This is a genomic window from Streptomyces mirabilis (assembly GCF_039503195.1).
Lineage (GTDB): Bacteria > Actinomycetota > Actinomycetes > Streptomycetales > Streptomycetaceae > Streptomyces > Streptomyces mirabilis_D.
The window spans coordinates 2911295-3141980 of sequence record NZ_JBCJKP010000001.1 but is presented as its reverse complement, the minus strand read 5'-3'; the positions used below and the strand labels follow the sequence as shown (position 1 = coordinate 3141980).

Here is a 230686-nt window from a genome sequence, read left to right as displayed (position 1 = left end):
CGATGTGACCATGCGCCTGTACGGTGAGCATCACGTGTCGAACGCGCTCGCCGCGGCCGCCGTCGCCCATGAGCTGGGCATGTCCGCAGACGAGATCGCCCTCGCGCTCTCCGAGGCGGGCTCCCTCTCCCGCTGGCGGATGGAGGTCACCGAGCGCCCGGACGGCGTGACGGTCGTCAACGACGCCTACAACGCGAACCCCGAGTCCATGCGAGCCGCCCTGCGCGCGCTCGCGGCAATGGGCAAAGCCTCACAGGCACAAGGGGGTCGGACGTGGGCGGTGCTCGGCCAGATGGCCGAGCTCGGGGACGAGGCGCTCGCCGAGCACGACGCGATCGGGCGGCTCGCCGTCCGACTCAACGTCAGCAAGCTCGTCGCGGTCGGGGGCAGGGAAGCTTCCTGGCTCCAACTGGGCGCATATAACGAGGGTTCGTGGGGTGAGGAGTCGGTGCACGTGTCCGACGCACAGGCGGCTGTCGACCTGTTGCGCAGCGAGTTGCGCCCGGGGGACGTCGTGCTCGTGAAGGCGTCCCGGTCGGTCGGGCTCGAACGGGTGGCGCAGGCGCTGCTCGACGGCGGTGCCGAGGGTGAGGTCGCGGCCCGATGATGAACCAGATCCTGTTCGCAGGAGTCATTGGTCTGTTCCTGACCCTGATCGGGACCCCGCTGCTGATCAAGCTGCTGGCCCGCAAGGGCTACGGGCAGTACATCCGCGACGACGGCCCGAAGGAGCACCACAGCAAGCGCGGTACTCCGACCATGGGTGGTATCGCCTTCATCCTGGCGACGATCATCGCGTACTTCCTGTCCAAGGTGATCACGGGCAAGCCGCCGACCTTCTCGGGTCTGCTGGTGCTCGGCCTGATGGCCGGCATGGGCCTGGTCGGCTTCCTGGACGACTACATCAAGATCGTCAAGCGGCGTTCGCTCGGTCTGCGGGCCAAGGCGAAGATGGCCGGTCAGCTGATCGTCGGCATCTCCTTCGCGGTCCTCGCGCTGCAGTTCGCGGACAACCACGGCAACACCCCGGCCTCCACCAGGCTCTCCTTCGTGGAGGACTTCGGCTGGACCATCGGCCCGGTGCTCTTCGTGGTCTGGGCCCTGTTCATGATTCTCGCCATGTCGAACGGCGTGAACCTGACCGACGGTCTGGACGGTCTCGCCACCGGCGCCGCGACCATGGTCTTCGGCGCGTACACCTTCATCGGTGTCTGGCAGTTCCAGGAGTCCTGCGCCAACGCGCAGACCCTGACCAACCCGGCCGCCTGTTACGAGGTACGAGATCCACTCGACCTCGCCGTCGTCGCCTCCGCCCTGATGGGAGCCTGCTTCGGCTTCCTGTGGTGGAACACCTCGCCCGCCAAGATCTTCATGGGTGACACCGGCTCGCTGGCCCTCGGCGGCGCGCTCGCCGGCCTTGCGATCTGCTCCCGCACGGAGCTGCTGGTCGCGCTCCTCGGCGGCCTCTTCGTCCTGATCACCATGTCGGTCGTCATCCAGGTCGGCTCCTTCCGGCTCACCGGCAGGCGCGTCTTCCGCATGGCACCACTCCAGCACCACTTCGAACTAAAGGGGTGGTCCGAAGTCCTTGTCGTGGTCCGCTTCTGGATCATCCAGGGCATGTGCGTCATTGTGGGTCTGGGCCTCTTCTACGCAGGATGGGCAGCCAAGAAGTGACCGACTGGCAGGGCAAGCACGTCACCGTCGCCGGGCTCGGCGTCTCCGGCATCCCGGCGGCCAAGGTGCTGCACGGTCTCGGCGCCGTCGTCACGGTCGTCAACGACGGCGACGACGAGCGCTCCCGGGCGCAGGCCGCGGAGCTGGAGGCGCTCGGCATCACCGTGCGTCTCGGTGACGGCGCCACCCTGCCCGAGGGCACCGAGCTCATCGTCACCGCGCCCGGCTGGAAGCCGGACAAGCCGCTGTTCGCCGCGGCCGCCGCGGCGGACGTCCCGGTCTGGGGCGACGTCGAACTGGCCTGGCGGCTGAGAGGTCCCGACGCGGCCCCCTGGCTGGCCGTCACCGGCACCAACGGCAAGACCACGACCGTGCAGATGCTCGCCTCGATCCTGAAGGCGGCCGGGCTGCGCACGGCCGCCGTCGGCAACATCGGGGTCTCGCTCCTCGACGCGGTCCTCGGCGAGGAGCGGTACGACGTCCTGGCGGTGGAGCTGTCGAGCTATCAACTGCACTGGGCGCCGTCGCTGCGCGCGCACTCGGGCGCCGTGCTGAACCTGGCACCGGACCACCTCGACTGGCACGGCTCCATGGAGGCGTACGCCGCCGACAAGGGCCGTATCTACGAAGGCAATCGGGTCGCCTGCGTCTACAACCTCGCCGACAAGGCCACCGAGGACCTGGTGCGCGAGGCGGACGTCGAAGAGGGCTGCCGGGCGGTCGGCTTCACCCTCGGCACCCCCGGACCGTCCCAACTGGGCGTCGTGGAAGGCATCCTGGTCGACCGCGCCTTCGTCGAGAACCGGCAGAAGAACGCCCAGGAACTCGCCGAGGTCTCCGACGTCAAGCCGCCCGCCCCGCACAACATCGCCAACGCCCTTGCGGCGGCGGCCCTGGCCCGCGCCTTCGGGGTGCCCGCCGCGGCCGTACGGGACGGGCTGAGGGCCTTCACGCCGGACGCCCACCGCATCGCGCACGTCGCCGACGTGGACGGCGTGGCGTACGTCGACGACTCCAAGGCGACCAACACGCATGCCGCGGAAGCCTCTTTGGCTGCCTACGAGTCGATCGTGTGGATCGCGGGCGGGCTCGCCAAGGGCGCGACCTTCGACGAGCTGGTCGCCAAGTCGGCCGAGCGACTTCGGGGCGTCGTGCTCATCGGCGCGGATCGGGCTCTGATCCGTGAAGCCCTTGTGCGACACGCGCCGGAAGTACCCGTCGTCGACCTCGACCGGACCGACACTGGGGCGATGCTCGCGGCGGTTCGGGAGGCGCGGGGGCTCGCCCGCAAGGGCGACACGGTGTTGCTGGCGCCTGCCTGTGCCTCCATGGACATGTTCGCCAACTACAACAAGCGCGGGGACGCGTTCGCGGAGGCGGTCCGCGAACTCGACGCGAGCGCCTGACGGCGGGTCTCGGACGGTCCGGGCGCGCCCGGGACCCTTGGGAGGGACGCGTGACGCCATTGTGGGGACCCCCATCGCCCTGTGGGACGCCCTCCCGGGGCATGGCGGACGGAGCCGGTGATGGTCGGTAGCCGTACTGGCCGTCCCCCGTCCAGCGTGCCCCACGGCGCCCCGCCGGACGCCCCCGTTCCCCACGCGACAACACCCTGCGCCTGCTCGTCCTGCGCGCCCGCAAGGCCTGGGACCGCCCGCTCACCGCGTACTATCTGATCTTCGGCAGCAGCTTGTTGATCACCGTGCTGGGCCTCGTGATGGTCTACTCGGCCTCGATGATCACGGCGCTGCAGCTGTCGCTGCCGGGGTCGTTCTTCTTCCGCAAACAGTTCCTCGCCGCCTCCATCGGCACCGTGCTGCTCCTGATCGCCATGCGGGTACCGGTGAAACTGCACCGGGCGCTGGCGTATCCGATCCTGGCCGGCGCGGTCTTCCTGATGATCCTCGTGCAGGTCCCGGGGATAGGGATGGCGGTCAACGGCAACCAGAACTGGATCTCCCTCGGCGGCTCGTTCCAGATCCAGCCCAGCGAGTTCGGCAAGCTCGCGCTCGTGCTGTGGGGCGCCGACCTGCTCGCCCGCAAGCAGGACAAGGGCATGCTCGCGCAGTGGAAGCACATGCTGGTGCCGCTCGTCCCGGGCACCTTCCTGCTGCTCGGGCTGATCATGCTCGGCGGCGACATGGGCACGGCGATCATCCTCACCGCCATCCTCTTCGGGCTGCTGTGGCTGGCCGGGGCGCCCACGCGGCTGTTCGGCGGCGTGCTGGCGGTCGCCGTGACCATCGGTTTCATCCTGATCAAGACGAGCCCCAACCGGATGTCCCGGCTCGCCTGCATCGGCGCCACCGAACCCGGCCCGAACGACACCTGCTGGCAGGCCGTGCACGGCATCTACGCGCTGGCCTCCGGCGGACTGTTCGGTTCCGGCCTCGGCGCCAGTGTGGAAAAATGGGGCCAACTCCCAGAAGCCCACACCGACTTCATCTTCGCCATCACCGGGGAGGAACTCGGCCTGGCGGGGACGTTGTCGGTGCTCGCCCTCTTCGCGGCTCTAGGCTATGCGGGTATCCGCGTGGCCGGACGCACGGAGGACCCCTTCGTGAGGTATGCCGCGGGAGGCGTGACCACCTGGATCACGGCCCAGGCCGTGATCAACGTCGGTGCGGTGCTCGGTCTGCTGCCGATCGCCGGAGTCCCGCTCCCGCTGTTCTCCTACGGAGGGTCCGCCCTGCTGCCGACCATGTTCGCCATCGGGCTGCTGATCGCCTTCGCACGCGACGAGCCCGCTGCGCGGGCGGCGCTTGCGATGCGGCAACCCCGCTTTGGTAGAAAGCGTGCTGCGGTGAGAGGCTCCGCGGGGGCCGCGGGGCCTCGGAGATGGAACACGATGCGACGGCGTGCCTCGGCGGCGCGTTCGTCCGGAGAGCGGTGAATTTCGGTGCATGTCGTACTCGCCGGCGGGGGGACCGCCGGCCACATCGAGCCCGCGCTCGCCCTCGCGGACGCCCTGCGCAGGCAGGACCCGACCGTGGGGATCACGGCCCTGGGCACAGAACGCGGACTTGAGACCCGGCTCGTACCGGAGCGGGGCTACGAACTCGCGCTGATCCCCGCCGTTCCGCTGCCCCGCAGGCCCACACCCGAGCTGATCACCGTCCCGGGGCGGCTGCGCGGAACGATCAAGGCGGCCGAGCAGGTCCTGGAGCGCACCAAGGCGGACGCGGTCGTCGGCTTCGGTGGCTATGTGGCGCTGCCCGCCTACCTCGCGGCCAAGCGCCTCGGCGTGCCGATCGTGATCCACGAGGCCAACGCCCGGCCGGGCCTCGCCAACAAGATCGGTTCCCGGTACGCGGCGCAGGTCGCCGTCTCGACCCCGGACAACAAGCTGCGCGGCGCCCGCTACATCGGCATCCCGCTGCGCCGCTCGATCGCCACCCTCGACCGGGCCGCCGTACGCCCCGAGGCGCGCGCCGCGTTCGGTCTCGACCCCTCGCTGCCGACCTTGCTGGTTTCCGGCGGCTCGCAGGGCGCGCGGCGCCTCAACGAGGTCGTCCAGCAGGCGGCTCCCTACCTCCAGCAGGCCGGTATCCAGATCCTGCACGCGGTCGGCCCGAAGAACGAACTGCCGCAGGTCCACCAGATGCCGGGAATGCCCCCGTACATCCCGGTACCGTACGTGGACCGGATGGACCTCGCGTACGCCGCGGCCGACATGATGCTCTGCCGCGCGGGCGCGATGACCGTCGCCGAACTCTCCGCCGTCGGGCTGCCCGCCGCCTACGTCCCGCTGCCCATCGGCAACGGCGAGCAGCGGCTGAACGCCCAGCCGGTGGTCAAGGCCGGTGGCGGTCTCCTTGTCGACGACGCGGAGCTGACGCCTGCGTGGGTTCAGCAGAACGTGCTGCCCGTGCTCGCCGACCCGCACCGGCTGTACGAGATGTCCCGCGCCGCCAGCGAGTTCGGCCGCCGGGACGCCGACGACCTGCTCGTCGGCATGGTGTACGAGGCGATCGCCTCTCGCCACCGCTAGGACCGCATGAGGGAAGGCAGGGAGCGTGGCCGGACCGACGACCGCCGAGCGCGGTGAACGGCAGAAGGTGGAGTCCGGCTCGCCCCGCCTCAGGCGGCTGCGTCGCTTTCGTATGCTCATCATCCTTTTGGTCGCGGTGGTGTTGGCGACGGCAGCCGCGCTCTGGCTGCTCTACGGCTCGCCGTGGCTGCGGGTCGAGAAGGTGTCGGTCTCCGGGGTGCGGGTCCTGACGGACCGGCAAGTGCTCGACGCGGCCGACGTGGCGGTCGGATCGCCGCTGATTTCGATCGATACCGACGCCGTCGAGGCGCGATTGCGCCGCACATTGCCCCGAATTGACTCGGTTGATGTCGTCCGATCCTGGCCGCACGGAATCGGGCTGAAAGTGACCGAACGCACCCCGGTGCTCATTCTCAAAAACAGCGGAAACGGCGGCAAGTACGTCGAAGTGGACGCCAAGGGTGTGCGTTTCGCGACGGTTTCGGCCGCCCCGAGGGGTGTGCCCACACTGGAATTGGCCGTGTCCAAGGCGGCCGTACTGCGCCGCTTCCCGGTCGACCGGCTGGTGCGCGAGGCGGTGGGGGTGGCGGGGGACATTCCGGCCGCGGTCCGTCGCGACACCCGGATCGTCAAGGTCCGTTCGTACGACTCGATCTCGCTGGAGTTGAGTGGCGGACGCAGCGTCGAGTGGGGGAGCGGCGAGAAGGGCCGCGCGAAGGCCAGGACGCTCACCGCTCTCATGAAAGCAGCTCCAGGGGCCCGGCATTTCGATGTGAGCGCCCCCATCGCCCCTGCGTCATCGGGGAGTTGACGCACATCAGCGCAGGCCAGCACCCTGGTTGGGCAGCGCTACGGCTGATCACATAGGGTGAAAAGAAAAACGGGAGGTTCGGCGTGTTCGTTGAACGTGCGCCACTTGTCGACTTAGTGTCCTGTTCGGAAGAGTCCAAGGAACAGACACACTGGTAACCCTAAACTTCAGCGTTAGGGTTCGGGTCGGCGTTCGGACCGTCCCATTCGGCATCAGTCGTCGGATCGCGAGCGTGCGAGGCGACGACACGTAACTCGAGGCGAGAGGCCTTCGACGTGGCAGCACCGCAGAACTACCTCGCAGTCATCAAAGTCATCGGTGTCGGCGGCGGTGGTGTCAATGCCATCAACCGGATGATCGAGGTCGGTCTCAAGGGCGTCGAGTTCATCGCCATCAACACGGACGCGCAAGCTCTGTTGATGAGCGACGCCGACGTCAAGCTCGACGTCGGCCGCGAACTCACGCGCGGACTCGGCGCCGGAGCCAACCCGGCCGTCGGCCGCAAGGCGGCCGAGGATCACCGCGAGGAGATCGAGGAGGTCCTCAAGGGGGCCGACATGGTCTTCGTGACGGCCGGTGAAGGCGGCGGCACCGGCACCGGCGGCGCGCCCGTCGTGGCCAACATCGCCCGCTCGCTCGGCGCCCTCACCATCGGCGTGGTCACCCGCCCCTTCACCTTCGAAGGACGGCGTCGGGCCAACCAGGCCGAGGACGGCATCGCGGAACTCCGCGAAGAGGTCGACACCCTCATCGTCATCCCGAACGACCGGCTGCTGTCCATCTCGGACCGCCAGGTCTCCGTCCTCGACGCCTTCAAGTCGGCGGACCAGGTCCTGCTGTCCGGTGTTCAGGGCATCACCGACCTCATCACCACGCCCGGTCTGATCAACCTCGACTTCGCCGACGTGAAGTCCGTGATGTCCGAGGCGGGTTCCGCGCTCATGGGCATCGGCTCCGCCCGCGGCGACGACCGCGCCGTGGCGGCGGCCGAGATGGCGATCTCCTCGCCGCTCCTGGAAGCGTCCATCGACGGCGCACGCGGCGTCCTGCTCTCCATCTCCGGCGGCTCCGACCTCGGCCTGTTCGAGATCAACGAGGCCGCCCAGCTGGTCAGCGAGGCCGCACACCCCGAGGCCAACATCATCTTCGGCGCGGTCATCGACGACGCGCTCGGCGACGAGGTGCGGGTCACCGTGATCGCCGCCGGCTTCGACGGCGGCCAGCCGCCGGCCAAGCGGGACAACATCCTCGGCTCCACCTCCGCCAAGCAGCGCGAGGAGCCCGCGCAGGTGCGGGCCGCCGAGAGCCGTCCGTCCTTCGGCTCGCTCGGCAGCGTCACGCCGAAGGAGGCCCCGGAGCCCACCCCGGAGCCGGTCAACGAGGTCCAGGTCGCTCCGCCGGTCCCGCCGTCCCGCGCCTACTCGGACAGCGCGGCCGAGGAGCTGGACGTGCCGGACTTCCTGAAGTGATAGGACATCGCTCCGAAACGAGCACCGTGAGCGGCGCGCACTTCGCCTTCACCGACCGGTGGGGCGGGGTGAGCGCCGTTCCGTACGAGGAGCTCAACCTCGGCGGAGCGGTCGGCGACGACCCCGACGCCGTACGGACCAATCGTGAACTGGCCGCCAAGTCGCTCGGACTGGACCCGGCCCTGGTCGTCTGGATGAACCAGGTGCACGGGCCGGACGTGGCGGTGGTCGACGGACCGTGGCTCTCCGCGGAGATCCCGTCCGTCGACGCGGTCGTGACCGCGCGGCGTGGGCTCGCCCTCGCCGTCCTCACCGCCGACTGCACGCCGGTCCTGCTGGCCGACCCGGTCGCCGGGATCGCGGCCGCCGCCCACGCGGGACGGCCCGGCATGGTCGCCGGGGTCGTCCCCGCCGCCGTACGGGCCATGGTGGAACTCGGCGCCGAGCCCGAGCGGATCGTCGCCCGCACCGGACCCGCGGTCTGCGGCCGGTGCTACGAAGTGCCGGACGAGATGCGCGCCGAAGTCGCCGCCATCGAGCCGGCGGCGTACGCCGAGACCAGCTGGGGCACTCCCGCGGTCGATGTGACCGCCGGAGTGCACGCGCAGCTGGAGCGGATCGGGGTGTGCGACCGGGCGCAGTCGCCGGTGTGCACGCTGGAGTCGGACGACCACTTCTCGTACCGACGGGACCGCACGACCGGGCGGCTCGCGGGCTATGTCTGGCTGGACTGATGGGGCATGACGGAACGTAAGGCTCAACTCGCCGCAAACCTGGCGAAAGTGGAAGAGCGCATCACGGCGGCCTGTGTGGCCGCCGGGCGCAAGCGTGAAGAGGTGACCCTGATCGTGGTCACCAAGACCTACCCCGCCGCTGATGTGCGGATCCTGTCGGAACTCGGTGTGCGCAACGTCGCCGAGAACCGGGACCAGGACGCGGCACCCAAGGCCGCGGCTTGCTCGGATCTGCCCCTCTCGTGGCATTTTGTCGGTCAATTGCAGACCAACAAGGTGCGTTCTGTGGTCGGTTACGCGGATGTGGTGCAGTCCGTGGACCGTGCTCGGCTTGTCACGGCGCTGTCGAAGGAAGCGGTGCGGGCGGAGCGCGAGGTGGGCTGCCTCATCCAGGTCGCCCTGGACGCGCAGGAGAGCGGCCGGGGTGAGCGGGGAGGCGTCGGAGTCGGCGGAATCGAAGAGTTGGCCGACCTCGTCGCCGGGGCACCCGGGCTCCGGCTCGACGGACTGATGACCGTCGCACCGCTCACCGGGGCATACGCGGGACGCCAACAGGCGGCGTTCGAGCGGCTGATGGATTTGTCGACTGCTATGCGCCGCACGCATCCGGCTGCGAACATGGTGTCTGCAGGGATGAGTGCGGACCTCGAGCAGGCCGTGGCGGCCGGAGCGACACATGTACGCGTCGGTACGGCGGTACTCGGAGTCCGACCCGGGCTCGGGTAACGTCGCCAAGAAGTCGGACCACAGCAGAAAATATGGTCATTACCGCCACTGGCGGGCATAACGACCTCGTGGATCGCGGGCACTTGGCAATTCGTCAGCCGATCCACCACAGAGCGGAGGACTCAGAGCATGGCCGGCGCGATGCGCAAGATGGCGGTCTACCTCGGCCTCGTGGAGGACGATGGGTACGACGGCAGGGGTTTCGACCCCGATGACGAGTTCGAGCCCGAGCTCGATCCGGAGCCCGAGCGTGACCGGCGGCGGCACGAGCCGCCCCACCAGTCGCATCAGGCACATCCGTCCCAACGGGACGAATCGGTACGAATGGTGCAGCCTCCGGCGCCTCGCGATCCGGTGCCGCATTCCGCTTCGCTCACTGCGGAATCCAGCCGTCCGGCGCGGATCGCGCCCGTGGCATCCATCACACAAGAACGCGCAAGCCTGGAGAAGAACGCACCGGTGATCATGCCCAAGGTCGTGTCGGAACGAGAGCCGTACCGGATCACCACACTTCACCCGCGGACCTACAACGAGGCCCGTACCATCGGGGAACACTTCCGTGAGGGCACCCCGGTGATCATGAATCTGACTGAGATGGATGACACAGATGCGAAGCGACTTGTCGACTTTGCGGCCGGTTTGGTGTTTGGTCTCCACGGCAGCATCGAGCGGGTGACGCAGAAGGTGTTCCTGTTGTCGCCTGCTAACGTCGATGTCACGGCGGAGGACAAGGCCCGCATCGCAGAGGGCGGGTTCTTCAACCAGAGCTGAGACGCAGGACCGGATCAAGGTACGGAAACAGGGGAGAGGGAAGCGCGGATCATGAGCGTGGTCGGGCAGGTTCTCTACGTCGCGCTGACGTGTTTCCTCGTCGTGTTGATTTTCCGGTTGGTCATGGACTACGTCTTCCAGTTCGCCCGCTCATGGCAACCCGGCAAGGCGATGGTGGTCGTTCTTGAGGCCACCTACACTGTCACCGATCCACCGCTCAAGCTTCTGCGGCGGTTCATTCCGCCGCTGCGTCTCGGGGGCGTGGCGCTCGACCTGTCCTTCTTCGTACTGATGATCATCGTCTACATCCTGATCTCCGTCGTGAGCCGGCTGTGAACGATACGGTCTTGCCGAATGCCGACGACTACGTTGAGGTGAAGAGATGCCGTTGACCCCCGAGGACGTGCGGAACAAGCAGTTCACGACCGTCCGCCTCCGAGAAGGCTATGACGAGGACGAGGTCGATGCCTTCCTCGACGAGGTCGAAGCCGAACTGACGCGACTGCTCCGCGAGAACGAGGACCTGCGCGCCAAACTGGCGGCGGCCACGCGCGCGGCTGCGCAGAACCAGCAGCAGGGCATGCGCAAGCCGCCCGAGCAGCAGGACCAGCAGGGCCCGCCGCAGGGCATGCGAGGTCCGGGCGCGCCCGTACCCGCCGGCATATCGGGCCCGCCGCAGCAGCAGATGGGTGGCCCCATGGGTGGGCCGCCCCAGCTGCCGAGCGGTGCGCCGCAGCTGCCCGCGGGCCCCAGTGCCCAGGGCGGCCAGCAGGGCCAGGGCCCCATGGGTCAGGGTCCGATGGGCCAGGGCCCCATGGGTCAGGGTCCGATGGGGCAGGGCCCCATGGGTCAGGGTCCGATGGGCCAGGGCCCCATGGGTCAGGGTCCGATGGGCCAGGGCCCCGGTCAGCAGATGCAGCAGCAGATGCCGGGCCAGATGCAGCCCCAGATGCAGCAGCAGATGGGTGGCCCGATGGGCGGCCCCATGGGTGGACCCATGGGCGGTCACGGCCCGCAGATGCCGCAGCAGGGCCCCGGTGGCGACAGCGCCGCGCGTGTCCTCTCGCTGGCCCAGCAGACCGCCGACCAGGCGATCGCCGAGGCCCGCTCCGAGGCCAACAAGATCGTCGGCGAGGCCCGCAGCCGCGCCGAGGGTCTCGAGCGTGACGCCCGTGCCAAGGCCGACGCTCTGGAGCGGGACGCGCAGGAGAAGCACCGTGTCGCGATGGGCTCCCTGGAGTCCGCCCGCGCCACGCTGGAGCGCAAGGTCGAGGACCTGCGTGGCTTCGAGCGCGAGTACCGTACGCGTCTGAAGTCCTACCTGGAGTCGCAGCTGCGCCAGCTGGAGACGCAGGCGGACGACTCGCTCGCACCGCCGCGCACTCCGGCCACGGCCTCCCTGCCGTCGCCCTCCGCGCCCTCGATGGCTCCGGCCGGTGCGAGTGCGCCGTCGTACGGCGGTCAGGGCATGGGCGGTGCCCCGGCACCGGCGGCGCCCTCCTATGGCGGGCAGCAGCAGATGTCGCCGGCCATGACCCAGCCGATGGCTCCGGTACGGCCCCAGGGACCGTCGCCGATGCAGCAGGCCCCCTCGCCGATGCGTGGGTTCCTCATCGACGAGGACGACAACTGACGGCCTTGAGTACGCCTTAGGCGTCGGCAGCGTTCAGGGCAGAGCCCCGGATTTTTCCGGGGCTCCGCCCTTTTGCCGTGCTGTTTCGGGCGGGGGCGTTTCGGGCGCGCGTGCGGTTCCTTGGGGCATCTGTACGGGGTACGCAACGCCGAAGGCCGGGGCCCACCAAGATCTTTGGTGGGCCCCGGCCTTCGTTCTTCGGCTGCGGACGGGTGGGGGCTGCTCGCGCAGCTCCCCGCTCCCCTGGGAACCTTCAGCCTGTCCGGCGTTCGAGGACGAGGCCGTTCAAGGTGATCGGGCTGGGGGGCGGAGCCCCCAGGTCGAGGATGGGACGGGTAGGGGCGGCGGGGGCGAGGAACGGCCCCGCCGCCGCCCGGGGCTACGCCTTGCGGAGACGGAAGGTGAGGGACAGTCCCTCGTCGGTGAACGGGGCGCCGTAGGTGTCGTCGGCCTCGCCCTGGGCGAAGTCGGTGGCGAGGACCTCGTCGGCGATCAGCGCGGCGTGCTCGTTCAGGGCGGCGATGACGGCCGGGTCGGTGGACGTCCAGCGCAGGGCGATCCGGTCGGCCACGTCGAGGCCGCTGTTCTTACGGGCCTCCTGGATCAGCCGGATCGCGTCACGGGCGAGGCCCGCCTGCCGCAGCTCCTCGGTGATCTCCAGGTCCAGAGCGACCGTGGCACCCGAGTCGGACGCGACCGACCACCCCTCGCGCGGGGTCTCCGTGATGATGACCTCGTCCGCGGCCAGCGGCACCGTCTCGCCGTCGACCTCCACCGAGGCGGTGCCCTCGCGCAGGGCGAGGGAGAGGGCCGCCGCGTCCGTCTCGGCGATCACCTTGGCGACCGCCTGGACGCCCTTGCCGAAGCGCTTGCCCAGCGCGCGGAAGTTCGCCTTGGCCGTGGTGTCGACCAGCGAGCCGCCCACCTCGGAGAGGGAGGCGAGGGAGGTGACGTTCAGCTCTTCGGTGATCTGCGCGTGCAGCTCCCCGTCGAGGGACTCGAAGCCGATCGCCCCGACCAGCGCGCGGGACAGCGGCTGGCGCGTCTTGACGCCCGACTCCGCGCGCGTGGCGCGGCCCAGCTCCACGAGACGCCGGACGAGGACCATCTGCCTGGACAGCTCCGGGTCGATGGCGGACAGGTCCGGCTCCGGCCACGAGGACAGGTGTACGGACTCGGGGGCGCCCGGCGTCACGGGGACGATCAGGTCCTGCCAGACCCGCTCGGTGATGAAGGGGGTCAGCGGGGCCATCAGCCGCGTGACCGTCTCCACGACCTCGTGCAGGGTGCGCAGCGCGGCCTTGTCGCCCTGCCAGAAGCGGCGGCGCGAGCGGCGCACGTACCAGTTCGAGAGGTCGTCGACGAACGCGGACAGGAGCTTTCCGGCGCGCTGGGTGTCGTACGCCTCCAGTGCCTGGGTGACCTGGTCGGTGAGCGCGTGCAGCTCGGACAGCAGCCAGCGGTCGAGGACCGGACGGTCGGCCGGGGCCGGATCGGCCTCGGAGGGGGCCCAGTCGGAGGTGCGGGCGTACAGGGCCTGGAAGGCGACCGTGTTCCAGTAGGTCAGGAGCGTCTTGCGCACCACCTCCTGGATGGTGCCGTGACCGACGCGGCGGGCCGCCCAGGGGGAGCCGCCGGCCGCCATGAACCAGCGCACCGCGTCCGCGCCGTGCTGATCCATCAGCGGGATCGGCTGCAGGATGTTGCCCAGGTGCTTGGACATCTTGCGGCCGTCCTCGGCGAGGATGTGGCCCAGGCACACGACGTTCTCGTACGACGACTGGTCGAAGACGAGGGTGCCGACCGCCATGAGGGTGTAGAACCAGCCGCGGGTCTGGTCGATGGCCTCGGAGATGAACTGCGCCGGGTAGCGGCTCTCGAAGAGCTCCTTGTTCTTGTACGGGTAGCCCCACTGCGCGAACGGCATCGAACCCGAGTCGTACCAGGCGTCGATGACCTCCGGCACGCGCGTCGCCGTCCGTCCGCAGCCGTCCTGCGGGCAGGCGAAGGTGACCTCGTCGATGAACGGGCGGTGCGGGTCCAGGTTCGACTGGTCGGTGCCCGTCAGCTCGGAGAGTTCGGCGCGGGAGCCGACACAGGTGAGATGGCCCTCCTCGCAGCGCCACAGCGGGAGCGGGGTGCCCCAGTAACGGCTGCGGGACAGCGCCCAGTCGACGTTGTTGTTCAGCCAGTCGCCGAAGCGGCCGTGCTTGACGGACTCCGGGAACCAGTTGGTCTTCTCGTTCTCCTGGAGGAGCCGGTCCTTGATGGCGGTGGTGCGGATGTACCAGGACGGCTGCGCGTAGTAGAGGAGCGCGGTGTGGCAGCGCCAGCAGTGCGGGTAGCTGTGCTCGTAAGGAATGTGCTTGAAGAGCAGACCGCGCTGCTGGAGGTCCTCGGTGAGTTTTTCGTCCGCCTTCTTGAAGAAGACACCGCCGACGAGCGGAACGCTCTCCTCGAAGGTGCCGTTGGGGCGGACGGGGTTCACCACCGGCAGTCCGTACGCCCGGCAGACCTTGAGGTCGTCCTCGCCGAAGGCGGGGGACTGGTGGACCAGACCCGTGCCGTCCTCGGTCGTCACGTACTCGGCGTTGACCACGAAGTGGGCCTCGGCCGGGAACTCGACCAGCTCGAACGGACGTTGATAGGTCCAGCGCTCCATCTCGGCGCCGGTGAAGGTCTCACCGGTGGTCTCCCAGCCCTCGCCGAGCGCCTTCTCGACGAGCGGCGCGGCGACGACGAACTTCTCCTCGCCGTTCGTCGCGACGACGTAGGTGACCTCGGGGTGCGCGGCGACCGCGGTGTTGGAGACCAGCGTCCACGGGGTCGTCGTCCACACCAGGAGCGAGGCCTGGCCGGCCAGCGGACCGGAGGTGAGCGGGAAACGGACGTACACGGACGGGTCGACGACCGTCTCGTAGCCCTGCGCCAGCTCGTGGTCCGACAGACCCGTCTCGTCGCGCGGGCACCACGGGGCCACGCGGTAGTCCTGGACCAGCAGGCCCTTGTTGAAGATCTCCTTGAGCGACCACCACACGGACTCCACGTACTCGGGGTCCATCGTGCGGTACGCGTCGTCCAGGTCGACCCAGTAGCCCATGCGGTTCGTGAGCTCGGTGAACGCGTCGGTGTGACGGGTCACGGACTCGCGGCACCTGGCGTTGAACTCGGCGATGCCGTACGCCTCGATGTCCTGCTTGCCGGTGAAGCCGAGCTCCTTCTCCACCGCGAGCTCGACCGGGAGGCCGTGGCAGTCCCAGCCGGCCTTGCGGGCCACGTGATAGCCGCGCATGGTGCGAAAGCGCGGGAAGACGTCCTTGAAGACGCGCGCCTCGATGTGGTGGGCGCCCGGCATGCCGTTCGCGGTGGGCGGCCCCTCGTAGAACACCCACTCAGGGTGGCCCTCGGACTGCTCAAGGCTCTTGGCGAAGATCTTCTGCTCGCGCCAGAAGTCGAGCACGGCGTGCTCGAGGGCGGGCAGGTCGACCTGGGCGGGCACCTGGCGGTACGTCGGCGTTGTCATCAGCGAGCTTCCTCCGGCGGACTTTCTGCCTTCCGTCCGGAGGGACGAGAGCCTGAGCAGCCATCTCCTGGATGCTGCGGACGCCGTGCGCGGCGCGCTCCCGCGGTACCACCCTCCTTGGCTCCCCAGTGCGTGCTGTGCACCAGTGAGCCCCCTCATTGGGGTCGCGATGCCGGTTCTACCGGCCGCTGCTCGCTCGCTGCGGCTTTCTTCCGGCGGCTCCGGGGTGATCTTCGCGTCGCGCTCGCCCCCGGGCTTCCACCGTCCCCGGGTCGCTCCTGGCCGCGTACGCCGCTACTCGTCCCCATCCACGCTTCTCGCTGCGCCCAGTGTACGGCGCCGCGCGGACAGCGGCCGACCGGTTTTCCGGGGTACGCCGCCGGGGGCGCCCGGAGTGGTGCCGCGGCCTGCGCGGTGACCCGAACGGCGAGGCACGGGCGTCCGGATCCTGGGACGCCGGACCTGGCGGATTACCCGGCGGGGAGCTGGGCACAACGCATGCAGGTTCCTCGCGAGGGACCCGCGGGGCGGACGAAACGTTGGTGCGCCCGGTTGCCGCGGACCAGAAGTCGATTTATCGTCCCAGCACGATTTGCGCGCAAAATCACAATATGTGAAGGAGCCGCGGCCATGGTGGCGAAGAAGACCGCCGTACAGCAGTCGGCGTCCGGCAGATCCACGGGTCCGGCGGTCAAGGACGTGGGTGGGAAGAAGAGCACGTCGGTGGCACCCGCGGCGCACGCGGCCAATCCGGTGAACACCGCCACGAAACCGGCCGGCAAGACGGCCACGAAAGCCGCTGTCGGCAAGAAGGCGGCCGCCGGTAAAGCGGCCGCTACGAAGGGAGCCACCAAGAAGGCGGCCGCCAAGAAAGCGGTCGCCAAGAAATCCGTGGCCAAGGAAGCGGTGACCGAGGAATCGGTCGCACGGAAGGCGGTGGCCAAGAAGGCCGACGGGAAGAGCGTGGCAAGGAAGAACAGCGGCACGGCAAGGAAAAGCACCAGTACGGCGAAGAAGTCGGTCGCTTCCGCGGCCGAAGGCGCGGCCAAGGCCGCGAAGACGACGGGAGCCACGACGGTGGTTGCGAAGAAGACTCCTGGCACGGCCACGGCGGCGCAGAACCCCACCGCTGTCCCCAAGGCGCGGATCGCCGCGGTGGAGCCCGGCGAGCTCGCGGTACGCCCCGGTGAGGACCCCTGGACCCCGGAGGAGGTCGCGGAGGCGCGCGCCGAACTCCAGTCCGAGGCGCTGCGGCTGAGCACCGAGATCTCGTCGTCCGAAGAGTCGATCGCGGGCCTGATGCGCGACTCCGGCGACGGCGCGGGCGACGATCAGGCGGACACCGGCACGAAGAACATCACACGCGAGCACGAGATGGCCCTGGCGGCCAACGCGCGCGAGATGCTGGAGCAGACCGAGCGAGCGCTGGACCGGCTCGACGCGGGCACCTACGGGCTCTGCGAGACCTGCGGCGATCCCATCGGCAAGGCGCGGATGCAGGCCTTCCCGCGAGCCACCCTGTGCGTCGAGTGCAAGCAGAAGCAGGAACGCCGCTACTGATTCGCGCGGGAGGGCTCCTGCGCACGTGGGCGCAGGGGGGTGTGCCGTACCCTCGTCCTCAGTCAGGCACCTAGGTCGAGGGACTCACTCACGTGGCAGAGGCGGAGCGCATCATCGGTACGCCGGATACCCCAGGAGCGGGGGGCGCCGAGCCGGAGCAGTCCGGCGTGGAAGGGACCGCGGCCCCGGCCGAGGAGCCCAGGGGCAGGCGCAGGATCGCCGTCCTGTTCACGGTCGCCGCCCTGGCGTACGCCCTCGACCTGGTCAGCAAGCTGATCGTGGTCGCGAAGCTGGAGCACCACGCGCCGATCCAGATCATCGGTGACTGGCTGAGGTTCGAGGCGATCCGCAACGCGGGAGCGGCCTTCGGCTTCGGCGAGGCGTTCACGATCATCTTCACGGTGATCGCCGCGGCCGTGATCGTGGTGATCGCGCGGCTCGCGCGCAAGCTCTACAGCCTGCCCTGGGCGATCGCGCTCGGCCTGCTGCTGGGCGGTGCGCTCGGCAACCTGACCGACCGGATCTTCCGCTCGCCCGGGATCTTCGAGGGCGCGGTCGTGGACTTCATCGCGCCCAAGCACTTCGCGGTCTTCAACCTGGCCGACTCGGCGATCGTCTGCGGCGGCATCCTGATCGTGCTGCTGTCCTTCCGCGGGCTCGACCCGGACGGCACGGTCCACAAGGACTGATCGGTCCATCAGGGCTGGTCGGCCCGCACGGAGGGGCGTACGGGATCTCTGGACGGACGTGTGAAAGGACGTCTGGAGGCAGGCTCACGGGCACCGCTGTTCGGGTGATGGTCCGGCGGTGTCCGACCCGTCCGGCATACTCGACGGGTGAGCACCGTTCCCGAGATCCGCAACCTGCCCGTGCCCGACGGCCTGGAGGGCGAGCGCGTCGACGCCGCCATCTCCCGCATGTTCGGCTTCTCCCGCACGAAGGCCGCCGAGCTCGCCGCGGCGGGGAAGGTCACGGTCGACGGCTCGGTGGTCGGGAAGTCCGAGCGGGTGCACGGCGGCGCCTGGCTCGAAGTGGAGATGCCGCAGGCTCCCGCCCCCGTGCAGATCGTCGCCGAGCCCGTCGAGGGCATGGAGATCGTGCACGACGACGACGACATCGTCGTGATCATCAAGCCGGTCGGTGTGGCCGCGCACCCAAGCCCCGGCTGGAGCGGTCCGACGGTGATCGGCGGCCTCGCGGCGGCCGGGTACCGGATCTCGACCTCGGGCGCCGCCGAGCGGCAGGGCATCGTGCACCGGCTGGACGTCGGTACCTCCGGTCTGATGGTCGTGGCCAAGTCGGAGCGCGCGTACACCTCGCTGAAGCGGCAGTTCAAGGAACGCACGGTCGACAAGCGGTACAACGCGCTGGTCCAGGGGCACCCCGACCCGATGAGCGGCACCATCGACGCACCCATCGGCCGGCACCCGAACCACGACTACAAGTGGGCGGTGACGGCCGAGGGCAAGCCGTCCGTCACGCACTACGACCTGATCGAGGCGTTCCGGGCGGCCAGCCTGCTCGACATCAAGCTGGAGACCGGCCGCACCCACCAGATCCGTGTCCACATGGCGGCCCACCGCCACCCCTGCGTGGGCGACCTGACCTACGGCGCGGACCCGACGATCGCCAAGCGCCTCGGCCTGACCCGGCAGTGGCTGCACGCGGTGCGGCTCGGCTTCGAGCACCCCGGGGACGGGCAGTGGGCGGAGTTCGAGAGCGACTACCCCGAGGACCTGCAGAAGGCGCTCGACAAGGTGCGTGAGGAGAGCTACGCGTGAGCGGCTCGGACGGGGCGCGGGACGGGTCCCACGTGGCGCGGGGCGACTCGTACGTGGTGCGGGTGGCCGAGGACGCCGCGGACCGTGAGGCGTGCTTCGCGGTGCGCAAGGAGGTCTTCGTCGGCGAACAGGGCGTCCCCGAGGACATCGAGTACGACGCGTACGACGCCGGTGCCCTGCATGTGCTGGCGATCCGCGAGGACGGGGTGCCGCTGGGCACCGGGCGGCTCCTGTACGGCCCGGAGGCCGCCGCGAAGACCGACGGAGACCTGACGGTCGGCTCGCTCGGCCGGCTCGCCGTGACGAAGGCGGCGCGCGGGCTCGGCGTCGGCGTGGCCCTCGTACGGGCCATCGAGGACGCGGCACGCGCGCGTGGTCTCGCCGCGGTGGACCTGCACGCGCAGACACAGGCGATGGGGTTCTACGAGCGGCTCGGGTACGTGGCGTACGGCGAGGAGTTCCTCGACGCCGGGATCGACCACCGGGCGATGCGCAAGGCTCTGTGAGACGGGGTTCGTCGCACGCGGGCTGCCGGGCGGGCATTGTCGTAGGCGCGTGGCACGCTTGAGGTCTGGCTCTTCCTTGATCGCCTAGACCTTGCCGGAGCGCTGACCGTGGATCAGTTGGCCCTGTTGTTCGTGCTGATGCTCGGGGCCGTGGTGAGCGTCCCGGTGGGGGACCGGTTCGGGCTGCCGGCGCCCGTCCTGATGACGCTCCTAGGGATCGTGCTGGCCGTGCTGGACTTCGTGCCCAACGTGGACGTCCCGCCGGACCTGATCCTGCCCCTGCTGCTGCCCCCACTGCTGTACGCCTCGGTGCGACGCACCTCGTGGAGACAGTTCACCGCCAACAAGCGGCCGATCTTCCTGCTCGCCGTGGCGCTGGTGTTCGTCACCACGGCGGCCGTGGCCTTCGTCGCCAGCGCCATCGTGCCGGGGCTGCCGATCGCCGCGGCCGTCGCCCTGGGCGCGCTGGTGGCGCCGCCCGACCCGGTCGCCGCGACGGCTGTCGCGGGGCAACTCGGGCTGCCCCGCCGACTGGTGTCGATCCTGGAGGGTGAGGGGCTCTTCAACGACGTGACGGCCATCGTGCTCTACCACGTCGCGATCGCCGCCGCCGTGAGCGGCACCTTCTCGCCGTGGCGGGCCGGGCTCGATCTCGTACTGTCCGCCGTGGTCGCGGTCGCCATCGGGCTGGTGCTGGGATGGGCGGCGAACAAGCTGATGTCGCTGCTCGGTGACGCCACGCTGCAGATCGGGATGACGCTGCTGGTGCCCTTCGCGTCGTACGTCCTCGCGGAGGAGCTGCACGGGTCGGGGGTGCTCGCCGTGCTCACCACCGCGCTGTTCCTCGCGGAGTACGCCACCGATGCCGACGACGTCATGACGCGGCTCGCCGGGTACACGTTCTGGGACGTGGTGGACACGCTGGTCACCGGGGTCGCGTTCGGACTGATCGGGCTCGAGCTGCACAACGCGATCAGGACGGCGTCGGGGCGGTGGGGCGAGATGCTGGGCTGGGCCGCCGCGATCGTCGCCGTCGTGGTGTTCGTACGGCTGGCGTATCTGATGCCGGCGACGTGGCTGACGAAACGGCTGCATGCGAAACGGGACTACGACGAGGAGATTCCGACCTCGTGGCGGGAGACCGTGATCATGTGGTGGTCGGGCATGCGGGGGGTCGCGTCCGTGGCCCTCGCGCTGGCCATTCCGCTGAAGATGGACGACGGGTCGCCGTTTCCCGACCGCGACGAGATCATCTTCATCGCGTTCGGGGTGATCATGGCGACGCTGGTGCTCCAGGGGCTCACGTTGCCGTGGCTGGTGCGCAGGCTCGGGGTGCGGGCCGACGAGGATGTCGAGAAGGCGTTCGAGAAGGAGCTGGCGGTTCGGGCGGCGAAGGCGGCGAAGCGGAGGCTCAAGGAGATCGAGGAGGTGGAGGAGCTGCCGGAGGAGTTGTCCGAGCAGCTGATTCGGCGGGCCTTCGACATCGGGACGCGGATCAGTCCGGATCTGGGGGACGAGGAGCGGAGGGAGGCGCATGAGCAGCGGGCTCGACGGGTGAAGCGGTTGCGGCGGATTCAGGGGGAGATGTTGAGCGCTGCGCGGCATGAGGTGTTGTCGGCGCGGAGTGAGCCGGGGGCGGATCCGGAGATCGTGGACCGGGTGCTGCGGCACCTGGACGTACGTAGTTTGCGTTGAGGGGGTTCTCCCGCCCGCGCACCGCCCGCTTCCACCCCGCTGACAAGGGACGGTCGCTTGTGGGGGCGATTCGCCGTCGGCGGCTGCGGGGGGAGAGGCATACGGGTACTCTGCGCCGCCCACACCCTCGCCCGCCGCCCGCCGCCCGAGGGTGTGGGCGGTGCGGGGGGTGGGGCCCCGGGGGGTCAGCCTCGGCCTGGGCCTGTGCGTGGGGGGTCGGGGGTGAGGGGGGTCGTGGGGGCGGTTATCGCGCCGTCGGTGTCGTCGTGGTCCGGGCGGTGGGGGCGGCCGTTGGGCCAGCCCGCGGGCAGGATCGCCTCGGCCGTGTTGACGCGGGGGAGGGCGTAGGGGTGTACGTCGGTGAGCCAGCGGATCATGCGCTCGCGCACCGTGACCCGCACCGTCCAGATGTCGTCCGCGTCCTTCGCGGTCACCAGGGCGCGCAACTGCATGGTGTTGGGGGTGGAGTCGGTGACGGCGAGGCCGTAGTCGCGGCCGTCCCAGGCCGGGCACTCGCGCAGGATGTCGCGGAGCTGCTCGCGCATCGCCTCGACGGGTGCCGAGTGATCGACGTGGAAGAAGACGATGCCGGTCATCTGGGGAGTGCCGCGGGACCAGTTCTCGAAGGGCTTGGAAGTGAAGTACGAGACCGGCATCGTGATCCGGCGCTCGTCCCACGTGCGTACTGTCAGGAACGTCAGTGTGATCTCCTCGACGGTGCCCCACTCTCCGTCCACCACGACCGTGTCGCCGAGGCGCACCATGTCGCCGAAGGCGATCTGCAGCCCGGCGAAGAGATTCGCCAGCGTCGACTGGGCGGCGACACCGGCGACGATGCCGAGGATGCCGGCCGAGGCCAGCAGCGAGGCACCGGCCGCGCGCATCGCGGGGAAGGTGAGCAGCATCGAGGCGACGGCCATCACGGCGACGATCGCGGACACCACCCGTTGGATCAGCGTCACTTGCGTGCGCACCCGGCGGACCCGCGCCGGGTCGCGGTGGGCGTTCGCGTAGCGGGTGTAGGAGGTCTCGACGATCGCCGTCGCGATGCGGATCACGAGCCACGCGGCGGACCCGATGAGGATCAGGGTCAGGGTGCGGCCGACGCCGACCCGGTGTTCCACGAGCAACTTCGCCTGGTCGTACGAGCCGCGTAGCAGGGCGGCGAACAGCACGAGCTGGAAGGGGACCCGTGCGCGGCGCAGCAGGCCCCACAGGGAGGTCTCTTGGTGTCGTGCGTCGGCCTTGCGCAGTACGCGGTCCACGGCCCATCCGATGAGCAGCGTGAGCACGACCGAGCCACCGACGACGATCAGGGGACGCAGTACGTTCTCCATGCCTGAGACCGTAACCGGCTTGGGGCGGCCCTGAACATGTCGCCCTGGTACCGGGCCTCGATCCGGGGCTGTCAGTCCTGGCTGGCACCATGGGGCACATGAACATCATGCTCTTTCACTCGACCTACGGGCTCCGGCCCGCGGTGCGCGCGGCGGCCGACCGGCTGCGTGCCGCGGGGCACGAGGTGTGGACGCCGGACCTCTTCGAGGGCCGCACCTTCGAGACCGTGGAGGAGGGCATGGCCTTCAACGACGGGATCGGCAAGGAGGAGCTGCTCAGACGCGCCGTCCTGGCCGCCGCTCCCTACTCCGAGCGCGGCCTGGTGTACGCGGGGTTCTCGCTCGGCGCCTCCATCGCGCAGACCCTGGCGCTCGGCGACGAGAAGGCCCTTGGGCTGCTGCTCCTGCACGGCACGTCGGACATCGCCGAGAGCGCGTCGGTGGACGAGCTGCCGGTCCAGCTGCACGTCGCGGAGCCGGACCCGTTCGAGACGGACGACTGGCTGAGCGCCTGGTACCTGCAGATGCAGCGGGCGGGTGCGGACGTGGAGATCTACCGGTACGCGGGCGCCGGGCACCTGTACACCGACCCCGACCTGCCCGACTACGACGAGGAGGCCGCCGAGGCCACCTGGCGGGTGGCGCTCGGCTTCCTCGACTCGCTGTAGCGGTCCGCGGCACCGGGTCGACAGGCTTCCAACAGACGGGCCCGGGTCATCTGTTGGATGGACCCGGGCCTGCCTGTTCACCTTCGGTCAACTGCGACCACCGGCGTTGGGGAACGTCGGAGAACCTAGCCCGGGAAGCACTCCTTGGGCGGGTGCACCTGCGACGGGAAGTGACCGGACCACACCCAGGACGTCGGCTGGGAGTCGTAGATCCTGAACCACCGTTCCCCCGAGGGGGTCTTGGTGGTCGAGCACTGGATCCGCAGGGTCGTGCCCCGCGGCTCCGTGCGGTACCTCGTCGACGAGGAGGTGGGCTGGGCGTATATGGGAGAGCTTTCCGCCGTGGTCAGGTTGACGAACGCCGGGGCCGCTGCCGCCGTGGCCTCCTGCGCCTCGGCGGATGTGGCGGTGAGTCCGGCGAGGGCCAGGGCGGCGCCGAGCACTGCGGTCTTCGTCAGGACACTTTGGGGGGTGGCCATGTGACTCCAATCGTGAGGATACTGACGGGCCGTCAATAGGACGGTCCGACAATGTGCCCGACGCTATCAAGATCTTCTCCACGCCCGGAATCGTTTTCTACACCGGGTCGTAGGTGCGCTCGACCTTCTGGGTGCCGGTGCGCGTGCGGTACGAACGAGCCCAGGACGAGGTCGCGTTGGCGTTCGTGCGGTCGGACAGGACGTAGTAGTCCATCTGCGCGCGGTCGGCGGTGATGTCCAGGACGCCGTACCCGTGGCGGTCGGTGTCGACCCAGTGGACGTGCCGGTTGGCGATCTGGATGAGCGGCGCGGCGAGCGCGGAGACCGTGCCCTCGGGGACCTTCACGATGTCGTCGAGGTTGTCGGAGGTCACCGAGGTGATCACGAACTCGGTGGCGGCCGAAGCGGACAGCGGGTACGTCCCGGCGTCCACCGGTACGTCGTTGGCCCAGGACATGTGGATGTCGCCGGTGAGGAACACCGTGTTGCCGATCGCGTTCGAGCGCAGATGGGCGAGGAGTTCACGGCGGTCGTCGGTGTAGCCGTCCCACTGGTCGGTGTTGACACCGATGCCGTCCTGCGGCAGGTCCAGCAGCTTGGCGAGCGGCTTGAGCAGGTCGGCGGTGAGCGAGCCGATGACGAACGGCGCGATCATCACCGAGTTGCCGACCAGCCGCCAGGTGGTGTCTGACGCCTTCAGTCCGGCCTTCAGCCAGTCGAGTTGGGCCCGGCCCGTGATCGTACGGTTCGGGTCGTCGACCGTTCCGCTGGCCGTGGACGCCTGCTGGGACCGGAAGGACCGCAGGTCGAGCAGGGAGAGGTCGGCGAGCTTGCCGAAGCGCAGCCGGCGGTAGGTGGTGCCCTCGATCGCCGGGCGTACCGGCATCCACTCGAAGTAGGCCTGCTTCGCGGCGGCCTGACGTGCCGTCCAGGTGCCCTCGGCGCCCTCGGTGTGGTTGACGGCGCCGCCGGACCAGGCGTTGTCGGCGAACTCGTGGTCGTCCCAGATCGCCACGACCGGCGCCTTGTGGTGCAGGGCCTGGAGGTCCGGGTCGGTCTTGTACCTGCCGTGTCGGGTGCGGTAGTCGGCGAGGGTGATGATCTCGTTCGCGGGGGAGTGCGGCCGCACGACCGTGCCGCGCGCCGCGTACTCGCCGGACTTGTACTCGTAGATGTAGTCCCCGAGATGCAGCCAGGCGTCCAGGTCGCCCCGGGCCGCGAGATGGCGGTACGACGAGAAGTAGCCCGCCTCCCAGTTGGCGCAGGTGACGACGCCGAAGCGCAGGCCCGCCACGGCGGCGTTGGCGGCCGGGGCGGTGCGGGTGCGGGCGACGGGCGAGTCGGTGCCGCCCGCGGAGAAGCGGAACCAGTAGTCCGTGGCCGGTTCCAGGCCGCGGATGTCCGCCTTCACGGTGTGGTCGGAGGCGGCCGTCGCGGTGAGGGAGCCCTTGGAGACGACCGTGGTGAACGCCTTGTCCTTGGCGACGGTCCAGCTGACTTCGGTGTCGGGGCCGACGCCGGAGCCGGGTATCGCCGCGGAGGTGGGCGTCACCCGGGTCCACAGCAGGATGCCGTCCGGGAGCGGGTCGCCGGAGGCGACGCCGTGCAGGAAGGCGGGGGCGTCCGTGGCGGCGCGGGCCGGCAGGGCGGCGGCGAGCGGGCCGGCCAGGACAGCGGTCGCCGCCGCGGCCTTGACGACCGTACGGCGGCGCGGCGAGGGAGAGTTGAGGCCCTGGGACGCCTCGGATGATCTGTATCGACTGGTCACGACCGAACAGGTTACTGATCGGTACGTGCGAGAGCGGGCGAACCTCGAAAGTTCGCCCACTCTTCACGCGGAGGCCGGATTCCCCGTCGGCGTCAGCCCTTGAGAGCCGCGTCCACCACCTTGTCGAAGTCGGCCACCGTCAGGAGCGGGGTGCCGCCGTTGAGCTGCTTGCCGTCCATGACGAAGCCCGGGGTGCCGGTCACGCCCTCCTTGTTGTCGTCGAAGGTCTTCGACATGGCCATCGCCCAGGCGTCGTAGGTGCCCTTCTTCACCGCGTTCTGGAACGCGGTGTTGCCCTTCAACGCGGGAACGGTGTCGGCGACCTTGAGGAGGTAGGCGTCGTCCTTGAACTTGTCGGTCGTCTCGTCCGGGTGCCACTTCGTCGAGTACAGCGCGGTCTTGTACTCGAGGAACGCCTCGGAACTGACGTTCAGCGCGGCGCCCAGGGCGCTCAGCGCGTTCTTGGAGCCCTGGCCGTTGTCCTTGTCGTCGATGAACGTGGCGCCGACGTACTGGAACTTGAACGTGCCGTCGTCGATGTCCTTCTTCACGGTCGAGCCGACGGTCTGCTCGAACTGGGCGCAGACCGGGCAGCGCGGGTCCTCGTAGATCTTGAGGGTCTTCCTGGCGGTGCTCTTGCCGATGACGACGGTGGTGCCCTTGGTGCCGGTGGTGTTGGCCGGGGCGACGACCTTGGCGTCCTTCAGGCCCGCCCAGTAGCTCGGCTTGTTGTTCTGCACGACCGCGTAGCCGACGCCGCCGGCTATCGCGAGGACGGCGACGATGGAGCCGGCCACGATGGCCTGGCGCTTGACCTTGTCGCGCTTGGCCTGGCGCTCGCGCTCGAGGCGCAGCTTCTCGCGGGCCGCCGTCTTCGCCGCCTGGCTGTTTCGCTTGCTCATGTGGGTGATCTCCATGGGGGACGCGTACACGTCGTACGCGGAATACGTATGGGGGACTGCCGGTGCTCAAGGGCTGTCGCGCAGAAGCGATGGCTCAGGCGAAAGCGGCCGAGAGCGGCGGTCCACGCCGTCCCAGGGAGTGCACGAACAGGCGGGTGCGGGCGCCCGCGCTCCGGCGCGCGGGGCGCGGCAGCCGGCGTACCGGGGCGAGCCGTACGGTCACCGCGGCGACCGCGATCAGCAGGGGCCGGAAGGTGGCCGCGGCCACAGCGCGCAGCACCTGGTCCAGGGCGCGGTCGCCGCGGCGCAGCCAGGCGGACGCGAGCAGCCCGACGCTGACATGGGCGGCGAGCAGCAGCCAGGCGGCGGCCGGGTCGGTCTGCGCGAGCAGGGTGGCGGCACGGTCGCCGCTGCCGCCGGTCACGTGGGCCAGCGGGGTGCCCACGCTGCCGCCGCCGCACAGCACGTCGAAGCCGACCGAGCGCAGCGGGCCCGCGACGGGGCCGCCCGCCCTGCCGTAACAGACGTGCTGGCCCGTGGTGAACACGGTGTCGGCGGTCAGCTCCAGCGGGATGAGCAGGGCGGCGATCCGGCCGAAGCCGCGCTCGCGGCCCGCCAGCGCGTACGCGATGACGAAGACGGCCGCGGCGATCGCCGCCATGGTGCCCAGCGGCAGCGGGACACGGGACAGCAGTACGTGCGACGCGGTGGAGAGCGTCACGACGACAGCCGTGAACAGTGCCGCGCGCACGGCTCTGAGCTGGGTCCCGGGTATGTCCATAGCGGAGCCGAGTGTCCCACGTGCTCCCGTAAGGGCCCCCTAAAGGGTTCCTATGTGTTACGGGAGCGTTGTGGGTACGTCGTCCGGGGTGCCTACAGGCCCGGGATCCGGCCGTTGCGGAACAGGTCGACGAAGATCTGGTGGTCGGCACGCGCGCGTGCGCCGTAGCTGTGCGCGAAGTCCACCAGGAGGTCCGAGAAGCCGTCCTCGTCGGCGGCGATCGCCGCGTCGATGGCCCGCTCGGTGGAGAACGGGACCAGCTCCGAGTGGCCGCTCTCGTCGTCGGCCGCGGCGTGCATGGTGGCCGTGGCCCGGCCGAGGTCGGCGACGACCGAGGCGATCTCCTCCGGGTCGTCGATGTCGCCCCAGTCCAGGTCCACCGCGTACGGCGAGACCTCGGCGACCAGTTGGCCGGCGCCGTCCAGCTCGGTCCAGCCCAGCCACGGGTCGGCGTGCGCCTGCAGGGCGCGCTGGGAGATCACCGTGCGGTGGCCCTCATGCTGGAAGTACTCGCGGATCGAGGAGTCCGTGATGTGCCGGGAGACGGCCGGGGTCTGGGCCTGCTTGATGTAGATCACGACATCGTTCTCCAGGGCGTCGCTGTTGCCCTCCAGAAGGATGTTGTACGAAGGCAGCCCGGCGGAGCCGATGCCGATGCCGCGGCGGCCGACGACGTCCTTCACCCGGTAGGAGTCCGGGCGGGCCAGGGAGGACTCGGGGAGCGTCTCCAGGTAGCCGTCGAAGGCCGCGAGCACCTTGTAGCGGGTGGCCGCGTCGAGCTCGATGGAGCCGCCGCCGGGCGCGAAGCGGCGCTCGAAGTCGCGGATCTCGGTCATCGAGTCGAGCAGCCCGAAGCGGGTCAGCGAGCGGGCGTCACGCAGCGCGTCCAGGAGCGGGCCCTCGGCCGTGTCCAGGGTGAAGGGCGGCACCTCGTCGCTCTTGGCGCCGGTGGCCAGGGCGTGGATGCGCTCGCGGTAGGCCGCCGCGTACACCTTGACCAGCTCGGTGATCTGGTCGTCACTGAGCGCCTTCGCGTACCCGATGAGGGCCACGGAGGCGGCGAATCGCTTGAGGTCCCAGGTGAAGGGGCCGACGTACGCCTCGTCGAAGTCGTTCACGTTGAAGATCAGGCGGCCGTTGGCGTCCATGTACGTGCCGAAGTTCTCGGCGTGCAGGTCGCCGTGGATCCACACGCGGGAGGTGCGCTCGTCCAGGTATGGTCCGCCGCGCCTCGGCCCGAACCCGATCTCCGCGGTGAGGTCGTGGTAGAAGAGACCCGCCGTGCCCCGGTAGAACGCGAAGGCGGAGGCCGCCATCTTGCGGAACTTGACGCGGAACGCGGCCGGGTCGGCGGCCAGGAGCTCGCCGAAGGCGGTGTCGAAGACGGCGAGGATCTGCTCGCCGCGTTGCTCGGCGCTGAGCTGCGGGACCGACATCGCTGGGTGCCTCCTGGTGCAGGTGGTGCTTGACATGGGGGAAGGACGTGTCCGTCCGCCGGGACGGTTGCTTCCGTCCTCTCCCAACGGACGACGGTACGCGGGAGTGCCCGCGCGCCGGGGACGAACGGTACGCGCGCGTGCCCCGCGCCCCGGATGAAGGTACGGGTGATCGGCCGCGGAGTGTCAGTGGCGCGTCATAGACTTCGACGCTGTCCCCCAGACTGTCCGCAGCCTGTCGACGATTGTTCTCCTTGGAGGCCGAAGCCGTGTCAAAGCCGCCGTTCACGCACCTGCACGTCCACACCCAGTACTCGCTGCTGGACGGTGCCGCGCGGCTCAAGGACATGTTCAACGCCTGCAATGAGATGGGCATGACGCACATCGCCATGAGTGACCATGGCAACCTTCACGGGGCCTACGACTTCTTCCACACGGCGAAGAAGGCGGGCGTCACACCGATCATCGGCATCGAGGCGTACGTCGCCCCGGAGTCCCGGCGCAACAAGCGCAAGATCCAGTGGGGCCAGCCGCACCAGAAGCGCGACGACGTGTCCGGTTCGGGTGGTTACACGCACAAGACGATCTGGGCGGCGAACCGGACCGGCCTGCACAACCTCTTCAAGCTCTCCTCGGACGCGTACGCCGAGGGCTGGCTCCAGAAGTGGCCCCGGATGGACAAGGAGACCATCTCCCAGTGGTCCGAGGGGCTCATCGCCTCCACCGGCTGCCCCTCCGGCGAGCTCCAGACCCGCCTGCGCCTCGGCCAGTACGACGAGGCCCTGAAGTCGGCCGCCGAGTACCAGGACATCTTCGGCAAGGACCGCTACTTCCTGGAGCTGATGGACCACGGCATCGAGATCGAGCGCCGGGTCCGTGACGGACTCCTGGAGATCGGCAAGAAGCTCGGCATCCCGCCCCTGGTGACGAACGACTCGCACTACACGTACGCGCACGAGGCGACCGCCCACGACGCCCTGCTGTGCATCCAGACCGGCAAGAACCTCTCCGACCCGGACCGCTTCCGCTTCGACGGCACCGGCTACTACCTGAAGTCCACGGACGAGATGTACGCCGTCGACTCCTCGGACGCCTGGCAGCAGGGCTGCGCCAACACCCTCCTCGTGGCCGAGCAGATCGACACCGCCGGCATGTTCGAGGCGAAGAACCTCATGCCGAAGTTCGACATCCCCGAGGGGTACACCGAGGTCACCTGGTTCCAGGAGGAGGTGCGCCTCGGCATGGAGCGCCGCTTCCCCGGCGGCGTCCCCGAGGACCGCCAGAAGCAGGCCGAGTACGAGATGGACGTCATCATCCAGATGGGGTTCCCGGGGTACTTCCTCGTCGTCGCCGACTTCATCATGTGGGCCAAGAAGCAGGGCATCGCCGTGGGCCCGGGCCGTGGCTCGGCGGCCGGTTCGATCGTCGCGTACGCCATGGGCATCACCGACCTCGACCCGATCCCGCACGGTCTGATCTTCGAGCGGTTCCTGAACCCCGAGCGTGTCTCCATGCCCGACGTCGACATCGACTTCGACGAGCGCAGGCGCGTCGAGGTGATCAGGTACGTGACCGAGAAGTACGGCGCCGACAAGGTCGCCATGATCGGCACCTACGGAAAGATCAAGGCGAAGAACGCCATCAAGGACTCCGCGCGCGTCCTGGGCTACCCGTACGCCATGGGCGACCGCCTCACCAAGGCGATGCCCGCCGACGTTCTCGGCAAGGGCATCGACCTCAGCGGCATCACCGACTCCTCGCACCCGCGCTACAGCGAGGCCGGCGAGATCCGCGCGATGTACGAGAACGAGCCGGACGTGAAGAAGGTCATCGACACCGCCAAGGGCGTCGAGGGCCTGGTCCGGCAGATGGGCGTGCACGCCGCCGGTGTGATCATGTCCAGCGAGCCCATCGTCGACCACGCCCCGGTCTGGGTGCGGCACACCGACGGGGTGACCATCACGCAGTGGGACTACCCGCAGTGCGAGTCGCTCGGCCTGCTGAAGATGGACTTCCTCGGCCTGCGCAACCTGACGATCATGGACGACGCCGTCAAGATGGTGAAGTCCAACAAGGGCGTCGACCTCGACCTGCTGGCCCTCCCGCTCGACGATCCGACGACCTTCGAACTGCTCCAGCGCGGCGAGACCCTCGGAGTCTTCCAGTTCGACGGCGGCCCCATGCGCTCGCTGCTGCGCCTGATGAAGCCCGACAACTTCGAAGACATCTCCGCCGTCTCGGCGCTCTACCGTCCCGGCCCGATGGGCATGGACTCCCACACGAACTACGCGCTCCGCAAGAACGGCCTGCAGGAGATCACGCCGATCCACAAGGAGCTGGAGGAGCCCCTCCAGGAGGTCCTGGCGGTCACCTACGGCCTGATCGTGTACCAGGAGCAGGTGCAGAAGGCCGCCCAGATCATCGCCGGGTACTCGCTCGGCGAGGCCGACATCCTGCGCCGCGTGATGGGCAAGAAGAAGCCCGACGAGCTGGCCAAGAACTTCGTCCTCTTCCAGGAGGGTGCCCAGAAGAAGGGCTACAGCGCCGAGGCGATCCAGGCCCTGTGGGACGTGCTGGTGCCCTTCGCCGGCTACGCCTTCAACAAGGCCCACTCGGCCGCGTACGGACTGGTCTCGTACTGGACCGCCTACCTGAAGGCGAACTACCCCGCCGAGTACATGGCGGGCCTGCTCACCTCGGTCAAGGACGACAAGGACAAGTCCGCGATCTATCTGAACGAGTGCCGGCGCATGGGCATCAAGGTGCTGCCGCCCAACGTCAACGAGTCGGAGCAGAACTTCGCCGCCCAGGGCGACGACGTGATCCTCTTCGGCCTCTCCGCCGTCCGCAACGTCGGCACGAACGTCGTCGAGTCGATCATCAAGAGCCGCAAGGCCAAGGGGAAGTACGCCTCCTTCCCGGACTACCTCGACAAGGTCGAGGCCGTCGCCTGCAACAAGCGCACCACGGAATCGCTGATCAAGGCGGGCGCGTTCGACACCATGGGGCACACCCGCAAGGGCCTCACCGCGCAGTTCGAGCCGATGATCGACAACGTGGTGCAGGTCAAGCGCAAGGAGGCCGAGGGTCAGTTCGACCTTTTCGGCGGCATGGGCGACGAGGACACCAGCGAGCCCGGCTTCGGACTCGACGTCGAGTTCACCACCGACGAGTGGGACAAGGCCTATCTGCTCGCCCAGGAGCGGGAGATGCTCGGTCTGTACGTCTCCGACCACCCGCTCTTCGGCCTGGAGCACGTGCTGTCCGACAAGGCCGACGCGGGCATCTCCCAGCTCACCGGAGGTGAGCACGCGGACGGCGCGGTCGTCACCATCGGCGGCATCATCTCGGGCCTCCAGCGCAAGATGACCAAGCAGGGCAACGCCTGGGCGATCGCCACGGTGGAGGACCTGGCCGGTTCCATCGAGTGCATGTTCTTCCCGGCGACGTACCAGCTGGTGTCGACCCAACTCGTCGAGGACGCGGTCGTCTTCGTCAAGGGCCGCCTCGACAAGCGCGAGGACGTGCCGCGGCTGGTCGCGATGGAGCTTCAGGTCCCCGACCTGTCGAACGCGGGCACCAACGCGCCCGTGATCCTCACGATCCCGGCGCTGAAGGTCACCCCGCCGATGGTGAGCCGCCTCGGCGAGATCCTCAGCCACCACAAGGGCGAGAGCGAGGTGCGCATCAGGCTCCAGGGCCCGCGCAAGACCACCGTGCTGCGGCTCGACCGGCACCGGGTGAAGCCGGATCCGGCGCTGTTCGGCGACTTGAAGGTGCTGCTGGGCCCGTCCTGCCTCGCGGGCTGACGGGATCAGCCGACAGGATCAGATGATGTACGCGAGGGGCGCATCCGTTTCCGGGTGCGCCCCTCGGTGTGTGCCTGGGCTTCGACAGCCCTTACGCATGGCCTCAGTTGTGGCCGAAGCGCTTCTGGTGCTTGCGGGCGATGTCCGCGGGGCTGCCCTGGGCCTGCGACATCGGCGTGTGAGCCTCCGTCGAGGACCGCTGCGCCTGCTCCTGCGCACGCTCGGCCTGCGAGGAGCGGTCCTGCTGGCCGCCCTGCTTGCGGTTCTTGTTCTTGGCCATGGTGATTGCCTCCTGTGGGGCCCTAGGGGTCAGGGCCGGATCCAGATTCACATTCACATAGCCTGACAAGCAGTGCATTTCGGAGAATTACCGTGCGTAATAAGCCCTGTCGGAGCGTTATCCCCCGATTCGCCACGCCGAAGATCGAGTTCGGGCCGTTAACCTCCGCGCCGTCGGGCAGACTCGAAGCAAGCCCGAAGCAAACCTCCCGGAACCGGAAAGAGGGTGGACCGCGTGGACCGCTGCATCGTCCTGGTGGACGCCGGGTATCTGCTCGGGGCTGCTGCCAGTCTCCTCGCCGGGGAGCCTTCGCGATCCCGGATCACCGTCGACCACGCCGCCCTCATCCAGGGCCTGCGCGAGCGCGCCGAGTCCGACACGGAGCGGCCCCTGCTGCGCATCTACTGGTTCGACGGCGCCCCCGACCGCGTACCGCAACCGGAGCACCGCCGGCTGCGCGTGATGCCACGCGTCACGGTGCGCCTCGGCGCGCTGACCCGCAGCGACGGGCGGTGGGCGCAGAAGGGCGTCGACGCCGCCATGCACGCCGAGCTGACCGAGCTGGCTCGCAACCGCGCCTGCTCCGACGTGGTCCTGGTGACCGGCGACGGGGACCTGCTGCCGGGCATGATGGCCGCCAAGGAGCACGGCGTCGCCGTACACCTGTGGGCCGTGCAGGCCGCGGACGGCGACTACAACCAGTCCGAGGACCTGGTCGCCGAGGCCGACGAGCGCCGGGTGCTGGACCGGGCGTGGATCACCAAGGCCGTACGGGCCAAGGACCTCGGCGGGATCTGCGCGCCGCAGCCCGTGCCGCGCCCCGAGATCGCCGCGATCCTCTCCGCGCCGCTGCCCGACTCCTCGCTCGCCGGTACGGCCGAGCGGCCCTCCGAGGCCGCGGAGCACAGCCCCGTCGCCGAGTCGCAGAACGGGGCCGAGGAGCGGGTTCCCGCCCCCAAGGGCGTGCCCACGCCGAAGGACCTCGCCGCACTGCGCGCACCGGGCGTCCAGGCCCCCCAGCACCCCGCGAGCGCGACGCTGCGGTGGTCGTCCGACAAGGGGTGGATCGAACGCCCCGGGGGCGCGGCGGAGTCCACGGAGGCCGCCGCGCTGCCCACGCTCGCCCAGCTCACCTCCGCCGAGCAGCGCTGGGCCGACCGTGAGGAGGACATCACCACGGTCGGCGGCGATCCGTACGAGGTGGGGCAGGTCTTCGCGCGCCGCTGGATGGAGCGGCTCACCGACCCGAGCCACCTGCAGAAGCTGTCCACGATGTACCCGCGGGTACCGCACCGCGTGGACGGCGAGCTGCTGCGTTACGCCGCGCGCTTCGGGCTGCTCGCCCACAAGGACGACCAGATCGACGAGCACGACCGGTACGCGATCAGGGCAGGGTTCTGGCGGGAGATCGATGTGCGTACGGCGGCGGAGCATGCCCCTGCCGGGGAGTGAGCCGGGGGAGCCGCCGAACCCCGGGCGTGCTGCTCGGGTGCGGGTGGGTGGGGGCGCTTTTTCGGCGCGCCAGACCTTCGAGACGCGGTCCAGGACGGCTCGTGGACCGGCTGAGGCGAGGGCCCCGGGCGTATAACGGGGCATCGGACCCCGTAGGCTCGTCCTTCGTGAGTACGCGCACGGCACAGGCAGTCCGGAACGGGCACAGGGGCGATGTGGTGTGCTCGGTGCGCGCGCTGACCAAGACCTACCCGGCGGTCCGCGGACGCCGTGGCAGCCCCGGTACGCCCGAGGTGCGGGCCACCGACGGGGTACGGCTGGACATCCGGCGTGGCGAGATCTTCGGCCTGCTCGGGCCGAACGGCGCCGGGAAGTCCACCCTCGTACGCCAGCTGACCGGGCTCATGCGCCCCGACAGCGGCAGTGTCGAGATCCTCGGACACGACATCGTGCGTCACCCCGAGCGGGCGGCGCGCATCCTCGCCTACCTCGGACAGGAGTCCACCGCCCTCGACGAGCTGACCGTGTCGCTGGCCGCCGAGACGACCGGGCGGCTGCGCGGGCTCGAACTGCGCGAGGCGCGGGCCGAGCGGGACGCCGTGCTCGACGAGCTGGGCCTCACCCCGATCGCCTCCCGCCCCCTGAAGAAGCTGTCCGGCGGACAGCGGCGGCTGGCCTGCTTCGCAGCCGCTCTGGTCGGGCGGCGGCCGCTGCTCGTCCTCGACGAGCCGACCACCGGCATGGACCCCGTGGCCCGGCGGGCCGTGTGGTCCGCCGTCGACCGGCGCCGGGCCGAGCACGGCGCCACCGTGCTGCTGGTCACCCACAACGTCATCGAGGCCGAGACCGTCCTCGACCGGGTCGCCGTCCTCGACCGGGGCCGCGTCATCGCCTGCGACACGCCGGCCGGGCTGAAGGAGCGGGTCGCGGGAGAGGTGCGGGTCGAACTCGTCTGGCGCGAGAGCGCCCCGCTGGACGTGCCCGAGGTCGCCGCGCTGCGCGCCCGGGCCGTCGAGTCGGGCCGCCGCTGGACCCTGCGGCTCGCCCCGGAGGAGGCCCGCGCGGCCGTCGCCACGGTCACCGGAGGCGCCGCGTTCGCCGCGCTCGACGACTTCACGCTGGCCACGCCGAGCCTGGAGGACGTGTACCTCGCGCTCGGCGGCAATGCGCAGGGGTTGGTGAAGGCGTGAGCGCGCGGGGTCTGGAATCCGTAGGGGAGTCTGTACGGACAGGGGAGTCTGTACGCACGGGGAGGGGCGTCGTGGGTGGGGGAAGCGGCGTGGGAATCGGCGTCGGAAACAGGAACAGGACGGCTGCCGGAGTGAAGAGGAGCAGCTCGACGTGAGTGTCGTACCCGCTGAGGCGCTGCCGGGCAGTGCGCTGTCCGTGGCCGAGGACGCCGGTGACGCCGCCGAACTCGGGCCGCGGGCGCGGCTGTGGCCCTCCCTCGCCGCCATGTACCGGGCCCAGATCTCCCGCGCGCGCGTGGCGCGGATTCCGCTGCTGTTCGTGGCCACGGTCCAGTCCGTCGGCATCATGGTCATGATGCGTGGCGTGGTGGACGGCGGGGGCGAGGCCCGGTCCATCGTGGCCGGGGCGTCGGTCCTGGTCGTCGCCTTCGTCGGGCTCAACCTGCTGGCCCAGTACTTCGGACAGCTGCGGGCCGGCGGCGGGCTCGACCACTACGCGACCCTGCCGGTGCCGCCGGCCGCCGTCGTGCTCGGTGCCGCGGGCGCGTACGCCTCCTTCACCGTGCCCGGGACCGTGGTCACCGCCGTCGTCGGCTGTGTCCTCTTCGGGTTGCCGATGGCGCATCTGTGGGTGCTCGTCGCGGTGATCCCGCTCGCGGGCGCCGCGCTCGCCGGGCTCGGGGCGGCGCTCGGACTGCTTGCGCCTCGGCCCGAACTCGCCACGCTGCTCGGACAGTTGGGGATGTCGGCGGCGCTGTTGCTCGGAGTGCTGCCGGCGGACCGGCTGCCTACGGTGGTGCAGTACGGCCGTGATCTGCTGCCCTCCACCTACGGCGTCGAGGCCTTCGCGCGGAGCTTCGGGGCGCACCCCGACTGGGCCTTCGTCGTCGGTGACCTCGCCGTCTGCGCGGGTGTCGGGGTGGCCTCGCTGGCGGTGGCGACCTGGGCGTACCGCCGGGCGGCCGTCCGGTGACGCGGCTGACAGCCGGGCCTGGCACGATGTCAGTGTGACCGCACCGCTGACTCCGCCTCCGCCGCCGCATCAACCGCCCTCCGACGACGCCCACGTCTGGCAGGCTCCGCCCGCCGGGGGTGTCGCGGGGACCGTCGGGTACGAACAGGACGGGCCCGGGATGAAGATCGAAGTGCGGGACGCCGCCGTCGTCACGGTGGCGATGGTGCTCGCGGGCGTGCTGCTCGGTGTGCTGTGGTGGTGGCTGGCGCCGCATGTGCCGCTGATCGCGGACGACAGCGCGGTGTATCTGAAGGACACCGAGGGTGAGCAGGCCATCGGGGTCGACGGGACGTTCACGCTGCTCGCGCTGGCGTTCGGTGCGGTCAGTGCGGTGGTGGTGTTTCTGGTGCGGCGGCGTGGGGGTGTGCCGCTCGTTGTCGCGCTGGCGGTGGGGGGTCTGCTCGGGTCGCTGCTCGCCTGGCGGATCGGGATCTGGCTCGGGCCGACGCAGAACGTGGTCGCCCATGCCAAGCAAGTGGGCAAGGGGGTGACGTTCTCCGCGCCGTTGAAGCTCGGGGCGAAGGGGGCGTTGCTGGCGTGGTCCCTGGCGGGGCTGGTGGTTCATCTCGGCCTGACCGCGTTGTTCGGTCCCCGGGACCCGGATCCCTACGCGAGCCCGTACGGGGCTCCGAACCCACCGCAGCCTCCGACGGCCTGAACGGGGGGCACGGGCCGCCTTTCCTCGCCCCCGCCGCCCCTGCCCTCCCCCAAGCTCTCGGCTTCGCTCGAGCAGGGGGACCCGCATCATCCTCAGGGGCTCCGCCCCCTCACCCCCGCCCGGGGCACTGCGCCCCCTGGGCCCCCGCATCGGCCCGAACGGCCTCGTCCTCACACGCCGGACGGGCTGAAGATGCGGGGCGGACCGGAGATGCGGGGCGGAGCCCCGCCCTGGGGGCGGGGGAACTGCGCGCTCAGCCCCCACCGGCCGTCAGCCCAGCGACTCCAGGGGGCCGGGCGCGTGGGTCATGGAGGTCGGTGGCCGTGGTTCGAGCGGCCCTTCTTCGTGCGCCACTTGCGTTTGCGGGTTCGTTTCGACATGCCTCTCGTGCTTAACGCACGACGACGCATCCGTCGAGGGTTCACGCACGGGCGACCGGCGCGGACACCGCTTCCGTGAGGTGCGCCAGGTCGTCGGGGGCGAGCTCCACCTCAAGGCCCCGGCGGCCGGCCGAGACGCAGATCGTGGCGTGGTGGTGGGCCGAGGCGTCCAGGACCGTACGGAGTCTCTTGCGCTGGCCCAGGGGGGAGATGCCGCCGCGGACGTAGCCCGTGGTGCGCTCGGCGGCCGCCGGGTCGGCCATGGCGGCGCGCTTGCCGCCCACCGCCGTGGCCAGGGCCTTCAGGTCCAGGGAGCCCGCGACGGGGACCACGGCGACCACGAGGGAGCCGTCCACGTCCGCGACCAGGGTCTTGAAGACGCGGTCCGGGGAGACACCCATCGCCTCGGCGGCCTCCTCGCCGTAGGAGGGGTGCGCGGGGTCGTGCTCGTAGGCGTGGACCGTGTACGCGACACCCGCCGCCGTCAGGGCCACCGTCGCGGGCGTGCCCCCGGACTGCTGCTGCTTCTTCGACTTCTTCGCCAAGGTGTCGGGGCCTTCAGTTGAGACTTGTCGGGTTGCGCGTCAGTTCCGCCGCCGGCAACGACGGCAGATTACGGATGATGGCGGTCTCGGCGCGCAGGAGTTTCAGCTCTTCGTGCAGGCGGGTGGCCGTGTCGGGAGCCTGGAGCAGCTTCTGTTTGGCGGGGATGTCGAGCATCACGGCGGCCGCCACCAGGTAGGAGACCACCGCCGGGTCGTCCGGCAGGTCCGCGCCGGTGGACAGCGAGCGTTCGCGGGCGCCCGCCAGCCGCTTCTGGTACTGGCGGAAGGCCCGCAGGACGCCCTCGGCGAGCGCGCCGGCCTCCTCGCCGGGTTCCTCCGGAAGTTCCTCCAGTTCGGCCGTCAGGAACGCGCCGGAGGCGTCCACCGACAGGAGCCGTACCCGCGTGGTGCCGGTGGCCAGTACCTCGAAACTGCCGTCGGCGCGCTCCCGGATGGTGGCCGCGTCCGCGACGCAGCCCACCTCGTGGAAGGCCTTGAGCGGGTCGTCGCCGAACCCGGCCGCGGGACCGCGCTGCGGCAGCGCCGTCTGGTCCGGCATGCCGGGTGCGGTGTGCGCGACCTCGTGGCCGTCGCGGATGGCGACGACGGCGAACCGGCGCGGTTCGTCCTCGGGGGTCTTCAGCAGTTCGCGCATCATGGCGCGATAGCGCTCCTCGAAAATGTTCAGGGGAAGCACGAGACCCGGGAACAGTACCGAGTTCAGGGGGAAGAGCGGGAGCCGGACGGTGGTCACGACGCGAAAGCCTAATGGTCGCCGGAGCGGGCACGTCCGCCGTGCTCACTCCGTGGATGGAGGGGGATGATCGAGGCGACCTCCAGGCGGACTCCGTCGCGCAGTTCCAGGAACTGGCCCAGCGGGTCGTCGGAGACCCGGTCCCAGGGGAACGAGGTCGCGTACGGGCCGATCAGACGGAGCTGGTCCAGGGCGTCCTGCCAGCGCTCCAGCCTGATCAGGACGTAGGTGAGGAGGTTGCGCACCTCCGCCGGCCACGGGTCGGCGGGCGCGTAGGCCGCCGAGACCGCGATCGCGAGGTCGGCCGCCTCGTCGAGCCGCTCGCGCGAGATGACGGCCCGGCCGCCCTCGGTCAGATAGGCGAAGGCCGCGCGCACCGGAAGCGCCTGTACGAGTGAGCCGGGCAGCGCGTCCTGCGCGGCCCGCTCGGCGAAGTCGAAGCACTCGCGGTGCGAGCCGTACCAGGCGGCCGACAGGTACTTCAGGGCGGCCACATGGCAGCCGTAGTGGTGCGGGGAGCGGCGTACGGCCTCGGTCCACAGCTTCTCGAACTCGGTGTGCCCGGCGTTGGTGCCACGGGCGTGGTCGAGCGCGATCCGCCAGGGCACCGGGTCGCGCGGGTCGCCCTCGGCGGCGGCGCCGATCAGCGGGCCGACCTCGCGCAGCAGCTCGGCGCGGGCGGGCGACTCCCACCAGCGGCGCACCGCGAGCTCGGCCTTGACCAGGAGCGCGTCCGGGTCGTGCGGGGACTCGCTCTGCCAGGTCTGGAGCCATTCGTCGCGGGTGCGCGCGAAGACGGCGAGGCGCCGCGCGTACCGGTCGCGGTTCTCCCACTCGGCGGCCTCGCGGGTGGCGGCGAGCAGTTTGGCGGCGATGTCGTACTCACCGCGGGCCGCCGCGACGAGGGCAGGGGCCAGCCGTTCGTCCGGGGCGTCCAGCAGGACCTCGTCGTCGGCGGGCAGTCCGGCGGCGAGGCGCGAAGTGTTCTTGACCATCCGGGCCGTACGGATGAACGCGCGCAGCAGTGCCATGGTGTCGACCATTGAAAGACGCAGGTCGGAGCTGTACCAGAGGGTGGGCGGTGACACTTTCGTAACCCTCGTTTGGTTGTATGTCAGATGGTCAAGGATGAGTAAAAAGTGACTGTTGTTCTACTATTGAACACCTGTCAACAGCATGGCCGGATGCCTCCCCATCAGGCCTCGCCGGGCCGCTCAGCTGCGGCGCAGCAGCCGCGTCGCCCCCGCCGCCACCGTCGTCGCCAGGATCCAGCCCAGGAGGATCACCACCGCGGCCAGCCACTGCCAGGCGCCGCGCAGCTGCCAGACGCCCACCTGGCCGAGGTCGATCACCGGCAGCAGCAGGTCGAGGGCGAACAGTGCGGCGTTCCACGGCGGATGCCCGCCGTTCGCCGGAGTGTGGGTCGCGTGCGAGAAGGCGATCGAGGACGCCGCCCAGAGCACCGCCATCCACAGCGCGGCCCGGCCGGGCCGGTACCCGTAGGCGACCGTCCAGTCCTGCGCGTACCCCCACAGCTTGGCCGCGAGCGGCAGGGTCTCGCGGCGGCGGCGCTGCTTGGCGAGCAGCACCTCGCGCGCGTCCTCGTCCTCCCCGGAGTCGCGCAGCACGGTGGCCAGCCGCTCGTACGGCTCCGGGCTGTACTCCGCGGTCGCCGCCGCCACCCATTCCAGGCGCCGGGTCAGCGGGAAGCCGCCCTGCGGTACGAGGTTCTCGTAGCTGAAGCCCCCCATGTGGAGGTTGCCCGGGCCCGGCCAGCTGTCGGCCCGGTCGACGAGATTGACGATCCGCGCGCCCGACAGGACCACCTTGCCCCGCTCGGGACGCTCCCCGAGGAAGCGCAGCTCGGGCGTCTGCACCCGCAGCAGGGACAGTTCCTGGTCGTCGTCGAAGGTGAAACGGGCCCGCTCGAAGTCGAGGGCGTCCCCGAACCGTCCGTCGTCGAGGCGGATCCCGCCATGACACTCGAAACGCTGCACCAGCGTCCCGCGCGCCGGGGTGGTGCCGCTGGTCAGCAGGGGATTGCCGAGGCCCGCGGGGGTCATGTACAGCGTGCGGTTGACGGTCAGCTGGGGGGCGTTCAGGGCCAGCCGCGAGTACGGGTTGTTCAGCTTGCTGCCGCGCAGGCTGAGCGAGACGCCGACGGTGGCGCCGCGCAGGCTCAGCTCGCCGTGCGACTCCAGCATCTCGGCCTGCAGATCCTGCCCCACGGTCATGCCGTCGCCGGTGAGCGAGCGGCCGCGGCGGTCCCGGTAGACCACGGCCTGGTTGAGCAGCAGATCCGTACCGATGTGCGCGTCGGTCAGCCGCACCCCGTTGTGGAAGCGGCAGCGGGGCAGATGCAGATCGCCCTCGGTGTGCACCCGGGCCGCCTCCAGGCGCGGCATCGAGCAGTTGACCAGACGTACGGTCGTGAAGTGCGCCTCCGGCAGCAGGATCTCCTTCTCGAACCGGCAGCCCTTCAGCTCGACGTACGGCACCACCGTGCCGCCCGCGAGGTCGAGGACGTCCGTGATCTGCACGCCGGTCAGCTTCAGGGAGGCGACCCGGCCCTGGAGGGCGGGCGGCCCGTCGAGCAGCAGCCATGCCACGATCCGGGCCCGGACACTGCGCTCGGGCCCCCAGGGATGGCCGCCGTGCGGATCGTCCACGGTCATGTCCCCGCTGCGCAGGTCGTACACGCTGCCGTTGCGGAAGGCCTGCCACATCCCGGCCTCGGCGGCGGTCAGCTCGTCCGGCAGGTCCCCACCGCGGACGCCGGCACCCTCGGTCACGTCACGTCCCTCCCTCCCCAGCTACTCGCGGGTTTCGTACAGCCGTTCATGCCCGCTGTGTGACGGGCCGAACGCTATTGGTGACGGGGATCTCCAGGGGGAGCCTGGGACGGCTTGTATCAGCCATTGATACAGGCGTCCGGCGCCTTATCGCCGTCTGAGAGAATTGGGACCGTGATCTCCCGAATCGATCTGCGCGGCGACGCCCTCCCCGAGGGCTCCGCCCTGCGCGACCTGCTGCCCCGAGCCGACTTCGACGTATCGGCCGCCCTGGAGAAGGTGCGTCCGATCTGCGAGGCCGTGCATCATCGTGGCGACGCGGCGCTGATCGACTACGCGGAGAAATTCGACGGGGTGCGGCTGGAATCCGTACGGGTTCCGGCTCAGGCCCTCACCGAGGCCCTGGAGCAGCTCGACCCGGCCGTGCGCGCGGCCCTGGAGGAGTCCATCCGCCGCGCCCGCCTGGTCCACCGCGAGCAGCGCCGCACCGCGCACACCACGCAGGTCGTGCCGGGCGGCTCGGTCACCGAGAAGTGGGTGCCGGTCGAGCGCGTCGGTCTGTACGCGCCCGGTGGACGTTCGGTCTACCCCTCGTCCGTGATCATGAACGCGGTTCCGGCACAGGAGGCCGGAGTCGCCTCCATGGCGCTCGCCTCCCCGCCGCAAAAAGAGTTCGGGGGGCTCCCGCACCCCACGATCCTCGCCGCCTGCTCCCTCCTCGGCATCGACGAGGTGTACGCGGTCGGCGGCGCCCAGGCCGTCGCGATGTTCGCGCACGGAACCGAGTCCTGCGCCCCGGCCGACATGGTCACCGGGCCCGGCAACATCTGGGTCGCCGCCGCCAAGCGCTACTTCACGGGCAAGATCGGCATCGACACCGAGGCCGGTCCCACCGAGATCGCGATCCTCGCGGACGAGACCGCCGACCCGGTGCACGTGGCCTCCGACCTGATCAGCCAGGCCGAGCACGACCCGCTCGCCGCCGCCGTCCTCGTCACGGACTCCGTCGAGCTGGCGGAGGCGGTCGAGAAGGAGCTGGAGCCACAGGTCGCGGCCACCAAGCACATCGAGGACCGGATCGTCCCCGCGCTGAGCGGCAGGCAGTCCGCGATCGTCCTCGTCGACGGCGTGGACGAAGGCCTGCGGGTCGTCGACGCGTACGGCGCCGAGCACCTGGAGATCCAGACGGCGGACGCTGCCGCCGTCGCCGACCGGGTCAAGAACGCGGGCGCGATCTTCGTCGGCGCCTGGGCGCCGGTGTCGCTGGGCGACTACTGCGCGGGCTCCAACCACGTGCTGCCCACCGGCGGCTGCGCCTGCCACTCCTCGGGGCTGAGCGTCCAGTCCTTCCTGCGCGGGATCCACATCGTGGACTACACGCGCGACGCCCTCGCCGAGGTGGCGCACCACGTGGTGACGCTCGCGGAGGCGGAGGACCTGCCGGCCCACGGGGCGGCGATCAAGGCTCGTTTCGGGTGGAAGGTTCCAGAGAGCAAGTGACCGGTATCGACGATCTTCCCGTACGGGACGAGCTGCGCGGCAAGTCCCCCTACGGCGCGCCCCAACTCGACGTGCCGGTAAGGCTGAACACCAACGAGAACCCGTACCCGCTGCCCGAAGCGCTCGTCGAGCGGATCGCCGAGCGGGTCCGCGAGGCCGCCCGCAACCTCAACCGCTACCCCGACCGCGACGCGGTGGAGCTCCGTACGGAGTTGGCCAAGTACCTGACGAGGACCGGCGGGCACCGGGTCGGCGTCGAGAACGTCTGGGCGGCCAACGGCTCGAACGAGGTCATCCAGCAGCTGCTGCAGACCTTCGGCGGACCCGGTCGTACGGCGATCGGTTTCGAGCCCTCGTACTCGATGCACGCGCTCATCGCACGCGGCACCGGCACGGCCTGGATCTCGGGTCCCCGCGGCGAGGACTTCACGATCGACCGGGCCGCCGCCGAGCGGGCCATCGCCGAGAGCCGCCCGGACGTCGTCTTCATCACCACCCCCAACAACCCCACGGGCAACGCGGTGCCGCGCGAGACGGTCCTCGCGCTGTACGAGGCCGCGCAGGCCGCCAGGCCGTCCATGGTCGTGGTCGACGAGGCGTACATCGAGTTCAGCCACGGCGACTCGCTGCTGCCGCTGATCGAAGGCCGGCCGAATCTCGTCGTGTCGCGGACGATGTCGAAGGCGTTCGGCGCGGCCGGACTGCGTCTCGGCTATCTCGCCGCGCATCCCGCGGTCGTCGACGCGGTCCAGCTCGTACGGCTGCCCTACCACCTGTCGGCCGTCGCGCAGGCCACCGCCCTGGCCGCCCTGGAGCACACCGACACGCTGCTCGGGTACGTCGAGCAGCTGAAGGCCGAGCGGGACCGCCTGGTCGCCGAACTGCGTGCGATGGGGTACGAGGTGACCGAGTCCGACGCGAACTTCGTCCAGTTCGGGCGGTTCGCGGACTCCCACGAGGCCTGGCAGAAGATCCTCGACCGGGGCGTCCTGGTCCGGGACAACGGCGTACCGGGATGGCTGCGGGTCTCCGCCGGCACCCCGGCCGAAAACGACGCGTTCCTGGACGCGGTCCGTGAGTTGAAGAAGGAGCAGAGCGCATGAGCCGCGTCGGAAGAGTGGAGCGGACGACCAAGGAGACGTCGGTCCTCGTCGAGATCGATCTCGACGGGTCCGGCAAGGTCGAGGTGTCGACGGGCGTCGGCTTCTACGACCACATGCTCGACCAGCTCGGCCGGCACGGTCTGTTCGACCTGACCGTGAAGACCGAGGGCGACCTGCACATCGACTCGCACCACACCATCGAGGACACCGCCCTCGCGCTCGGCGCCGCCTTCAAGCAGGCACTCGGCGACAAGGTGGGCATCTACCGCTTCGGCAACTGCACGGTCCCGCTGGACGAGTCCCTCGCCCAGGTGACCGTCGACCTGTCGGGCCGCCCGTACCTCGTGCACACCGAGCCCGAGAACATGGCGCCGATGATCGGCGAGTACGACACGACGATGACCCGGCACATCCTGGAGTCCTTCGTCGCCCAGGCGCAGATCGCACTGCACGTGCACGTGCCCTACGGGCGCAACGCGCACCACATCGTGGAGTGCCAGTTCAAGGCGCTCGCCAGGGCGCTGCGGTACGCCTCCGAGCGCGACCCCCGCGCCGCCGGCATCCTCCCCTCCACGAAGGGCGCGCTGTAAAGCCATGACAGGCCTCAACACCATCCTCATCGTCGTCGGGCTCTTCCTCCTGGGCGGTGTCTACTCCTTCGTCAAGCAGAAGATGCCCGCGAGTCTCATCGTGCTGCTCTCCATCGGCGCCGCGATGTGTCTGATCGCGGGCGTCATGAGGCTGGAGGTGTGGAATTGACCGCTCCTAAGAACGTCGTCGTCTTCGATTACGGCTTCGGGAACGTGCGTTCCGCCGAGCGTGCCCTCGCGCGGGCGGGCGCCGAGGTCGAGATAACGCGTGACTTCGACAAGGCCATGAACGCGGACGGGCTGCTGGTGCCCGGCGTCGGCGCCTTCGCCGCCTGCATGAAGGGCCTCAAGGACGCCCGCGGCGACTGGATCATCGGCCGCCGTCTGTCCGGCGGCCGCCCGGTGATGGGCATCTGCGTCGGTATGCAGATCCTCTTCGCGCGCGGCATCGAGCACGGCGTGGAGACCGAGGGCCTCGACGAGTGGCCCGGCACGGTCGAGCCGCTCCAGGCCGACATCGTGCCCCACATGGGCTGGAACACCGTCGAGGCCCCGGCCGGCTCCCGGCTCTTCGCGGGCCTCGACGCCGACGCGCGCTTCTACTTCGTGCACTCCTACGCCGTCCACGACTGGTCCCTGGAAGTGGGCAACCCGGCGCTGCGCGCCCCCCTGGTGACCTGGTCGACGCACGGCAAGCCGTTCGTGGCGGCCGTCGAGAACGGCCCCCTGTGGGCCACGCAGTTCCACCCCGAGAAGTCCGGCGACGCCGGAGCCCAGCTCCTCACCAACTGGATCGGAACACTGTGAGCAAGCTCGAACTCCTCCCCGCCGTCGACGTCCGCGACGGCCAGGCCGTCCGGCTCGTGCACGGCGAGTCCGGGACGGAAACTTCTTACGGCTCCCCCCTTGAGGCCGCCCTCGCCTGGCAGAGCTCGGGTGCCGAGTGGCTGCACCTCGTCGACCTGGACGCCGCGTTCGGCACCGGCGACAACCGCAAGCTGATCGCCGAGGTCGCCGGCGCCATGGACATCAAGGTCGAGCTGTCCGGCGGCATCCGCGACGACGACACGCTCGCCGCGGCCCTCGCCACCGGCTGCACCCGGGTCAACCTCGGCACCGCCGCCCTGGAGACCCCGGAGTGGGTCGCCAAGGTCATCGCCGAGCACGGCGACAAGATCGCGGTCGGTCTCGACGTACGCGGCACGACACTGCGCGGTCGCGGCTGGACCCGCGACGGCGGTGACCTCTACGAGACGCTGGAGCGCCTCAACGCCGAGGGCTGCGCCCGCTATGTCGTCACGGACATCGCCAAGGACGGCACGCTGCAGGGCCCGAACCTGGAGCTGCTGCGCAAGGTGTGCGCCGCGACGGACCGCCCGGTGGTCGCGTCGGGCGGGGTGTCCTCCCTGGACGACCTGCGCGCCATCGCCGAGCTCGTGCCGCTGGGCGTCGAGGGCTCCATCGTCGGCAAGGCCCTCTACGCCAAGGCGTTCACCCTGGAAGAGGCCTTGGAGGCGGTAGCCAAGTGAGCGACGTACGACGTGTCACGACCGGCGCGCCCTGGGAGGACGCCTTCGGCTACTCCCGCGCCGTGGAGCTGCCGAACGGCCTGGTGCTGGTCGCCGGCTGCACCTCCGTGATCGACGGAGCGATCGTCGACGGCGGCCCGTACGAACAGGCGGTCAACTCCTTCAACGCCGCGTTCGCCGCGTTGCAGCAGCTCGGCCTCGGCCGTGACGACGTCGTCCGTACGCGCATGTACATCACCCACGCCCGGGACGTGGAGGAGGTCGGACGCGCCCACAAGGAGCTGTTCGACGCCGTCCGTCCCGCCGCGTCCATGATCATCGTCTCCGGCTTCGTGGACTCGCGACTGGTCGTCGAGGTCGAGGTGGAGGCGTTCCGCTCCGGCGGAGAAGACGGAGTGTCCGCAGCATGACCCTTGCCGTACGAGTCATCCCCTGCCTGGACGTGGACAACGGCCGGGTCGTCAAGGGTGTCAACTTCCAGAACCTGCGTGACGCGGGCGACCCCGTCGAGATGGCCAAGGTGTACGACGCCGAGGGCGCCGACGAGCTGACGTTCCTGGACATCACCGCGTCCTCGGGCAACCGCGAGACCACGTACGACGTGGTGCGCCGCACGGCCGAGCAGGTCTTCATCCCGCTCACCGTGGGTGGCGGCGTACGCACCGCCGAGGACGTCGACAAGCTGCTGCGGGCGGGCGCCGACAAGGTCGGGGTCAACACGGCCGCGATCGCCCGGCCCGAGCTCATCCGGGAGATCGCGGAGCGGTTCGGACGCCAGGTGCTGGTGCTGTCGGTGGACGCCAGGCGCACTCCCGGGGGGTCCTTCGAGGTCACCACCCACGGCGGGCGCAAGGGCACCGGCATCGACGCGGTCGAGTGGGCGCACCAGGCCGCCGAGCTGGGCGCGGGCGAGATCCTGCTCAACTCGATGGACGCGGACGGCACGAAGGACGGCTACGACATCGAGATGATCGAGGCCGTCCGTAAGCACGTCACCGTGCCGCTCATCGCCAGCGGGGGCGCGGGCCGGCTCGCCGACTTCCCGCCCGCCATCGCCGCGGGCGCCGACGCCGTGCTCGCCGCGTCCGTCTTCCACTTCGGGGATCTGCGGATCGGCCAGGTGAAGGAGGCGTTGCGGGGGGCGGGGCGCCCCGTCCGCTGACGGCGGACGTCGGCGGTGCAGGCAGTGCGCCGAGCCCCGGTCACCGGGTGGCCGGGGCTCACTTGTGGGCAGATGCGAAAGATAAGTTGCGCAAAATCTGTTGTGCAATTTTTCTTTTGTATCTACGGTTCGGGACATGGCAAGCAAGGACAACCGCCGGATCACGGACATGGGCACGCTCAAGGCGCTGGCCCATCCGTTGCGGATGAAGCTCTACCGGGGGCTCATCGTGGCCAGGGTCGCCACCGCCTCCCAGCTGGCGGAGCAGGTGGACGAGGCCGTCTCACTGGTCAGCTACCACCTGCGCAAGCTGGCCGAGCACGGCGTGATCGAGGAGGCGCCGGCACAGAGCGCCGACGGCCGGGAGCGCTGGTGGCAGCCCGCCTCGGACGGGGTCAGCATCCGCGACGAGGACTTCCGCGGCGCGCCCGAGAAGGCCGCTGTGTACACCGCGGCCAGTCGGCTCTTCTCCGAGCAGCGCGCCGACCTGTACCGCCGTTACCTCGACGAACGCGCTCACTGGACACCCGAGTGGAACCGCGCCGCCGAGTCCTCCGAGTCCGCGATGCGGCTGACGGCCGGTGAGCTGTCCGAGCTGGTCGCGGACATGCAGGCCCTGTTCAAGGCCTACACGGAGCGGGGCCGGGCCGCCGAGGAGGCCGGTGACACCGAAGGCCGCGAGAACGTCGCGGTGCACACGTACGCCTTCCCGTTCCGCGTCTGAGCCGCGCCCGAGCCGGGTCTGGTCCCGGTCCCGGTCCGGGGTCTGGTCCCGGTCAGGGACCGGGTCCGGGTCTGAGCCGGGTCTGAGAGGACACACCCCATGAGCGTCACCGCAGTGCGGTCGGGCGCGGCCGACGAGCGGCCCGCCCACCGTGACCCCAACGTGCTGCGCTGGGTCGGTGCGTACACCTCGTCGGCGATCGGCGACAACGTCTACTACATCGCCCTGTCCTGGGCCGCCGTCCAGGCCGGGACGCCCGCGCAGGCCGGGCTCGTGTCGGCCGCCGGCGCCGTGCCCCGCGCCCTGCTGATGCTCGGCGGGGGAGTGGTCGCCGACCGGTTCGGGCCGCGTCGTGTGGTCGTCGGCAGCGGCGCGGTGCGCTGTGCTCTCGTCCTGACCGCCGCCGGGCTGCTCCTCGCGACCAGCCCCGGACTCTGGGCGCTGGGCGCGGTGGCCGTGCTCTTCGGGGTCGTGGACGCCGTCTTCCTGCCCGCCGCGGGCGCCCTCCCCGCCCTGCTCGCCCCCCGGAGCCAGCTCGCCCGGGTCCAGGGCATGCGGGGCCTGGCGACCCGGCTCGCCACCGTCCTCGGCGGCCCGCTCGGCGGCCTGGGCGTGGCCCTCGGCGGTACCGCCGGGGCGTTCGGACTGGCCGCGCTGCTGATCGGGGTCTCTTTGCCGATGCTGCTGACCATACGGGTCGGGCGGTCGCCGGCGGACGACGACCAGGCGCGCGGAGCGGTCATGGCCGAACTCCGGGACGGGCTCCGGCGCATCCGCCGCCACCCGGTGCTCCGCCCGTTGGTGCTCGCCATCGCCCTCGCCGACCTGGGCTTCGTCGGACCGATGAACCTCGGTCTGACCCTGCTCTCGCAGCAGCGCGGCTGGGGGTCGTCCGGGATGGGCTGGGTGCTCGCCGGGTTCGGGACCGGCGCGGGTGCGGCGTCCCTGCTGCTCGCCCTGCGGGGGTGGGTGCCGCGCGCCGGACTCGTGATGGTGGTGACGGCCGTCGCGGGCTCGGTGGCCATCGGGGGGCTCGCGCAGGTGGCGTCCGTCGCCGCCGGGGCCTGCGTGGCCCTGTGCATCGGTCTGCTGGCCGGGCTGGGCGGGGCCCTGAGCGGCGCGCTGGTGCAGGCGCAGACCGAACCCGCCTACGCCGGTCGGGTCATCTCGGTCTCCACCTTGGTCAGCTTCGGCGTCGCGCCGCTCACCTTCCCGGTGGTCGGCTGGGCCGTCGAGCGATGGGGCACCGGCCCGGTCTTCACGACCTGCGCCGCGATCTGCGCCCTGAGCGGGATCATCGCCCTCTGCTCCCGGCCTCTGCGCCGCGCCGAGCTGCCGCGCTGAACGGGCCGCTCGGGGCCTCAGGGCCGGTCCGGCGGATCATGCCGCAGACGCGGGGGCCGGCACGCCCTATCCCAAGCTCTTCGAGCAGGGGGACCCCCGTGGCCGTGCAGCCGCACGCACCAAGCCCCGCTCTCCGGCATCGATGAGTCACCGTCGCTCTCCTCCGCCCTGATCCGCCGGACAGGCCCTGACAGGTGCCGGACAGGCCCTGGCAGGTCCGGCGGTGCGCAGCCGCACCCGGTTCGGTGAGCCCGCTCAGAGACCCAGCTGCTTCGTCTCGCTCAGCTTCGCGATCGCGTCCTTGTCGCCCTCCAGCTCCACGTCGGCCGTCTTCTGCCGGCCGAGGGCGAACAGCAGCAGCTCCGAGGGCTCGCCGGTCACCGTCACGACCGGTGTGCCCCGGTGGGCGACGGCCGTCTGGCCGTCCGGGCGGCGCAGCACCAGGCCGGTCGGGGCGCCACGGCCGGCGAGACGGGCGGTGCGCTCCAGGCGGGACCACAGGGCGTCCTGGAAGACCGGGTCCAGCGGGCGCGGCGTCCAGTCCGGCTGGGCCCGCCGTACGTCCTCGGTGTGGACGTAGAACTCGACCGTGTTCGACGCCTCGTCGATCTGCTTCAGCGCGAAGGGCGAGAAGCGTGGCGGGCCCGTACGGATCAGCTGGATCAGCTCCTCGTACGGCTTCTCGGCGAACTCCGCCTGCACCCGCTCCAGACGCGGCGCGAGCTGTTTGAGCAGCAGCCCGCCCGCGGCGTCCGCGCGGCGCTCGCGCACCACCACGTGCGCGGCGAGATCACGGGTGTTCCAGCCCTCGCACAGGGTCGGGGCGTCCGGGCCCTCGGCCTCCAACAGGTCGGCGAGGAGAAGTCGTTCACGCTTGGCATGGGTCGACATGCCAGCAAGCCTACGACCGCCCCAGGAGCCCGCCCAGTGGACGGCGGCGTTCAGGGGGGCGCACGGTCCGGCCTGTGGACAACTGGCGGCTGCGTCCCACGGGCGCGGCACAATGGTCGGCATGACCAGCACGCCCCCGCCCAGCAGCCCGAGCGGCCTGGACCCCGAGATCGCCGCGCGCCTCAAGCGCAGCGCCGACGGACTCGTCCCCGCCATCGCCCAGCAGTACGACACCGGTGAGGTGCTGATGCTCGGCTGGATGGACGACGAGGCGCTCCATCGCACGCTCACCACGGGCCGCTGCACGTACTGGTCGCGCAGCCGCCGGGAGTACTGGGTGAAGGGCGACACCTCCGGCCACTTCCAGTGGGTGAAGTCCGTGGCCCTGGACTGCGACGCCGACACGATCCTGGTCCAGGTCGACCAGGTGGGCGCCGCCTGCCACACGGGCGCCCGTACCTGCTTCGACGAGGACGTGCTCCTCAAGGAGGCGGCCCCCGTGGACCCCCAGGGCGCCGATTCCGGCGTACCGTCACTGGATCAGTAAGGTCAGCCGCCATGGATCTCGAGACGTTCCGCAAGCTGGCCACCGACCGCCGTGTCATCCCCGTCAGCCGCAAGCTCCTCGCCGACGGCGACACGCCGGTCGCGCTCTACCGCAAGCTGGCCGCCGAGCGCCCCGGCACCTTCCTCCTGGAATCCGCCGAGAACGGCCGCGCGTCCTTCTCGTGGTCCCGGTACTCCTTCATCGGCGTCCGCAGCCAAGCCACCCTGATCGAGCGCGACGGGCAGGCCCACTGGCTCGGCACCCCGCCCGTCGGCGTCCCCGTCGACGGGGACCCGTTGGCCGCCCTGCGCGCCACCATCGAGGCCCTGCACACACCGCACGGAGAGGGCCTGCCCCCGTTCACCGGCGGCATGGTCGGCTACCTCGGCTACGACATCGTGCGCCGCCTGGAGAAGATCGGCCCCGGCGAGCGGGACGATCTGAAGCTTCCCGAGCTGACCATGCTGCTCACCAGCGACCTCGCCGTCATGGATCACTGGGACGGCTCGGTCCAGCTGATCGCCAACGCGATCAACCACAACGACCTCGACACGGGAGTCGACGAGGCCTACGCGGACGCGGTCGCCCGCCTCGACGCCATGGAGGCCGACCTCTCCCGCGCGGTCTCCCAGCCGCCCGCCGCGCTCCCGCCCTCCGAGCTGCCCGAGTACACCGCCCTGTGGGGCGGCCCGGACTTCCAGGACGCCGTCGAGGACATCAAGGAGCGCATCCGGGCGGGCGAGGCCTTCCAGGTCGTCCCCTCCCAGCGCTTCGAAACGCCGTGCACGGCAAGCGCGTTGGACGTCTATCGCGTCCTGAGGGCGACCAATCCCTCCCCGTACATGTACCTCTTCCGCTTCGACGGCTTCGACGTCGTCGGCTCGTCCCCCGAGGCCCTGGTCAAGGTCGAGGACGGGCAGGCGATGGTGCACCCCATCGCGGGCACCCGGCCGCGCGGCGCCACCGTCCAGGAGGACCAGGCCCTCGCCGACGAGCTGATCGCCGACCCCAAGGAGCGGGCCGAGCACCTGATGCTCGTCGACCTGGGGCGCAACGACCTGGGGCGGGTGTGCGAGCCAGGCTCCGTCGAGGTCGTCGACTTCATGTCCATCGAGCGCTACTCGCACGTGATGCACATCGTGTCCACCGTGACCGGACGCGTCGCGGCGGGCCGTACGGCCTTCGACGTGCTCACCGCCTGCTTCCCGGCCGGCACCCTCTCCGGCGCCCCCAAGCCGCGCGCGATGCAGATCATCGACGAACTCGAACCGTCCCGGCGGGGCCTGTACGGCGGCTGCGTCGGCTACCTCGACTTCGCCGGCGACTCCGACACCGCCATCGCCATCCGTACGGCCCTGCTGCGCGACGGCACCGCGTACGTCCAGGCGGGCGCCGGCATCGTCGCCGACTCGGACCCCGTCGCCGAGGACGACGAGTGCCGCAACAAGGCCGCCGCGGTCCTGCGCGCGGTGCACACCGCCAACCGGCTCGGCCGGTAGCGGGCGGCGCAATCCGGGTTCTGCCGTACGAGTTCGGGCGATAGGACGAGGGTCACGTGAACCCCGGGTGACGGTTCGCCCGGGGTTCAGGCGATAGTGGACTACGTGACAGCTGTACCTTCCCCCCGATCCGAAGCCGCGGGACCCGCCCGGTCCGGCCGCCGAAGCCTCGCCGTCGCCCTGCTCAGCGGCGCCCTCGGCGCGGCCGTGGCGCTGCTCTCCACCCGGCAGAGCTGGTCGGAGGGCACCGCGACGGTGGCCGGCGGCGCCTTCCCGCTGACCGCCAAGGGCAGCGACGTCACGGGCGTGCCCGCGGCGCTCGCCATAGTGGGCCTCGCCGCACTCGTCGCCGTCTTCGCCGTCCGCAGCTCCGGGCGCTTCCTCGTCTCCGCCCTGCTCGCGCTCTCCGGCGCGGGCACGGTCGTGGCGGCGGTGCTCGGCGCGAGCGACAGCTCCGCCCTCGACGAGAAGGCCGCGGCCGCCTCCGGCGACACCGCCGCCACCGCGAGCGCCCTCAGCCACACCGCCTGGCCCTACGCGGCCGCGGCGGGCGGCGCGCTCATCCTCCTCGCGGGGCTGCTCGCGCTGCGCTACGGACGGCTGTGGCCCGCGATGTCCGGCCGCTACGAGCGCGACGGGACGCCCCGGCCGCGCAAGGCCAAGCCGGTCGACCCCGACCGGCCCGAGGACATCTGGAAGGCGCTCGACCGGGGCGAGGACCCGACGGGACCGGATCCGGCCGGGACCTAGGACCGGAATCGGCCGAGGCCAAGGACCGGAATCGGGCAGACCGGGCGGGCCCTACGGCCCGGGACCTTGGTCGTGACGTGCAGAATGTGACGTGCCAGTCGCCACCCCGCGCTCCCGCCGCAGGCGTGCGTACGGGAGAATGGACGATGAGCGTCCGACTCACACACGTAATCAGCAACGAGGAGCAAGTCATGGCGGGCAGCAGCCACGGTCACACCCCGGCCGCCTGGACCGGTGTCATCATCGCCTTCATCGGTTTCTGCGTCGCGGGTGCCTTCATGGTGATGGCCAACCCGCTGGGCTTCTGGGCCGGCATGGTCATCGTCGTCCTCGGCGGTGTCGTCGGCATGGCCATGCGCGCGGCGGGCCTCGGCCAGCCGAAGAGGACCGCGGCCCCGGCCGTGGCGCACCCCGTCCGCGAGGCCGTCGGCGCCGAGAGCTGACCCCCCAGGGCTTCTCGAGAGGCGGTCCCGGCACTCCCGCCGGGACCGCCTCTCGCGCGTCCGCCCCGGGCCCGCCGCACCCGCGACGAGCGCGCCACGCCCGGGACGGGCAGAATGCGACGGGTGAACGCCGAAACCCGGAGGGTGACGCCGCCCCGACCTGCTGAGCGGGTCGCGCCGCGGCGGCTCGCCGTCCCCGCGGGGGCGCTCGCGGCCGTCGCCGGCGCCTTCGCGTACGTCGGGGCCGTGGACCCCAACCAGCCCGGGCACTACCCCGTCTGCCCGCTGCTGCGCTACACGGGCCTGTACTGCCCCGGCTGCGGCGGTCTGCGCAGCGCGCACGCCTTCGTGCACGGGGACTTCGCGGCGGCTTTCACGGACAACGCGCTCGCCTTCACGGGCTACTTCGTCTTCGCGGTGGTGTGGACCGTCTGGGCGGTCCGCTCGGCGCGCGGACGGCCGCTGCGGATCGACCTGGGGCCCGTGCACCTCTGGGGTGCGGGCGTGTTGCTCCTGGTCTTCACCGTTGTCCGGAACCTGCCCTTCGGTGGCTGGCTGCACCCTTGATCAAATGGCAAACGTCCAGGTGGTGGGACCGGCGTCAACCGGATGTGAAGCCAAGCCCTTCCTCCGGATACCATCGGAGTGACCCATCATGACCGTCGGAACGGCGGTCTGGGGTCGACAGGCTCAACCGTTCACCGTCAGGGAAGGGGGCCGCTCGCGTGAGTGTGCTCGACGAGATCATCGACGGAGTCCGTGCCGACCTCGCGGAGCGGCAGGCGCGCGTCAGCCTCGACGAGCTCAAGGAGCGCGCGGCGAAGGCTCCCGCGGCCAAGGACGGCGTGGCCGCCCTGCGTGGCGACGGCGTCAAGGTCATCTGTGAGGTCAAGCGCTCCAGCCCGTCCAAGGGCGCGCTCGCCGCGATCGCCGACCCCGCGTCCCTGGCCGCGGACTACGAGGCGGGCGGCGCGGCCGTCATCTCGGTCCTGACCGAGCAGCGCCGCTTCGGCGGCTCGCTGGCCGACCTGGAGGCCGTCCGTGCCCGGGTCGACATCCCCGTGCTCCGCAAGGACTTCATCGTCACGTCGTACCAGCTGTGGGAGGCCCGCGCGTACGGCGCCGACCTCGCGCTGCTGATCGTGGCCGCCCTCGACCAGGCCGCCCTGGAGTCCCTCATCGAGCGCGCCGAGTCCATCGGGCTCACGCCGCTGGTCGAGGTGCACGACGAGGACGAGGTCGAGCGGGCGGTGGACGCCGGGGCGAAGGTCATCGGCGTCAACGCGCGCAACCTGAAGACCCTCAAGGTGGACCGCACCACCTTCGAGCGGATCGCTCCCGAGATCCCGTCCGGCCTCGTCAAGATCGCCGAGTCCGGCGTCCGCGGGCCGCACGACCTCATCGCGTACGCCAACGCCGGCGCCGACGCGGTCCTGGTGGGCGAGTCCCTCGTCACCGGCCGCGACCCGAAGACGGCGGTCGCCGACCTCGTCGCGGCCGGGGCCCACCCCGCGCTGCGCCACGGACGGAGCTGACACTCCGGTGCGCAGCGCGCCCCACGCCACCGCCGTCACCCGTCCGGGCGCACGCCCCGACGGGGGAGTGGCGTGCGTCCGGGCTGCTGCCGCCGGGGCGCGCGACCCCTACGCCCGCCTCGCCCGCGGCTGTCGGCCGCGCGGCTGCCGGGCACCGGCCCGCCGCGTCCACGGGCGCCGCGTGCGGTATGTCATCGGTGACGAACCGGGCCAGGTCAACGGCATGCGATGGCCCGCCGGCGCACGCGTGCAGACGCCGCTCCGGGCCCGCCGCACCTCGCGGTGAGCTGACGGCTCCGACTCCGGGTGTCCTCGGGGCGACCTGTGCGTGCGCGACCGACGTGACCCCTGTCCGACCTGTAACCGGGGCTGTCGCCCCTGCGAGGTATCCGCATGCCCAGCGAGTTCTTCATTCCCGACCCCGAGGGTCGAGTTCCCACCGCCGAGGGGTACTTCGGCGCGTTCGGCGGCAAGTTCATCCCGGAGGCGCTGGTCGCCGCCGTGGACGAGGTCGCCGTCGAGTACGACAAGGCGAAGGCGGACCCCGAGTTCGCCCGCGAGCTCGACGACCTGCTCGTCAACTACACCGGGCGCCCGAGCTCACTCACCGAGGTGTCCCGCTTCGCCGAACACGCCGGTGGGGCGCGCGTCTTCCTCAAGCGCGAGGACCTCAACCACACCGGGTCCCACAAGATCAACAACGTGCTCGGTCAGGCCCTCCTCACCAGGCGGATGGGCAAGACCCGCGTCATCGCCGAGACCGGCGCCGGTCAGCACGGCGTGGCCACCGCCACCGCCTGCGCGCTCTTCGGCCTCGAGTGCACGATCTACATGGGTGAGATCGACACCCGGCGGCAGGCACTCAACGTGGCCCGCATGCGCATGCTCGGCGCCGAGGTCATCGCCGTGAAGTCCGGCTCCCGCACCCTCAAGGACGCCATCAACGAGGCCTTCCGGGACTGGGTCGCCAACGTCGACCACACGCACTACCTCTTCGGGACCGTCGCGGGGCCGCACCCCTTCCCCGCCATGGTCCGCGACTTCCACCGGGTCATCGGCGTCGAGGCCCGGCGGCAGATCCTGGAGCGCGCCGGACGGCTCCCCGACGCGGCCGTCGCCTGCGTCGGCGGCGGCTCCAACGCCATCGGTCTCTTCCACGCCTTCATCCCGGACGCGGACGTACGCCTCATCGGCTGCGAGCCCGCCGGACACGGCGTGGAGACCGGGGAGCACGCCGCGACCCTGACCGCCGGTGAACCCGGCATCCTGCACGGGTCGCGGTCGTACGTCCTCCAGGACGAGGAAGGGCAGATCACCGAGCCCTACTCCATCTCGGCGGGCCTCGACTACCCGGGCATCGGCCCCGAGCACTCCTACCTCAAGGACAGCGGCCGCGGCGAGTACCGCGCGGTCACCGACGACGCGGCCATGCAGGCCCTGCGCCTGCTCTCCCGCACCGAGGGCATCATCCCGGCGATCGAGAGCGCCCACGCGCTCGCCGGGGCCCTGGAGGTCGGCAAGGAGCTGGGCAAGGACGGGCTGATCATCGTCAACCTGTCCGGGCGCGGCGACAAGGACATGGACACGGCCGCCCGCTACTTCGGCCTGTACGACACCGCCGCCGACGCCGTCGTCGAGCCGGACGCCGACAGTGACACCGCAGAGATCGAGGGGGACGCCAAGTGAGCGGCAACATCCAGCTGTTGAGCGACACCCTCGCCGCCGCGAAGGCGGAGGGGCGCTCCGCGCTCATCGCGTACCTGCCGGCCGGGTTCCCGACGGTCGACGGCGGGATCGCGGCCGTCAAGGCCGTCTTCGAGGGCGGCGCGGACATCGTCGAGATCGGTCTGCCGCACAGCGACCCCGTCCTCGACGGGCCCGTCATCCAGACCGCCGACGACATCGCCCTCAAGGGCGGCGTCAAGATCGCCGACGTCATGCGCACGGTCCGTGAGGCGCATGGGGCCACCGGGAAGCCGGTGCTCGTCATGACGTACTGGAACCCCATCGACCGTTACGGCGTCGAGCGCTTCACCGCCGAACTGGCCGAGGCGGGCGGCGCGGGCTGCATCCTGCCCGACCTGCCCGTCCAGGAGTCGGCGCTGTGGCGTGAGCACGCGGAGAAGCACGGTCTCGCGACCGTCTTCGTCGTCGCTCCCAGCAGCAAGGACGCCCGGCTCGCCGAGATCACCTCGGCGGGCAGCGGCTTCGTGTACGCGGCCTCGCTGATGGGCGTCACGGGCACGCGGGAGTCCGTGGGCGCCCAGGCCCAGGACCTGGTGCGGCGTACCAAGGCCACCACCGAGCTGCCGGTCTGCGTCGGCCTCGGTGTCTCCAACGCCACCCAGGCGGCCGAGGTGGCCGGCTTCGCCGACGGTGTGATCGTCGGTTCGGCCTTCGTCAAGCGGATGCTGGACGCGGCGGACGAGGCCGCGGGCCTCGACGCGGTCCGCGCCCTCGCGGGCGATCTGGCGAAGGGCGTGCGCGGTACGGCCTGAGACACCTTCCGCCGCGTACGCGCCCTGTTGCGTACGTAACGGACAATCCACTCACTCGAACGGGTGGACCTGGGACCGGGGAGGCGCGCTGCGCCTCCCCGGTTCGTTCTGCCGGTTGTGAGCGAGAAGAACCGTGACGGAAAGCGCACCGCCCGCGAGCGGATGGCGGTCGAGCGAGAGAAGCAGAAGTCCGCGGACAGGCGCCGCCGGGCGCTGATCGTGGGCGCGTCGGTGGTGTGCGTCCTGGCCCTTGCCGCGGTGGTGGGCGTCCTGGCCGCCAACTCGGGCAAGGACAAGAAGAGCGCCGCGTCGGGTCCGGCCGTGTCGCCCTCGGGTGCGACCGGCAAGGACGGCCTCGCGATTCCCGTCGGCAAGGACGGCGCCAAGTCGACCCTCACGGTCTGGGAGGACTTCCGCTGCCCGGCCTGCCAGGCCTTCGAGACGGGGTTCCGCCCGACGATCCACGAGCTGGTGGACGCCGGAAAACTCAGGGTGGAGTACCACCTGGTCACGCTCATCGACGACGGCAGGGGAGGCAGCGGCTCCCGGCACGCGGCCAACGCCGCGGCCTGCGCCCAGGACGCCGGAAAGTTCACGGCCTACCACGACGTGTTGTACGAGAACCAGCCCAGCGAGGCCACCGACGACTTCTCGAACGACAGCAAGCTCATCGAGCTGGCGGGCAAGGTCGACGGCCTGGACACCCCTGCCTTCCAGAAGTGCGTCAAGGACGGCACGCACAACAGCTGGGTCGTGAAGTCGAACGCGGCCTTCCAGCGCGGCGGATTCCGGGGCACGCCGACCGTGCTGCTGGGCGGCAAGAACATCTACGAGGACCAGACGATGACCCCCGCGAAGTTCAAGCAGATGGTGGAGGCGGAGAACAAGGCCTGAGCCCCGCGTCGGCCCTGTGCCCCCGGCTCGGACACGGGCCGGGGGCGACTCATGTCGTTGCTCACGTCCTGACCCGAGTTGTGGCCTTCGTCACGCCCCGTGTCGCGGCCTCTGTTCGGGGCCCCTGTTATGGACCCGTAGCCGGGCTGCTTGCCGTGGGTCCGGTCCGGCAGGGTAGCGTCGACCCTGCCATGGATATCGCCTACATTCCCAGCCCGTCGCACGGTGTGGTGCACCTCGGACCCATCCCGCTGCGCGGCTACGCGTTCTGCATCATCATCGGCGTCTTCGTAGCCGTCTGGCTCGGCAACAAACGCTGGATCGCCCGGGGTGGGCGGCCCGGCACGGTGGCCGACATCGCGGTGTGGGCCGTCCCGTTCGGCCTGGTCGGCGGCCGGCTCTACCACGTGATCACGGACTACGAGCTGTACTTCAGCGACGGCCGTAACTGGGTGGACGCCTTCAAGGTGTGGCAGGGCGGCCTCGGCATCTGGGGCGCGATCGCGCTCGGTGCGGTGGGCGCGTGGATCGGCTGCCGCCGACGCGGCATCCCGCTCCCCGCCTGGGCCGACGCCCTCGCCCCCGGCATCGTCTTCGCCCAGGCCATCGGGCGCTGGGGCAACTGGTTCAACCAGGAGCTCTACGGCAAGGCGACGGACGTGCCGTGGGCGCTGCACATCACGTCCTCCACGGACGGGCGCGTGCCGGGGTACTACCACCCGACGTTCCTGTACGAGTCCCTGTGGTGCGTCGGCGTCGGCTTCCTCGTCATCTGGGCGGACCGCCGCTTCACGCTCGGCCACGGGCGGGCGTTCGCGCTGTACGTCGCCGCGTACTGCGTCGGCCGCGGCTGGATCGAGTACATGCGCGTCGACGACGCCCACCACATCCTGGGCCTGCGTCTCAACGACTGGACCGCGATGGTGGTCTTCCTCCTCGCGGTGACCTACATCGTGGTGTCGGCGCGGCTGCGGCCGGGACGCGAGGAGGTCGTCGAGCCGGACGGGGACACCCCAGACGGGGATGCCGTCGCCCTCGACAAGAAGGCCGACAGCGAGGCCGACAGCACGGCTGACGACGAAGCCGACGAGACGACCGACAAGAAGTCCGACGACAAGAAGCTCGACGGCAAGAATCCCGACGCGAAGACGGACAGCGAGTCCGACGGACCCGCGCAGCCCAAGGAGTCCGTGGAGCCCGCGGAATCCGAGGAGCTCGTGGAGCCCGAGGAGTCCGTGGAGGCACCGAGGGGCGAGGCCGAGTCGGCCAAGAAGGTCTGAGCTCCTCCAGCACGTCGAAGGGGGGCGCCGCGTCCGAGGACGCGGCGCCCCCCTTCGCTCATTTCCGGCGGGAGAGCGCCAGCGTGCGGCGGGCGCCCGCCACGACCGCCGCGTCCACGAAGCGGCCGTCGGGCAGGGCCTGGGCGCCCGGCTCGGTGGCGGCGGCCTTGACGATGAGCTCGGCGGTCTCGACCTCGGCCGGGGTCGGGAGATAGGCGTGCTCGATCACCGGGAGCTGACGGGGGTGGATGGCCGCGCGGCCGAGGAAGCCCAGGGTGCGCCCGTGGGCGCAGGAGGCGGCGAGACCTTCGAGGTCCCGGATGTCCGGGTAGATCGACTGCGTGGGCGGCGCGAGGCCGGCGGCCCGGGCGGCGACCACGATCCGGGCGCGGGCCCAGTCCAGGCCCGCGTCCTCCCGTACGCCCAGGTCGGCCCGTAGATCCGCCTCCCCCAGCCCGATGCCGCGCACCGCCGGGTGGGCCGCGGCGATGGCGAAGGCGTGTTCGACACCGAGGGCGGTTTCCAGGAGGGCGTACAGGGGGATCGCGCCTCCTTCGGAGGGGGCCGAGTGTTCCGCGACCCGGACGACATCGGCCGGGGAGGTCACCTTGGGCAGCCGGAGGCCGGAGAGGCCGGGGAGCGGGGCGAGCGTCCTCAGGTCGGCCTCGGCGAAGGGACCGTCCAGCGCGTTCACGCGGACGTGGACCGGGACCGGGGGAGGGTCCGAGAGCAACTCGGCGGTGGCGGCGCGGGCGTACTTCTTGCGGTGCGGGGCGACCGCGTCCTCCAGGTCGATCAGGACGACGTCCGCGCCGGAGACGAGGGCCTTGGCCACCACTTCCGGGTGGTCTCCGGGGGCGTAGAGCCAGGTGAGCGGGAGGGCCGGGATCCTCATAGGGCGCCTTCCGATCTGAGGGTGGTGATCTCGGCCTCGGACAGGCCGAGTTCGGTGAGGACGGCGTCCGTGTCGGCACCGTGGGGGCGGCCCGTCCAGCGGATCGCGCCGGGGGTGGCGGAGAGCCGGAAGAGCACGTTCTGCATGCGCAGGGGGCCGAGTTCGGGGTCGGCGACGGTGGTGATCGTGTCCAGGGCCGCGTACTGCGGGTCCTCCATCACATCCCGTACGTCCTGGATCGGGGCCACCGCCGCCTCCGCCTTCTCGAAGGCGTCCAGGACCTCGGCGCGGCGGTGGCGGGCGATCCAGGAGCCCACCGCCTCGTCCAGGACGTCCGCGTGACGGGCCCGGTCGGCGCCCGTCGCGAACCACGGTTCCTCGATCAGCTCCGGGCGTCCGACCAGCCGCATCAGCCGCTCGGCGATCGACTGGGCGGAGGTCGAGACGGCGACCCAGGAGCCGTCCGCCGTGCGGTAGGTGTTGCGGGGCGCGTTGTTCGCGGAGCGGTTGCCGGTGCGGGGCTGGACGTAGCCCAACTGGTCGTACCAGAGCGGCTGTGGGCCGAGCACGGTGAGGATCGGCTCGATGATCGCCATGTCGACCACCTGGCCGCGGTCCGAGGCGTCGCGGGCGTGGAGCGCGGCCATGACGGCGTACGCCGTCGCCAGGCCCGCGATCGAGTCGGCCAGGCCGAAGGGCGGGAGGGTCGGCGGGGAGTCCGGTTCGCCGGTGATCGCCGCGAAGCCGCTCATCGCCTCGGCGAGGGTGCCGAAGCCGGGGCGGTGCGCGTACGGGCCGAACTGGCCGAAGGCGGTCACGCGGGCGAGGACGAGGCGGGGGTTGGCGGCCGACAGCTCCGCCCAGCCCAGGTCCCACTTCTCCAGGGTGCCGGGCCGGAAGTTCTCGATGATCACGTCGGCGGTGGCGGCGAGGCGCAGCAGGGTGGCGCGGCCGCCGGGCCTGGACAGGTCGAGGGTGATGGTGCGTTTGTTGCGGCCGAGGAGCTTCCACCACAGGCCGATGCCGTCCTTCGACGGGCCGTGGCCCCGGGACGGGTCGGGCTTGGCCGGGTGCTCGACCTTGACGACCTCCGCGCCGAAGTCGCCGAGCATGGTGGCGGCGAGCGGTCCGGCGAACAGGGTGGCGAGGTCGAGGACGCGCAGCCCGGTGAGCGGGCCGTCACTCGTCCCCGACGCGGTGAGCGGACCGCGGGCCGTCCCCGCCTCCGAGCCCGTATGCCCGCTCATGAGGTGTGCCGGGTGGTCGTGGTGGCCTGGGCGTCGATCTCGGAGCGGTACGGCATCGAGGACGAGGCGCCGGCGCGCTGTACCGACAGGGACGCGGCCGTCGACGCCCACGCGAGAGCGGCACGCATCGGCCGGCCCTCGGCGAGCGCGACCGCGAGGGTGCCGACGAAGGTGTCGCCCGCGCCGGTCGAGTCCACGGCGGTGACCCGTGGTGCGGGCACGGCGAGGGGTTCGGCGCCGCGGGCCGCGTACAGACTGCCCGCCGCGCCCAGGGTGACCACGACTTCCGGTACCTGGTCGAGCAGGGCGGTGGCCGCTTCGCGGGGGTCGGTGACGCCGGTGAGCGCGGCGGCCTCGTGCTCGTTGGGCACCAACAGGTCGATGGAGGCGAGGAGTTCGGGTGGCAGGGACTGTACGGGGGAGGGGGTCAGGACGGTGCGGACGCCGTGGCGGCGCGCGGCCTCGGCGCCCGCGAGGACGGCGGCCAGTGGGATCTCGAGCTGGAGCAGCAGCGCGTCGGCGCCGGCGATGAGGGCCTCGTCGCCGGGGGCGAGGTGGTCGACGGTGGCGTTGGCACCGGGGACGACGACGATCGCGTTGCCGCCCTCGTCGTCCACGACGATGTGCGCGGTGCCGGACGGGCCCTCGGTGGTGCGCAGGTGGTCGGTGTCCACGCCCGAGTGCTCCAGGGTCGTACGGAGCTGGGAGCCGAAGGCGTCGGCGCCCACCGCGCCGATCATCGAGACGTCGGAGCCCGCGTGGGCGGCGGCCACCGCCTGGTTGGCGCCCTTGCCGCCGGGGATCGTACGGAACTCCCGTCCCGTCACGGTCTCTCCGCGCTGCGGGGCCTTCGCGACGTACGCGACGAGGTCCATGTTCGTGCTGCCGAGCACGGCGATATGGGTCATGGGTGACGGGTCTCCCGGTGCGTGAGCTGGTGGGTCAGCTGGGCGAGGGTGTCGAAGCCGATGCCGTCGAAGTCGGCGACGGAGGTGGCGAGGCGGTTCTTGAGGGGGGTGGTCCAGCGGTCGGGGAGCGCGGCGGGGGTGCCGGTGAGAAGGCCCGCGACGCTGCCCGCCGTCGCGCCGTTGGAGTCGGTGTCCCAGCCACCGGACACCGCGCGACAGATGGAGCCGGAGAAGTCGCCGTTCGCGTGGGTGAGGGCGGCGGCGATCAGGGCGGTGTTGGGGAGGGCGTGGACCCAGTGGTAGGCGCGGTGGGTGGTGTGCAGTGCGTCGACGACCGTGTCGAAGTCCTCGGTGGTGCGGGCGAGGTGGACGGCGTGGCGGATCGCCTCGGCCAGCCGGGAGGCGGGGGGTACGACGGTGAGGCCGGTGCGCAGGCAGGCGTGGATGTCGCCGTGGCCGGTGGCCGCCTCGGCGATGGTGGCCGCCGTGAACATCGCGGCGTACACGCCGTTCGCGGTGTGGGTGAGGGTGGCGTCCCGGTGGGCCGCTGCCGCGGCGGCCGCCGGATCGCCCGGGTTGGTCCAGCCGTGGACGTCGGCGCGGATCAGGGCGCCGATCCACTCGCGGAAGGGGTTGCGGTGGTGGGCCGTGTGCGGGGGTTCGATGCCGGTGAGGAGGTTGCGGTAGGCGACGCGTTCGGCGGTGAACGTGCGGCCGGCGGGGAGTTCGTCCAGCCAGAGGCGGGCCACGTCGGCGGTCGTGAAGTCCCTGCCGTATCGCTGGAGCAACAGGAGGTTCAGGAGGGGGTAGTTGAGGTCGTCGTCCTCGGGCATGCCGTCGATGTTCTCGGCGAGGGAGGTGGGGGCGGAGCGTCTGTTCCAGGGGTGGGTCCGCAGGAGGTCGTCGGGTACGCCCCGGGCGGTGAACCAGGTGCGCAGGGGCCAGTTTCCGCCGGCCCGGGCCAGGTCGCGGATCCCTTCGAGGGGGAGTTTCTCCACCGGTTTGCCGAGCAGACAACCGACCGCTCTGCCGAGCCAGGCGGCTTCCAGTGGGGCCTGGGTGGGGGCGGGGGCCGGGGTGGGCCCGGGCCGGGCGGGCCAGTCCGGGCAGTGGGCCCTGATCTGCCCCAGGTCCGTCGGTTCCGCATCCGCCAACCCGCCGGGCAGCTCCGCCAGTTCGTCCAGGAGGTCGCCCGCCAGTGCGCGCAGATACCGCGAGGCCGGAGTCGGGGACGTGCCCGCGCGCGGTGGGGCCTTTGGGCCGCCCGCCGCGTGCCAGCGGGCGGCGATCGCCTCCGGTGCGCGGCCGTCCTGGCACGCCTGGGCGAGTTCGTGGCCGAGCAGGTCCTCGGGTTGGACCCAGGTCAGTCGGAGCGTCATGGGGTCCCCGTCAGCTCGGCGTGCGCGGACTCGTGGGCGCGACGACGGCCGACGTCACGAGCGAAGATCTCGCGGGTCACCTCGGTGAGGGCGGTCGCCGGGGCGTGCAGGTCCAGGCGGCTGGCCTCGGCGACCGTCTTGGCCCAGTCGTGGGGGATCTCGGAGCCGAGCGCGCCGGCGAGGGCGCCGGACATGGTGGCGATGGAGTCGCAGTCGCGGCCGTAGTTCACCGAGCCGAGGACCGCGTGCCGGTAGTCGCCCCCGGACACCACCAACATGCCCAGCGCGACGGGGAGTTCCTCGATCGCGTGGAGGCGGGAGGGGCGGCGGCCGGCGAGGGAGGGGGAGCGGTAGTCGGGGCCGACCGTGTCGTAGGGGGCCACCGCCTCGCGGAGCGGGATCAGCGCCGACTCGAAGTCCGTGTGACGGGCGGCGACTTCGCAGACCGCCTCGATCGCGGACCGGGTGCCGTCCTTCGCCAGGGACAGGCAGGCCGCGACGACCGAGTCCGGGGTCGCCCGGGGGGCGCACGCCGCCGCCACCCCCGCCGCGAAGACGCCCGCCGCCTCCCGCCCGTACGACGACTGGTGGGCGCCCGCGACGTCGAGCGCCTCGGCGTACGCGCCCGCCGGGTTGGCCGCGTTGACCAGGCCGACCGGCGCCATGTACATCGCGGCGCCGCAGTTGACGATGTTGCCGGAGCCGGCCTCCCGGGGGTCCACATGGCCGTAGTGGAGGCGGGCCACCAGCCACTTCTCCGCGAGGAAGATCCGCTGGAGGGGGATGGCCTCGGCCTCCAGTTCCGGGATCCAGCGCGGGCCCGTCATGAGGTCGGGGACCAGGTGCTCGGCCACGGCGTACGCGTCGAGGTGGTCGCGGACGGTGGCGTACACGCGTACCAGCGCGTGGGTCATCAGGGTGTCGTCGGTGACGTGTCCGTCGCCCTTGTGGTACGGGGCGATGGGGCGGGCGGTGCGCCAGGCGCCGCCGTTCCAGGGGCCGACGATGCCGTGGATCCGGCCGCCGTGCCGTTCGACGATCTGCTCGGGGGTGTAGCCCTCGACGGGGCCGCCCAGCGCGTCGCCGACGGCGGCTCCGACGAGGGCTCCGGTGATGCGTTCGTCGAGGGTTCCCGATCCTTCTCCTTTGGGCGTCATGCCCGAATCATCCCTCTGGGGTGGCCAGTTCCGTCGCTTCCAGGAGGTCGGCGAGTCCGATCAGGTCCGTGCCCGTGAGGCGGGGCAGCGCGCAGCCGGACAGGATGCGGCAGGCGTCGCGCCAGGAGGCCGGGATCGCGGCGCCCCCGCCCAGCGCGCCGGTGAGCGCGCCCGCGAGGGCCGGGGCCGAGTCCGCGACCCGGGACAGACAGGCGGCGGCGGGCACCGCCTCCGCGATCCGGCCGCGTGCGGCGGTGGCCAGGGCGAGGGCGACCGGCACGGTCTCCGCCGCCGCGATGCCGTAGCTGTAGACGTGGTCGACGATCTGGTGTTCCAGGAGGGGGACCAGGGCGAAGGTGTCCTCGCTGGCGCGGGCCAGCCGCAGTGCGTGCCGCGCGTTGCGGCCGATCTCCGTCGACTCGGGGAGCTCGGCGAGGGCGGCGTCCGCGCACGCGTCGACGTCGGCCCCGGCGAGGGCGAGCGCGAGGGCCGCGGCCATCGCGCGGGCGCCGTGCACCCCGTCGCCGTCCTGGGTGTAGCGGGCGTCGAACTCGGCGAGTTCCGCGGCGAGTCGGGGGTCGCCCGGGTGCGCCACGGCGAGCACACAGGCCCGTACGCAGGCCGCGTCGTCGAAGTAGTGCGGGTTGTCGTGGCCGGTGGCGGGCGGGCGCAGCCCGGTGGCGAGGTTGCCGAGGCCCGCCCGTACGGAGATCCGGGCGCGGAGGGGGAGCAGTGCGGACTCGACCTCGGGGGCGCGCTCGGCGGCCGCGGCGACCTCGCTGGCGACGGCGTTCCAGGACAGGTCGATGGACGCCCGCATCCGGCGTTCCCGGCTCAGGTCGCCGAGCGCGCTGCGGTCCCCGGCGCGCAGCACGGCCTCCGCCGCGAACGCCGCCCATTCCGCGTCGTCCGACGGGCCGAGCCGCAGGGGTTCCGGCGGCTGGTTCAGCGCGATGGGCACGGGCAGGGTGGTCGTCGCGTTCTGTTCCGCGAAGGTGTCCAGCTCGCGGGTCAGCCGCCGGGTCCACTCGGGCATCCGGGCCGCGCGGTGCCGGCCGGCGGGCCAGCCCGCGGCGTCGCCCGCGGCCAGTCCGAGCAGGAGGCCCTCGATCCGGCGGGGGCGCGGGGCGGGTGCGGGGGCGGCGCCCGGCTCGGTGCGGGGGGCCGTGTCCGACGAGGGGGTGTCCCCGGGGTCGGTCGTCGTGGGGGTGTCCCCGGGGTCGGACGTCGTGGGGGAGTCCCCGATGTCGGTCGTCGAGGGGGAGTCCTCGACGTCGGTCGTCGAGGGGAAGTCCTCGACGTCGCAGATCGAGACCGATCCCCCGGCTTCCGGTGCCGAGGCCGATCCCGTACCGGGTTCGTCGCCCACCAGGCCGGGTCTCATGGCTGCACCTCGTCATCGTCGTCGGCAAGGATGTAGTCACTGGTGAGGGCGTACAGGTCGGGGGGCGGAGGTGTCGTGTTCCCAGTCCCCCACTTCCCGTCGTCCCCCGGTGTGAGCAGTTCCGCCACGTCCAGTACGTGGTGGCCCGCCATGGAGGGCAGGCAGCTGCCGCGTGCCGGGCCGATCGCCGCCGCCCAGTCCGCCGGGATCGCGGCGGCACCCCGGGTCGCCCCGGCCAGCGCGCCCGCCACCGCGGCCGTGGTGTCGGCGTCACGGCCCATGTTGACGGCGGTGAGGACGGACTCGGCGAAGTCGCCGTCGGCGGCGGCGTACGCGCCGAAGGCGAGGGCGACGGCCTCGGGCGCCAGGTCCGTCCAGGGGTAGCCGCCGATGACGACCGCCGAGCGGACCGCCCGTTCCCCGCGGTGGGCGACGGCCACCGCCCGGCGCAGGGAGCGGGCCGTCCAGGAGTCGTCCGGGATCACGGCGAGCGCGGAGGCGACCACCGCGATCGTGGCCGCGCCCCCCATCGCCGCAGCGACCCCCGCCGCGACCGCCTGGCCGCCGTAGATGCCCTCGCCCTCATGGCTCACCGAGCCGTCGATCGCCACCAGCCGGGCCGCCTCCGCCGGGCGGCCCGCCGCGAAGACGCCGAAGGGAGCCGCCCGCATCGCCAGACCGTCGCTCCAGGCGTGCCGGTGCTGGGCGGAGATGGGGGCCGCGAGTCCCCGGCGCAGGTTCTCCAGGGTGCCGCGCTCGCTGAAGCCGGCGCCCCGGAACGGCCCCTCGTCGCGGTCGGCGATCCACTGGTGCCAGGCCGCCTCGACATGCGTCACGGTGAGCGCCGAACCGTGCCGGGCCAGCAGCAGCCCCGAGAAGATCGCGTACTCCGTGTCGTCCGTCCCGGCCGGGTGCTCGGCCACGTACCCCGTGATCCGTCCCCACTTCGCGCGGATCTGCGACGGCCTCATGTTCTCGGCGGGCGCGCCCAGCGCGTCCCCGACGGCGAGGCCGAGCAGCGCGCCGCGGGCCCGCTCGCGCAGAGCGGCCGAGTCCCCGGGGGCCGGGACGGAGGGAATGCAGGCGATGGAAGCCATACGGTGCCTCTCCTCTCAGGGCGCAGAGCCCTTTGGGGATGTGTCCCACGGGAGGGGGTGGGGAGAGCCGTCCGTGGCTCCTCATTCACCCGGTCGACATCTGTGCATGATCTTCAACAGATGAGCACTTGAGCGTAAAGCCGCAGGTTAGCTCAGCCTTTCCTTGCTGGCGGAGAAGAAATTCCAGGCGTAGTTTCATGGTTGTCAAAAAGTAGAAACAGTCCAATCGACGGATCCTGGGGGACCGGTATGTCCATCATCGACACCGAGGCGACGCTGCACGAGGCGCACCGCGACAACCACACCCACCGGGACGTGAACGGCGGATGGCTGCGCCCGGCGGTGTTCGGCGCGATGGACGGGCTCGTGTCCAACCTCGCCCTGATGACCGGTGTCGCCGGCGGGTCCGTCTCCCATCAGACGATCGTCATCACCGGGCTCGCGGGCCTGGCCGCCGGCGCCTTCTCCATGGCCGCGGGCGAGTACACCTCCGTCGCCTCGCAGCGCGAACTCGTCCAGGCCGAACTCGACGTCGAGCGCCGTGAGTTGAGAAAGCATCCGCAGGACGAGGAGCGCGAGCTCGCCGCGCTGTACGAGTCGCGCGGCGTCGATTCCGCGCTCGCCCGCGAAGTGGCCAAGCAGCTCTCGCGCGACCCCGAACAGGCCCTGGAGATACATGCCCGCGAAGAGCTCGGCATCGACCCCGGCGACCTGCCCTCCCCGGCCGTCGCCGCCGTGTCGAGTTTCGGCTCCTTCGCCCTGGGCGCCCTGCTCCCCGTGCTGCCGTATCTGCTCGGCGCGACCGTCCTGTGGCCCGCGCTGCTGCTCGCGCTGATCGGGCTCTTCGCGTGCGGCGCGATCGTGGCCCGGGTGACGGCTCGAAGCTGGTGGTACAGCGGAATCCGGCAGCTCGCGCTCGGGGGTGCCGCGGCGGGTGTGACGTACCTCCTGGGCAGCCTGTTCGGTACCGCCGTAGGATGATGTCTCGCGCACCTATGCACGGGACTGCATAAGTAGCCGTTACTCGCTGGTTTCGATCGCTTAACCACTGGGAATGAGCCGTAAGCGCTGCGGGCAATGAGGCCTGCGCCGCGCCAGTGCGGTGGGTGACGTTGCCCGCCGTACTCCGGGCCCACGGACATGGATCTGTCCGCTTAGGTCCCCTTAACTTCACTGTCGTGCGAGGTACCCCCACGCCACCCCACGGTGTCCGCATGTTGGAACGTAGTATCCGGTTCCCGAGAACCGCCCCATCATGTAACCTGCACGAAATTTTGCACCCCTAAGCAGAGGGCCAACGTCGTCCCTCGGCACATGCATATGCCACGACGACGACGGGAGAGCCGATGCGTACGCCGCGCCAGCCGTCCCAGCACTCCACGAATGGCCAGAAGTGGTCCTTCATGGATGCTCGCCCTGCTGCGCAGGGTATGTACGACCCCCGCAACGAGCACGACGCCTGTGGCGTCGGCTTCGTGGCCACCCTCACCGGTGAGGCGAGCTACGCGCTGGTCGAGCAGGCGCTCACCGTGCTGCGCAACCTGGAGCACCGGGGTGCCACCGGCGCCGAGCCCGACTCGGGCGACGGCGCGGGCATCCTGTCCCAGGTGCCCGACGCGTTCCTCCGTGAGGTGGCCGGATTCGAGCTGCCCGCGGCCGGCGCGTACGCGGTCGGCATCGCCTTCCTGCCCGAGGACGGCATCGAGGATGTCGTCTCACAGATCGAGACGATCGCCGCCGACGAGGACCTGACCGTCCTCGGCTGGCGCGAGGTCCCGGTCGCCCCCGAGCTGCTCGGCGCCACCGCCCGCTCCACGATGCCCGCCTTCCGGCAGATCTTCGTCACGGACGGCGTCTCGACCGGCATCGAGCTGGACCGCAAGGCGTTCGTGCTGCGCAAGCGCGCCGAGCGTGAGGCCGGCGTGTACTTCCCGTCGCTCTCCGCGCGCACCATCGTCTACAAGGGCATGCTGACCACCGGCCAGCTGGAGCCCTTCTTCCCGGACCTGTCCGACCGCCGCTTCGCCTCCGCGATCGCGCTCGTGCACTCCCGGTTCTCCACCAACACCTTCCCGAGCTGGCCGCTCGCCCACCCGTACCGCTTCGTCGCGCACAACGGCGAGATCAACACGGTCAAGGGCAACCGCAACTGGATGAAGGCCCGCGAGTCCCAGCTGGTCTCCGACCTCTTCGGTGACAAGGGCCTGGAGCGGGTCTTCCCGGTCTGTACGCCCGACGCCTCCGACTCCGCCTCCTTCGACGAGGTGCTCGAGCTCCTCCACCTCGGCGGCCGCTCGCTCCCGCACTCCGTGCTGATGATGATCCCGGAGGCGTGGGAGAACCACGACTCCATGGACCCGGCCCGCCGCGCCTTCTACCAGTTCCACGCCACGATGATGGAGCCCTGGGACGGCCCGGCCTGTGTCACCTTCACCGACGGCACCCAGGTCGGCGCGGTCCTCGACCGCAACGGTCTGCGCCCCGGCCGCTACTGGGTCACCGACGAGGGCCTCGTCGTCCTCGGCTCCGAGGTCGGCGTCCTCGACATCGACCCCGCGAAGGTCGTCCGCAAGGGTCGCCTCCAGCCCGGCAAGATGTTCCTCGTCGACACCGCCGAGCACCGCATCATCGAGGACGACGAGATCAAGGCCGCCCTCGTCGCCGACAAGCCGTACGCGGAGTGGCTCGAAGCCGGCGAGATCGAGCTCTCCGACCTCCCCGAGCGCGAGCACATCGTGCACACCCACGCCTCGGTCACCCGCCGCCAGCAGACCTTCGGCTACACCGAGGAAGAGCTGCGCATCATCCTCGCGCCGATGGCCAACACCGGCGGTGAGCCGCTGGGCTCCATGGGCACCGACTCCCCGATCGCGGCCCTGTCAGCGCGCCCGCGTCTGCTCTTCGACTACTTCACCCAGCTGTTCGCGCAGGTCACCAACCCGCCGCTGGACGCGATCCGCGAGGAGCTCGTCACCTCGCTGCGCTCCTCGCTGGGCCCGCAGGGCAACCTGCTGGAGCCCACGGCCGCGTCCTGTCGTAGCGTCACCCTGCCCTTCCCGGTGATCGACAACGACGAGCTGGCCAAGCTCATCCACATCAACGCCGACGGCGACATGCCGGGCATGAAGGCCGCGACCCTGTCCGGTCTCTACCGGGTCAGCGGCGGCGGCGACTCCCTCGCCGCGCGGATCGAGGAGATCTGCGCGGAGGCCGACGCCGCCATCGAGAACGGCGCCCGTCTGATCGTCCTGTCCGACCGCCACTCCGACGCCGAGCACGCGCCGATCCCCTCGCTGCTGCTCACCGCGGCCGTCCACCACCACCTCATCCGCACCAAGCAGCGCACCCAGGTGGGCCTGCTGGTCGAGGCGGGCGACGTCCGCGAGGTCCACCACGTGGCCCTCCTCATCGGCTTCGGCGCCGCCGCGGTCAACCCCTACCTGGCGATGGAGTCGGTCGAGGACCTGGTCCGCGCCGGCACCTTCCTGACCGGCATCGAGGCCGAGCAGGCCATCCGCAACCTGATCTACGCGCTCGGCAAGGGCGTCCTCAAGGTCATGTCCAAGATGGGCATCTCGACCGTCGCCTCCTACCGCGGCGCCCAGGTCTTCGAGGCCGTCGGCCTCGACCAGGCCTTCGTCGAGAAGTACTTCAACGGCACCGCCACCAAGATCGGCGGCGCCGGCCTCGACGTCATCGCCAAGGAGGTCGCGGCGCGGCACGCCAAGGCCTACCCGGCCTCCGGCATCGCCCCGGCGCACCGGGCCCTCGACATAGGCGGCGAGTACCAGTGGCGCCGCGAGGGCGAGCCGCACCTGTTCGACCCGGAGACGGTCTTCCGCCTCCAGCACTCGACGCGCTCCGGCAACTACGACATCTTCAAGAAGTACACCGACCGGGTGAACGAGCAGTCCGAGCGCCTGATGACGCTGCGTGGCCTGTTCGGCTTCAAGTCCGACCGGCAGCCGATCTCGATCGACGAGGTCGAGCCGGTGAGCGAGATCGTCAAGCGCTTCTCCACCGGCGCGATGTCGTACGGCTCCATCTCCAAGGAGGCGCACGAGACCCTCGCCATCGCCATGAACCAGCTGGGCGGCAAGTCCAACACCGGTGAGGGCGGCGAGGACGCGGACCGGCTCTACGACCCGGCGCGCCGCTCGTCGATCAAGCAGGTCGCCTCCGGCCGCTTCGGCGTCACGTCGGAGTACCTGGTCAACGCCGACGACATCCAGATCAAGATGGCGCAGGGTGCCAAGCCCGGCGAGGGCGGCCAGCTGCCCGGCCACAAGGTCTACCCGTGGGTCGCCAAGACCCGGCACAGCACCCCGGGCGTGGGCCTGATCTCCCCGCCCCCGCACCACGACATCTACTCCATCGAGGACCTGGCCCAGCTGATCCACGACCTCAAGAACGCGAACCCGCAGGCGCGGATTCACGTCAAGCTGGTCTCCGAGGTCGGTGTCGGCACGGTCGCCGCGGGTGTCTCCAAGGCGCACGCGGACGTGGTGCTCATCTCCGGCCACGACGGCGGTACGGGCGCCTCCCCGCTGACCTCCCTGAAGCACGCGGGCGGCCCCTGGGAGCTCGGCCTCGCCGAGACCCAGCAGACGCTGCTGCTCAACGGCCTGCGCGACCGTATCGTCGTACAGACCGACGGCCAGCTGAAGACCGGCCGTGACGTCGTCATCGCCGCGCTGCTCGGCGCCGAGGAGTTCGGTTTCGCGACCGCGCCGCTCGTCGTCTCCGGCTGCGTCATGATGCGCGTCTGCCACCTGGACACCTGCCCGGTCGGCATCGCCACCCAGAACCCGGTGCTGCGCGATCGCTTCGCCGGCAAGGCCGAGTACGTCGTGAACTTCTTCAAGTTCATCGCCGAAGAGGTCCGCGAGATCCTCGCCGAGCTGGGCTTCCGCACCATCGAGGAGGCCGTCGGCCACGCCGAGAACCTCGACGTGGAGCGGGCGGTCACCCACTGGAAGGCGCAGGGCCTGGACCTCTCCCCGCTCTTCCACGTGCCCGAGCTGCCCGAGGGCGCGGTGCGCCACCAGGTCATCGCCCAGGACCACGGTCTGGAGAAGGCGCTCGACAACGAGCTGATCAAGCTCGCCGCCGACGCGCTGGCCGCGAACACCCAGGCCGACGCCCAGCCGGTGCGCGCCCAGGTCGCGATCCGCAACATCAACCGCACGGTCGGCACCATGCTCGGCCACGAGGTGACGAAGAAGTTCGGTGGCGGGGGCCTGCCCGACGACACCATCGACATCACCTTCACCGGCTCCGCGGGCCAGTCCTTCGGCGCCTTCCTGCCGCGCGGCGTCACGCTGCGCCTGGAGGGCGATGCCAACGACTACGTCGGCAAGGGTCTCTCCGGCGGCCGGGTGATCGTCCGTCCCGACCGGGGCGCCGACCACCTCGCCGAGTACTCGACCATCGCGGGCAACACCATCGCGTACGGCGCGACGGGCGGCGAGCTCTTCCTGCGCGGCCGCACCGGCGAGCGCTTCTGCGTCCGCAACTCCGGCGCGACGGTGGTCTCCGAGGGCGTGGGTGACCACGGCTGCGAGTACATGACCGGCGGTCACGCGGTCGTCCTCGGCGAGACGGGCCGCAACTTCGCGGCCGGCATGTCCGGCGGCATCGCGTACGTCGTCGACCTGAACCGCGACAACGTCAACGCCGGCAACGTGGGCGCCGTCGAGGCCCTCGACGACACCGACAAGCAGTGGCTGCACGACGTGGTGCGCCGCCACCAGGAGGAGACCGGCTCGACCGTCGCCGAGAAGCTCCTGGCGGAGTGGGACACAGCGGTGGACCGCTTCAGCAAGATCATCCCCAGCACGTACAAGGCAGTGCTCGCCGCCAAGGACGCCGCCGAGCGAGCCGGACTCCCCGAGTCCGAGATCACCGAGAAGATGATGGAGGCGGCGACCAATGGCTGATCCCAAGGGCTTTCTGAACCACGGCCGCGAGGTCGCCAGGACCCGCCCCGTCGCGGAGCGCGTCAAGGACTGGAACGAGGTCTACGTTCCGGGCTCGCTGCTCCCGATCATCTCCAAGCAGGCCAGCCGTTGCATGGACTGCGGGATCCCGTTCTGCCACAACGGCTGTCCGCTGGGGAACCTGATCCCCGAGTGGAACGACTACGCCTACCGCGAGGACTGGTCCGCCGCGTCCGAGCGTCTGCACGCCACGAACAACTTCCCGGAGTTCACGGGCCGCCTGTGCCCCGCTCCGTGCGAGTCGGCGTGCGTGCTGGGCATCAACCAGCCCGCCGTGACCATCAAGAACGTCGAGGTCTCGATCATCGACAAGGCGTGGGACACGGGCGACGTCGCCCCGCGGATCCCCGAGCGCCTGTCGGGCAAGACCGTCGCCGTCATCGGTTCGGGCCCGGCGGGCCTGGCCGCCGCCCAGCAGCTCACCCGGGCGGGCCACACGGTCGCCGTGTACGAGCGTGCCGACCGCGTCGGCGGCCTGCTGCGCTACGGCATCCCCGAGTTCAAGATGGAGAAGCGGCACATCAACCGCCGCATCGAGCAGATGCGCGCGGAGGGCACCCGCTTCCGCACCGGCATCGAGATCGGCCGCGACCTCAAGGCGACGGACCTGCGCAAGCGGTACGACGCCGTGGTCATCGCCGCCGGTGCGACGACCGCGCGTGACCTCCCGGTCCCCGGCCGCGAGCTCAAGGGCATCCACCAGGCCATGGAGTACCTGCCGCTGGCCAACAAGGTGCAGGAGGGCGACTACGTGGCGCCCCCGATCACGGCCGAGGGCAAGCACGTCGTGGTCATCGGCGGCGGCGACACCGGCGCGGACTGCGTGGGCACCGCCCACCGCCAGGGCGCGGCCTCGGTCACGCAGCTGGAGATCATGCCGCAGCCCGGCGAGGAGCGGAGCCCGGGCCAGCCCTGGCCGACGTTCCCCATGCTCTACAAGGTCACCTCCGCGCACGAGGAGGGCGGCGACCGCGTCTACTCGGTCTCCACCACCCACTTCGAGGGCGACGAGGACGGAAACGTCCAGTGGCTGCACCTCACCGAGGTCGAGTTCGTCGACGGCAAGCTGAACCAGAAGCCGGGCACGGAGCGCAAGATCCCCGCCCAGCTGGTCACGCTGGCCATGGGCTTCACCGGCACCGACGTCGAGAACGGCGTGGTCTCGCAGTTCGGCCTGGAGCTCGACGCGCGCGGCAACATCGCCCGCGACGCCGAGTTCGCGACCAACGTGCCCGGCGTGTATGTCGCCGGTGACGCCGGCCGCGGCCAGTCGTTGATCGTCTGGGCCATCGCGGAGGGCCGCTCGGCCGCCCGCGGGGTCGACCGCTTCCTGACCGGGGCCAGCGACCTGCCGGCCCCGATCCGCCCGACGGACCGCTCACTGATGGTCTGACGCTCCACCCCAACAAACGTCCCGTACAACGGCGTACGGAACTGAACGCGGCGCCTGCCTTGTCCCCGACCGGACGGTGGTGGGCGCCGTGGTGCGTCGTCAGCGGGTTGGACGGTGGCGGGCGCGGTGACGCGCCGTCAACAGGTCGGGTCGGCGGCGGCGCGTCGTGGTGGCCGGTCTCATGCGGCCGGGTGCCCGGTGTCGTCCGGCCAGACCCCGATGTGGTCCTGCTCCAGTTCCAGCATCACCCGGTCCTCCATTCCGAGGGCCGCGGTGTACTCGGCGGGCAGCTGGAGCCGGCCGGCCCGGTCCAGCGTCGCGAACTCCCGTGCCACCAGGGACTCCTGGCCCTCCGCGTCGACCTCCGTGCGGCGCAGCACCTCCGTCGAGGTACGGCCGTCACGGATCGCGACCGCGCGGCGGACCTCGCCGGCGACCGCCTGGTCGTGCGTGACGATCACGATCGTCGTGCCCAGCTCCTCGTTGGCCCGGCGGAACGCCGCGAAGACCTCCGCGCCGGTGGCCGAGTCCAGCTCACCGGTCGGTTCGTCGGCGAGCAGCACCGACGGCGAGTTGGCGAGGGCCACGGCGATCGCGACCCGCTGCTGCTGCCCCCCGGACATCTGCTGGGGCCGACGGTCCCGGCAGTCGGCGACGCCGAGCATCGCGAGCAGTTCCTCCGCCCGCTCGGCCCGCCGCTTCCCGCGGCCCCGGCCGCCCTTCAACTGCATGGGCAGCGCCACGTTCTGGGCCGCCGTCAGATAGGGGAGGAGATTGCGGGCCGTCTGCTGCCAGACGAAACCGACCACCTCACGGCGGTAGCGCAGCCGGTCCTTCGCGTTCATCGTGAGCAGATCGCGGCCCGCGACCCGCGCGGCGCCCGCGGTGGGCACGTCGAGGCCGGCGAGGATGTTCATCAGGGTCGACTTGCCGCTGCCGGAGGCGCCGACCAGGGCCATCAACTCGCCCTCCTGGACCAGCAGATCGAGCCCTTGGAGCGCCTGCACCTCCACCCCGGCGGAGCCACCGCGCCGAGCGGAGCCGTCCCCGGCCGCCCGGCCGGAGAAGATGCGGACCAGCCGGTCGCAGGCGATCAGGGCGTCCCGCCCGTACGCGGGCCGGTCGCGGCGCGCCGCCGCCCGATGCTCCAGCTCCGCCAGGCTCGTCCGCGAGGTCGTCGGGGTCATCGCATGCCTCCTGTCCTGAGTTCGGTGATCGACGTACGGCGCCCCGCCCACCAGGCCTGCGCGACGGCCACCGCCCACGCCAGCAGCACCGTGCCCGCCGCGGGCAGGAGCAGCGACCACAGGTCGGTACGCAGCGACGCGCCGATCACCGGCACTCGGCCCGCCGCGGTGGCCAGCGCGAGACGTTCCAGGTCGATGCCGGGAGCGAGCAGCCGGACCGTGGCCCAGCCGGCGAGCATTCCGCCCGAGGCCGCGAGCAGCGCCTGAGGCAGCGCGTCCAGACTGAGCAGCCGACGGCCCTGGCGGGACGTGAGGCCCATGGTGTGCAGCCGGGCCAGCAGCGCGGCTCGTTCCGGCGCGGACTGAAGGAGGGAGAGCAGCAGGGCGAGTACGGCGTACCCCGCACCGGCCAGGGCGGCCGTGGTGTAGATCCGCTCGGCGCCCGCCTGCAACGGCGCGTCGGAGAGCGCCGCCCGCTCCTCGTCGCGCGACGTCACGGTGAGGCCCTTCCCGGCGCCGCGCACGGCCGTCCGCAGGGCCGGTGCGTCGAGTGCGGCACCGGTCGCCAGCAGCGTCGTCGGGTCGGAGTGCGTGAGGCCCGCGGCGTCGACCAGCAGGAAGTCGGCGCCGGGGGCGGCGGGGGTGCGGGAGCGTACGGCGGCGACCCGGACGGTGATGTCACCCGCGAGGGACGTGATCCGACGCGGCGCGCGGCCCAGACGCTCCGCGAGACCGGGGGAGGCGACGGCGTTCAGCACACGCCCCGTCCCCGCACCTTGCGCCCCCTTGGGCTTCAACACATCCGCGGGGAACGCCCCGAGATGCGTCTGCCGGGCCAGCCGGGCGTACGACGCCGGCTCGACCCCGATCAGCGTCAGGCCCTCCTTCGCCCCCGCCCCGCCGGAGGTGAGCTCCGCCGTGCGCTCGATCCGCACGGCCGTCACCGCACGCACGGCCGCGACCTTCCGTACCGCCCCTGCCAGGCCCGCCGGGAGCGGCGTCACCTCGCCCGGCCCGGCGATCCGCGCGTCCGCGCCGGTCGCCAGCAGCGCGGCCCGGTCCCGGGCGTCGGACACCCCGGCGAGCACGGAACCCCCGAACGCCGCCGTCGTCAGGGCCAGCAGCAGCGCCAGCAGCGGCAGCGCGACGCCCACCGTCGAGGAGCGGCCCGCGCGGGCCAGCGACAGGAAACCGACCACCCCGCGCCCTCGCGCGGCCGGGCGCGCGGCCCACCGCAGCGGCAGCGGATACAGCCGTACGAGCACCAGCGCCGCGATCAGCCCGACCAGGACCGGGGCGGCGCTCACCAGGAGGTCGCCCGCGCTGGACGCGCCGCGCCGCCGCAGCGCCACGACCGAGCCGACGGCCAGCACCAGCACGGTGAGTTCGGCGACCGTGCGGCGCCTGCCGGGCCTGGCGTGGGCGAGATCGTCGCGCTCCGCGTGCGCCCACGGCCTGCGGTGCGCCACGACCGCCCGCACCGGCAGTACGGCACAGGCGAGGAGAGCGACGGCGGACGCCCCGAGCACGGCGGGCAGGAGCCGGGCCTCGTCGACGGTGAGCACGGCGAGCAGCAGACCGGCGGTGGCCGCGGGCACCGCCACGACCGCGGTCTCGGCGAGGAGCCGTCCGGCGATCCCGCGCAGCGAGCCGCCCCGCGCACGCAGCAGGGCGAGTTCGGCGGCCCGGCGGACGGCGATCAGCCCGCCGGCCATCACCAGGACGACGGCGGCGACCGCGCCGATCCCGAACGCCCCGACCGCCACCACGGGCGTGATCGCCACGCGGGTCGTCGAGTAGGAGCCGACGACCGTCTCCAGATCGGTGGCGACGGCCGCGGTGCCCCCGGCCACCTCGCGCATCCGTAGCAGCTCGGGCCCGCCTTCGAGGGAGGCGATCCGGGAGACGAGCCCCGGGACGTCCTGTGCGGTGAGCCGGTCGGTGGCGGGGGCGAACCGCCAGTACAGCTCCGGCTCTCCCTGGCTGCCGAGGAGCACCGGGGCGGCGCCGGGCGCCAGCAGCAGGCCCGCGTCCCAGTAGAACTGCGGCGGGACCGGGGCGTCCGCGGCCACGCCCGGGGTGCGCAGGACCGGCTCCGCGGACCAGTAACCGCCCTGCGGACGCCGGGGCTCCACGATCCCGGTGATCCGCACGACCAGCGGCGTGCCCCCGAAGCCGTCCACGTCGATGACGGAACCGACCCGCAGCCGCAGCGTCCGGGCGGTCGCCTCGGTCACCGCGGCCTCGACCTTCCTGGTGCCCGCCGTCACCTCCCCGGTGGCGATGGGGAGCCGCCCGCCGCGCACGGTGGAGTGGGCGGCGAGTCCCGACTGCGCGACCAGCGTGAAACGGGGCGGCGCGTCGATCACCGGCAGCCAGTGATTCAGCCCGACGAGGCTCTTGGAGGTCCGTACCCCGTAGGCCGACTCCATGGTGTCCGCCCGCAGCGGCGCGGGCAGCCTGGCCAGCGCCGCGCGCCGGACGGCCGCGAGCGCCGGGGGCCGCACCGCCTTCTCCCGGGTGGACTGCGCGATCTCCAAGCCCGGCTGCGGCGCGCTCAGTTCCACCGAGGTGGCGGCCGGGGGCGCCCCGGCGATCTCCTGCCGCAGCCCTTTCGTCTCGTACGCGTCGAGGGCGCGCGGCAGCGCCGCCGCGAGGAACGCCGTGACCAGTACGAGCACTCCGAACGCGACGGCCGCCCCGGGGGCGGTCCGCAGCCGCGTACGCACCCAGGGCGCCACACCGCGCTCCGTGCGCTGTCTCCCCCAGGCCATCTCAGCTGTCCCCCTGGTGGCGGAGCGCGACCGCCGGGTCGGCGCGGCGGACAGCCGTCGCGGCGCTGATCAGCAGGGGCAGGGCCGCGACGCCCACGAGGAGCAGCGCCACCTGGGACACCGGGAGTTCGACGAGGACGCGGGGGACCGGTCGCGCGGCCCCCGGGGTCAGCACGATCAGCGGAACGACGGCCCGGGTCAGGACGGTGCCGAGGCCGAGACCGGCGAGCAGACCGGCCCCGATCAGCAGGCCCTGCTCCACGGCGACCAGCCGGGCGAGTTCCCGGCGGCCCGCACCCAGGGCCCTGAGCACGGCGAACTCCGCGGACCGCTCGCGCCGGGAGCCCGCGGTGCCCACCGCGAAGCCGCCCGCGGCGAGGACCGCGGCGGCCACCGCCACCGCCAGCAGCGCCGCGCGCGGCCCGGCGCCGAGCGGATCGCCCAGCAGCCGGTCCGCGGCCTCGTCCCGTACGAGCACCTGGTCCGGCTCGATGTCGGGGCGGCCCCGCAGCGCGGCCGCGACCTGCGCGGCCCTGCCGGGGGCGGTGCTCAGCCACCATTCGGCGGGTGCGAGCGGAGCGCGTGCGCGCTGCGCGAACACGGCGTTCACGGCGCGCAGATCCAGCAACAGAGCGCCCCCGTCCGCCCCGCCCTCGCCCGCCGCTCCGTCCGATGCTCCCGCTGTGTCCGCGCCGGCCCCGGCCCAGGCCGCGCCCGCTCCGGTCGTCGGCAGCTCGCTCACCGACCGCACGATCGTCACCCGCAGCCGCTCCCCGTCCAGCGTCATGTCGATGCTCTCGCCCGGCTCGGTCCCGGCCGCGCGCAGGAACGCCCGGGTGGCGACGGCCGCGATCGGTGCCGGGGGCGTGGCCCGCGCGGTGTCGAGGCGGACGGTGAACTCCGGCGGACCGGAGGCCCATGCGTCGCTTCCGGGCGCGTTGCCCGTCCCGTACGCGACCGTGAGCGGCGCCGTCCTCGACGCGGCCGGACGCAGGGCCGTCGACGGGAGCGCCGCTCCGTCCGCCGTCTCGGTCCTGCTGCCGCGCCAGCGCACCCCGACGGGCACCGCGACCGCGCGGGCGGTTCCGTCGGGGCCCGTGGACAGCATGCGCACGACGGTGAGCCGGTGCTGTTCGGGCTCGCCCGCGGGAACCGTGCCGTCGAGCTGCAGCCCGGCCAGCCGCAGCGGCCCGGCAGGCGTGGCGCGGGCGCCCGAAGCCGACACGTCCAGGTCGAGGGTGACCCGGTGGACCCGGCCGTCGACGGGCAGCTTCCCGGCGCTCAGCCGGTACGCGATGCCGTAGCCGTCCTCGACGACGACGGTGACCAGCGGCGCGAGTCCGGAAGGAGAACGCCCCGCCTTCGCCTCTCCACCCGCGGCCGTCGTCCCGCCCGTTGCCGCCGGCTCGTCGGTGATCCGCAGGTCGAGCGCGAGCCGCCGGGTGCCGTCGGGCAGCGACACCGAGAGTCCGGCCGCCTTCTCCCGAGGCGCGAGACCCCGCAGCAGCCGTCCCACGGGCTCGTCGGCGAGGTCGCCGCGCAGCAATATCCCCTCCCCGGCGTGCGCCGTGTCCAGAGCGAGCACCGTCGCCCTGCGACCGCCGGAGAGGTCCGTGGTGGCGCGGTAGGCGGGAGCGGCGTCCCGTACCCCGGGCAGCGCGGCGTACAGACCGGTCTGGCCGGGGCTGCCCGGCCTGCCGTCCAGCACTCGCACGGAAGCACCCGTCCCGAAGTCCGCCTGGTCGCCCTGCGACCGCTGCCACGACGCGCTCTGCCCGATCGCCAGCATCCCGGTCGTCACGGCCAGGACCAGCAGCAGCACCGGCCCCGCCCCACGCAGCGGACGCCGGCTGAACTGCCAGCCCGCCAGCGCCGCCGGCAGGCCCCGCCCGCTCGCGGCCCGCCGCTCCGCGAGCCGCGCACCCAGCGGCAGCAGCCGCAGCGTCAGCACCGTGCCCGCCAGCAGGGCCAGTGCGGGCGCCGCGACCAGCAGCGGATCGATGCCCAGATCGCCCGCCCGGTCACGGCTGAGCGCGCCGCCACCGGACGAGCCGGTCTGCCGGTCGAGTTGCCAGTACGCCACCGCCGCGATCAACAGCAGCCCCACGTCGGCCCCGGCCCGCACCGGCGCCGCGCCCGCCGCGGCCCGCACACGCCGCAGCCGCGGCGGCGCACCCGCCGTCGCGGCCAGCGCGGGCGCCACGACCGCCGCCGCGCAGCACACCGCGACCCCGGCCGCGACCAGCCACACCTGGAGCACCGGAGCGTCCCCGAGCCGCACCCCGGACCGGTCGAGGGACGACCACCGGGCGAGCAGCCGCATTGGCGGACCGGACACCAGCGCGGCACCCACCGCCGCCGGTACGGCGAGCAGCAGCGCCTCCAGCACGGCGAGGCCCGTGATCCGGCGGCGCGAGGCACCCCGCGCCTTCAGCAGATCGGTCTCGCCCGCCCGCTCGGTGTCGAGCAGCCGCGCCACCAGCAGCAGCGCGTACCCGGCGAGCAGCACCAACTGGACGGAGACGATCATCAGCGTGGACCGGGAGACGAGCAGCGCGCGCCCGGTCCTGTCGAGCACGGCGGGCAGCGCCGTCCGCACGGTCGCCCCGGCTCCGAACACCGCGTTCTTGCGCAGCACTTCGGGCTCGCGGGCCGAGGCCTCGCGCAGCGCGTCGATGCCGTCGGTGGTCAGACTCCGGTAGTGGGCCGTCGCCACCCATCCGGTGGTGCCCGCGGAGGTGCGGGAGGCGAGGACGGACGGGTCGGCGAGCAGCGGGCCGTAGGTGGTGAAGTCGACGGTGCGCACCCCGTGACCGCCGAGGGTGTCCAGCTGCCAGTACGGATCCGCGCTGTCGGCGGCCCGGTACACGCCGGTGACCCGGACCGTCAGGGGCGCGCCACCCAGCCGGTCGGTCAGGGAGATCCGCGCGCCGGGCCGCACCTTCAGCCGGTCGGCGGCCACTTCGGGCAGCGCCACGGGCACGGGAGCGGTGCGCGCCGCCGGGGCCGGGCCGGGCAGCGTGCCCGAGACCAGCCTGATCCGCGACCGGTCGAGGGCGGCGAAGTGGGTGAGGTCCGGGTGCCCCGTGCGGCCATCGGCGACCTGGAAAGAACGGGGCAGCGCGTACGGCCCCGAACCGCGCAATGTCCGTACGGTCACCGGAAGCCCCGCGAAGGTCCGGCGCGCGCCGCGGACCGCCGCGTCCTGGGCCGCCTCCTCCCGGCCGCGGGGCACGTCGGCGCTGATGACGAGTGAGGCGGAGGTCGCGGCCGGGCCGCTCAGGTTCTGTCGGAGCGCGGCGTCCCCGACCGAGGCGGAGAACGCGGCGAGGGCGGCGAGCACCGAGGTGGTCAGCAGCACCGCGAGCAGGGCGGCGCCGAGCAGCAGCCGATGCGCCCGAACGCGCAGCAACAAGAAGCCCGTCACTCGTCCCCCACCCGATTGCCGAGCCACCCCTCGCCAACCCGACATGAATATCATGGGGTTCCCGTTCTGGGTACATGAGTTCCATTCCGCAGGGGGTGCGTCGATGACGGAGAACACCGGCACGCGGTCCGGTGCCGCCCTCGTGGGCGAGTCCGCCGACGAACCGATGGTGCGGGTGGAGAACCTGCACCACTCGTACGGCACGGGCGCGGTGGCCGTGCACGCGCTGCGTGGCGCCTCCTTCGAGCTGCGGCGCGGTGAACTCGTCGCCCTCAAGGGCCGGTCGGGCTCCGGCAAGACGACCCTGCTCCATCTGATCGGCGGCCTCGACCGCCCGGACCGCGGCCGCGTCCTCATCGACGGCACCGACCTGTCCGCACTCGGTGAGAACGAGCTGCTGGAACTGCGCCGCGACCGCATCGGCTACATCTTCCAGTCCTTCGGACTCATCCCCATCCTCACCGCGGCCGAGAACGTGGGAGTGCCGCTGCGGCTGCGCAGAGCCGACCCCCGCGAACGTGAGGAGCGCGTGGCCCTGCTGCTCGCCCTCGTGGGGCTCGCCGACCACGAGGCCCAGCGCCCGGCGGAGCTCTCCGGCGGGCAGCAGCAGCGGGTGTCCATCGCCCGCGCCCTCGCCAACCACCCGGCCCTGCTGCTCGCCGACGAGCCGACCGGACAGCTGGACGCGCAGACCGGCCTGGCGGTGATGGAGCTGCTGCGGGCGGTGGTCGCCAGTGAGGGCGTCACGGCCCTGGTCGCCACGCACGACCCCCAACTCCTGGGCCTGGCCGACCGCGTACTCGAACTGAGCGACGGCGAGGTCGTCGAGCACTGACGGCGCCCGACCGACCGGGCGCAGACACGGCGGAGGGGCCGCGGCACGTGGGTGAGGGGCTAAGGCACCTTGTACGTCTCCCCGTACACCTTCCACTCCAGCGGCGTGCGCAGGTCCAGGTTCCCGTCGTACAGGAACAACCGCTGGGCCGTGTCGATGCGGGTCGTGTCGCGGTGGGCGCTCTCGGCCTTCATCGCCGCGCGACGGACGTCGAGGAAGAGGTCGAGGTAGGTCTTCTCGGAGCCGCCCTCGGCCGGGGTGTCGGCCTGGGCCATGGCACGGGTGCGCAGGTCGTAGAAGCCGCCCGCGCCGGTGCCGGGCCCGTGCATGACCATGGCGTCGTAGTAGATGAACTGGCCCAGCGTGCCGAGGCCGTCGAGTTTGGCGCGGCGCACCGCGGGGTCGAAGTAGACGCGGTCCCGCTCGGCGTCCTGCGCCCTGCGGAAGGCGGCCACCGAGGCTTCCTTGCGCCAGGCCGCCACGAATCCCGGGCCGAGACCCTCGTGCGAGTCCGTCCCGTCGACCTTGCGCAGGGCGGGGAGGTAGCGGGCGAGGCCGTTGCCCGGGTGGTCCTTCGTGTAGCCCTCGACCAGGACGAGCAGATCGTGGGTGCCGGTGCAGAAGCCGATGAGACCCGCCGTGTACCCCTGGCCGTCGCCGATGTCCTCGATGTAGGCGTACGCGCTGCGCCAGTCGAGCGTGGAGTTCTCCGCGCTCGCCACGAGCTTCTGGGCCAGCTCCTTCTTGTCCGGGGCGGCGAGGCCCGCGCCCGCCGGTCGCTCGGCGTCCTGGCGGGCCCGCGCGCGCCCGGCGGCCCCCCTCGCGTCCGTGAGTCCCGGGGCGAGGAAGCAGACCGCCACCGCGACCAGGGGGAGGACCGCGAGCAGGAGGAGCCGAGCACGTTTCATGGGCTCAGCCTAGGGAGCGCTCAGACCGCTCCGCTCGTCAGCTCGGACACCTTTCCGACGGCCGTGATCACCAGCAGCGCCAACAGCGCGGCGCACACGGCCGCTTGGACGAGCGCACGGCGGCGGTCCCGGGGCGCGTACGCGTAGGCGAGCGTGACCACCCCACCCGCCAGCAGTCCGCCGAGGTGGCCCTGCCAGGAGGTGAGTCCCGCCGAGATGAGCAGCCACAGGAGCAGGCCCGCCATGAAACGGTTGACGGCGCTCATGTCGGCGCCGAGCCGGCGGGCCATGACGTAGTAGGCGGCCCCCAGCCCGAAGATGGCACCCGACGCACCGAGCGTGGGCGTGGAGGGCGCGATCACCAGCACGAGGACCGAGCCGCCGAGGGCCGAGAGCAGGTAGAGCGTGACGAAGCGGATCCGGCCCAGCTGGGCCTCCACCACCCGGCCCAGGTTCCACAGCGAGACCATGTTCATCACGATGTGCAGAATCCCGGACGTGCCCTCGGTGGGCGGCAGATGGAGGAACGCGCCGGTCAGCATCCGGTACCACTCCCCGTCGACCACGCCCTCCGGGTGGAAGTCGGAGGGGTACTGGGCCTGCCAGAGGTAGTGCCCGCCGTCGGGCCCCGTCAGCGCCGCGCCCAGCATCTCGAACCGGTCCACGATCGCCGGGCGCACCACCTCGCCCACATAGGCCAGCACGTTGAGCGCGATCAGGACGTACGTCACCACGGGCACGGTCGAGATACGGCCGCCGAACGCCGTGCGGGCCTGCCGGATCGTCCTGGCGCCCTCCTTCACGCACTCCACGCACTGGTGACCGACGGCCGCCTCACGCATGCAGTCCGGGCAGATGTAGCGGTCGCACCGTGTGCAGCGCACATGGGACTCCACCTTGGGGTGGCGATGACAGGTGGTGACGGCGGATTCGGTGGACTCGGCGGATTCAGTGGATTCGGATTCCACGACCGGCTCCTCGCGGGTACGGAGATCAGGGGGACGATGAGCCGGTGGGGTCGGCGGCGAACAAAATAGCGAACGCCCATGTGGGAGGGGGAGGGCAGGGGCTGCCGGTGCCGTAATCTCGGCGTTTCCGCAACACTCGTGCGATGGGAGCCCCGCATGGCCGGAATCAGCCTCACCAAGGTGGAGGAGGCCGCGCCCGCGCTGGTCAGTCTGTACAAGAGCGCCGGTGTCTCCCTCACCAAGCACGGGCTGAGCGGACAGCGGGCCGCGGTGTACCTGGTCGTCGACTACTCCGGGTCGATGAAGCCGTACTACAAGGACGGCAGTGTGCAGGCGCTGGCCGACCGGGTGCTCGGCCTGTCGGCGCACCTCGACGACGACGGCACCGTCCCCGTCGTCTTCTTCTCCACGGACATCGACGTGGTCACGGACATCGCGCTCGACAACCATCAGGGCCGGGTGGAGAAGATCGTGGCCGGGCTCGGTCACATGGGGAAGACCAGTTACCACCTGGCCATGGACGCGGTCATCGACCACTACCTCGACAGCGGCTCCACGGACCCCGCCCTGGTCGTCTTCCAGACCGACGGCGGCCCCATCAACAAGCTCGCCGCCGAGAGGTACTTGTGCAAGGCGGCGAAGCTTCCGCTGTTCTGGCAGTTCATAGGGTTCGGTGACCCGGACAGCAAGCAGTTCGAGTTCCTGCGCAAACTTGACGAGCTGCCGGTGCCGCAGAAGCGGGTCGTCGACAACGCCGGTTTCTTCCACGCGGGTTCGCAGCCTCGGAAGGTCTCCGACGCCGAGCTGTACGACCGGATCGTGGGCGACTTCCCCCAGTGGCTGACGGCCGCGCGCGAGCGGGGGATCGTCCGGTGACCGTGCGTGTCCTGCCGGCGGCCGGGCGGGTGGCCGTGCCGTGGAAGAACGGTGGCGGGGTGACGCGCGAGATCGTCGCCCGGCCCGAGGGCGCGGACATGGGGGACTTCGAGTGGCGGGTGAGTCTGGCCGACGTCGGCTCCGACGGGCCGTTCTCGGCGTTCGCCGACGTGGACCGGATCCTCACCATGGTCGAGGGGGCGGGGATGGACCTGACGGTCGGCGGTGAACGGCGCCGGGTCGCCACGCGGTTCGTCCCGCAGCGCTTCCCCGGCGACCTGCCGACCGGCTGCCGCCTCCTCGGGGGGCCGGTCGTCAATCTCAACGTCATGTGGCACCGGGGCGCCGCGACGCCCACCGTCACGGTCGCCGCTCCCGGGCGGCCCCTCGCCCTCCCGGCGGGTCCGGCCGTCCTGATCGTCGCCCTCGACGGCGCGGCCGAGGCGGCCGGGGTGACCCTCGGGCGCCACGACGCGGTGCTCCTGACCGACGAGAAGACAACACTCCACGCAACCGCCCACACCGCCGTGATCACCCTCCCCCCGGCTGCCTGAGCCACCGCCCGGGTCTCGCCCCCGCCGCCCCTACCCATTCCCGTCCCCTGGGGGCTGCGCCCCCAGACCCCCGCATCGGCCTGAACGGCCTCGTCCTCAAACGCCGGACGGGCTGAGGCTCTCAGGGGCGCGGGGAACTGCGCGATCGGCCCCCGCCCGCCCGCAGGTCGAGAGCCCACCCGGGGGCCTGGGGGCCGAGCCCCCAGGGATGGGACGGGTAGGGGCGGCGGGGGCGAGAGACAGGTGGGGAGTGACGCGCCGTTGGCTTCGGGGAGGTGTCGTGCCACCCTGGTGGGCCGAGGGGGTGACCCATGGGCGCGGGAGAGATCAACTCCGGTCGGGGGCAAGGAACTTCACGTGCGGGGCGAAGGGACGAGACGCCAGGGGGCGAGCGGCTGGCGGACTGGGCCGACGGACGCCTCGGCCTCTACGCGCTGGCCAAGGCCAACATGCGCAAGGTCTTCCCGGACCACTGGTCCTTCATGCTCGGCGAGGTCTGCCTCTACAGCTTCCTGATCCTGATCCTGACCGGCGTCTACCTCACGCTCTTCTTCGAGCCGAGCGCCTCCGAGGTCGTCTACCACGGCCCGTACGAACCGCTCAACGGCATCCTCATGACCCGCGCCTACGAGTCCACCCTCCACATCAGCTTCGAGGTGCGCGGCGGACTCCTGGTCCGGCAGATCCACCACTGGGCGGCGATCGTCTTCCTCGCCGGGATGCTCGTGCACATGATGCGCGTCTTCTTCACCGGCGCGTTCCGCAAGCCCCGCGAGGTCAACTGGCTGTTCGGCTGGACCCTGCTGATGCTCGGCCTGATCACCGGCCTGACCGGCTACTCGCTCCCCGACGACCTGCTCTCCGGCACCGGCGTCCGCTTCGCCCAGGGCGCGATCCTGTCGGTCCCGATCGTGGGAACGTACCTCTCCTTCTTCCTCTTCGGAGGCGAGTTCCCGGGCCACGACATCATTCCGCGCTTCTTCCCGATCCACGTCCTCCTGCTGCCGGGCATCATGCTGGGCCTGGTGGTCGCCCATCTCATCCTGGTCTTCTACCACAAGCACACGCAGTACCCGGGGCCCGGACGCGACCAGAAGTCCGTCGTCGGGATGCCGTTCATGCCGGTGTACATGGCCAAGGCGGGCGGGTTCTTCTTCCTCGTCTTCGGGGTGCTGTCGCTGATGGGGGCGATCGCGACCGTCAACCCCGTCTGGGCCTTCGGCCCCTACCGGCCGGACCTGGTGACGACCGGCGCGCAGCCCGACTGGTACCTCGGCTTCTCCGAGGGGCTCATCCGGGTGATGCCGGGATGGGAGATCAACGCGTGGGGCCACACCCTCCAACTGGGTGTGTTCATCCCCTTCTCCCTCTTCCCGCTGATCATGACCGCCATCGCGGTCTACCCGTTCATCGAGGCGTGGATCACCGGGGACAGACGGGAACACCACATCCTGGACCGGCCGCGCAACGTCCCCACCCGCACCGGGCTCGGTGTCGCCTGGCTGACGCTGTACGGAGTGCTCCTGGTCGGCGGTGGCAACGACCTGTGGGCCACCCACTTCCACCTCTCCATCAACGCCATCACCTGGTTCGTACGGATCTCCTTCTTCGTCGCCCCGGCCCTCGCCTTCGTCGTCACGCGCCGGATCTGCATGGGACTCCAGCGACGGGACCGCGACAAGGTGCTGCACGGAAGGGAGTCCGGCGTCATCCGGATGCTTCCGCACGGCGAGTACGTCGAGGTGCACGAACCGCTCACACCGGCGCAGCGGTTCACGCTCACCCAGCACGAGCAGCCCCCGCCGTACGAGGTGGGACCGCTCGTGGACGCCAACGGCGTCACCCGCCGGGTCGGCCCCGGCCGCAGGCTGCGCGCCCGGCTCGCCCGCGCCATGTACGGGCCCGACACCCAGATCCCGAAGCCGACGCCGGAGGAGTACCGGGAGCTCACCGGCGGCGAGCACCACCACTGAGCACCTCGGCCCGGCACTCGGCCGGGGTGCCCCACGCGGTACGCAGGGCACGGGCCTTGGCCAGCCACAGGGACAGGTCGTACTCCGCGGTGTAGCCGATCGCGCCGTGCAACTGGAGCGCCGTGCGCGCGGTGGCGTACGCGGCCTCGCAGGCCGTGACCTTGGCCGCGGCCACGTCGGCGGGCGCCATCGTCAGGGCCGCGCCGAACAGCAGCGGCCGCGCGAACTCCAGGGCGATCTTCGCGTCGGCGAGGCGATGCTTCACCGCCTGGAACGAACCGACGGGGACGCCGAACTGGGTGCGCTGTCTGACGTACGCGACGGTCCGGTCGAGGAGTGCGAGACCGACGCCGAGCGCCTGGGCGGCGGTGGCGAGCCGGGCCCAGACGAGGGCATGGGCGACGGGAGGGGCGGTGGAAAGCAGTTCACCGCCGGGTGCGAGGGGGGTGAGGCGGCGGGCGGGGTCCAGGGAGGCGCGTACCGGGCCGTGGCCGGGGGCCAGCCGTAGTCCGCCGGCGGCCAGGGCGAGCCGGGTGGTCGCCGCGTCGCCGTCCAGCGCGTACGCCCCGTCGAGGGCCAGCGTCGCCGACGCCTCGCCCGAGGCCAGCGAAGGGAGCAGCCGCCCGGCGGGCAGGGGGTCCGCCAGCCCGGCCAGCAGGGCGGCCGCCGCGACCGTCTCCACCAGCGGGCCGGGCACCGCGTGCCGTCCCAACTCGACGAAGCCCACGGCCAGTTCCACCGGATGCGGGCCCATCCCCTCGTACGCCTCCGGCACCGCGAGCGCGAACACGCCGACCTTGGCGATACGGGACCACAGCGCACGGCCGCCGCCGTGGTCGCCGCGGCTCCAGTCCCGTACGACCGACGGGGTGTCCGCGGCCGTCAGCATCGCGTCCAGCGAGTCGGCGAACGCCCGCTGCTGCGGGTCGAGGAGGAAGCGCATCAGCGGCGGCCCTTCGGGAGGCCGAGCAGGCGCTCGGCGATGATGTCGCGCTGGATCTCGTTGGTGCCGGCGTAGATCGGACCGGCGAGCGAGAAGACGTACCCCTCGGACCAGTCCGTGTCCGCCGACTCGCCGTCCGGGCCGAGGAGGTCGAGGGCCGTCTCGTGCAGCGCGATGTCGTACTCGGACCAGAAGACCTTGTTCAGGCTGGCCTCCGGGCCCACGGCCGCGCCGTCGAGGAAGCGGGAGGCGTTGGCGTAGGTGAAGAGCTGGTAGGCGCGGGCGCCGATCACCGCGTCGGCCACCCGGTCGCGCAGCGCCGTGTCCGAGGGGTCGGCGCGGCTGCGCCACAGGGCCTCCAGCCGGTCCGCGGCGGCGAGGAAGCGGCCCGGTGAACGCAGCGTCAGCCCCCGTTCGTTGCCCGCCGTCGACATGGCGACCCGCCAGCCCCCGCCCGGCTCGCCGATCACGTCCTCGTCCGGGACGAAGACCTCGTCGAGAAAGACCTCGGCGAAGGCCGGTCTGCCGTCCAGGCGGCCGATGGGGCGCACGGTGACCCCGGGCGCGCGCAGGTCGAACATCAGATAGGTCAGGCCCTGATGGGGCCTCGATGTGCCCGGCTCACTGCGGAAGAGACCGAACGCGCGGTCGGCGAAGGCGGCCCGCGACGACCAGGTCTTCTGCCCGCTCAGCAGCCAGCCCCCGTCCGTACGCACCGCGCGCGAGGTGAGCGAGGCCAGGTCGGATCCCGCCTCCGGCTCGGACCACGCCTGCGCCCAGACGACCTCCCCGCTGGCCATGGAGGGCAGGATCCGGGCGCGCTGTCGTTCCGTGCCGTGGTCGAAGAGGGTGGGCGCCAGGAGGTTGATGCCGTTCTGGCCGACCCGGCCCGGCGCGCCCGCCGCGTAGTACTCCTCCTCGAACACCAGCCAGCGCACGATGCCCGCGTCCCGGCCGCCGTACACCCGCGGCCAGGACACCACCGACCAGCGGTCCGCGGCGAGTTCGGCCTCCCACACGCGGTGCGCCGCGAAGCCCTCCTCGGTCTCCAGGGACGGGAGGGGCGTCCGTGGCACATGGGCGGCGAGCCAGGTCCGGGCCTCGGCGCGGAAGGCCTCGTCGGCGGGGGAGAGGGTCAGATCCATCGGCAGCACCTTCCCTAACAAGTGTTTGGTAGGTTAGCGTGGACGTATGAGCGACGTCGAGAGTCCGGTGTACGTCAGCGGGCACGGGCTGCTGACCGGGCGCACCGCCGTCATCACCGCCGCCGCGGGCGCGGGCATCGGCGGGGCGACGGCGCGCAGGTTCCTGGAGGAGGGGGCGCGGGTGGTCATCAGTGACGCCCATGTCCGCCGCCTCAAGGAGAGCGAAGAGGCCCTCGCCGCGGAGTTCGGCGCGGCGAACGTCGCCTCGCTGCCGTGCGACGTGACGGACGAGCAGCAGGTGGAAGCGCTCTTCGCGCTGGCGGGAGAGCTCCACGACGGCCTGGACATCGTCGTCAACAACGCCGGCCTCGGCGGCACTTGTGCCCTCGTCGACATGACCGACGAGCAGTGGTCGAGAGTGCTGGACGTGACACTGAACGGCACGTTCCGGTGCACCCGGGCCGCCCTGCGCCGTTTCCGGGACCAGGGCGGCGGCGGAGTCGTCGTCAACAACGCCTCCGTCGTCGGCTGGCGCGCCCAGGCCGGTCAGGCGCACTACGCCGCCGCCAAGGCGGGCGTCATGGCGCTCACCCGGTGCGCGGCCGTCGAGGCCGCCGAGTACGGGGTGCGCGTCAACGCGGTGTCACCGAGTCTCGCCATGCACCCGCACCTGGTGAAGGTGACCACGCCCGAGCTCCTGGAGGAACTGACGGGCCGCGAGGCCTTCGGCCGCCACGCGCAGCCCTGGGAGGTGGCCAACGTGATGGTGTTCCTGGCGTCCGGCTACTCCTCGTACATGACCGGCGAAGTCGTCTCCGTCAGCAGCCAACATGCGTAGGGCGTCGTCGGCCGGCACCCCTGGGACCACAATGGAGCCGTGCCTACCAAGAAGAAGCCCCAGGTGACCGCAACCCCCGAGCGGCGCCGCGAACTCCTCGACACCGCCGCCGAGGTCTTCGCCGAGCAGGGCTACAACGCCACCACCGTACGCAAGATCGCGGACGAGGCCGGGATGCTCGCGGGCAGCCTCTACTACCACTTCGACTCCAAGGAATCGATGCTGGAGGAGATCCTGCGGACCTTCCTCGACGAGCTCTGGGAGGGCTACGACGCCGTCCTGGACGCCGAACTCGGCCCGCGCCGGACGCTGGAGGCCCTGGTCACCGAGTCGTTCCGGGAGATAGACCGGCACCGTGCCGCCGTCGCCATCTACCAGAAGGAGTCCCGGCACCTCGCCGCCCAGCAGCGCTTCGCCTTCCTCGCCGACTCGCAGCGCAACTTCGAGAAGGCGTGGCTGAGCACGCTGGAGCGCGGCGTGGCCGCCGAGGTCTTCCGGGCCGACCTCGACATCCGGCTCACCTACCGCTTCGTGCGCGACACCGTGTGGGTCGCCGCGTCCTGGTACCGGCCCGGCGGACAGCACAGCCCCGAGGAGATCGCCCGGCAGTACCTGTCGATGGTGCTGGACGGCATCTCCGTACGCGAATAGCCCTGCGATACCCCATGTCTGCGAGGGAGTTGTCATGGCCGAGGCCTACATCGTCGAAGCGGTCCGTACGCCCGTCGGGCGGCGCGGGGGAGGCCTGAGCGGTGTCCACCCGGCCGACCTCGGCGCGCACGTCCTCAAGGCGCTGGTCGAGCGCTCCGGAGTGGACCCGGCCGCCGTGGAGGACGTCGTCTTCGGCTGTCTGGACACCGTGGGGCCTCAGGCCGGGGACATCGCCCGCACCTGCTGGCTGGCGGCCGGACTCCCCGAGGAGGTGCCGGGCGTCACCGTCGACCGGCAGTGCGGCTCCTCCCAGCAGGCCGTGCACTTCGCCGCCCAGGGCGTCCTGTCCGGCACCCAGGACCTGGTGGTCGCGGGCGGAGTGCAGAACATGAGCCAGATCCCCATCGCCTTCGCCTCCCGCCAGGCCGCCGAACCCCTCGGCCTCACCGAAGGCCCCTTCGCGGGCAGCGAGGGCTGGCGGGCGCGCTACGGCGACCTGCCCGTCAACCAGTTCGCCGGCGCCGAGATGATCGCCGCCAAGTGGGGCATCAGCCGTCGCGACCAGGAGGAGTTCGCCCTCCGTTCGCACCGGCGGGCGATCCGCGCCATCGACGAGGGCCGCTTCGCCCGCGAGACCGTGGCCTACGGCGAGGTCACCGCCGACGAGGGCCCGCGCCGGGACACCTCACTGGAGAAGATGGCGGGCCTGAAGCCGGTCGTCGAGGGCGGCACCATCACCGCCGCCTGCTCCTCCCAGGTCTCCGACGGCGCCGCCGCGATGCTGCTCGCCTCCGAGCGGGCGGTACGGGAGCACGGGCTGACCCCGCGCGCCCGCGTCCACCACCTCTCCGTACGCGGCGAGGACCCCATCCGCATGCTGTCCGCGCCCATCCCGGCCACCGCGTACGCCCTGAAGAAGACCGGCATGTCCCTCGACGCCATCGACCTCGTCGAGATCAACGAAGCCTTCGCCCCGGTCGTCCTCGCCTGGCTCAAGGAGACCGGCGCCGACCCGGAGAAGGTCAACGTCAACGGCGGCGCCATCGCCCTGGGGCATCCGTTGGGGGCGACGGGCGTGAAGCTGATGACGACGCTCCTGCACGAACTGGAGCGCGCCGGCGGCCGTTTCGGCCTCCAGACGATGTGCGAGGGCGGCGGCCAGGCGAACGTGACGATCATCGAACTGCTCTGAGGCCCGGGCGGGCGTCAGCGGCCGAGCGAGAAGCCCAGCAGTACGCCCGCGTGGACCTCGACCATGCCGGGTGCCAGGTCGCCCTCCGAGCTTTCGCCGCCACCGCCGTGTCCCCGGGGACCGCGCATTTCCCACGACTCGGCGTCCACGTCCTGGATGTGCAGCACCGTGCCCAGCGGGACGCCCGCCGCCTCCGCGTACACCTCCGCCTTGCGGCGGGCCGCGTCCACCGCCCGGCGCCGGGCCTCGTCGCGCAGCGCGGGCTTGTCGCGTACGTCGAAGACGACGTCGTCGACCCGGTTCGCGCCCGCGTCGACCGCGTCGACGATGAGCCGCTGCAGGTCGTCGATCGTCTCGATCTCGATGACGTACGAGGCCTGGCAGCGGTAGCCGAGGAACGTGCGGCCGGTTCCGTAGCCGTCGTACTCGGACTGGAACGACAGCTTGGATCCGGAGACCGACGCGTCCGGTATCCCGTGTCCGCGCAGTGTCTCGCGCAGGCGGGACACCGCCGAGCCCGCCTCCTGGAACGCCTTGTCGGGCGACGGCTCCAGCACGTCGACCGCCAACTTCACCCACACCAGCTGAGGTTCCGCCCGCACGCTTCCCGCACCGAACACACTGAGGCCCCACGGCTCATCCATGGTCTGAGTCATCCGGGCATGGAAGCACCCACGACCGCCAGGGCACCGAGAGTTTCCCGGGCTTCCGCCATCACCCGGTCGACCAGTTCCTTGCACGACGGCAGGTCCTCGATCAGCCCCGCGACCTGTCCCGAGGCCATCACCCCCAGGTCCGTGCGCCCGTCCACCATCGACGACTTCAGGAGCATCGGTGTGTTCGCGGCGAGCAGTACCTGGCTCCAGGTCAGCTCCTTGCCGTGCTTCATGGCGAGACCGTCGCGAACCATCCGCGACCAGGAGAGCCCGGACAGCCTCCGGAACCCGGCGGCCCGGCGGACGGCCTGTGCGAGGGCCCTCGCGCGGCCGGACCTCTCCAAGGAGTCGACGAAGTCCGTACGCAGCATGCGATGGGGGAGGCCGTCCACGGCCGTCGTGACCGTGACGTCCCTGACCGTCGCCGCCAGGTACATCGCCTTCACCGCGGCCGGGACCGTCGAGTCCGAGGTGAGCAGGAAACGGGTGCCCATGGCGATGCCCGCCGCCCCGTACGCCAGCGCCGCGACCAGTCCCCGCCCGTCGTGGAAACCGCCCGCCGCGACCACCGGGATGTCCACCGCGTCCACCACCTGCGGCAGCAGCACCGTCGTCGCGACCTCGCCGGTGTGGCCGCCGCCCTCGCCGCCCTGCACGATCACCGCGTCCGCGCCCCAGGCGGCCACCTTCTCGGCGTGCCGGCGCGCACCGACGGAGGGGACGACGACCACGCCCGCCTCCTTCAGCTCGGCGATCAGCTCGCGGGAGGGCGCGAGGGCGAAGGACGCGACCCGTACCCCCTCGTCGACGATGATCCGTACCCGCTCGCCCGCGTCCCCGGCGTCGGCGCGCAGATTCACCCCGAACGGCGCGTCCGTACGGGACCTGACCTCGCGTATGGCCTCTCTCAGATGGTCGAGGGTCATCGTCGCGGAGGCCAGGATGCCCAGCGCCCCCGCGTTCGCCGCCGCCGACACCAGGCGGGGGCCCGCGACCCAGCCCATACCGGTCTGCACGACGGGGTGACGGACACCGACGAGGCGGGTGAGCGCGGTCTCCATCAGCTCCTGACCTCTCGATCCCGGGCGCCGCCCGGATCGATGACCTCGCGGATCAGTCTCAGTTCCTCGGGCGTCGGTTCACGGGTGCGGGGCACCTCGTCGGGCACCGACAGCTCAAAGCCCGTCGCCTCCCGCACCTGCTCCACGGTGACGCCCGGGTGCAGTGAGGCGAGCCGCATCGAGTGGTCGGACGTGGCGAAGTCGAAGACACCGAGGTCGCTCACCACGCGCGGGATGCGATGAAAACGGGTGGCGCTCGGGCCCGCGGCGGCGGCACGGTCGTACCCCACCCCGCACACCATGTCGACCCGCTCGACGAAGACGCGCGGCGAGTGCCTGGGGACCCAGTAACTGGTCGGGTTGTTCAGGGTGTTGACCGGCGCGCCGCGCACGCCGAGCAGCTGGCGCGTGGGCCTGGACCAGTCCCCGACGCAGGAGATGTTCTGGTTGCCGAAGCGGTCGAGCTGGCTCGCGCCCATCATCACGTGCCGACGTCCGCCGGTGACCATGGCCAGGTGCCGCCGGTACGGCAGCCAGCCCTCCGGAGTGCCGTCGAGGCCGACGAGCATCGCCTCGCCGTCGGTCAGCAGCAGATCGGGGGAGAAGGTGCGCTGGGCGAGACGGGCGCCGATGGAGGGGATGGGGCCCATGGGGCTGGCGAGGACCTCGCCGTTGTCCCGCCAGGCCTCGGCGCAGGCGATCACGCAGTACTCGGCGCGGGTGACCGCGGCTGCGGGGGCGCCGGGGGCGGGAGTGGACGCGGGGCTCATCGCTGCTCCTTGTGCCAGGCCCGTACGGCGGACTGGTAGGCCTGCTCGTCGCCGGCGAGGAAGCGCGCGGCGAACTCGGCGTACGGCGTGGTGGCGTAGAGCTCCTGGAAGGGCTCGTCGCGTCCGTGGTCGGGGGCGCAGGACGTGAAGTGCGCGCCGTTCGGAGTCTCGACCACGCCCGTCACGCTCGACCGCTTCAGCAGCAGCGTCTGCGGGGCGGCCTCCTTGGTGAGCTCCGCCGTGTCGACCACGCGCTCGCACGAGACGTACGCGGCGTCGGCCGCCTCGCAGAACAGGTCGTCGAAGTACGGGTCCGGGCCCAGATACTGGCCGTTGCCCAGGCGGTCGGCGCGGTTCATGTGCACCAGGGCCGCGTCCAGGCGCAGGGCGGGCATGGCGACGAGCTCCTCCCGTACCCCCGAGGAGGCATCGGCGTACGGCGAAGTGACCGTCCGCAGGCCGGGGTTGACCCGCATCACGTCCGAGCCGAGCCCGGCCCGGACGGGGAGGAAGGGCAGGCGGTTCGCGGCGGCGTGCAGGCCCCACATGAACATCGCCTCGTCGACCTCCGTCAGCTCGAACGCCCCGCGCTCGCGCGCCGCCCGGTAGTGCGGTTCGAGCGGGATCGAGTCGAGGGTGGTGAAGGCGGTGACGAGCCTGTGGATCCGGCCCGCGGCGGCGAGCAGGCCGACGTCCGGGCCGCCGTACGACACCACGGTGAGATCGGTGATCTTGGTGCGGAGCAGTGCTCTCACCAGGGCCATCGGCTTGCGGCGCGAGCCCCAGCCGCCGATGCCGAGAGTCATCCCGCTGTGGAGCCGGGAGACCACCTCGTCGGTGGTCATCGTCTTGTCGCTCACCTGTCGACCTCCTCCTTTCCGAAGGTGTCGCGGACACGGTCGGCGACCCCGCCGAGGTTCGCCTCGAAGGTGAAGCCCTGCTCGAATCGGTAGCTGCGGCGCACGTCCACGGGGTCGATGCCGTTGAGCGCGGCCTTCGCGAGCCGGATCAGCTCGCCGTCCTTGGCGGCGATCTCACGCGCCAGCTCCAGCGCGGCGCCCAGGAGTTCCCCGCGCGGCACGACCCGCCACACCGAGCCGTGCGCGTGCAGCTCGGCTGCGGTCGCCGTGCGCGAGGTGTAGTACAGCGCGCGCACCAGGTGGCCCGGGACCAGGCGGGCCAGATGCGTGGCCGCGCCGAGGGCGCCGCGGTCCAGCTCGGGCAGGCCGAACGTGGCGTCCTCGCTCGCCACGATCGCGTCCGCGTTCCCCACCAGCCCGATCCCGCCGCCCAGACAGAAGCCGTGCACCGCCGCGACGACGGGGACCTCGCACTCGTAGACCGCGGCGAAGGCCTCGAAACAGCCGCGGTTCGCCCCTATGAGTGCGCGATGGCCCCCACTGTCCCTGGTCTCGCGCTGCATCTCCTTGATGTCCACGCCCGCGTTGAAACCGCGCCCCTCGGCCGTCAGCACGACGCACCGGACGCCGGGGTCGCGGCCCGCCGCGCGCAGGGCGTCGGCCAGGTCGAACCAGCCGCGCACCGGCAGCGCGTTCACCGGCGGGAAGTCGACCGTGACGACGGAAATCCCCTTTTCCGGGGACGAGGTGGAGACACCCATGGACGCATCAGCTACCTTTCCACCTCAGGACCATTCCACCAAACGTTTGTTAGGCGCACTCTCGAAGCTAGCAGTGAATGCATCCGGGCGGGAGGCCCTGTGGACAACCTGGATCTCGGGGGCAGGACCGTCGTCGTCACGGGCGGCACCCGTGGGGTGGGGGCCGGGATCGCCCGGGCGTTCGTCGAGGCGGGCGCGGACGTGGTGGTCTGCGCCCGCAGACCCCCCGACGTACCGCTGGAGGGCACGGAGTTCGTGTCCGTGGACCTCCGCGACCCGGCCGCCGTGCACGCTTTCTTCGCCGCGCTGCCCCGGCTCGACGTGCTGGTCAACAACGCGGGCGGCGCGCCCTACCGGCCACTGACGGAGGCGGACGCCGGGCGCCACGCGCGGGTGATCGAGCTGAACCTCGTCGCGCCGCTGACCGCCTCGCTCGCCGCGTACGAGCACCTCAGGCGGGCCCGGGGATCGATCGTGATGATCGGCAGCGTGAGCGGGGCGCGGCCGTCGCCCGGGTCGGCGGCCTACGGGGCGGCCAAGGCGGGCCTGGAGAACCTGGCCCGTTCGATGGCCGTCGAGTGGGCTCCCGACGTCCGGGTCAACACCCTCGTCGTCGGCATGGTCCGCACCGAACTCTCCCATCTGCACTACGGCGGCGAGGACGGCATCGCGGCCGTCTCCCGCACCGTCCCGCTGGGCCGCCTCGCCGACCCGTCCGACATCGGCGGGGCCGCCGTCTTCCTCGCCTCGGACGCGGCGAGGTACGTCAGCGGGGCCTCGCTGCTCGTCCACGGCGGCGGCGAGCGGCCCGCCTTCCTGGACGCGGCGACCGCCAACAAGCCCGGCACGTCCGGACAGGCCCCAGGAGGACTGAGATGAGTGGACCGCTGCTGTGCGAGGGGCGGGTCGTGATCGTCACGGGCGCCGGGCGCGGACTCGGCCGCGCGCACGCGCTCGCGTACGCCGCCGAGGGGGCGCGGATCGTCGTGAACGACCTCGGGGTGGGCCTCGACGGCACGCCCGGCCCGGACAGCCCGGCCGCGCGGGTCGTCGAGGAGATCCGGGCGGCGGGCGGACGGGCGGTGGCCCACAGCGGCGACATCGCCACCACCGAGGGCGCCGCCTCCCTCGTACGCACCGCGCTGGAGACGTACGGACGCCTGGACACCCTCGTCAACAACGCGGGGTTCCTGCGCGACCGGATGCTCGTCAACCTCGACGAGGACGACTGGGACGCCGTGCTGCGCGTCCACCTCAAGGGCCACTTCCTGCCGCTGAAGCACGCGGCGGCGCACTGGCGGACGGAGGCGAAGGACGGTCGCACGCCCCGGGCCAGGGTCGTCAACACCAGCAGCGGGGCGGGTCTGTTGGGTTCGGTCGGACAGGGCAACTACAGTGCCGCCAAGGCCGGGATCATCGGCCTGACCCTGGTCGCCGCGGCCGAACTGGGCCGCTACGGAGTCCAGGTCAACGCGATCGCCCCCGCGGCCCGCACCCGGATGACCGAACGCACCTTCGCGGACACCATGGCGGCCCCCGACGCCGATTCCTTCGACGCGATGGCCCCCGAGAACGTCTCCCCCCTCGTCGTCTGGCTCGGCGCGAGCGCGAGCACCGGAGTCACCGGCCGCGTCTTCGAGACCGAGGGCGGCCGCATCACGGTCATGGAGGGCTGGCGGCCGGGCCCCACCGCGGACAAGGGCGCCCGCTGGACCCCGTCCGAGGCCGGCGACACGGCCCTGAAGCTGTTGGCGGAGGCGGAGGTTCCGGGGGCGGTGTACGGGGCGGGGTAGGGGGCGCCTCCATCCGTGCGGACGATCCCGGAGGACGTATCCCTGTGGGCGCGTGGTTCAAGGACCGGACGGGCCGGGGAGTCCAGCCGTGCCAGCGCGGTCGCCGCCCGGTCGCGGATCACGGGGTCGGTCGCGCCGGTGAGGACGCGCAGGATCGGCAGGCCGTGGGGGTTGCCCAGGCGGCCCAGTACGTCCGCGCCGAAGGCCTGGCGCAGGGGGTCGGGGGCGGCGCACCACTCGACCGCCGCCCGGAACGTCTCCTCGTCGCCGCGCAGGCCCAGCGCCGTCGCCGCCTCGGTCCAGTCGTCGTTGCCGGGATCGGCGGGACGCAGGGCGCGGGCGGCCAGTTCGGCGGCGGGCGCGGTGATGCCGAGGGCGGATTCGAGGAGGGTCGCTATCGCGGCGTGGCCCGTCTGCTGGTCGTTGCTCGCGACGGGATTCCCGGCCGGGTCGAGGAGTTGGACCTCCACGGTGGTGCCACCGTCCTCCGGGTAGCGGTGGGTGACGGAGGGACGGCCCGGGCCCCAGGTCTCCTCCAGGCCCGCGCGCACCTCGGTCTCCCCATCGGCGGTCAGCCGGCGGTGGGCCTCGGCGAGCGCCGCCGACCGCGCCCGCGCTCCGTGCCGCAGGAGGGCGCGTACACAGCCGGGCGAGCCCCGGCGGGCGGCCGCGACGAGCGGGGGCTCACCGGTCGGGCCCGGACGGTCGGGGTCCGCGCCCGCCGCGAGGAGCTCCCTCACCACCGCGACCCGCCCCAGCCGCACCGCCCACGTCAGCGCCGTGAACCCGAACTCCTCCACCGTGTCCGGCGCGGCCCCGGCCGCCAGCAGGGCGCGTACGACCTCCGTGTGCCCACCGCACGCCGCCCCGCACAGCGGCGCGTCCGTGCCCTGGCTGAGCCGGTCGGGCGCGGCGCCGGCCACCAGCAGCAGTCGTGCGACGCCGGGCCGGTCGCTCACCGCCGCGAGATACAGCGCCGTCTGACCGTCCTCGTCCACCGCGTCCGGGCTCACACCGGAGCGCAGCAGCCGTACCACCGCGTCCTCGTCACCCTCGTGCACAGCCGTGAAGAGGTGTGCCGCGGGGTCGTTCGTGCTCATCCTTCGACCCTCGCTCGCGAAGGACGCGAGAGGCAAAGTCTTTGGGGGTGTTGTGTCTCACCTCCCCCCACACGCCGCCCGCGTGCGTCGCATGTCCTACGTGTCGCACTCCAGCACCGTCCTGCACAGCGTGCAGCGCGCCCGTACCCGGCCCCGGACCGGCACGCGGATCCGCTGGTGGCAGGTCGGGCAGGGGAAGGAGACGCGCAGGGGTCCGCGGCTGTCGGGGCTGAACGCGTAGGGGACACCCGGGTGCGGGCCCGCTGCGTGGTGGTCCTGGGCGTGCCGCCGGTCCTTCGCGTAGCGGCGGCGGCCCGCCCAGCCGGCCGCGGTCAGCGGGGGCTGCTGCTCGTCACGGCGCGCCTGCGCCATGCCTCGCGTGTACGCCGTGTACGCCTGCGGGCTGGTGAACCAGATCGAGGGGTCCTCGTCGAAGACCAGGGCACGTTTGGCGAGGACGTAGCCGAACTCCTCCGGGGTGAGGTAGCCGAGTTTCTGTGAGGAGTCGGCGTCCTCCCGGTAGGCGTCGAGAAGCAGCCAGCCCGCGCCGAGGTAGGTCGCCGCGGTGTCCGTGAGGATCTCGTTGTCGCGCGTGCCGGGGAAGTAGAGGTCGAGGCGGTGCAGATAGACGTGCATCACCTCGTGGGCGAGGGCCGCGCCGATGTCCCGGCGATGGGAGCGGAAGCGGTCGTTCAGCTCGACGAAGTACTCGGGGCCCGCAGTGAGTTCGACGTTGGCCGCCTGGGTCATCTCGCGGAAGCCGATGATCAGCCGGGCGTCCGGGAGGTGGTAGTGGTGCACCATCTCGCGGGCCACGCGCTGCGCGCCCAGATGCAGGTCGTCGATGTCGCCGAAGGCCACGTCGGCAGGGGCCACGCTGGTCGCGAAGGTGTGGATGGTGTCGTACGAGAGCCGCTTGTAGAGCGCGGTGATCGATGCCCGCACCGTGTCCAGATGCGGGAAGCCGTGCTCGACGGGTCCGCCGTTCGCCACGTCCGTACCCCCTGAAGACGCCGGGCCTCCTGCATTCCACTCTAAGCGCCGTTCCGGTGGGCGGCGGGGCGCGGCTGGCCGAAATGGGGTCCTTGTCGGAGCGCCCCCGCGTCTAAATAATTCGCAAAGGCTTGGCGGGTGCATGTCACTCGATGCGTGCGACGGCTGTCGTGTCGTGCGGCCTCGGTGTGCCCCCGCGGGGCTTCCAACCCCCCACGAGAGGAAGCACGTTGAAGTCTTCGAAGAAGTTCACGGGCATCAAGAGAGTCCTCGCCCTCGGCGCCGTCGCCCTCGCCACCGTCTCGCTCCAGCCCGTCTCCGCGCAGGCCGCGCCCACGCCCGTCGTCGGCGGCACCCGCGCGGCGCAGGGAGAGTTCCCGTTCATGGTCCGGCTCTCCATGGGCTGCGGCGGTGCGCTCTACACCCAGCAGATCGTCCTCACCGCCGCGCACTGTGTGAGCGGCTCCGGCAACAACACCTCCATCACCGCCACCGCCGGCGTCGTCGACCTGCAGAGCAGCAGTGCGATCAAGGTCAAGTCGACCAAGGTGCTGCAGGCGCCCGGCTACAACGGCAAGGGCAAGGACTGGGCGCTGATCAAGCTCGCCTCGCCCGTCAACCAGCCCACACTGAAGATCGCCACCACCACCGCGTACAACAACGGCAACTTCACCATCGCCGGGTGGGGGGCCGCGCGCGAGGGCGGTGCCCAGCAGCGCTACCTCCTCAAGGCCACCGTCCCCTTCGTCAGCGACGCCACCTGTCAGCAGGCGTACGGCAGCGACCTCGTGCCCGGTGACGAGATCTGCGCCGGGTTCGTGCAGCAGGGCGGGGTCGACACGTGCCAGGGTGACTCCGGTGGGCCGATGTTCCGCAAGGACGACTCGGGGGCGTTCATCCAGGTCGGGATCGTCAGTTGGGGGCAGGGCTGTGCGGAGCCGGGGTATCCCGGGGTGTACTCCGAGGTCTCGACCTTCGCCGCCGACATAGCCAGAGCGGCGTCCACCCTGTAGGGGCTGCGCCCCCCGATCCTGGGTGAGTTGCTTGGGTGCGGGTGCGGGTGAGCGGTGGCTGGTCGCGCCGTTCCCCGCGCCCCTCGGCCGGGGCTGCGCCCCGGTTCCCCGTCCGGCTGTGGTCGTTCGGGTGCGGGTGCGTGGGGGCTGGTCGCGCCGTTCCCCGCGCCCCTGGGGTGGGGCTGCGCCCCACATCCCCCGGCCGCCGGAAGTTCTTCGGCTGTCGGGCGGTGGGGGCTGGGCGCGCCGTTCCCCGCGCCCTTGAAAGCCTCGGTCGGCCGAGGCTCATCGGCCCGGCGTCGGCGCAGCCGCGTCAGGGCGCCTCAGGACCGGCGCCGTCGGCGACGGCTCCTGGAGCTCCAGGAGCCACACCTCGTTGGCACCCTCACGCAACACCGGCCCGGGAACGTACAACGACCGCTGCGGCCCCACCGACCAGTACCGCCCGAGACAGAACCCGTTGACCCATACGAACCCCCGTGTCCAGCCAGGGAGTTCGAGGAAGGCGTCCCCGGCGCCACGCACCTCCACGGTGCCCCGGTACAGCCCGCGCCCGCCCTCCGCAGGCAGCCCCCCGAACGGCACCCGCCCCACGCCCCCGGTGTCGAACGCGTCCAGACGCAGCCCCCGCGCCCGCACTCCGTGCAGAAACTGACGCTCGTGCAGCATCCCCCCGGTGATGCCCTTCGGCTCACCCGAACGCGGACCGTAGTTGACCCTCCCCAGGGACTCCACCCACGCCTCCACGCGCGCGTGCCCCGCGACAGGCTCCTTGAGCCCCGGATCGTCCTCGGTGAGCACACCGGCCGCCACACCATCGACGTACACCACCGCCAGGTCCCGCAGCCCGCGCAGCAGGAGGGGGTACGGCCCCCGCGGACCGGGGACGGTCACCTCGTACTTCACCAGGCCCCGGTCGACGTCCAGTTCCTCGAAGGTGGGCGGGACGGGGTACTCGGCGTCCCGGCCGCCCAGTGTCTCCAGTACGGCGTCCAGGGCGGCCCACTCCCGAAGGTCCACGGCCGCGCCCGCACCGAGCGGCGCGGGCGCGGGCGGCAGCTCCGGCAGCGGCCCGTCCGCGTAGGCGCCCAGGATCTCCCTGAAGCGCCAGAACTTCTCGGTGGGACGCCCGAGTTCGTCGATGGGCGCGTCGTAGTCGTAGGAGGTGACGTCGGGCTCCAAGGGGCCCTCGTGCAGCGCGCCCCCGCCCCGGTTCGCCCCCGCCCAGCCCGCGAAGTGGGTACCCCCGTGCGCCATGTACAGATTGACCGAAGCCCCGCACTCCAGGATCTCGCGCAGCGCCTGTGCCGCGTCCCCCGCATCCCGTACGACGTGCTCGCCGCCCCAGTGGTCGAACCAGCCGCACCAGAACTCCATGCACATCAGCGGCCCCTCGGGCCGGTGCCGGCGCAGCACCTCGAAGGCCGCGCGTGCGCGGGAGCCGAAGTTGACGGTCGCGAGGACACCGGGGATCGAACCGCCGGTGAGCATGTGGTCCTCGGGACCGTCCGAGGTGACCAGCGGAACGCGCACGCCCTCGGCCCGCAGCACGTCCGCCAGGCGCCGCAGATACACCTGGTCGGAGCCGTAACTTCCGTACTCGTTCTCGACCTGCACCATCAGCACCGGACCGCCGCGGTCGATCTGCCGCGGCACGATCTCGTGCAGCACCTGGTGGAACCAGCGCTCCACAGGCCCCACGTACTCCTCGTCCCTGGTGCGGAGCCTCCCCGTCAGCCAGTGCGGCAGCCCCCCGTTCTCCCACTCCGCGCAGATGTACGGGCCGGGTCGCACGATCGCCCACAGGCCCGCCTCCCGCGCGGCGTCCAGGAACCGGCCCAGCGCCTGGACGTCGCGGTACTCGCCCGGGCGCGGCTCGTGCAGATTCCACGGGACGTACGTCTCCACACAGTTGAGCCCCATCGCCCGCAGCATCCCCAGCCGATGCCCCCACTGCCCCTCGTGCACCCGGAAGTAGTGCAACGCGCCGGACAGCAGCCGCACCGGGCGCCCGTCCAGCAGAAAATCCGTGTCCCCCACCGTGAACTCGCTCATGAGCTCACCCTCACCTCTGGCGGCGGCCGCGTCCATGGACAAAGATCAGCCCTGGTTGGACCAAAGAGTGACGCCGGCGGCGGGGGCGCGGAGGAGGGGAGGCGCGCGGATGCACCACACCTGGATGCGCTATTTCTCCCCCGCTCCCGTCCACCACCGGCTCGGCCTCGTCTGCCTCGGCGTGGGCCTGCAGCACGGAGAACTGCCCACCGTCGGGCCCCGCACCCTCGACCACCACGTGGCCGTCGTCGTCAGCGCGGGCGGCGGCTGGTTCCGAGGCCCCGACGGACACCACCACACCGTCACCGCGCCCGCCCTGCTGTGGCTCACGCCCGGCGTACCCCACCACTACGGACCCGACCCCAGCTGGGACGAGTGCTTCGTCGACTTCACCGGGCCGGCCACCGCCACGTACACCGAACTCGGCTACATCGAACCCGACCGCCCCGTCGTGCCGCTCTCCGACGCCACCGGCGCCCGTGCCACCGTCGGCCGCATCGCCCGCGCCGCCCGCCGCGGCAACCCCCTCCTCGAAGTCGAGACCGGCGCCGCCGTCCACGAACTTCTCGTCGCCCTGCGCCGCGCCCGCGCCGACCTCGCCCCCGACGGCGACCCCGTCCTGCACGCCCTCGCCCGTGACGCGTTCCAGCCACTGTCCGTCGCCGAGCACGCGGCCCGGCACGGCATGACCCCCGCCGAACTGCGCGTCGCCGTCCGCCGCGGCGCCGGCCGCAGCCCCAAGGACTACCTCCTCGGCATCCGCCTGGGCCGCGCCAAGGAACTCCTCGCCGCCACCGAACTCCCCGTCGCCGCGGTCGCCCGACGCGTCGGCTACGACGACCCCGCCTACTTCTCCCGTCTGTTCACCCGCCGTGTCGGCATGGCCCCCGTCCGCTTCCGCGAACAGCAGGGCCGCGCTCTCCCCGGCGGCTGGAGCGACCGCATGCCCGACCCCGACGATCCGCCATGATCGAGCCCCCGCACGCCACGTAAAGTTGCTCCTCATGACCACCAGCTACACCGGCAACACGAACGACGGGGCGGGCGGCGAGGTCGACCCCGCCGTGCGTGCGGAACTCGCTCGGCTGCGCGACAGCATCGACAACATCGACGCCGCCGTCGTCCACATGCTCGCCGAACGCTTCAAATGCACCCAACAGGTCGGCCACCTCAAGGCCGCCCACCAGCTGCCGCCCGCCGACCCGTCCCGCGAGGCCCACCAGATCGCCCGGCTGCGTCGCCTCGCCGAGAGCGCCAAGCTGGATCCGGCCTTCGCGGAAAAGTTGCTGAATTTCATCATCGCCGAGGTCATCCGGCACCACGAGAGCATCGCGGACGGTGCCGGGCGGGGCGCGGCGGCCACGGGGGAGTGACACCGGGTGCCCCCAGCGTGCATCCTGCGTGAGCACTCCCTGTCAGGTGTCAGGCCAATGGCACATGCCGGCCGACCGTCCGTACGGGCTCCAGGGCACCCGCCACCCGTGGCACCCGCCACCCGTGGCACCCGCCACCCGTGGCACCCGCCACCCGTGGCACCCGCCACCCGTGGCACCCGCCACTCGTGGCACCCGCCGTCCGCGGCACCGCCCCCGCCCGTACCGGCCCGGGCCGGCATGTGGCCGATCGAGGGGACGTCGGGCCATGCCGTCGGATGCCAAGATCCTCATCGTCGACGACCACGAGGACACGCTGTACGCGCTCGAAAGCGCCCTCGCCCCGCTGGGCCACCTCGTGACCCGCGCGACCAGCGGCGACGACGCCCTCAAGGAAGTGCTGCGCGGCCAGGTCGGACTGCTCCTCCTCGACGTGCGCATGCCCGGCGTCAGCGGCCTCGACGTCGTGCGCTACATGCGCCGCGTCGAACAGACCCAGCACATCCCGGTCGTCCTGCTCACCGGCTACGGACCGGACACCGAACTGTCCGCCACCGCGTTCGCCCTCGGCGTCGCCGACCTGGTCATGAAACCCGTCGACCCCTGGACCCTGCGCACCAAGGTCCGCTACCTGTACGACACCCACCAGCGCCGCCGGGCCCTGGAGGCGGAGGTACGCGAGTTACGCGCCCGGACCGAGGAACGCGCCTCACCGCGCGCCCCGGGCCGCCTCCACCACGACACCCGCGTCCGCCCACCACGCGACGGCCACACCGACGCACGGGGCTCACGGGAGGCACTCGAGGCACGGGAGTAGGACCGCACCGCCTGAGGACGCCGATCCCGCCGTGACCGTGCCGAACAAACGCCGCATACCGGGCCTGCCCTGTGTCCTGTCCGAGCCATCAGGCAGCATGTCCCCCATGTCCGTACTGACGCGCGACGAAGCGCAGACCCGTGCCCAGCTCCTCGACGTCCACCACTACGGGATCGCACTCGACGTGACCCACGGGGACGAGACCTTCGACTCCCTGACCGTCATCCGGTTCACCGCCCGCGCCGACGCGGACACCTTCGTCGAGCTGAAGCCCGCAGAACTGCGCTCCGTCACCCTCGACGGACAGCCCCTCGACCCCGAGACCCTCGACGAGAACCGGCTCCCCCTCAAGGGCCTCACCGCGGGCGAGCACGAACTGCGCGTCGACGCACGGATGCGCTACTCCCGCACCGGCGAGGGCATGCACCGCTTCACCGACCCCACCGACGGCGAGACCTACCTCTACACCCAGCTGTTCATGGAAGACGTCCAGCGCGTCTTCGCCGCCTTCGACCAGCCCGACCTGAAGGCCGTCTTCGAACTCTCCGTGACCGCCCCCGACGGCTGGACCGTCCTCGCCAACGGCGTCACCGAACATGTGGGAGAGGGCCGCTGGCAGGCCGCCCCCACCCCGCTGATCTCCACCTACCTCGTCGCCGTCGCCGCCGGCCCCTGGCACTCCGTCCGCGCCGAGCACCGCGGCCTGCCCTTCGGCATCCACTGCCGCCGCTCGCTCGCCCCCTACCTCGACGCCGACGCCGACGAGATCCTCGACGTCACCCGCGCCTGCTTCGACCGGTACCACGAGAAGTTCGACGAGCCCTACCCCTTCGACTCCTACGACCAGGCGTTCGTCCCCGAGTTCAACGCCGGCGCCATGGAGAACCCCGGCCTCGTCACCTTCCGCGACGAGTTCGTCTACCGCTCCGCCGTCACCGACACCGAACGCCAGACCCGCGCCATGGTCATCGCCCACGAAATGGCCCACATGTGGTTCGGCGACCTCGTCACCCTGCGCTGGTGGGACGACATCTGGCTGAACGAGTCCTTCGCCGAGTACATGGGCTACCAGACCCTCACCGAAGCCACTCGCTTCACCGACACCTGGACCGACTTCGGCGTCACCCGCAAACCCTGGGGCTACGACGCCGACCAGCGTCCCTCCACCCACCCCGTCGCCCCCGACCCGGACGCCGTCCCCGACACCGCGTCCGCCATGCTCAACTTCGACGGCATCTCCTACGCCAAGGGCGCCTCCGCCCTGCGCCAACTCGTCGCCTGGCTCGGCGAGAAGGACTTCCTGGCCGGCATCAACACCCACTTCGCCCGCCACAAGTTCGCCAACGCCACCCTCGCCGACTTCATCGACAACCTCGCCTCCGCCACCGAACGCGACGTCCACGCCTGGGCCGACTCCTGGCTGCGCACCACCGGCGTCGACACCCTCACCCCCACCCTCACCGCCGGACCCGACGGCACCCACACCCTCACCGTCGAACACCACGGCAGCCGCCCGCACCGCATCGCCGTGGGCCTCTACGACAACGACCTCGGCGTCGAAGGCCGCCTCACCCTGCGCGACCGCATCGAAGCCGACGTCCCGGGGACCGAGCCGACCGCGATCGGCAAGCGCCCCGCCCTGCTCCTCCTCAACGACGGCGACCTCTCCTACGCCAAGATCCGCTTCGACCCCGAGTCCTTCCAGACCGTGCGCACAGCCCTCGCCGGACTGCCCGAACCCCTCACCCGAGCGGTCGTCTGGAACGCCCTGCGCGACTCCGTCCGCGACGGCGAACTGCCCGCCATGGCCTACATCGACGCCGCCCGCGCCCACCTCCCGCGCGAGAGTGACCTCGCCCTCGTCCAGGGCGTCCTGTCGTTCGCCGCCGCCCAGGTCGCCGACCGCTACCTCCCCGCCGAGGACCGCCCGACCGCCCTCGCCACCCTCACCGACCTCTGCCGCGACCTCATCCGCCGCACCGAGGACGGCTCCCACCCCGGCCTGCGCCTCACCGCCGTGCGCCACTACATCGACGTCGCCGCCCACCCCGACACCATCAGTGCCTGGTTCTCCGAGGGCACCGTCCCCGGCGGACCCGAACTCGACCCCGAACTGCGCTGGCGCATCCTCGGCCGGCTCGCCGTCCTCGGCGCCATCGACGACGCCGTCATCGAGGCCGAACTCGTCCAGGACCCCAGCGCCACCGGCCAGGAAGGCGCCGCCCGCTGTCGCGCCGCGCTGCCCGACCCCGAGGCCAAGCGCCGCGCCTGGGAGGAGATGTTCACCTCCGACCACCTCTCCAACTACCTCTTCACCGCCACCGCCCAGGGCTTCTGGCAGCCCGAACAGACCCACCTCGTCCGGGAGTACGTCGAGCGCTACTGGGCCGACGCCGTCGCCGTCTCCGCGCGTCGCGGCCCCGCCATCGCCGATGCCGCCGGGCGCTACGCGTTCCCCGTCCACGCCGTCGCCCCCGAAACCCTCGCCCTCGGCGAAGCGTGCCTCCGTGACGGCGACCCCATCCCCGCCCTCCGCCGCAAACTCGTCGACCAACTCGACGACCTGGCACGGGCGTTGAAGGTGCGAACCGCATAACGGACGGCCGGTGGCCCGGGCGGGGCTACGCCCCGATTCCCCGCCCGCCCCCGGTCTTTCGGCCGCGGAGGGGCGGTGGCCGGTCGCGCGGTTCCCCGCGCCCCTGGGGCCGGGACTGCGCCCCGGATCCCCCGCCCGGTTCGTTTGGCTGCGGCCCGGTGGGGGCTGGTCGCGCGGTTCCCCGCGCCCTGAAAGCCTGGGGTCGTCCGGCGCTCCAGGGCGAGGCTGGTGGTCGCACCCCACCCACCCCGGCCCACGCCATCCAGCCCGTCCGGGGTGGCCGGGGGCCGATGCCCCGCCCACCCCGTCACCCCACCCACCCCGGCCCGCGTCTTTCAGCCCGTCCGGCGTGTGAGGACGAGGCCGTTCAGGCCGGTCGGGGGATGGGGGGCGGAGCCCTCACGTGGGGATGGGACGGGTAGGGGCGGCGGGGGCGAGGAAAGGTGGTTCCCGCCCCGGCGCGGCGCGGCGTCCGGCAGCCTCGCCCCACCCATATTTTCTCCGCCCACCAGTACCCCCATTCGGGTCGGATCGTTGACCTTTCAGGGCACGCAGGCCCATCCCCGTACAGGCTGGTACTCCCCCTGCCGCGCGCCCACCGGAGGACACCTCATGAGCACGCCGCCCCTCGCCTCAGGCCCCGAAGGTCCCGGCGCGCTGCGGCCGCTGCTCGACACCGTCCTCGACGCACTGCGCGAGGGCGGCGAGGCACGCGGCGGACCGCTGCCCGCTGGCGGACCGGAGAGCGTGGCCCGGCGCGTACGGGACGCGGTCGGCGACGTCCTGCCCGAGCAGGGAACCGAAGACGCCCTGCACGTCCTCGTACGGGCTCTCGCCGAGGGCGCGGCCGACCCCGCCCACCCCCTGTGCGCCGCCCACCTGCACTGCCCCCCCCTCGCCGTCGCCACCGCCGCCGACCTCGCCGCCTCCGCCCTCAACCCCTCCATGGACTCCTGGGACCAGGCCCCGGCCGCCTCGGAACTGGAGGCACTCGTCACCCGGGCCCTCGCCCAGGAGATCGGCGCAGGCGACGCCCTGGTCACCACCGGCGGCACCGAGTCCAACCAACTCGCCCTCCTCCTCGCCCGGGAGGCACACGCCGGCGTGCGGCTCATCCACGGCGCCAACGCCCACCACTCGCTGCCCCGCGCCGCCTGGCTCCTCGGCCTGCCCGACCCCGTCGTCGTCCCCGCCCCCGCCGGCACCATGGACCTCGCCGCCCTCGACGAAGCCCTCACCGAACTCCAAGGCCTCCGCGGCTCCCTCCTCGTGGCCGCCACCGCGGGCACCACCGACGCCGGACTCATCGACCCCCTGCCGGACATCGCCGACCTCTGCGAAGCCCACGGCACCCGCCTCCACATCGACGCCGCCTACGGCGGAGGCCTCCTCTTCAGCGACCACCACCGCGGCAAACTCGACGGACTCGACCGCGCCCACACCGTCACCCTCGACCTGCACAAACTCGGCTGGCAGCCCGTCGCCGCAGGCCTCCTCGTCGTCAAGGACCCCCACGACCTCGACGCCCTGAGCCACCGCGCCGACTACCTCAACGCCGACGACGACACCGAAGCGGGCCTCCCCGACCTCCTGGGCCGCTCCCTGCGCACCACCCGACGCCCCGACGTCCTCAAAGTCGCCGTCACCCTCAAAACCCTGGGGCGAGCGGGACTCGGCGCGCTCGTCGACCAGGTCTGCGCCCGCGCCGTCGAACTGGCGGACCTCGTCGAAGCACACCCCGGCTTCGAGCTCTACGACCCGCCCACCCTCAGCACCGTCCTGTTCCGCCCCGCCGAGGCCTCCGACGAAGCCGTCGCCGCCGTACGCCGCACCCTGCTCCACGAAGGACGCGCCGTCCTCGGCCGAGCCCTGCTCGACGACCGGCTCTGGCTCAAAGCCACCCTCCTCAATCCCCACACCCGGCCGGGCGACCTGGCCGCGCTCCTGAAACTGGTGGAAGGACACACACCCCGATGAGCCCGACGCCCCTCCCTCCACCCCACGAGCCCGACGCGCCCCGCGACCTCGTGGGCATCGGCATCGGCCCGTTCAACCTCTCCCTCGCCGCCCTCGCCCACCCCCTCCCCGAACTCGACAGCGTCTTCTACGAACAGCGCCCCGGCTTCGACTGGCACCCGGGCCTGCTCATCGACGGCGCCACCCTCCAGGTCCCCTTCCTCGCCGACCTGGTCACCCTCGCCGACCCCGCCAGCCCCTGGTCCTTCCTCAACTACCTCAAGGACCGCGACCGCCTCTTCCCCTTCTACTTCGCCGAGCGCTTCCACATGCAGCGCGCCGAGTACGACGCCTACTGCCGCTGGGTCGCGGGCCGCCTCCCCGGACTCCACTTCGGCCACCAGGTCGACGCCGTCCGCTGGAACCCCGAACGCACCCTGTTCGAAGTCGACTTCACCCAGCTCGACAGCGAGGGAGAAGCCGAGGCCCTCGGCCGCACCTACACCCGCAACATCGTCCTCGGCGTCGGCACCGCACCCCACATCCCCGAGCCCCTCAGACCCCTCGTCGACGCCCCCGGCGTCCCCGTCATCCACGCCGCGGACTACCTCGCCCACCGCGAAAGCTTCCTCACCGCCGAACACATCACCGTCATCGGCGCGGGGCAGTCGGGCGCCGAGGTCTTCCTCGACCTCCTGCGCAACCGGCCCGCCGGCCGCGAGAAGATCCACTGGCTGGCCCGCACCGAGGCCTTCGCCCCGATGGAGTACTCCAAGCTCGGCCTCGAACACTTCACCCCCGACTACACCCGCTACTTCCACGCCCTCACCGAGCCCGTACGCGACCGGCTCGTCGCCGCCCAATGGCAACTCCACAAGGGCATCGACGCCGACACCATCGCCGCCATCCACGACGAGCTCTACCGCCGCACCCTCCACGGCGGCTGGCCCGACGCCGTCCTCACCCCCGCCGTCACCGTCCGTACCGCGGGCCGCGTCGCCACCACCAAGGTCGAACTCCACCTCGAACACGGCCAGCAGAGCGCCCGCACCCGCCTCGTCACCGACGCCGTGGTCCTCGCCACCGGCTACCGCGAACGCCCCCTCGGCCAGATCCTCGCCGGGCTCGACCCCTACCTGCGCCGCGACAGCGCCGAACGCCCCCGCATCGACGACCAGTTCCGCCTGGCCCTCGACCTCGCCGTCACCGGCCGTGTCTACGTCCAGAACGCCGAACTCCACACCCACGGCGTCGGCGCCCCCGACCTCGGCCTCGCCGCCTGGCGCAGCGCAACCATCCTCAACTCGCTGACGGGCAAGGACCCCTACCCGCTGCCGCGCCGTACGGCCTTCACCACCTTCGGACTCGAACCCCAGTCCCAGGTCCCGCCCGCCCGCCACACCGCCCAGACCCTCACCCCGCTCGTCGACGGACGGTGAGAAGAAGACCCCGGACACGCGTCCGGGGTCCAGAGAACGAGCGAGCCGCAACAGGCGGGCCAGAAAACAGGCGGGCCAGACAACAGGCGGGCCAGAAAACAGGCGGCCCAGACAACAGGCGGCCCAGACAGCAGGCGGGCCTAGAAAACAGGCGTGCCGTCCCGCGTGAGCTTCCAGTCCACCGAAGCGAACTCCTTCGGGTCGAGCACACCCTTCGCGGTCACCCACTCGGCGATCCGCGTACGGATCTCCGTCGACTCCGACCAGACCTCCTTCGCGGACGCCACATGCGGGAAGGCGCCGCCACCGTTCGCCCGGTAGTTGTTCACCGCGAACACGAACTGCTGCGCGTCGTCCAGCGCCGCACCGTCGTACGTCAGGTTCTTGATCCGCGAACCCTCCGCCTGCGCGATGTCGATGTCGTAGCGGAGCCCCGACACATAGTCGTAGTTGTAGTCCGGACGGTTGTTCGCGTTGGTCAGCTTCTCCGTGTCGATCACCGCACCGGCCGCCGTCCGCACGAAGTAGTTCGCCGAGTACTCCAGGTACGCCCGCACCTGCGCCCCCGTCAGCACCTTCGCGACCAGCGTGTTGTCGTACACGTACAGACTCGACAGATCCCGGATCGTCACCTTGCCGGCCGGGATCTCGGAGGTGCGCGAGAACGGCGAGGCCTGCGCGATCACGGGCAGCGAGGCGTACTCCGTGCCCACCAGCGCCGCCTTGACCACGTCCTCCTGCACCTTGGTGATCAGGTCGATGATCGGGGCGTCCTTGTAACGCGCCTCGACCGTCGTCAGCGTGTCCGTGGCCGTGCCGACCACCTGGTTGACGTACGCCACCACCAGGTCGTGCTCGTCCTTCAGCAGCCGGGTGATCTTCGGGTCGTCGGCGACCGAGTTCGAGTTGCGGACCGAGGCCGTCACCGACTCGACCTGCCACTTCCCCTTCTCGAGGACCAGCTCGAAGTCGAACACCGACAGCCGCTCGGCATACGCCAGCGGCTCCGACAGCACCACCGTCCCGCCGGTCTTGGCGTTGGTGACCTTCAGCTCCGGGATCTCCACGTGCGCGTGCCCGACGAGAATCGCGTCGATCCCCGGCACCTGCTGGGCGACGAGCGCCGCCGAGTTCTCGACGTACGGCAGCTGGTCACCGTAGGAGGACGTGCCGGACGAACCGGAGTGCGCCGACACGACGACCACGTCCGCACCCATCGACCGCAGCTTCGGAACCCACTTCGCCGCCTGCTCCTCCAGACCCGGGAACGTCAACTTCCCCTGGACGTACGCCTTGTCCCAGATCGCGATACCCGGGTTCGTCAGACCGAGCACCGCCACCTTCACCGACGGGGCACCCGGCACGTGGAACGTCTTCATGAAGTACGGCGGGAAAGCCGGCTTCAGCGTCTTCGCGTCCAGCGCGTTCGCACCCAGCAGCGGGAAGCGGCACTGCGACTCGAACTTCCGCAGCGTCTCGATGCCGTAGTTGAACTCGTGGTTGCCCAGCGCCACCGCGTCATAGCCGATCGCGTTCATCGCCTGCGCCATCGGGTGCACCGGACCGCCCTTGGCGGTGATCGGGTCCACCTTCGCGTAGTAGTACGTCAGCGGGGTGCCCTGGATCGTGTCGCCCGCGTCCAGAAGGAGGGTGTTGCAACGCCCCTTCTCCTTGCGGATCTCGTTCACCAGCGTCGAGATCCGCGCCAGCCCCTGCGCGTTGCCCGCCGTGTCCTTGTACTCCGCGTCCTTGAAGTAGTCCCAGTTGAAGACATGTCCGTGCAGGTCCGTCGTGCCCATGACGGTGAGGGAGTGCCGCTGCACAGGCTTCTTCCCACCCCCTGCCGCCGCCGAGGTCGCCGCCTGCGCGGACGGAGCCGCGACCGCACCGGTCAACGCCACCCCCGCACCCGTCACGGCGGACTTCTTCAGGAACTTCCGGCGGTTCAACGGCATGTCTATGGCTCCTTGGGAATTGGTCAACGACGCGCGTAGATTCTGACCCACGCATGACACTCCAGAACAGGTCCGGGAGGTTTCCATCTGGTGACCACCGGGCACCCCGCCCACCCTTCCGGTGACAGAGTGGGGCGTATGGCCCCCATCGCAGAGGAACCCCGACCCGCAGTCCCCTACGGAACCCCCGAGGCACCCCGCATCGCCGTCCGCGGCGAAGCCCACCTCGAAGTCGACCCCGAGATCGCCCGCATCGGCATCACCGTCAGCGCCCGCGGCACCGACCGACGCGAGGCCCTCGCCGACCTCACCCGCCGCAACGCGACGGCCATGGACCTCGTGAAGTCCTACGGAGACGCCGTCGAACGCCTCGAAACCGGCGCCTTCTCCATCAGCCCGGAACTCACGAAACACGGCCGCGGCGAACGCGTCCGCGCCTACCACGGCCGCGTCCACCTCACCGCCGAACTCACCGACTTCACCGCACTCGGCGAGCTGACGACCCGCCTCGCCGACCTCGACCTCACCCGGGTCGACGGCCCCTGGTGGGCCCTGCGCCCCGACTCGCCCTCCCACCGCCAAGCCCGACAGCAGGCGGTCCGCGAAGCCGTCCAACGGGCTCGCGAATACGCCGAAGCCCTCGGCACCACCCTCGCCGCCCTCGTCGAACTCGCCGACATCGGCGCCGAGAACGCCCAGCCCTACCCGGCGGCCCCCGGCCGCGCCATGCGCTCCATGTCCTTCGCCGGCGGCACACCCGAAGAAGCCGCCCCCCTCGACCTCGAACCCGAGCGCCAACACGTCTACGCCCAGGTCAACGCCCGATTCACGATGGCCCCGCCGGAACTGTAAAGCGCGGACCGGTCGCCATAAAGTACCGACGCGCTCATCAGAGCACCCCCGCGCACAATTCAACTGTTGTCAATAAGGCTTCACGCAAAGGTTGTTGAGTAGTCATGCCGGACCAATTCTCTACCGACCGGTAAGGCCTAGGCTCAAACCATGCGCCGAGCGAAAATCGTCTGTACATTGGGCCCCGCCACCGATTCGTACGACCAGCTCAAAGCCCTGGTCGACGCCGGAATGGACGTAGCCCGCTTCAACCTCAGCCACGGCACCCACGCCGAACACGAGGAGCGTTACCAGCGCGTGCGAAAGGCCTCCGACGAGACCGGCCGCAGCGTCGGACTGCTCGCCGACCTTCAAGGCCCGAAGATCCGACTCGGCCGCTTCACCGAAGGCCCCGTACTCCTTGAACGCGGAGACACCTTCACCATCACCGTCGAAGAAGGCGCCGAGGGCGACCGCCTCACCTGCGGCACGACGTACTCGGGCCTCGCGGCCGACGTCACCCCCGGTGAACGCATCCTCGTCGACGACGGCAAGGTCTGCCTCGAAGTCACCGCCGTCGACGGCCCGCGCGTCCACACCACCGTCGTCGAAGGCGGCATGGTCTCCGACCACAAGGGCCTCAACCTCCCCGGCGTCGCCGTCTCCGTCCCCGCCCTCTCCGACAAGGACGAAGCGGACCTCCGCTGGGCCCTGCGCACCGGCTTCGACGTCATCGCCCTCTCCTTCGTCCGCAGCGGCCGCGACATCGGCGACGTCCACCGCATCATGGACGAGGAAGGCCGCCGCCTCCCCGTGATCGCCAAGGTCGAGAAGCCCCAGGCGGTCGAGGCGATCGACGACATCGTCGCCGCCTTCGACGGCATCATGGTCGCCCGCGGCGACCTGGGTGTCGAAATGCCCCTCGAGCAGGTCCCGATCGTCCAGAAGCGCGCCATCAAGCTGGCCAAGCGCAACGCCAAGCCGGTCATCGTCGCCACCCAGATGCTCGACTCGATGATCGACAACTCCCGCCCCACGCGAGCCGAGGCGTCCGACGTCGCCAACGCCGTCATCGACGGCACGGACGCCGTGATGCTCTCCGGTGAGACGAGCGTCGGCAAGTACCCCGTGGAAACCGTCCGGACGATGTCCCGCATCGTCGAGGCCGCCGAGGAGGACATCCTCGCCAAGGGCCTGCCGCCCCTGACCGACCGCAACAAGCCCCGCACCCAGGGCGGTGCGGTCGCCCGCGCGGCGGCGGAGATGGGCGACTTCCTCGGCGCCAAGTGCCTCGTCGCCTTCACCCAGTCCGGCGACACGGTCCGCCGCCTGTCCCGCTACCGCTCCCCGATCCCCCTGCTGGCCTTCACCCCCGACCCGGCCACCCGCTCCCAGCTGAACCTGACCTGGGGCGTAGAGACGTTCCTGGGACCGCACGTCGACTCCACCGACGCGATGGTCGACCAGGTGGACGAACTCCTCCTGAGGTACGGCCGCTGCGAAAAGGGCGACATCGTCGTCATCACCGCCGGCTCCCCGCCCGGCGTCTCCGGCACCACGAACCTCGTACGCGTCCACCACATCGGAGAGGACGACAGCCCGAAGTAGACCCGGCTGTCAGTACTTCGGACCGACGTGGGCGTCCATGAGAGCGACGGAGACTTTGCGGGCGACGGAGATGTTGAACGGGTCGCTGCCGCGCGCCAGCGTCGTCCACTCGACGCCTACCGGGTCGAGGGCGTCGGCAAAGAGCTTCCGGATGTCGTCGGACTTGTTGGTGAAGAAATACCGGGGGTACTCGTAGCGCTTGCGCTCACCGGCGACGAGGCGGGTCGTCCAGTTCGTGATGCGACAGCCGTCGGAGTGGATGAGCCCGCGGATGAATTCCCACGGGTGAGCGTCGACGATTTCCTGTTGCCAGGGTTCGAGGGCGATCGGGCGCTCGTGCTTCTTGCCGGGGCCGTGCTGAGGGAACATGCAAGTCCAGTGCCTGGTGTACGACTTCACCTCGACGCAGCCTGTCTTGCTGCGCTGTCCGACGCTCGGCAGTGGCATCACCTTGCGCATGGCATCTTCGGTGGCTGCGATCAGGCCCGTTTGTTTGGCGTTGCAGAACACGGACAGGTGATGCTGCTTGCGCTTCGAGATGATGTGGCCGTCGCCGAGGTAGAGCCCCAGTAAATAGGCGTAGGCCACCCTGTCGAAGTCGCGTGCCGTGCATCGGGGGCAGTCCGTTGACTGCTCGTACGCCTCGCCGCGAGCTCTGCGGTCTTCGCTGCGCCACCAGCCGACCGTGCCACGCGGGACGTTGAGGCGTTCCGCGGCTGCGCGGTTGGGGACGCCCTGGCGCATCAGTGCGACAGCTTGAGCGCGAATCGAAGAATTTTGCTGCTCCATGCGGCCACTCTGCGTCACTGACCGTGACCGCGTGCAGCAAAAAGCGGATGTTCACGAGAACGGGAACATCCGCTTAGCTGCGGAACTGTGCCGGGTGCGGGATTCGAACCCGCAAGCCCTCACGGGCAGAGGTGTTTGAGACCTCCGTGTATGCCGTTCCACCAACCCGGCGTAAGTGGCTGCCCGGAAGCATACCGGGTCACCGCAGCTCGCTGCAGCTAGGTAGGCTCTTGGGCAGCAGCACTTGCCCGGCCCGTGAACGAGGAGCCCCCGTGACCGCCCCCGAGTCGCCCCAGCCCGTCGCCGACGACGACAAGTCGCACGTGCCTCCGCTGACGACCCGTGTCGTCATCGCCGAGGACGAGGCGCTGATCCGCCTCGACCTCAAAGAGATGCTCGAGGAAGAGGGCTACGCCGTCGTGGGCGAGGCGGGGGACGGGGAGCAGGCCGTCGAGCTGGCCCGTGAGCACCGGCCCGACCTCGTGATCCTGGACGTCAAGATGCCCAAGCTGGACGGGATCTCGGCGGCCGAGAAGATCGCCGAGGAGAGCATCGCCCCCGTCCTGATGCTCACCGCGTTCTCGCAGCGCGACCTCGTCGAGCGGGCCCGTGACGCCGGCGCGATGGCGTACCTCGTGAAGCCCTTCAGCAAGAGCGACGTCGTACCGGCGATCGAGATGGCCGTCTCGCGGTTCACGGAGCTGAAGCAGTTGGAGAAGGAGGTCGCCGACCTCAGCCAGCGTCTGGAGACCCGCAAGCTGGTCGACCGGGCCAAGTCCGTGCTGCAGACGCAGTACGGGCTGACCGAGCCCGCCGCGTTCCGGTGGATCCAGAAGACCTCCATGGACCGTCGTATGTCCATGCAGCAGGTCGCCGAGGCGGTCATCGCGGACGCCGAGGAGAAGAAGGCCTCCAAGGGCTAGGGAGCGGCGGCGCCCCGCTTCGGGGTGCCGCGTCCTGCCCGCGCGAGCCCGGCGACCGCGTGTCAGGCTGGATTCGGGGCCGTGTGGCCTTCGGGTCGGCAAGGCAGCAAAGGAGACAGCGCGTGGAAGAGAAGGCGTTCGTCCAAGCGGTGTCGGAACGTACGGGCCTGACTCGGCAGGAGTCGGCCGATCTCACGCGTGCCACGCTCGAGACGCTCGCCCATCGGCTGAGCTCGGGTGAGGCGCGGAACCTGGCGCTGGAGCTCCCGGAGGGTCTGGCGGAGTCCGTTCGGCGGGGTGCCACCGCGGAGATCGAGCGCTTCGACTACGACGAGCTCGTGCGGCGAGTGGCCCAGCGCAACGTGCTCAAGCCGGACGAGGCCGACGGTGGCGTCCGTGCCGTGCTGGTCACGCTCCGTGACGCGATCAGCGAGAAGGAGTTCGGCCACGCGATGTCGCAACTAGGTGCGGACTTCTCCAGGCCGATCGAGAATTTCGTCGGCTGATTCCCCGGCGAGCGGTAGGGGTGAGTGACGAAGAGGCCCGCGCCCCCGACTGGGGGCGCGGGCCTCTTCGTGCAGCGGCTGTACGGTCCTACGGCCGCAGCCTGGTCTCAGTCCTCGCCCAGGTAGGCCTTGCGTACCGACTCGTCGTGCAGCAGGTCCTGTCCGGTGCCGGAGAGGACGATGTTGCCGACCTCCATGACGTGTCCCTGATCGGCGAGGGAGAGCGCCGCCTGGGCGTTCTGCTCGACGAGGAGGATGGTCGTACCGTCGGCCTTGAGTTCGGCGATGGTGGCCATGATCTTCTGCATCATGATCGGGGAGAGACCCATGGAGGGTTCGTCGAGCATGAGCAGCTTGGGCTGGGACATGAGCGCGCGGCCCATGGCCAGCATCTGCTGCTCGCCGCCGGAGAGGGTTCCCGCGGCCTGCTTGCGGCGTTCACCCAGGATGGGGAAGAGGTCGTAGGCGCGCTGGATGTCCTTCTCGATGCCTGCCTTGTCGGTGCGCAGGAACGCGCCGAGCTGGAGGTTCTCGGTGATCGTCAGCCGGGGGAAGATGTGGCGTCCCTCGGGGGAGTGGGCGAGGCCCAGGGAGACGATCTTGTGGGCGGGGATGCCGCTGAGGGGTTTGCCGTCGAAGGTGATGCGGCCCGCGGTGGGCTTGAGGAGCCCGGAGAGGGTGCGCAGGGTGGTCGTCTTGCCGGCGCCGTTGGTGCCGATGAGGGTGACGATCTGGCCGGCTTCGACGGAGAAGGAGATGCCCTTGACGGCTTCGATCTTGCCGTAGGCGACCTTGAGGTCTTCGACCTCGAGCAGTGCGGTCACTGGGCGTTTCCTTCCTTGCTGGTGGTGCCCTCCGCGGCGGCGTCGCTCTCGGCGGCCTCGGGAGTCTCGGAGGCTTCCGCGGGCTCGGGAGCGTCCGTGGCCTCCGCCGCCTCGGCGGCTTCGACCTCGGCGAGTTCCTCCGCGCCGGGGGCGCCCTCGAACGGGGTGCCGAGGTAGGCGGCGATGACGCGTTCGTCGCCCTGGACGACCTCGGAGGTGCCCTCGACGAGCTTCTCGCCCTGGACGAGGCAGGCGACGCGGTCGGACAGGTTGAAGATGAAGCGCATGTCGTGCTCGATGACGAGGACGGCGATGCCCCTGTCGCGGATGGCGAAGACGAGGTCTTCGGTCGCGCGTGTCTCCTGGGGGTTCATGCCGGCCGTGGGCTCGTCCAGGAGCAGCAGGCCCGGTTCGCTCGCCATGGCGCGGGCGATTTCGAGCTTGCGCTGTTCGCCGTAGGGGAGGTTGCGGGAGAGGTGGTCGGCCTTGTGGTCGAGGCCGATGAACTCCAGCAGTTCCATGGCGCGTTCGCGGGAGGCGGCTTCTGCCTTGCGGAAGCCGGGGCCGCGCAGGAGGGCCGACCAGAGGCCTTCCTTGGTCCTGGTGTGGCGGCCGACGAGCACGTTCTCCAGGACGGTCATGTTGGCGAAGAGCCGGATGTTCTGGAAGGTGCGGGCGATGCCGGCGCTGGTGACGAGGTGGGGCTTGGGCGGGAGGACGGTGCCCTTGTAGGAGACCTTGCCCTCGGTCGGCACGTACAGGCCGGTGAGGCAGTTGAAGAAGGTCGTCTTGCCGGCGCCGTTGGGGCCGATGAGGCCGACGATCTCGCCCGAGTTGACGGTGAGGTCGACGCTGCGGACGGCGGTGAGGCCGCCGAAGCGCATGGTGACGCCGCTGGCCTCGAGTACGGGGCTGGTGGCCGTGGTGGTGGTCATGTGGGTCACGCCCCTGCCTTGGTGACGCCGACAGTGGAGTCGGGCAGGCCTTGTTCGGGGATGTCGACGCTGTCGTCGGACTCGTGGAACTCGAGCTGGCGACGGCGGTTGGCGATGATGCCCTCGGGGCGGAAGCGCATGAGGATCACGAGCGCGATGCCGAAGGCGAAGAGCTGGTACTCCTTCAGGAAGCCGAGCTTCTCGGGGAGGAGGTAGAGCAGGGTGGCGCCGAGGATGGGGCCGTTGACCGTGCCCATGCCGCCGAGGACGACCGCGGCCAGCAGGAAGGCGGAGTTGGGCGGTACGGAGCCGGCGAACTGGTACGGGGCCGGGTTGACGCTGTAGCCGACGTGGGCGCTGACCGTGCCGGCGAGGCCGGCGAGGGAGGCGCCGAGGGCGAAGGCGATGAGCTTGACGCGGAAGCCGTTGATGCCCATGGCGGTTGCGGCGGTCTCGTCCTCGCGGATGGCGATCCAGGAGCGGCCGATACGGGAGTCGGCGGCGCGGTTGAAGACGACCACGACGATGCCGGTGATGATCAGCATCAGCAGGAAGTAGTTCGCGAAGCGGCCGAGGGTGATCGAGCCGATGTCGTGCGAGTTCCCGAGGTTGAACCCGAAGATGTCGAGGTCCGGGATCATCGAGATGCCGTTGGGGCCGTTGGTCAGGTTCGGTCCGGAGGAGCCGTCGAGGTTGTTGACGGAGATGCGGAAGATCTCTCCGAAGCCGAGGGTGACGATGGCGAGGTAGTCGCCGCGCAGTCGCAGGGTGGGGGCGCCGATGAGGACGCCGAAGACGAGCGACGCGGCCATGCCGGTGAGCATGGCGGCCCAGAAGGGGAACTGGACGCCGGAGAAGCGGGAGAACTCGGAGCCGGAGACGAGGGCCGCGGCGTAGGCGCCGACGCCGAGGAAGGCGACGTATCCGAGGTCGAGGAGTCCGGTGAGGCCGACGACGATGTTCAGGCCGAGGGCGACGGTGGCGACGACGAGGATGTTCACGCCGAGGTTGGCGTTGTGCTCGTTGTTCTCGACGAAGGGGAAGATCGCCGCGGCGAGGAACGCCATGGAGGTGGCGAATCCCTTGTGGCGGGCGTTGAGCGTGGCGAACCGGTCGAAGAGTCCGGCGGCCTGGAGCGCCCAGGTGCCGAGGACGACGAGCAGCAGGTAGCCGATGAACGTCTCGCTGGCGTCGGGGTCGACGCCGATGCCGTACGTGAAGACGATCAGGGCGAGGGCGGTGGCGCCGGTGATGACGAGGCGCTCGGCCCAGCCGGGGAGCTTCTCGGCCGCGGGGATGTGGTCGGGCTTGCTGACCCAGTCCTTGAAGGTGTTGCCGGGGCTCGGGAGAGCGAGGGCGCCGACGAGGGCGATCAGGGAGCCGATGGCGGTGACGTAGGCGCCGGGGTCCAGGGCGATGAGGCCCTTGAGGTCGACCGCGATGGCGATGGCGCTGAACCAGCTGACGGCGAACGCGGAGCCGGCGGCGAGGACGACGGGCGCGGTGGCGCCTGCCGGGTTGAGCCAGCGCAGGCCGCGGACGCCGAAGAGGGTGAGCGCGAAGAGCAGGGTGAGCGCGCCGGCGACGAGGTCGAGGATCTGGAGGCCGGCCGGGGAGCCGTAGTAGGTGAGGTCCCCGGGGAAGGTGGCCGTGTAGGTCCACGACATGTAGGTGCTGGCGATGGTGGCGACGGCGCCGACGGCGACGAGGGCGCGCGCGGCGGTCTGGGGGAGTGCGATCAGGCCGCGCGCGGGGGCGGTGATCTGGGCGGTGTTCTCGGTGGTTGCCATGGTGTTCACGCCCTGTCCGCGACGCGTTCGCCGACCAGGCCTTGTGGCCTGAACAGCAGTACGAGGATGAGGAGGACGAAGGCCCAGACGGAGGACCAGCCGCCGCCGCCGAGCTGCTGCATGCCGGGGATGCCGTCGATGTAGGAGGTGGCCATGGTCTCGGCGAGGCCGAGGACGAGGCCGCCGATCATGGCGCCGTAGATGTTGCCGATGCCGCCGAGGACGGCCGCGGTGAAGGCCTTGAGGCCCATCTGGAAGCCCATGTTGTACTGGATCGAGCCGTAGCGCAGGCCGTAGGAGACGGCGGCGACGGCGGCGAAGAAGCCGCCGATGGCGAAGGCGATCACGATGATCTTGTTGGTGTCGATGCCCATGAGCTGGGCGGTGTCAGGGTCTTGGGCGGTGGCCTGCATGGCGCGGCCGGTGCGGGACATGCTGACGAAGAGGGCGAGGGCCGCCATGCAGAGCGGGGCGGCGACGATGACGAAGAGCGAGCCGCTGCTGACGCTGATGGACCCGATGTGCCAGGGTCCGGCGTCGATCTGGGGGAAGTTGCGGTCGGTCTTGGCGTTCGGGTACCAGTTGAAGACGGCCTGCTGGAGCGCGAGGGAGAGGCCGATGGCGGTGATGAGGGGTGCCAGGCGTGGCGCGCCGCGCAGTGGTCGGTAGGCGAACCGTTCCGCCCCGACGGCGATGAGGACGGCGACGAGTCCGCCGCCGATGAGCATCGCTGGGAGGGCTATCCACATGGATGTGCCGTCGGGCAGGACGTAGAGGTAGACCGTGAGTGCGCCGAAGCCTCCGGTCATGAAGATCTCGCCGTGGGCGAAGTTGATGAGCTGGACGATGCCGTACACCATCGTGTAGCCGATGGCGATCAGCCCGTACATCGAGCCGAGGAACAGCCCGTTGGCCAGCTGCTGCGGCAGGGTGTTCACCGCATGGCCTCCATGTGGGTGGGGAGAGTGAACGGGGGGATATGGGGCGGGCCGCGCGGTGACGTGTGGTCTTGGCCGCGCGGCCCTGGGGTGTAGCTAGCGGCGGATCTCGAATCAGCTGGGATCAGCTGGAGTTAGCTGGGATCAGCTGGACTTGGCCGGAATCAGCTGGAGTCAGCTGAAATCAGCTGGGATCGGATCAGCCGTTGAACGTGCCGCTCTTGACGGCCTTCCACTTGCCGTTGACGACCTGGTAGACGGTGAGCTGCTTGTTGGTGGTGTCGCCGTACTCGTCGAAGGAGACGGGGCCGGCGATGCCCTCGAACTTCGTCTTCTGGACCTCGTCCACGATCTTGGCGCGGGCGCCGTCGGGGACCTTGCCGTCCTTCACGACGTTGGCGATCGCCTTGATGATGGCGGTCGCGGCGTCGTAGGAGTAGCCGCCGTAGGTGCCGTAGTCGCCCTTGAGGCCGGACGCCTTGTACTTCTTGATGAAGTCCGCGGCGGACGGCAGGGAGTCGACGGGCTGGCCGACGGAGGTGGCCAGGTCACCCTCGGAGGTCTTGCCGGCGGTCTGGATGTAGGTGTCGCTGAACATGCCGTCACCGCCGAACAGCGGGATCTTGACTCCGCCGTCCTTGAGCTGCTTGGTGAGCTTCTCCGACTCGTCGTACTGGCCGCCGTAGTAGACCAGGTCGGCCTTGGAGTTCTTGATCTTGGTGACGAGGGCGGAGAAGTCGGTGTCGCCGGTGTTGACGTGGTCCTCGCCGGCGACCTTGCCGCCGCTCTTGGTGAAGCCGGCCTTGAACAGCTTGGCCAGGCCGGCGCCGTAGGTCTGCTTGTCGTCGACGACGAAGACGTTCTTCTTCTTGAGCGTGCTGGACGCGTACTCGGCCGCGAAGCCGCCCTGGAGGGCGTCGGTGGTGGCCGTGCGGAAGTACGTCTTGAACGGGCGCGACTTCGAGGCCTGCCAGTTCTTGCCCTGGGTGAGCTCGGGCGCCGTGTTGGAGGGCGAGATCTCGACCAGGTTGGCGGTCGCGAAGACCTGCTGCATCTGCGTGGCCACACCGGAGTTCAGCGGGCCGACGACGCCGAGGACCTTCTCGTTGTTGACGAGAGCGGTGGCGTTCTGCTGACCGCTGGCCGGGATCGCCTTGTCGTCGAGCGCCTGGACCTTGAAGGTCACGCCGGGGACGGTGTTGTTCTTGTTGGCGTCGTCGACGGCGATCTGCACGCCGCCCTGGATGCCGAGGCCGGTTGCGGAGTTCTGACCGGTCAGCGGAGCGTCAACGCCGATGATGATCTCGGTCTTGCTGCTGCTGCTCTTGTCCCCGCTGTTGTCACGCGAACCGCAAGCGGTCAGCGTGAGTGCTCCGGTGGTGAGCACGGAGGTGAGTATGACCAAAGAACGCTGTCGCACGTTGAATCCTCTCCCTGGCGCAGCAGCCCTGCTGAGCTGCCGTGTGTCTCGCCGGGCCGTACTGGGTGATACCGAGCCGTGCTGCAGACGCGCCCGGCGGCGCGGTGACTGGCCGTGACTCTAAGCCTGTCTGTGGGCCCGGGCATCGCCGTGGGCTGGCTTGTGACTTTCTTGTTATGACGTGCCGGTTGGTGGGCTTCAGGGACGGGTATTCTCGGCCGATTTGGCGGAAATTCTTCTCGTTCCACATGTTGAGAATCCGCACCTCCGGTTGTGCGTGGACGAAGATCCCGGTCGGGTGCCGTCGCAGGTCGCGTGGCGGAGTCGGGAGAGGTCGCGGGAGTGCGGGCCGACGAAGAAGGAACTCCGATGCCGTATTGCGTGCGTGTTACGCAGCGTTACGTCGAGAAAAGGGAACTCGGAGTTCGGTCGGCGTGCACGGTATTAGGGCGCATGAGGTGCGGTCCGGGCGCGCGGTCTCATGAAGGCGCGTGAACTCGCCCGAAAAGGTGATGAGTTGCCGCTGATTTCCGATAACTCCGGCGTATTGGAGTGCGGTTACGGCGCGCGGGGCGTGCGACTGCCGGTGAGTGGGGGCAGATGTCTCCTGCCCCCTTGCTCCGTGGGCGGCTGAGGCGTGGGTCAGGACGGGCGTACGTGGGCGGCGTCGGAGGGGTTGACCTCGCGCAGGAGGCAGGTGAGGCGGGCGGTGCAGACGCGCTTGTCGTTCTCGTCGGTGATGACGATCTCGTACGTCGCTGTCGTGCGCCCGCGGTGTACGGGGGTGGCCACGCCGGTGACGAGGCCGGAACGGGCGCCGCGGTGGTGGGTGCAGTTCAGGTCGACGCCGACGGCGATCTTGGAGCTGCCGCCGTGGAGCATGGAGCCGACCGAGCCGAGGGTCTCCGCGAGGACGGCGGAGGCGCCGCCGTGCAGGAGACCGTACGGCTGGGTGTTGCCCTCCACCGGCATGGTGCCGACGACCCGGTCCGCGGAGGCCTCGATGATCTGGACGCCCATGCGGGTGCCGAGGTGGCCTGCCGAGAAGAGGGCGGGCAGGTCGACGCCGAGTGCGGCGTACTCGTCGATGACCTCGTGCGGGAACTTCACTTGGCTCTGCTCGCCCATGGGGGCCGGCTCCGATCGTCGTCGATCTCTCTGGCTGACTGGCTGAGCAAACGCTCAGTCGGTGGCCGATTGTTCCAGACGGACCACGACGGACTTGCTGGCCGGGGTGTTACTGGTGTCCGCGGTGGCGTCGAGCGGGACGAGGACGTTGGTCTCCGGGTAGTACGCGGCGGCGCAGCCGCGGGCGGTCGGGTAGTGCACGACGCGGAATCCGGCGGCGCGCCGCTCCACGCCGTCCCGCCATTCGCTGACGAGGTCGACGTACGAGCCGTCGGTGACGTTCAGCGCGCGGGCGTCCTCGGGGTTGACGAGGACCACTCGGCGGCCGTTCTTGATGCCCCTGTAGCGGTCGTCGAGGCCGTAGATGGTGGTGTTGTACTGGTCGTGCGAGCGGAGGGTCTGGAGGAGGAGGCGGCCTTCGGGGAGCTTCGGGTACTCGACGGGCGCGGCGGTGAAGTTGGCCTTGCCGGTCGCGGTGGGGAAGCGGCGTTCGTCGCGGGGGGCGTGGGGGAGGGCGAAGCCGGCGGGGTCGGCGACGCGCGCGTTGAAGTCGTCGAAGCCGGGGACCACGCGCGCGATGCGGTCGCGGATCGTGGCGTAGTCCTTCTCGAACTCCTCCCAGGGGGTGCGGGAGGAGTCGCCGAGCACGCGGCGGGCGAGGCGGCAGACGATGGCCGGCTCGGACAGGAGGTGCTCGCTCGCGGGCTCCAGACGGCCGCGTGAGGCGTGGACCATGCCCATGGAGTCCTCGACGGTCACGAACTGCTCGCCGCCGCCCTGGAGGTCGCGCTCGGTGCGGCCGAGGGTGGGCAGGATCAGGGCGCGGGCGCCGGTGACGACGTGGGAGCGGTTGAGCTTGGTCGAGACGTGCACCGTGAGGCGGGCGCGGCGCATGGCGGCCTCGGTGACGTCGGTGTCGGGGGAGGCGGAGACGAAGTTGCCGCCCATGGCGAAGAAGACCTTCGCGTCGCCGTCGCGCAGGGCGCGTATGGCCCGTACGACGTCGTAGCCGTGCTCGCGGGGCGGGGCGAAGCCGAACTCCTTCTCCAGGGCGTCCAGGAAGGCCGGGGCGGGGCGCTCGAAGATGCCCATGGTGCGGTCGCCCTGCACGTTCGAGTGGCCGCGGACCGGGCAGACGCCCGCGCCGGGACGGCCGATGTTGCCGCGCAGCAGCAGGAAGTTGACCACTTCTCGGATCGTGGGCACGGAGTGCTTGTGCTGGGTGAGGCCCATGGCCCAGCAGACGATGGTGCGCTGGGAGGACAGGACGAGGCGGAGGGCCTCGTCGATCTTCTCGCGGGTGAGGCCCGTCGCGGTGAGGGTCTCGTCCCAGTCGGCGGTGCGGGCGGCGGCCGCGAACTCCTCGTAGCCGTGGGTGTGTTCGGCGATGAAGTCCTCGTCGACCGCGCCCTCGGTCTCCAGGACGAGCTTGTTCAGGAGACGGAAGAGGGCCTGGTCGCCGCCCAGGCGGATCTGCAGGAACAGGTCGGTGAGAGCGGCGCCCTTGAGCATGCCCTGGGGGGTCTGCGGGTTCTTGAAGCGCTCCAGGCCCGCCTCGGGCAGCGGGTTGACACTGATGATCTTCGCGCCGTTGGCCTTGGCCTTCTCCAGGGCGGAGAGCATGCGCGGGTGGTTGGTGCCGGGGTTCTGCCCGGCGACGATGATCAGGTCCGCCTTGTAGAGGTCCTCGAGCAGGACGCTGCCCTTGCCGATGCCGATGGTCTCGGAGAGCGCGGAGCCCGAGGACTCGTGGCACATGTTCGAACAGTCCGGCAGGTTGTTCGTGCCGAGCTCGCGGGCGAAGAGCTGGTAGAGGAACGCGGCCTCGTTGCTCGTGCGCCCCGAGGTGTAGAAGAGGGCCTCGTCGGGGGAACCGAGGGCGGCGAGCTCCTCGGCGACGATGTCGAAGGCGCGCTCCCAGGAGACCGGCTCGTAGTGGTCGGCGCCCTCGGGCAGGTACATGGGGTGGGTGAGGCGGCCCTGCTGGCCGAGCCAGTAGCCGCTGCGGCCGTGCAGGTCGGTGACCGGGTGCGCGGCGAAGAAGTCCGGGGTGACCCGGCGCAGGGTGGCCTCCTCGGCGACCGCCTTCGCGCCGTTCTCGCAGAACTCCGCCGCGTGCCGGTGCTCCGGCTCGGGCCAGGCGCAGCCCGGGCAGTCGAAGCCGTCCTTCTGGTTGACGCGCAGGAGGGTCAGCGCGGTGCGCTTCACCCCCATCTGCTGCTGGGCGATGCGCAGGGTGTGCCCGATGGCGGGCAGCCCGGCCGCGGCGCGCTTCGGTTCGACGACCTGCGGCGCGTCCTGGACCGGATCGCTCTTGGGCGGCTTGCTGGCCATCAGGGGACCCCCTCGCATGCACGTATGAAGTACGGGGCAGATCCTCCCACGCGCCAGTGACGACGACGGCGGCCGGTCCCGGGAGGTCCGCACTGTCAGTGGGGCGTGCGAGGATCGGGGGCGTGGCAGAAACAGCATCGAAGAAGACCGAGAAAACCGCAGGTGCGGGCCGTCCGCGGCTGATGCTCATGGATGGGCACTCGCTGGCGTACCGCGCGTTCTTCGCGCTGCCCGCGGAGAATTTCACGACCGCGACGGGTCAGCCGACGAACGCGATCTATGGTTTCGCGTCGATGCTGGCGAACACGCTGCGCGACGAGGCGCCCACGCATTTCGCGGTGGCGTTCGACGTCTCGCGCAAGACGTGGCGCTCCGAGGAGTTCACGGAGTACAAGGCGAACCGTTCGAAGACCCCGGACGAGTTCAAGGGGCAGGTCGAGCTGATCGGCGAGCTGCTGGACGCGATGCACGCGCAGCGGTTCGCCGTCGACGGCTTCGAGGCCGACGACATCATCGCGACGCTCGCCACGCAGGCCGAGGCCGAGGGTTTCGAGGTCCTGATCGTCACCGGTGACCGCGACTCCTTCCAGCTGGTGTCCGAGCACACGACGGTGCTGTACCCGACGAAGGGCGTCTCCGAGCTGACCCGCTTCACTCCGGAGAAGGTCCTCGAGAAGTACGGGCTGACGCCGGCGCAGTACCCCGACTTCGCGGCGCTGCGCGGCGACCCGTCGGACAACCTGCCGGGCATCCCCGGTGTCGGCGAGAAGACGGCCGCGAAGTGGATCAACCAGTTCGGTTCGTTCGCGGACCTCGTCGAGCGTGTCGACGAGGTCAAGGGCAAGGCCGGGCAGAACCTCCGCGACCACCTGGAGGCGGTCAAGCTCAACCGCCGTCTCACGGAGATGGTGAAGGACGTCGAGCTCCCGAAGACCGTCGCCGACCTGGAGCGCGCGGCGTACGACCGTACGGCGGTCGTGATGGTCCTGGACACCCTGGAGATCCGCAACCCCTCCCTGCGGGAGCGGCTCTTCGCCGTCGACCCCGGGACGGAGGAGGCCGAGGCGGCCGCTCCGGTCGTCGAGGGGGTCGAGCTGGACGGGACGGTCCTGGGTGCGGGCGAGCTGAAGCCGTGGCTCGCCGAGCACGACGGCAAGGCGGTCCTGGGTCTGGCCACCGTCGACACGTGGGCGCTGGGGTCGGGGTCGGTGGCCGAGGTCGCGCTGGCCGCGGCGGACGGGGCGGCGGCGTGGTTCGACCCCTCGCGGCTGGACGAGGCCGACGAGAACGCGTTCGCGAAGTGGCTCGCCGACCCCGAGAAGCCCAAGGTGCTGCACAACGCCAAGGGTGCGATGCGGGTCTTCGCCGAGCACGGGTGGACGATCGAGGGTGTGTCCATGGACACCGCGCTCGCCGCGTATCTGGTGAAGCCGGGCCGCCGCTCCTTCGCGCTGGACGCGCTGTCCCTGGAGTACCTGGGCCGCGAGCTGGGGCCCGCCGCGGTGGCCGACGGTCAGCTGGCCTTCGGCGCGGACGACCAGGCCGAGGCCGAGGCGCTGATGGTGCAGGCCCGCACGATCCTCGACCTGGGCGAGGCGTTCGGCGAGAAGCTGGCGGAGGTCGGCGCGGCCGAGCTGCTGCGCGACATGGAGCTGCCCACGTCGGCGCTGCTGGCCCGGCTGGAGCGGCACGGCATCGCGGCGGACCGGGCGCACCTGGAAGCCATGGAGCAGATGTTCGCCGGCGCCGTGCAGCAGGCGGTGAAGGAGGCCCACGCCTCCGTCGGGCACGAGTTCAACCTCGGCTCGCCCAAGCAGCTCCAGGAGGTCTTCTTCGGCGAGCTGGACCTGCCCAAGACGAAGAAGACGAAGACCGGTTACACGACGGACGCGGACGCGCTGGCCTGGCTGGCCACGCAGACCGACCACGAGCTGCCGGTCATCATGCTGCGCCACCGTGAGCAGGCGAGGCTGCGGGTGACGGTCGAGGGCCTGATCAAGACGATCGCCGCGGACGGCCGCATCCACACCACGTTCAACCAGACGGTGGCCGCGACGGGCCGGCTCTCGTCGGTGGATCCGAACCTGCAGAACATCCCGGTCCGTACGGAGGAGGGCCGCGCGATCCGCCGCGGCTTCGTGGTCGGCGAGGGCTTCGAGTCCCTCATGACGGCCGACTACAGCCAGATCGAACTGCGTGTGATGGCGCATCTGTCCGAGGACGAGGGCCTGTTGGAGGCGTTCACGTCGGGCGAGGACCTGCACACGACGGTGGCGTCGCAGGTGTTCTCGGTCGAGCGTTCGGCGGTCGACGCGGAGATGCGCCGCAAGATCAAGGCGATGTCGTACGGCCTCGCCTACGGGCTGTCGGCGTTCGGTCTCTCCCAGCAGCTGAACATCGACGCGGGTGAGGCGCGTGTGTTGATGGACACGTACTTCGAGCGTTTCGGAGGCGTCCGGGACTATCTGCGCCGGGCGGTCGACGAGGCCCGCGCCACGGGTTACACGGCGACGCTCTTCGGGCGCCGCCGCTATCTGCCCGACCTCAACAGCGACAACCGGCAGCGTCGTGAGGCCGCCGAGCGCATGGCGCTCAACGCCCCCATCCAGGGCACGGCCGCGGACATCGTCAAGATCGCGATGCTGAACGTGGACCGGGCGCTGCAGGAGGCCGGGCTGAAGTCCCGCATGCTCCTGCAGGTCCACGACGAAATCGTCCTGGAGATCGCCCCAGGAGAGCGGGCGAAGACCGAGGAACTCGTCCGCCGCGAGATGGCGTCCGCCGTTCATCTCCGGGCGCCGCTCGACGTCTCCGTCGGCGCGGGCCCCGACTGGGAATCCGCAGCGCACTAGCCCCCGACGAACGAGCCCCTGAAACCCCGGCCCACGTTTCCGCCCCAGGCCCCCGACGCCGACGCCGTGGCCCGGTCCCGGCCCAGGGGCCCGGTCCCGGTTCCGGCCCAGGGCCCCGGGTCCGGCGTCGGGCCGGGCCGGTTCGGTCCCCGGTGGCGCTGGTCGTGGCTCCGCCCGTTCCCGGCGTCGGGTGCCCTGCGGGCGGCTTGCGCGCCGGTGTGGACAAGTGGTCCCGCGCTCTGCCGTGCGAGCCGCTGGCAAGGAATGGCCTCAGCCCTGTCGTGCGTGCCGCCCGTAGGGAAAGTCGCCCCCGCCCCGCCGTGCGAGCCGCCCGCAGGGAATGGCGGTCTCAGTCCTGTCGTGCGTGCCGCCCGCAGGGAAAGTCGCCCCCCCGTCCCGTCCTGCGAGCTGCACGGAAGGTGAAGTCCTTCTGTTCGCCGCCCGTAGGGCATGGGCCCTTTCCGGTGGGCCGGAGGCGCAGGGGAGGGGATCCGCTCAGCCCCCGGAGGGAACCGTCACTCGCGTGGCCCTCGCAAAGACGCCCCCCGCGCGGGGGACGGCAAGGATGCGGGCATGGGCATACACATGCTTCACCGTCGCACGGCCATGGCCACAGCCATCGTCTCGGCGCTGCTCGCGCCGGTACCCGCGGTGGCCGCGAGGGCGAGTACCGCCCAGGTGCCCGCGGCCTGCCGTTCCACCCGCAATCCCGAGCTCGCCGCCCGGATGTCCCGCGACATCAGGGCGGTGCTGTCGTCACGCCAGGGCGCCGTCGCCATGGCGGTGCGCGACGACAACAGCGACCTGACCTGCGCCCTCGCGAGCGAGCGTCGGTACGACTCGGCGAGCGTCGTCAAGGTCACGATCATGGAGGCCACACTGCAGCGCGCGGACGAGTTGCAACGCAGCCTCACGGAGTGGGAGCGCGCCAACGTGCAGCCCATGATCATGACCTCGGACAACACCGCCGCCCAGCATCTGTGGAACGACCTGGGCCGCACCTACCTGGGCCGTTTCCTGGACCGTGTCGGAACGCGCCGGACCGAGCTCGGGCCGGCCGGCTACTGGGGCCTGACCCGCACCACGGCCGCCGACCAGATGCGGCTGCTGGGTGTGCTCTCCAGCGCCGGTTCCTTCCTGAAGAGCCGCGCCTACGGCCTGAAGCTGCTCAATCAGGTCCGCGAGGACCAACGCTGGGGTGTCCCCGCCGGCATGCCGAGGAAGCTGCAGGCGCACATCAAGAACGGCTGGCTGCCCCGGTCCACCCACGGCTGGCGCGTCCACAGCGTCGGCGTGTTCACCGGCTGCGACCGCACGTACCGCATCGTCGTCCTGTCGCACGACAACCCGACGATGGCGTACGGGGTCCGCACCATCGAGCGCATCGCCCAGGCCGTCCACCGCGGCCTCAACCGCGGGCGCGGCGCCGTCCAGGGCCTCACTCCGGAGAACAGGATCAGCGAGGTGTCGGACGGTTCGGCGCCGCGCGGACCGGTGCCGGGCTGGGACGAGCCGGAGCGGGGCGCCACATCCTGACCCCGACGGCGTACAGCGCGAGGCCGAGCACGAGACCCGCGCCCGCGCCGAAACAGAGCGCCGGGATCAACTCCCAGGGCTTCGCGCGGGTGCCCCAGGAGGCCCACCAGCGTGACGCCCGCTGCACGGCGCCCACCAGCCCGCAGCCGCCGATGACGGCGGCGGCCAGCCACCGGTCGGACCGCGAAAGCACCGGCACCCCCACCGGTTCGGCCGAGGGCGCCCGGCGCAGCGCGACGCTCACGAAGGCCACGATCACGACGGCCCCCACCAGCGAACTGCCGTACTGCGCGTAGATGAACACCGGCGTGCCGTCGGCGTTCCGCGACAGGACGGGGACCAGCCGAACCCCCCACCGGTCGTGGTGCGTGAACGCGTCCCACACGACGTGTGTCAGCGCGCCGAGCACCGCGGAGGCGTACCACCACAGTGCGGCCGAGGAGCGCACCGGCTCGCGCGGTGTCCCGCAGCGCAGCAGGGCCGCGGGCCGGCCCTGACGGGCCCGTGGCAGCAGCGCCACCAAGGGTTCGCGCAGGACCAGCCAGGCACCCACCAGCGCGCAGGCGACGAGTACGTCGAAGGTGAGGACACCCGTGAACGAGTGAGTGAAGTCGCCGAACTCCATCGCTCCGGGGACCACGCTCGCCGCGTAGTAGGTCATGTCGGGGGCGAAGGAACCGGCCACGAGTGCCGCGGGCGCGAGGCGGCCGCGGCCGCTTCCGTCGCCGCGCAGGGCGGGCAGTACGGCCGCCGCGTGGCTGAGGGTGAAGGGCAAAGCGTCCCCCTGTGGCAGACGGTGGTCCGATATGTCGGCCCCGGTGATCTCCGTCGCCCAGTATGAGGGACGTATGAAAATGTCCGTGGACTCCACCCCGCGCTGCGTGTTCTCTTGGACAATCCCACATGGCCAACCGGTGAAAATCGGGCACGAACGGGTGCCCGGGCGACGGAAGTTGTCGTAGGGTCGCCTGGGTCACTGAGCCAGCGAACGCGCGGTGCGCGGGCGGTCGTCCACGGGAGGGGTTCACTCAATGGCGGCGCATTTCGGCAGACTGCGCAAGGGAGCGACGACCACCGCCGTGGCCGCGGTCGCGGTCGCGGCCCTGTCCGCTTCCCAGGCACCCGGAGTGACCACCGACGACCTCGGCAGACAGGCCGCCGGCGCCGCCCAGCCATCGGGGGACGCGAACACCGGCGGCGCAGGCGGCGGCGCGACCGGCGACTCGCCGTACTACACCGACCTTCCGCCGCTGAAGAGCCCCAACCCGAGCCCGTCGGCGAGTCCGACCACCGGTACGACCGTCTCCGTGGGCGAGGCCGAGGCCGGCATACCCGCGACCGTCCTCGACGCCTACAAGAAGGCCGAGGCCGAGCTGCGCGCCTCCAAGCCGGGCTGCAACCTGCCCTGGCAACTCCTCGCCGCCATCGGCAAGGTCGAGTCCGGCCAGGCCCGCGGCGGCCGGGTCGACGCGAGCGGTACGACGTACTCGCCGATCCTCGGCCCCAAGCTCGACGGCAACGGCTTCGCGCTGATCGCCGACACCGACCACGGCGCGTACGACGGCGACCCCGCCTACGACCGGGCCGTGGGCCCCATGCAGTTCATCCCCTCCACCTGGGAGTGGGCGGGCCGCGACGGCAACGGCGACGGCAAGAAGGACCCCAACAACGTCTACGACGCGGCGCTCGCGGCCGGCCACTACCTGTGCCGGTTCGACCGGGACCTGTCCGTGCAGTCGCAGATGAACGCCGCGATCCTGAACTACAACAACTCGACGGAGTACCTCAACACGGTTCTGTCGTGGCTGGAGTACTACCGCAAGGGCACCCACGAGGTCCCGGACGGCACGGGTGCCCTGCCCTCGCACAGCAGCGACAGCGACCCCGGGGCGAGCCCCAGCCCGACCACGCCCGCGACACCGAGCACGCCGAGCACACCGCGCGCGCCGAGTACCCCCAAGCCGGGCGGCGGCGGCTCGACGAGCCCCACCCCGAAGCCGCCCGCCCCGAGTTCGCCCGCGCCGAGCCCGACGCCTCCCACGCCCACCCAGACGGTGGACCATCTGGAGGACGCGAACACCGGGAAGCTCACGGCGACGGCGGGCAGCGCCTTCGGTACCAAGGTCGCCGTGCGGGCCGAGTCCAAGGCGAGCAAGGGCGTGTCGAAGGTCCGGGTGCGGTTCACGATCATCGGTGACACGGACGCCACCTTCACCGGCGGCGAGAGCGTCGCCACCGTCGTCACCGGCAGCGCGGGCACGGCCACCGCGCCCGCACTCGTGGCGGGGGAGAAGACCGGCGACTTCACCGTCCGCGCCACCGTCGTGGGCCGCGTGCTGGGCGGCCTCGACTACACGGCCACCGTCACCCCGCGCCAGGCCGACACCCTCACCCGCACCAGCGACACCGCGCTGACCTGCGTGCCGGGCGGCGAGTTCGCCGACCAGGTCGAACTGAAGGCCACCTACAAGGGTGCCGTCGCGGGCAAGGTCGCGGCCACCGCGACGCTCATCAAGTCGGCGGACGACGCGACCGAGAACGACAAGGGTCCGTACTTCAAGGACGCGGACGGCAAGACGATCCGCACCCTCACGGACCTCACGACGGACGCCGACGGCGTGCTCAAGCTCCCCAAGCTGTACGCGGACGACGCGACCGGCACGTTCCTGCTCCGCGTCAACACCACGGGCGGCGCGGCGCTGACGGTCGAGCTGAAGGTCGCCGCGGCCGCCTCGTAGGCCGTACGCGCGTCAAGGGCGCCCCTCCGCCGACAGGCGGAGGGGCGCCCTCGTTCGTGTGCGCAATGTGTTCTCATCTCGCCCCGCCGTTGCTACGGTGCCGGATCTGACGAGGTATCAGTTCTCGACCCGTCGTCCCCCGGGAGGCCCCGCATGCGCGCCCTCATCGCCGCCGCGACCGGTCTCGCCGTGGCGTTCGCCCTGGTGCTCACGATCACGGCCATGGGCTCACCGGCAGGCAAGACCTCGCCCAAGCCGCTGCTGACGACCGTGCCCGCGCACCCGTAGCGCTCAGGGCATCCGCAACTCTCAGGGAGGGACGCCGAGATGTGTCGCAAGGCCAGCCTGATCCTGCTCGCCTTCGCCGTGTTCTTCGCGGCGCTGTCCCCGCTGCTGCGCTGGTACGCATTCCCGCGGTTGGCGAAGATCCCCGCCAACGAGTACCAGGACATGGTCCTGGAGGCGAAGGACGCGACCCTGCTCGACTACGGCACCATGCAGGCCAAGAAGGTCCCCAAGGTCACCATCGTGCAGACCCTGAAGGGCAACGTCGAGGCCTCCGACCGCATCGAGAGGACGGCGGGCCGCGACGTCGTCGTCTGGGACAGCCTCTCCTATGTGCAGGGCCCCGACGGGAAAATGGTCTCCAAGCTCCCCGAGCGCTACATCTTCGACGCGCACAGCCAGGATCCCGTCCACGCCACCGGGGAGTCCGTCGACGGCGACCCCGTCACACGCGAGGGCATCGAGTTCAAGTGGCCCTTCCACACGGAGAAACGGGACTACGAGTACTTCGACGCGCAGACCCGCACCTCGGCCCCCATCCATTACAAGGGCACTCAGACCTTCCGCGGCGTCAAGGTGTACTACTTCGAGCAGACCATCCCCTGGACGAAGGTCAAGTTCCCCAAGGTCATGCCGGTCCAGGGCATCACTCCGGAGTCGGTCGCCAAGACGGGCACGACACGCTGGTACACGACCGTCCGCAGGTTCTGGGTGGAACCGGTCACCGGAGCGCCTGTCTACGGCGAGGAGATCCACAAGGAGGAGCTGCGGGGCGGCACCCTCCTCGGGGACCGCGACAAGGTGACCGCCTTCGCCGGACACGTGAAGATGCGCGAGGACTACATCAAGCACACCGTCGCCCTGGTCAAGTCCAACCGCACCCTGATCCTGCTGCTGACGTCGTATCTGCCGGGGGGCTTCCTGCTCCTGGGCGCGGCTCTGCTGTCCCTCTCCCTCTACCTCGAGGCGCGCAGCCGCCGCCCGGGCGACCCGGCCCCCACGGAGGCGGTGGAACCGGAGCCGGTCAACGCCTGAGCCGTGCGTTCGTGTGCCGGGTCGGCTCGGCGGTGGCCGGGTCCTCGGGCCACGGATGCCTGGGGTAGCGGCCCCGCAGCTCCGCCCGCACCGCCTTGTACCCGTCCTTCCAGAAGGAGGCGAGGTCGGCGGTGACGGCGGCGGGCCGCCCGGCGGGCGAGAGCAGATGGACGAGCACGGACACCCCGGCCACGGCCGGTGACTCGTGCAGCCCGAACATCTCCTGCAGTTTGACGGCGAGCACCGGCTGCTCGGGGGTGGCGTAGTCGATGCGGATCCTGGACCCGCTGGGCACCTCGATCCGCTCGGGCGCGAGCTCGTCCAGCCGGGCCGCGTCTCCCGTGGCCCAGGGCAGCAGCCGGTTCAGCGCCTGCCCGGCGTCGATCCGCGCCAGATCGGCCCGCCGCCGGGCACGGCCGAGCTCCGGCTCCAGCCACTCGTCCACGCGCGCGTGGAGCGCGTCGTCGGACACGTCGGGCCAGGGGTCGCCCAGGTGCAGCCGCAGGAACCCGAGCCGCCGCCGCAGCCCCTCGGCGTCCGGGGACCACCGCAACAGCCCGAACCCGTCCTCCCGCAGCCCTTCGAGCAACGCCTCCCGTACGAGCGCGGGGTCGGCTTTCTTCAGCGGACGCACCGCCAGCTCCACGGCCCCGAGCCGCTCGACCCGCCGCGCGACGACGTCGCCGTCGGCCCAGTGGACCTCGTCCCCCTCGGTGTGCAGGGGCGCCGCGGCCCGCCGTGCCGTCTCCTCGTCGACGGCGGCGGCGAGCCGCACACGCGCGTGCCCGGCTCCGACGGGCCGATCGGCCACGGTGACCGCCAGCCAGGGCGCGCCGCGCAGAGCCGAGCCGTCGCCGATGTCGGCACGGGTGCCGTTCAGCATGAGGTAGGAGCCGCCCTGCGCCTGCGCGAGCCGCTCGGGAAACGTCAGGGAAGCCACCAGCGCGACCACGCGATCGTCGCCTCCGCCGGCCGGCCACGGACCGCCTTCGAGCCCCTCACCGCGGGCGCTGTCCTGGGCGGGTGGCTGGGAAAGCCCTGTCGACGCGGAGCGCAGGCGTCGGGATTCGGTGCGCCAGCGCGACGCGTAGGGGTCGCCGCCGCGGCGGGCCAGTCTCCAGGCCCCGGCCAGGTCGTCGCCGTACTCGCGGGGCGGCTCCTCGCTCAGGAGGGCGACCACTTCGGCGGCGCGGTCGGCGCCCACCACGGGGGCGGCGTCCAGCAGTGCCCGGGCGAGACGGGGGTGCAGGCCCAGCCGGGACATGCGCACACCCCGTTCCGTGGCCCGACCGGACGCGTCCACCGCACCCACCGCCGACAGGACGGACCGCGCCGCCGCCATCGCCCCGCCCGGCGGGGGGTCCAGGAGCGCCAGCCCCGTCGCCCCAGGGTCGCCCCAGCAGGCTGCCTGCAGGGCGAACGCCGTCAGGTCGGCCACCTTGATCTCCGGGGCGGGAAATCGCGGCAGACGGACGTCCTCGGCCTCCGTCCAGCACCGGTACACCCGCCCCGGCGCCTCGCGCCCGGCCCGCCCCGCCCGCTGCCGTCCGGCCGCCTGCGAGGCCCGTACCGTCGTCAGCGCGCTCAGCCCCCGCGCGTGGTCCACCCGCGGCTCCCGCGCCAGCCCGGAGTCGACGACCACCCGTACCCCCGGAACCGTCAGGGACGACTCCGCCACGGAGGTCGCCAGGACCACCCGGCGCCGGTCCCCGGTCCCCGGTGACAGCACCGCGTCCTGCACGGCGGCGGGCGCCCGCCCGTGCACCTGCAGCACGTCGACCCGGCCGCCCAGATCCCCCAGCCCGCCCGCCACCCGCGCGATCTCCCCGACCCCGGGGAGGAAACACAGGACGTCCCCCTCGCACTCCGCCAGTGCCCGCCGCACCACCGACGCGACATGCGTCAGCAGCGCCGGGTCGACACGCATGCCGTGCGGCGGCCGTACCGGACGTAGCGGAGGCGCCCACTCCACCTCCACCGGATACGAGACGCCCTGCGCCGCGACGACGGGCGCGTCGCCGAGCAGCCGCGCCCACCCCGCCGCGTCCGTGGTCGCCGACGCCGCCACGAGCCGCAGCTCGGGGCGGAGCGCGGCCCGTACGTCCAGGAGGAACGCGGCGACCGTGTCGGCGTCCAGATGACGTTCGTGGCACTCGTCGAGCACCACCACGTCGACGCCCGCGAGCTCCTGGTCCCGCTGGAGCCGTTGGAGGAGGACACCCGTCGTGACGACCTCCACGCGCGCGCGTGGCCCCACGACCCGCTCCCCGCGGACGGTGAACCCGACGCTCTCGCCGACCTTCTCGCCGAGCAGCCACGCCATCCGCCGCGCCGCGGCCCGGGCGGCGATCCGCCGTGGTTCGGCGACCACGACCCGGCGCGCCGGCCGCCCGTCACCCGGGCCGCCGAGGAGTCCGGCGAGCGCCAGCGGCACGAGGGTCGTCTTGCCGGTCCCGGGCGGCGCCACGAGCACGGCGCTGCCGCCGTCCTCCAGGGCTTCGTCCAGGGCGGGCAGGGCGCCGCGCACGGGCAGCGCGTCCAGGGCGTCGTAACGGATCACCCGTTCAGTCTCGTACGCACACGAAGATCGCCGTACCGGGGATCAGGTTTCCGCGCAGCGGGGACCAGCCGCCCCACTCCTGGGTGTTCCAGGCGGGCCACTGCGGCTCGACCAGGTCGAGCAGCCGGAAGCCCCCGGCCACCACGTCCCGTACCCGGTCGCCGACCGTCCTGTGGTGCTCGACGTACACCGCGTGGCCCTCCTCGTCCTGCTCGACGTAGGGAGTGCGGTCGAAGTACGAGGACGAGACCGACAGGCCCTCGGGGCCGGGCTCGTCCGGGAAGGCCCAGCGGATCGGGTGCGTCACGGAGAACACGAAGCGGCCGCCGGGGCGCAGCACCCGGTGGACCTCCTTCAGGACGCGCACCGGGTCGGCGACGAACGGCAACGCGCCGTACGCCGAGCACGCGAGGTCGAAGGAGCCGTCCGCGAAGGGCAGCGCGCCCGCGTCGGCCTCCACGAGGGGCACCCCGCCGCCTATGCGCAGCGCGTGCTGGAGCTGGCGGTGGGAGAGGTCCAGGGCGACCGGACGGGCCCCCTGGGCGGCCAGCCAGCGCGAGCACTGGGCCGCGCCGGCGCCGATCTCCAGGATGTCCTTGCCTTTGAGGTCCTCCGGTGGGCCGAGCAGCTCGGCCTCCACCTCGTCGAGGCCCTCGGGGCCCCAGACGAATCGGTCGTCCCCGAGGAACGTGCCGTGTTCTGTCTGGTAGTCGTCCGCGTTCCGGTCCCACCAGCCGCGGTTGGCGCGGGAGCTCTCCGTGACGCCCGCGTCGCGCCGGGTCGCCTCCGGCTCGGCGGTTTCGGGCTCCTGGACCTCGGAGTGTTCCGGTTCGTGGATCTGGGGCTCTTGGATGATCGGCTCCCTCGTATTAGTCTGCGGCTCCAACCGGTCTCGGGAGTGTCACGGCAGGGGCTGCTTTTGGCCCGCGTGGCCTCGTGAGACAGGTTTTGTGCCGGGAATGCGGCGATCCGCCCCGGGTGTGCGCCTTCGCGCATTGACCCTGCCCGGCTGCCCCCGTATGCTACAAGTTGCGCTGCGGGCCTGCGCTCCTCAGACGTAGCAGGCTGCGCTCGCATCTGTATGTATGTCCCCTCGGTTTTCGAGGCGCCACCGGGCAACCGGGTTCGGCGCTTCCTTGGCTGTCCGGCTTCTACAGGGCGAAACGGGCTCCCGGCGTAAGCAGTACCTACGACTCACCGTCCGTACCGGAGCCCTTTCCCACATGACGAGCAGCACCGAGACCACCGCCACCACTCCGCAGGTTGCGGTCAACGACATCGGTAACGAGGAAGCCTTCCTCGCCGCGATCGACGAGACGATCAAGTACTTCAACGACGGCGACATCGTCGACGGCGTCATCGTGAAGGTCGACCGGGACGAGGTCCTGCTCGACATCGGTTACAAGACCGAAGGTGTCATCCCGAGCCGCGAGCTCTCGATCAAGCACGACGTCGACCCGAACGAGGTCGTCGCCGTGGGTGACGAGATCGAAGCCCTTGTTCTCCAGAAGGAGGACAAGGAAGGCCGCCTGATCCTCTCGAAGAAGCGCGCCCAGTACGAGCGCGCCTGGGGCACCATCGAGAAGATCAAGGAAGAGGACGGCATCGTCACCGGTACCGTCATCGAGGTCGTCAAGGGTGGACTCATCCTCGACATCGGCCTCCGTGGCTTCCTGCCGGCTTCTCTCGTCGAGATGCGCCGTGTCCGCGACCTCCAGCCCTACGTGGGCAAGGAGCTCGAGGCCAAGATCATCGAGCTGGACAAGAACCGCAACAACGTGGTCCTGTCCCGCCGTGCCTGGCTGGAGCAGACCCAGTCCGAGGTTCGCCAGACGTTCCTCACCACCCTCCAGAAGGGTCAGGTCCGCTCCGGCGTCGTCTCCTCGATCGTCAACTTCGGTGCCTTCGTGGACCTGGGTGGCGTCGACGGTCTCGTGCACGTCTCCGAGCTCTCCTGGAAGCACATCGACCACCCCTCCGAGGTTGTCGAGGTCGGTCAGGAAGTCACCGTCGAGGTCCTCGACGTCGACATGGACCGCGAGCGCGTCTCCCTGTCGCTCAAGGCGACGCAGGAAGACCCGTGGCAGCAGTTCGCCCGTACGCACCAGATCGGTCAGGTCGTCCCGGGTAAGGTCACCAAGCTCGTTCCGTTCGGTGCGTTCGTCCGCGTGGACGAGGGCATCGAGGGTCTGGTCCACATCTCCGAGCTGGCCGAGCGCCACGTGGAGATCCCGGAGCAGGTCGTCCAGGTCAACGACGAGATCTTCGTCAAGGTCATCGACATCGACCTCGAGCGCCGCCGCATCAGCCTCTCGCTGAAGCAGGCCAACGAGTCCTTCGGTGCCGACCCGGCCTCGGTCGAGTTCGACCCGACCCTGTACGGCATGGCCGCGTCCTACGACGACCAGGGCAACTACATCTACCCCGAGGGCTTCGACCCCGAGACCAACGACTGGCTCGAGGGCTACGAGACCCAGCGGGAGGCGTGGGAGCACCAGTACGCCGAGGCGCAGTCGCGCTTCGAGCAGCACCAGGCTCAGGTCATCAAGTCCCGCGAGGCCGACGCTCAGGCCGAGGCCGAGGGTGCCACCACGACGGGTGCGGCTCCGGCCGCCTCCGGTGGCGGTTCGTACTCCTCGGAGTCGGACGACACCTCCGGCGCCCTGGCGTCGGACGAGGCCCTGGCTGCCCTCCGCGAGAAGCTCGCCGGCGGCCAGAGCTGAAAGCTCACCGCTAGCCAGTAGTACGTGACTGCGGGCCCGCACCCTTCGGGGTGCGGGCCCGCAGTGCGTTCGCTCCCCTTTCGTCCCCCGGCCGTCCGGCGGGTCGCACGTGTGCGGATGCAGAAACATGCGAGATACACGAGTAACTGACGGGCCGTAACCCGCCATTGGGAGGCTTCCCCGGTCGTTCAAGATCGAAAGGGGAGCCCCCGTCATGGCACAACCTCAGAGCGGTCCTGGCACGAGTCGGCGTTCCTTCCTGCGCAACGTGGGACTCACGGGCGGCGCGGGCACCATGCTCGCCACCATGGGTGCCCTCGGCCTCGCGCCCACGGCCGAAGCCGCCCAGCGCGAACAGCCCTTCCGCGCCCCGCAGCCGGGCGACTTCACCCTCACCGGCCGCGGCGCCGCCAAGGTGGTCGTAGTCGGCGGCGGCATCGCGGGCCTGGCCACCGCGTACGAACTCGGCAAGGCGGGCTACGACTGTACGGTCCTGGAGGCCAGAGGCCGCACCGGCGGCCGCAACTTCACGGTCCGCGGCGGCGATACCACCACCGACCTCCACGGCAACACGCAGACGGCCCGCTTCAGCGACGGCCAGTACATGAACTGCGGCCCCGCCCGCATCCCCCAGTGGATGGTCACCCTCGACTACTGTCGCGAACTCGGCGTCCCCATCGAGGTGTTCACCAACGTCAACGCGGACGCGTACCTCTTCAACGAGTCCACCGGGATGAAGAAGCCCGTGCGGTACCGCACCGCGAAGGCCGATGTGTACGGCTACGTCTCCGAGTTGCTCGCCAAGGCCACCGACAAGGGAGCCCTGGACAAGGAACTGACCGCCACCGACCAGGAGAGGCTCGTCGAGTTCCTCAAGGACTGGGGCGAACTGGGCGACAAGCTGACGTACGAGGGCGGCGAGCGTCGCGGATACACGACGGTCCCGGCCGCCGCGGGTACCTCCGGAGTGCTCCTCGGTGACGTCCCGTCGGCCTCCGACGTCCTCGCGTCCGGTGTCGGCCGGTACTTCTCCTTCGAGTTCGGCTTCGACCAGGCGATGCTGATGTTCCAGCCGGTGGGCGGCATGGATCAGATACCGCGCGCGCTCACCAGGGCGATAGGCGAGCACCGCATCCGTACCGGGGCCGTGGTCTCCAAAATCACCGACAAGGCGAGTGGCGTTTCGGTCACTTACACCCAGGGAGGCCGTACGAAGGTGATCGACGCCGACTACTGCGTCGGCGCCCTCCCGCCCAACATCCTCGCCAGGATCCCGCACAACCTCGGCTCCGGTGTGCAGAGCGCCCTGGAGGCGATCACTCCCTCGTCGGCGGCGAAGATCGGGCTCGAGTACCGTTCCCGCTGGTGGGAGCTCGATCACCACATCTACGGCGGTATCACCGAGACCGACCAGGACGTCACACACATCTGGCACCCCTCGTACGGCTTCCACGGCGCGCGCGGCGTGATGATCGGCTACTACAACTACGGCGGTGACGCCGACTCGTACGCCCAGCTCACCCCCAAGGAGCGCGAGAAGCGCGCCGTGGCGGCCGGGGTGAAGATCTACGGCGAGAAGTACCGCACCGAACTCGCGTCCTCCTTCTCGCACCACTGGCGCCAGACACCGCACCTGGAGGCCGCCTGGCACAACACCCCCGGCGGCCCCGACGACATCCGCTACAAACCGCTGAACGAGCCCACGGGACGCGTCTACTTCGCGGGCGACTGGCTCAGCTACACCGACGCCTGGCAGCACGGCGCGTTCACCTCCGCCCGCAAGGCGGTCACGGCGCTGCACGCGCGCGTGCTGTCGGCGTAGGCGGGCGGGGCGACGAACCCGGCGGGTGAGCCGAAGGGGCGCGCCCGCGCGCCCCGGAGGCGAACCGGGCCGTAAAAGGAGCGGTCCGGGGAATGCTCGCGATCCTCTCCACGTTGGGAAGTACGAACACGAGGAGGAGCGGTCACAGTGCTTGATCCGCAGGGTTTGTACGCATGGGAGCCGAAGGGCCTGGCCGTGGTGGACATGGCACTCGCCCAGGAGTCGGCCGGTCTGGTCATGCTCTACCACTTCGACGGATACATCGACGCGGGGGAAACGGGCGACCAGATCGTCGACCGTCTGCTCGACTCGCTGCCCCACCAGGTCGTGGCCCGTTTCGACCACGACCGGCTCGTGGACTACCGGGCGCGCCGCCCGCTGCTGACGTTCAAGCGCGACCGCTGGACCGACTACGAGGAGCCCACGCTCGACGTGCGGCTCGTCCAGGACGCCACCGGCGCGCCCTTCCTGCTGCTGTCGGGACCCGAGCCGGACGTCGAGTGGGAGCGTTTCGCCGCCGCCGTCCAGCAGATCGTGGAGCGGCTCGGCGTGCGGCTGTCCGTGAACTTCCACGGCATTCCCATGGGCGTCCCGCACACCCGCCCCGTGGGCCTCACCCCGCACGGCAACCGCACCGACCTGGTGCCGGGCCACCGCAGCCCCTTCGACGAGGCGCAGGTCCCCGGCAGCGCCGAGTCCCTCGTCGAGTACCGCCTCATGGAGGCCGGACACGACGTCCTGGGCGTCGCCGCGCACGTCCCGCACTACATCGCCCGTTCCCCGTACCCGGACGCGGCGCTGACCGTCCTGGAGGCCATCACGGGCGCCACGGGCCTGGTGCTCCCCGCCATCGCGCACTCCCTGCGCACCGAGGCGCACCGCACCCAGACGGAGATCGACCGGCAGATCCAGGAGGGCGACGAGGAGCTCGTGGCCCTCGTCCAGGGCCTCGAGCACCAGTACGACGCCGCCGCGGGCGCCGAGACGCGGGGCAACATGCTCGCGGAGCCGGTGGACATCCCGTCGGCGGACGAGATCGGGTTGGAGTTCGAGCGTTTCCTGGCGGAGCGCGAGGGTGACGCGTAGGGAGGGGTGACGCCCTAGGGGGCGACACCTGTGGGGCGAGGGCGCAGGGAGGCCCGTTCGTGCCTGCGCAGAGGCCCTTTCGTGCCTACGCAGGCCCCTTTGGGGGCCATGGGGGGCTTGTCACCGGCAGGCCCTAAGCTCTCGGTCATGCTGAAGGTTGGCCTGACCGGCGGTATCGGCGCCGGCAAGAGCGAGGTGTCGAGGCTGCTCGTGCGGCTCGGCGCGGTGCTGATCGACGCGGATCTGATCGCGCGGGAGGTCGTCGCACCCGGAACCCCCGGGCTCGCGGCCGTCGTCGACGCCTTCGGGCAGGACGTGCTCGCACCCGACGGCGGTCTGGACCGCCCCAAGCTGGGCTCGATCGTCTTCGCCGACCCGGAGAAGCTCGCCGTCCTGAACTCGATCGTGCACCCCCTGGTCGGTGCCCGCTCCCGCGAGCTGGAGAGCGCCGCGGGCGAGGACGCCGTCGTGATCCACGACGTCCCGCTGCTCGCCGAGAACGCGCTCAGGCCGCTGTACGACCTCGTGGTCGTCGTCGACGCCAGCCCCGAGACCCAGCTCGACCGTCTCGTGCGGCTGCGCGGCATGACCGAGGCGGACGCCCGCGCCCGCATGGCCGCCCAGGCCACCCGCGAGAAGCGGCTGGGGATCGCGGACGTCGTCATCGACAACGACGTCCCCCTGGTGGAGCTGGAGGGGCGCGTACGGGAGGTTTGGGCGGATCTCGTCCGCCGGGCGCAAGCCCGCAAGGAATAGCCGCCCTGGACGGGGGCGTTGAACCCGTTCAGTGAGGGAAGGACTCTGCCGTGCCCGAGACCAGCGGATCGACCGGACGTACTCCGGAGACGCATGTCATCGACTTCCGTGCCGCCGAGCAACTGCTCGCCGCGCGGGACCCGCGGGGCGCGGTGAAGCTGCTCGATCCAGTGATCGCCGCGCACCCGGAGAACACAGCCGCCCGACTGCTGCGCGCGCGTGCCTTCTTCGCCGCCGCGCAACTGCGGCCCGCCGAGCTGGAGTTCACGATCGTCCTGGAGCGCGAGCCGGACAACGCGTTCGCCCACTTCGCGCTCGCCCGCACCTATGAGCGCCAGCTCCGTCCCGACCAGGCGAAGCGGCACTTCCGGCTGGCGGCGGCGCTCGACCCGAAGCCCCAGTACCTGGAAGCGGCGCGCTTCGACTCTTAAGCCGTAAGTCGTGACTCGTGGCCGTCGTCGATCCGCTACGGGTGACGGTGCTCCGGAGGCCGGTACGGCGGGATGTCGCGGCCCGGCTGGTAGTGCGGCCCCTGGTGGATGTGGCGCAGGATCATGGCCATGTCGACGGTGACGATCAGCCACAGCACTCCGCACGCGGCCGCCCAGCCGGGGCGTCCGACCAGCGCGAACGCGGCCGTACCGAAGATCGCCCAGACCAGGCCCCAGACACTCAGCCAAAAGCGCATACGCAGGGCGCTGCGCGCCGTCGTCGGTTCACTGCCTGTACGCATACGGATCACTACTCCGTGACACGGATCCGTGACCATCGCTCCTCCTGGAAACGTACTCTTCGTCGTGCACGTTGACCAAGGGGCCGCGAGCGCGAGCGGCGGCCGGACCGACGGGGAGGCGCGGGTGCTGCTGGAGGCGCTGCGGGCGGACGCGAGACTCGCCGAGTGGCTGCGGGACCTGGAGAGCGAGGGCGCTCCCCGGCTGGAGGCGGAGCTCCCGGACGCGGACGGGCTGCCGGACCTTCTGCTCGACCTGACCGTGGCCCACGAGCACATCAACGAACTCGTCGCGCTGCGCGCCCTGCTGGTGGCCGACCCGGAGGCGATGACGTTCCTCGCCCGGTGCGTCGCCCGCTTCGTACGGGACATGGGGGAGATCGGGAAGGGGTGGGAGCCGCCCGCGTTCCCCGAGTCGGCGGGGCCGCTCGGGCGCTGCTTCCACCTGTACGTCTTCATCGCGGCGCTCCCGTACGTCCGGGCCTACCACCGAGAGCTCGGCATCCCCGACGACGTGTCCCGGCGCACCCTGGCCGACCTCGGCCGGCATGTGTCCGTGCACCACAGACGGCTCGGGACGCCGGGGCTGCTGTTCCCCTGGTGGATCGCCCTGCACTTCCACGGTGAGCTGTTCCAGCTGGGCCGGCTGCAGTTCCAGCGCTCACGGCTCGGCCGGCGCACGGGGCGGGCCGTCGCGGCGGCCGGCCTCGACGCCGGCCCCGGCGACGCGTGTCTGAGCCTGCACATACCCGACTGCCACGGGCCGCTTTCCCCCGCCGCCTGTGAGCGGTCGCTCGTGCTGGCACGGGAGTTCTTCGCCCGGCACTATCCCGACGAGCGCCATGAGGTCGCCGTGTGCCACTCCTGGCTGCTCGATCCACAGCTCGGGCGGTATCTCCCGGCGGACTCGAACATCATCCGCTTCCAGGAACGCTTCCGGATCGCGTACCAGGAGACGACCCCGGACGACGGGGTGCCGGTCGGCTTCGTCTTCGGCGATCCGGAGCTGCCCACGCGCGCGCTGCCGCGCCGGAGCACGGTGGAGCGTGCGGTGGGGGACCATCTGCGCGCGGGCGGGCACTGGTACGTCGGGCACGGCTGGTTCGCGCTGTAGCCCGTTGTCCGGTCCACGGCGATGAGTTCCGGACGCGCCCCCGGTCTACCCCTGCGACAGCAACGCGTACCGCTTCGCACAGGAGATCCTCATGTCCGAGACCACCGTCCCCGTCACCACGCTCACCTCCCCCTCCGCCTCTGCCTCCTCGCTGAAGGCCCGCGGCCGCGGTGCCCGGATCTCCCTGGGCGCGCTGCAGATCGTGCTCGGGCTCTTCTACGCGTTCGCGAGCGCGCTGCCCAAGCTGATCGCGCACCCGTCGGCCGCCGAGGCGTTCGACAAGCTCGGCTGGGGCAGCACGGGGATGTACCTCATCGGCGCGCTCGAACTCGCCGGAGGCCTCGCCCTGCTGGTCCCGCTGCTGTCCTCGGTGGCGGCGGTCGCGCTCAGCGCGCTGATGGTGGGCGCCTTCATCGTGAACGTCACCGCCATCCACGGGCCGTACGTGGCGACCCCGCTCATCCTGATCCTGCCGCTCGCGCTGATCGCGTGGGCCAGGAGGAACCACACCACCGAGCTGGTGCGGTGGGTGCGGCGACGGGCATGACACGGTGACGGCGCACGACGGCCGTACGACGTCGGGGGCTCCCCAAGCGACCACGGGGAGCCCCCGACGTCGTACGTACGGCGACGCCCTCGGGTCAGGGCGAGTCGGGGCCGCCGAGGCCCCGGAGGCGCTCCATCTCGCGGCGGTCGCGCTTGGTCGGGCGGCCCGCTCCGCGGTCGCGGACGCCGGCCGGGGCGATCGCCTCGCGCGGCGGGGGCGGCGGGCTGTTGTCGACGTAGCACTCGGCGGCGACGGGCGCGCCGACCCGCTTGCGGATCACCCGCTTCACGACGACGACCCGTTCCCGGATCCCCTGCCGCAGGCGCACCTCGTCGCCGACGCGCACGGCGTACGCGGGCTTGACGCGGTCCCCGTTCACCCGGACGTGTCCGCCCCGGCACGCGGTCGCACCCGCCGAGCGGGTCTTGACCAGACGTACGGACCAGATCCAGCTGTCGACCCGCACGCTCTCGCCGCCCACCGGACGGGCGGCCTCGGCGGCGGCCACCGCCTTCTCCTCGTCGACCTTCTCGTCGACCTTCTCGTCGACCTTCTCGTCGACCTTCTCGTCGTTCCGCTCGACGTCCGCACCCTCAGAAGCCATGCCTCGACTCTAGAAGAGTCCTGGCCCGGCATGCCCCGATGGCTTTACTGCATGTTTGTTGCAGCTGCGACAACTGTGCCGGAGAGTTGCTTCGGCGCTCGCGCCGGTAGCGGGAAGCTCGCAGTCGGTCTCGCAGTCGGAGCCTCGCAGTAGAAGGTCTCGCAGTAGGAAGTAAGGACAGGCACGTATGGTCACCGTCCCCGCTCCCACCTCCCCGCAGCCCGCCGCCCCGGCGGGTTCGCGTTGGCAGCGGATCCGCACCTCGATGACCCGCAGGGAGTGGGCCCGGCTCGGCGGCATGGCGGCCTTCGTCCTCGCACTGCACGTCATCGGCTGGTTCATCCTGGTGGTGATCGTGGCGCCGGAGCACTACAGCCTCGGCACCAAGAGCTTCGGCATCGGGATCGGTGTCACCGCCTACACCCTGGGTATGCGGCACGCCTTCGACGCCGACCACATCGCCGCCATCGACAACACCACCCGCAAGCTGATGGGCGAGGGCAAGCGCCCGCTCTCCGTCGGCTTCTGGTTCTCGCTCGGGCACTCCAGCATCGTCTTCGCCCTGGCCCTCCTGCTGTCGCTGGGCGTCAAGGCGCTGGCCGGACCCGTCCGGGACGACAACTCCCAGCTGCACAGCGTCACCGGCATGATCGGCACGACCGTCTCCGGGGTCTTCCTCTACCTCATCGCCGGGATCAACCTCCTCATCCTCGTCGGGATCTGGAAGGTGTTCCGGCGGATGCGCACCGGGCACTTCGACGAGGCGGCGCTGGAGGAGCAGCTCAACAACCGCGGGCTGATGAACCGCCTCCTGGGCCGGCTGATGAAGTCGATCAGCAAGCCCTGGCAGATGTACCCGCTCGGCATGCTCTTCGGCCTCGGTTTCGACACCGCCACGGAGATCGCCCTGCTGGTCCTCGCCGGTTCCGGCGCCGCCTCCGGCCTGCCCTGGTACGCGATCCTGTGTCTGCCGGTACTGTTCGCCGCGGGCATGTCGCTGCTGGACACCATCGACGGGTCCTTCATGAACTTCGCCTACGGCTGGGCGTTCTCCAAGCCGGTCCGCAAGGTCTTCTACAACCTCACCATCACGGGTCTGTCCGTCGCCGTCGCGCTGATCATCGGCACCGTGGAACTGCTGGGGCTGCTCGCCGAGAAGCTCGCTCTGCACGGAGTCTTCTGGGACTGGGTCGCGGGTCTGGACCTGAACGTGCTCGGCTTCGTCATCGTCGGACTGTTCTTCGTGACCTGGCTCGTCGCCGTGGCGGTGTGGAAGTTCGGCCGGATCGAGGAGAAGTGGACCGCCGGGCTGCGTCCCGCCGAACAGCCCACCGAGTGACCCACCGGGACCGGGTGGGGGAGGGGCGGGGCGGCGGGTCGTACGGTGGGGGCATGGACAGCAGCCCGGCAGGCAGGAGCGATCCCGACATCGTCGGCGGCCTGGACGGCCTGGGCGCAGTGGGTGATCTGGACCCCCTGGCCGATCTGGACGGCCTGGACGCACTGACTGATCTGGACGCCCGGATCGCCGGGTGCCGGGCGTGTCCGCGGCTGGTCGCGTGGCGCGAGGAGGTCGCCCGCACCAGACGTGCCGCCTTCGCCGACCAGACGTACTGGGGCCGCCCCGTTCCCGGCTACGGACCGGCCGACGCCTCGCTGCTCGTCGTCGGGCTCGCACCCGCCGCCCACGGCGGGAACCGGACCGGGCGGATGTTCACGGGGGACCGCTCCGGGGACGTGCTCTACGCGGCGCTGCACGACGTGGGGCTCGCCTCGCGCGGGACCTCGGTGAGCGCGGACGACGGACTGGAGCTGTACGGCGTACGCGTCACCTCGCCCGTGCACTGCGCGCCGCCCGCCAACAAGCCGACACCTGGCGAACGGGACACCTGCCGCCCCTGGCTCGTACGGGAGTTGGAACTGCTGCGGCCCACGCTCCGGTCGGTGGTCGTGCTGGGAGCCTTCGGCTGGCAGGCCGCGCTGCCCGCCTTCGCCGCGGCGGGATGGACGGTGCCCCGGCCCAGGCCGGTGTTCGCGCACGGGGCGAGGGTTTCGCTGGGGGCGCAGGACGGGTCGGCGGCGGGATCCGTCGAGCTGTTCGGATGCTTCCACGTCAGCCAGCGGAACACGTTCACCGGACGGCTGACGCCCGCCATGCTGCGGGACGTGCTGCGCGCGGCGGCCGGGGCGGCGGGGCTGACGACGCGACCGTACGAGGTTTAACCTCGCCCGATGGGCCTGTATCCGGAGATCGAACCGTACGACCACGGCATGCTCGACGTCGGCGACGGCAACCGCGTGTACTGGGAGGTCTGCGGAAACCCCGACGGCAAGCCCGCCGTCATGCTGCACGGCGGTCCGGGGTCCGGCTGCGGCCCTTGGTTCCGGCGCTCCTGCGACCCCGCCAAGTATCGGATCGTGCTGCTCGACCAGCGTGGCTGCGGACGCTCCACGCCGCACGCCGCCGCTTACGGGACGGACATGGCCGTCAACACGACGGCGCATCTGATCGGCGACCTGGAGCTGCTGCGACGGCACTTGGGCATCCGGCGGTGGCTGGTGTGGGGCGTGTCGTGGGGTTCGGTGCTGGGGCTGCGGTATGCGCAGACGCACCCGGACGTCGTCTCCGAGCTGGTGCTGGCCGCGGTGGGCACCGGCTCGAACGCCGAAGTGGCCCTGCTGACCAGGGGGCTTGGACGGTTCTTCCCCGAGGCCTTCGAGCGGTTCCTCGCCGAACTGCCCGAGGGGGAGCGGGACGGGAACCTCGCCGCCGCGTACAGCCGGCTGCTCGAATCGCCCCACCCCGAGGTGCGGGCGCGGGCGGCGCGGGCCTGGACCGACTGGGAGACGGCGATCGTTCCGGCGCCGCCGCGGTCGGAGAAGCGCTATGAGGACCCGGAGTTCCGCATGGGCTTCGCGCGGACGGTCACGCACTACTTCGGCAACGACCACTTCCTGGGGGAAGGAAACGACGAAGGCGTCGTGATCCGCGACGTGTCCCTGCTGAAGGGGATCCCCGGCACCCTCGTCCAGGGCAGTCTCGACTTCGGGAACCTGCTGGGCACGGTGTGGCGGCTCCACCACCGCTGGCCCGACAGCGAGTTGATCGTCGTGGACGACGTGGGGCACACCATGGGGGCGAGGGGTGTGGTGGACGCGTTGGTGGCGGCGACGGACAAGTACGCCCTGCGCCAGCGACTTCAGGCTCGGGGAGTCTCTGACTCGCCGAAGAGATGCCGCACCGTCGACCGGTAGTTGGCCTGGACGTGGGCGAGGGCGTGCGCCCGGGCGCGCTCCGGGTCGCCGGAGGCGATGGATTCGTACAACTCATGGTGTTCGGTGAGGAGTTGGGGCCACTCCTCGTTCTGGCGGGTGAGCCAGCGCAGGCGGCCGTCGACCGGCTCCATGACGGAGATCAGCAGGCTGTTGCCCGCCATGGCCAGGATGCGGTCGTGGAAGCGGGTGTTGATGTCGGTGATCGCCTCCGCGTCGTCGGCGCGGGTCGCCGTCGCCGCACGGTCCAGCAGGTCCGCCAGCTCGGCGAGATCCCGCGGTGTCGCCCGTGCCGCCGCGAGCCCGGCCGCGTAGACCTCCAGCGCCTCGCGCAGCTCGAAGAGTTCGGCCACGTCCGTCGGGGTGAGCCGGCGTACGACCGTGCGGCGCGGTGTCTCGAAGTGCACGAACCCCTCCGCCACGAGCGCGCGGATCGCCTCGCGCACGGGAACCCGTGAGACCCCGAACCGCTCCGCCAGCTCGCGCTCGACGAGACGGTCCCCGGGGCGCAGTCGCCCCGCGATGATCTCCTGCCGCAGCGCGGCCAGGACGCGTTCACGGACCGCGCCCAGGGGTTCCCGTTCCGCGCCCAGGGGTTCGATCTTCGTCATGGGGCCATCTTCGCCGACTCCGGGGGTGTTTTACGGAGCCGTAACCGCTCGGACATCGGTCAGAACGCTTGACGGCGAGACCATGACGGCAGTTTGGTATACCAAACACGCTCCGCAGGGCCGTCTCGCACGCGCCACAGCCGCCGCCCCCCACGCGAACCGCTGTCCTCCGTCCCCTCGCCCATGGAGGCCCCGTGTCCCTCGCCGACCGTGCCGAAGCCACCGGCACCCCAGCGTTCGTCCCCGACCCCCGCCTCACCAACGAAGACCTCGCACCCGCGGAGAAGCGCAACTGGAAGGTCTTCGACCTCTTCGCCATGTGGATGTCCGACGTCCACAACCTCGGCAACTACACCTTCGCCGCCGGCCTGCTGGTCCTCGGCATGAACGTCTGGCAGATCTTCACCTCGCTGCTCGTCGGCTTCGTGATCATCTACGCCGGCATGAACCTGATGGGCCGGATCGGCCAGCGCACCGGCGTGCCCTTCCCCGTCGTCAGCCGCATCAGCTTCGGCGTCTGGGGCGCCAATATCCCGGCGCTGATCAGGGCCGTCATCGCCATCATGTGGTACGGGATCCAGACCTACCTGGCCTCCGTCGCCGTGAACGTCATGCTGCTCGCCGCCTGGCCCGGCCTGGAGTCGTGGACCCACCACTCCTTCCTCGGACTGGACGCGCTCGGCTGGACGTCCTTCGTCTCCCTCTGGCTGATCCAGGCGATGATCATCAGCCGGGGCATGGAGTCGGTCCGCAAGTTCCAGGACTTCTGCGGCCCGGCCATCTGGCTCGTCATGATCGCGCTGGCCGTCTGGGTCCTCGCCAAGGCCGGCTGGAGCATCTCGCTCACCTCGACCCCGCACCCGGTCTCGGTGGGCGAACAGTGGCGCCAGTGGTTCGGCGCGGTCGGCCTGATCCTGGCCACCTACGGCACGCTGATGCTCAACTTCTGCGACTTCTCGCGCTTCGCCCCGAGCTACAAGACGGTCAGGCGCGGCAACTTCTGGGGCCTGCCGATCAACTCCACGGCCTTCGTCATCGTGTCCGTCATCGTCACGGCCGGTTCCATCGAGGCGTTCGGCGAGGCCATCACCGACCCCGCGCTGCTGGTCGCCAAGGTCGGCAACACCTGGGTCCTGGTCCTCGGAGCCCTGACCTTCGCCATCGCCACCATGGGCGTCAACATCGTCGCCAACTTCGTCTCACCCGCGTACGACCTGGCGAACGTCTGGCCGCAGAAGATCACCTTCAGGATCGGCGGCATGATCAGCACGGTCGCCGCACTGGTCGTGACCCCCTGGAACCTCTTCTCCAACCCCACGGTCGTCAACTATTTCCTCGGCGGCCTCGGCGCCTTCCTGGGCCCGCTGTTCGGCGTCATCATGATCGACTACTACTGGGTGAAGCGCGGCCGGATCGACGTCGACCAGCTCTTCGACGCCCGGCCCGGATCGCCGTACTCCTACCGCAAGGGCGTCAACCCCAAGGCCCTGTGGGCGTTCCTGCCCTCGGCGGCGGTCGCCGCGGTGCTGGCCCTGGTGAAGGCGTTCAGCGACGTGGCCCCGTACTCCTGGTTCATCGGAACCGCGCTGGCCGCAGGCCTGTACATGACCCTCTGCCGCACCGAACGCGCCGCCGACGAGACCACCGTCACCGAGCCCGTGGAGGTCTGAGCGGCGTGCACATCGTCGTCACCAACTGCAACACCACGCAGGAGATGACCGAGGAGATCGTGCGAGGTGCCCGGGCCGCCGCAGGCCCGGGCACCACCGTGACCGGCCTCACCCCCGCCTGGGGACCCGAGTCCGCCGAGGGCTGGCTCGACAGCTACCTCTCCGCGGCGGCCGTCCTCGACACCCTGCGCACCTACGAGGGTCCCTGCGACGCCGTGGTCATGGCGGGTTTCGGCGAACACGGACGCGAGGGCGCGCGCGAACTCGTGGACGTGCCCGTCGTCGACATCACCGAGGCCGCCGCCCACCTCGCCTGCCTGCTCGGCCGCCGCTACGGAGTCGTCACCACCCTGGAGCGCTCACGCGGTCAGATCGAGGACAGCCTGTACGCCGCCGGAGTGGCCCAGAACTGCGCCGCGGTCGTCGGCACCGGCCTCGGCGTCCTCGACCTCGGCGACGTCCAGCGAACGCAGGAGGCATTCGTGACCGCGGCGGAGCGGGCCCGGGAGGCCGGCGCCGAGGTCCTCGTCCTCGGCTGCGCCGGTATGACGGGCCTGCAACGGGCGGTCGGGGAGAAACTGGACCTCCCGGTCGTCGACGGCGTCGCCGCCGCGGTGAAACTCGCGGAGGCCCTGGTCTCCCTGGGCCTCAGGACGAGCCGGGTGGGCAGCTATGCGCGACCGCTGCCGAAGCGGAGGGTGTGGGGCGCCGGCCGAGGGTGAATGTGGCCCAGGCCTAGGACTCGGACTCGGACTCGGGCACGACCGCCGTCGCCGTGATCTCCACCAACTGCCCCGTGTACCCGAGGCAGGCCACGCCGAGCAGCGTCGACGAGTGGGGTCCCGTGCTGAGCCCGGACGCCTCGACGACACCCCACACGTCGGACAGCACCCTCGGCTCACCGCTGACGACGTACACATCGGTCGCCACCACATGCGCGAAGCCACTGCCCACCGCACGGAGTTGCTCGCCGAGATTGGCGATCACCTGCTCGGCCTGCCGCACGTGATCCCCCACACCGACGACGTTCCCCGCCGCGTCCAGCGGCACGGCCCCGGCAAGAAAGGCGAGCCGCGCACCCGCCTCGACGACCGACACGTGAGCGTAGCCGGGAGGCGGGAAGAGACTGGGGACGGTGACACGAGCGGGCACGGGAACTCCGGGAATCCTCGACTGGACGGGCAACCTTCCTATGGTGTGGGCGGACGGAGGGCGGGCGCATGCGATTTAGCTCCGGCTCGTCCCCGAGCGAAGCCACTTCGCTCACGAGGGGGACGGTCCGCCCCCTGGCGGATATTGGCTCGACAGCTCCGTCACCCGACCGCATCCTCAGCTCATGCCCGCACCGACCCGGCCGCCGCACATCGACGACGAGAAGTTCCTCGCCCACGTCACCGACCGCCTGGCCGCCCTCCCCGCCGTCCGGGCCGTCGCCCTCGGTGGCTCCCGTGCGCAGGGCACCCACGGTCCCGACAGTGACTGGGACCTGGCGATCTACTACCGGGGCGCCTTCGACCCCGACGACCTGCGGGCCGTCGGCTGGCAGGGTGAGGTCTCGGAGATCGGCGGCTGGGGCGGGGGCGTGTTCAACGGCGGTGCCTGGCTGACCGTCGAAAGCCGTCGTGTCGACGTTCACTACCGCGATCTCGACGTGGTGGAGCGGGAGTCGGGGAGGGCGGAGCTGGGGCGGTTCCACGTGGAGCCGCTTCTCTTCCATCTCGCCGGAATCCCCAGCTACCTCCTCGTCGCCGAGCTCGCCGTCAACCGTGTCCTGCGCGGCGACCTGCCCCGACCCGCCGCCTACCCGGCGAAACTCCGCATCTCCGCCTCCGCCCACTGGCACGGCACGGCCCGCGCCACCCTCGCCTACGCCAAGGCCAACCACGCACCCGCCGGTCGTCTCACAGAGGCCGCGGGAGCGCTGGCGACCGCCGCCCTGCAGACCGGTCACGCGGTGCTGGCGGCGCGTGGGGAGTGGGTGACGAACGAGAAGCGGCTGCTCGAGCGGGCCGGGTTGAGAGGGATCGACGAGATCGTGCGCGGTGGGGTGGGAGAGCCCGAAGGGCTGGTGCACATGCTCGGGCGGGCGGAGGTGGTCTTGGACGCGGCGGTCGTCCGGGCCGAGGAGGTCGCGGACGACGGGGGCATCCGGGCCGAGGAGATCCTGGACGCCGGGGTCGACCGGGAGGGGGAATGCGGGGTCGAATAACCCTTCGAAAAGCCCCCGCCGCCACTGCTACCGTCATCGACGTGGCGAAACTCAATCAGATCATCGCAGTGGAGAAGGGCATCAAGTCCAAGTCCCATCAGGACCTGACGGCCGCTCATCACGGGCTGCAGAAGCCCGCATTGCTGGCCGGCATCTCGCGGACCTATCAGCCGAAGGACGAGGAGGGTGAGCAGCTGCCGCCCGAGTCGACGCGGGTGCAGGTGCAGGCCGAGGACGTGCTGCGGGAGACCGCGGGGACGCTCACCCGGCTGTTCGACGTGACCGCCACCAAGGACTGGGCGAACTGCACGGCCCGGGCGGATGTGAAGGTGGACGGGCGGGTCCTCGTCGCCGACGTGCCCGTGTCGTATCTGCTCTTCCTCGAGAAGCAGCTCACCGATCTCAACACCTTCGTACGGAAGCTGCCCGTTCTCGACGCCTCCGAGTCGTGGGTGCAGGACCCGTCGACGGACGCGTGGAAGACCGAGCCCGTCAGGACGCTGCGGACCAAGAAGGTGCCGCGCAACCACGTCAAGGCCGAGGCCACCGAGAAGCATCCCGCCCAGGTCGAGGTCTACTACGAGGACATTCCCGTCGGGTACTGGACGACCGTGAAGTTCTCCGGCGCCCTGCCCGCGCGACGCGTGAACGAACTGCTCGACCGGGTCGAGAGGTTGCAGCAGGCCGTCAAGTTCGCCCGGGAAGAGGCGAACGGCGTGGACGTCGTCGACCAGCGCGTCGGGGACTCCGTGTTCGGCTACCTGTTCGGGTAGCCTCAAGAACTCCCCGGCCACCACGCACCACGGCCGGGGTGCGCGAGGAGCGCAAGCTGAACCTGAAGCTTGTCGTGAATGCACGGTTCCAGTGGAGGTTCGAACCCTCCCCGCGGCACCACACGGCACTCCACGGAGTGCCCACGCGCCGCGGTAGCCCAACTCGGCAGAGGCAGGCCGTGATCAATCTCAGACTCTTGCTCCAGACTCAGCATTCGCCGCCGATCGCCGGATCGACCGGGCCCGGGCCCCGGGACGCCGAAATGCTGGTTCAAGTCCAGTCCGCGCAGCTCGATGCGTGGTGGTCCAAAGGCAGGACGCGGCGACATAACGACTGACCTGGGTTCTCAAGCGTGCCGGCGTGTGACATGGGTGGCATCACAAGGGTCCGGGGCCGGCTACGCCCTCGGACCCGCTCCGTTTCATCCCCGGCCGACCGGTAGTTGCGTTCATAAAGAACGCGGCATCCCCGCGATGCGTCACCTTCCGGAAATACATCCGTTCCATTTCCTCCAGCAACGCGATCTACCGTAGGCAGTACACCGCCCGGCCGACGTCGCCCGAAGGCGCCCCCGCCCTCGCCCGACAGGAGTCCCGTGTCCCGCCTCAGCGCCGCCGTACCGCCCTGGCTCGCCCACGCCCTGCGCGCACAGCGCGGCCCCGTGCCCTGGAGCGCGGTCGTGCGGGGCGCCCTGGCCGCCGGACCGCTGCTGCTCCTGGCGGTGCTGAGCGGGCGTACGTCCGTCGGTGTCGTCGCCGCCCTGGGGGCCATGCTCGCCGGGATCAACGACCGGCCGGGCAGCCGCAGGGCCGCGGTCAGGCGGCTCGGCGTGCCGGCGCTCGCGGGAGCCGGTGGGCTGCTCGTGGGGTCGTACGCGGGACAGCACGTCGGCGCGGTGACGCTCACCCTTCTCCTCACCGTGCTCGGACTGGTCGCCGGGGCGGTCAGCGCCGTCGGGCCCGTCGCGAGCGGAGCGGGTACGCAACTGCTCGTCGCCGCCGCCATCGGGGCCGGGATGCCGCTGCCCGAGCCCGGCTGGCAGCGTGCGCTCTTCTTCGTCGGCGGGGCCGGCTGGCTGCTCGTCCTGCGGCTCGCGCTGCCCACACCCGGGGCCATCGCCGGCGACTACCGCTTCGACGGGGAGCGGGACGCCGTCGGGGGTGTGTACGACGCCGTCGCCGCGCTGCTGGAAGCGGTCGGAGGGCCGGACGCGCCCGGTCGCCGGGTGGCCCTCACCGCAGCGCTCGACCACGCCCAGGACGCGCTCGGCGGGCCCCGGCTGCGGCCGTACGCCAGTTCCGCGGCCGAGCGGCGGCTGCACGCGCAGTACGCCGCCGCGCTCCCGCTCGCCGAGGCCGCCACCGCGCTCGCCTGGGCGGGCGAGGCGGTGCCCGCGAGGGCCGTCGAAGGGCCGCGGCGACTCGCCGTCGCCGTACGGACCAGCACGCACACCGGGCCGCTGCCCGCGCCCGCCCGCTCCGCGCCGGCCCTGCGCGCCCTCGACGACGCACTCCTGCACGCGGCCGACACCTTCGACCGGGGTGGCGACGACAGCGCGCTGCACACGCGGCGCCGTACCGCCGCGTCCCTCGCGCGCACGGTCCTCGGTTCCGCAGGACGCGAGTACGGGCTCCGGGTCGCCCTCTGCTTCGGCGCCGGCGTGGCCGTGGCGCAGGCCCTGCACCACGCCCGCTGGTACGGCAGCCACGCCCACTGGTACTGGCTCCCCGCGACCGCCGTCTTCCTGGTCAAGCCCGACCTCGGGCCGCTCGCCTCACGGGTGATCTGCCGGGCGGCGGGGACCGTGCTGGGCGCCGTCCTCTTCGCCGGCCTCGCGGCGCTGCTCCCGCGCCCCGCCGGGCTGGTCGCCCTGGTGGCACTGTGCGGCGCCCTGATCCCCGTCGCCACCCGGCACTTCGCGGCACAGACCGCCGTCGTCACCGTGCTCGTGCTCTCCCTCGTCATGGTGGGCGGGGAACCGGCGGCCTCCTGGAGCCGGATCGGCGAAACACTGCTGGCCTGCGCGATCGTGCTGCTCGTCGGGCATCTGCCGGCGCTCGGACAGCGCGGGGGAGGGGTACGGGCCCGCGTCACGCACGCCGCCGAGGCAGCACACGTCTACCTCGCCCACGTACTGGACGACGGCACGACCGACGACCGGGCCGGCCGCTGGACCCTGCGCCGTGAGGCCTACCGCGCGCTCGCCGAGGCCCGCGCCTCGATCGACCTCGCCGCCGCCGAACTCCCTGCCCTGGCCCGGCACGCCGAGGGAACGGACGAGGTCGCGGCCACCCTCGAACGCCTCGTCGACACCACGACCGCGTGCGCCGTGCAGCTCGACGACAACGGACGGCTCACCCCCGAGCACACCGAACGCATCACCGCACTCCTCGACGAACTGGCCGAGGGGCGGGAACGCGCGGGGCTGGTGATGAAGGAGGGGCAGGCGCTCGCCGTTCCGCTCGCGGGCTGAGCACCGGGAGCCCGACCCGTCGTACGGTGACGCCATGACGCCGTCCGTCCCGGCCCCGTCCGCCACGACCCCGTCCGCGACCGGCCCCGCCGACCTCCTCATCACCGGATGCACCGCGCTCGCGCACGACGAGCACGAGGAGATCGCGTTCGTCGAGGACGCCTCGATCGTCGTACGGGGTGGGGTCATCGAGGCGGTCACGCGCGAGACGCGCCTTCCGGACGCCGCCCTGCGCATCGACGCGCGCGGCCAGGTGGCGATGCCCGGCCTGATCAACTGCCATACGCACACCCCGATGGTCGCCCTGCGCGGGATCGCCGAGGACCTGCCCGCCGAGGAGTGGTTCAACGACTTCATCTGGCCCATCGAGTCCAACCTCACGCAGAAGGACGTGGAGTTGGGGGCGAGGCTCGCCTGCGCCGAGATGATCCGCGGGGGCGTCACCTGCTTCGCCGACCACTACTTCTCGATGGACGCGGTCGCCGCCGTGGTGAGCGAGAGCGGGCTGCGCGCGCACCTCGGCGAGGCCTTCTTCTCCTCGCAGGGCGCCGAAGGCCGCGAGAAGTCGCTGGAGTTCGCGCTGCGACAGCGCGGTGCCGCAGGCGGCCGCATCACCACCGCCCTCGCCCCGCACGCCCCGTACACCGTGGTCGACGCCGATCTCGCCGCCACCGCCGCCCTCGCCCGCGAGCACGGCCTTCCCGTGCACCTGCACGCGGCCGAGAGCCGCGGCCAGACCGACACCAGCCTGGCCCGGTACGGCCGGACGCCCATCGAGATCCTCCAGCGCGCCGGGCTCCTCGACAACGAACCCGGTCTGCTCATCGCGCACGGCACCGGCATCGTCGACCGCGACCTGCCGGTGCTGGCGGCCGCGAGCGGACCCGTGGCCGTCGCGACCGCACCCCGCGGCTATCTCAAGTTCGCCTGGGGCCCGACCCCGGTACGGGCCCTGCGCGAGATCGGCGTCCCCGTCGGACTCGCCACGGACGGAGCCGCGTCGAACAACTCCCTGGACGTGTGGGAGTCGATGGCGCTCACCTCACTCGTGCAGAAGTCCACCGAGGGTGACCCACGATGGCTGACGTCCCGTCAAGCCCTGCATCACGCGACACTCCAGAGCGCGCGGGCCGTCGGCCTGGGCGAGCGGATCGGCAGCCTCGCGCCGGGGCGGCGGGCCGACATCGTCCTCGTCGACCTCAGCGGCCCGCACACCCAGCCCGTGCACGATCTCGCCGCCACCCTCGTCCACAGCGCCCGCTCCGGGGACGTGACGACGACGATCGTCGACGGACGTGTCCTGATGCGCGATCGCGAGCTGCTGACACTCGATCTGCCCGCCACCGTCGCGGAGTTGGGGGAGCGGCTGCCCACGCTCGTCGACCGGGGCCACGGGAGGCGCATTCAGGATTACGACACCTGATCGACCAAGAAATTCTCCCCTCCGCCGATGAGTTCCGCTCCCGCGCCCGGTCACCACTGCGAAGGCATCGTTTCGTAGGAGGGGCACATGACGCTTCCGCAGATCGTCTCGAGCGAGGAGTGGCGCGCCGCGCGCGAGGAACTGCTGATCAAGGAGAAGGCGGCGACCCGCGCGCGGGACGCGCTCAACGCGGAGCGGCGCGGGCTGCCGATGGTCGAGATCGACAAGGAGTACGTGTTCGAGGGCGGTGACGGCAAGGCGGCCCTGCTCGACCTCTTCGAGGGGCGCCACCAACTCGTCGTCTACCACTTCATGTTCGCGCCGGAGTGGGACGCGGGCTGCCGCAGCTGCTCGGCCTTCCTCGACCAGATCGGCCACCTCGCCCATCTGCGGGCCCGGGGCACGGAGTTCGCCGCCGTGTCCCGGGCGCCGTACACGAAGATCCTGCCCTTCAAGGCCCGTATGGGCTGGACGGTCCCCTGGTACTCGTCGTACGACAGCGACTTCAACTACGACTTCAGGGTGTCCGTCGAGGTCGACGACGAGCCCTGTGAGCGGCCGGGCGTGAGCTGCTTCCTGCGGGACCGCGACCGGGTCTTCCACACCTACTCGACGTACGAACGCGGCCTCGACGGGCTCGGCTCGACGACGACCCTGCTGGATCTCACGGCACTCGGCAGGCAGGAGGAGTGGGAGATGCCCCGGGGACGCGCCTCGGCACTGGGGGCGCCGGCGGGCAGCGAGCGGATCCGATACCACGACGAGTACGAGGAATGACAGGAAAGAACGAGAAAGGAAAAGTCACGAAATGAAACGCGCACAGGCCGAGAGTTCCCTCACAGCAGAGCAGTGAACGAGTGTTGACTATGTCTCAGTACCGTCACTGACCGAGCCCTTCACCCCGCCTTTGGCGTTTAACTCTATGAGTACGCGTCATGAGTACGGCGCTACATGGAGGTGCAGGGTGAACGGGCGAATGGTGCTGGAGCGCTTTCCCGCCGGTGGGCCGCGCGGTTCGTGGCCGGCCGAGGAGTTCGCGCAGGCGTGCCGTCTTCAGGGGCAGGCCGCCGAGGTCGTCATGGACCTCGCCTCGGACGCGTTCCTGGTGATCGTGCGCGCCGGGGAACTCGTCGAGTGAGGCCGGCCGAGGTCAGCCCACCTTCGGAGCGGGCGCTTTCCTGGGCGCTTTCGTAGGAATCTTCGTCGGCACCTTCGTCGTGAACTGCTCGGCCTGCAAGGAGTACAGCTCGGCGTAGACACCGCCCTTCGCCAGCAGTTCGTCCGGACTGCCGGACTCCACCAGGTGACCCTGTTCGAGGACATGCACCAGATCGGCGTGGCGGACCGAGGCCAGCCGGTGGGTGATGAGGACAACCGTCTGGCCACTGCCCGCCAGGGCCCTGATCTTGTCGAAGACCTCCAGCTCGGCCCGGGCGTCGAGCGCCGCGGTCGGCTCGTCCACGATCAGGATGCGACCACGGCGGTACGCGGCCCGTGCGATGCCCAGCCGCTGCCACTGCCCGCCCGACAGCTCGTGTCCACCGCTGAACCCGCGGGCGAGCAGCGTGTCCAGGCCGCGCGGCAGGTCCGCGACCACGTCCTCGGCCCCGGCCTCCGCCACCGACGAGGTGACACGCTCCTCCGTCAGCGGCGCCGAGGCGCGACCGACCGCCACGTTGACGCGGGCCGTGAACGGCCAGCGTTTGAAGTCCTGCGCCACCATCGCGATACGTTCGGCGAGTTGCTGCCGGTCCGCGCTCGCCGCGTCGACGCCGTCCCACAGGATCCGGCCCCGCTCGGGCGTGTACAGGCCTGCGAGCAGCTTCACCAGGGTCGTCTTGCCCGAGCCGTTCTCACCGACGAGCGCCACGATCTTGCCGAGCGGCAGACGCAGGGTGACGTCCGCGAGCGCAGGCCGGGTCGAGGCGCCCGGATAGGTGAACGTGACGTTCTCGAAGCGGATCTCGCTCGGATCGTCGGGGAGCGGCTCGCCACCCACCGGGATCGCCCGCTCGGCCGCCTCCACGTACAGGCGCTGCAGATCGCCCACGAACAGGGCTTCCTCATGCAGGGAGTTGACCTCGAGGACGAGCGTGTCGAGGCTCGCGGAGCCGGTACGGATCGCGATCACGGCCGTACCGGCGACGGAGAGTGCCATCGCACCGGCGAGCAGCAGTCCGCCGAGCGTCGCGTACGTCGCCACGGTGGCGATGCCCGTCCAGCCCGCCGCGACCAGGCCGGTGCGGGCGGAGAGACGGGCCAGGCGAGCCTGTTCCGCCTCGGCGGTCTCCGACATCGAGCGGAAGTGACGCAGCAGGAACGGGCCGACGCCGTGCACGCGGATCTCCGGGGCCGCGGCGGGCTCGGTGAGCAGACTGCTGATCAGGTGCCCGGCACGGGCGTGCTGCACCCAGGTGTGGAAGGACTCGTAGCGGCGCCGGGCGATCGTCAGGGAACTCCAGGCACTCGGCAGGGTCATCGTCACGAGCAGCGGCAGCAGGGCGGGATGCAGCACGGTCAGCACGCCCGCGGCCGCGATGAGCGAGATCATCGCGTTCACCACGCGGGTGGCGATCGCGATCATGCGGCGGGCGGAGGAGGCACCGTACTGCGCGGTGTCCAGCAGCTTGTGGAAGGCGTCGTCCTCGATCGCGGACAGTTCGACGGCCGCGGCCCGCTCCAGGTACAGCTCGGTGGCGACGCGTTCCACCTTGGGTTCCAGACGCCCGGTGGCATACGTCGAGGCCGCCCGCAGCAGCGCGCCGAGCAGCATGACGGCGGCGACCGTGATCAGCGCCGGGACCGCGCCGTGCAGCCGGTCCCCGACGGAGCCGCTCGTCATCAGCCGGCCCAGCACGATGTTGACGGCCAGCAGGCTCACCGCCTGCGCCGCGCCCCGGGCCAGTTCCGCGGACACCACGATCCGGGCGGCGCGCCGGTCCGCGGTCCAGGCGAGCCGGAAACTGGACGCGAGCAGGGACGGCAGCCGCGTCACCATCGCGCGGAAGTTCAACTCGAGGAACGCCTCGGAGTGCTGCGACCAGCCCATGTCGTAGCGCAGGGGGCCGCCGAAGAGCAGGTGTTCGGAGGCGGACGGCGCCGGTTTGTCGTCGTCGCGTTTCTTCTTGCGCGCTTTCCCTGTGGATTTTCCCACCATCGGCCTCCCCGGGAACGGATGAACGGTGCCCTCCCCAGGAACGCGGCACTCCACTCGTGGTGATGACGGAGTGCGGGTGGCGACCGGCGCACTTCGGACACACTCGCCAGCCCCCTGACGGGAGGATCACGCGCTGATCGGACGCGACCAGACGGGTGTCGTACCGGTGACGCGGCACAGGGCCAGATAGAGGGGGATCGGCGGGGTGTACGGCAGGGTGCCGGCCGGCTTGTGGATGAGGCCGGGGGCATGCGGGGTGTCCGGTACGACCGCCCCGGCGGCGTAATGCGCGGGCGCGGGCCAGTCCAGGGCCACATCGGACTCGGAGGGCACGAGCCACCACCAGTGCGCCCCGTCGGTGTACACACAGCCCACCCGGGGCAGCCGCGTCATCAGCAGGGGTCCGAACCGTGCGGGCACCGCGACCGCGTCGCAGCCCAGCGGTACCGTCATGCCCTCGGGCACGGGGAGACGTCGCAGCGCGCCGGACACCGTCTGCTCTCGCTTCAGGCGGACCAGCGTGTCCAGGCTCAGGACCTGAGCACCGGGTCCTGTCGCCGACGTACTCCTCACAGCCTTCCCCGATCCCGGCTTCGCACGATCGGGGGGATCCCCATGGTCCGCTTACCCCAGGAGGATTCCCTCCGCCAGGATGCCTCCGCCCGCCAGGAGGCTTCCGTCGTCGGGGACGTTTCAAGTCCCCAGGAACCTTCCCTGGCCGAGGGTGCTTCGGTTCCCCAGGACCCTTCCGTCCCGGTGCCCCGGCCGTCGGCCGGTGGCTTCCTCGCGCCCCATCCGAGGTCGGAGCGGGCCGCCGCGGCACCCGTGGCGTCGGCCGCCGGGGAGCGGGGGAGATCCGCCCAGACCAGCAGCCCCGGCGCGGTGTCCTGGGCGCCCCAGGACCGGCACACGGCCGCGACGAGCAGCAGCCCCCTGCCGTGTTCCTCCTCGGGGCGCTGCGGCGAGGGGTGCGGCTCATCAGGAGCGCATCCCTCGTCACGTACGGCTATCCGCACCAGGTCGTCCCTGTCGTGCAGCTCGCACACCACACGCGCGCTCGCGCTGTGCACGATGGCGTTGGTGACCAGCTCGGAGACGACCAGGACCGCCGTGTCACAGGTGTCGTCGGACACGGCCCAGCCGGAGAGCCGGGCGCGCGTCAGATGCCGGGCCTGAGCCACGGAACCCGGGTGTGCGGCCAGCTCGAAGCGGAACCGGCGCGCGGCGGCGGCGCCGGGGCGCACCCCTGCGGCGGCGCGCAGACCGGAGCGGTCCTCGGCGGCGTCTGTTCCTAAGGGCGCGGACGGAATCACGCTTGCCACTATCTCCCCGCCGTGAACACTTGGCAAGTGTCACTCTGAAAATTGCAGAGTGCCGTGTGACTCCCCGAAGGGCCGTGGCACACTGCTGGCAACAGCACGCAGAGCGGCGCCAGTTGGGATCGTCGAAGAAGACGCGGAGGACCCCGAGCGGCGCCGTCCGGTCTGTCAGGACGCAGTACCCGTTCAGAAACGTTCAGAACGGCGCCCGACCGTTCACCACGGCATACGACCGTCGGAACGGCGCCTGTTCGGGACTCAGTGGAGGTGGGACGTGAGCGAACCGCGGTCCGCGCCGACGGTCGGCCAGGTCGTCCTCGGCCGACGCCTGTGGGACCTGCGCGAACGCGCGGGTCTCAAGCGTGAGGAGGCGGCGCGCATCCTGCGTGTCGCGCCCGCCACGGTCCGCCGGATGGAGATGGCCGAAGTCGCCCTCAAAATCCCGTACCTGCAGCTCCTGCTGAAGTCGTACGGGGTGTCGGACGAGGAGGCCGAGGCCTTCGTCCAACTGGCCGAGGAGGCCAACCGGCCCGGCTGGTGGCAGCGCTTCCACGACATCCTGCCGGGCTGGTTCTCGATGTACGTCAGCCTGGAGGGCGCGGCCACCCTCATCCGTTCGTACGAACCCCATTTCGTGCCCGGAATCCTGCAGACCGAGGAGTACGCCCGTGGGGTCCTGAAGTCGGGCGCCGTCGGCCAGACCAGACCCGAGGACATCGAGCGCCATGTGGCGCTGCGCATGCAACGCCAGAATCTGCTCACTCGTGAAGGCGCGCCCCGGATCTGGGCCGTGATGGACGAGACGGCCCTGCGCCGGCCCGTCGGCGGTCCCGAGGTGATGTGCGCCCAGATCGACAAGCTGATCGAGGCCACGAAGCTGCCCAACGTGACGCTCCAGGTCGTCCCGTTCTCCACGGGGCCGCACCCCGGCACGTACGGGCCCTTCGTGCTCTTCCGCTTTGCCATGCCGGAACTCCCGGACATGGTCTACAGCGAGTACCTGACCGGCGCCGTCTATCTGGACGAGCGTTCCGAGGTGGCGACCCACCTCGAGGTCATGGACCGCATGGCGGCTCAGGCCGCCACGGCACATCGCACGAAGGAGATCCTCCGGGATTTCCGCAAGGAGTTGTGAATGGACAACATCAAGCAGCGGATACGCAATGAGCGGATCTGCAATGAGCCGATCTACAACGGGATGCCCGCCCGTGAACTGGGAAGCGAGGGCTGGCACAAGCCGTGGAGCGGCGGAAACGGTGGCAACTGCCTGGAGGCGATGAAGCTCGCGGACGGGCGTATCGCCGTCCGTCAGTCGGCGGACCCGGACGGGCCCGCCCTGATCTACACACCCGGCGAGATGACCGCGTTCATCCAAGGTGCCAAGGAAGGGGTGGCCGACTTCCTTCTTTCCTGAACTCTCTTGACATTGGTGCTGAATAAATTGGTGCTGAATTGATTATGTGCAGCGATAGAAGACCGAGACTGAGACCGAGACCATAGGACCACGACAACGCCGTGGGTCCACGACAACACCGTAGGACCACGACAGCGAACTTCGCTCTACCTGGCGGGGCGTCGGCCAAGGGGTGCTCAAGGGCCCGGCGGCAGCGCCCCGCACAACGCCTCCAACGCCGCCCCGTACGCATGCTCCGAGGGCGTCGCGTAGCCCACCACCAGCCCGTCCGGCGCGGACATCGTCGCCTCCGGATGCCGGAACCCGGCAAGTCCGTCGAGCGCGACACCCTGCCAGGTCGCGGCCTTGACGGCCGACCGCTCGGTCCCGGGCGGCAACCGCAGCACCGCGTGCAGCCCGGCCGCGATCCCCGTCACCTCGATGTGCGGCGCCCGCTCCGCGAGGGCCGCGACGAGCCGGTCGCGCCGCCCGCGGTACCGCTGCCGCATCCGGCGGACATGACGGTCGTACGACCCGGAGGCGAGGAAGTCCGCGAGCGTCAGCTGCTCCAGGACGCTCACCCACGCCTCCCGTTCGCCTTTGACGGCGAGGACGGCGTCGACGTACCGGCGCGGCAGGACCATCCAGCCGAGCCGCAGCGCGGGCGACAGACTCTTGCTCACCGAGCCGATGTGGACGACCCGTTCGGGGTCCAGTCCCTGCACGGCGCCGACGGGCTTGCGGTCGTAGCGGAACTCGCCGTCGTAGTCGTCCTCCAGAATCACCCCGCCACGCGCGCGTGCCCAGTCGACGACGGCAGCCCGCCGCTCCGGGTGCAGCGGGCCACCGGTCGGGAACTGGTGCGCCGGCGTGAGCAGGACCGCCCGCTCCCGGCCCAACTCGCCCACTTGGGCGCCGTCCTCGTCCAGCGACAGCGGCACGGTCCGAACCGACGCGGCGGCCAGCAACTCGCGGTGGAAGCCGAGGCCGTACGACTCGACAGCCAGCGGCCCGCGCAACACGCCCGGGAAGAGCAGCCGCACGGCGTGCGCGAAGCCCGAGCAGATCACGATCCGCCCCGGCTCGGTGCGCACGCCACGCGCCCGTGCCAGGTACTCGGTGAGGGCCTCGCGCAGTTCCACGCGGCCCGCGGGATCGCCGGGACCGAAGGCCGCGGTGGGCGCCTGCTGGAGCGCCCGCCGGTACGAGGCGAGCCAGGCGGCACGCGGGAACGACGAGGCGTCAGGTGTCCCCTGCCGCAGATCGTGCCGGGGTCCGCGCGCGCGTGGAGGTGCCTTCTTCGGTACGCGCTCCGCGGCCCCCAGCGGTTCGGCGCGCTCGGCGACGCGGGTGCCCGACCCCTGGCGGGCGGTCAACCAGCCCTCGGCGACGAGTTCGGCGTACGCGTCGGCGACGGTGTTGCGGGCCACGCCCAGGTCGGCGGCGAGCGAGCGGTACGGCGGCAGCCGAGTGCCCGGGGCGAGCCTGCCCTCGCGTACGGCCTCGCGCAGCGCCCGGATCAGCGCGGCCCGCCGCCCGCCCGGCCCCGGCAGCTCCAGATGCAGGTCGGCGCCGATCCGCTCCGCAGAATTGACCCATGATTCCGCCATGAAAATGCACCCTACAGCCGGTCTTTCGGGTCCGTAGATTCATGGTCATGACGACGAACACGAACGCGCCGAACATGAACGCTACGAACGCGAACACGACGAACGCGACGGACATCATGAACCCGACGACCACCGTTCCCGCTCGCCTCGACTTCGCGAAGTCCGCCCCGAAGGTCTTCCGCTCCCTCGTCGGCTTCGACGCGGCGGCCCGCGACGGGCTCGACCCGGCCCTCGTCGAACTGATCCAGATCCGCGCCTCCCACCTCAACCACTGCGCGTACTGCCTCCACATGCACACCAACGACGCCCGCAAGGCCGGCGAGAGCGAGGACCGTCTGCACATGGTCCCGGTGTGGCGCGAGGCCCGGCACTTCTTCACCGAGAGGGAGCGCGCGGCCCTCGCGCTCACGGAGGCGGTCACGCGCGTCGCCGACGCGGGCGTGCCCGACGACGTCTACGCGGAGGCAGCCGCCCACTTCGACGATCAGGAACTGGCCCACGTCCTGGCCCTCATCCTCACGATCAACACCTGGAACCGGGTCGCGCTGGCCACGGCGAAGGTGGCGGGCACGGACGAACGCCGCTGACCCGCACGGCAACGCAGGCCCGGGGGCTCCCGCACCGACCGACGGGGCCCTACGCGGTCATGGGGCGGTCGTACGGTCCGATCGGCGCCGGCAGCTGCGATGTCCCGGCCAGCGCGCGGTCCACGGCGGCCGCCACCGCCCGCCCCTCGGCGATCGCCCACACGATGAGCGACTGCCCGCGGGCCGCGTCCCCGGCGACATACACCTTGGGAACGTTGGTCGCGAAGTCGGTGTCGCGGGTGATCGTGCCGCGCGCGTCGAGGACCAGGCCGAGCTGGTCGATCAGCCCGTCGTGCCGGTCGGGCCCCGAGAAGCCGAGAGCGAGCAGCACGAGGTCGGCGGGGAGGGTCCGCCCGGAGCCGGGGACCGGGCGGCGCCGCTCGTCGACCTCGACCAGGTGCAGGGAGCGCACATGCCCGTCCGCGTCCCCGGTGAAGTGGAGCGTGGACGCCGCGAAGAGGCGCGCGTCCGCGTCTGCGGCGGGCGCCGTCTCCAGGTCGCGGGCCTCCTCGTGCGCGGCCGAGAGCCGGTAGATCTTCGGGTAGGTCGGCCACGGCTCGACGTCCTCGTCGCGCTCGGACTCCGGCTGCGGATAGATGTCGAGCTGGGTCACGGACGCGGCGCCCTCGCGCACGGCGGTCCCCAGACAGTCGGCACCCGTGTCACCGCCGCCGACGATGACGACGTGCTTCCCGGCCGCGGACAAGGGCGAGACCTCCAGATCCCCCTCGCACACCCGGTCGGCCAACGGCAGATACTCCATCGCCTGATGGATGCCGGTCAACTCCCGCCCCGGAACGTCCAGTTCGCGCCAGGCCGTGGCGCCCACCGCGAGCACGACGGCGTCGTAGCGCGCCCGCAGCTCGGCCGCCCCGAGGTCCCGCCCGATCGCCGTGGACGTCCGGAACTTCGTGCCCTCCGCCCGCATCTGTTCCAGCCGCCGGTCCAGATGCCGCTTCTCCATCTTGAACGCGGGGATCCCGTACCGCAGCAGTCCACCGATCCGGTCGGCCCGCTCGTACACGGCGACGGTGTGCCCGGCCCGGGTCAGCTGCTGCGCCGCGGCGAGCCCGGCGGGCCCCGACCCGATCACCGCGACCGTGCGGCCCGAGAGCCGGTCCGGTGGACGCGGTGGCGTGAATCCGTCCGCCCAGGCGCGGTCGGCGATGGCGACCTCGACGTTCTTGATGGTCACCGCGGGCTGGTTGATCGCGAGCACACAGCCCGCCTCGCAGGGCGCGGGGCACAGCCGGCCGGTGAACTCGGGAAAGTTGTTCGTCGCGTGCAACCGGTCGCTCGCCGCCCGCCAGTCCTCGCGCGAGACGAGGTCGTTCCACTCGGGAATCAGATTGCCCAGCGGGCAGGCGTCGTGGCAGAACGGGATGCCGCAGTCCATACAGCGGTCGGCCTGCCTGCTGATGATCGGCAGGAGCGCACCGGGGACGTACACCTCGTTCCAGTCCCGCACCCGTTCCTCGACGGGCCGGCGGGGATACTCCTCGCGCGGAGTGGTCATGAATCCCTTGGGATCGGCCATGGCCGTCTCCCTCATGTACGCGTACCGGTACGGGGCCGCGCGACCATCGAACGCCTTCGGCCACGGCCCTGGGCGGCACTCCTTTCCCGCCACGATACGTCGCCTCCGAGTACCCTGCCGCTCAGCTGCGGGCCCCGTTCTCGGGTGCCGCCGGCCTCAGGTGAGGGCCAGCGTGTACGAGACCGCCGCGGCGGCCGACGCGACCGTGCGGATGTGGTTCCACATCGTCCACTCGCGCACATACGAACGCCAGTACACAGCGGCCTCCGGCGTACCCGGGGCCAGCTTCAGCAGCGCGTCGTTGCGCGGGACGTTCGCGACGACCGTCACCCCGAACGTCCCGAACAGATACAGCGCGCTGCCCAGCAACAGCTCCACCGTCCCCTCGTCGGGCAGCAGCACGAAGGTGACCACGGCGAGCACGGCACACAGCCCCGCCGACCCGACGAACACGAGCATGAACGCCGGGCGCACCGCGGCCCCGTTGATCGCGTTCATCGCCGCCACGCCCGGCGCGGGCGGCAACTCGGCGAGCCCCCGCATCACGAACGTCGAGAACCCGCAGAACACCCCGGCCACCAGCCCACAGCCGAGCACCCCCAGCACGGTCAGCACGAAATACGGTCCATCGATCACGACAACCCCCGCGTAGCTCCCCGAAGCCGAATTCCAAGATCCCTGAGATTCCGAGATCCTGCACGGCACCCACCGTCACCACAAGTGAAATCCCTTACTGTCACGGTGACCATGGCCGAGGGACGCGGAGGCATGCGCGAACGTCCAGAACGGGTGGCACGTCTTCGCCGCGTGGCGTGCCTTCGCGGGTGGCATGCCGTCGCCGGGTGCACGTCGTCACGCGCGTGCCGCGCGCTCGTCCTGCCACCCCTCAAGCCGCGCCTCCACCGCGGCCGCGATCCGCCGGCGCGCCTCGTGCCGCGGCACGCCGCTCATCAGCAACTGGTCGTACGGAGTGTCCGTGTGCCGTACGGCGGCACGGACCGCAGCCGTCACCGCGGCCTCGGACAGCGCACGGCCCGCGGCACTGCGCCCCACCCGCCCGCTCCCGCGCACCGAGGCGTGCGCGGCGATCGCGTGCGCCCGGTCGGCGGGACAGCCGGGAAAAAGACCGCGTATCTCCCGTGCGAACGCCTCCGTGAAGCGCAGGTCCTCCGTCTCCCGCCGCCGCGCGTCCCGCGCCCGCCGCCGCCGTCGCGCCTCCGCGTCCGCCAGGCACCGCTCCTCGGCCCGGGCGAGCGCCACCTCCTCGACGAGGACGCCCTGCCGCTCGTACCGGCTCCGCCGCCGGTTGAAGCGCACCACCACCGCCGACAGCGCGCTGCCCTCCCGCGACCGGCGCGTCAGCGCGGTGTCGCCCCGCGGCAGGAACACGAGGTGTCCCAGGTCCGCGCAGTCCAGACAGCGTGGCTCCCCCTCCTCCAGCACCAGCAGCGCCAACGGTCCACTCCGGCACTCGACACAGCGGCGCTGCTTCAGCGGCTGGATGACGAGAAGTCCGCCACGGGGCAGGGGAGTTGCGATCGGTGCCATAGGTCGTTCATTCCCCCGTCCGGGGCGGCTCCCTACGCGATGCCGCCCCCTTCTCCGTACCGCCTTTTCCTCGACTCCCGCGTCCTCCTCGAGCCCCGCCTCTCGGCCCCGCTCCTTGGCCGACGCGGCCCCTCCGGCCCAGGGCCCCCTCCTCGATGCGCCTCCCCCTGGCCACGGCCCTCCTCTTCGGCGCGACGCCTCCCGGCCACATCCGCCCGCCTTGACGCGTCCCTCCCCGGTCGCGGCCCACGCCCGGGGCCGCGCACGGGCTCCGTCCGCCCGCGCTGTCCGCCCTCGCCGCTCGCCGCGCCCACGAGAGCGACGCGTGGTCGCGGCATCATGGGCCTGTGCGACTCGAAGCGATCACTTGGGAACGGCTCGGCGACCTCCTCGCCGAGCGCCTGCTCGACCTGAAACCGGACGACGGCAGTCCGTGGCCGCGGATCGCCTTCGACGGAGCCCCCGCCGCCCACCCCGGTGACCTCGCCCGCCGCGTCAGTGAGGCGCTGCGCATACGCGGCCGGTCCTCGCTCGTCGTCGGCACGGAGGGCTTCCTGCGCCCCGCGTCACTCCGGCTCGAATACGGTCACGAGGACGCCGAGGCGTACTACAACGGCTGGGTCGACACCGGCGCCCTGTGGCGCGAGGTCTTCGGCCCGCTCGACCCCGGCGGGGACGGCCGCGTCCTGCCCGACCTCTGGGACCCGGCCAGCGACCGCGCCACCCGCAGCGCCTATGTCCAGCTCCCGCCCGGCGGGGTGCTGTTGCTCCACGGCCCCTTCCTGCTTCGGCACTGGTTCCCGTTCGACCTGAGCGTCCACGTCCTCCTCTCCCCGGGCGCCCTTCGTCGCCGTACTCCGGAACCAGAGCACTGGACCCTGCCCGCCTTCGAGCGCTACGAGACGGAAGTGGACCCGGGCGCCACGGCCGACGTCCTGGTCCGCGCCGACGATCCGCGCCACCCCGCGTGGAACGGCTGAGCGGCGGCCACGAAAGCGCATCCTGGACTTCCGGGTGCGCGTGCCTGGGGACACGGCGAGAATGTAGGGCGCCGGGACTAGCGGTGTGTTCCGCGCCGCGCCGGCCGTCCGGCACCGGGAGGTACTTCATGACCACCGCCGGAGACATCATGCACCGTGGTGCCCAGTGGATCCCCGCTCACGAGACCCTGGACCGCGCAGCCCAGCTGATGCGTGAGCTCAACGTGGGCGCGCTGCCCATCAGTGACGAGAACGAACGGCTCTGCGGCATCCTCACCGACCGCGACATCGTTGTCGGTTGTGTCGCCATGGGCCACGACCCGGCCCAGGTCACCGCGGGCGAGATGGCCCAGGGCACCCCGCGCTGGATCGAGTCGGGCGCCGACGTCGGCGAGGTGCTCCAGGAGATGAAGGGGCACCAGATCCGCCGGCTTCCCGTGATCGAGAACAAACGACTCGTCGGCATGATCAGCGAGGCCGACCTGGCCCAGCATCTGACGGACGAACAGCTTGCCGCGTGGGTCGAGAGCGTCTACGCGAGGAGCGCGACGCGCTGACCGCGCGGACTCTCCCGACCGGGAGGGTCATGAGCGCGCACTCCCGCCCGGCCGGCCGTGCCGGGCGAGGGGCGGCTCACCACTCTCACAGCCAGCCGTTGCGCCGGAACCCCCGGTACAGGACGAGGCAGGCGAGGGTGATCACGCCGATGGCTATCGGGTAACCGAACCGCCAGTGCAGTTCCGGCATGTGGTCGAAGTTCATCCCGTAGAGCCCGCAGACCATCGTCGGTACGGCGATGACCGCCGCCCATGCCGTGATCTTCCGCATGTCCTCGTTCTGCGCCACCGTCACCTGCGCGAGGTGCGCCTGCAGGATCGAGTTGAGCAGTTCGTCGAAGGCGGCGATCTGCTCGGTGACCCGCAGCAGATGGTCGGAGACGTCCCGGAAGTACGCCTGTATCTCCGGGGCGATCACCCGTATCGGCCGGGTGGCGAGCTCCTGGACGGGGCGGGCGAGTGGCACCACCGCCCGCTTCAGTTCCAGGAGTTCGCGCTTGAGCTGGTAGATGCGGCCCGCGTCCGCCCGCGCGCCGTTCTCGGCGAACACATCCGCCTCGACCTGGTCGATGTCCTCCTGGACCGAGTCCGTGACATGCACGTAGTCGTCGACCACATGGTCGGCGATCGCGTGCAGCACCGCGGCCGGGCCCTTGGCGAGTTGACGGGTGTCCGCCTCCAGCTCCTCGCGCAGCGGCCCCAGCGACCCGTGCCGTCCGTGCCGCACGGTGATGACGAAGTCGGACCCGACGAAGACCATGATCTCACCGGTGTTCACCACCTCGCTGGTCGCCGTCAGCTCCTTGTGCTCGACGTAGCAGACCGTTTTGAACACCGCGAAGAGCGTGTCGCCGTACCGCTCCAGCTTCGGCCGCTGATGGGCCTCCACCGCGTCCTCGACGGCCAGTGGGTGCAGGTCGAAGAGGTCGGCTATGCCGGCGAACTCCAGGTCCGTGGGCTCGTGCAGTCCGAGCCAGACGAAACCCTCGTCGCTCTTGCGGATCCGCTCCACGGTCTCGACGAGATCGCGTCCGCCCGGGACCCTGGCGCCGTCGTGATACGCCACGCAGTTCACCACCGCCGTGCCCAGCGGGGACCGGGCGTGGTGACTCAGGTCGACACGTGTACGCCGCCGGGCCAGCCGCGCCACCTTGCGGAGCCCACCGACCTTGCCGAGGCTCGTGACCTTTCGCAGATTGCCTGCCATGGACATCCGGAACTCCTTGCGTGGATCTCCCCGCGCCGCACTTCGCGCCCTGGCGTGCAAGTCTGCCAGTCCCCTTCGCTCGCCGGGAAAGCCTGTGGGAACGGAATGTTCCACTTCGTTTCAATGGTGCCCGGCGGCATCGGACCAGGCCGGCAGGGTTGCTGTCCGAGCGTCAGAGGCGTGCGGTGCCCGCGGTGACGCACGGGTGGGGAGAACGGGAGCGTCGACGATTCCGGACAAGCGGGTCAACTGGGATGATCGCTGTATGACGCAAACCGACGGCTATCTCCTCGACAACCGGCAGACCGAGGCGGGGCAGCGCTTCGACGCCTTCGCCGCTCTCTTCGACCCCACCACCTTCCGGCACATCGAGCGCTTCGGCATCGGTTCCGGCTGGCGCTGCTGGGAGGTCGGCGCGGGTGGCACGTCCGTGGTGTCCTGGCTCGCCAAGAAGGTCGGCCCGACCGGGCGGGTCGTCGCGACCGACATCGACACGTCGTGGGCGGACGCCGCGGCCCGCCCGCCGGTCGAGATCCGGGTGCACGACGTGGGCGCCGAGGAACCGGCGGGGGAGGGCTTCGACCTCGTGCACGCACGGCTCGTGCTGGTTCATGTGCCGGACCGGGAGCGGGCGTTGCGGTCGATGGTCAAGGCACTGCGGCCCGGCGGGCGGCTTCTCGTCGAGGACGCCGACCCCGCGCTGCAACCGCTGCTCTGCCCCGATGAGCACGGCCCCGAGCAACAGCTCGCGAACCGGCTGAGGCACGGTTTCCGCAAGCTGCTCGCCGAGCGCGGCGCCGACCTTTCCTACGGCCGCAAACTCCCTCGCCTGCTGCGGGAAGCGGGACTGCGCGAGGTGGAGGCCGACGCGTACTTCCCCGTCACCTCGACCGCCTGCGCAGACCTCGAGTCCGCGACGGTCCGTCAGATCCGCGACCAGCTCGTCACGGCGGGAATCGCCACCGACGAGGACATCGACCGTCACCTGGCCAACGTGGCCTCCGGCTCCATGGATCTGGCGACCGCGCCGATGATCTCGGCCTGGGGACGCAAGTAGCGCCACTACCGGACCCGCGCCCCCTCGGGCCTGCCCCCGACCCGCTCCACCGCCATCGCCCCCGCCCTGCACCCCTCCACCGCCGCCGCCTCGGGCTCGGCGCCCGCGAGAAGGGCGGCGAGGAACGCCCCGGTGAAGGCGTCTCCGGCGCCCGTGGTGTCGCGAGGGTCCGCGGGCACCGCGGGGACATGGGCCCGTACGGCGCCCGAGCGGGCCACCAGGGCCCCGTCGGGACCCTGCTTCGCGACGACCAGGGGGACGTGGCGGCTCAACTTGGCCGCCGCGTCCGCCGGATCGGGCAGTCCCGTCAGCAGGAACGCCTCGTCGCGACTGGGCAGCAGCAGGTCGACGCCCTCGGCGAGCGCGAGAAAACGGTCCGCGCCCAGTTCCGTGAGGAACCCCGCCGACGCGGGGTCCAGGCTGACCGGGACCCCACGCGCGCGTGCCGACTCCAGAGCCACCGACACCAGCGCCCGGCTCGGTTCGGAGAAGAACAGATAGCCCGACAGATGCAGCCGCGCGACACCGTCGAGCAGCGCGGGCGACCAGTCGTCGGGGTCGAGCCGCAGGGAGGCCCCGCTGTCGGTGAGGAACGTCCGCTCGGCCGAGGCACCCTGGTCCACCAGGCAGATCACCGTCCCCGTCGGCGCCTGCGGATCGACGACGAGGAGGGGGCGTACGCCGCAGGCCACCAGCTCGCGCTCGTGCCAAGCGGCGGCATCCGCCCCCACCCGGCCCAGCAGCCGCACCTCCGCGCGGCCCCAATGCGCGGCCCAGCACGCGACGTTGGCGCCGGCCCCGCCCGGGAGGGTCCGGATCGCGGCGGCCGTGTCGGTGCCCGCCGCGAGCGGTCCATGGTGCCGGGCGACGATGTCCGTGACCACGTCACCGACGACGAGCAGCGCCCCCGTCGCCGGGCCCACGTCCCGCCCGGCACCGCCCCGGGCCGCCCGGTTCGCGCCCCGGCCCGGACCGCCGTCGCGATCCGGGCCGTTCACGCCCCGGCCCAGGCCGCCGCGATCCGTCCCGCGAGTCGTACGTTGCCGCGCACCGCCGCCAGATTGGCGCTCAGCGAGGCGCCGTCGGTGTGCCGCACCAGATGATCGAGCAGGAACGGCGTCACGGCCTGCCCGCTCACGCCCTCCGCCTCGCACGCCCGCAACGCCTCGGCGAGCACGCGCGCGTGGAGCGCGGGATCGAGCTGCTCCTCCTCGGGGACCGGGTTCGCCACGATGAGCGCCGACTCCGGGCCGTCCAGCGCGTCCTGCGCGCGCATGACGTCCGCCACCTGCCCGGGGGAGTCCAACGTCCAGTCCACGGGATGTCCCGAGTCGGACAGATAGAAGCCCGGGAAGCGGCCGGTACCGTACCCGGCCACCGCGACCCCCAGTGTCTCCAGGCGCTGCAGCGTCGCCGGCACGTCCAGGATCGACTTGACGCCCGCGCACACCACCGTGATCCGGGTCCGCGCCAGCAGGCCCAGGTCCGCCGACTCGTCCTGCGTCACCGTCCATTCCCGGTGCACCCCGCCGAGGCCGCCCGTCGCGAACACGCGGACGCCCGCGAGAGCGGCCAGCAGCGCCGTCGCGGACACGGTCGTCGCGCCGCTCGCGCGCGCCGCCACCGCGAGTGGCAGATCGCGGTGCCCCAGCTTGCGGATCCCGTCCTCGTTGGCGACCCGCTCCAGCTGCTCCTTGTCCAGTCCGACATGGGGCCGCCCGTTCAGCACGGCGATCGTCGCCGGTACGGCGCCCTCCCGTCGTACGACGTCCTCCAGCTCCAGCGCGACCTGCAGATTGCGCGGGCGGGGCAGTCCGTGCGCGATGATCGTCGACTCCAGGGCCACCACCGGCCGGCGCGCGTCGAGCGCCTCCCGCACCTCTTCGGACACCACGATCACGTGCCTGCCTCCTGTCTGTCGCCTTTCCTCATCTCTGGCGGGCGGCGCGCCCGGTCAAACCCTTGCGACCTGCGGCGTACGACACCAGCCTGGGGGCATGACGGACAACTCGGCACGTCTTGACCATGTCGTCCTGTGGGTGCGCGATCCGGTCGCCTCGGCCGACTTCTACGAGAAGTCGGTCGGCCTGGAACCCGTGAGGGTCGCCGAATACGCGGAGGGCAAGGCACCGTTTCCCTCCGTGCGCCTCAATGGAGAGACCATTTTCGACCTCATGGCCCTCCCCATGGCCGCGTACATGAACATGATCCCGGGCGCCGCTGACAGCGCGGGGCACCCCGTCAACCACGTATGCCTGTCTCTCCAGGAGGCCGATTTCGACGCGCTGCACACACGTCTGGAGGAACGGTCCGTTCCCCTCTCGGGCTTCTCGTACGACTCCTTCGGCGCCCGTGGCATGGCCAAGCGCAGCTTCTACTTCCAGGACCCGGACGGAAACGTGTTCGAGGCACGCCACTACGACTAGGTTCCGGGCCTTCGGACCACCCTCCGCGTGAGGTTTTCCCACATGCCCTTAAGGTGACCGCTCATGACCACGAACACGCAGGCCACCCCGTCCTTCGCCGTGCACATCCCCGACGCCGAGCTGGAACCGGAGCCCCTGGACCCGGCTCAGGTCGTCTCCGGTGCTCCGGTGGTGAGCGGCAAGGTGCTGTGGGAGTCGGCTGACGGCAAGCAACTGCGCGGCATCTGGCAGATCACGCCCGGCGTGGTGACGGACACCGAGGCCGACGAACTCTTCGTCGTCGTCAGTGGCCGCGCCACGATCGAGGTCGAGGGCGGTGACGTGATCGAGGTGGGCCCGGGCGACGCGGCCGTGCTGCGCGAGGGCGACCGTACGACGTGGACCGTGCACGAGACGCTCCGCAAGGCGTACCACATCAGCCTCTGAGGCCCTTCGGCGCTCACCGGCGGCTTCGGCCTCGGCGCCGCGTGAACAGCGCCAGCCCGCCCAGTGGCACCAGCAGGCACGCGGCGAGGAGGTTCAGCCACCCGTAGCTCGCCTGTGCGACGACGAGACCGGCGGTCGCCCCACCGAGGCCGGCCGCCGTGTTCATGGTCAGGTCGGACACCCCCTGGGCGGCGGCCCGCGCGGCCTGGGGCACCGAGTCCGTCAGGAGCGCCGAGCCGGACACGAGCCCGGACGACCAGCCAAGGCCCAGGACGAAGAGCCCCGCGGCGATCTGTCCGTGGCTGCCGCCCGCCGTGCCCGCGAGGAGTGCCGCGCAGGCCAGCAGGCCCACGGCGAGCCCGATTCCCGAGAGCCGTCCGAGCCGGTCCGAGAGCCGCCCCATGAGGGGCGAGAACGCGTACATGCCCGCGATGTGGCCACTGATCACCAGCCCGATCAGATCGATGCTCGCCCCGTGGTGTCCGAGGTCGACAGGGGTCATCGACATGATCGAGACCATCGCGGTGTGCGAGACGGCCACGGTCACGAGCGCCAGCCTGGCACGCGCCGAGGCGGCGACCGCGGCGAAACCGGCGCGGATGGAACGCGCCTGAGCCGACTGCTCCTCGACGGGTGCCAGCGCCCGGGCGGTCAGCAGGGGATCGGGCCGCAGCAGCACGGCCACCAGCAGCGCGGACAGGAGGAAGACCCCGGCCGCCCAGAGGAACGGCCCCGCCGCCTCGGGTATCCCGAGCCCGGAGACGCTCCGTCCGGCGGGCGCGGCGATGTTGGGCCCCAGCACCGCTCCGATCGTGGTCGCCCACACCACGTTCGAGATGGCTCGGGCACGCCGCTGCGGCTCGGCCAGATCGGCGGCCGCGAACCGCGCCTGGAGGTTCGCCGACGAGGCCGCGCCGAAGCCCGCCATGCCGAGCAGCAGCAGCGGAAAGCTCCCCACACACGCGGCGACCACGACGACGCCCGCTCCCGACGCCCCGATGAGGTAGGCCAGCACCAGGCCCGGGCGGCGCCCCCGCGCGGTCATCAGCGCGGCCAGCGGCACGGAGAGCACCGCCGTGCCGGTGACCGTCGCGGTGGGCGCGAGCCCGGAGAGCGACTCGGTGCCACTGACCTGCTTGGCCAGCACGGTGGCGAGCGCGATGCCGGTGGCGACGCCGAGCCCGCCGAGGATCTGACCGGCGATGAGTACGGCGGTGATGCGGCGCCGCAGCGCCGCTATCTCCTCGGCGTCCACGGGCACGGCGAGCTGCCGCTCGACGGAGGTCACGGCGAACACTCGGACGCGCTGGAATCGGCTCGGGTCACCGGCGCAGTTTCCAGCCCGCGCCCCCACATGAACAAGGGGTGTCGCGAGCTAGGAGCGCCGCCGACCGCCAGCCCCGCCCGTCAGAACAACGGCTCCGGCAGTACCCCTTCCAGCGCCAGCAGCTTCCGCTTGGTCTCCAGGCCGCCCCCGAACCCCCCGATGCCGCCGTCGCTCTCCACCACCCGGTGGCACGGCACGACGACCGGCAGCGGGTTCGAGCCCATGGCCACGCCCACGGCCTGTGCCGCGCCCGGCTGGCCGACCCGTCGGGCCAGGTCGCCATAGCCCACGACCCCGCCGTACGGAACTCCCGCGGCCAGCTGGCGCAGCACCTGACGGTTGAACCCGGAGATCAGCGACCAGTCCAGCGGCAGCTCGAAGTCCCGCCGCTCGCCCGCGAAGTACGCCGTGACCTGGCGTATCGACTCGGCGAGGAGCGGTGACCCGGGTGCCTCGACCGGCTGGGTGCCCAGACGCGCGGCGAGCCGCTCGAGCGCCTTGTCGCGCACCGCGTCCGTGGCGTGGAAGACCACGTTCACCAGGCCGTCCGGTGTCGCCGCCAGCAGCAGCGGACCGATGTCCGTGCCGACGACGGCCCACACCACCCGCTGTTCGTCCTGCCCATCGCTGTTCATGCGATCCACCGTACGATCCGCCACTGACAATGCCCGCGGCACGGGCGCCGCACGGCGTCCGTGCCGCGGGCGAGACACCCGCCGACAACCGATCAGGTCTGTTGCAGAGCGCTCCGGATCACGTCGGGCTTGTTCGTGATCACGCCGTCCACGCCGTAGCCCGCCAGGCGCCGTGCGGTGCTCGCGTCGTCGATGGTCCAGGTGAAGACCTCCATCGGCCGGTTGTGCGGTCCGACGAACGAGTGGACCGCGGAGACATAGGCGGCCGAGAGGGAGGCGTGGTCGGGGTTGATCAGATCGGCGAACCGCGCGTACTCGTGCAGGCGCGCGACCGACGGCTTGCCCAGGAAGGCCGTGGTGATCCCGGGACGCAGTTCGTGGACCGTCCGCACGCTGTGCTCGCTGAAGCTCTGGACGACCAGCCGGTTCCTGAGATGGTCCGGATCCAGCCAGCCTTCGTTGCTCAGGACCTTGAGGGTCTGCCGCTCGATACCCGGATAGAGCTCGGGGTTCTTGATCTCCAGCACGAGCTTCTGGTGATTGTGCGCGACGCGGCGCATGTACTGCTTCAGCGTCGGCACACGGGTGCCCGCGTACCGGGGACCGAACCAGCTCCCCGCGTCCAGGCGCGCGACCTCCGCCGCGGTGAAGTCCTTGACCTTCCAGGGAGCCCGGTGCGGATAGACCTTCTTGACGTCGGTCGTACGCGCCAGGCTTGCGTCGTGGAGCACGACGAGCTCGCCGTCCTTGGTGCGCTGGACGTCGTTCTCGACCCAGCCGAAGCCCATCGCGGCTGCCTTGTCGATGGAGGCGAGGGTGTTCTCGGGCGCGTAGGCGGACGCTCCGCGGTGCGAGACGACCAACGGAGCTTTGCGCAAGGAGCCGGCCTGTGCGTGGGAGGTGGGCAGTATCAGGACGGTTCCCCCGATAAGCGCGGCGGTCGTGGCGGCGGCAACGCGCGCGTGCATACGTACTCCTCGCGTCGAGCGATCACAGACAGATCAAGAGTGACAGCAGAGAGTCAACGACGGAGGGGTACCGGATGGACACGGATTGAATGGAGTTGACCAAGTCCGCTCACCGGCATCACACAGGTGCGGCGAGGTCGTGATTCTTTGCCGGAAAATCGTTCGACCATTCAGGTGGGAGTCATACTCTCTGCCTCGACCCTGGCCGTGGTTTCGGTCCCGAGGGTGGGGGCATTTCCGAGAATTTCTGGCGTAAAAGGGCGGGAAGGGCAGCCGCGCATGCAGGGCACGGTCGACGGCTTCAGTTACGGACTCGTCACACCGCTGGTGGCGTACCTCATGGCCTGCCTGGGCGGAGCGCTCGGCCTGCGCTGCACCACCAGATCGATGCTCGTCGCCCGCTCCTGGCGGGCCGGCTGGCTCGCGCTCGGCTCGGTGGCGATCGCCTCGGGCATATGGACCATGCATTTCATAGCCATGATGGGGTTCACCGTAAAGGAGACCCCGATCCACTACGACAAGCCGACGACGTTCGCGAGCCTGGGCGTGGCCGTCGTGATGGTCGGCATCGGGATCTTCATCGTGGGTTACCGGGGCGCCACCGGAACGGCGCTCTTCACCGGGGGCACCATCACCGGTCTGGGAGTCGCCTCGATGCACTATCTGGGCATGGCCGGCATGCGCCTCAACGGGAACCTCGGGTACAACACGCTCACCGTCTCCGCCTCGGTGGTCATAGCCGTCGTCGCCGCCACCGCCGCTCTGTGGGCGGCGGGGCAGGTCCGGGGATTCCTCTGGAGCGTGGGCGCCAGCCTCGTCATGGGACTGGCCGTCAGCGGTATGCACTACACGGGCATGGCCGCCCTCAGCGTCCATCTCCACGGCACGTCCAACAGTCCCGGCGGCGATTCGGCCGCCGCACTGCTCGCGCCCATGATGATCGGCCCGCTGGTCTTCCTGTGTCTGGCGGGCGTCGTCGTGATGTTCGACCCGCTGATGGTCATGGGCAAGCCCGACTGGAGGCCCACGGAGCACCGGCCCGGCGTCCCGGCCCACTCCAGGGTCCAGTACGTCGGCCGCCGCCCCCTGCCGCGCGCCGGCCGGGAGCGCGGCCACCGCAGCTCGCGCACCCCCCAGAACCGGTGATCCGAGCCCGTTGTCAGTGCGGGGTCGTACGGTGGAACCCATGCGGCCCGTATCAAAGATCGAACGTTCGGTGGCGCCCTTCGAGGTCGTCAGCCCCTACCAGCCGAGCGGTGACCAGCCGGCGGCCATCGCCGACCTGGAAAAGCGCATCCGCGCGGGTGAGAAGGATGTCGTCCTGCTGGGCGCGACCGGCACCGGCAAGTCCGCCACCACCGCGTGGATGATCGAGAAGCTCCAGCGCCCCACGCTCGTCATGGCACCGAACAAGACGCTGGCCGCCCAGCTGGCCAACGAGTTCCGCGAGCTGCTGCCGAACAACGCGGTCGAGTACTTCGTCTCGTACTACGACTACTACCAGCCCGAGGCCTACGTCCCGCAGTCGGACACCTACATCGAGAAGGACTCCTCGATCAACGAGGAGGTCGAGCGCCTGCGCCACTCCGCGACCAACTCGCTGCTCACCCGCCGCGACGTCGTGGTGGTCGCCTCGGTCTCCTGCATCTACGGCCTCGGCACGCCGCAGGAGTACGTCGACCGGATGGTCAGCCTCAAGGTCGGCGACGAGATCGACCGCGACGACCTGCTGCGCCGCTTCGTCGACATCCAGTACACGCGCAACGACGTGGCGTTCGCCCGCGGCACCTTCCGGGTCCGCGGCGACACCATCGAGATCTTCCCGGTCTACGAGGAGCTCGCCGTCCGCATCGAGATGTTCGGCGACGAGATCGAGGCACTCTCCACGCTGCACCCGCTCACCGGTGAGGTCATCAGCGACGACAACCAGGTCTACGTCTTCCCGGCGTCCCACTACGTGGCCGGCCCCGAGCGCATGGAGCGCGCGGTCAACGACATCGAGAAGGAACTGGGGGAGCGCCTCGCCGAGCTGGAGAAGCAGGGCAAGCTCCTGGAGGCCCAGCGCCTGCGCATGCGTACGACGTACGACCTGGAGATGCTCCGCCAGATCGGCTCCTGCTCCGGCGTCGAGAACTACTCGATGCACTTCGACGGCCGCGAACCCGGCTCCCCGCCGAACACGCTGATCGACTACTTCCCGGACGACTTCCTGCTCGTCCTCGACGAGTCGCACGTCACGGTCCCGCAGATCGGTGCCATGTACGAGGGCGACGCCTCCCGCAAGCGCACCCTCGTCGACCACGGCTTCCGGCTGCCCTCCGCCCTGGACAACCGGCCCCTGAAGTGGGAGGAGTTCCAGCAGCGCATCGGGCAGACCGTCTATCTGTCGGCGACCCCGGGGAAGTACGAACTTTCGCGGGGTGACGGCTTCGTCGAGCAGATCATCCGCCCCACCGGCCTGATCGACCCCGAGGTCGTCGTCAAGCCCACCGAGGGCCAGATCGACGACCTGGTGCACGAGATCCGCAAGCGTACCGAGAAGGACGAGCGCGTCCTGGTCACCACGCTCACCAAGAAGATGGCCGAGGACCTCACCGACTACTTCCTGGAGCTCGGCATCCAGGTGCGCTATCTGCACAGTGACGTCGACACCCTGCGCCGCGTCGAGCTGCTGCGCGAGCTGCGCTCGGGCGAGTTCGACGTCCTGGTCGGCATCAACCTGCTGCGCGAGGGACTCGACCTGCCCGAGGTCTCCCTGGTGTCGATCCTCGACGCCGACAAGGAGGGCTTCCTGCGTTCGGGTACGTCGCTGATCCAGACCATCGGCCGCGCGGCGCGCAATGTCTCCGGCCAGGTCCACATGTACGCCGACCGGATCACCCCGGCGATGGAGAAGGCCATCGAGGAGACCAACCGCCGCCGGGAGAAGCAGGTCGCCTACAACGAGGAGAGGGGCATCGATCCGCAGCCCCTCCGCAAGAAGATCAACGACATCGTGGCCCAGATCGCCCGCGAGGACATCGACACGGAGCAGTTGCTCGGCTCCGGATACCGCAAGGGCAAGGACGGCAAGGGAGCCAAGGCCCCCGTGCCCTCGCTCGGCGGCAAGGCGGCCAAGTCCGCCAAGGGCAAGGCCAAGGAGACGGTGCCGACGGACCGCCCCGCGGCCGAACTCGCCGAGCAGATCGAGGAGATGACGGAGCGGATGCGGGCCGCCGCGGCCGACCTCCAGTTCGAGATCGCGGCACGGCTGCGCGACGAGGTGTCGGAGATGAAGAAGGAACTGCGCCAGATGAAGGAGGCGGGCCTGGCCTGAGGCCCCCGCCCACCGTGCCGGACCTCGGCGGATACGCGCTGTGTTGCAACACCGACACAAAGCGCGCCCCAGGGTTCGGCACGGTCGTCGGCGCTGCGTAGGGTGCTGGACATCCGCGGACTCCGCGGCAACAGGGGACAGCTCGAGAGGGGAACAGCGCGTGACGGTCAACATGACCAAGGGTCAGGCCATCAGTCTGCAGAAGAACGACGGGGGCACCCTGACCGCGGTGCGCATGGGGCTCGGCTGGCAGGCGGCTCCCCGGCGCGGCCTGTTCGGCTCGCGCACCCGGGAGATCGACCTGGACGCGTCCGCCGTGCTGTTCGCGGACAAGCAGCCCGTCGACGTGGTGTTCTTCCGTCACCTCGTCAGCGACGACGGATCCGTGCGGCACACCGGTGACAACCTGGTCGGTGGCGTGGGCCAGGGTGGTGACGACGAGGCGATCCTCGTCGACCTCCAGCGCGTCCCGGTCCACATCGACCAGATCATCTTCACCGTCAACTCCTTCACGGGCCAGACGTTCCAGGAAGTGCAGAACGCGTTCTGCCGTCTGGTCGACGAGACCAACGGCCAGGAGCTCGCCCGCTACACGCTCGCGGGCGGCGGCCAGTACACGGCGCAGATCATGGCGAAGGTGCACCGCGCGGGCCCTGGCTGGCAGATGACGGCCCTGGGCACACCGGCCAACGGCCGTACCTTCCAGGACCTGATGCCCGCGATCCTGCCGCACCTGTAGGCAGCGCGGCGCCCGGCACACGAAGCGACACGGGGGACAAGGCGATGACGGCCGAGCTGGTCCGGGGGCAGAACCACCCGCTCTCCCAGGCCCGTCTTGAGGTCCGCGTATCGGCCGGCCGGCCGATCGTGGCCGGGGCCACGCTGAGCGACGAGCAGGGCAGGGTCCGGGGCGTCGAATGGGTGGCTCACCCGGGCGCGCCGACCCTGCCCGGACTCGAGGTCTCCAAGCAGGCGGCGGCCGACCACCGCCTCGCGTTCGACCTGGACGCCCTGCCGGGGACCGTGCACCGCGTCAGCGTGCTGCTCGCACTGCCGACCGGTGCCGGTGGCCCTGTCCGGTTCGGGGCCGTCGCCGCCCCCTTCGTCGCCGTCACCGGCCTCGACGGGGTCGAGGTCGCCAGCTACACCATCACCGGCCTGGACACGGAGTCGGCCGTCGTCGCCCTGGAGCTCTACCGCAGACAGGGCGTCTGGAAGGTACGCGCGGTCGGCCAGGGGTACGCGGGCGGCCTCGCCGAACTCCTCACCGACCAGGGCCTGTCCGAGGCCCGGCAGCTCGCGGGCAGCATCAACGAAGCGGTGGCCCAGGGGCTGGCCCGCTCGGTGTCGGCACCTCCGCCGCGTACGGCGGACGCGGACCGCTCACGACAGGCGGCCGCCTCGGCGCCGGGACCGGACCAGCCGTACGCCGCACCACAGGGCGCCCCCGGGACCGTACCGCCGCAGTCCCCGTACGACGCGCCGGGTCCGCAAGGAGCCATGGTGCCGCAGACGGGCTACCCGGGAGGCCCCGCGCAGCCCGACCCCTCCGCCGTCACCCAGCCGTCCGCCCCCACGGGCGGCCCGGTCAACTACAGCCACCCCGGTAGGCAGGCCGCCGCGCCGCCCCCGCCCGCGCCGACCGCACCACCGGCCGCGCCGGGGCAGCCCGCGCAGCCCGTCGCCGGTGACGCGACCGGCTGGTCCATGGAGGAGCGGCTCTACAACCAGGTGTGGGGCATGTTCGAGGACCTGGCGCGCACCACGGCCGCGTATCGCAGCGCCGTCGACTTCGCCGACTCGCGCATGGAGCAGGAGCTCGACAAGGTCCTCTCCGACCCGCGCAGCCGGATCGGCGGGCAGGGCGACGCCGCGCGTGAGGCCGCCCAGGCCAAGCGCGCGAGCCTGGTCGACCAGGCCCGCGCCGCGCTCGACCGGGACCTCGCCCAGCTCGCGGCCGAGGCCGAAGTGGTCGAGCCCGCGCTGCCCGCGGCGTACGCATCCTGGGACAACCCGGTCTGGCACGGCTACCGGGTGCCCATGGAGATCCCCATGGCCCTGCGCCTCGGTGACCTCCGGCTGCCCGAGAGCGAGAACCTGAGCATCCCGATGCTGGTCCGGCTTCCGCTCGAACGCGGCCTGTGGATCGACAGCGGACGCGCCGGTCTCGACGACCCGCTCACCGACTCCGACGAGCTGCGCCGACTCGCCATGGACACGGCGGTGGCGCACGCCGCCCGGCTGCTCGCCGTCTATCCCGCGGGTGAGTTCACGGTGCACGTGATCGACCCGGCCGGTTCGGGAGCCTCGTGTCTCGCGCCGCTGGTGCGTTCCGGAGTCCTCGACGCTCCGCCCGCCGCCGGGGCCGCAGGGGTGGGCGAGGTGCTGGCCCGGCTCACCCAACGTGTCGACCTGGTGCAGATGGCGGTGCGTGGCGGCGTGGCCGACTCGCTTCCGCCGGACCTCGACACCGCCGAACAACTGCTGATCGTCAACGACTTCCCGCACGGCTTCGACGATCGCGCCGTGACGCAGTTGCGCTATCTCGCGGACGAGGGACCGTCCGTCGGCGTCCATCTGATGATGGTCGCGGACCGGGAGGACGCCGCTGCCTACGGGCCGCTGCTCGATCCTCTCTGGCGTTCGCTGTTGCGACTCACCCCGGTGCCCGACGACCATCTCGCCGACCCGTGGGTGGGGCACGCCTGGACGTACGAACCCGCGCTCGTCCCGCCGGGCAGTCAGGTGCTCCAGCAGGTGCTCTCCCAGGTGGCGGCGGCCCGCCGCTCGTGGAACCGCTGACCTGCAAAGGACTTTGTCAAGCATCAGTAAAGCTTCCTGACCAGGGGGTTTGGTCTTTCTTTTACTAATTGCTTTACCTTTCCTTGGTGTTTCCGGTACTGTTTTCCGTACGGAGGGGAGTACTCCCTACCAGTAGCGGCGTTCCCGTCAATACGGATCCGACCGGATCCCGGGGCGTCGGCCCGTGGGCCGCGGACGCATCACGCGTCCCCTCGGTCGCGGGTGGAAGAGACCTCCGGCAGCGACGACGCTGGTATTTGCCGTTACGACTGCCGGAGGCGCAGTGGATGTTTCCGTGACCCTTTGGGTCCTCACGATCGTGGGCCTCGCCGCCCTCATCGCGGTCGACTTCTTCATCGGTCGCAAGCCGCACGACGTATCGATCAAGGAAGCCGGAATCTGGACGATCGTCTGGATCGCTCTGGCCGCACTGTTCGGCCTGGGACTGCTCGTGTTCTCCGGCGGCCAGCCCGCCGGCGAGTTCTTCGCGGGCTTCATCACCGAGAAGTCGCTGAGCGTCGACAACCTCTTCGTCTTCGTCCTGATCATGGCGAAGTTCGCCGTGCCGACGCAGTACCAGCAGCGGGTACTTCTCGTCGGCGTCCTCATTGCGCTCGTCCTGCGCACGATCTTCATCGCCGCGGGCGCCGCGATCATCTCCAACTTCGCCTGGGTCTTCTACATATTCGGCGCGTTCCTCATCTACACGGCCTGGAAGCTGATCCAGGAGGCGCGGGCCGACGAGCCGGAGGAGGAGTTCGAGGAGAACAAGCTGCTCAAGGTCGCCGAGAAGCGCTTCGGTGTCGCCGACCGGTATCACGGCACGAAGCTGTGGATCCAGCAGAACGGCAAGCGCGTCATGACGCCGATGCTGGTCGTGATGCTCGCGATCGGCACCACGGACGTACTCTTCGCGCTCGACTCGATCCCCGCGATCTTCGGCCTGACCCAGGACCCCTACATCGTCTTCACGGCCAACGCGTTCGCGCTGATGGGTCTGCGCCAGCTGTACTTCCTCATCGGCGGCCTGCTCAGAAGGCTGGTCCACCTCAGCTACGGCCTGTCCGTCATCCTCGGCTTCATCGGCGTCAAGCTGGTGCTGCACGCACTGCACGAGTCCGGCGTCCACGTTCCCGAGATCTCCATCCCGGTCTCGCTCGGGGTGATCTGCGCGGTCCTGGTCGTCACGACGGTCACCAGCCTGATCGCCTCCAAGAAACAGGCGGCGCTGGAAGCGTCCGAAGGTGCTTCGCAGACCCCGACGTCTGACCCGACGTCTGAGAAGTCCCCGACGAACAGCATCGACGTCTGATCACGTCGGAGGCGGCAACAGCCGCCTCGCGGCGGGGGGCGCGGCCCGCAGGGCCGCGCACCCCGCCGGCTGTTCGCTCGGGCGACCATCGGAATGCGGGGCCCGTCCGCGCCTGCGACGATCGCTGCATGATCGTTCGGCTCCGGTCACTCCTGACGCAGTGGACGGCCGTCGTGCCCGTGGTAGCGGTGGTCCTGCTGGCCTTCACCTGGGGGCGCGACCTGCCCGGCGCGATCGTCGCACTGGTGACCCTGGTCCTGGCGGGGGCGGTGCTGGCCGCGGTCCACCACGCCGAGGTGATCGCGCACCGGGTCGGCGAACCCTTCGGATCCCTCGTCCTGGCCATCGCCGTCACGATCATCGAAGTGGCGCTCATCGTCACCCTGATGGCGGACGGCGGCCCGAAGAGCTCGACGCTCGCCCGTGACACGGTGTTCGCGGCCGTGATGATCACGTGCAACGGCATCGTGGGACTGTGTCTGCTCGTCGCCTCCCTGCGTCACGGGCTCGCCGTCTTCAACGCAGAGGGCACCGGCGCCGCCCTGGCGACCGTCGCGACGCTGGCCACGCTCAGCCTGGTCTTCCCGACCTTCACCACCAGCAAGCCGGGCCCGGAGTTCTCCACGACCCAGCTCACCTTCGCCGCGCTCGCCTCACTCGTCCTGTACGGCCTGTTCGTGACGACCCAGACCGTGCGGCACCGCGACTACTTCCTCCCGATCACCCGTCTGGGCGAGGTGATCGACGTGGACGAGCACGCGAACGCCCCGTCCGCCCGTGCCGCCGGGATCAGCCTGGGCCTGCTCACCCTGGCCCTCGTCGGAGTGGTCGGCCTCGCCAAGGGCGTGTCGCCCACCATCGAGTCCGGCGTCGAGGCGGCCGGTATGCCACAGTCCGTGGTCGGTGTGATCATCGCGCTGCTCGTGCTGCTCCCGGAGACCATCGCCGCGGTCCGGTCGGCCCGCCGCGACCGGGTACAGACCAGCCTGAACCTCGCCCTCGGCTCCGCGATGGCCAGCATCGGTCTGACGATTCCCGCGGTCGCCCTGGCGTCCGTCTGGCTCTCCGGGCCGCTCGTACTCGGCCTCAGTTCCACCCATATGGTGCTGCTCGCGCTCACGGTGGTCGTGAGTTCCCTGACGGTCGTCCCCGGACGCGCGACCCCCCTCCAGGGAGGCGTCCATCTGGTGGTGTTCGCGGCGTACTTGGAGCTGGCGGTCACGCCGTAACCGACGCTCGGCCGGTCGAGCCGACGCTCACTCCGTGGCCGGTGCGACGGCCATCCGGGGCACCGGCCGGGTCTCCGGCAGCAGGGCGAAACACCCGAGGCTGAACAGGGCGATCCCCGTCAGATACGCCGCCACACCCCAGGGCACCCGCTCTCCCTCGGCCACCGCCGTCGCCACGATGGGCGTGAGCGCGCCGCCCAGGACCCCGCCCAGGTTGTAGCCCACCGCCGCCCCCGTGCAGCGCACGCGAGGCTCGTACAACTCCGGCAGGTACGCGGCGATCACGGCGAACATCGTGATGAACGCGAGCAGCGCCACCAGGAAGCCCAGGAACATCAACAGGGGTTCGCCGGTCGACAGCAGCGCGATCATCGGGAACATCCACAGTGCCGAGGCCGTACATCCCGCCAGACACAGCGGCCGCCGTCCGTAGCGGTCGCCGAGAAGGGCCACCATGGGCGTGAGGGAGCCCTGGACCACCACGGCCGCCATGACGCAGGACAGCATGACGGTACGGCTCACCCCGAGCCGCTCGACGCCGTACGCGAGCGACCAGGTCGTCACCGCGTAGAACACGGCGTAGCCCGCGGCGAGTCCACCGGCCGTCAGCAGGACGAGCCGCCAGTGGTCGCGCACCACCTCGGCGAGCGGCACACGCGCGTGGTCCTCCATTTCGAGGAAGCTGGGACTCTCCGCGAGCGAACTGCGCAGCCACAGCCCCGCGGCGGCGAGCAGGCCGGCCGCCCAGAACGGCACCCGCCACCCCCATGCCGCGAACTGCGCGTCGGACAGCGTTGTCGACAGCATCAGCATCACGCCATTGGCCAGCACGAACCCCACGGAGGGGCCGATCTGCGGAAAGCTCGACCACAGCGCGCGCCGCTCGGCGGGCGCGTGCTCCGCGGTCAGCAGCACCGCACCGCCCCACTCCCCGCCGAGCCCGAGCCCCTGAAGGAAACGCAGCACAAGAAGGAGCACGGGAGCGGCCGTACCGATCGAGTCGTACGTCGGCACGCACCCGACCGCGACGGTCGCGGCGCCGGTCAGCAACAGCGAGGCGACGAGCACCGGCCGCCGTCCGCGCCGGTCTCCGATGTGCCCGAACAGCATCGAGCCGAGCGGGCGGGCGACGAACCCGACGCCGAACGTCGCGAAGGCCGCCAGCGTTCCCGCCAGCGGTGAGAAGGTCGGGAAGAACAACGGTCCCAGGACCAGGGCGGCCGCGGTCCCGTAGACGAAGAAGTCGTAGAACTCGATGGCCGTTCCGGCGAGCGAGGCTGCCGCGAGCCGGAGCATGGAGGGCGCCCTTACGGTGTGTACGTCATGCATGCCGCGTCAACTACCCACGGTGACGGACGGTTACGGGGGCGCGCGGGAGCATGGTGCGCGTCGGAGGTTGATCGCGATGCGCCGGAGCGGACCGGCCTCGTCTTGCTCGGAGCGGGTCTCGTCACGGAACAGCGGGTGATCACGGAACGGCGGGTGTCACCACGGAAAGGCGGGTCTCATCACGGATCGGACGGCCCGTCACCGCCGCGCCGTGGCGTGATAGACCGGGTCCGAGCAGCGGTCCGCAACGGGCCGGCAGAACTGGAAGGACCGGAGGAACCGTGCCCCGCACCCTCGCCAACGCCCCGATCATGATTCTCAACGGGCCCAATCTGAACCTTCTCGGGCAGCGTCAGCCGGAGATCTACGGCTCGGACACGCTCGCGGACGTGGCGGCCCTGTGTGCCAAGGCGGCCGCCGCGCACGGCGGCACGGTGGACTTCCGTCAGTCCAACCACGAGGGGGAGCTGGTGGACTGGATCCACGAGGCGCGCTTGAACCACGCCGGGATCGTGATCAACCCGGCCGCGTACTCGCACACCTCCGTCGCGATCCTGGACGCGCTCAACGCCTGTGACGGCCTCCCTGTGGTGGAGGTCCACATCTCCAACATCCACCAGCGTGAGGCGTTCCGGCACCACTCGTACGTCTCGCAGCGGGCCGACGGGGTCATCGCGGGGTGCGGAGTGCAGGGGTACGCGTTCGCGGTGGAACGGGTGGCGGCGCTGGCGGGGACGGGGCAGGCGCGAGCCTGACTCAGAGCCGCCCCGCCTCCACGATCCGGCGCAGGAACCGCTGGGTGCGCTCCCGCTGCGGGCTCTCGAAGAGCTCCTCGGCCGTGCCGCGTTCGAGGACCACACCGCCGTCCAGGAAGCACACCTGGTCGGCGACGTCGCGGGCGAAGCCCATCTCGTGGGTGGCCAGCACCATGGTCATACCCTCGTCCTTCAGGTCCCGGACGACGGACAGGACCTCCCCCACGAGCTCCGGGTCGAGGGCGGCGGTGATCTCGTCGAGGAGCAGCAGTCGGGGGCGTACGGCCAACGCGCGGACGATTGCGGCCCGTTGCTGCTGGCCGCCGCTGAGCCGGTCGGGATACTCGCCCGCCTTCGCGCCGAGGCCGAGCCGGTCGAGCAGCTCACGCGCGTGTGCCTCGGCCTCCGCGCGGCCCACGCCGTGCACGCGGCGCGGGGCGAGCGTGATGTTCTCCAGCACGGTCATGTGCGGGAAGAGGTTGTACGCCTGGAAGACCACGCCGATCCGACGGCGTACGGCGTCGTGGTCGGCCCTCGGGTCGGTGATCTCCTCGTCGTCCAGCCAGATCGCGCCGTCGTCGATCTCCTCGAGGAGGTTCGCGCAGCGCAGCAGGGTCGACTTGCCGGAGCCGGAGGCGCCGATCAGGGCGGTCACCGTGTGCGGGGCGACCTCCAGGTCGACGTCGCGCAGGACGACGGAGTCGCCGAAGGTCTTGCGGACGGATTCCATCCGCAGCACCGGTGTGCCGGTCATATGGTCCCTCCCTGGGCCCGCTGACGGTCCATCCGGGCCGTGATCCAGTCCGTGAAGCGGGTCATCGGAATGGTCAGCGCGACGAAGACCAGTCCCGCGACGATGTACGGCGTGTAGTTGAGGCTGCGGCCCACGATGATGTCGGCGGCCCGCACCGCGTCGACCGCGCCGCCGATCGACACGAGCCCGGTGTCCTTCTGGAGGGACACCAGGTCGTTGAGGAGCGGCGGCACCTGGCGGCGTACCGCCTGGGGGAGGACGACGTAGCGCAGGGCCTGCCGGTTGGTGAGCCCGAGCGAGCGGGCCGCGGCGCGCTGCGAGGGGTGGACGGACTCGATGCCGGCGCGGAACACCTCGGCGACGTACGCCGAGTACGTCAGCGTCAGCGCCGTGCCGCCCAGGAGGACCGGGTCCACGGTGACGCCCTGCAGCCGCAGCGCGGGGACGCCCAGGACCACGATCATCAGGTTGATGATGAGCGGGAGGCCGCGGAAGAAGTCCGTGTACGCGGCGGCCAGCGCCCGTACGGGGAAGAACACCGGGCCGCGCAGGGTGCGGGCGATGGCGATCAGCATGCCCAGGACGAGGACAGCGGCGCCGCATATCAGGAGCAGCCGTACGTTCAGCCACAGCCCTTCCAGGACCTTGGGGAACGCCTCGCGCGCGTACTGCCCGTTGAAGAACGTCTCCTTGGTGCGCGACCAGCCGGGCGCGTTGACGACGACGAGGTACAGCACGACGCCGGTGACCAGGGTGGAGAGCGCGGCGATGGCCGTCGCGCGGCGGGCGCGGGCGCGCTGGTGGCGCTCCCGTTCGATCCGCCGCTGCGACGGGACGTACGCCTCGGGCATGTCGCCCTCGCCGGAGTCCGCTCCCGGCTCTCCCGGCTCTTCTTCCGGCTCCTCCTGCGACCCCTCCTTGGTGACGGTCACTTGAGCACCGGAGCGTCGACGGCCTCGGACAGCCACTGCTTCTCGATCGAGGCGAGCGTGCCGTCCTGGCGCAGGGCGTCCACGGCCTTCGTCACGCACGGGGTCAGGGCGCTGCCCTTGTCGAGGACGAGTCCGAACTGTTCGGGCGTGCCGCCGGTGTTCTCGAACTGTCCGACGATCTTGGCGTCGGTCACTTCGGCCGCCGTGATGTAGAACGCGGTCGGCAGGTCGACCACGATGGCGTCGACCTGGCCGTTCTTCAGCGCGGACTTGGCCTGGTCGTTCTTCGCGTACGCGGCCGGCTGCTGGGCCGGCTTCACCACGTCGTCGATGTAGTTCAGGCTGGTGGTCCCGACCTGGGCGCCCAGCTTGACGCCCTTGAGGTCCGCGATGCTCTTCGCCTTCGCGGCCCTGGAGCCCTTGAGGGCGATGACGGCCTGGCGGACGTCGTAGTAGCCGGAGGAGAAGTCCACCGCCTTCTTGCGCTCGGCGCTGATCGACACCTGGTTGATGTCGAAGTCGAAGGTCTTCACGCCGGGAGCGAAGGCCTTGTTGAAGGGGACGGTCTGCCAGACGACGTCGCTCTTGTCGTAGCCGAGCTGCTTGGCCACGGCGTACGCGACCGCGGACTCGAAGCCCTTGCCGTTCGCGGGCCTGTCGTCCTTGAACCACGGCTCGTACGCGGGCTCGTCGGTCGCGACGGTCAGCTTGCCGGACGTCCGGGTGCCCAACGCGCCCTTCGCGCAGGCTTCCCCGGTTGTCCCGGAGGCCTTGGCGGAGGCTTTGTCCTCCGGCTGCGGGGCACAGCCCACGGCGACGGCGAGCAGGGCGACGGTGGCGGCGGACGCGGCGCGGCGCAGGGTGCGTTGGGCGAGATGCATGGCGGGAGAGTGACAGCGAGACATGCCGTTTGTCGAGGTCACAGCGGCAAAAGTCCGCATAGTGGGAACGTGTGTTGCGGCCCTGTGAACGCTCGATGAGAAGAGCCGCGGATCGGCCTGCCGACGGCTGTGCCGGGGCCGCCGGCCGAGGGCGGGGATCAATGGGCCGGCGGCCCGTTTCGCATCAGGAGCCGTCGACCTGAGCGGGGCTGCTTCCAGTGGACTGCACCACCGCACCCGCCGGGAGCGCGCGCAGGACACCGGCGCGTGCGCTCCAATCACACGGGGCGCGTGTTCGCGGACTTCACGCCCCCCCGGCCGGGGTTCGTCGGACGACCCGGACCGGCCGGGGTTCGTTCGTCATACGCGCCCCGGAGTCACCAACCGCGCGCGTGCCACTCCGGAAGGTGCGGCCGCTCGGCGCCCAGCGTCGTGTCGTTGCCGTGCCCCGGGTAGACCCAGGTCTCGTCCGGCAACGCGTCGAAGATCTTCGTCTCGACGTCGTGGATGAGGCTGGCGAACGCCTTCGGGTCCTTGCGGGTGTTGCCCACACCGCCGGGGAAGAGACAGTCCCCGGTGAACACGTGCGGGTGCCCGTGCGGGTCGTCGTAGACGAGGGCGATCGAGCCCGGTGTGTGCCCCACGAGGTGGCGCGCGGTGAGTTCCACGCGCCCCACCCGGATCGTGTCGCCGTCGCCCACGAGGACGTCGGTCGGCACGGGGATGCCCTCGGCGTCGTCCCGGCCCGCGTACGTGCGGGCGCCGGTGGCCGCCACGACCTCCGCGAGCGCCTGCCAGTGGTCGCCGTGCCGATGTGTGGTGACGACGGACGCGATGCCGTCGTCACCGATCAGCGTGAGCAGGGTGCCGGCGTCGTTGGCCGCGTCGATCAGCAGCTGCTCGTCGGTGGCCCGGCAGCGCAGCAGATAGGCGTTGTTGTCCATCGGGCCGACCGCGACCTTGGAGATCATCAGGTTCTGCAGCTCGTGCACATCGGCAGGTCCGCCGACCTTCACCGCTCCGCTGTACGTCATGACGGCAGCCTATAGCGGGGGGAGCGCGGGGAGCGGCCCGCCATCGACGCTCAGCCCCGAACCGTCGCGCCGTCCGCAGAGCCAGCCGAGCAGCGCCGGTGCGGGACCGGTCACGGTGACCTCGGGTCCGCCCTCGGCATCGCGTCCCGTGCTCCACACGCGCGTGGCGTCGGTGATCCGGGTGGAGGGCACCTCGGGGTGCCCCGTGAACCGATCGGCGAGGAACGCGATCTCCCGTTCCACGAACTCCTCCGGGAGATCTTCGAGCTCGTACCCGATCCCCAGGTCCACGTGATGCAGCTCGACCTCGGCCCAGCGCCGGAACGGCACCCGGGTCGCGGAGTCCGTGACCCCGTTGCGCAGCTCCACCGTGCGCGACCAGTCCGCGGGCGCCGCGCCCGCGGACTGGAACCGGGCCGCGCTCTCCCGCAGGTCCGCGAGCTGTCCGTCCAGGGGGCGCGGCGCGTCCCGCTCGATGTCGGCGTCCCGGGCTTCCCCGGAGACGTACATGGGGAGCCCGTCGAGGACGTTCACGAGCGCGTCCGCGTTACGGGAGAGGTGGGCAAGGACATGGCCGCGGCTCCAGCCGGGCAGCCGTGACGGCTCGGCCACGGAAGCGTTGTCCAGTTCGGCGGCTGCGCTGAGCAGCCGTTCGGTCGCGTCACGTACAGACGCCAGGTCGCGCACATGATCCATCATGCGGCCGACCCTAGCCCCGGCACACGTTCGGGTGAAGGTGGTCGGCCACGCCCGCAAATCGAATGCACGTGCTATACCCTCGGATGCGGCGTCGGGCATGCTGGATGGCCCGGGATTGTTGTGAACCAGGGAAAGCAACCGGCGCTGTCAGTGGCTCCCCCTAGTCTGGGAAAGACGGGGGCCTCGGCCCCTGTCACTACTCTCAAGAAAGGTGCGGACCGGCGTGGCCGACCGTCTCATCGTCCGTGGAGCGCGCGAGCACAATCTGAAGAATGTCTCGCTCGACCTCCCGCGCGACTCGCTCATCGTCTTCACGGGCCTGTCGGGGTCGGGCAAGTCCTCGCTGGCCTTCGACACGATCTTCGCCGAGGGACAGCGGCGTTACGTGGAGTCACTGTCCTCGTACGCCCGGCAGTTCCTCGGTCAGATGGACAAGCCGGACGTCGACTTCATCGAAGGCCTCTCCCCGGCGGTCTCCATCGACCAGAAGTCGACCTCGCGCAACCCGCGCTCGACGGTCGGCACCATCACCGAGGTCTACGACTACCTGCGTCTGCTCTTCGCGCGCATCGGCAAGCCGCACTGTCCCGAGTGCCGCCGCCCCATCACGCGCCAGTCGCCGCAGGCCATCGTCGACAGGGTTCTGGAGCTGCCCGAGGGAAGCCGTTTCCAGGTCCTTTCGCCGCTGGTGCGCGAGCGCAAGGGCGAGTTCGTCGACCTCTTCGCCGATCTCCAGACCAAGGGGTACAGCCGGGCCAGGGTCGACGGTCAGACGATCCAGCTCACCGAGCCGCCCACGCTGAAGAAGCAGGAGAAGCACACCATCGAGGTGGTCGTCGACCGCCTCACGGTGAAGGACTCCGCCAAGCGCCGTCTCACCGACTCCGTGGAGACCGCCCTCGGGCTCTCCGGCGGCATGGTCGTGCTCGACTTCGTCGACCTCCCCGAGGACGACCCCGAGCGCGAGCGCATGTACTCGGAGCACCTGTACTGCCCGTACGACGACCTGTCGTTCGAGGAGCTGGAGCCCCGCTCCTTCTCCTTCAACTCGCCCTTCGGCGCCTGCCCCGAGTGCACCGGTATCGGTACGCGCATGGAGGTCGACCCCGAGCTGATCGTCCCGGACGAGGACAAGTCCCTCGACGAGGGCGCCATCCACCCCTGGTCGCACGGGCACACCAAGGACTACTTCGGACGCCTCGTCGGAGCCCTCGCCGACGCGTTGGGATTCCGGACCGACATCCCCTTCGCCGGTCTTCCGCAGCGCGCCAAGAAGGCCCTGCTCTACGGCCACAAGACGCAGATCGAGGTGCGCTACCGCAACCGGTACGGGCGCGAGCGTGTCTACACCACCCCCTTCGAAGGGGCCGTCCCCTTCATCAAGCGGCGGCACAGCGAGTCCGAGAGCGACGCCAGCCGCGAGCGCTTCGAGGGCTATATGCGCGAGGTGCCCTGCCCCACCTGTGAGGGCACCCGCCTCAAGCCGCTCATCCTCGCCGTCACCGTCATGGAGAAGTCGATCGCGGAGGTCTCCGCGATGTCGATCAGCGACTGCGCGGACTTCCTGGGCAAGCTGAAGCTCGACGCGCGCGACAAGAAGATCGCCGAGCGCGTCCTGAAGGAGGTCAACGAACGGCTGCGCTTCCTGGTCGACGTCGGCCTCGACTACCTGTCGCTCAACCGCGCGGCCGGCACCCTCTCCGGCGGCGAGGCCCAGCGCATCCGCCTGGCCACCCAGATCGGCTCCGGCCTCGTCGGCGTCCTGTACGTCCTCGACGAGCCGTCCATCGGCCTGCACCAGCGCGACAACCACCGGCTGATCGAGACCCTGGTCCGGCTGCGCGACATGGGCAACACGCTCATCGTCGTCGAGCACGACGAGGACACCATCAAGGTCGCCGACTGGGTCGTCGACATCGGCCCCGGCGCGGGTGAGCACGGCGGCAAGGTCGTGCACAGCGGCCCCTTGAAGGAACTGCTCGCCAACGCCGAGTCGATGACCGGCCAGTACCTGTCGGGCAAGAGGGAGATCCCGCTTCCGGACATCCGCCGCCCCGCCGACCCGGGCCGCAGGCTCACCGTGCACGGCGCCCGTGAGAACAACCTCCAGGACATCGACGTGTCCTTCCCACTGGGCGTGCTCACGGCGGTCACGGGTGTCTCGGGTTCCGGCAAGTCGACGCTGGTCAACGACATCCTGTACACGCACCTGGCGCGCGAGCTCAACGGCGCTCGGAACGTTCCCGGGCGGCACACGCGTGTGGACGGCGACGACCTCGTCGACAAGGTCGTGCACGTCGACCAGTCGCCCATCGGCCGCACCCCGCGGTCGAACCCGGCCACGTACACCGGAGTCTTCGACCACGTCCGCAAGCTGTTCGCCGAGACGACCGAGGCGAAGGTGCGGGGCTACATGCCCGGCCGCTTCTCCTTCAACGTCAAGGGCGGCCGCTGCGAGAACTGCTCGGGCGACGGCACGATCAAGATCGAGATGAACTTCCTTCCGGACGTGTACGTCCCCTGCGAGGTCTGCCACGGGGCGCGCTACAACCGGGAGACCCTGGAGGTCCACTACAAGGGCAAGTCCATCTCCGAGGTTCTCGACATGCCGATCGAGGAGGCCCTCGGCTTCTTCGAGGCCGTCCCCGCGATCGCCCGGCACCTGCGCACGCTCAACGACGTCGGTCTCGGCTACGTCCGGCTCGGCCAGTCCGCGCCGACGCTGTCCGGCGGCGAGGCCCAGCGCGTCAAGCTCGCCAGCGAGCTGCAGAAGCGTTCCACGGGCCGCACGGTGTACGTGCTGGACGAGCCGACCACCGGTCTGCACTTCGAGGACATCAGCAAGCTGATCACGGTGCTCTCGGGTCTGGTCGACAAGGGCAACACGGTCATCGTCATCGAGCACAACCTCGACGTCATCAAGACCGCCGACTGGGTCCTCGACATGGGCCCGGAGGGCGGCAACGGCGGTGGTCTCGTGGTGGCCGAGGGCACGCCCGAGCAGGTCGCCGGGGTTCCGGCCAGCCACACCGGCAAGTTCCTGCGCGACGTCCTGGGCGCGGACCGGATCAGCGACGCCGCCTCCGTACCGGCTCCCCGCAAGGCGGCCGCCAAGAAGGCGGTCGCGGCCAAGTCGACGGCCAGGAAGACGACGACGAAGGCCGTGAACAACACGGCCACGAAGAAGGCCGCCGCGGCCACCAGCACGACGGCCACGAAGAAGGCGACCCCCGCGAAGAAGACCACGCGGGCACGCAAGGCCTGATCCGGCCGGACGGGCCAGGCCCGACACATCAGGAACAACACGGTGCCTCATGGGAACTCTCCCCCTGGGGCACCGCCCGTTGCACGGTCAGCCGCCCTTGGAGCACATCGGTCTCAGTGGGTCCAGCTGTCCGGCTCAGTGGGTCCAGCTGTCTCAGGGGGCGTCGAGTTCCGCGGCGAACGGCGGTTCCGCGCCCGCTCGTGAGCAGGTGATCGCCGCCGCGCAGGCCGCGAACCGCAGCAGCTCGCTCCAGCCGTCGGGGCCCAGCTCGGCCAGCGCCGCCGGGGACAGCGCGTCCCGTGCGGCCAGGCCGTGGAGCAGGGCCGCGTTCACCGTGTCTCCGGCGCCGATGGTGTCCACGACCTCGACCGGCTCACCGGGCACGGTGTGGACGGAGCCGTCCTGGGTGAACACCGTCAGGCCGTCGCCGCCCTGGGTGATCACGACGGCCGCGGGACCGGACGCCAGCCACTCGCGCGGGGTGCCTCCCAGCCACAGCGCGTCCTCCTCGGAGAGCTTGAGGAGCGACACCGACGGCAGCCAGCTCTTGAAGCGGGCCCGATAGGCGTCCGCGTCGGGGATGAGCACGGCCCGGATGTTCGGGTCGAGCGTGGTGAACACGCCGCGCGCGGCGGCGGCCCGCATCAGCTCCTCGTAGGCGCTCGCGCCCGGCTCCAGGACCAGCGAGCAGGTCCCGAAGGACACCGCCCGGGTGGCGTCAGGGAGCCGCTCCGGCGCGGCGAACAGGCGGTCGGCCGTGCCCTCGACGTAGAAGGAGTACGCCGCCGAGCCGTCCACGTCGATGGAGGCGACCGCGAGGGTCGTCGGCTCCGTCCCGCGCTGCACCGAGGACACGTCGACGCCCGCCTCGCGCAGCCCGCCGAGGAGCGCGTCGCCGAAGGCGTCGTACGAGACCCGGGAGCAGAAGGCGGTGGGGGAGCCGAGGCGGCCCAGCGCCACCGCCGTGTTGTAGGGGCCGCCGCCGCGTGCGGGCCGCAGGCCCGCGAGCGCGCCCGCGCCCTGCGGTACCAGGTCGATCAGGGCCTCACCGGCGACGACGATCACGACAGGGATCCTTTCGCGGGACTCTTCTGACTCAGGTCGGTGGGGGAGGCCCCCGATGTCCTGGGGGGCTCGGCGCAGCCGCACGAGGTGCGGTGGACGAAGGCGCAGGGGAGCCGCACGGTGCGGGCCGGGTGGTCCGGCGAGGCGAGCCGTTCCAGGAGCAGCCGGACGGCCTGCGCGCCGATCTCCTTGCTGGGCTGGGAGATCGCGGTCAGCCGGGGCGCGAACAGATCAGCCCAGGCGAAGTCGTCGAAGCAGCACAGCGCCAGGTCGTCCGGCACGGACAGACCGCGTTCGCGCAGGGCGCACAGGGCCCCGATGGTCATCGCGTTGTTTCCGGTGACCAGCGCGGTCGGGGGCGCCGCCAGGGACAGCAGCGCGTCGGTGGCACGTTCGGCGGCCGTCGCCTCGGAGTCGCCGTGCGCCACGAGCCGTTCGTCGTAGGGGAGCCCGGCGCCCGCGAGGCCGTGTCGGTAGCCGGAGATCCGCTCGTTCGTGGTGCTGAGTCCGGGCAGGCCCGCGACGAGCCCGATGCGCCGGTGACCCCGTTCGGCGAGATGCCCGACCAGTCGTGCCATCGGCTCGGCGTTCTCGGCGCAGACCTGGTCGAAGCGGAAGGGGTGGTCGGCCGGGGCCTCCACCAGGCGATCCAGGAAGACGGTCGGCACGTTGTGCTGCCCGAGGTAGCGCAGAAGCGCGTCCGGAACGGCGGAGGGCGCGACGATCAGACCGTCGACGCGTCTCTCGTGCAGCAGCTGGACGACTTTCCGCTCGTGCTGGGGATCGTCGTGCGGATCGGCGAGGAGCAGCCCGTACCCGTGCTCCAGGGCGCCCGCCTCGACGCCCTGAAGGATCTCCGTGAAGTACGGGTTGCTGATCGCCGACACCGCGAGGCCGATGGACCGGGTGCGTGCGGTGACCAGGGAACGGGCCAGGGTGTTGGGCGTGTAGCCGAGCGCGTCGATGGCGTCCAGGACGGCCTGGCGGGTGTGGGGCAGCACGGGGCGCGTGTCGTTGAGCACGTGGGAGACGGTCGCCACGGACACTCCCGCGTGCGCCGCCACATCGACCATCGTTGCCATCGCCCTGCCTCGCCTCTCCCCGGGCGACCCACTGGGCCCTTCCCGAACTCTCGGCCTGTTCCGGCGGGAACCTATCGCATCCGGCGGTGGACGTAAACGCTTGCGCAAACGTTTACGTCCCGTCGCCCGCCCCCATGTGGACCCCCTCGGGGCGGAATCATCCCTACCGGTATCGTCGACACACGCCCGGCCCCGACCTGTGGAGACGCCATGCCTGCCCGCCGTACCGTCCTGCGAGGAGCGGCGCTCGCCCCAGTCGCCGGGGTAGCCCTCAGTGCCTGCTCCGGGGGCAGCGGGGGCGGGACGCCGGCGGCGCCGACCGCGCCGGTCGAGCTGGGTGCGCAGAGCGAGGTCGCCAAGGGCGCCGCCAAGCTGTACCGGGAAGAGAACGTCGTGGTCAGCCGCGCCGAGAACGGCTCCCTGAAGGCGTTCAGCACGATCTGCACGCACGCCGGGTGCGCCATCAACAAGCTCCAGGGCACGACGCTGATCTGCCCGTGCCACGGCAGCGAGTTCGACGCGGCGACGGGCAAGGTGCTGCAGGCCCCTGCCACCGTGCCGCTGAAGGAGCTGTCCGTGCAGGCCAAGGGCGGCAGGATCGTCGCGGGTCCCTGACCGGGAGTGCGGTGACGTCGCGTCCCCGGTCGGCCGGGGTCACTCCCAGTCCCAGCCGATGCCCACGATGCCCGACCGCACCCGCGGCTCGACCAGATGTACCGAGCGATGACGCCCGCTGAGGGGGAGCTCCTGGCGGCCGCTGCGTGGCGCCGCCGCCGAGTGCTGGGTGAACCGGTGACAGCGCACGGGCAGCGCATCCTCGGCGAACCGCACCTGGAGGGCGTACTGGCCGCCCGCGAAGCCGAACCCGCGTACGTACTCGCTGGACGCGCCGGCTGTGCCGTCCTCGAAGCCGTAGCGGAAGAGGAACGTATCTCCTGCGCGCAGCCGCGTGTCGAAGAGCAGCTCGGCGACCATCACTCCGGTCTCGTGGTGCCAGCGCACCCGTCCCGTGCGGCAGTTCTCCAGGGCTCGGACCGCCGTGCGCTCCGGGGCGCAGCCAGGGTCGCCGTGGTGGACGGCCACATAGCGGTCCACACCGTCCTTGTAGGCCCGCACGATGTGGTGGGACTCGCGCGCGAGCAGCTCCCGGTGCGCGCCTATCCGGACGAGTTCGTGGTGGCCGAGGGTGTGCATGCCGCCGTCGAGCGGTGACTCCAGCTCGGCCAGGAGCCGCTCCAGGACGCCGGAGGCCTCCACCAGGGAGCGGTACGAGCGGCCGGTGGGGCGCTGGGGGTCGCAGCGCTGGTCTGCCTTGGCCAGCAGCCGGATCAGCGACTCGTCCGGGAGCTGGAGGATCTCCTCCAGGGCGCGCACGGCGCGCAGCGACTCGGGGCGCTGCGGGCGCCGGGCGCCCTGCTGCCAGTAACTCAGGCTCGTGACCCCGACTTTGACCCCGTACCGGGACAGATGGTGCTGTACGCGCTGCAGGGGCAGGCCGCGTGCGGCGATCGCGGCGCGCAGTGCGACATGGAAGGGGCCTCCCGCCAAGGCCGTCTCCAGTTCGGCAATGGCGACGTCCGCGTGCTGTGTGCCGTACCGCATGCAGGGGCCTTTCTGTGAATGTTCACAACGGCTGGTCAGACCGTTGGATGTAGGTCGTCGGGGGCGCCCGGCCGGCGCGCGGGGCTTGTTCACACGCGCCTGTCGCCGTCCACGACCCCGAGTTCCCAGGCATTGAAGCGTGTTGACCAAGCCCCGACAACACCTGATACGCAACCTACTCAACCTGCTGTACCGCCCTCTGGCCGATCCGCGATCGCGGTCCCGGCGGCTGAGTCCACAGGCGGGCCGGGAGGCCGTCGCGGTGTCGGCCCTCGCCAGTAGGGTGTGTGACATGGCCGACCCCTCCAGCTACCGCCCCAAGCCGGGACAGATCCCGGACTCTCCCGGGGTGTACAAATTCCGCGACGAGCACCGCCGGGTGATCTACGTCGGAAAGGCGAAAAGCCTGCGCCAGCGCCTGGCCAGCTACTTCCAGGACCTGGCGGGCCTGCACCCCCGCACCCGCACGATGGTCACCACGGCCGCGTCCGTGGAGTGGACGGTGGTGTCCACGGAGGTCGAGGCGCTACAGCTGGAGTACTCCTGGATCAAGGAGTACGACCCCCGGTTCAACGTCAAGTACCGCGACGACAAGAGCTACCCCTACCTCGCGGTGACGATGAACGAGGAGTTTCCGCGTGTGCAGGTGATGCGCGGCCACAAGCGCAAGGGCGTGCGCTATTTCGGTCCGTACGGGCACGCGTGGGCGATCCGCGACACCGTCGACCTGCTGCTGCGCGTCTTCCCGGTCCGCACCTGCTCGGCGGGCGTCTTCAAGAACGCCGCCCGCACCGACCGCCCCTGCCTGCTCGGCTACATCGGCAAGTGCTCCGCCCCCTGCGTCGGGCGGGTCTCCGACGAGGAACACCGTGAGCTGGCGGAGGAGTTCTGCGACTTCATGGCCGGCCGTACGGGGACGTACATCCGCCGCCTCGAGCAGCAGATGACGGACGCGGCCGAGGAGATGGAGTACGAGCGGGCGGCCCGTCTGCGCGACGACATCGAGGCCCTGAAGAAGGCCATGGAGAAGAACGCGGTCGTGCTCGCCGACGCGACCGACGCCGACCTGATGGCCGTCGCCGAGGACGAGCTGGAAGCCGCCGTGCAGATCTTCCACGTGCGCGGCGGCCGGGTGCGCGGCCAGCGCGGCTGGGTCACCGACAAGGTGGAGGCCGTCACCACCGGTGACCTGGTCGAACACGCGCTGCAGCAGCTCTATGGGGAGGAGACGGGCGACTCCGTCCCCAAGGAGGTGCTCGTCCCGGCACTGCCCGACCCCGTGGAGCCCGTCCAGGAGTGGCTGACCGAGCGCCGCGGGTCGAACGTCTCCCTCCGCATCCCGCAGCGCGGTGACAAGAAGGCGCTCATGGAGACCGTGCAGCGCAACGCGCTCCAGGCGCTCGGCCTGCACAAGACCAAGCGCGCCTCCGACCTGACCACCCGCTCGCGCGCCCTGGAGGAGATCGCCGGAGCCCTCGACCTGGACAGTGCCCCGCTCCGGATCGAGTGCTACGACATCTCGCACCTCCAGGGGGACGACGTGGTCGCCTCCATGGTCGTCTTCGAGGACGGGCTGCAGCGCAAGAGCGAGTACCGGCGCTTCCAGATCAAGGGCTTCGAGGGCCAGGACGACGTCCGCTCCATGCACGAGGTGATCACCCGCCGCTTCAGGCGCTATCTCGCCGAGAAGGAGCGCACGGGCGAGTGGACGGACGGCGAGGACGCCTCCAGCGACGGGATCTCCAGCGACGGGGCCTCCGCCGACGGGACCTCCACCGAAAGCGCTCCCCTGGGGAACGCCGCTCTGGAGGGTGACACCACGGGGAACGCCTTCACCGAGGAGGACGGCCGCCCCAAGCGCTTCGCCTACCCTCCGCAGCTCGTCGTGGTCGACGGTGGCCAGCCGCAGGTCGCTGCGGCCAAGAGGGCCCTCGACGAACTGGGCATCGACGACATCGCCGTCTGCGGTCTCGCCAAGCGCCTGGAGGAGGTCTGGCTGCCGCACGAGGACGACCCGGTGGTCCTGCCGCGCACCAGCGAGGGCCTGTACCTGCTCCAGCGGGTCCGTGACGAGGCCCACCGCTTCGCCATCACCTACCAGCGCACCAAGCGGGCCAAGCGTTTCAAGGCGAGCCCCCTGGACGAGGTGCCGGGCCTCGGCGAGACCCGCAAGCAGGCGCTGATCAAGCACTTCGGCTCGGTGAAAAAGCTGCGATCCGCGACCATCGACCAGATCTGCGAGGTCCCCGGCATAGGCCGCAAGACGGCCGAGGCGGTCGCCGTGGCCCTCGCCCAGGCGGCTCCGGCCGCACCCGCCGTGAACACGGCGACTGGAGAGATCATGGAAGACGAGGAAGTCGGGGCGCCCGTGGACACGGGCTCCCCGGAGGAGCCCGTGTCCACGGGCGCCTCACACGAGCGACGGGGGCAGGAGACATGAGCGACAACGAACGACAAGAGATCCCAGCACAGACCGAACAACCGGCCGGACCGCAGACGACCGGGCAGACGGCCGAACCACAGGCCGCCGACGAGACCCAGGGGGGTACGACGATGGAGACGCCCGCGGTGCCCGAAGCCGCCATCCCCGAGCTGGTGATCATCTCCGGGATGTCCGGGGCGGGCCGCTCGACGGCCGCCAAGTGTCTGGAGGACCTCGGCTGGTTCGTCGTCGACAACCTGCCGCCCGCGCTGATCCCCACCATGGTGGAGCTCGGCGCCCGCTCCCAGGGCAACGTGGCGAGGATCGCGGTCGTCGTCGACGTACGAGGCCGCCGCTTCTTCGACAACCTCCGCGAGTCCCTCGCCGACCTGGAGGCGAAGAACGTCACCCGGCGGATCGTCTTCCTGGAGTCCTCCGACGAGGCCCTGGTGCGCCGCTTCGAGTCCGTGCGCCGTCCGCACCCCCTCCAGGGCGACGGCCGCATCGTCGACGGCATCGACGCCGAGCGTGAGCTGCTGCGCGAGCTGCGCGGCGACGCCGACCTGGTCATCGACACCTCCAGCCTGAACGTGCACGAGCTGCGCGCCAAGATGGACGCCCAATTCGCCGGCGAGGAGGAGCCCGAGCTGCGGGCCACCGTCATGTCCTTCGGCTTCAAGTACGGCCTTCCGGTCGACGCCGACCTGGTCGTGGACATGCGCTTCCTGCCCAACCCGCACTGGGTCCCGGAGCTGCGCCCCTTCACCGGCCTGAACGAGGAGGTGTCGGCGTACGTCTTCAACCAGCCCGGCGCCAAGGAGTTCCTCGACCGCTACACCGAGCTGCTCCAGCTCATCGCCGCCGGCTACCGCCGCGAGGGCAAGCGCTATGTGACCATCGCGGTCGGCTGCACCGGCGGCAAGCACCGCTCGGTCGCCACCTCCGAGAAGCTCGCCGCCCGCCTCGCCTCGCAGGGCGTGGAGACCGTGGTCGTCCACCGGGACATGGGGCGCGAGTGACCGGACGTGCCGCACTGCGGCTGAGCAGGCTGCGCCGGGTCGCCTCCGAGGGACGCGGCGACCGGCCCGCCGAGGCGCGCGGCGGGAAGCCGCGCCGTCGGGGTGCCCAGCCCAAGGTCGTCGCCCTCGGCGGCGGCATGGGGCTGTCCGCCTCGCTCGCCGCGCTGCGCCGGATCACCGGCGACCTCACCGCCGTCGTCACCGTGGCCGACGACGGCGGTTCCAGCGGGCGGCTGCGCGACGAGCTGGGCGTGCTGCCGCCCGGCGACCTGCGCAAGGCCCTGGCCGCGCTGTGCGGCGACGACGACTGGGGCCAGACCTGGGCCCGCGTCATCCAGCACCGTTTCCAGTCCCAGGGCGATCTGCACGAGCACGCGGTCGGCAATCTGCTGATCGTCGCCCTGTGGGAACAGCTCGGCGACCATGTCCAGGCCCTGGATCTGGTCGGCAGGCTCCTCGGGGCGCACGGGCGGGTGCTGCCCATGTCCGCCGTACCCCTGGAGCTGCAGGCCCTCGTCAAGGGACACGACCCGGATCGGCCCGAGGACGTGGTCACGGTACGGGGACAGGCGACCGTGGCCCTCACCCCAGGCGAGGTGCAGTCCGTGCAGGTCGTCCCCGCCGACCCGCCCGCCGTCCCCGAGGCCGTGGCGGCGGTCCTCGACGCCGACTGGGTGGTCCTCGGCCCCGGCTCCTGGTTCTCCTCGGTGATTCCGCACCTTCTCGTGCCCGAGCTCCTCGACGCGCTCACCGAGACGAAGGCGCGCCGGGTACTCTCCCTGAACCTCGCCCCGCAGCCCGGAGAAACCGAGGGCTTCTCCCCGCAGCGTCATTTGGAGGTTTTGGGACGACACGCCCCTAAACTCGCCCTGGACGTGGTGCTGGCCGACGAGGCCGCCGTGCCCGATCGCGACTCACTCACCGACGCCGCCCAGCGGTTCGGCGCCGCGGTCGAGCTGGCGCCGGTGGCCCGGACCGACGGATCTCCGCGGCACGACCCGGAGCTGTTGGCCGCCGCGTACGACCGTATTTTTCGGATGCATGGAAGGATCGGCCCATGGCGATGACGGCAGCGGTGAAGGATGAGATTTCCCGGCTCCCCGTCACCCGGACCTGCTGCAGAAAGGCGGAGGTCTCCGCCATTCTGCGGTTCGCCGGCGGCCTCCACCTGGTGAGCGGCCGGATTGTGATCGAGGCGGAGCTGGACACCGCGATGGCGGCGCGCCGGCTGAAGCGGGACATTCTGGAGATCTTCGGCCACAGCTCCGAACTGATCGTGATGGCGCCCGGCGGTCTGCGCCGCGGCTCCCGGTATGTCGTACGCGTCGTGGCGGGCGGCGACCAGCTGGCCCGCCAGACGGGGCTCGTGGACGGCCGTGGGCGCCCGATCCGGGGCCTCCCGCCGCAGGTGGTCTCGGGGGCCACCTGCGACGCCGAGGCGGCCTGGCGCGGGGCGTTCCTGGCGCACGGCTCGCTCACCGAGCCGGGCCGTTCCTCCTCCCTGGAGGTCACCTGCCCGGGTCCGGAGGCCGCGCTCGCGCTCGTCGGCGCCGCCCGTCGGCTCTCGATCGCCGCGAAGGCCCGCGAGGTGCGCGGCGTGGACCGCGTGGTCGTCCGTGACGGAGACGCGATCGGCGCGCTGCTCACCCGTCTCGGAGCGCACGAGTCGGTGCTGGCCTGGGAGGAGCGGCGGATGCGCCGCGAGGTCCGCGCCACGGCCAACCGGCTCGCCAACTTCGACGACGCCAACCTGCGCCGCTCGGCCCGTGCCGCCGTCGCCGCCGGAGCCCGCGTGCAGCGCGCCCTGGAGATCCTCGCGGACGAGGTGCCCGAGCACCTCGCGGCCGCCGGACGGCTGCGCATGGAGCACAAGCAGGCCTCCCTGGAGGAGCTGGGCGCGCTCGCCGACCCGCCGCTGACCAAGGACGCCGTCGCCGGCCGTATCCGTCGGCTGCTGGCGATGGCCGACAAGCGGGCCCAGGATCTCGGCATCCCCGGGACGGAGTCGAACCTCACCGAGGAGATGGCGGACAACCTCGCGGGCTGACCCGTCCGTCGATCGCCGGAAGCCCAACACGCCGGTGCCGATGTCCACTTGGGACGTCGGCACCGGCGTTTGCGTTCCTGTGAGGCACCCTTGACTTGACCATGAAGTGTCATGAGCCTGGCATCTGTTCGCTGCTGTGGCGGACTCACGCAAGGGGGGCTCATGAGACGAAGAGCGAGAGCGATCCTCGCTACCGGCGCGCTCCTGCTGGGCGGTGCGGGCATGGCGCCCATCGCCCAGGCACAGAACGGCGGTTCACCCAAGCCCGACGCGAACGCCGTGAAGGTGTTCCACGCGGAGATCACGAAGCAGCAGATACCCCTGCTGCTCGCGGCCGGGCAGGACGGCCACGAACTCGGCGACACGACGTGGAAGAACGGCAAGAGCGCGGTCGAGGTCTACGTCACCGACCAGCAGGCCAAGAAGCTGGAGAAGCAGGGCGTCGACCTCACCGAGCACACCCTGACGGCCAAGGCCGAGGCGCGGGTGGAGAAGGCGGCCCAGGGCGTGTTCCGCCCGTACAGCGGCAAGGGCAATCTCCAGGAGGAGATCGTCAAGACCGGCGCCGCCCACCCCGATCTCGCCAAGGTCGTCTCCATCGGCAAGACGGTCAACGGCCAGGACATCCTCGCGCTCAAACTGACCAAGGGCGCGAAGAAGTCCAAGGACGGCTCCAAGCCGTCCGTGCTGTACATGTCCAACCAGCACGCACGCGAGTGGATCACGCCCGAGATGACACGGCGTCTGATGCACTACTACTTGGACAACTACTCCACGGACAAACGCATCAAGAAGATCGTCGACTCCACCGAACTGTGGTTCGTCCTGTCGGCCAACCCCGACGGCTACGACTACACGTTCAAGGACGCCGACGCCCGCCAGTGGCGCAAGAACCTCCGGGACGTCAACGGCGACGGGGTCATCTCCACCGGTGACGGCGTCGACCTCAACCGCAACTTCGCCTACAAGTGGGGCTACGACGACGAGGGTTCGTCACCCAACCCCACCAGTGAGACCTACCGCGGCGCGAGCCCCGGCTCCGAGCCCGAGACCAAGGCGCTCGACGCCTTCGAGAAGCGGATCGGCTTCACGTACGGCATCAACTACCACTCCGCCGCCGAACTGCTCCTCTACGGAGTGGGCTGGCAGGTGGCGACGCCCACCCCGGACGACGTGCTCTACAAGGCGCTCGCCGGAACCCCCGAGCACTCCGCGATCCCGGGCTACCACCCCCAGGTCTCCTCGGAGCTCTACACGACCAACGGCGAGGCGGACGGCCACGCGGGCAACGTCAACGGCATGGCGATGTTCACCCCCGAGATGTCGACCTGCCAGACCGCCTCGGACATCGACCCGAACGACGCCTGGAACGCGGCAGACTGCGCCTCGGTCTTCACCTTCCCGGACGACGAGAAGCTGATCGAGCAGGAGTTCGAGAAGAACGTCCCGTTCGCGCTCTCCGTCGCCGAGACCGCGGCCCACCCCGACCAGCCGTCGTCCTCGGTGGGCCTCGACGCGCCCGACTTCACCCCGGCCCCCTTCACGACGTCGTACTCCCGCGGCGCCGACCAGACGGTCTCCGTGGTCGTCCGCAAGTCCGTACGCGACAAGGAGCTCAAGTACCGCGTCAACGGCGGCCGTACGCTGGACATGGCGCTCAAGGCCTGGAAGGGCGGCGAGACCTACGGCGGCAAGGACAACCTCTACTTCGACGAGTACCGCGCCAAGGTGAAGGACGGCGACCCCGGCGACAAGGTCGAGGTGTGGTTCACCGGTGAGACCAGGAGCGGCAAGAAGACCTCCAGCACGCACTTCACGTACACCGTGGCCCAGCGGCCCCGTGCCGACACGCTGGTCGTCGCCGAGGAGGGCGCGACCGCCACGCAGTCCCAGGCCTACGTCGACGCCCTGAAGGCCAACGGCAAGAAGCCCCTCGTGTGGGACGTGGCGACCCTGGGCGCGCCCGACGCGCTCGGCGTGCTCGACCACTTCAAGACGGTCGTCCACTACACCGGCGCCGCCCGGCCGGGCAACGCCACCCAGCTCCAACTGCGCGCCTTCCTCAACGAGGGCGGCAAGCTGATCGAGGCGGGCGAGCAGGCCGGCGGCAACGTCGACCTCGGCGGAGGCACCCTTTCGAACGACTTCAGCCAGTACTACCTGGGCGCCTACTCCCGTACGTCCACTCCGGGGGCCAACGGCTTCGCCGGCGCCGGAAAGCTCAGCGGCTTCACGGGGGCGCTCGGCGACGCGCCCGGCAATCCGCTGAACACGGCGGGCACCTACGGCGTCACCTCGGACTCGCTGGCGCCCGCGCAGTACCCGCAGTTCGCCTCGAGCGCGGGAGCGGGCCAGTTCGCCGGGACCGTCAACCCGTACGGGCCCTACGCGGGCTCGTACATGGCCGCCGCCGTGCACACCGACGACGCCTACAAGCGCCTCACCAGGACCATCGACCTCACCGGTGTCAGCGCCGCCGACAAGCCGACGCTGCGCACCCAACTCCTGTGGGACACCGAGCCCGGCTACGACCACGCGGTGCTCGAGGCCCACACCACGGGGGCCGACGACTGGACGACGCTGCCCGAGGCGGGCGGCGCCACCAGCACCACGGTCCCGGCGGAGTGCGAGGCCGGATTCCTGGTCAGGGAGCATCCCTTCCTCAAGCGGTACCTGACCGTGAGTTCCACCGGCTGCGCCAACACCGGTACCAGCGGGGCGTGGAACAGCTTCACCGGCGCCTCCAGCGGCTGGCAGCAGGTCAACTTCGACCTCAGCGCGTACGCCGGCAAGTCGGTCGAGGTGTCGCTGAGCTACATCACCGACCCGAACACCGGCGGTCACGGCGTCCTCGCGGACAACGCCTCCCTCGTCGTCGGCGGGGCGGCCACCCAGACCGAGGGCTTCGAGACCTCCCTCGGGCCCTGGAGCGCCTCCGGACCGCCTCCGGGCAGCCCCTCGGTGCTCAAGGACTGGGCGCGCTACGGAGAACTGTTCAAGACGTACGGCGGAGTCACGACGGACGACACGGTGCTGCTGGGCTTCGGCCTGGAGCACGTCACCGCGGCGGCCGACCGCGCGGCCCTCATCAAGAAGGCGCTCGGGGCGCTGAACAGCTAACCCTGTGTGACTATCTCGTCAACACCGAGGGTGTTCCGTACCCCTACTGGTGGGTACGGAACACCCTGCCGTGTATGGGGTATCTCGATGTCACCGCAGACGCCTCGGGGAGGTAGGGTCGTAGGCGGTCGGGGACATCCCATACAACTCGCCGGCACTGAGTCGGCGTACCTAACGAGGAGATCGGTTCGTGACGATCCGCGTAGGCATCAACGGCTTTGGCCGCATCGGTCGTAACTACTTCCGCGCGCTGCTGGAGCAGGGTGCTGACATCGAGATCGTGGCTGTCAACGACCTGGGTGACACCGCGACCACCGCTCACCTGCTGAAGTACGACACCATCCTGGGCCGCCTCAAGGCCGAGGTGTCGCACACCGCCGACACGATCACCGTCGACGGCCACACCATCAAGGTGCTCTCCGAGCGCAACCCCGCCGACATCCCGTGGGGCGAGCTGGGCGTCGACATCGTCATCGAGTCGACCGGCATCTTCACCAAGAAGGCCGACGCCGAGAAGCACATCGCCGGCGGCGCCAAGAAGGTCCTGATCTCGGCTCCGGCCAAGGACGAGGACATCACCATCGTGATGGGCGTCAACCAGGACAAGTACGACCCGGCGCATCACCACATCATCTCCAACGCCTCCTGCACCACCAACTGTGTGGCGCCGATGGCCAAGGTGCTCGACGAGAACTTCGGCATCGTCAAGGGCCTGATGACGACGGTCCACGCGTACACGAACGACCAGCGCATCCTGGACTTCCCGCACTCGGACCTGCGTCGCGCCCGCGCCGCCGCCGAGAACATCATCCCGACCACGACCGGTGCCGCCAAGGCCACCGCCCTGGTCCTGCCGCAGCTCAAGGGCAAGCTCGACGGCATCGCGATGCGCGTCCCGGTCCCGACCGGCTCGGCCACCGACCTGGTCGTGACGCTGCAGCGCGAGGTCACCAAGGACGAGGTCAACGCCGCGTTCAAGAAGGCCTCCGACGACGGCGACCTCAAGGGCTACCTGGCCTACACCGAGGACCCGATCGTCTCCTCGGACATCGTCGGCGACCCGGCCTCCTGCACCTTCGACTCCTCCCTGACGATGGTCCAGGAGGGCAACTCGGTGAAGATCCTCGGCTGGTACGACAACGAGTGGGGCTACTCCAACCGCCTCGTCGACCTCACGGTCTTCGTCGGCGGCCAGCTCTAAGTCCCGGAGCAGGCACCTCTGATGTGAGAGCAGGGCTCGGGCAGCGCACAGCCGCGTTGTCCGAGCCCTGCTCTGTGCATGGATCGAACAGCCCTCCCGGACAACAGAGCCCTCCTAGGAGTCCCTTTATGAAGACGATCGACGAACTTCTCGCCGAAGGCGTGGACGGCAAGCGGGTCTTCGTCCGCGCCGACCTCAATGTGCCGCTGGCCGACGGCCTCATCACCGACGACGGCCGTATCCGCGCCGTCCTGCCCACCATCAAGGCCCTCGCCGAAGCGGGCGCCAAGGTGGTCGTCGCCTCGCACCTGGGCCGCCCCAAGGGTGCCCCGGACCCGGCGTTCTCCCTGCTGCAGCCCGCCGAGCGACTCGGTGAACTGCTCGGCGCCCCCGTGGCGTTCGCCCAGGACACCGTCGGCCCCGCCGCCCACGACGCCGTGAACGGCCTCCAGCCCGGCCAGGTCGCCGTGATCGAGAACCTGCGCTTCAACCCGGGCGAGACGTCCAAGGACGACACCGAGCGCGGCGAGTTCGCGGACCAGCTCGCCGCCCTGGCCGACGTCTACGTAGGCGACGGTTTCGGTGCCGTGCACCGCAAGCACGCCTCCGTGTACGACCTCCCGGCGCGCCTTCCGCACTACGCGGGCTACCTCATCGCCACCGAGGTCAACGTCCTGAAGAAGCTCACCGAGGACGTCAAGCGCCCCTACGTCGTCGCGCTCGGCGGCGCCAAGGTCTCCGACAAGCTCGCCGTCATCGACCAGCTGCTCGGCAAGGCCGACCGTCTGCTCATCGGCGGCGGCATGGCGTACACCTTCCTCAAGGCCAAGGGGTACGAGGTCGGCATCTCCCTCCTGCAGGAGGACCAGGTTCCGGCCGTCAAGGAGTACATGGACCGCGCGGAGAAGAACGGCGTCGAGCTGGTCCTCCCCGTCGACGTGCTGGTGGCTCCGGAGTTCCCGGACCTGAAGACCAAGGCCCCGGCCAACCCCACCACCGTCGCCGCGGACGCCATCCCGGCCGACCAGGAGGGCCTGGACATCGGTCCGGAGACCCGCAAGCTGTACGCCTCGAAGCTCGCCGACGCGGCCACCGTCTTCTGGAACGGTCCGATGGGCGTCTTCGAGCACCCCGACTACGCCGAGGGCACCAAGGCGGTCGCCCAGGCCCTCGTCGAATCCCCGGCCTTCACGGTCGTCGGCGGTGGCGACTCCGCCGCGGCCGTCCGCATCCTGGGCTTCGACGAGAAGGCATTCGGTCACATCTCGACCGGTGGCGGCGCCTCCCTCGAGTACCTCGAGGGCAAGACGCTCCCCGGCCTCGCCGCACTGGAGGACTGACCCCGCATGACGACCCGTATGCCGCTGATGGCGGGCAACTGGAAGATGAACCTCAACCACCTCGAGGCCATCGCGCACGTCCAGAAGCTCGCCTTCGCCCTGGCCGACAAGGACTACGAGGCCTGTGAGGTCGCCGTCCTGCCGCCCTTCACCGACCTGCGCTCCGTGCAGACCCTGGTCGACGGCGACAAGCTCAAGATCAAGTACGGCGCTCAGGACCTCTCGGCGCATGACTCCGGTGCCTACACCGGCGAGATCTCGGGCCCGATGCTGTCCAAGCTGAAGTGCACGTACGTGGCGATCGGCCACTCCGAGCGCCGGCAGTACCACAACGAGACCGACGAGATCGTCAACGCCAAGATCAAGGCCGCCCTCAAGCACGGCCTGACCCCGATCCTGTGCGTCGGCGAGGAGCTGGACATCCGGGAGGCGGGCAACCACGTCGCGCACACGCTCTCCCAGGTCGACGGCGGTCTCAAGGACGTCCCGGCCGAGCAGGCCGAGTCGATCGTGATCGCGTACGAGCCGGTCTGGGCCATCGGCACCGGCAAGGTCTGCGGCGCCGACGACGCCCAGGAGGTCTGCGCGGCGATCCGCGCCCGGCTGGCCGAGCTGTACTCCCAGGAAGTGGCCGACCAGGTCCGCATCCAGTACGGCGGCTCCGTGAAGTCCGGCAATGTCGCGGAGATCATGGCGAAGCCCGACATCGACGGCGCCCTGGTCGGCGGTGCCTCTCTGGACGCCGACGAGTTCGTCAAGATCGTCCGCTTCCGCGACCAGTAAGTATGCGCTAGCGGCGATTCGTCGTACCCTTGCGGGGGTCGCGGCCTTCGGAGTGGGCTTGAGGTGCTCACCCAGTAGGCTTCGGCCCCCGTCGTCCATTCAGTTCCGAGGAAGTTGGTCCAGCCGTGGTTTTGGGGTTCTCGATCGCCCTGATCGTCTTCAGCCTGCTGCTGATGCTGCTGGTGCTGATGCACAAGGGGAAGGGCGGCGGTCTCTCCGACATGTTCGGTGGCGGCATGCAGTCGTCCGTCGGTGGCTCCTCGGTCGCCGAGCGCAACCTCGACCGCATCACCGTGGTGATCGGTCTGCTCTGGTTCGCGTCCATTGTCGTGCTCGGCATCCTGATGAAGGTCAACAACTGATCACCGACCGGCATCGGTACAGCAGCACAACTGCACATTACGCAAGCACAATCCGCACGTAAGGCCCCATGTCCGGTACGCGCCCCCAGGCGCGGCCTATCATGGGGCTTGCGTCTAGGGGCCGGGGTGTAACTCCAATCACTGGACGCGCGTTGGGCCTTACGTAGACTGAGGCGCTCGCAGCGAAGCGTCACGCCGACTCGCTTCGCGGCACCATCACGCAGGGAGTTACGACCGTGGCAAGTGGCAACGCGATCCGAGGAAGCCGGGTCGGGGCGGGGCCGATGGGCGAGGCCGAGCGCGGCGAGTCCGCGCCGCGGCTGCGCATCTCCTTCTGGTGCTCCAACGGGCACGAGACGGTGCCCAGCTTCGCCAGCGACGCGCAGGTTCCCGAGACCTGGGACTGCCCGCGCTGCGGCTTTCCCGCCGGACAGGACCAGGACAACCCGCCGGACCCGCCGCGCACCGAGCCGTACAAGACGCACCTCGCGTACGTACGGGAGCGGCGCAGCGACGCGGACGGCGAGGCCATCCTCGCCGAGGCGCTCGCCAAACTGCGGGGCGAAATCTAGGGGTTGAGAACCGGCCGGGCACCGAGGTGCCTGGCCGGACGTGTTTCGCACGCCGGGTCGCGCACGGGCGCCGCCGGGGCGGGCCCCCGTGCCGAGCCGGTCGCGGAGCGTCCGCGGCGTCGTCGCGAGTCGATTGTCAGTGGTGCCCTCTACCGTTCTTGAAGTGGCGGAACCAGAGGGGGCCTTGTGACGACGGTCGAGGCGGCGGGGGTGCGGGCACCGGCGTGGCGCGGGGGATTCGGGCGGCTGTGGAGCGCGGCGGTGGTCTCGCGCTTCGGGGACGCCCTGCGGACCGCCGCGCTGCCGCTGCTCGCCGTGCGGCTCACGGACGATCCGCTCGTCATCGCCTCCGTCACGGCCTGCGGCTACCTCCCCTGGCTCCTCTTCGGGCTGCTGGGCGGCGCGGTCGCGGACCGGGTGGACCAGCGGCGGGCGATGTGGGCCGTCGACACCGTACGCGGCGGGCTGGTGGCCTGCTTCGCCCTCGCCGTCGGGCTCGGCCATGCCACGATCGGCCTGCTGATCGCGCTCGCCTTCGCCCTGACCACCCTCCAGACGCTGTTCGACAACGCGTCCACGGCCCTGCTGCCCTCCCTGGTCGGCAAAGAGACCCTGGGCAGCGCCAATGCCAGACTGATGACCGGCCAGCAGCTCGCCGGCGGCTTCCTGGCCGGGCCCTTCGTGCCGCTGCTGCTCACCCTCGGGGCCGCCGCGCCGTTCGCGGCCGACGCGGTCACCTATCTGCTGGCCGCCGCCCTCGTGGCCTCCCTGCGGATCCGGGCGCCCGAGCGGGATCCCCGGCCCGCCGGGAGCACCCTGCGGGCGGAGGTGGCCGAGGGAGTGCGCACCCTGTGGCACGACAGGGTGCTGCGCGCGGTCTGCACGGCCACACTGCTGTGCAACATCGGCATGGGCGCCCTGATCGCCACGCTGGTCCTGCACGTGACCGGCTGGCTGCACGCGGGAAACGCGGGCTTCGCGGCCGCGATGACGGCCTTCTCGGCCGGATCCCTGGCCGGGGGAGTGCCGGCCCAGTGGATCGCGCGCCGGATCGGGCGGGTACGGAGCCTGCTCCTGTGCGGATGCGTCCAGACGGCAGCCCTGGTACTCCTCGGCACCGTCCGCCACCTGGGTGCACTCCTCGCGGGCATGGCACTGCTCGGACTGATGGGCATGGTGTGGAACGTCAACCAGGTCACGCTGATGCAGCAGCGCAGCCCGGCGGCCATGGTGGGCCGCGTCAGCGCCGCGTTCCGCACCGCCTCCACCTCCGGGGCCCCGGTCGGCGCCCTGCTCGGCGGCGCCGTTGCGGGTGCCTACGGGCTGAACGGACCCGCGCTGTTCGCGGCCGTCCTCTTCGGGCTCGCCGTCACCTCGCTGATACCCGCGCATCTGCCGGACGTATCTGTTGTTGAGCCGGACGACGGCGCCACGACAGCTCACGTCAAGCCCTGATCAATTAGGTTGGGACCGGCAGTGGGGCGAGGCAAGCAGCAGCACACGCAGGAAAGAAGGCGGAAGCCAGAGATGAACGCAGACAGCCGTGCCAGGCTCAACCAGACGCCCGAGTGGACCGCTCTGGCCAAGCACCGCGAGGAGCTCGCGGAGACCCATCTGCGGGACCTGTTCGCAACCGACCCCGGGCGCGGAACCGGGTACACCCTCCAGGTCGGCGATCTGCACGTCGACTACTCCAAGCACCTGGTCACCGACGAGACGGTGCGGCTGCTGCGCGAGCTGGCGGCGGCGACCGACGTCTTCGGGCTGCGCGACGCCATGTTCCGCGGCGAGAAGATCAACGTCACCGAGAACCGGGCCGTGCTCCACGTGGCGCTGCGTGCCCCGCGCGACGCGGTGATCGAGGTCGACGGGGAGAACGTCGTCCCGGCCGTGCACGCCGTGCTCGACAAGATGGCCGACTTCGCCGAGCGGGTCCGCTCCGGCGAGTGGACCGGCCACACCGGCCAGCGCATCAAGAACGTCGTGAACATCGGCATCGGCGGCTCCGACCTCGGCCCGGCGATGGCGTACGAGGTGCTGCGCTCCTTCACCGACCGCGACCTCACGGTCCGGTTCGTGTCGAACGTGGACGGCGCCGACCTGCACGAGGCCGTCCGCGACCTCGACCCGGCCGAGACGCTGTTCATCATCGCCTCGAAGACGTTCACCACCATCGAGACGATCACCAACGCGACCTCCGCGCGCAACTGGCTGCTGACCGAGCTGAAGGCCGATCAGGATGCCGTGGCCAAGCACTTCGTGGCGCTGTCGACCAACGCCGAGAAGGTCGCCGACTTCGGCATCGACACCGCCAACATGTTCGAGTTCTGGGACTGGGTCGGCGGACGGTACTCGTACGACTCCGCGATCGGTCTGTCCTTGATGATCGCGATCGGGCCGGACCGCTTCCGGGAGATGCTCGACGGGTTCCACCTCGTCGACGAGCACTTCCGCACCGCGCCCGCCGAGTCCAATGTGCCGCTGCTGATGGGCCTGTTGGGCATCTGGTACGGCAACTTCCACAACGCCCAGTCGCACGCCGTACTGCCGTACTCGCACTACCTGTCCAAGTTCACGGCCTATCTGCAGCAGCTGGACATGGAGTCCAACGGCAAGTCCGTGGAGCGCGACGGGCACGACGTGGAGTGGGAGACCGGCCCGGTCGTGTGGGGGACGCCCGGCACCAACGGGCAGCACGCCTACTACCAGCTCATCCACCAGGGCACGAAGCTGATCCCGGCGGACTTCATCGGTTTCGCCGAGCCGGTGGCCGATCTGCTGCCGGGCCTGGTCGCCCAGCACGACCTGCTGATGGCGAACTTCTTCGCGCAGACCCAGGCCCTCGCCTTCGGCAAGACGCCGGACGAGGTGCGCGCCGAGGGCGTGGCCGAGGAACTGGTCCCGCACAAGACGTTCAAGGGCAATCACCCGACGACGACGATCCTCGCGAGGGAGCTGTCGCCCTCGGTGCTCGGCCAGTTGGTCGCCCTCTACGAGCACAAGGTGTTCGTCCAGGGTGCGGTCTGGAACATCGACTCCTTCGACCAGTGGGGTGTCGAGCTCGGCAAGGTCCTCGCCAAGCGGGTCGAACCCGCACTGACCGAGGGTGCGGACGTGCCGGGCCTGGACGAGTCGACGAAGGCACTCGTCGCGAAGTACCGGGAGCTGCGCGGCCGGTAGGCGCCGACGCGCGTGGGTCACGGAAAGCGGGCGGTGGGAGTCCGCCCGCTTCCCGTAGACTCCCGGGCGATCATGCGGATGAAGGCTCGGGGGAGCGGAAGTTGACTGGTTCGCGAGGGAGTTGGACGGGCGGAACGCTGACGGCGAGGTCGTTTCTGAAGCCGAAGCGGGTCGCGGAGGCGGTGTTCCATCCGGCGTGGATCCCGGAGGCGGTCGATCCGGGGGTGGAGCGGCTCAAGCGGGTACGGGTCATCGCCGGGGCGGTCGCGGCGGTCGGTGTCTACACCTTCGTGCAAGGCGGGTTCGCCTTCACGGAAATGCTGCAGAACATGCTGACGGCGTCCGCCGTGCTGCTGTTCATCACGCCGTTGACCGTCGGGGTGATGCTCTTCGTCTGGCGGCGCACCGGGACGGTCCGGCAGCTGCGGGTACCGCTCGGCAACTCGTTCAAGCTGCTGCTGGCCTTCGTCGGGTCCATCGTCCTGACCGTGCTGATGTGGTGGCTCGCCGCCGGGGTCGGAGGGTTCGCCCTGGTGCTGGGGCTGGTGGCGATCTGGCTGACCGGGTTCGTCGGCTCGGGTGCGGTGAAGGTGTCCGGCAACTTCTTCGGTACGGCCGCGGTGCATCGGTGTCTGCCGCCGTTGCTCGCCACCGTGACGACGTGGCTGATGGCCCTTCCGGACCTCGCGACGGGAGATCTGCACGGGCTCAGTCTTGGGATGGGGTTCGTCTTCATTCTGGGGGCGCCGGTGACGGTCACGGGGATCGCCGCGCTGGAGATGTACCGGTTGCGGAGGCGGCACGGGATACGCCTGGGGGCGCATCCGGCCACACTGCCTCCGCCTGTCCCGTCGGCTCCGCCTGTCCCGCCGTACGGGTACCTGCCGCCGCAGGGCAACCCGTACGGGCCGGGTCCGGCGTACACGCACAACCAGGGCTACCCCTGTGCGCCGGGGCAGCGGAACCCGTACAACCAGGGACCGCAGAACTCCTACAACCAAGGACCGCGGAACCCGTACCACCAGCAGAACCCGCACCGGTTCTGACGGCGCTCGGGTCCCGGGCTCAGGCCACCGCGCTCAGGGTGTCCGCGAGCCGTCGTCGGGCGGCGCGGCCCGCGGGGAGCGCGGCGAGGGCGGCGGCGCCCAGGACCGCGGCCAGACCGAACAGGGACAGCAGAAGCGGGGACGGCCCCCGGGCGATACCGGCGCCGATCCCACTCGACTTCCCCTGGACGTCGATCAGCCAGTGCGCCAGAGGCAGCCCCAGCGCCGTACCCGCGAGGACCGCTGCCAGCGCGGTGCAGGCGGTGGCCGTGACGGTGACCGCCGTGATCTGCCGCGGGGACAGCCCGATGGCCTTGAGCGCCAGCAGATCCCGTTCGCCCTCGCGCACGGTGCCGCCGACCGTGGTCAGCAGCTCGATGAGCCCGATGAGGGCCAGTACGGCGATCAGTCCGACGACGACGCCGCGCAGCGGCGAGAGACCGTCGGCCGGGTTGGTCACGGCGTGCACGTCCAGGTGCCCGTGCCCGGCCGCGGTCAGCTCGGCGGCGACCCTGCCCGGGTCGGCGCCGGGGCGCAACTGGAGCTCGTAGAGGGTCGGGCGAAGCTCCGGGTCGTTCTCGCGCAGGGTGTCGAGCGAGGTGGAGATGACGCGGCCGCCGTTCTCCGGCTCGATGCTGCGGCCGACGATGTGCAGGATCTGCGGGCGCGCGCCGACGGTCATCCGCACCCAGTCCCCGACGCGCACGTCCAGCAGGTCGAGCAGCCCCTGACCGGCCACCGCCTCGTCGGGCCCGCTGGCCGGGCGGCCCTCGGCCAGCGAGAACGGATACGGATCCCGGTGCGTACCGAGCCCGCGCAGTGCGATCGTCGCCGTCTGGCCCGGAACCAGAGCGGCCACCTCGGCGCCCGGGTGTACGGCGGTGACCTGTGCGTTCCGGGCGAGCAGGGCGCGGGCTGCCGGATCGCCGAGGCCCTCGTCCGGGTGTGCCGTGAGCGCGGCCGCGAGGCCGATCCGCTCGGGTTCGCTGTGGAAGCGGTCGATGGTGGTCCAGGCGCTCAGCGCGACCACGATCAGCAGCAGTGGCAGGGCGAGCCGGGCGACCGTGGCCAGCGAGCGCGGTCGCCGCGGGAAGGCCTGGTGCCAGCCGAGCACGAGCGCGGGGGGCAGCCGCAGTCCGAGTGCCCGGCGGGCCACGCCCGACAGACGGCCGGCCGGGGGTGCCGCGGCCCGCAGCACCGGCACGGGGGGCACCCGGCCCGCCCGCCACGCGGCGATCCCGGTCGTCGCGCCGATGAAGAGCACCGCGGCCACCGGTACCGCCAACAGGGCCGCGGTGTGCCCGGGCAGTCCCTGCCAGACGCCCAGGGCGTCACCGAGGCGGCCGGGGATCCGGCTCCCCAGCGCCTGGGTGAGCGTGGCGGCGATCAGGGCGCCCAGCGACGCGTACGCCACGTGCTGGATCAGGAAGATGCGCACCACCTGGCCGGGCGTGAACCCGATCGCCTTCAGGATCGAGATGTCCCGCAGGTGGCCGCGGATACGGGTGCCGATCGCGCCGTACACGGCGAGCGCGGCGGCGAGGAGCGCCCCGAGGCCGAACAGGCCGAGCACCTGTCCCAGCAGCCGGTTGTCGCCCTGGGCCTCGGCGCGGGCCTGCTGCCAGTTCGACACCTGGGTGACCGCGCCGGAGCCGAGCGTCGTCACCGCGCGCTGCACGGCGTAGTCCGTGTCGCCGGGATCGGTCAGGCGCAGACCGATGATCTGGCCCGTACGTCCGTCCGCGCCCCGCACCGCGGAGGGCAGCGCCCAGACGACCCCCGACCGCTCGCCGGGGCGGTAGCGCGGCTCGGCGCTGTCGGTCACGCCCAGGACGGTCAGGGTGCGTGCGGTGCCGGGCACGGTGAGGGTGTCCCCGGGCTCGGCCCACAGCGCACGGGCGAGGCTTTCCTCCAGGACGACTCCGTCGGGCCGGCCCTGGTCGAGCCAGTGACCGGAGACGAGCAGCGGCCGACCGGTGGCCGGCGGCTCGACGGCGCCGCGCAGCTCGACGGAGGCACGGGTGCCGCGGGACTCGACGGTGACGGACGCGGTGCTGTACGGGCCCGCCACGGACTCGACGCCGTCCAGCCGGGCGAGCCGCCCGGCGTCGGCGGACGCGCCGGTGTGGATCCACACATGGGCGCCGTGCGACTGTGTGAAGACGCGCTGCCAGGGGTTCGTCGCGTATCCGAAGAGTGCCGCGGCGAGCAGCAGCGAGGTGACGATTCCCGCGGTGGCGAGCACGATGAACAGCGCCTCGCCCCGATGCGTGCGCAGATCGGCATGCGCCCAGCGCAGAGTGGCCCGCACGCCGCTCAGTCCCTCAGTTCCAGCACGCCGGATATCCCGGCGCCGCGTGACGGCGTGCCGTCGAGTTCCGCGTCGTCGGCGATGCGGCCGTCGAAGAAGCTGATCACGCGGTCCGCGGCGCTGGCGAGCCGGGCGTCGTGGGTGACGAGCACGATGGTCTGACCGCGCTGGTGGAAGCGGGACAGCAGCCGCATCACCTCGCGGGTGCCCTTGCTGTCCAGGCTGCCCGCGGGTTCGTCGGCCAGCAGGAGCGACGGATGGTTGACCAGCGCCCGGGCCAGGGCGACGCGCTGCTGTTCGCCGCCGGACAGCTCACCGGGCATGCTGCGTCCCTTGCCCGCCAGGCCCAGCTCGGACAGCAGTCGCTCGCGCTCGGCGCGCGCCTGCTTGGGGGAGACCCCGGCGAGCAGGGCGGGCAGCTCCACGTTGTCGGCGACCGACAGGTTGGAGACCAGGTTGAAGAACTGGAAGACGATGCCGATGCGCCGTCGCCGCTCCACCGCCCAGCGCGCCTCGCTGTACGCGTCGGTGCATTCGGCGTCCAGCCAGACGCTGCCGGAGTCGGGCCGCTGGAGGCCGCCGAGGAGATGCAGCAGCGTCGACTTGCCGGCACCGGACGGGCCGGTGACGGCGACGAACTCGCCCTGGCGCACGGCAAGATCCACTCCACGCACGGCATACGCCGGGGCGCCCTCGCCGTAGTGGGTCTTGACCAGGCCCTCGGCGCGCAGCAAGGGAGCCTGACCCTCGGCGCGCGGCACAGGAGCGGTGTGGCTCATTCCAGCTCCTCCAGTTCTTCCTGGCAGCGCTCCAGCCAGTCCAGATCGGCCTGCAGGTGCAGCATGGCGCCCTCGATCAGCAGCTGGGAGATGCGGTTGTCCCGGTCCTCGGCCGCGGCGAGCTTCGACAGGTTGCGCATGGTGTTCAGATACTGCCGCCGCTGCCTGTTGATCAGGGCGATCTGGTCGGCCAGGCCGGTCGTGGGGGCGAGTGCGAGTTTCATGAAGAACTCGTCCCGTACCCGGGGCTCGTCCGCCGTCTCCTGGTACCAGGCCTGCAGCGCCTCGCGCCCGGTGTCGGTGAGGTGGTAGATCTTCTTGTTGGGGCGGCTCGACTGCTCGACTTCCTCGCCCTCGATCAGTCCCGTCTTCTCGAGGCGGCCGAGCGTGACGTAGATCTGGCCGACGTTGGGCTGAGGGTACGCGGAGCCCAGCAGTTGCTCAAGGTCCTGCTTGAGCTCGTACCCGTGGGCCGGGCCTCGCGCCAGCAGGGCCAGGAGGGGCAGCCGCACCCGTGCTCTCCTCCCCGCATCCTTGTCGTGTGCCGCAGACCGATGTCATACCGATGTCAGGCCGTTGCCCGGTCGACGCGGCCGGAGGGCCAATGTGTCGCAGGCCCTAGTATCGCCCATACCTAACAGGTATACATGGCCACTGACGCCGGGCGAAGGTGCCCGACGCCGGTGTACAGGGAGGAACCTATGCGGTGGATACGTGCCGCCGGTAGGGGCCTCCTGGTCGCGGCGGTGGTCCTGACCGGTTACGTCACCTCCGGCACCCCCGCCGACGGCGCGCACGGCGGCGGTCGCGGCCCGCTCACCCTGGCGACCGCGGGGGACCTCACCGGCTATCTGGGGCCACTGCTCGAAGGGTGGAACCGTACCCATCCCGGCGAGCGGGTCACCCTCGTCGAACTCCCGGACTCCGCCGACGAGACGCACGCGCAGATGACGACCGACCTGCGCGGCGGTGGCAGAAGCCGCTTCGACGTCCTCAACATCGACGTCGCCTGGACCTCGGAGTTCGCCGCCGCGGGCTGGATCTCCCCGCTGGACCGCGGCCGCTTCCCGCTCCGCAGCTTCCTGCCGCCGGTCGTGGACACGGCGACGTACGACGGAAGGCTGTACGCGGTCCCCTACGTCACCAACGCGGGACTCCTCCTGTACCGCAAGGACGTCCTCGCCAAGGAGGGCGTCGCGCCGCCGCGGACCTGGGCCGAGCTGGAGCGACAGGCGAGGACCATCGCCCCGAAGTACGGACTCGACGGCTACGCCGGCCAGTTCCTGCCCTACGAGGGCCTCACCGTGAACGCGGCGGAGGCGGTCTACTCGGCGGGCGGCACGATCCTCGGCGACGAGGGCGAGCGCGTCACCGTGAACTCCGAGGCGGCCCGCGAGGGCATCGGGTTCCTCGCCGACGGCGTGCGCGACGGCTGGATTGCCAAGAAGGCGCTGACGTACAAGGAAGAGGAGTCCAAACAGGCCTTCCAGGACGGCCACCTCCTCTTTCTGCGCAACTGGCCCTACGCCTACGTCGGTGCTTCCGGCAAGGGATCGGCGGTCGCCGGGAAGGTCGGCGCGGTCCCCCTGCCCGGACCCGACGGCCCGGGCACGAGCGTGCTGGGCGGCTCCAACCTGGCCGTCAACACACATGCGCGGCACCCCGATTCGGCCGCGCGCCTGATCGCTTACCTCACGACCGAGCGGGCGCAGCGCCAGGTCCTCACCAAGGGTGCGCTGCCGCCCGTACGGGCGGCGCTGTACCAGGACCCGGAGCTGATCCGGGCGTTCCCCTATCTGCCCACGCTGCGCGCCAGCATCCTCGCGGCCGCCCCACGCCCCAAGAGCCCGCGCTACGACCAGGTCAGCCTGGTCGTTCAGGCCGTGGTCCACGATGCGATGACGGGGCACGAGACGCCGTCCGCGGCGGTACGGCGGCTGGCGCGCGAGCTGGCGGCCATCTCGAGCCGCTAGCACCCCGGCGGTGCCTTGTCGGCACTCTGCTAGTTACTTGTTAGGTAACGGGAGCATCCCATCTCTGGATTTCGTGTCCGAAAAGTCTGCATATAACGGACCAACTCCCCGGTCGATGCCGGGTTGATGCTGCTTACTCGTTGACACCCGTGCGACACACCTACTTAACATGCATGCATAACCACAGGCACGCACAGACAGGTCCAACGGGTGACCCTCAACACGCACCGCTGGTGGCGCGACGCAGTGATCTACCAGGTGTACGTCCGCAGCTTCCTGGACAGCACCGGTGACGGCATCGGCGATCTCGCCGGGGTTCGCGCGGGCATGCCGTACCTCAAGAAGCTCGGTGTCGACGGCATCTGGCTGAGCCCCTTCTACCCCTCGCCGCAGCACGACCACGGCTACGACGTCGCCGACTACTGCGACGTGGACCCGCTCTTCGGCGACCTCGCCGAGTTCGACCTGCTGATGACCGACGCCCGACGCCTCGGCATCAAGGTGCTCCTGGACATCGTCCCCAACCACTGCTCCAGTGAGCACCCGTGGTTCCGTGCCGCGCTCGCGGCGGAGCCGGGCAGCGCGGCCCGCGCCCGCTTCCACTTCGCCGACGGACGCGGCCCGGACGGCGCCGAGCCGCCCAACAACTGGCACGCCATGTTCGGCGGACCGGCCTGGTCCCGCGTCACCGAGGCGGACGGCAACCCCGGCCAGTGGTACCTGCACATGTTCACCTCCGAGCAACCCGACCTGAACTGGCGCAACCCCGAGGTCGGCGCGCACTTCGACCACGTGCTGCGGTTCTGGCTCGACCGGGGCGTCGACGGCTTCCGCATCGACGTCGCCGCCGGCCTCTTCAAGCACCCCGACCTGCCGGACTCGCCCGACCCGGAGGCCGACGCCCGCACCCGCGACTCGGTCAACCCGCTCGCCTGGAACCGGCCCGAGGTGCACGACGTGTGGCGCCACTGGCGGTCCGTCTGCGAGGAGTACACCGGGCGCGACGGCCGCGACCGGCTGCTGGTCGGCGAGGTCTCGGTACCGACGGCCCGCGAACACGCCCAGTACGTACGCCCCGACGAGCTCCACCAGGCCTTCTTCTTCGACCTGCTCAGCGCGCCCTGGAACGCCGACGCCTTCCGCAAGGTCATCTCCGAGGCCATGCAGGACATCGCCGGCACCGGATCGACGGTCACCTGGGTCCTCAACAACCACGACCAGGTCCGCACCGTCACCCGCTACGGCGAGCTCGGCACCGAGGGCAGCGGCCTCGGCACGGCCCGTGCCCGCGCCGCCGCACTGCTGATGCTGGCGCTGCCCGGAGCCGCGTACATCTACCAGGGCGAGGAGCTCGGGCTGCCCGAGGTCGTCGACCTGCCCGACGACGTGCTGACCGACCCGATCTTCCGCCGCACGGGCAGCCGCGCCCGTATCCGCGACGGCTGCCGGGTTCCGCTGCCCTGGTCCGGACACGCCTCGCCGTTCGGCTTCACCTCGGGCGCGGAGAGCGCCAAGCCGTGGCTGCCGCAGCCCGCCTACTTCGCCGAGTACGCCACCGACCGCGCGCTCGCCGACACCCGCTCCTTCTGGCACCTGTACCGCGACGGGCTCCAGCTGCGCGCCGGACTTCCGCAGCTGGGCGAGGGCGCGCTGCGCTGGCTGCAGGCGCCGCCCGGCGTCCTCGCCTTCGTCCGCGGCGACGGCCTGGTGTGCGCCGTCAACTTCGGTACGGCCCCCACACCCGCGCCGGTCTCCGGCACCCCCTTGCTGTCCAGCGGCCCCTGTCCGGCCGGCGTGCTGCCCGGCTCGACGGCGGCCTGGTGGATCAGCGACTGCACGAATCCCTGACCGTCCCCTCCTCCGCTCTCCGTTCCTCTGGTTTCCGTCAATTCCCCTGCCCTGAAAGGGACATCAACGATGATGCGACGACGTACGACCCTGCTCGCTAGCTGCACCGCCCTCGCCCTGGCCCTCGGCGCCACCGCCTGCGGAGGCGGGCCCGTGGCCGCCGGAGGCGGCGGTAAGTCGCTGAACGGCCAGACGATCACCGTGGCCGGTGTCTGGTCCGGCAGCGAGCAGAAGAACTTCCAGAAGGTCCTGGACGCCTTCACCGCGAAGACGGGCGCCAAGACCCAGTTCGTCTCCACCGGCGACAACGTCTCCACGGTCGTCGGCAGCAAGATCGAGGGCGGCAACGCCCCCGACGTGGTGATGGTCCCGCAGGTCGGCGTCCTCCAGCAGTTCGCGAAGGAGGGCTGGCTCAAGCCGCTCTCCAAGACCACCGAACAGTCCGTCGACACCAATTACGCGAGCGTCTGGAAGAAGTACGGCAGCGTCGGCGACACCCTGTACGGCCTGTACTTCAAGGCCGCCCACAAGTCGACCGTCTGGTACAGCCCCGACGCGCTCGCCCAGGCGGGTGTCAAGCCGCCGACCACGTACGACGCCATGCTGAAGGCCGGACACACCGTCTCCGACTCGGGCCTCGCCGCCTTCTCCGTCGCCGGACAGGACGGCTGGACCCTCACCGACTGGTTCGAGAACATCTACCTCTCCCAGGCGGGACCGGAGAAGTACGACGCCCTGGCCGCCCACCGGCTGAAGTGGACCGACCCGACCGTGGTCGAGGCGCTCACCACCCTCGGCAAGCTCTTCAAGGACAAGCAACTGATGGCCGGCGGCCAGAAGGGGGCCCTGAACACGGACTTCCCCGGCTCCGTCGAGAAGGTCTTCGGGCCCAAGCCCGAGGCGGGCATGGTCTACGAGGGCGACTTCGTCGCCGGGGTCGCCAAGGACCAGTTCGGCAAGAAGATCGGCCAGGACGCGAACTTCTTCCCCTTCCCCGCGGTCGACGGCGGCAAGGCGCCCGTGGTCAGCGGCGGCGACGCGGCCGTGGTCCTCAAGGACGGCAAGAACCAGAAGGCCGCCATGACGTTCCTGGAGTACCTGGCGACCCCCGAAGCGGCCGCCGTCTGGGCCGGGGCGGGCGGCTTCCTCTCCCCGAACAAGAAGCTCGACCTCGCCTCCTACAGCGACGACGTCGCCCGCGAGACCGCCAAGTCCCTGGTCGCCGCCGGGGATTCGGTCCGCTTCGACATGTCCGACCAGGCCCCCGCCGCGTTCGGCGGCACCAAGGGCGCCGGCGAGTGGAAGATCCTCCAGGACTTCCTCCGTGACCCCTCGGACCCGAAGGCGACCGCGGCCGACCTGGAGAAGGCCGCGGCCAAGGCGTACCAGGGCTGATCGTCATGACCGCCACCCTCGTGAAAGAGGCGAAGCCTCCGGCCGTCGGCATGGCCGACCACAGACGGCGCGCCAGGCGCCGTGGCCGGATCATCGCCCTGGTCTTCGTCCTCCCCGCCCTGCTCCTGCTCGGCGCGCTCGTCGTCTACCCCGTGGTCTTCTCCGTGGGGCGCAGCTTCTTCGACGCCTCCGGCAGCCGGTTCGTGGGCGGCGACAACTACACCGAGATGTTCCGCGACCCGGCCACGCTCAAGGCCGTACGCAACAGCGCCATCTGGGTCGTCGTCGCGCCGACGCTGCTCACCGGGCTCGGCCTGGTGCTCGCGGTCCTGGTCGAGAAGATCCGCTGGGCCACCGCGTTCAAGCTGCTGCTGTTCATGCCCATGGCGGTCTCCTTCCTGGCCGCCGGCATCATCTTCCGGCTCGCATACGACGAGGACCCCGACAAGGGTGTCCTGAACGCCGCCGTGGTCGGCGTCCACGACGCGTTCGAGGGAACCTCGTCCTATCCGACCGCCCGCGCCCGCGACGGCCGAGGCCTCACCAAGGGCGCCGACGGCTCGTACCGTACGACCGCCTCCGCCTCGCCCGGCCACACGGTCGGCCTCGGCCTCGTCGGCGTCCTCCCCAAGGACCTGCCGAAGGACGCGAAGCCCGCCTACGCGGCCGCAGGGCAGAAGGCGGCCCGGGACGAGCTGCGCGGTGTCGTCTACCTGGACTTCACACCCGGCGGGGGAGGGAAACAGGGCCAGGTCGACCGCGGGGAGAGCGGACTGCCCGAGATGAAGGTCGAGGCGGCGCGCGACGGGGAGACGGTCGCGAGCACGACCACCGCGGCCGACGGCTCCTTCCGCTTCTCGGGGCTGGACCCCGGTTCGTACACCGTGCGGCTGCCCGCGTCGAATTTCAGCCCGCCGTACGAGGGCGTGTCCTGGCTCGGTCCGGCGCTGGTCACCCCCGCCATCATCGGCGCCTACCTGTGGATCTGGACCGGCTTCGCCATGGTGCTGATCGGCGCCGGACTCGCCGCCCTGCCGCGCGACGCGCTGGAGGCGGCCCGGATGGACGGCGCCAACGAGTGGCAGATCTTCCGCCGGATCACCGTGCCGCTGCTGGCACCCGTGCTCACCGTGGTCTTCGTCACGCTCGTGATCAACGTGATGAAGGTCTTCGACCTCGTCTACATCATCGCGCCAGGCCCCGTGCAGGAGGACGCCACCGTGCTCGCCACCCAGATGTGGCTGGTGTCCTTCGGCGGCGGCAACAACCAGGGCCTGGGCAGCGCACTCGGTGTGCTCCTCCTGCTCCTG

The 230686-nt window shown here is 70.9% G+C and carries 198 protein-coding genes, 1 tRNA gene and 2 pseudogenes (2 of these 201 cut by a window edge); 124 read left to right on the top strand and 77 right to left on the bottom strand.

What is annotated here, in order from left to right:
- The 12 genes and pseudogenes from AAFF41_RS14880 to AAFF41_RS14825 form a co-directional block, all read left to right on the top strand.
- Positions 1-607 carry the 3' end of a UDP-N-acetylmuramoyl-tripeptide--D-alanyl-D-alanine ligase gene (locus AAFF41_RS14880; protein WP_343324064.1) on the top strand. The gene continues 824 nt to the left of window position 1, outside the view, so the window shows 607 of its 1431 coding nt (coding positions 825-1431); its start codon lies off the left edge, out of view; its stop codon occupies positions 605-607.
- The gene (mraY, locus tag AAFF41_RS14875) at positions 607-1677 is read left to right on the top strand and encodes a phospho-N-acetylmuramoyl-pentapeptide-transferase (RefSeq protein ID WP_177323990.1); all 1071 of its coding nucleotides are present in this window, start codon (positions 607-609) and stop codon (positions 1675-1677) included. Before AAFF41_RS14880 ends, mraY begins: the two co-directional genes overlap by 1 nt.
- Entirely contained in the window at positions 1659-3083 is a 1425-nt protein-coding gene (gene murD / locus AAFF41_RS14870; RefSeq protein ID WP_343324063.1) for a UDP-N-acetylmuramoyl-L-alanine--D-glutamate ligase, read from the top strand. Before mraY ends, murD begins: the two co-directional genes overlap by 19 nt.
- A gap of 120 nt (positions 3084-3203) precedes the next feature.
- Positions 3204-4570 (top strand): annotated as a pseudogene (gene ftsW, locus AAFF41_RS14865) (putative lipid II flippase FtsW).
- Between the two features lie 6 nt (positions 4571-4576).
- Complete coding sequence (murG, locus tag AAFF41_RS14860) at positions 4577-5668, top strand: undecaprenyldiphospho-muramoylpentapeptide beta-N-acetylglucosaminyltransferase (RefSeq protein WP_319748360.1); 1092 nt, start codon at positions 4577-4579, stop codon at positions 5666-5668.
- Between the two features lie 25 nt (positions 5669-5693).
- Positions 5694-6479: a cell division protein FtsQ/DivIB gene (locus tag AAFF41_RS14855; protein ID WP_343324062.1), complete on the top strand. Its 786-nt coding sequence runs from the start codon at positions 5694-5696 to the stop codon at positions 6477-6479.
- Positions 6480-6754: 275 nt separating this feature from the next.
- On the top strand, positions 6755-7948 hold the full coding sequence (ftsZ, locus tag AAFF41_RS14850) for a cell division protein FtsZ (RefSeq protein WP_060902082.1): 1194 nt from the start codon (positions 6755-6757) through the stop codon (positions 7946-7948).
- Positions 7949-7974: 26 nt separating this feature from the next.
- The gene (gene pgeF / locus AAFF41_RS14845; RefSeq protein WP_319748358.1) at positions 7975-8682 is read left to right on the top strand and encodes a peptidoglycan editing factor PgeF; all 708 of its coding nucleotides are present in this window, start codon (positions 7975-7977) and stop codon (positions 8680-8682) included.
- 6 nt (positions 8683-8688) lie between these two features.
- The gene (locus AAFF41_RS14840) at positions 8689-9408 is read left to right on the top strand and encodes a YggS family pyridoxal phosphate-dependent enzyme (protein ID WP_319748357.1); all 720 of its coding nucleotides are present in this window, start codon (positions 8689-8691) and stop codon (positions 9406-9408) included.
- Positions 9409-9537: 129 nt separating this feature from the next.
- A complete protein-coding gene (locus AAFF41_RS14835) occupies positions 9538-10179 on the top strand; it encodes a cell division protein SepF (RefSeq protein WP_319748356.1) in 642 nt (213 codons plus the stop codon).
- A 51-nt stretch (positions 10180-10230) separates the two neighbouring features.
- Positions 10231-10515: a YggT family protein gene (locus tag AAFF41_RS14830; protein ID WP_075026383.1), complete on the top strand. Its 285-nt coding sequence runs from the start codon at positions 10231-10233 to the stop codon at positions 10513-10515.
- A gap of 46 nt (positions 10516-10561) precedes the next feature.
- Positions 10562-11812, top strand: a complete 1251-nt coding sequence (locus AAFF41_RS14825; protein WP_143601379.1) for a DivIVA domain-containing protein — start codon at positions 10562-10564, stop codon at positions 11810-11812.
- Between the two features lie 379 nt (positions 11813-12191).
- On the opposite strand, the gene ileS is transcribed toward AAFF41_RS14825, so the two are convergent.
- Entirely contained in the window at positions 12192-15335 is a 3144-nt protein-coding gene (ileS, locus tag AAFF41_RS14820; protein WP_319748355.1) for an isoleucine--tRNA ligase, read from the bottom strand.
- Between the two features lie 630 nt (positions 15336-15965).
- Here ileS and AAFF41_RS14815 point away from each other — a divergent pair.
- From AAFF41_RS14815 to AAFF41_RS14795, 5 genes are all read left to right on the top strand, one after another.
- Positions 15966-16895: a TraR/DksA family transcriptional regulator gene (locus tag AAFF41_RS14815; RefSeq protein ID WP_343324061.1), complete on the top strand. Its 930-nt coding sequence runs from the start codon at positions 15966-15968 to the stop codon at positions 16893-16895.
- A 92-nt stretch (positions 16896-16987) separates the two neighbouring features.
- The gene (gene lspA / locus AAFF41_RS14810; RefSeq protein ID WP_319748353.1) at positions 16988-17584 is read left to right on the top strand and encodes a signal peptidase II; all 597 of its coding nucleotides are present in this window, start codon (positions 16988-16990) and stop codon (positions 17582-17584) included.
- Positions 17585-17731: 147 nt separating this feature from the next.
- Complete coding sequence (locus tag AAFF41_RS14805; protein ID WP_319748352.1) at positions 17732-18676, top strand: RluA family pseudouridine synthase; 945 nt, start codon at positions 17732-17734, stop codon at positions 18674-18676.
- Positions 18673-19182: a GNAT family N-acetyltransferase gene (locus tag AAFF41_RS14800; RefSeq protein ID WP_343324060.1), complete on the top strand. Its 510-nt coding sequence runs from the start codon at positions 18673-18675 to the stop codon at positions 19180-19182. The genes AAFF41_RS14805 and AAFF41_RS14800 overlap by 4 nt, the downstream gene beginning before the upstream one ends.
- A 108-nt stretch (positions 19183-19290) precedes the next feature.
- Entirely contained in the window at positions 19291-20877 is a 1587-nt protein-coding gene (locus tag AAFF41_RS14795; RefSeq protein ID WP_343324059.1) for a Na+/H+ antiporter, read from the top strand.
- A gap of 185 nt (positions 20878-21062) precedes the next feature.
- On the opposite strand, the gene AAFF41_RS14790 is transcribed toward AAFF41_RS14795, so the two are convergent.
- Positions 21063-22214, bottom strand: a complete 1152-nt coding sequence (locus AAFF41_RS14790) for a mechanosensitive ion channel family protein (RefSeq protein WP_319748349.1) — start codon at positions 22212-22214, stop codon at positions 21063-21065.
- Between the two features lie 98 nt (positions 22215-22312).
- On the opposite strand from AAFF41_RS14790, the gene AAFF41_RS14785 reads away from it, so the two are divergent.
- Positions 22313-22882, top strand: coding sequence for a dienelactone hydrolase family protein (locus tag AAFF41_RS14785; protein WP_054231585.1), 570 nt, complete (start codon positions 22313-22315; stop codon positions 22880-22882).
- 125 nt (positions 22883-23007) lie between these two features.
- Here AAFF41_RS14785 and AAFF41_RS14780 read toward each other — a convergent pair whose 3' ends face one another.
- From AAFF41_RS14780 to AAFF41_RS14760, 5 genes are all read right to left on the bottom strand, one after another.
- Positions 23008-23361, bottom strand: coding sequence for a hypothetical protein (locus tag AAFF41_RS14780; RefSeq protein ID WP_060902091.1), 354 nt, complete (start codon positions 23359-23361; stop codon positions 23008-23010).
- Between the two features lie 97 nt (positions 23362-23458).
- The gene (locus AAFF41_RS14775; RefSeq protein WP_319748348.1) at positions 23459-25129 is read right to left on the bottom strand and encodes an alkaline phosphatase D family protein; all 1671 of its coding nucleotides are present in this window, start codon (positions 25127-25129) and stop codon (positions 23459-23461) included.
- A 92-nt stretch (positions 25130-25221) separates the two neighbouring features.
- Positions 25222-26031 carry a thioredoxin domain-containing protein gene (locus tag AAFF41_RS14770; RefSeq protein ID WP_343324058.1) on the bottom strand — a complete coding sequence of 270 codons (810 nt, stop codon included), beginning with the start codon at positions 26029-26031 and terminating at the stop codon, positions 25222-25224.
- Between the two features lie 94 nt (positions 26032-26125).
- A complete protein-coding gene (locus AAFF41_RS14765; protein ID WP_319748346.1) occupies positions 26126-26812 on the bottom strand; it encodes a hypothetical protein in 687 nt (228 codons plus the stop codon).
- Positions 26813-26904: 92 nt separating this feature from the next.
- The gene (locus tag AAFF41_RS14760) at positions 26905-28248 is read right to left on the bottom strand and encodes a DUF2252 domain-containing protein (protein WP_319748345.1); all 1344 of its coding nucleotides are present in this window, start codon (positions 28246-28248) and stop codon (positions 26905-26907) included.
- Between the two features lie 269 nt (positions 28249-28517).
- Here AAFF41_RS14760 and dnaE point away from each other — a divergent pair, with 269 nt between their 5' ends.
- On the top strand, positions 28518-32057 hold the full coding sequence (gene dnaE / locus AAFF41_RS14755) for a DNA polymerase III subunit alpha (RefSeq protein ID WP_319748344.1): 3540 nt from the start codon (positions 28518-28520) through the stop codon (positions 32055-32057).
- A gap of 103 nt (positions 32058-32160) precedes the next feature.
- Here dnaE and AAFF41_RS14750 read toward each other — a convergent pair whose 3' ends face one another.
- Positions 32161-32337 (bottom strand): hypothetical protein, encoded by a 177-nt coding sequence (locus AAFF41_RS14750; protein ID WP_319748343.1) that lies wholly within the window; start codon positions 32335-32337, stop codon positions 32161-32163.
- Positions 32338-32571: 234 nt separating this feature from the next.
- Here AAFF41_RS14750 and AAFF41_RS14745 point away from each other — a divergent pair, with 234 nt between their 5' ends.
- The 4 genes from AAFF41_RS14745 (at position 32572) to AAFF41_RS14730 (ending at position 36652) form a co-directional block, all read left to right on the top strand.
- Positions 32572-33789, top strand: a complete 1218-nt coding sequence (locus tag AAFF41_RS14745; RefSeq protein ID WP_319748342.1) for an NYN domain-containing protein — start codon at positions 32572-32574, stop codon at positions 33787-33789.
- A gap of 167 nt (positions 33790-33956) precedes the next feature.
- Complete coding sequence (locus AAFF41_RS14740; RefSeq protein ID WP_179858139.1) at positions 33957-34979, top strand: ABC transporter ATP-binding protein; 1023 nt, start codon at positions 33957-33959, stop codon at positions 34977-34979.
- Between the two features lie 151 nt (positions 34980-35130).
- Positions 35131-35952, top strand: coding sequence for an ABC transporter permease (locus AAFF41_RS14735; protein WP_319748341.1), 822 nt, complete (start codon positions 35131-35133; stop codon positions 35950-35952).
- A gap of 34 nt (positions 35953-35986) precedes the next feature.
- Complete coding sequence (locus AAFF41_RS14730; RefSeq protein WP_319748340.1) at positions 35987-36652, top strand: AAA family ATPase; 666 nt, start codon at positions 35987-35989, stop codon at positions 36650-36652.
- 421 nt (positions 36653-37073) lie between these two features.
- On the opposite strand, the gene ybaK is transcribed toward AAFF41_RS14730, so the two are convergent.
- The 4 genes from ybaK to AAFF41_RS14710 all read right to left on the bottom strand — a co-directional run bounded on the left by ybaK (position 37074) and on the right by AAFF41_RS14710 (position 41123).
- Complete coding sequence (gene ybaK, locus AAFF41_RS14725; protein ID WP_054231469.1) at positions 37074-37577, bottom strand: Cys-tRNA(Pro) deacylase; 504 nt, start codon at positions 37575-37577, stop codon at positions 37074-37076.
- A 13-nt stretch (positions 37578-37590) separates the two neighbouring features.
- Entirely contained in the window at positions 37591-38331 is a 741-nt protein-coding gene (locus AAFF41_RS14720) for an LON peptidase substrate-binding domain-containing protein (protein WP_319748339.1), read from the bottom strand.
- Between the two features lie 11 nt (positions 38332-38342).
- Complete coding sequence (locus tag AAFF41_RS14715; RefSeq protein WP_388411832.1) at positions 38343-39374, bottom strand: hypothetical protein; 1032 nt, start codon at positions 39372-39374, stop codon at positions 38343-38345.
- Between the two features lie 171 nt (positions 39375-39545).
- Complete coding sequence (locus tag AAFF41_RS14710; protein ID WP_319748338.1) at positions 39546-41123, bottom strand: oxidoreductase; 1578 nt, start codon at positions 41121-41123, stop codon at positions 39546-39548.
- Between the two features lie 174 nt (positions 41124-41297).
- Here AAFF41_RS14710 and hisD point away from each other — a divergent pair, with 174 nt between their 5' ends.
- From hisD to AAFF41_RS14660, 10 genes are all read left to right on the top strand, one after another.
- Positions 41298-42623 (top strand): histidinol dehydrogenase, encoded by a 1326-nt coding sequence (gene hisD, locus AAFF41_RS14705; RefSeq protein ID WP_319748337.1) that lies wholly within the window; start codon positions 41298-41300, stop codon positions 42621-42623.
- On the top strand, positions 42620-43726 hold the full coding sequence (locus tag AAFF41_RS14700) for a histidinol-phosphate transaminase (RefSeq protein ID WP_319748336.1): 1107 nt from the start codon (positions 42620-42622) through the stop codon (positions 43724-43726). The genes hisD and AAFF41_RS14700 overlap by 4 nt, the downstream gene beginning before the upstream one ends.
- Complete coding sequence (gene hisB, locus AAFF41_RS14695) at positions 43723-44316, top strand: imidazoleglycerol-phosphate dehydratase HisB (RefSeq protein ID WP_054217455.1); 594 nt, start codon at positions 43723-43725, stop codon at positions 44314-44316. Before AAFF41_RS14700 ends, hisB begins: the two co-directional genes overlap by 4 nt.
- 4 nt (positions 44317-44320) lie before the next feature.
- Positions 44321-44485, top strand: a complete 165-nt coding sequence (locus AAFF41_RS14690; protein ID WP_054231464.1) for a hypothetical protein — start codon at positions 44321-44323, stop codon at positions 44483-44485.
- On the top strand, positions 44476-45123 hold the full coding sequence (gene hisH / locus AAFF41_RS14685) for an imidazole glycerol phosphate synthase subunit HisH (protein ID WP_319748335.1): 648 nt from the start codon (positions 44476-44478) through the stop codon (positions 45121-45123). The genes AAFF41_RS14690 and hisH overlap by 10 nt, the downstream gene beginning before the upstream one ends.
- Entirely contained in the window at positions 45120-45845 is a 726-nt protein-coding gene (priA, locus tag AAFF41_RS14680) for a bifunctional 1-(5-phosphoribosyl)-5-((5-phosphoribosylamino)methylideneamino)imidazole-4-carboxamide isomerase/phosphoribosylanthranilate isomerase PriA (protein WP_075026365.1), read from the top strand. Before hisH ends, priA begins: the two co-directional genes overlap by 4 nt.
- Positions 45842-46255, top strand: a complete 414-nt coding sequence (locus AAFF41_RS14675) for a RidA family protein (protein WP_319748334.1) — start codon at positions 45842-45844, stop codon at positions 46253-46255. The genes priA and AAFF41_RS14675 overlap by 4 nt, the downstream gene beginning before the upstream one ends.
- The gene (gene hisF / locus AAFF41_RS14670; RefSeq protein ID WP_319748333.1) at positions 46252-47007 is read left to right on the top strand and encodes an imidazole glycerol phosphate synthase subunit HisF; all 756 of its coding nucleotides are present in this window, start codon (positions 46252-46254) and stop codon (positions 47005-47007) included. The genes AAFF41_RS14675 and hisF overlap by 4 nt, the downstream gene beginning before the upstream one ends.
- A 136-nt stretch (positions 47008-47143) precedes the next feature.
- Positions 47144-47731 carry an ArsR/SmtB family transcription factor gene (locus AAFF41_RS14665; protein ID WP_319748332.1) on the top strand — a complete coding sequence of 196 codons (588 nt, stop codon included), beginning with the start codon at positions 47144-47146 and terminating at the stop codon, positions 47729-47731.
- 99 nt (positions 47732-47830) lie between these two features.
- The gene (locus AAFF41_RS14660; RefSeq protein WP_319748331.1) at positions 47831-49075 is read left to right on the top strand and encodes an MFS transporter; all 1245 of its coding nucleotides are present in this window, start codon (positions 47831-47833) and stop codon (positions 49073-49075) included.
- 255 nt (positions 49076-49330) lie between these two features.
- On the opposite strand, the gene AAFF41_RS14655 is transcribed toward AAFF41_RS14660, so the two are convergent.
- Complete coding sequence (locus AAFF41_RS14655) at positions 49331-49966, bottom strand: TIGR03085 family metal-binding protein (RefSeq protein WP_319748330.1); 636 nt, start codon at positions 49964-49966, stop codon at positions 49331-49333.
- 121 nt (positions 49967-50087) lie between these two features.
- Between AAFF41_RS14655 and hisI the strand changes: the two genes are divergently transcribed.
- The 11 genes from hisI (at position 50088) to lgt (ending at position 59412) form a co-directional block, all read left to right on the top strand.
- The gene (gene hisI, locus AAFF41_RS14650) at positions 50088-50513 is read left to right on the top strand and encodes a phosphoribosyl-AMP cyclohydrolase (RefSeq protein ID WP_319748329.1); all 426 of its coding nucleotides are present in this window, start codon (positions 50088-50090) and stop codon (positions 50511-50513) included.
- 11 nt (positions 50514-50524) lie between these two features.
- Positions 50525-52012, top strand: a complete 1488-nt coding sequence (locus AAFF41_RS14645) for an anthranilate synthase component I (protein WP_054231456.1) — start codon at positions 50525-50527, stop codon at positions 52010-52012.
- Between the two features lie 96 nt (positions 52013-52108).
- Positions 52109-52762, top strand: a complete 654-nt coding sequence (locus AAFF41_RS14640; RefSeq protein WP_179436605.1) for a TIGR02234 family membrane protein — start codon at positions 52109-52111, stop codon at positions 52760-52762.
- Between the two features lie 191 nt (positions 52763-52953).
- On the top strand, positions 52954-53205 hold the full coding sequence (locus tag AAFF41_RS14635; protein ID WP_054231454.1) for an HGxxPAAW family protein: 252 nt from the start codon (positions 52954-52956) through the stop codon (positions 53203-53205).
- 114 nt (positions 53206-53319) lie between these two features.
- The gene (locus tag AAFF41_RS14630) at positions 53320-53772 is read left to right on the top strand and encodes a DUF2752 domain-containing protein (protein ID WP_319748328.1); all 453 of its coding nucleotides are present in this window, start codon (positions 53320-53322) and stop codon (positions 53770-53772) included.
- 158 nt (positions 53773-53930) lie between these two features.
- Positions 53931-54740, top strand: coding sequence for an indole-3-glycerol phosphate synthase TrpC (gene trpC / locus AAFF41_RS14625; protein WP_319748327.1), 810 nt, complete (start codon positions 53931-53933; stop codon positions 54738-54740).
- A 7-nt stretch (positions 54741-54747) separates the two neighbouring features.
- Entirely contained in the window at positions 54748-55026 is a 279-nt protein-coding gene (gene trpM, locus AAFF41_RS14620) for a tryptophan biosynthesis modulator TrpM (protein ID WP_388411752.1), read from the top strand.
- A gap of 107 nt (positions 55027-55133) precedes the next feature.
- Entirely contained in the window at positions 55134-56426 is a 1293-nt protein-coding gene (gene trpB, locus AAFF41_RS14615) for a tryptophan synthase subunit beta (RefSeq protein WP_319748326.1), read from the top strand.
- Positions 56423-57238 (top strand): tryptophan synthase subunit alpha, encoded by an 816-nt coding sequence (gene trpA, locus AAFF41_RS14610; protein ID WP_319748325.1) that lies wholly within the window; start codon positions 56423-56425, stop codon positions 57236-57238. Before trpB ends, trpA begins: the two co-directional genes overlap by 4 nt.
- 117 nt (positions 57239-57355) lie before the next feature.
- Positions 57356-58132: a DsbA family protein gene (locus tag AAFF41_RS14605; RefSeq protein ID WP_319748324.1), complete on the top strand. Its 777-nt coding sequence runs from the start codon at positions 57356-57358 to the stop codon at positions 58130-58132.
- Positions 58133-58323: 191 nt separating this feature from the next.
- Positions 58324-59412: a prolipoprotein diacylglyceryl transferase gene (gene lgt / locus AAFF41_RS14600; RefSeq protein ID WP_343324057.1), complete on the top strand. Its 1089-nt coding sequence runs from the start codon at positions 58324-58326 to the stop codon at positions 59410-59412.
- A gap of 58 nt (positions 59413-59470) precedes the next feature.
- Here lgt and AAFF41_RS14595 read toward each other — a convergent pair whose 3' ends face one another.
- The 7 genes from AAFF41_RS14595 to AAFF41_RS14565 are packed head-to-tail and all read right to left on the bottom strand — an operon-like array spanning position 59471 to position 67479.
- Positions 59471-60307, bottom strand: a complete 837-nt coding sequence (locus AAFF41_RS14595) for an HpcH/HpaI aldolase/citrate lyase family protein (RefSeq protein ID WP_254650256.1) — start codon at positions 60305-60307, stop codon at positions 59471-59473.
- Complete coding sequence (locus tag AAFF41_RS14590) at positions 60304-61554, bottom strand: CaiB/BaiF CoA transferase family protein (protein WP_343324056.1); 1251 nt, start codon at positions 61552-61554, stop codon at positions 60304-60306. The genes AAFF41_RS14595 and AAFF41_RS14590 overlap by 4 nt, the downstream gene beginning before the upstream one ends.
- The gene (gene rbsK, locus AAFF41_RS14585) at positions 61551-62462 is read right to left on the bottom strand and encodes a ribokinase (protein WP_319748321.1); all 912 of its coding nucleotides are present in this window, start codon (positions 62460-62462) and stop codon (positions 61551-61553) included. The genes AAFF41_RS14590 and rbsK overlap by 4 nt, the downstream gene beginning before the upstream one ends.
- A complete protein-coding gene (locus AAFF41_RS14580; RefSeq protein WP_343324055.1) occupies positions 62459-63841 on the bottom strand; it encodes an ADP-ribosylglycohydrolase family protein in 1383 nt (460 codons plus the stop codon). The genes rbsK and AAFF41_RS14580 overlap by 4 nt, the downstream gene beginning before the upstream one ends.
- Positions 63838-64998 (bottom strand): ADP-ribosylglycohydrolase family protein, encoded by a 1161-nt coding sequence (locus tag AAFF41_RS14575; protein WP_319748319.1) that lies wholly within the window; start codon positions 64996-64998, stop codon positions 63838-63840. Before AAFF41_RS14575 ends, AAFF41_RS14580 begins: the two co-directional genes overlap by 4 nt.
- Before the next feature lie 7 nt (positions 64999-65005).
- Positions 65006-66382, bottom strand: coding sequence for an ADP-ribosylglycohydrolase family protein (locus AAFF41_RS14570; protein ID WP_319748318.1), 1377 nt, complete (start codon positions 66380-66382; stop codon positions 65006-65008).
- Positions 66379-67479, bottom strand: coding sequence for an ADP-ribosylglycohydrolase family protein (locus AAFF41_RS14565; RefSeq protein WP_319748317.1), 1101 nt, complete (start codon positions 67477-67479; stop codon positions 66379-66381). The genes AAFF41_RS14570 and AAFF41_RS14565 overlap by 4 nt, the downstream gene beginning before the upstream one ends.
- A 249-nt stretch (positions 67480-67728) precedes the next feature.
- On the opposite strand from AAFF41_RS14565, the gene AAFF41_RS14560 reads away from it, so the two are divergent.
- The 3 genes from AAFF41_RS14560 (at position 67729) to AAFF41_RS14550 (ending at position 74871) form a co-directional block, all read left to right on the top strand.
- On the top strand, positions 67729-68460 hold the full coding sequence (locus tag AAFF41_RS14560) for a VIT1/CCC1 transporter family protein (RefSeq protein ID WP_060902111.1): 732 nt from the start codon (positions 67729-67731) through the stop codon (positions 68458-68460).
- A 365-nt stretch (positions 68461-68825) separates the two neighbouring features.
- Positions 68826-73418, top strand: coding sequence for a glutamate synthase large subunit (gene gltB, locus AAFF41_RS14555; RefSeq protein WP_319748316.1), 4593 nt, complete (start codon positions 68826-68828; stop codon positions 73416-73418).
- Complete coding sequence (locus AAFF41_RS14550) at positions 73411-74871, top strand: glutamate synthase subunit beta (RefSeq protein WP_054236024.1); 1461 nt, start codon at positions 73411-73413, stop codon at positions 74869-74871. The genes gltB and AAFF41_RS14550 overlap by 8 nt, the downstream gene beginning before the upstream one ends.
- Before the next feature lie 179 nt (positions 74872-75050).
- Here AAFF41_RS14550 and AAFF41_RS14545 read toward each other — a convergent pair whose 3' ends face one another.
- The 3 genes from AAFF41_RS14545 to AAFF41_RS14535 are packed head-to-tail and all read right to left on the bottom strand — an operon-like array spanning position 75051 to position 82259.
- Positions 75051-76058, bottom strand: a complete 1008-nt coding sequence (locus AAFF41_RS14545; protein WP_319748315.1) for an ABC transporter ATP-binding protein — start codon at positions 76056-76058, stop codon at positions 75051-75053.
- Complete coding sequence (locus AAFF41_RS14540) at positions 76055-78832, bottom strand: ABC transporter permease (RefSeq protein WP_343324054.1); 2778 nt, start codon at positions 78830-78832, stop codon at positions 76055-76057. The genes AAFF41_RS14545 and AAFF41_RS14540 overlap by 4 nt, the downstream gene beginning before the upstream one ends.
- A 1-nt stretch (position 78833) precedes the next feature.
- Entirely contained in the window at positions 78834-82259 is a 3426-nt protein-coding gene (locus tag AAFF41_RS14535; RefSeq protein ID WP_343324053.1) for an FtsX-like permease family protein, read from the bottom strand.
- Between the two features lie 103 nt (positions 82260-82362).
- Here AAFF41_RS14535 and AAFF41_RS14530 point away from each other — a divergent pair, with 103 nt between their 5' ends.
- On the top strand, positions 82363-83094 hold the full coding sequence (locus tag AAFF41_RS14530; protein ID WP_343324052.1) for an ABC transporter ATP-binding protein: 732 nt from the start codon (positions 82363-82365) through the stop codon (positions 83092-83094).
- Between the two features lie 59 nt (positions 83095-83153).
- Here AAFF41_RS14530 and AAFF41_RS14525 read toward each other — a convergent pair whose 3' ends face one another.
- Together AAFF41_RS14525 and AAFF41_RS14520 are read right to left on the bottom strand one after the other, a co-directional pair.
- The gene (locus AAFF41_RS14525; protein ID WP_319748312.1) at positions 83154-84002 is read right to left on the bottom strand and encodes a chitosanase; all 849 of its coding nucleotides are present in this window, start codon (positions 84000-84002) and stop codon (positions 83154-83156) included.
- Positions 84003-84022: 20 nt separating this feature from the next.
- A complete protein-coding gene (locus AAFF41_RS14520; protein ID WP_343324051.1) occupies positions 84023-84970 on the bottom strand; it encodes a rhomboid family intramembrane serine protease in 948 nt (315 codons plus the stop codon).
- A gap of 156 nt (positions 84971-85126) precedes the next feature.
- Between AAFF41_RS14520 and AAFF41_RS14515 the strand changes: the two genes are divergently transcribed.
- The 3 genes from AAFF41_RS14515 (at position 85127) to qcrB (ending at position 88373) form a co-directional block, all read left to right on the top strand.
- Positions 85127-85846: a vWA domain-containing protein gene (locus AAFF41_RS14515; protein ID WP_319748310.1), complete on the top strand. Its 720-nt coding sequence runs from the start codon at positions 85127-85129 to the stop codon at positions 85844-85846.
- Positions 85843-86400: a HutD/Ves family protein gene (locus tag AAFF41_RS14510; RefSeq protein WP_319748309.1), complete on the top strand. Its 558-nt coding sequence runs from the start codon at positions 85843-85845 to the stop codon at positions 86398-86400. Before AAFF41_RS14515 ends, AAFF41_RS14510 begins: the two co-directional genes overlap by 4 nt.
- 311 nt (positions 86401-86711) lie before the next feature.
- The gene (gene qcrB / locus AAFF41_RS14505) at positions 86712-88373 is read left to right on the top strand and encodes a cytochrome bc1 complex cytochrome b subunit (RefSeq protein WP_319748308.1); all 1662 of its coding nucleotides are present in this window, start codon (positions 86712-86714) and stop codon (positions 88371-88373) included.
- Here qcrB and AAFF41_RS14500 read toward each other — a convergent pair.
- Positions 88348-89316, bottom strand: a complete 969-nt coding sequence (locus AAFF41_RS14500) for an acyl-CoA dehydrogenase family protein (protein WP_319748307.1) — start codon at positions 89314-89316, stop codon at positions 88348-88350. The two genes, qcrB and AAFF41_RS14500, sit on opposite strands and share 26 nt — an antisense overlap.
- The gene (locus AAFF41_RS14495) at positions 89316-90461 is read right to left on the bottom strand and encodes an acyl-CoA dehydrogenase family protein (RefSeq protein ID WP_319748306.1); all 1146 of its coding nucleotides are present in this window, start codon (positions 90459-90461) and stop codon (positions 89316-89318) included. The genes AAFF41_RS14500 and AAFF41_RS14495 overlap by 1 nt, the downstream gene beginning before the upstream one ends.
- A gap of 46 nt (positions 90462-90507) precedes the next feature.
- On the opposite strand from AAFF41_RS14495, the gene AAFF41_RS14490 reads away from it, so the two are divergent.
- From AAFF41_RS14490 to AAFF41_RS14480, 3 genes are read left to right on the top strand one after another with little or no spacing between them, the layout of a single operon-like run.
- Entirely contained in the window at positions 90508-91299 is a 792-nt protein-coding gene (locus AAFF41_RS14490; protein WP_343324050.1) for an SDR family oxidoreductase, read from the top strand.
- A gap of 39 nt (positions 91300-91338) precedes the next feature.
- Positions 91339-91950, top strand: coding sequence for a TetR/AcrR family transcriptional regulator (locus AAFF41_RS14485; protein ID WP_097284263.1), 612 nt, complete (start codon positions 91339-91341; stop codon positions 91948-91950).
- A gap of 34 nt (positions 91951-91984) precedes the next feature.
- Positions 91985-93142 carry an acetyl-CoA C-acetyltransferase gene (locus AAFF41_RS14480; protein WP_319748304.1) on the top strand — a complete coding sequence of 386 codons (1158 nt, stop codon included), beginning with the start codon at positions 91985-91987 and terminating at the stop codon, positions 93140-93142.
- A 14-nt stretch (positions 93143-93156) separates the two neighbouring features.
- On the opposite strand, the gene AAFF41_RS14475 is transcribed toward AAFF41_RS14480, so the two are convergent.
- The 5 genes from AAFF41_RS14475 to AAFF41_RS14455 are packed head-to-tail and all read right to left on the bottom strand — an operon-like array spanning position 93157 to position 97250.
- Positions 93157-93798 carry an SIMPL domain-containing protein gene (locus AAFF41_RS14475; protein ID WP_343324049.1) on the bottom strand — a complete coding sequence of 214 codons (642 nt, stop codon included), beginning with the start codon at positions 93796-93798 and terminating at the stop codon, positions 93157-93159.
- Positions 93795-94859 (bottom strand): NAD(P)H-dependent flavin oxidoreductase, encoded by a 1065-nt coding sequence (locus tag AAFF41_RS14470; protein ID WP_343324048.1) that lies wholly within the window; start codon positions 94857-94859, stop codon positions 93795-93797. Before AAFF41_RS14470 ends, AAFF41_RS14475 begins: the two co-directional genes overlap by 4 nt.
- Positions 94859-95629, bottom strand: a complete 771-nt coding sequence (locus tag AAFF41_RS14465; RefSeq protein WP_319748301.1) for a CoA-transferase subunit beta — start codon at positions 95627-95629, stop codon at positions 94859-94861. The genes AAFF41_RS14470 and AAFF41_RS14465 overlap by 1 nt, the downstream gene beginning before the upstream one ends.
- Entirely contained in the window at positions 95626-96489 is an 864-nt protein-coding gene (locus tag AAFF41_RS14460; RefSeq protein WP_319748300.1) for a CoA transferase subunit A, read from the bottom strand. Before AAFF41_RS14460 ends, AAFF41_RS14465 begins: the two co-directional genes overlap by 4 nt.
- Positions 96486-97250, bottom strand: a complete 765-nt coding sequence (locus tag AAFF41_RS14455) for an enoyl-CoA hydratase family protein (RefSeq protein WP_319748299.1) — start codon at positions 97248-97250, stop codon at positions 96486-96488. The genes AAFF41_RS14460 and AAFF41_RS14455 overlap by 4 nt, the downstream gene beginning before the upstream one ends.
- Positions 97251-97358: 108 nt before the next feature.
- Here AAFF41_RS14455 and AAFF41_RS14450 point away from each other — a divergent pair, with 108 nt between their 5' ends.
- Together AAFF41_RS14450 and AAFF41_RS14445 are read left to right on the top strand one after the other, a co-directional pair.
- Complete coding sequence (locus tag AAFF41_RS14450) at positions 97359-98129, top strand: SDR family oxidoreductase (protein ID WP_343326290.1); 771 nt, start codon at positions 97359-97361, stop codon at positions 98127-98129.
- Positions 98126-99043, top strand: a complete 918-nt coding sequence (locus AAFF41_RS14445; RefSeq protein WP_343324047.1) for an SDR family oxidoreductase — start codon at positions 98126-98128, stop codon at positions 99041-99043. Before AAFF41_RS14450 ends, AAFF41_RS14445 begins: the two co-directional genes overlap by 4 nt.
- 41 nt (positions 99044-99084) lie before the next feature.
- Here AAFF41_RS14445 and AAFF41_RS14440 read toward each other — a convergent pair.
- Positions 99085-100143, bottom strand: a pseudogene (locus AAFF41_RS14440) (ankyrin repeat domain-containing protein); the annotation flags it as partial.
- A 96-nt stretch (positions 100144-100239) separates the two neighbouring features.
- Positions 100240-101136 (bottom strand): hypothetical protein, encoded by an 897-nt coding sequence (locus AAFF41_RS14435; protein ID WP_319748296.1) that lies wholly within the window; start codon positions 101134-101136, stop codon positions 100240-100242.
- A gap of 152 nt (positions 101137-101288) precedes the next feature.
- Here AAFF41_RS14435 and AAFF41_RS14430 point away from each other — a divergent pair, with 152 nt between their 5' ends.
- Positions 101289-102149, top strand: coding sequence for a S1 family peptidase (locus tag AAFF41_RS14430; RefSeq protein WP_415925872.1), 861 nt, complete (start codon positions 101289-101291; stop codon positions 102147-102149).
- Positions 102150-102434: 285 nt separating this feature from the next.
- Here AAFF41_RS14430 and AAFF41_RS14425 read toward each other — a convergent pair whose 3' ends face one another.
- Entirely contained in the window at positions 102435-104204 is a 1770-nt protein-coding gene (locus AAFF41_RS14425; RefSeq protein ID WP_343324046.1) for a glycoside hydrolase family 35 protein, read from the bottom strand.
- A gap of 109 nt (positions 104205-104313) precedes the next feature.
- Here AAFF41_RS14425 and AAFF41_RS14420 point away from each other — a divergent pair, with 109 nt between their 5' ends.
- The 6 genes from AAFF41_RS14420 to AAFF41_RS14395 all read left to right on the top strand — a co-directional run bounded on the left by AAFF41_RS14420 (position 104314) and on the right by AAFF41_RS14395 (position 112385).
- Positions 104314-105174, top strand: coding sequence for a helix-turn-helix transcriptional regulator (locus AAFF41_RS14420; protein ID WP_319748293.1), 861 nt, complete (start codon positions 104314-104316; stop codon positions 105172-105174).
- 34 nt (positions 105175-105208) lie between these two features.
- Positions 105209-105577 (top strand): chorismate mutase, encoded by a 369-nt coding sequence (locus tag AAFF41_RS14415; RefSeq protein ID WP_319748292.1) that lies wholly within the window; start codon positions 105209-105211, stop codon positions 105575-105577.
- Positions 105578-105845: 268 nt separating this feature from the next.
- Entirely contained in the window at positions 105846-106394 is a 549-nt protein-coding gene (locus tag AAFF41_RS14410) for a response regulator (RefSeq protein ID WP_343324045.1), read from the top strand.
- Positions 106395-106491: 97 nt separating this feature from the next.
- The gene (pepN, locus tag AAFF41_RS14405) at positions 106492-108990 is read left to right on the top strand and encodes an aminopeptidase N (RefSeq protein WP_319748290.1); all 2499 of its coding nucleotides are present in this window, start codon (positions 106492-106494) and stop codon (positions 108988-108990) included.
- A 612-nt stretch (positions 108991-109602) separates the two neighbouring features.
- Complete coding sequence (locus tag AAFF41_RS14400; protein WP_343324044.1) at positions 109603-110967, top strand: pyridoxal phosphate-dependent decarboxylase family protein; 1365 nt, start codon at positions 109603-109605, stop codon at positions 110965-110967.
- Complete coding sequence (locus tag AAFF41_RS14395; protein WP_343324043.1) at positions 110964-112385, top strand: lysine N(6)-hydroxylase/L-ornithine N(5)-oxygenase family protein; 1422 nt, start codon at positions 110964-110966, stop codon at positions 112383-112385. Before AAFF41_RS14400 ends, AAFF41_RS14395 begins: the two co-directional genes overlap by 4 nt.
- A 140-nt stretch (positions 112386-112525) precedes the next feature.
- Here the strand turns inward: AAFF41_RS14395 and AAFF41_RS14390 are convergent, their stop codons facing one another.
- Positions 112526-114340: a bifunctional metallophosphatase/5'-nucleotidase gene (locus AAFF41_RS14390; RefSeq protein WP_343324042.1), complete on the bottom strand. Its 1815-nt coding sequence runs from the start codon at positions 114338-114340 to the stop codon at positions 112526-112528.
- 138 nt (positions 114341-114478) lie between these two features.
- On the opposite strand from AAFF41_RS14390, the gene AAFF41_RS14385 reads away from it, so the two are divergent.
- On the top strand, positions 114479-115192 hold the full coding sequence (locus tag AAFF41_RS14385; protein WP_319748286.1) for an SIMPL domain-containing protein: 714 nt from the start codon (positions 114479-114481) through the stop codon (positions 115190-115192).
- A gap of 150 nt (positions 115193-115342) precedes the next feature.
- Positions 115343-116779, top strand: coding sequence for a pyruvate kinase (gene pyk, locus AAFF41_RS14380; RefSeq protein ID WP_319748285.1), 1437 nt, complete (start codon positions 115343-115345; stop codon positions 116777-116779).
- Positions 116780-116788: 9 nt separating this feature from the next.
- On the opposite strand, the gene AAFF41_RS14375 is transcribed toward pyk, so the two are convergent.
- Together AAFF41_RS14375 and AAFF41_RS14370 are read right to left on the bottom strand one after the other, a co-directional pair.
- Entirely contained in the window at positions 116789-117568 is a 780-nt protein-coding gene (locus tag AAFF41_RS14375; RefSeq protein WP_343324041.1) for a helix-turn-helix domain-containing protein, read from the bottom strand.
- An 88-nt stretch (positions 117569-117656) separates the two neighbouring features.
- Positions 117657-117739, bottom strand: a tRNA-Leu gene (locus tag AAFF41_RS14370).
- A gap of 101 nt (positions 117740-117840) precedes the next feature.
- Between AAFF41_RS14370 and AAFF41_RS14365 the strand changes: the two genes are divergently transcribed.
- Both AAFF41_RS14365 and AAFF41_RS14360 read left to right on the top strand, forming a co-directional pair.
- A complete protein-coding gene (locus AAFF41_RS14365) occupies positions 117841-118491 on the top strand; it encodes an ANTAR domain-containing response regulator (RefSeq protein ID WP_054235992.1) in 651 nt (216 codons plus the stop codon).
- A gap of 122 nt (positions 118492-118613) precedes the next feature.
- A complete protein-coding gene (locus AAFF41_RS14360) occupies positions 118614-118997 on the top strand; it encodes a DUF2267 domain-containing protein (RefSeq protein ID WP_319748283.1) in 384 nt (127 codons plus the stop codon).
- Between the two features lie 107 nt (positions 118998-119104).
- On the opposite strand, the gene AAFF41_RS14355 is transcribed toward AAFF41_RS14360, so the two are convergent.
- The 7 genes from AAFF41_RS14355 to AAFF41_RS14325 form a co-directional block, all read right to left on the bottom strand.
- Complete coding sequence (locus AAFF41_RS14355; protein ID WP_060898117.1) at positions 119105-119821, bottom strand: ABC transporter ATP-binding protein; 717 nt, start codon at positions 119819-119821, stop codon at positions 119105-119107.
- Positions 119818-120756: an ABC transporter ATP-binding protein gene (locus AAFF41_RS14350; protein ID WP_388411651.1), complete on the bottom strand. Its 939-nt coding sequence runs from the start codon at positions 120754-120756 to the stop codon at positions 119818-119820. The genes AAFF41_RS14355 and AAFF41_RS14350 overlap by 4 nt, the downstream gene beginning before the upstream one ends.
- 5 nt (positions 120757-120761) lie before the next feature.
- A complete protein-coding gene (locus tag AAFF41_RS14345) occupies positions 120762-122546 on the bottom strand; it encodes a branched-chain amino acid ABC transporter permease (RefSeq protein WP_319748378.1) in 1785 nt (594 codons plus the stop codon).
- Between the two features lie 5 nt (positions 122547-122551).
- Positions 122552-123484 (bottom strand): branched-chain amino acid ABC transporter permease, encoded by a 933-nt coding sequence (locus AAFF41_RS14340; RefSeq protein WP_319748281.1) that lies wholly within the window; start codon positions 123482-123484, stop codon positions 122552-122554.
- A gap of 199 nt (positions 123485-123683) precedes the next feature.
- A complete protein-coding gene (locus AAFF41_RS14335) occupies positions 123684-124904 on the bottom strand; it encodes a branched-chain amino acid ABC transporter substrate-binding protein (RefSeq protein WP_319748280.1) in 1221 nt (406 codons plus the stop codon).
- A 642-nt stretch (positions 124905-125546) separates the two neighbouring features.
- Positions 125547-126032, bottom strand: coding sequence for a PaaI family thioesterase (locus AAFF41_RS14330; protein ID WP_319748279.1), 486 nt, complete (start codon positions 126030-126032; stop codon positions 125547-125549).
- A 54-nt stretch (positions 126033-126086) separates the two neighbouring features.
- A complete protein-coding gene (locus tag AAFF41_RS14325; protein WP_319748278.1) occupies positions 126087-128366 on the bottom strand; it encodes an FdhF/YdeP family oxidoreductase in 2280 nt (759 codons plus the stop codon).
- A 122-nt stretch (positions 128367-128488) separates the two neighbouring features.
- Between AAFF41_RS14325 and polA the strand changes: the two genes are divergently transcribed.
- The gene (gene polA, locus AAFF41_RS14320) at positions 128489-131218 is read left to right on the top strand and encodes a DNA polymerase I (RefSeq protein ID WP_343324039.1); all 2730 of its coding nucleotides are present in this window, start codon (positions 128489-128491) and stop codon (positions 131216-131218) included.
- 573 nt (positions 131219-131791) lie between these two features.
- Positions 131792-132754, top strand: a complete 963-nt coding sequence (locus AAFF41_RS14315) for a serine hydrolase (protein ID WP_319748276.1) — start codon at positions 131792-131794, stop codon at positions 132752-132754.
- Here AAFF41_RS14315 and AAFF41_RS14310 read toward each other — a convergent pair.
- On the bottom strand, positions 132675-133529 hold the full coding sequence (locus AAFF41_RS14310; protein WP_343324038.1) for a DUF4184 family protein: 855 nt from the start codon (positions 133527-133529) through the stop codon (positions 132675-132677). The two genes, AAFF41_RS14315 and AAFF41_RS14310, sit on opposite strands and share 80 nt — an antisense overlap.
- Positions 133530-133785: 256 nt before the next feature.
- Here AAFF41_RS14310 and AAFF41_RS14305 point away from each other — a divergent pair, with 256 nt between their 5' ends.
- The 3 genes from AAFF41_RS14305 to pgfA all read left to right on the top strand — a co-directional run bounded on the left by AAFF41_RS14305 (position 133786) and on the right by pgfA (position 136812).
- Positions 133786-135492 (top strand): lytic transglycosylase domain-containing protein, encoded by a 1707-nt coding sequence (locus tag AAFF41_RS14305; RefSeq protein WP_319748274.1) that lies wholly within the window; start codon positions 133786-133788, stop codon positions 135490-135492.
- Between the two features lie 153 nt (positions 135493-135645).
- On the top strand, positions 135646-135780 hold the full coding sequence (locus AAFF41_RS14300) for an SPW_0924 family protein (RefSeq protein ID WP_107096558.1): 135 nt from the start codon (positions 135646-135648) through the stop codon (positions 135778-135780).
- Positions 135781-135819: 39 nt separating this feature from the next.
- A complete protein-coding gene (gene pgfA / locus AAFF41_RS14295; RefSeq protein WP_319748273.1) occupies positions 135820-136812 on the top strand; it encodes a cell envelope lipid trafficking protein PgfA in 993 nt (330 codons plus the stop codon).
- Here the strand turns inward: pgfA and hrpB are convergent.
- Both hrpB and AAFF41_RS14285 read right to left on the bottom strand, forming a co-directional pair.
- Positions 136802-139372: an ATP-dependent helicase HrpB gene (gene hrpB / locus AAFF41_RS14290; protein ID WP_343324037.1), complete on the bottom strand. Its 2571-nt coding sequence runs from the start codon at positions 139370-139372 to the stop codon at positions 136802-136804. The two genes, pgfA and hrpB, sit on opposite strands and share 11 nt — an antisense overlap.
- Positions 139373-139376: 4 nt before the next feature.
- Positions 139377-140258, bottom strand: coding sequence for a class I SAM-dependent methyltransferase (locus tag AAFF41_RS14285; protein ID WP_415925871.1), 882 nt, complete (start codon positions 140256-140258; stop codon positions 139377-139379).
- Between the two features lie 337 nt (positions 140259-140595).
- Between AAFF41_RS14285 and rpsA the strand changes: the two genes are divergently transcribed.
- From rpsA to AAFF41_RS14260, 5 genes are all read left to right on the top strand, one after another.
- Positions 140596-142095 (top strand): 30S ribosomal protein S1, encoded by a 1500-nt coding sequence (gene rpsA / locus AAFF41_RS14280; protein WP_060898457.1) that lies wholly within the window; start codon positions 140596-140598, stop codon positions 142093-142095.
- A gap of 295 nt (positions 142096-142390) precedes the next feature.
- Entirely contained in the window at positions 142391-143917 is a 1527-nt protein-coding gene (locus AAFF41_RS14275) for a flavin monoamine oxidase family protein (protein ID WP_343326289.1), read from the top strand.
- Positions 143918-144064: 147 nt separating this feature from the next.
- Positions 144065-145003, top strand: coding sequence for a PAC2 family protein (locus tag AAFF41_RS14270; RefSeq protein WP_060898459.1), 939 nt, complete (start codon positions 144065-144067; stop codon positions 145001-145003).
- A gap of 147 nt (positions 145004-145150) precedes the next feature.
- Positions 145151-145759 carry a dephospho-CoA kinase gene (gene coaE, locus AAFF41_RS14265; protein ID WP_319748271.1) on the top strand — a complete coding sequence of 203 codons (609 nt, stop codon included), beginning with the start codon at positions 145151-145153 and terminating at the stop codon, positions 145757-145759.
- Between the two features lie 50 nt (positions 145760-145809).
- Positions 145810-146190 (top strand): tetratricopeptide repeat protein, encoded by a 381-nt coding sequence (locus AAFF41_RS14260; protein WP_054235974.1) that lies wholly within the window; start codon positions 145810-145812, stop codon positions 146188-146190.
- A 35-nt stretch (positions 146191-146225) separates the two neighbouring features.
- Here AAFF41_RS14260 and AAFF41_RS14255 read toward each other — a convergent pair whose 3' ends face one another.
- Entirely contained in the window at positions 146226-146492 is a 267-nt protein-coding gene (locus AAFF41_RS14255) for a DUF6343 family protein (RefSeq protein ID WP_319748270.1), read from the bottom strand.
- Positions 146493-146556: 64 nt separating this feature from the next.
- Here AAFF41_RS14255 and AAFF41_RS14250 point away from each other — a divergent pair, with 64 nt between their 5' ends.
- The gene (locus tag AAFF41_RS14250) at positions 146557-147603 is read left to right on the top strand and encodes an acyltransferase domain-containing protein (protein ID WP_425526125.1); all 1047 of its coding nucleotides are present in this window, start codon (positions 146557-146559) and stop codon (positions 147601-147603) included.
- A 91-nt stretch (positions 147604-147694) separates the two neighbouring features.
- Entirely contained in the window at positions 147695-148150 is a 456-nt protein-coding gene (locus AAFF41_RS14245; RefSeq protein ID WP_319748269.1) for a DoxX family protein, read from the top strand.
- 94 nt (positions 148151-148244) lie between these two features.
- On the opposite strand, the gene AAFF41_RS14240 is transcribed toward AAFF41_RS14245, so the two are convergent.
- On the bottom strand, positions 148245-148754 hold the full coding sequence (locus AAFF41_RS14240; RefSeq protein ID WP_143613027.1) for an RNA-binding S4 domain-containing protein: 510 nt from the start codon (positions 148752-148754) through the stop codon (positions 148245-148247).
- A gap of 265 nt (positions 148755-149019) precedes the next feature.
- Here AAFF41_RS14240 and nicT point away from each other — a divergent pair, with 265 nt between their 5' ends.
- Genes nicT through pip form a run of 3 tightly spaced genes read left to right on the top strand, consistent with a single transcriptional unit; the run spans position 149020 to position 152009 of the window.
- Positions 149020-150093, top strand: coding sequence for a Nickel transporter NicT (nicT, locus tag AAFF41_RS14235; RefSeq protein ID WP_319748374.1), 1074 nt, complete (start codon positions 149020-149022; stop codon positions 150091-150093).
- Between the two features lie 53 nt (positions 150094-150146).
- Entirely contained in the window at positions 150147-150977 is an 831-nt protein-coding gene (locus AAFF41_RS14230; RefSeq protein WP_388411618.1) for a uracil-DNA glycosylase, read from the top strand.
- A 9-nt stretch (positions 150978-150986) separates the two neighbouring features.
- Positions 150987-152009 (top strand): prolyl aminopeptidase, encoded by a 1023-nt coding sequence (pip, locus tag AAFF41_RS14225; protein WP_343324036.1) that lies wholly within the window; start codon positions 150987-150989, stop codon positions 152007-152009.
- Here the strand turns inward: pip and AAFF41_RS14220 are convergent.
- Positions 151955-152638: a GntR family transcriptional regulator gene (locus AAFF41_RS14220; protein ID WP_319748267.1), complete on the bottom strand. Its 684-nt coding sequence runs from the start codon at positions 152636-152638 to the stop codon at positions 151955-151957. The genes pip and AAFF41_RS14220 overlap by 55 nt on opposite strands.
- A 194-nt stretch (positions 152639-152832) precedes the next feature.
- On the opposite strand from AAFF41_RS14220, the gene AAFF41_RS14215 reads away from it, so the two are divergent.
- Complete coding sequence (locus AAFF41_RS14215) at positions 152833-154308, top strand: NCS1 family nucleobase:cation symporter-1 (protein WP_319748266.1); 1476 nt, start codon at positions 152833-152835, stop codon at positions 154306-154308.
- Positions 154309-154313: 5 nt separating this feature from the next.
- Positions 154314-155030 (top strand): aspartate/glutamate racemase family protein, encoded by a 717-nt coding sequence (locus tag AAFF41_RS14210; RefSeq protein ID WP_319748265.1) that lies wholly within the window; start codon positions 154314-154316, stop codon positions 155028-155030.
- Positions 155031-155043: 13 nt separating this feature from the next.
- On the opposite strand, the gene AAFF41_RS14205 is transcribed toward AAFF41_RS14210, so the two are convergent.
- The gene (locus tag AAFF41_RS14205; protein WP_343324035.1) at positions 155044-155460 is read right to left on the bottom strand and encodes a RidA family protein; all 417 of its coding nucleotides are present in this window, start codon (positions 155458-155460) and stop codon (positions 155044-155046) included.
- Between the two features lie 184 nt (positions 155461-155644).
- Between AAFF41_RS14205 and AAFF41_RS14200 the strand changes: the two genes are divergently transcribed.
- The 6 genes from AAFF41_RS14200 (at position 155645) to AAFF41_RS14175 (ending at position 162325) form a co-directional block, all read left to right on the top strand.
- Positions 155645-156517: a nucleotidyltransferase domain-containing protein gene (locus tag AAFF41_RS14200; protein ID WP_319748263.1), complete on the top strand. Its 873-nt coding sequence runs from the start codon at positions 155645-155647 to the stop codon at positions 156515-156517.
- A 41-nt stretch (positions 156518-156558) separates the two neighbouring features.
- Positions 156559-157290, top strand: coding sequence for a DUF7873 family protein (locus AAFF41_RS14195; RefSeq protein WP_319748262.1), 732 nt, complete (start codon positions 156559-156561; stop codon positions 157288-157290).
- 596 nt (positions 157291-157886) lie between these two features.
- Positions 157887-159764 carry an FUSC family protein gene (locus AAFF41_RS14190; protein WP_343324034.1) on the top strand — a complete coding sequence of 626 codons (1878 nt, stop codon included), beginning with the start codon at positions 157887-157889 and terminating at the stop codon, positions 159762-159764.
- 34 nt (positions 159765-159798) lie between these two features.
- A complete protein-coding gene (locus AAFF41_RS14185; RefSeq protein WP_343324033.1) occupies positions 159799-161187 on the top strand; it encodes an amidohydrolase in 1389 nt (462 codons plus the stop codon).
- Positions 161188-161274: 87 nt separating this feature from the next.
- A complete protein-coding gene (locus tag AAFF41_RS14180; RefSeq protein ID WP_319748259.1) occupies positions 161275-161964 on the top strand; it encodes a DUF899 domain-containing protein in 690 nt (229 codons plus the stop codon).
- Positions 161965-162151: 187 nt separating this feature from the next.
- Positions 162152-162325 carry a hypothetical protein gene (locus AAFF41_RS14175; RefSeq protein ID WP_095855250.1) on the top strand — a complete coding sequence of 58 codons (174 nt, stop codon included), beginning with the start codon at positions 162152-162154 and terminating at the stop codon, positions 162323-162325.
- 12 nt (positions 162326-162337) lie between these two features.
- Here the strand turns inward: AAFF41_RS14175 and AAFF41_RS14170 are convergent, their stop codons facing one another.
- The 3 genes from AAFF41_RS14170 to AAFF41_RS14160 all read right to left on the bottom strand — a co-directional run bounded on the left by AAFF41_RS14170 (position 162338) and on the right by AAFF41_RS14160 (position 165657).
- A complete protein-coding gene (locus AAFF41_RS14170; protein WP_319748258.1) occupies positions 162338-164344 on the bottom strand; it encodes an ABC transporter ATP-binding protein in 2007 nt (668 codons plus the stop codon).
- Between the two features lie 126 nt (positions 164345-164470).
- A complete protein-coding gene (locus AAFF41_RS14165; RefSeq protein ID WP_343324032.1) occupies positions 164471-164917 on the bottom strand; it encodes a hypothetical protein in 447 nt (148 codons plus the stop codon).
- Entirely contained in the window at positions 164914-165657 is a 744-nt protein-coding gene (locus AAFF41_RS14160) for an ATP-binding protein (RefSeq protein ID WP_388411601.1), read from the bottom strand. Before AAFF41_RS14160 ends, AAFF41_RS14165 begins: the two co-directional genes overlap by 4 nt.
- A gap of 280 nt (positions 165658-165937) precedes the next feature.
- Between AAFF41_RS14160 and AAFF41_RS14155 the strand changes: the two genes are divergently transcribed.
- Positions 165938-166798, top strand: coding sequence for a helix-turn-helix domain-containing protein (locus tag AAFF41_RS14155; RefSeq protein ID WP_319748255.1), 861 nt, complete (start codon positions 165938-165940; stop codon positions 166796-166798).
- The gene (locus AAFF41_RS14150) at positions 166799-167077 is read left to right on the top strand and encodes a DUF397 domain-containing protein (protein ID WP_054235958.1); all 279 of its coding nucleotides are present in this window, start codon (positions 166799-166801) and stop codon (positions 167075-167077) included.
- Between the two features lie 176 nt (positions 167078-167253).
- On the opposite strand, the gene pdxR is transcribed toward AAFF41_RS14150, so the two are convergent.
- A complete protein-coding gene (gene pdxR / locus AAFF41_RS14145) occupies positions 167254-168666 on the bottom strand; it encodes a MocR-like pyridoxine biosynthesis transcription factor PdxR (RefSeq protein ID WP_343324031.1) in 1413 nt (470 codons plus the stop codon).
- 47 nt (positions 168667-168713) lie between these two features.
- Here pdxR and AAFF41_RS14140 point away from each other — a divergent pair, with 47 nt between their 5' ends.
- Positions 168714-169253 (top strand): carboxymuconolactone decarboxylase family protein, encoded by a 540-nt coding sequence (locus AAFF41_RS14140; protein ID WP_425526124.1) that lies wholly within the window; start codon positions 168714-168716, stop codon positions 169251-169253.
- Positions 169254-169302: 49 nt separating this feature from the next.
- Here the strand turns inward: AAFF41_RS14140 and AAFF41_RS14135 are convergent, their stop codons facing one another.
- The 3 genes from AAFF41_RS14135 to AAFF41_RS14125 form a co-directional block, all read right to left on the bottom strand.
- On the bottom strand, positions 169303-170790 hold the full coding sequence (locus tag AAFF41_RS14135; protein WP_319748253.1) for a glutamate synthase subunit beta: 1488 nt from the start codon (positions 170788-170790) through the stop codon (positions 169303-169305).
- Between the two features lie 156 nt (positions 170791-170946).
- Positions 170947-171426: an anthrone oxygenase family protein gene (locus AAFF41_RS14130; RefSeq protein ID WP_343324030.1), complete on the bottom strand. Its 480-nt coding sequence runs from the start codon at positions 171424-171426 to the stop codon at positions 170947-170949.
- Between the two features lie 216 nt (positions 171427-171642).
- The gene (locus tag AAFF41_RS14125; protein WP_319748251.1) at positions 171643-172338 is read right to left on the bottom strand and encodes a DUF2293 domain-containing protein; all 696 of its coding nucleotides are present in this window, start codon (positions 172336-172338) and stop codon (positions 171643-171645) included.
- A 347-nt stretch (positions 172339-172685) separates the two neighbouring features.
- On the opposite strand from AAFF41_RS14125, the gene AAFF41_RS14120 reads away from it, so the two are divergent.
- Together AAFF41_RS14120 and AAFF41_RS14115 are read left to right on the top strand one after the other, a co-directional pair.
- A complete protein-coding gene (locus AAFF41_RS14120; RefSeq protein WP_319748250.1) occupies positions 172686-173318 on the top strand; it encodes a nucleoside/nucleotide kinase family protein in 633 nt (210 codons plus the stop codon).
- A gap of 128 nt (positions 173319-173446) precedes the next feature.
- Entirely contained in the window at positions 173447-173875 is a 429-nt protein-coding gene (locus AAFF41_RS14115) for a CBS domain-containing protein (RefSeq protein WP_319748249.1), read from the top strand.
- A gap of 85 nt (positions 173876-173960) precedes the next feature.
- Here the strand turns inward: AAFF41_RS14115 and AAFF41_RS14110 are convergent, their stop codons facing one another.
- Entirely contained in the window at positions 173961-175088 is a 1128-nt protein-coding gene (locus tag AAFF41_RS14110; protein ID WP_319748248.1) for a magnesium and cobalt transport protein CorA, read from the bottom strand.
- Between the two features lie 259 nt (positions 175089-175347).
- Here AAFF41_RS14110 and AAFF41_RS14105 point away from each other — a divergent pair, with 259 nt between their 5' ends.
- Positions 175348-176139: a methyltransferase domain-containing protein gene (locus AAFF41_RS14105; protein ID WP_343324029.1), complete on the top strand. Its 792-nt coding sequence runs from the start codon at positions 175348-175350 to the stop codon at positions 176137-176139.
- Positions 176140-176144: 5 nt separating this feature from the next.
- Here AAFF41_RS14105 and AAFF41_RS14100 read toward each other — a convergent pair whose 3' ends face one another.
- Positions 176145-177062 carry a carbohydrate kinase family protein gene (locus tag AAFF41_RS14100; RefSeq protein ID WP_343326287.1) on the bottom strand — a complete coding sequence of 306 codons (918 nt, stop codon included), beginning with the start codon at positions 177060-177062 and terminating at the stop codon, positions 176145-176147.
- 71 nt (positions 177063-177133) lie between these two features.
- Complete coding sequence (locus AAFF41_RS14095) at positions 177134-178039, bottom strand: pseudouridine-5'-phosphate glycosidase (RefSeq protein WP_319748246.1); 906 nt, start codon at positions 178037-178039, stop codon at positions 177134-177136.
- A gap of 97 nt (positions 178040-178136) precedes the next feature.
- Between AAFF41_RS14095 and AAFF41_RS14090 the strand changes: the two genes are divergently transcribed.
- The gene (locus AAFF41_RS14090; RefSeq protein ID WP_099923233.1) at positions 178137-178565 is read left to right on the top strand and encodes a VOC family protein; all 429 of its coding nucleotides are present in this window, start codon (positions 178137-178139) and stop codon (positions 178563-178565) included.
- A gap of 63 nt (positions 178566-178628) precedes the next feature.
- On the top strand, positions 178629-178991 hold the full coding sequence (locus AAFF41_RS14085; protein ID WP_319748245.1) for a cupin domain-containing protein: 363 nt from the start codon (positions 178629-178631) through the stop codon (positions 178989-178991).
- Positions 178992-179004: 13 nt separating this feature from the next.
- On the opposite strand, the gene AAFF41_RS14080 is transcribed toward AAFF41_RS14085, so the two are convergent.
- The 3 genes from AAFF41_RS14080 to AAFF41_RS14070 all read right to left on the bottom strand — a co-directional run bounded on the left by AAFF41_RS14080 (position 179005) and on the right by AAFF41_RS14070 (position 181921).
- A complete protein-coding gene (locus AAFF41_RS14080; protein WP_319748244.1) occupies positions 179005-180279 on the bottom strand; it encodes an MFS transporter in 1275 nt (424 codons plus the stop codon).
- Positions 180280-180398: 119 nt separating this feature from the next.
- Positions 180399-180953 (bottom strand): methylated-DNA--[protein]-cysteine S-methyltransferase, encoded by a 555-nt coding sequence (locus AAFF41_RS14075; RefSeq protein ID WP_319748243.1) that lies wholly within the window; start codon positions 180951-180953, stop codon positions 180399-180401.
- A 92-nt stretch (positions 180954-181045) separates the two neighbouring features.
- Positions 181046-181921: a glycerophosphodiester phosphodiesterase gene (locus AAFF41_RS14070; protein WP_319748242.1), complete on the bottom strand. Its 876-nt coding sequence runs from the start codon at positions 181919-181921 to the stop codon at positions 181046-181048.
- 279 nt (positions 181922-182200) lie between these two features.
- Here AAFF41_RS14070 and AAFF41_RS14065 point away from each other — a divergent pair, with 279 nt between their 5' ends.
- The 6 genes from AAFF41_RS14065 to AAFF41_RS14040 all read left to right on the top strand — a co-directional run bounded on the left by AAFF41_RS14065 (position 182201) and on the right by AAFF41_RS14040 (position 190580).
- Entirely contained in the window at positions 182201-183067 is an 867-nt protein-coding gene (locus AAFF41_RS14065) for an MHYT domain-containing protein (RefSeq protein ID WP_343324028.1), read from the top strand.
- 40 nt (positions 183068-183107) lie between these two features.
- Entirely contained in the window at positions 183108-185237 is a 2130-nt protein-coding gene (gene uvrB, locus AAFF41_RS14060; protein WP_099923238.1) for an excinuclease ABC subunit UvrB, read from the top strand.
- Between the two features lie 160 nt (positions 185238-185397).
- The gene (locus AAFF41_RS14055; RefSeq protein ID WP_054235941.1) at positions 185398-185976 is read left to right on the top strand and encodes a TerD family protein; all 579 of its coding nucleotides are present in this window, start codon (positions 185398-185400) and stop codon (positions 185974-185976) included.
- 44 nt (positions 185977-186020) lie between these two features.
- Positions 186021-188039 carry a TerD family protein gene (locus AAFF41_RS14050; protein WP_343324027.1) on the top strand — a complete coding sequence of 673 codons (2019 nt, stop codon included), beginning with the start codon at positions 186021-186023 and terminating at the stop codon, positions 188037-188039.
- 283 nt (positions 188040-188322) lie between these two features.
- On the top strand, positions 188323-189351 hold the full coding sequence (locus AAFF41_RS14045) for a TerC family protein (protein WP_319748238.1): 1029 nt from the start codon (positions 188323-188325) through the stop codon (positions 189349-189351).
- 128 nt (positions 189352-189479) lie between these two features.
- Positions 189480-190580 carry a calcium:cation antiporter gene (locus tag AAFF41_RS14040; RefSeq protein ID WP_319748237.1) on the top strand — a complete coding sequence of 367 codons (1101 nt, stop codon included), beginning with the start codon at positions 189480-189482 and terminating at the stop codon, positions 190578-190580.
- Positions 190581-190607: 27 nt separating this feature from the next.
- Here the strand turns inward: AAFF41_RS14040 and AAFF41_RS14035 are convergent, their stop codons facing one another.
- The gene (locus AAFF41_RS14035; protein ID WP_343324026.1) at positions 190608-191909 is read right to left on the bottom strand and encodes an MFS transporter; all 1302 of its coding nucleotides are present in this window, start codon (positions 191907-191909) and stop codon (positions 190608-190610) included.
- Between the two features lie 281 nt (positions 191910-192190).
- On the opposite strand from AAFF41_RS14035, the gene aroQ reads away from it, so the two are divergent.
- Positions 192191-192664 carry a type II 3-dehydroquinate dehydratase gene (gene aroQ / locus AAFF41_RS14030; protein WP_343324025.1) on the top strand — a complete coding sequence of 158 codons (474 nt, stop codon included), beginning with the start codon at positions 192191-192193 and terminating at the stop codon, positions 192662-192664.
- A gap of 1 nt (position 192665) precedes the next feature.
- Here the strand turns inward: aroQ and AAFF41_RS14025 are convergent, their stop codons facing one another.
- From AAFF41_RS14025 to AAFF41_RS14005, 5 genes are all read right to left on the bottom strand, one after another.
- A complete protein-coding gene (locus tag AAFF41_RS14025) occupies positions 192666-193418 on the bottom strand; it encodes an amino acid ABC transporter ATP-binding protein (protein WP_343324024.1) in 753 nt (250 codons plus the stop codon).
- Positions 193415-194350 (bottom strand): amino acid ABC transporter permease, encoded by a 936-nt coding sequence (locus AAFF41_RS14020; RefSeq protein ID WP_343324023.1) that lies wholly within the window; start codon positions 194348-194350, stop codon positions 193415-193417. Before AAFF41_RS14020 ends, AAFF41_RS14025 begins: the two co-directional genes overlap by 4 nt.
- A complete protein-coding gene (locus AAFF41_RS14015) occupies positions 194347-195231 on the bottom strand; it encodes an ABC transporter substrate-binding protein (protein ID WP_319748232.1) in 885 nt (294 codons plus the stop codon). Before AAFF41_RS14015 ends, AAFF41_RS14020 begins: the two co-directional genes overlap by 4 nt.
- A gap of 377 nt (positions 195232-195608) precedes the next feature.
- A complete protein-coding gene (locus AAFF41_RS14010) occupies positions 195609-196265 on the bottom strand; it encodes an MBL fold metallo-hydrolase (protein WP_319748231.1) in 657 nt (218 codons plus the stop codon).
- Between the two features lie 9 nt (positions 196266-196274).
- Positions 196275-196964 (bottom strand): maleylpyruvate isomerase family mycothiol-dependent enzyme, encoded by a 690-nt coding sequence (locus AAFF41_RS14005; RefSeq protein ID WP_319748230.1) that lies wholly within the window; start codon positions 196962-196964, stop codon positions 196275-196277.
- A gap of 223 nt (positions 196965-197187) precedes the next feature.
- On the opposite strand from AAFF41_RS14005, the gene uvrA reads away from it, so the two are divergent.
- Positions 197188-200229 carry an excinuclease ABC subunit UvrA gene (gene uvrA / locus AAFF41_RS14000; protein WP_319748229.1) on the top strand — a complete coding sequence of 1014 codons (3042 nt, stop codon included), beginning with the start codon at positions 197188-197190 and terminating at the stop codon, positions 200227-200229.
- 153 nt (positions 200230-200382) lie between these two features.
- On the opposite strand, the gene AAFF41_RS13995 is transcribed toward uvrA, so the two are convergent.
- On the bottom strand, positions 200383-201294 hold the full coding sequence (locus AAFF41_RS13995; RefSeq protein WP_343324022.1) for a carbohydrate kinase family protein: 912 nt from the start codon (positions 201292-201294) through the stop codon (positions 200383-200385).
- Positions 201291-202376, bottom strand: a complete 1086-nt coding sequence (locus AAFF41_RS13990; protein WP_319748227.1) for a LacI family DNA-binding transcriptional regulator — start codon at positions 202374-202376, stop codon at positions 201291-201293. Before AAFF41_RS13990 ends, AAFF41_RS13995 begins: the two co-directional genes overlap by 4 nt.
- A 210-nt stretch (positions 202377-202586) precedes the next feature.
- Here AAFF41_RS13990 and AAFF41_RS13985 point away from each other — a divergent pair, with 210 nt between their 5' ends.
- Complete coding sequence (locus tag AAFF41_RS13985; protein WP_343324021.1) at positions 202587-202991, top strand: Rieske (2Fe-2S) protein; 405 nt, start codon at positions 202587-202589, stop codon at positions 202989-202991.
- 39 nt (positions 202992-203030) lie between these two features.
- On the opposite strand, the gene AAFF41_RS13980 is transcribed toward AAFF41_RS13985, so the two are convergent.
- Positions 203031-203978, bottom strand: coding sequence for a hypothetical protein (locus tag AAFF41_RS13980; protein WP_319748225.1), 948 nt, complete (start codon positions 203976-203978; stop codon positions 203031-203033).
- Positions 203979-204270: 292 nt separating this feature from the next.
- Here AAFF41_RS13980 and uvrC point away from each other — a divergent pair, with 292 nt between their 5' ends.
- The 13 genes from uvrC (at position 204271) to AAFF41_RS13915 (ending at position 221070) form a co-directional block, all read left to right on the top strand.
- A complete protein-coding gene (gene uvrC, locus AAFF41_RS13975; protein WP_343324020.1) occupies positions 204271-206418 on the top strand; it encodes an excinuclease ABC subunit UvrC in 2148 nt (715 codons plus the stop codon).
- Positions 206415-207419, top strand: a complete 1005-nt coding sequence (gene rapZ / locus AAFF41_RS13970) for an RNase adapter RapZ (protein WP_388411547.1) — start codon at positions 206415-206417, stop codon at positions 207417-207419. Before uvrC ends, rapZ begins: the two co-directional genes overlap by 4 nt.
- Complete coding sequence (locus AAFF41_RS13965) at positions 207416-208486, top strand: gluconeogenesis factor YvcK family protein (RefSeq protein WP_319748223.1); 1071 nt, start codon at positions 207416-207418, stop codon at positions 208484-208486. The genes rapZ and AAFF41_RS13965 overlap by 4 nt, the downstream gene beginning before the upstream one ends.
- Positions 208477-209466 (top strand): DNA-binding protein WhiA, encoded by a 990-nt coding sequence (gene whiA, locus AAFF41_RS13960; protein WP_010987695.1) that lies wholly within the window; start codon positions 208477-208479, stop codon positions 209464-209466. Before AAFF41_RS13965 ends, whiA begins: the two co-directional genes overlap by 10 nt.
- Positions 209467-209628: 162 nt before the next feature.
- Positions 209629-212586: a M14 family metallopeptidase gene (locus AAFF41_RS13955; protein ID WP_319748222.1), complete on the top strand. Its 2958-nt coding sequence runs from the start codon at positions 209629-209631 to the stop codon at positions 212584-212586.
- Positions 212587-212776: 190 nt separating this feature from the next.
- A complete protein-coding gene (gene gap / locus AAFF41_RS13950; RefSeq protein WP_343324019.1) occupies positions 212777-213787 on the top strand; it encodes a type I glyceraldehyde-3-phosphate dehydrogenase in 1011 nt (336 codons plus the stop codon).
- A gap of 128 nt (positions 213788-213915) precedes the next feature.
- Complete coding sequence (locus tag AAFF41_RS13945) at positions 213916-215127, top strand: phosphoglycerate kinase (protein WP_054235923.1); 1212 nt, start codon at positions 213916-213918, stop codon at positions 215125-215127.
- A gap of 6 nt (positions 215128-215133) precedes the next feature.
- On the top strand, positions 215134-215910 hold the full coding sequence (gene tpiA / locus AAFF41_RS13940) for a triose-phosphate isomerase (protein ID WP_319748221.1): 777 nt from the start codon (positions 215134-215136) through the stop codon (positions 215908-215910).
- 125 nt (positions 215911-216035) lie between these two features.
- On the top strand, positions 216036-216272 hold the full coding sequence (secG, locus tag AAFF41_RS13935) for a preprotein translocase subunit SecG (protein WP_006373292.1): 237 nt from the start codon (positions 216036-216038) through the stop codon (positions 216270-216272).
- A 236-nt stretch (positions 216273-216508) separates the two neighbouring features.
- Complete coding sequence (locus AAFF41_RS13930; RefSeq protein WP_075026247.1) at positions 216509-216844, top strand: RNA polymerase-binding protein RbpA; 336 nt, start codon at positions 216509-216511, stop codon at positions 216842-216844.
- Between the two features lie 186 nt (positions 216845-217030).
- Entirely contained in the window at positions 217031-218299 is a 1269-nt protein-coding gene (locus tag AAFF41_RS13925) for an MFS transporter (protein WP_319748220.1), read from the top strand.
- 72 nt (positions 218300-218371) lie between these two features.
- On the top strand, positions 218372-220024 hold the full coding sequence (pgi, locus tag AAFF41_RS13920) for a glucose-6-phosphate isomerase (RefSeq protein WP_319748219.1): 1653 nt from the start codon (positions 218372-218374) through the stop codon (positions 220022-220024).
- Between the two features lie 101 nt (positions 220025-220125).
- Positions 220126-221070: a hypothetical protein gene (locus AAFF41_RS13915; protein ID WP_319748218.1), complete on the top strand. Its 945-nt coding sequence runs from the start codon at positions 220126-220128 to the stop codon at positions 221068-221070.
- Between the two features lie 19 nt (positions 221071-221089).
- On the opposite strand, the gene AAFF41_RS13910 is transcribed toward AAFF41_RS13915, so the two are convergent.
- Genes AAFF41_RS13910 through AAFF41_RS13900 form a run of 3 tightly spaced genes read right to left on the bottom strand, consistent with a single transcriptional unit; the run spans position 221090 to position 224672 of the window.
- Positions 221090-223381: an FtsX-like permease family protein gene (locus tag AAFF41_RS13910; RefSeq protein ID WP_319748217.1), complete on the bottom strand. Its 2292-nt coding sequence runs from the start codon at positions 223379-223381 to the stop codon at positions 221090-221092.
- Positions 223382-223386: 5 nt separating this feature from the next.
- Positions 223387-224160 carry an ABC transporter ATP-binding protein gene (locus AAFF41_RS13905; RefSeq protein ID WP_097284200.1) on the bottom strand — a complete coding sequence of 258 codons (774 nt, stop codon included), beginning with the start codon at positions 224158-224160 and terminating at the stop codon, positions 223387-223389.
- Positions 224157-224672, bottom strand: a complete 516-nt coding sequence (locus AAFF41_RS13900; RefSeq protein WP_060898347.1) for a PadR family transcriptional regulator — start codon at positions 224670-224672, stop codon at positions 224157-224159. Before AAFF41_RS13900 ends, AAFF41_RS13905 begins: the two co-directional genes overlap by 4 nt.
- 189 nt (positions 224673-224861) lie before the next feature.
- Here AAFF41_RS13900 and AAFF41_RS13895 point away from each other — a divergent pair, with 189 nt between their 5' ends.
- From AAFF41_RS13895 to AAFF41_RS13880, 4 genes are all read left to right on the top strand, one after another.
- On the top strand, positions 224862-226133 hold the full coding sequence (locus tag AAFF41_RS13895; protein WP_319748216.1) for an ABC transporter substrate-binding protein: 1272 nt from the start codon (positions 224862-224864) through the stop codon (positions 226131-226133).
- A gap of 210 nt (positions 226134-226343) precedes the next feature.
- Entirely contained in the window at positions 226344-227981 is a 1638-nt protein-coding gene (locus AAFF41_RS13890; RefSeq protein ID WP_343324018.1) for a glycoside hydrolase family 13 protein, read from the top strand.
- Positions 227982-228050: 69 nt separating this feature from the next.
- The gene (locus tag AAFF41_RS13885; protein ID WP_319748214.1) at positions 228051-229376 is read left to right on the top strand and encodes an ABC transporter substrate-binding protein; all 1326 of its coding nucleotides are present in this window, start codon (positions 228051-228053) and stop codon (positions 229374-229376) included.
- Positions 229377-229381: 5 nt separating this feature from the next.
- Positions 229382-230686 carry the 5' portion of an ABC transporter permease gene (locus AAFF41_RS13880; protein WP_319748213.1) on the top strand. 54 nt of this gene lie beyond the right edge of the window, so only the first 1305 of its 1359 coding nucleotides appear in the window; it begins with the start codon at positions 229382-229384; its stop codon lies off the right edge, out of view.

Coding starts and splice junctions, on each gene's coding strand:
- mraY (WP_177323990.1), top strand. CDS start 607: ATGAACCAGATCCTGTTCGCAGGAGTCATTGGTCTGTTCCTGACCCTG.
- murD (WP_343324063.1), top strand. CDS start 1,659: ATGGGCAGCCAAGAAGTGACCGACTGGCAGGGCAAGCACGTCACCGTC.
- AAFF41_RS14840 (WP_319748357.1), top strand. CDS start 8,689: ATGACGGAACGTAAGGCTCAACTCGCCGCAAACCTGGCGAAAGTGGAA.
- AAFF41_RS14835 (WP_319748356.1), top strand. CDS start 9,538: ATGGCCGGCGCGATGCGCAAGATGGCGGTCTACCTCGGCCTCGTGGAG.
- AAFF41_RS14830 (WP_075026383.1), top strand. CDS start 10,231: ATGAGCGTGGTCGGGCAGGTTCTCTACGTCGCGCTGACGTGTTTCCTC.
- AAFF41_RS14825 (WP_143601379.1), top strand. CDS start 10,562: ATGCCGTTGACCCCCGAGGACGTGCGGAACAAGCAGTTCACGACCGTC.
- ileS (WP_319748355.1), bottom strand. CDS start 15,335: ATGACAACGCCGACGTACCGCCAGGTGCCCGCCCAGGTCGACCTGCCC.
- AAFF41_RS14815 (WP_343324061.1), top strand. CDS start 15,966: ATGGTGGCGAAGAAGACCGCCGTACAGCAGTCGGCGTCCGGCAGATCC.
- AAFF41_RS14790 (WP_319748349.1), bottom strand. CDS start 22,214: ATGGAGAACGTACTGCGTCCCCTGATCGTCGTCGGTGGCTCGGTCGTG.
- AAFF41_RS14785 (WP_054231585.1), top strand. CDS start 22,313: ATGAACATCATGCTCTTTCACTCGACCTACGGGCTCCGGCCCGCGGTG.
- AAFF41_RS14780 (WP_060902091.1), bottom strand. CDS start 23,361: ATGGCCACCCCCCAAAGTGTCCTGACGAAGACCGCAGTGCTCGGCGCC.
- AAFF41_RS14770 (WP_343324058.1), bottom strand. CDS start 26,031: ATGAGCAAGCGAAACAGCCAGGCGGCGAAGACGGCGGCCCGCGAGAAG.
- AAFF41_RS14765 (WP_319748346.1), bottom strand. CDS start 26,812: ATGGACATACCCGGGACCCAGCTCAGAGCCGTGCGCGCGGCACTGTTC.
- AAFF41_RS14760 (WP_319748345.1), bottom strand. CDS start 28,248: ATGTCGGTCCCGCAGCTCAGCGCCGAGCAACGCGGCGAGCAGATCCTC.
- AAFF41_RS14750 (WP_319748343.1), bottom strand. CDS start 32,337: ATGGCCAAGAACAAGAACCGCAAGCAGGGCGGCCAGCAGGACCGCTCC.
- AAFF41_RS14715 (WP_388411832.1), bottom strand. CDS start 39,374: ATGGTCGACACCATGGCACTGCTGCGCGCGTTCATCCGTACGGCCCGG.
- hisB (WP_054217455.1), top strand. CDS start 43,723: ATGAGCCGCGTCGGAAGAGTGGAGCGGACGACCAAGGAGACGTCGGTC.
- AAFF41_RS14690 (WP_054231464.1), top strand. CDS start 44,321: ATGACAGGCCTCAACACCATCCTCATCGTCGTCGGGCTCTTCCTCCTG.
- hisF (WP_319748333.1), top strand. CDS start 46,252: ATGACCCTTGCCGTACGAGTCATCCCCTGCCTGGACGTGGACAACGGC.
- AAFF41_RS14665 (WP_319748332.1), top strand. CDS start 47,144: ATGGCAAGCAAGGACAACCGCCGGATCACGGACATGGGCACGCTCAAG.
- AAFF41_RS14660 (WP_319748331.1), top strand. CDS start 47,831: ATGAGCGTCACCGCAGTGCGGTCGGGCGCGGCCGACGAGCGGCCCGCC.
- AAFF41_RS14655 (WP_319748330.1), bottom strand. CDS start 49,966: ATGTCGACCCATGCCAAGCGTGAACGACTTCTCCTCGCCGACCTGTTG.
- hisI (WP_319748329.1), top strand. CDS start 50,088: ATGACCAGCACGCCCCCGCCCAGCAGCCCGAGCGGCCTGGACCCCGAG.
- AAFF41_RS14645 (WP_054231456.1), top strand. CDS start 50,525: ATGGATCTCGAGACGTTCCGCAAGCTGGCCACCGACCGCCGTGTCATC.
- AAFF41_RS14635 (WP_054231454.1), top strand. CDS start 52,954: ATGGCGGGCAGCAGCCACGGTCACACCCCGGCCGCCTGGACCGGTGTC.
- AAFF41_RS14630 (WP_319748328.1), top strand. CDS start 53,320: ATGCGACGGGTGAACGCCGAAACCCGGAGGGTGACGCCGCCCCGACCT.
- trpB (WP_319748326.1), top strand. CDS start 55,134: ATGCCCAGCGAGTTCTTCATTCCCGACCCCGAGGGTCGAGTTCCCACC.
- lgt (WP_343324057.1), top strand. CDS start 58,324: ATGGATATCGCCTACATTCCCAGCCCGTCGCACGGTGTGGTGCACCTC.
- AAFF41_RS14595 (WP_254650256.1), bottom strand. CDS start 60,307: ATGAGGATCCCGGCCCTCCCGCTCACCTGGCTCTACGCCCCCGGAGAC.
- AAFF41_RS14590 (WP_343324056.1), bottom strand. CDS start 61,554: ATGAGCGGGCATACGGGCTCGGAGGCGGGGACGGCCCGCGGTCCGCTC.
- rbsK (WP_319748321.1), bottom strand. CDS start 62,462: ATGACCCATATCGCCGTGCTCGGCAGCACGAACATGGACCTCGTCGCG.
- AAFF41_RS14580 (WP_343324055.1), bottom strand. CDS start 63,841: ATGACGCTCCGACTGACCTGGGTCCAACCCGAGGACCTGCTCGGCCAC.
- AAFF41_RS14575 (WP_319748319.1), bottom strand. CDS start 64,998: ATGACGCCCAAAGGAGAAGGATCGGGAACCCTCGACGAACGCATCACC.
- AAFF41_RS14570 (WP_319748318.1), bottom strand. CDS start 66,382: ATGAGACCCGGCCTGGTGGGCGACGAACCCGGTACGGGATCGGCCTCG.
- AAFF41_RS14565 (WP_319748317.1), bottom strand. CDS start 67,479: ATGGCTTCCATCGCCTGCATTCCCTCCGTCCCGGCCCCCGGGGACTCG.
- AAFF41_RS14560 (WP_060902111.1), top strand. CDS start 67,729: ATGTCCATCATCGACACCGAGGCGACGCTGCACGAGGCGCACCGCGAC.
- gltB (WP_319748316.1), top strand. CDS start 68,826: ATGCGTACGCCGCGCCAGCCGTCCCAGCACTCCACGAATGGCCAGAAG.
- AAFF41_RS14550 (WP_054236024.1), top strand. CDS start 73,411: ATGGCTGATCCCAAGGGCTTTCTGAACCACGGCCGCGAGGTCGCCAGG.
- AAFF41_RS14545 (WP_319748315.1), bottom strand. CDS start 76,058: ATGACCCCGACGACCTCGCGGACGAGCCTGGCGGAGCTGGAGCATCGG.
- AAFF41_RS14540 (WP_343324054.1), bottom strand. CDS start 78,832: ATGGCCTGGGGGAGACAGCGCACGGAGCGCGGTGTGGCGCCCTGGGTG.
- AAFF41_RS14530 (WP_343324052.1), top strand. CDS start 82,363: ATGACGGAGAACACCGGCACGCGGTCCGGTGCCGCCCTCGTGGGCGAG.
- AAFF41_RS14525 (WP_319748312.1), bottom strand. CDS start 84,002: ATGAAACGTGCTCGGCTCCTCCTGCTCGCGGTCCTCCCCCTGGTCGCG.
- AAFF41_RS14515 (WP_319748310.1), top strand. CDS start 85,127: ATGGCCGGAATCAGCCTCACCAAGGTGGAGGAGGCCGCGCCCGCGCTG.
- qcrB (WP_319748308.1), top strand. CDS start 86,712: ATGGGCGCGGGAGAGATCAACTCCGGTCGGGGGCAAGGAACTTCACGT.
- AAFF41_RS14500 (WP_319748307.1), bottom strand. CDS start 89,316: ATGCGCTTCCTCCTCGACCCGCAGCAGCGGGCGTTCGCCGACTCGCTG.
- AAFF41_RS14495 (WP_319748306.1), bottom strand. CDS start 90,461: ATGGATCTGACCCTCTCCCCCGCCGACGAGGCCTTCCGCGCCGAGGCC.
- AAFF41_RS14490 (WP_343324050.1), top strand. CDS start 90,508: ATGAGCGACGTCGAGAGTCCGGTGTACGTCAGCGGGCACGGGCTGCTG.
- AAFF41_RS14480 (WP_319748304.1), top strand. CDS start 91,985: ATGGCCGAGGCCTACATCGTCGAAGCGGTCCGTACGCCCGTCGGGCGG.
- AAFF41_RS14475 (WP_343324049.1), bottom strand. CDS start 93,798: ATGACTCAGACCATGGATGAGCCGTGGGGCCTCAGTGTGTTCGGTGCG.
- AAFF41_RS14470 (WP_343324048.1), bottom strand. CDS start 94,859: ATGGAGACCGCGCTCACCCGCCTCGTCGGTGTCCGTCACCCCGTCGTG.
- AAFF41_RS14465 (WP_319748301.1), bottom strand. CDS start 95,629: ATGAGCCCCGCGTCCACTCCCGCCCCCGGCGCCCCCGCAGCCGCGGTC.
- AAFF41_RS14455 (WP_319748299.1), bottom strand. CDS start 97,250: ATGGGTGTCTCCACCTCGTCCCCGGAAAAGGGGATTTCCGTCGTCACG.
- AAFF41_RS14445 (WP_343324047.1), top strand. CDS start 98,126: ATGAGTGGACCGCTGCTGTGCGAGGGGCGGGTCGTGATCGTCACGGGC.
- AAFF41_RS14430 (WP_415925872.1), top strand. CDS start 101,289: ATGCGTGCGACGGCTGTCGTGTCGTGCGGCCTCGGTGTGCCCCCGCGG.
- AAFF41_RS14425 (WP_343324046.1), bottom strand. CDS start 104,204: ATGAGCGAGTTCACGGTGGGGGACACGGATTTTCTGCTGGACGGGCGC.
- AAFF41_RS14420 (WP_319748293.1), top strand. CDS start 104,314: ATGCACCACACCTGGATGCGCTATTTCTCCCCCGCTCCCGTCCACCAC.
- AAFF41_RS14415 (WP_319748292.1), top strand. CDS start 105,209: ATGACCACCAGCTACACCGGCAACACGAACGACGGGGCGGGCGGCGAG.
- AAFF41_RS14410 (WP_343324045.1), top strand. CDS start 105,846: ATGCCGTCGGATGCCAAGATCCTCATCGTCGACGACCACGAGGACACG.
- pepN (WP_319748290.1), top strand. CDS start 106,492: ATGTCCCCCATGTCCGTACTGACGCGCGACGAAGCGCAGACCCGTGCC.
- AAFF41_RS14400 (WP_343324044.1), top strand. CDS start 109,603: ATGAGCACGCCGCCCCTCGCCTCAGGCCCCGAAGGTCCCGGCGCGCTG.
- AAFF41_RS14395 (WP_343324043.1), top strand. CDS start 110,964: ATGAGCCCGACGCCCCTCCCTCCACCCCACGAGCCCGACGCGCCCCGC.
- AAFF41_RS14390 (WP_343324042.1), bottom strand. CDS start 114,340: ATGCCGTTGAACCGCCGGAAGTTCCTGAAGAAGTCCGCCGTGACGGGT.
- AAFF41_RS14385 (WP_319748286.1), top strand. CDS start 114,479: ATGGCCCCCATCGCAGAGGAACCCCGACCCGCAGTCCCCTACGGAACC.
- pyk (WP_319748285.1), top strand. CDS start 115,343: ATGCGCCGAGCGAAAATCGTCTGTACATTGGGCCCCGCCACCGATTCG.
- AAFF41_RS14375 (WP_343324041.1), bottom strand. CDS start 117,568: ATGGAGCAGCAAAATTCTTCGATTCGCGCTCAAGCTGTCGCACTGATG.
- AAFF41_RS14350 (WP_388411651.1), bottom strand. CDS start 120,756: ATGACCACCACCACGGCCACCAGCCCCGTACTCGAGGCCAGCGGCGTC.
- AAFF41_RS14345 (WP_319748378.1), bottom strand. CDS start 122,546: ATGGCAACCACCGAGAACACCGCCCAGATCACCGCCCCCGCGCGCGGC.
- AAFF41_RS14330 (WP_319748279.1), bottom strand. CDS start 126,032: ATGGGCGAGCAGAGCCAAGTGAAGTTCCCGCACGAGGTCATCGACGAG.
- AAFF41_RS14325 (WP_319748278.1), bottom strand. CDS start 128,366: ATGGCCAGCAAGCCGCCCAAGAGCGATCCGGTCCAGGACGCGCCGCAG.
- AAFF41_RS14315 (WP_319748276.1), top strand. CDS start 131,792: ATGGGCATACACATGCTTCACCGTCGCACGGCCATGGCCACAGCCATC.
- AAFF41_RS14305 (WP_319748274.1), top strand. CDS start 133,786: ATGGCGGCGCATTTCGGCAGACTGCGCAAGGGAGCGACGACCACCGCC.
- AAFF41_RS14300 (WP_107096558.1), top strand. CDS start 135,646: ATGCGCGCCCTCATCGCCGCCGCGACCGGTCTCGCCGTGGCGTTCGCC.
- pgfA (WP_319748273.1), top strand. CDS start 135,820: ATGTGTCGCAAGGCCAGCCTGATCCTGCTCGCCTTCGCCGTGTTCTTC.
- rpsA (WP_060898457.1), top strand. CDS start 140,596: ATGACGAGCAGCACCGAGACCACCGCCACCACTCCGCAGGTTGCGGTC.
- AAFF41_RS14275 (WP_343326289.1), top strand. CDS start 142,391: ATGCTCGCCACCATGGGTGCCCTCGGCCTCGCGCCCACGGCCGAAGCC.
- coaE (WP_319748271.1), top strand. CDS start 145,151: ATGCTGAAGGTTGGCCTGACCGGCGGTATCGGCGCCGGCAAGAGCGAG.
- AAFF41_RS14255 (WP_319748270.1), bottom strand. CDS start 146,492: ATGCGTACAGGCAGTGAACCGACGACGGCGCGCAGCGCCCTGCGTATG.
- AAFF41_RS14245 (WP_319748269.1), top strand. CDS start 147,695: ATGTCCGAGACCACCGTCCCCGTCACCACGCTCACCTCCCCCTCCGCC.
- AAFF41_RS14240 (WP_143613027.1), bottom strand. CDS start 148,754: ATGGCTTCTGAGGGTGCGGACGTCGAGCGGAACGACGAGAAGGTCGAC.
- nicT (WP_319748374.1), top strand. CDS start 149,020: ATGACCCGCAGGGAGTGGGCCCGGCTCGGCGGCATGGCGGCCTTCGTC.
- AAFF41_RS14230 (WP_388411618.1), top strand. CDS start 150,147: ATGGACAGCAGCCCGGCAGGCAGGAGCGATCCCGACATCGTCGGCGGC.
- pip (WP_343324036.1), top strand. CDS start 150,987: ATGGGCCTGTATCCGGAGATCGAACCGTACGACCACGGCATGCTCGAC.
- AAFF41_RS14220 (WP_319748267.1), bottom strand. CDS start 152,638: ATGACGAAGATCGAACCCCTGGGCGCGGAACGGGAACCCCTGGGCGCG.
- AAFF41_RS14200 (WP_319748263.1), top strand. CDS start 155,645: ATGCCCGCACCGACCCGGCCGCCGCACATCGACGACGAGAAGTTCCTC.
- AAFF41_RS14185 (WP_343324033.1), top strand. CDS start 159,799: ATGACGCCGTCCGTCCCGGCCCCGTCCGCCACGACCCCGTCCGCGACC.
- AAFF41_RS14180 (WP_319748259.1), top strand. CDS start 161,275: ATGACGCTTCCGCAGATCGTCTCGAGCGAGGAGTGGCGCGCCGCGCGC.
- AAFF41_RS14170 (WP_319748258.1), bottom strand. CDS start 164,344: ATGGTGGGAAAATCCACAGGGAAAGCGCGCAAGAAGAAACGCGACGAC.
- AAFF41_RS14150 (WP_054235958.1), top strand. CDS start 166,799: ATGGACAACATCAAGCAGCGGATACGCAATGAGCGGATCTGCAATGAG.
- pdxR (WP_343324031.1), bottom strand. CDS start 168,666: ATGGCGGAATCATGGGTCAATTCTGCGGAGCGGATCGGCGCCGACCTG.
- AAFF41_RS14140 (WP_425526124.1), top strand. CDS start 168,714: ATGACGACGAACACGAACGCGCCGAACATGAACGCTACGAACGCGAAC.
- AAFF41_RS14135 (WP_319748253.1), bottom strand. CDS start 170,790: ATGGCCGATCCCAAGGGATTCATGACCACTCCGCGCGAGGAGTATCCC.
- AAFF41_RS14125 (WP_319748251.1), bottom strand. CDS start 172,338: ATGGCACCGATCGCAACTCCCCTGCCCCGTGGCGGACTTCTCGTCATC.
- AAFF41_RS14115 (WP_319748249.1), top strand. CDS start 173,447: ATGACCACCGCCGGAGACATCATGCACCGTGGTGCCCAGTGGATCCCC.
- AAFF41_RS14110 (WP_319748248.1), bottom strand. CDS start 175,088: ATGTCCATGGCAGGCAATCTGCGAAAGGTCACGAGCCTCGGCAAGGTC.
- AAFF41_RS14105 (WP_343324029.1), top strand. CDS start 175,348: ATGACGCAAACCGACGGCTATCTCCTCGACAACCGGCAGACCGAGGCG.
- AAFF41_RS14090 (WP_099923233.1), top strand. CDS start 178,137: ATGACGGACAACTCGGCACGTCTTGACCATGTCGTCCTGTGGGTGCGC.
- AAFF41_RS14085 (WP_319748245.1), top strand. CDS start 178,629: ATGACCACGAACACGCAGGCCACCCCGTCCTTCGCCGTGCACATCCCC.
- AAFF41_RS14075 (WP_319748243.1), bottom strand. CDS start 180,953: ATGAACAGCGATGGGCAGGACGAACAGCGGGTGGTGTGGGCCGTCGTC.
- AAFF41_RS14070 (WP_319748242.1), bottom strand. CDS start 181,921: ATGCACGCGCGCGTTGCCGCCGCCACGACCGCCGCGCTTATCGGGGGA.
- AAFF41_RS14065 (WP_343324028.1), top strand. CDS start 182,201: ATGCAGGGCACGGTCGACGGCTTCAGTTACGGACTCGTCACACCGCTG.
- uvrB (WP_099923238.1), top strand. CDS start 183,108: ATGCGGCCCGTATCAAAGATCGAACGTTCGGTGGCGCCCTTCGAGGTC.
- AAFF41_RS14050 (WP_343324027.1), top strand. CDS start 186,021: ATGACGGCCGAGCTGGTCCGGGGGCAGAACCACCCGCTCTCCCAGGCC.
- AAFF41_RS14040 (WP_319748237.1), top strand. CDS start 189,480: ATGATCGTTCGGCTCCGGTCACTCCTGACGCAGTGGACGGCCGTCGTG.
- AAFF41_RS14035 (WP_343324026.1), bottom strand. CDS start 191,909: ATGCATGACGTACACACCGTAAGGGCGCCCTCCATGCTCCGGCTCGCG.
- AAFF41_RS14025 (WP_343324024.1), bottom strand. CDS start 193,418: ATGACCGGCACACCGGTGCTGCGGATGGAATCCGTCCGCAAGACCTTC.
- AAFF41_RS14015 (WP_319748232.1), bottom strand. CDS start 195,231: ATGCATCTCGCCCAACGCACCCTGCGCCGCGCCGCGTCCGCCGCCACC.
- AAFF41_RS14010 (WP_319748231.1), bottom strand. CDS start 196,265: ATGACGTACAGCGGAGCGGTGAAGGTCGGCGGACCTGCCGATGTGCAC.
- AAFF41_RS14005 (WP_319748230.1), bottom strand. CDS start 196,964: ATGATGGATCATGTGCGCGACCTGGCGTCTGTACGTGACGCGACCGAA.
- AAFF41_RS13990 (WP_319748227.1), bottom strand. CDS start 202,376: ATGGCAACGATGGTCGATGTGGCGGCGCACGCGGGAGTGTCCGTGGCG.
- AAFF41_RS13985 (WP_343324021.1), top strand. CDS start 202,587: ATGCCTGCCCGCCGTACCGTCCTGCGAGGAGCGGCGCTCGCCCCAGTC.
- AAFF41_RS13980 (WP_319748225.1), bottom strand. CDS start 203,978: ATGCGGTACGGCACACAGCACGCGGACGTCGCCATTGCCGAACTGGAG.
- uvrC (WP_343324020.1), top strand. CDS start 204,271: ATGGCCGACCCCTCCAGCTACCGCCCCAAGCCGGGACAGATCCCGGAC.
- rapZ (WP_388411547.1), top strand. CDS start 206,415: ATGAGCGACAACGAACGACAAGAGATCCCAGCACAGACCGAACAACCG.
- whiA (WP_010987695.1), top strand. CDS start 208,477: ATGGCGATGACGGCAGCGGTGAAGGATGAGATTTCCCGGCTCCCCGTC.
- AAFF41_RS13955 (WP_319748222.1), top strand. CDS start 209,629: ATGAGACGAAGAGCGAGAGCGATCCTCGCTACCGGCGCGCTCCTGCTG.
- AAFF41_RS13945 (WP_054235923.1), top strand. CDS start 213,916: ATGAAGACGATCGACGAACTTCTCGCCGAAGGCGTGGACGGCAAGCGG.
- tpiA (WP_319748221.1), top strand. CDS start 215,134: ATGACGACCCGTATGCCGCTGATGGCGGGCAACTGGAAGATGAACCTC.
- pgi (WP_319748219.1), top strand. CDS start 218,372: ATGAACGCAGACAGCCGTGCCAGGCTCAACCAGACGCCCGAGTGGACC.
- AAFF41_RS13905 (WP_097284200.1), bottom strand. CDS start 224,160: ATGAGCCACACCGCTCCTGTGCCGCGCGCCGAGGGTCAGGCTCCCTTG.
- AAFF41_RS13895 (WP_319748216.1), top strand. CDS start 224,862: ATGCGGTGGATACGTGCCGCCGGTAGGGGCCTCCTGGTCGCGGCGGTG.
- AAFF41_RS13885 (WP_319748214.1), top strand. CDS start 228,051: ATGATGCGACGACGTACGACCCTGCTCGCTAGCTGCACCGCCCTCGCC.